This window comes from Natronorubrum tibetense GA33 (genome assembly GCF_000383975.1).
Lineage (GTDB): Archaea > Halobacteriota > Halobacteria > Halobacteriales > Natrialbaceae > Natronorubrum > Natronorubrum tibetense.
Map to the genome: position 1 here is coordinate 993,588 of NZ_KB913017.1, position 220,153 is coordinate 1,213,740.

The following is a 220,153-nucleotide window of genomic DNA, read 5'->3' on the forward strand; positions in this document are numbered from 1 at the left end:
TCTACAACGTGCCCTCGCGTACGGGCCAGAACATCGAACCCGACACCGCCGTCGAACTCGCGAGCCACGAGAATATCGCGGGCTACAAGGCCGCAAGCGGCGACCTGGGCCAGATCGGCGAGATCGCCGAGCGCACGATGGACGAGGACTTCGCGGTCCTCTCGGGCGACGACGCGCTCACCCTGCCGACGATCGCGGTCGGCGGCACCGGCACGATCAGCGTCGCCGGCAACATCGAACCCGAACTCACCTGCGCGATGGTCGGCGCGGCGCTCGACGGCGACTACGCGCGCGCCCAGCAACTGCACCACGAACTCGGCCCGCTGTTCCGCGAACTGTTCGTCGAGACCAACCCGATCCCGGTCAAGGAGGCCATGGAGATCCGAGGCTACGGACCCGCCCGGATGCGGCCGCCGCTGACCCGACTCTCCGAGGAGTACCGCGAGGGCCTCGAGGCCGTCCTCGCGGACCTCGAGCGCGAGTCGACCGAGGTCGCCGATGCGAATCCGGAGGGTGATCGATGACGGTACGGGTCGGCGTCACCGGGGCCACCGGCCGAATGGGACGAGAAGTGATCGCCGCCACAGCGGACCACGCCGACTGCGAGGTCGTCTTCGCGGTCACCCGGGAACCCGAGGGCGAGACGGTCGACGACGTCGACATCGAACCCGCAGACGACTTCGACGCGCTGGTCGTCGAGCACGAGCCCGCCGTTGTGATCGACTTCACCGGTCCCGATTCGGCCGTCGATTACGCCGAAGCCTGCGCCGACGCCGGCGTCGCCTTCGTCACGGGAACGACGGGCTTCGACGATGGACAGCGCGAGGCCCTCGAGTCCGCGAGCGAGGAGGTCGCCGTCCTCCACGCGCCGAACTTCGCCCGCGGGGTCCAGGCCCTGCTGAACGCTGTCGGCGAGGCCGTCCGAAACCTGCCAGGCTACGACGTCGAACTCGTCGAGACCCACCACAACGCGAAACGCGACGCGCCGAGTGGCACCGCAAACCGGCTGCTCTCCGAGATCGAGGCCAACGGCGACTTCAACGGCCGTACCCACGGCCGCGAAGGTGAGGACCCGCGCGAGGAGGGTGAGATCGGCGTCCACGCGCTCCGCGCGGGCAACGTCACGGGCGAACACGAAATCGTCCTCGCGGGCAATCACGAGGAGGTTCGACTCACCCACCGCGCCGAGGACCGCGGGGTCTTCGCCGCGGGCGCGGTCGACGCGGCAGTTTGGATCGCTGGACAGAAGGCGGGCGACTACGACTTCGCGGACGTGATTAGCGAATGAGCACGCTCGAGACCGAGATCGACGAACTGTGGGAGCGCAAGCAAAACGACGACGTCGGCGTCGAGACCGTCGGCGAGGACGAAAAAGCGACGCTCGACGCCTTCCTCGAGGCCCTCGAAGAGGGCGAGGCTCGCGCCGCGGAGAAACGGGGCGACACCTGGGAGGCCAACGAGTGGGTCAAGCAGGGCATCCTGCTCAACTTCGGCCTGCGCGAGACCGTCCCCCGCGAGTACGGCGGCGTCACGTACAACGACGTCCTTCCGCTCGCGGACTCGAGCGGGTACGGCGACCGCGGGAGCCGCAACACGCCCGACGGAACCGTCGTCCGCAAGGGCGCTCACATCGGCTCGGACTGCATCCTGATGAGCCCGGCCTTCGTCAACATCGGAGCCCACATCGGCGACGGCACGCTCGTCGACTCCTGTGACACCGTCGGCTCCTGCGCCCAGATCGGCGCGAACGTCAAACTCGGCGCGAACACCCTCATTGGGGGTGTGCTCGAGCCAGTCGAGGACGCACCGGTCATCGTCGAGGATGGCGTCTCGCTCGGCGCGGGCTGTCGCGTCACCTCGGGGTTCGTCGTCGGCGAGAACAGCGTCGTCGGCGAGAACACGCTGCTGACGCCGCGCATTCCCGTCTACGACCTCGTCGAAGACGAGGTCCTCTACGGCGAACTGCCGGCCGACCGCCGCGCGTTCACCCGCTTCGTCGAATCTTCGATCAGCGACCACGCGCTCTTCGACGGCGGCGCCTACAAACCGGCCGTCGTGGCGACGGATCTGGAGACGGAGACGCTCGAGGCGACCGAGCGCGAGGACGCGCTGCGGGAATAAGCGGAAACGGCCGACACTGTTTCTTCGTCCGTTGGTCGACTCCACTACCGTTGAATCGAGATTTGAGGAGCGCTAACACCGGATCGAGCGTGTAAATGTCCAGCAGACACCAGAGAGTGAGCGAAAATTCCCAGTCAGGAACGGGTTCTGTACTCGTTGAGTACCCAATCGTACGTCTCGCAAAACGGTTCGGGATCCATGTAGAACGCACCTCGCAGTTCCTCAAGTCCCGCTTTCTCTTCGATACCTGTGAGCAACGCTAAGCCGACACGATAGGGGAGGCGCAGTTCGCTGAAAAGCCGTTTGAACAGCGTATCGCGCGATACCGCCCCGTCTCGAAGCGTTTGGCGGAACGAATCGTACTTCACGACGAGGTCGCTCAACAGTGCCTCGTCAGCTAGCACGCGGTAGTCTTCGCAAAGTGCGTGGTCGTGACCGCCGACGTTTCCGTCCGCTTTTCGCAGTTTGAGCGGCGTATAGGTGGCGAACGCTTCGGTGTGAACAATCGTATTGAAGACCCGCCACTGCACCTCTCGAGAGCGCATCGGCTTCGAACCCAGTTCCGTGATCGAGCCGTGTTCCCGCTCGTAGAGGACGTGAGAACTCTCGTGGATGGCAGTGTAGAGTAACTGCCGTGGCGACTCGAGGAAAAACGGGTCGTTCAGGTTCACGTACGCGCCGGATCCCAAACCGATTCCGAGTTCGTAGCCGATGGCCAAATGAAGGATTACGTCCGAGACATCCTCGTCCGGTGTGACGCGTAGCAGCTGTCGATCGATTAGGTCGGTCCACTCGGCTTCCTGGGAGCGGACGTGATCGAGCAATCGATCGATCCGGTCCCGGTTTTCAGTGACGTCTTCCACCTCGGAGAACGTGGTCCGTTCGCCATTCATCGCCCGTTGAACGTCTGCCTGCGTGAGATCCCGGCCGAGTACCGATGCGTGTTTGCGTGCGATTTCGTAGGCTGGATGCCCCCAGATCCGTGACAACGGCACGTCGCCATCTGCGTAGGAGAGAAACAAGTCGGCGGCAGACCCGTCTATCTGCATGCCGTTCAGTGGTCACGACGACGAAAAAATTCCTCCGGTATCGGATCTCGTGACCAAGTGCGGGAATTCAGACCCTCGAATCCTCACGGTCAGTTCGGGTGAGCAAGGGCTACGTTCGCGGAATCGCCGGCCATCCGTCGGCTCGTCAACTGAGGCGTAGCGCGACTCGAGTCTCTCGCCGACTACGGCTCGTCGCTATACGTCCTCAAGACGGAGACGCTCGAGGCGACTGAACGCGAGGACGCGCTGCGCGAGTAGTCGAACCCTTCGGAATTCGACGGAAGCAAGGTCAATGCGGTCGACGGGCTGTTTGTTGCTGGAGGTCACCTTGTCGAACCGAAAGTGACACGATATCATGATCTGCGATTCGAACGCGGTCCGTGACTCGCTCCATCAGCTGTTTCGCTCGGATTCCAGATTCCGCTCGTCCACCCCCTCGCCAGCGTCCTCGAGGAACGTCTCCGCGTCGGCTACGGATTCGGTCTCGAGGAGACGCGTGACGCGCCGCTCGAACTCCTCTTCGTCGATTTCCCCGCTAGCGTACCGCTCGCGAAGTGTTTCGAGCGGTCGTTGCTGCTCGTTGTTAGTGTGGGGCTGTGAATCGTGTGTTGCGCTCGAGGACTGTGTCTCGTACCACTGGGCGAGTTGGACGGCCGCCGGCAGGACGAATGCGAATCCGATCACGAACACGATCCAGAAGTTCGACCAGCCGAGAAACAGCAGTCCGAGAGCCAGTCCGACGGTCAACATACTGACGGCGCTGCTGACGACTGCGGTTAGCGGCTGTGTCACTATCCAACATCTTATCGATGAGAAAGAAAAGTTTACCGGGCTGTCAGTACCGTGTAAAGAGCCACCGGTGACACCGATTTTCGGGAGCGACGGCTCCGGCGAATCTCACAGCCATCCCTTTCACTGACAGTTGAATCCGGAAATCCAAACTCTTGAATTGTTACGCTCATTACGAATGACCAATGACTGAGTTCGCCGAGTCACCTGCCGTCCGCCGTCTCGTAGACTGGGACGCGGAGGCGCTGCGTGATCTCGTCGCCGACTACGGCTCGCCGCTGTACGTCCTCGATCTCGAGCGCGTCCGCGAGAACGCTCACCGAATCCGGTCTGCGTTTCCGGACGCAGAAATCCTCTACGCCGTGAAGGCGAACGCTCTGGGAGACGTCCTCGAGACCCTCCACGCGGAAGGCGTGGGTCTCGAGTGCGCCTCCGCAGGCGAACTCAAGCGCGCGCTCGCAGCTGTCGACTCGAGCACCGAAGGCGACGCGACGGGTGCGGACGTCCACTACACGGCCGTCAACCCGCCCGCGCGTGACCTCGACTGGGTCGTCGACGCCTGGGAAGACAATCCCGACCTAACGATCACCGCTGGAGCCGAGGATACGATCGACCGCCTCGAGAACCGGGGCTACGACGGCCGGCTCTGTCTCCGGGTCAATCCGGGCATCGGCGCGGGCCACCACGAGAAAGTCCAGACCGGCGCCAACGCGAAGTTCGGCGTCCCCGCAGAGCGCGCGGTCGACGTGCTCACCGACGCCGCCGAGCGCGGCTTCGACGTCGTCGGCATCCACGCCCACGTGGGATCGGGCGTCTCGAGCGACCAACTCGACGATCACCGGGAGTTCGTCGAGCGGATGGGGAATCTGGCGCGAGACGTGAGCAACGCGATCGCGGCCGTCGACGGCGACGGCCTCGAGTTCGTCGACGTCGGCGGCGGCTTCGGCGTTCCATATCGCGACGAGGAGGAACCACTGGACCTCGAGGCGGTCGCCGATGCGACGCGCGAGGCGATCGGCGAGGTCGACGCGAGGCTGACGATCGAACCCGGCCGCTACTTCGTGGCCGACGCGGGCGTCCTCCTGACCGAAGTCAACACCGTCAAGGAGGCCCGCGACACGCTCGCGGTCGGCGTCGACGCCGGAATGACGACGCTGCTCCGGCCCGCGATGTACGACGCTTACCACCCGATCCGGAATCTGACGGCGGACTCGAGCACCACCGGCGGGCACGGCGGCGACACCGACACGAACAACAGCCACACCAGCCGCGAGATCCGCCCACAGACCATCACCGGCCCGATCTGCGAGAGCGGGGACGTGTTCTGTACCGACCGTCGACTGCCTGCGAGCGAGCGCGGCGATGTCCTCGCGATCGGAAACACGGGGGCCTACGGCTACGAGATGGCCAACCAGTACAACTCCCGTCCCCGGCCGGCCTCGGTCGTCCTCGACGGCGACGGCGTGCGACTCGCCCGTCGCCGCGAGACGCTCGACGACATCACTCGGCTCGAGACCGAGCGCTCCGACCCGACGGACAAAGCCGGCGGCGCCGGATCGAACGGGAACGCTGATACCGACGCAGACCGAGAAGCACATAACGGCCACGATACTCGATAGCACGATGACCGTACCATTTCAGAAGTACCACGGCACCGGCAACGACTTTCTAATTATCCACGCGGACGAGTACGTCTCCGATCGGGGGGCACTCGCGGTCCGCGAGTGCGATCGCGAGAACGGCGTCGGTGCCGACGGAATCCTCTATCTCGCACTCGAGGAGAAATTTAGGCCCCCACGCGTCGTGATGACGCTGGTCCAGCCCGATGGCTCGACGGCTCCGATGTGCGGCAACGGCGCACGCTGTGCCGCCGAGTGGGCCATGGACCGTACCGACACCGATAGCGTCATGATCGACACGCAGTCCGGCACCCTGCGCGCGGATCGGACCGACGGCGTGGTCACCATCGAGATGGGGACGCCGACGTTCGATCCCGACGACGTTCCAGTGCGGGCGGACGACCCGGTCTTCGAGGAGGAGATCGACGGCCTCGAGGTGACGATGGTCAACACCGGCGTCCCACACGCCGTCGCGTTCGTCGACGATGTCGACGATGTCGACCTCGAGGCGGTTGCGCCGCCGGTGCGCCACGGCGACGCGTTCCCGAAGGGGACGAACGTCACGATCGCCAGCCCCGACGGCGACGGCGGCTTCGACCAGCGGACCTACGAGCGCGGCGTCGAAGCCGAGACGGACTCCTGTGGGACGGGCGCTGTCGCCATCGCCGTCGTCGCTCGTCGCCTCGGACGCACCGACGCCGACCCGGTTGAAGTACGTCCACCAGGTGGCGACCTGCAGGTCAGCTTCAACGACCGCGGAAACGCGACGCTCACGGGTCCCGTCGAACACGAGTTCGACGGCGAAGTCACGCCCGAATCGCCGGCCGAACTGTGAGCGGGGAGAGGATGGGCGAGAGCAAGAGCGGGCGACGACCGGGAACGACTGGAAAGGGGGCCGAACGATGAGCGAGGATCGGGCACGGACGACGAACCGAGCGGTCGACGACGCCTTCGATCCCGTCGCCTTCCTGGAGACCGCAGTTCAGCACGCCTCCCACGAGGACGTCGAGTCGATGCGGATGTTTCTCTGTGAGACGCTCGAGGAGCACGGGGTCACCCCGCAAATCGACCAGCACGGAAACGTAATCGCGACTCGCGGGCCGGCCGACGCCGACACCCACCTCGTGTTGAACACGCACATCGACACCGTCTCGCCGCACGTGCCGTTCGAGCGGGACTCGACTGGGGGTGAAGGTAGCGGCGAAACCGAGAACGGCGATGTGATCCGAGGCCGTGGCTCCTGTGACGCGAAGGGGCCGCTCGCCGCGTTGCTGTCGGCGTTTTTCGCTGTCGATCCCACGCACGCGACTGGCCGCGTCACGCTCGCGATCACCCCCGACGAGGAGGTGCTCTCGATCGGCGCGTACGAACTGGTGTCGGGCGCGGAGTCGCCGACGCGGGACGCCGACGCGGTGATCGTCGGCGAACCGACGAACCTCGACGTCTGTACGGCTGCCAAAGGGCGATTTCAGGGGACGATCCACCTGTCGGGCGCAAACGCCCACGCCGCCGAACCGGAGACGGGAGTCAACGCCGTCGCCGCACTCGAGTCCGCCCTCGCGGCGATCCGAACGTTCGACGACCGAGACGACGCGCCGCCGGCACACCCACAACTCGGCGAGGCGACGCTCACGCCAACCGTTGTCGAGGGTGGCGCGGCCACGAATCAGGTGCCGGCCGACTGCGCGCTGACGGTCGATCGACGGAGCGTCCCGCCCGAAACGGCCGACGGGTTCCACGCGGCGCTGACCGAGCAGCTGCGGATCGCCGTCCCCGACGACGTGGGTCTCGAGTTTCGCTATACGGACCGGCCGACGCCGTTTCTCGAGGCCTGGGACACCGACCCCGACGCGCGAATCGTCGAGGTCCTCTCGTCCGCCTCCGGCGGGGACGTCCGACCCTTTGCCGCCGCGACCGAGGCGTCGTACTTCGCTGCGGATGCGCCGACGGTCGTCTTCGGTCCGGGCGTCCTCGCGGATGCGGACGGAGCCGTCGCGCACGCCCCGCGGGAGTACGTCCGGGTCGACGCAGTTCGCGAGGCGGCGCGGGCGCTCGAGGAAACGGTGCTGACGATCGTCGAGTGAGAACCCGTCGTATTTCTCGAGCGAAAACCGGCTGCCCGGCGACCAACGGGTGGTTCGCCGCGAGCGACCGCGTCGCTACCACTTGAGAGAGATATAGAGGAGGGCGATCATGCCCAGAATTGCCACGATGAAGAGGGCAGCGGTCGCGACTTCCGGGAAGAGATACTCGACTATCGCATCGCTCATACTGATCCTTTAGAACAGTCGGTCAAAGCGATGTTGATCTCGATCCGTCGAGAGAACCTCATCGACATCGGATCGGACCCGACGCGAACGGTCCCCGACCGATCAGATCGGACGATTTTTGTCGGCCCTATCTAATTAGACAGCAACACGTGTCCCCCGCTGTCGCTGCTGCGTTGTGCTCCGTCACCCTCGTCGGGGCGGAGTCGACCCTCGTTACGGCCCAGTCGGTCGGCGGCGTCGACCTCCGTCGACCGCTTGCCGTCGCCGTCGGCTGGACGATCCTCACGCTCGTCGTCGGCGGAACACTGCTGGCCGGATTCTCGTCGCCGATTCGATCGATTCGGGACGACGCCCTCGAGCGGCCGGATCTAGCGTTCGCGACTGGCTTTCTCGCCTTCTTTGCACCGCTAGTCGTCGCCTCGCTACCGCTGTTCGTTGCCGCCTACGTCGCCGACCATCCGGCGGTGCTCGGTCTCGGGGCGCTCGTCTCGCTTCCGGCGCTGATCATCGCCGGCGCGCTGTTGATCGTCGGCGGTACGCTCGGTGCCGTCGTCGTCGGCGATCGGATCGCCGGTAGTTTCGGGACCGACACGCCGTCGCTCGGACGGTCGCTCGCGATCGGATCGGTCGTTTTCGGCTCGAGTCAACTCGTTCCCGTCGTCGGAACGCTGGTCGCGATCGGATTCGCGACCGTCGGCACCGGCGCGCTCGTTCGACGGCGGTTCGAGCCCTGGAGTGTCGACGATGATCGCACTCGGATGCGTGACGGACTGGCGCGAGCGAACCAGACGGCCAGCGCCTCGACGAACAGCCGGGAAACAGCGGACACGGACGAAACCGCCGTCTGGTCCTCGAGCGAGACCGAGAACGGCGCCACTGAGGCCGGACGGGACGCACCGACAGCGCTGGGTGAATGGGAGGACAATGGGCCGAACGACCAGAATCAGCCGGAACGACGGTGGTCCGACGGCGATTTCGTTCCGGACGGGAGAACCCATCCGGACGACCGCTGGACCGTCGACGACTGGGAGTGGGATATCGACACCGACGGGGAGCGCGACGAGGACGATCGACCTTCGGAGACCGACCGGTAGCACCGTTCGCGACGCCGAGCGACTCGCCTCAGATGTACTCGAGGAAGTTCACGAGGTAGACGACCGCGTTGAACAGGCCGTGGACCAGCGCGGGAACGACCAGATTGTCCGAGAGTTCGTAGAGAACGCCGAGATAGAGCCCCAGCGTCGTCACCGTGCCGAGACTCACGAGGACCGCTCCGAGATCCTCGCCCAGATAGGCGGGAAAGTGAACCATACCGAAGACGAGCGACGCGAGGACCACGGCGATCACCGTGGGAAACGTCTCGCCGAGGCGTGACTGGACGACGCCCCGATAGAGCAGTTCTTCGCCGGGACCGGTGAGGAAGATCGCGATCGGAATCCCGAGCAACAACAGGAGTGGGTACTCCCGACCCCGTTCGATGCCGGAGTGGGTCGTCCCCTCGCCGCCCGTTCCGAACGGGTCGAACAGGTCGACAACCAGCTGGTAGCCCATGGCGACGATGAACGCACCGACCAGCCCCACCGCGATCCAGCTCAGGTCCCGGATCGTGGGCTTGCGAATCCGGAGGAACTCGAGGACGAACGCCGGGTCGAACCCCTTTCGACGAACGATCAGGTACGTCAGGGCGAGTCCGCCGGCGCCGACCACGTTGAACGCGACCGACGAGGCGAGCTGGTGGATCGTCGCCTCGTCGTAGCCGAGCACGAGCAGCTGTACCTCAACCCCGACCGTAGCGGCGAGTCCGGTGAACCAGCCGCCGATGGCGAGGGCAAGACAGAGCGCGACGGCACGAACGCTCGCCGGAACGGGGACTCGATACCGTCGTCTCGTGGACACAGGTGCCCGTAATCACCAGCGACAAAAATAGGTACTGACCATCATCGAGTCGCGAGTGGAAGGCGACGTATTCGACGAACCTGTTCGAAAAATACGCATGAAAGTGTCTGTCACAGTATAAAAAGAATAATACGCCGGTTACGTATCTCAACGAATGGACATGCCAGGAGGAACCGATCAGACCCTTCGACCGTTTTTGTGGCGTGCAGCCAACCTGTATTCCGACACGGAGATCGTCTCCCGGAACCACGACGGAATGCAGCGATACACCTACAGCGAGTACGAGGACCGAACGAGCCGACTCGCGAACGCGCTCGACGAGTACGGCATCGAGGAGGGCGACCGAGTCGGGACGTTCTGCTGGAACCACTCTCGTCACTTCGAGACGTACTTCGCCGTGCCGTCAATCGGGGCACAGCTCCATACGATCAATCCGCTGCTTCCCGATGCACACATCCAGTATATCGTCGACAACGCCGACGATCGGCTGATTTTTGTCGATCAGTCGCTCGCACCGAAACTCGCGAGCGCGGTCGCCGACGCCGATGGCGACGAGTTCGCAGACGTCGAGTTCGTCGTGATGGGAAGCGAAGAGTCCGAACACCTCGAGGCGACGCCGTACGAGTCGTTCATCGACGGCCAAGACACCGACTACGACTGGCCCGATATCGACGAGGAGCAGCCGGCGGGGATGTGTTACACCTCGGGAACCACCGGAAACCCGAAAGGCGTCGAGTACACCCAGCAGATGCTCTGGGGCCACACGATGGCGACCCTGACGCCACAGGGGATCCCGATGGCCGACGACGACGTCGTGATGCCCGTCGTCCCGATGTTCCACGTCAACGCCTGGGGGATGCCGTTTTCGGCGACCGCAGGTGGGTCAAAACAGGTCTTCCCCGGCCCCTCGCCGGAGCCCGAAGACATCGCGAGCCTCATCGAAAACGAGGGCGTCACCATCAGCGCCGGCGTCCCGACGGTTTGGCTCGGCCTGATGGAGTACTGCTCGGAGCACGAGGTCGACCTCTCGACGCTCGAGACCGTGATCGTCGGCGGCTCGGCAGCGCCAAAGTCGATGATCGAGTGGTTCGACGATCAGGGCGTCGAAGTGCTTCACGCCTGGGGAATGACCGAGATGTCCCCGATCGGCTCCGTCTCCCACCTCAAATCCGATCTACAGGACGCTGACTACGACACCCAACTCGAGAAACGCGGCAAACAGGGGCTGATGGTCCCCGGCCTCGAGTTCAAGGTGATCGACGAAAACGACGAGGAGATCGCCTGGGACGGCGAGGAGTTCGGCGAACTGTGGGTGCGCGGTCCGTGGGTCACGAAGGAGTACTTCAAGCGCCCGGAGGCCAACGAGACGGACTTCGAGGACGGCTGGCTCAAGACCGGCGACGTCGTCACTGTCGACGAGGACGGCTACATCCAGATCGTCGACCGCGAGAAGGACGTGATCAAATCCGGCGGTGAGTGGATCTCCTCGGTCGAACTCGAGAACGCCGTCATGGCTCACGACGACGTCGCCGAGGCAGCCGTCGTCGGCGTGCCCCACGAGCGCTGGCAGGAGCGACCGGTCGCGTTCGTCGTTCCCGGAGAGGGCGTCGATCGGGGGACGCTGGTCCCCGAAATCAACGAGATGCTCGCCGACGAGTATCCCAAATGGTGGCTCCCCGACGAGATCGAATTCATCGAGGAGGTGCCGAAGACGGCAACGGGTAAGTTCTCGAAGAAGGACATCCGCGAGGAGTACGCCGACCAGTCCCTCGTCGAGGGTCAGGTTCCGGAAGACGCCGCGCCGGACCGAGACTGAACGCCGCTCGAGAGTGTTTTTTCGGCGCCGACCGAACTGCACACTGGAGTTCCGACACAGGCTCGGTTCGGCTCGTCACTCGCGCTCGAGGACGATCACGCCGGCAAGAATCGAGACGCCGCCGATGAGGGTCGCCGCGGTAACCGGTTCCGCGAACAGCGCAGCACCGAGGACGACCGTGACGGGCGGTTCGGCGGTGCTGACGATACTCGCTCGGCTGGCACCGATGTACTGCAGCCCGGCGAAAAACGCCACGACCGGAACCGCGGTCGCGACGACGGCGATACTGAGCAGAATTGCCCACGCCGACGGTGCCGTGGGGATCGCGAGTTGGCCGGTGGCCGTCCCGATACCGACGAACGACGCTGCAGCGGCGGGCAACACGTACGCGGTCAGGACCAGCGGATCGACCGTCTCGAGCACCGCTCGCGAGCCCGTGATGTAGCAGGCGTAGGCCAGCGCGGCGCCGAGGACGACGACCACGCCGACGAGCGACGCCCCGTCTGGGTTCGCACCGGTGACGAGGACGATGCCGCCGAAAGCCAGACACAGAGCCAGTAGCATAGCCCGGCTGATTCGCTCGCCGATCGTGAGGACCGCGAGAACGACGACGAACGCGGGATAGGTGTAGAGGACGATCGCGACTAGCCCGGCCGTCATGTACTCCAGCCCGAGGAAGTAAAGTCCGCTCTGTGCCGTGTAGCCGACGCCGCCGAGCGCGAGGGCAATCGCCAGCGGTCGCCCGCGGAGGATCGTCGCCTCTCCTCGCCAGGCGAGGAAGGCCCAGATGGCCACGCCGGCGAGCAGAAACCGAAAGACGAGCACCGTCGGAATCGACAGCCCCGCGCGTTGAGCGTAGATTCCAAAGATGCCGAGCGTTCCGAACCCGATTGCGGAGACGAGGATCAACGCGATACCGAGGTGTTCTGTCTCGAGAGACCGGTGAGAGAGATACTCAGTCATAGCGGATCGGGCCATCTGCTCGCAGTACCGCCTATCGGCTTACAAAGACACCGATTCGCGCGCCTCGCGGGGTGTGGCGAGTCGGAACCACCGACTGCAGTCATTCGAGGACGTGTGCCAGCTACACGAGGTCGTGCGACGACTACTCGAGGTCGTCCACCAACTCGCTCGCGACGCCGGTGTAGCCCGCCGGCGTCAACGCCGTCAGTTCCTCGCGGACGTCCTCGTCGACCTCGAGGTCGTCGAACATCGCGCGGAAGTCCTCGAGTGTGACGTCCTTACCCCGCGTGACGGCCTTGACGCGTTCGTAGGCGTCCTCTTGGCCCTCGCGGCGGAGGATCGTCTGGACGGCCTCGCCGATGATCTCGGGGGTGGACTCGAGTTCCTCGCGCATGACCTGCTCCGTGGGGACGACTTTCGAGAGCCCCGACGCAGTCTTGCCGTAGCCGATCAGACAGTGGGCGAACGCCGCGCCGATGTTGCGTTTGACGGTCGAGTCCGAGAGATCGCGCTGCAGTCGCGACGTGGTGATGTAGTCGGCGAGGAAGGTGAGATCCGAGTTCGCCTTCGAGAGGTTCCCTTCGCTGTTCTCGAAGTCGATCGGGTTGACCTTGTGGGGCATCGTCGAGGAGCCAGTCTCGCCCTCGACGGCCTCCTGGCCGAGGTAGCGATCGGAGACGTAGAGCCACATGTCGAGATCGAGGTCGAGCAGAACCTCGTTCGTCCCGCGGAAGGCGTCGAAGACGCTCGCGAGGTCGTCACACGGGTTGACCTGCGTGGTGAGGGGTTCGAAGCTGAGACCCAGATCCGTGACGAACGCCTCCGCGAAGGACGGCCAGTCGACGTCGGGGTAAGCCGCGTGGTGGGCCGCGTACGTGCCCGACGCGCCGCCGAGTTTGCCCCGAAGTTCGTCCGTCGCCCGCCGAATGCGGCCCGTCGCGCGCCCGAGGCGGGCGGCGTAGACGGCCATCTCCTTGCCGAACGTGGTCGGCGTCGCAGGCTGGCCGTGGGTCCGGGCGAGCATCGGGAGGTCGCGATAGTCGCGGGCCATCTCCGCGAGCGTTTCCCGCACGTCGTACAGTTCCGGAAGGAGCACCTCGTCGACCGCGTCGCGGACGAGCAGCCGGTGAGCGAGGTTGTTCACGTCCTCGCTGGTCAGTCCGAAGTGGATCCAGGCCGAGGCGTCGCTGCCCTCGGGCAGCCGGTGGCGAACGAAGTACTCGACGGCCTTGACGTCGTGGTTGGTCGCCTCGAACTCGGCGTAGCCCTCCGTCTCGAGGGTCTTGATCAGTCGCGCGTCTTCCTCCGCGAAGTGTTGATAGAGGCCGCGAAGCGCCTCGCGCTCGTCGTCACCGATCTCGAGCGGCGTCGCTTCGAGATCGGCCAGCGCGATCAGGTACTCGACTTCGACGCGGACGCGAGCCCGCATGAGCGCTGCCTCGCTGGCGTAGGGCGACAGCGGCGCGGTCCGGCTGCCGTAGCGGCCGTCCAGCGGCGAGACGGCGTACAGGGCGTTCGTGTCGGTCATTGAACGAGCCTTCCCTTACGCGCTCCAAAAGCGTGTCGAAACGCAGGCCGCGCGATGCCACGAGTATGCATATCTCGGAGAGGCCATGCGGAAATACTGCCGTTATGATACACGAATGTGGATATCTCGGTGGCCGAGACCGCAACCACTTTGGCCCTCGCGGGCGCGAGTTCGACCATGACGCGAATCGCCGGGATGGCCGGCAACCGAGGGCGTAACCTGTTGAACATCGCCGACCGCGCGCCGGGTGCGGCCGAACTCGCGGTCGTACTGACGAACAACGCCGACGCGCCGGTGCTCGAGGCCGCCGCCGAGCGCGGGATTCCGACCGAGGTCGTCCCGCTCGAGGACGGAATGAGTCGAACGGAACACGAGGAGGCCGTGCTCGAGGCCCTCTCGGGCTACGATTTCGATCTCGTCTGTCTCGACGGCTACATGCGAATTCTCTCGGATACGTTCCTCGACGAAGCGCCGACGACGCTGAACGTCCACCCATCCTTGCTGCCCGCCTTCCCCGGAATGGACGCCTGGGGAGATGCTCTCGAGGCGAACGTCTCGGTCACGGGCTGTACGGTCCACGTCGTGACGGACGCGACGAACGAGGATGGAGAGGTCGTCGACGAGGAGGTCGACGGCGGTCCCATCGTCACCCAGGAGCCGATCCCGGTCTACGAGGGCGACGACGAGGAGCGTCTCAAGGAGCGCGTCCTCTACGAGGGCGAGTTCCGCGCGTACCCGCGAGCCGTGAAGTGGTTCGCCGAGGGGAGTGTCGACGTGAACCTCGAGGCGGGCGAGGTCACCGTCGATAGCGACGTCGCCAGCACGGACGCTGACGATCACGACGGACTGCCGGGCCGACGACTCGTCTCCGACGACCGCGCCGACACGCTCCGCTACGGGGAGAATCCCCACCAGGACGCTGCCGTCTACACCGACTATACGACAGACGAGGCTAGCGTCGTCCACGCCGACCAGTTGAACGAGGGCGCGAAGGCGCTGTCGTACAACAACTACAACGACGCCGACGGTGCGCTCAATCTGATCAAGGAGTTCGACGAACCCGCCGCGGCCGTCATCAAGCACACGAACCCGGCCGGCTGTGCGACTGCCGACGACCTGACCGAAGCCTACGAGAAGGCACTCTCGACGGACCCGATGAGCGCCTTCGGCGGCATCGTCGCGCTCAACCGAGAGTGTGACGCGGCGACGGCCGAACGGATCATCGACTCGTTCAAGGAAGTCGTCGTCGCCCCCGGCTACACCGACGACGCGCTCGAGGTGCTCTTCGAAAAGGACAATCTGCGCGTGCTGGACGTGGGCGAACTTGGCGAGCGGACCGAACGGTTCACCGAGAAACCGCTCGTCGGCGGTCGACTCGTCCAGGAGCGTGACCTGCAGTCGATTTCGGTCGACGACCTCGAGGTCGTCACCGACCGGGTTCCGAGCGAGGAGGAACTCGAGTCGATGGTGTTCGCCTGGCAGACGCTCAAACACGTCAAATCGAACGGGATCCTCTTCACGAAGGGAACCGAGACGGTCGGCGTCGGCATGGGGCAGGTCTCCCGCGTCGACGCAGTTCGCCTCGCGGCGATGAAAGCTGACGAGCACGCGGAGGGGAAAGACGCCGAGGGTGCGGTCATGGCCTCGGACGCCTTCTTCCCGTTCCCGGACGGCATCGAGGAGGCCGCGAAGGCGGGCATCGAGGCGGTCGTCCAGCCCGGCGGCTCGGTCAACGACGACGACGTGATCGAAGCCGCGGACGAACACGGTATCGCGATGGCGTTTACGGGCCAGCGCTCTTTCAGACATGACTGAGCGGTGGCGAGGTCGTAACTGAAACTCGAAAGACGAGTGGAGCGAGTCTTTCGGTGGTTTGATACGACTGAGTGAAAGATTCCTTTGAGCTAGACGAGGTGTTTTTTCACTGGCAGAAGTGCGAACGGACATGGATCGACGACAATTCCTCGCGGCGTCGAGTGTCGGCGTGGCGGCAGCGATGGCTGGCTGTACCGGCAGCGCCCTCAGCAGCGACGAGAACGACCAAGCGGCGTCCAGCGACACGACCGAAAACGAAATCAGCGTCAGCGCCGACGGCGAGGTCGAGGCGGAGCCCGACCGCGCGACGGTCAGCGTCGGGATCGAGGCCAGCGGCGACACGGCCGACGAGGTCCGAGACGAACTCGCCTCGAGATCAGATCCGCTTCGAGAGACGTTCGATGACCTCGGAATCGCCGACGAGAACGTCGAGGAAGGGCGGTATCGCGTCCACCCCGAACGGGACGGCGACGGATTCGAGGGATCGCGGTCGTTCCACCTCACGGTTGACGACGTGGAACAGGTCGGCGTCGTGATCGACGAGTCGATCGACGCCGGTGCGGACGACATCGGCCGGGTGAATTTCGGGCTACGGGAGGAGACGCGCGAGGGACTCCGCAACGACGCGCTCGACGAGGCGCTCGCGAACGCAGATAGCGAGGCCGAACACATCGCAACCAATCGGGGCGTCGAGATCACCGGTACGAACTCCGTGACGACGAACGATGTTAGCTACGGGACGACCCGGTACGCGGCGGACGAAGTCGCGGAGACCGACGACGTTGCCCCGCCGGAGACGGAGTTCGACGCGGGTCCCGTCAGCGTGAGCGCGTCGGTGACGGTGACGTACGGATTTGAGGACGCGGCGTGAAACCCGGACCGGCACGGTCGCCTGTACCGCGAGCAGCCACACCCGACCTCGGCCCGACTACTCGTACTCCTCGGCGACGAACGCATCGAAGAGATACTGCCGTTCCCACTCGCATCGTCGTTCTTCGGTGATGCTGGTCGACCAGCCGGTCGACACGGCGAGAAACGCGACCACTCCCGGGAACTCGAGAGACCGAGCGGACGCTCTATCGTCCGATCCGACAATCGTGTCCCTGTTGAAACCTGTGAGCCGTCCGGAAAACGAACTGCGAAAATCGAACGCGCCGATCAGTCGTCGGCGGGCGCGGCCGCCGTCGCTCGCACGTCGGCCATCGCGAGGACGTCGTCGAAGAAGCCGAGGGTGTCCTCCGGGCCGGGGTTGGCTTCGGGGTGGTACTGACGGGTGATGACGTCGTACTCGATGCCGTCGATCCCCTCCGGCGTGTCGTCGTTGACGTTGATCTGGGTGATCTCGAGGTGCTCACCGGGGTCGGCGACGGTGTAGCCGTGGTTCTGCGTGGTCATGACGACCTGTCCGGACTCGAGGTCGAGGACGGGCTGGTTGACGCCGCGGTGACCGAAGGTCATCTTCTCGGTGGTGCCGCCGAGCGCTTCGGCGACGATCTGCTGACCGAGGCAGATGCCGGCGACCGGCGTGTCCTCGACGAACGCCTCGACGAGCGAGATGGCGTTCTCGTAGTTCGCGGGGTCGCCGGGACCGTTCGAGATGAACAGGATGTCTGGGTCGACGGCGTCGACATCGGCAACGCTCGCGTCGTGTGGCAGGACGTGGACCGTCGCGTCGCGGGCGACCAGCGAGTCGACGATCGACCCCTTCGCGCCGCAGTCGACCAGCGCGACGGTGTCGCCGTCGTTGTCTGCGCCGTGGACTTCCGCTTCATCGACGCTGACCTGTGCGCCGATCTCGGTGTGCTCGCTCATGCCCTTGCACTGTTCGAGTTCGGCCAGCGCGTCTTCCTCGGTGACGTCCTCGCCGACGGCGATCCCGCACTTCATCGCGCCGCCGTCTCGGATGTCGGTGACGACCTCGCGGGTGTCGAGGTGGTCGACTGCGGGGACGCCCTCGCTTGCGAGCCACTCGGTGACATCTTCGGTGAGTTCCTTCGCGAGTACGGCGCGTGGGTGGATGCGGTCGGATTCGAACCGTTCTTCTCGGACGCCGTAGTTCCCGATCAGCGGGTACGAGAAGGTCAGGATCTGTTCCTCGTAGGACGGATCCGTGAGACTCTCCTCGTATCCGGTATATGCCGTCGTGAAAACGAGTTCGCCACGAGCCGTTCCTGGAGCACGACCACGTCCCTCGATCACGTGGCCACCCTCCAGTGCAACGTAGGCAGCTGTCATTACGATCTACGTATTGGAGCGACCGGCATAAGTGTTGTCTTCGAAGCTGAGTTACGAAATTCGTAATCGGTAAGTGCACCTCACACGTAGGTACGGATCTCCATGGACGACCTGGACCGACAGATCCTCGATATGCTCCGGCGAGACGCCCGAACGCCGTACACCGAGATCGCCGACGAGGTCGGAACGAGCGAGGGGACCGTCCGCAACCGCGTCGAGCGGATGATGGAAGAAGACGTCATCGAACGCTTTACGATCTCGACCCACACGGGCAACGTCAAGGCGATGCTCGAGGTCGGCGTCGCCGTCGACGTCGACACCAAGGCCGTCTCCGAGCGGATCGCCGAGTGGGAAGAGGTCGACTTCGTCTGGATGGTCTCGGGCGAGCAGGACATCGTCCTCGTGGTCGACGCCGCGGACACACGCGGCGTGAACGACCTCATCACGAAAGCCCGCGATCAGGAGGAGGTCGTGAGCACGAAGACGCGACTGATCCTCGACGAGGAACTCGGCTAATCCGCGCTCGAGTCGACGATCGCTCGACGCGAGCCCAGCGGCCCCCTACTCCGCGCCTGAATCCCGGTTGTATCGGTTGTACAGCGTCCGGCCGGTCTCGACCAGTTTCCAGGTCGGTCCGGTGCCGCGCTCCCAGTAGATGTTGGGGAGCAGTTGCCCGCCGAACTCCTCTTTGAACGAGAAGCCCCCGTCCTCGAAGTCCGCGCCCCCACCCCCGAAGTCGTAGGTCTCGTAGCCCTCGTCGATGGCCCACTGGAACAGGTAGTCGTAGAGCCGTTCCGAGGCGTGATATTCGAAGTAGTCGGACGGAACGGCGGCAAAGAAGCCGTGGACGGAATCCTGCTCGTCGTTGAGCAGTTCGATGAACCCCCCGGCGTACTCGCCCTCGATGTAGAGTTCCAGCAGGAGGATTCGGTCCTCCATGGTCGCTAATTGCTCGAAGAACTCGAACGGGTAAACCGTGCCGTCGACGCTCTTCATATGCTGTTCGTACGTCTCGTGAAAGCGCTTTAGCGTCGACCGCGTGAGGTCCGCTTCGACGATCTCGTGGTCGGTCTCGCGGCCGCGCCGGATGGCCCGCCGTTTGGAACTATCCATCTCCTCGAAAATATCGTCGTACCCTTTCTCGAGATTCATGACGAATCGACCGCCGACGCGACTTGAGTCGTACCCCTCGGCCTCCATGAAGTCGTTGTACCGGAGAAAGTTCGTGTTCGAGGCCCGAATCTCGTGGACGACCGTTCGGTTGCTACAGAGCGCTGGCACCACGTCAAGGATCTTCGACAGCGATTCAGAGACATCAGTCGTCAGGAGTGGCCCGCCGAATCCAGGGTAGATCGATGTCAGTTTGGAAAACGGCGTCTTTGGAATCTCAACGACGAAGTTCGGGAACACCCCGATCGGGTTCGTGTCCTTCTCCACGACGATGTGTCTGGCCGGATACTCGAGGCCCGTTTCGATCGCCTCGATCCACTCATAACGATGAAAGACAGTCCCGAGCTCGGCACGTTCGACGACATCGTTCCACCGGTCGCGGCCCATCACTCGTACCGTGTCGATGGCGTTTACTGTAAGGCCCGATTGGTCGTCCGACATCGTCCGAACGGTCCCCGTGGTAGTTTCGTCGCGGTTCGATTCTGTACGCTCTGTGACTTGCTGGGCCATCTGTCCTCTAGACGCCGTTCAGGAGCTGCTTAAGTTATCTTAGCCTACAGACATACGTTATCGAACGTGAGCGTCTGTATTTTGCCCGTAATTAGGCCGTGTAATCCGCGACTATTGACTCCGTTAGTGACATATTTCGTCTGCAGGCGAAAGAGTTTTATTAGTCTGAGAGGGGCTCGACGACGAACGAGACGATGCCAGCGCACACCGAACCTCCTCCGCCGCAGTACGGCTCTTCCGTACAGACCAGCGTAGAATAAAACGGTGGTACTAGCTCACTAGTCAGGCGGCTCACCAGTTCGCCGATCGATGAGTCGGTCGATAGCGGCCGCCGATTTCGCTAGCACCTCGTTCGGGTGTTTTCGCCCGTGAATCCGGCGATAGCCGCGTCGAAGCAGTTCGTCCATCGAGCCATCGGCGACGCGCGGTTCGACGCGTCCGCTACGGATGGCGTCGACGACCGATTCGGGAGTGAGCGCGTCCGCGTCGACCAACGTGTAAGCCCGCCCTACTTCGAACGGAAAGTGGGCGTCACTACCCGCGACAACCGGAATCTCTCGCGCTGCAGCGACCGCTTCGACGAGCGGGCGCGTACGCGGATGTTTTCCGTTGATCTCTATCGCATCGAACGGGATGTCCGCGAACCGGTCGCTCGCGACGTCGCTTCCCCGATAGGGATGGGCGATGATCGCCGCACAGCCGCGTTCGTGTGCCATCTCGACGACTTCGGCCGGCGTGTACTCGAGCGGAACCGTCTCGCTCGGCGGATCGGGACCGACGACGAGGACGTGCCCGTGGGTCGTCGACACTTCGATACCCGGAATCACCGTCACGTCGCCGGACGAAAACGGTGTGTAGTAGTCGTGGTTCGTCGTCGCGATCCCATCGAGGCCACGTCGCCGGCCAGCACGGGCAAGCAGTCGGACGCCGGCGGGATCGAACTGGTCGCCGACTCGACGCCGTCCGTGAAAGAATCGCGTGTGTGCGTGGAGGTCGACCGCAAACATGGAATACCGGTACGAACGCGGGCTACTTCGGTGTTGCCAACGGATCGACCAGTATGAGACGATACTGGTTTCAAGATCCTCTGCAATTGTAAAGATATGACCGCACCACGCGACGAACTCCCCCACGAAAACGCCGAACAAGACGTGATCGCCGTCGATGCGGACGACACCGAACTCGAGACCGTCAACCGGCTCGACGCCCACACCGGCGACGGGATTCGCCATCGGGCGTTTACCTCGCTCGTCTTCGACGGCGAGGGGAACGTGTTGCTCGCCCAGCGCGCTCCCGACAAGCGTCTCTGGGGAACCTACTGGGACGGCACCGTCGCTTCCCATCCCGTCGAGGGCCAGAGTCAGGAGGAAGCTACCCGCGAGCGACTCGAGGAGGAGTTGGGAATCGCTCCCGACCAGTACGACGACCTGCGACTCACCGACCGCTTCGAGTACAAGCGCTACTTCGAGAACGCGGGCGTCGAACACGAGGTCTGTGCCGTGCTGAAGCTGACGCTGTCGGATCGCAGCCTCGCACCGAGCGAAGAGGAGGTCGCGGGGCTCATGTGGGTTCCCTACGAGCGTCTTCACTCGAACCCCGAATGGTACCGCCAGCTTCGACTCTGCCCGTGGTTCGAGATCGCGATGCGGCGGGATATGCGGTCGGAATGACTTCGGGCGGGCGACGTCCCGCCGTCGGTCGCACACTCGGTATGTGATAACAAGCAACAAGGCTTATACGATCCCACTTCGTAGCGTCGTCTGAGGACCGACGAAATCGGTCCGTGTCACGCAATGACCTCCCCACAACCGGAAACAGAGACGTACGAAGTCACGCTCTCCAACGACGAGCAGTGGGTCGTCCACGCGCTCCTCGCGAACGAAATCGACGACGCCATCGACGAGAACCAGACACCACCCGCGTGGGCACTCGAGTTGTTCGACGCGCTCGAGGCCGACGACGGAACAACGGTACTCACGGGCTATCAGGCGCAGCGACTCGTCGAGACGATGACTGCATACGTCGACGCTGGGGCTACTCCCGAGGAGGACATCGTGCACGGATCGGCCGTCGCCGAGCGACTCGAGGACCGACTCGAGTCTCGAGAATCGGTCCAGTAGGACCAGCAATCGATTTTTAGCGGACTACGGACGCGTCGTCGCCCAGACGGCCGTTACTGCGAGGAAAAAGGCCGGGAACAGCGGAAGGGTCAAGAGCGCGAAGCGGTAGCCAACGCTCGGCGGCCACAGGAGAATCGCCCCCGGAGCGATAATGAAGGCGACGACGATCATGCCGACGACCGTCCAGCCCCGCCAGTCGAACTCGCGGTCGGCTGTCTCGGGATGGGCCGGATTGACGAGCCAGTCGTCGTCGGCCGACTCCGTCGGCTCTCCGTCCTCGTCGAACGCTGCGGGGTCGTGAACGTAGCCGCCGTCGTCGCTCGAACTCACACGTGAGACTTTCGAGTCCGTGGTGAAAGCCCTCACGGTTCCAGACCGAACTGTTGCTCTGTCGTTCGAGAGAGCCCCGCTCTCTCGTGACTGAGCGAATCGAAGATTCGCGAGGTCCGCGAGACCGAAGGTCTCGCTTGATGACGAAAGGCGCACAGCGCCTTTCGAACCACGGGCGCGCCTCTGGCGCGCCCTCGGCAAAACTTCGATGAAAAGCACTCCTCCCTCCCCTTCGGGTCGGACGTCGGCCCGCTCGCTCCCTTTGGTCGCTCGCGGTTGCTAACAATGATGGCCCCGCGGTTTCGGTTACAGTTCGCTGTCGGGCCGGACGACGACCTTTCCGAACCCTTCCCGGTTCTCGATGATCTCGTGAGCGCGCGCGGACTCGCTCATCGGTAGCTCCTCGCGGATCGCAGGCTCGAAGGTACCGTCCCAGACGAGTTCCATCACGTCGTCGACCTGGTCAGGCGTCGCCATCGTCGAACCGATGATCTCGAGTTGGTTCCAGAAGATCCGCGGAATGTCGGTCTCGGGGTTGCCTCCCCCGGTGCCGCCGCAGGTGACGAGTCGGCCGCCCTTGGTGAGGCTCTTCAGCGAGTCCTGCCAGGTCGGCGCGCCGACGTGCTCGACGACGACGTCGACGCCGCGACCCCCGGTCTCCTCGCGGACCCAGTCCGCAAAGTCCTCCTCCTCGTAGTTACAGACGTAGTCCGCGCCGTGTTCCTCGGCGTAGTCGAGTTTCTCCTCCGTGCTGCCGGTCGCGTAGACTTCCGCGCCCGCGTAGTCGGCGATCTGCAGGGCGGCGTGGCCGACGCCGCCGCTGGCACCCAGTACGAGGACTTTTTCGCCGGCCTCGAGTTCGGCCCGCTCGATCAGCATCCGCCAGGCGGTCTGGAAGACCAGACAGCTCGAGCCGGCGACCGTCCAGTCGACCCCCTCGGGGACGGGGATTAGGTTGTCCTCGTGAATCGCGGCGTACTCGGAGTGGATCCCCGGAACGTGCTCGCCGATAATGTGGTAGCGGGGATCGAGCGTCGGGTCGTCCATCCGCAGGTCGCCGACGCCCGCCGAGAGCGCGACGCGGTCGCCTTCCTCGAACCGGGTGACGTCCTCGCCGACCTCCTCGACGACGCCCGCGCCGTCGCTGCCCGGAATATGAGGCATCTCGAGGTCCAGCCCCGGCATCCCTCGCCGCGTCCAGATGTCGAGATGGTTGAGCGCCGCGGCCTTTACGTCGACTAACACCTCGTCGCGGTCGACCTCGGGGTCGGGATACTCCCCGTACTCGATGACGTCAGTGTCGCCGTGTTCCGTGATTTTGACTGCCTGCATACACGCAAATCAACGGAAACGTCGTCCATAACAGTTGGGCTCCCAGAACCTATCGCCACACCTCTACTTTGTACTGCAAAGTGGCTTTGCGTCGGAAACCATTATATGATGGGGACTCAACAGCTCGAGACGAGAAGGATGTCAGCCGAAACACACACGAATCACGACCGGGCAGCGGTCGGCGAGGAGCAGTCTCGAAGCGGCCATCGACTGTGGCTCGAGCAGGCGGGTGCGTTCGCCACGCGGAGCCTTCGGGAAGTCCGAAACAGTCGGCTCATGCTGGGTTGGGTGGTCTCGTTCCCGGCGATCATGTACCTGTTTCTCGTCGTACAGGGGGCCGAGGGAACGGCAGCGGGCGACGCGATCACGTCGATCGGTATCGGTATCATGGGGGCGATGTTCGTCTGTCTTTACCTGTTCGGCGACCAGCTCGCGAGCGACCTCGAGGACCGGCGGTACGCGGCCTACCGATCGATGCCTATCTCTCCCGTGGCCGACCTCGCGGGCCGGATGGCGGCGGGACTCCTCCTTTCGGTCGCCGCGTTCGGGCTGACGATCGTCGTCGGCGTCGCGACCGGTGCGGAGTACGGGTTTCGAGGGCCCGAATCGATCCCGATCGTCGTCGTCGCCGGCCTGTTGACCTGTATCTTCTGGATGGTCGTCGCGATCCCGCTCGTGCTGGCCACGGATAACGCTCGTGTCGCCGAGTGGGCCACCTCGTTGGTCGCCGTCGGCGCGTTCGTTCTCACCGGGTTCAACGGCGCGCTGGCCGAGCTGTCGCCGATCGAGGGCGAGATCCTGAACTATCTGCCGAACACCCTGCCGACGCGGCTGCTGGTCTACCACCTCGTTCCCGCCGAGAACTGGGCCGAACTCGGTGCTGCGCCGCCGGCAATGCCGACCGGACTCGAGTTCCTCGCCTTGCTGGCCGGCTACGCGGCGCTGGCGCTCGTCGTCGGCGCGGCGCTGCTGAACCGCTACTGCTACGACCGGGGGTGGTGGCCGTGAGTGATACCGTCGTTACCGCCCGCGAGGTTCGCAAGTCTTTCGACGACGAGGCCGTCCTGGAGTCGGTCGATCTCACGGTCGAGGACAACGAAATCCTGCTGTTGATGGGGCCCAACGGCGTCGGAAAGTCGGTCCTGCTGTCCTGTCTGGCGGGCAGCGGTCGGCCCACTGCCGGGAGCATCGACGTCTTCGGCGAGCCGGCGACGGCGCGGGCAGACACGACGAGCTTTCTGCTACAGGATGCACTCTGTCACGGGAAGCTCACGGGCCGGGAGAACGTCGACTTTTATCGGCGGCTCCATCCCGCGTTCACCGACGACTGGCAGCGCCTCGTCGACCGGTTCGGCATCGACGGTGACCTCGAGAAACGGCTCGAGGACTACTCCGGCGGGATGACCCGGAAACTCGAGCTTTCGATCGCGGCGAGCATCGACGTGCCGATCTACCTGTACGACGAGCCGACCGCAGCGCTGGATCTGACGACGATCCAGACGGTCCACGAACTGTTCCGGGAGCAGCAGGCAGCGGGGAAAACACTCGTCGTCGCTAGTCACCGACCGATGGACGCCGACGTCGCCGACCGAATCGCCTTCCTCGCTACGGACGGGATCGTCGCGACGGGACGACCCGACGACCTCCTCGCGTCGCTGCCGCCGATCCTCGAGACGGGAACGGCTAACACGAACGCGCTCGCGACGGCTATCGAGGGTGAGCCGTACGCGGTAGCTGGCAACGTTCGCGGATTTCTGGACGAGGACCGCGCCGGTGACAGCCGCGATACCGATGCCGGTGGGCGGGACGCGGCTGCCCTCGTCGCCGACGCCGCGGCCGCGACCGGGATCGAGACGGACGATCTCGCGCTCGTCGAACCGACGTACACCGACCTCTTTAACTATTATACCGAGAGTGGTCCGGACCAAGACGAGGAATTCAGATGAGCGACGACGCCGTCACCGACGTCGATCCGAACGCCCTTAAGTCCGACCTCGAGGAGATCAAGGGCGCGATTGGGCTCGCCGAGGACCACCCCTACTGGTGGCGCTTCTGGATCGTCGAAGGGGTCAGCGTTGGCCTGTTCTTCACGATCGCGCAGTTCTGGTTCCGGGGCTCCTCGGGACCGCTCATCGCCGGCACGCTCGTCGCGATCCTCGCGGTCGATTACGCGGTCAAGCGTCGGCTCAAGTCGAGCTACGAGCCGCCGATGACCGGCCTCCCCAGCCAGCGCTTCTGGATGGGAGCCGTCCTCGTCGGCATCGGTGCACTGGTCGTCGGCCTGATACCGGTGTTCGAGGCGCTCGAGGGGACGAACGCGATCCGACTCGCGCTGGTCTCGGCCGTCGCGGTGGTCGGCACCGCCTACCTTCTCATGGGCCAACTTCTCAGCGCGTACAACATCCGGGCCGCCGACCGCTATGCCTTTTACGCGGGCGGCGCGTGGATGCTCGTCCTCGCCGCCGCGATTCCGCACATCTCCGCCTTCGAGGGCTGGGAGTACGCCGTCCTCGGTATCGGTATCGCACTGCAACACGTCGCCGTCTACGTAGTCCTCGCCCGCCGCTAACATGGAACTCGACAAACTCGTCCACCAGCCGACCCGCCTGCGGATCTTCGCTCACCTCTACGCGAACGGTGAAACGAGTTTCACCGATCTGACTGCGGCACTCGAGATTACCGAGGGAAACCTCGCGAGCCACATTGATCGGATGGAAGACGCCGACTGCGTCGCCGTCGAGAAACGGTTCGTCGACGATACTCCCCAGACCGCCTATCGGCTCACCGAGCGCGGCGAGGAACTCTTCGAGGACCACATCCACACGCTCGAGGCGCTCATCGACGGTCTCGAGACCGACACCGAGTAGTCGACGGTCGGCGGCCAGCGTTATCGAGGTGTCCACGAGAGGTTGCCAGCACTTTACCCACCGGCGCTCGAACGAGGCGGTATGACCGCGGATCCGAGCCGGAACACGTCACCAGAGTCGAGAGAAACGGCACCCGAAGACGAGGAGATGAACGAGAACGGGGACGAAAACCGGACTGCCGAGGAGGCCGGGACCGAACGCGACCCGCTCGGCGTCAGCGTCGTCACGATCTCGGCCGACCGTGAACTCGAGTCGGACCCCGCCGGCAACGTCATGGTCACGGCGCTCGAGGAGGCCGGCCACGACATCGCGACGCGGGAACACATCGACGCAGACCACGACCGAGTCCAGTCGATCGTCTCGCGGATGATCGACCGCGACGACGTCGACGTCGTGGTGACCAGCGGCGCGACCAGCGTCGAACCGAGCGACGTCGCCATCGAAGCCGTCGAACCGTTACTCGAGAAGGAACTCACCGCGTTCAGCGAACTGTTCACCGCGCTCGGCTACGAGGTGGTCGGGAGTCAGATCGTCGCCGCCCGGACGATCGCGGGCGTCGCCGACGACGTTCCGATATTCTGTCTTCCCGGCAAAGCGCCAGCCGCGCGGCTCGGCATCGAGAAGATCATCCTGCCCGAGATGCGCCACCTCGTCGGGGTTGCTCGCGCACACCGAGATGAGAGCGAGCGAGACGAAGCCGAAAGCGAGCAGGATAGTGACGAGAGCGAGCAAGACGAAGGTGAGACAACGAACGACACCGACGCCGAGTCCACGGACGGAGACGCAAGATGAGTGACGGCGATCGGAACCGAGACGACCGACCCAGCGACATCGACAAGGAGTCCGTCCGCGAACGTGTCTGGGACGATCTCGAGGAGAGCGGCGAGGCCAGATTCCCCTTCCCACCGCACGGCCGAATTCCGAACTTCGCCGGGGCCGACGAGGCCGCCGACCGACTCACAGCCACACCCGAGTGGCAGTCGGCGTCGACGATCAAGGCCAACCCCGACGCGCCGCAGTTGCCCGTCCGGCGACGCGCCTTGCGTGAGGGAAAGACGGTCTACATGGCCGTGCCGCGACTCGCGGACGAGGACTGCTTTCTCAAACTGGATCCCGACGCACTCGAGGACTACGACGCGGCGACGACGGTATCCGGATCGTCGAAACACGGCGAGCAGATCGGGCCTGATGCGGTCGAACCGATCGACTTGATCGTCTCGGGAAGTGTCGCAGTGACGGATGCGGGCGATCGGATCGGCAAGGGCGAGGGTTACAGCGACCTCGAGTACGCGATCCTCTACGATCTCGGACTCGTCGACGAGTCGACGACGGTCGCGACGACCGTCCACGAACGACAGGTGATCGACGAGGCGGTCGCGATCGGCGACCATGACGTCTCGATGGATCTGCTCATTACGCCCGAGCGAACGCTCCGTCCGGACGGACGACCGCAGCCGACCGGAATCGACTGGTCGGCACTCGACGACGAGCGACTCGAGGAGATTCCCGTACTGAAACGACTTCGCGAGGACTGAGCACGGAACGGGGGTTGTTACTTGTCGATCTATGACGACGAGTAGAACCCAACTCGAGGCGCGAAGAAGACGCGCCTCGACTGCCAACCGCAAGTGACCCGGGCTGGTGCAAGAGCCCGCGTCGAAACCGGGGAAACGGTACGGTGTGGCAATGGTGGGGGGAAGGGTGCTGTGGTGGGGTTGCTGGAAGTCACGGGTACAGGCGGTGGATGCCTTGGTGGGGTCTGCCCGTCGACCTCCAGCTATCAGTATCGGTGGGAGCCACTTGAACGGGGGCGATGGTATTAGAATCTTACACCGGATTCCGTCGGATTCAATCCGAGTTTACCCGGCCGAAAACAGGCTTACGAACGTTTATACTCTCGATATCACCCACAATAACGATTTTCTCAGGACAGTCTCTCCGTCTGCCTCTTTCGACCGACCCGCCGGCTCAAAGAAATCGACTTTCGATCCGATTCAACCGGTCAGCTCTTCGGCGACCATCGCGGCGTCCATCAGCTTCGGATCGACGGCGAGGTCGAGCTGTCCCTTGACGAACTCCGGGACGGTATCCCGGGCGTAGACGACGGTTCGAATGTCGTCGGTGAGATCGCAGACGACCGGAATCGTCGTCGCCTGCCCGACGTCGGTCAGCACGTACAGGTCGGCGTCGACGATTCCGGCCTCCTCGAGTGCGGGCCGGGAAATGACGCCGTTGAGACGGATGACGCTCGCGCCCTCGGCCTCGAGGGCGTCGCCGATCTCGTCCTCGTCCGGACCGGCAACGACCACGTTCATCTCCGTCATTCGTACTCGATGGTCGCTGGCGGTTTGTGGGTCACGTCGTAGACGACGCGGGCGACGTTCTCGTGGCCGCCGGTAATTCGGGACTGGATGCGCTGGAGCGTCTCCCAGTCGATCTCTTGGGCGCGGGCGGTCATTCCGTCGCGGGATTCGACGGACCGAACGGAGACGACCCAGCCGTGGACGCGATTGTCGCCTTTGACGCCCGTCGCCTTCCCGATGACGGCGGCGAGGGCCTGCCAGGGCTCGTACTCCTCGAGTTCCTCCTCGACGACGTGACAGGCGAGGCGGGCGACCTCGAGTTTCTCCTCGGTCACTTCGCCGATGACGCGAACGGCGAGTCCGGGGCCGGGGAACGGCATCCGTTCGGCGACGATCTCGTCGAGACCGAGGTGGCGAGCGACCTCGCGCACTTCGTCTTTGTACAGGTCGCGAACGGGTTCGACGATACCGTCGAAGTCGACGACCTCGGGCAGTCCGCCGACGTTGTGGTGGGACTTGATCCCGCCCTCGCTCTCGATGCGGTCGGGGTAGATCGTCCCCTGGACGAGGTAGTCCGCATCGGTGTCCGTCGCCTCGCGTTCGAACTCGCGGATGAACTGCTCGCCGATAACCTCGCGTTTCTCCTCGGGGTCGGTAACGCCGGCAAGCGCCTCGAGGAACCGATCTTTCGCGTCGACGATCCGCAGCGACTCCATGTAGTCGAACGTCTCGCGGATCTGGTCGGTCTCGCCTTTGCGCATCAGGCCGGTGTCGACGTAAACCGGGGTGAGCTGGTCGCCGATGGCCTCGTAGGCCAGGGCAGCGGCGACCGATGAGTCGACCCCGCCTGACAGGGCGATGACGGCGTTGGCGTCGCCGATTTCGTCTTCGATCTCTGCAACTGCGTCCGGAACAAACGTCTCTGTCTCTACCATCAGTGGGTTACCTCAGTTTCGGTGTCGCTCGTCGATTCGCTCTCCGCGCCCTCGTCAGCTCCGGACTCCTCGAGAATTCCCTCGACGAGGCCCAAAAACGGCGGACTGGGCTGTCCGGGCCGAGAGGTGTACTCGGGGTGGAACTGGGTCCCGAAGAAAAAGGGATGATCCTCGATTTCGAGGATTTCCATCCGGTTTCCGGCCGTTCCCGAAAACGTCAGCGGTTCGTCTTCGAAATCGTCGAAGTACTCGGGGTTGACCTCGTAGCGATGCCGGTGGCGCTCCGTACAGGACGTGTCGTCGTAGAGATCGTAGGCCAGCGTCTCCGGTTCGATGACGGTCGTGTGCTCGCCGAGTCGCATCGTTCCCCCCATATTCTCGACTTCGTACTGCTCGGGCAGGATGTCGATGACTGGATGGGGCGTGTCCTCGAGCATCTCCGCAGAGTGGGCGTCCTCGAGTCCCAGCACGTTCCGGGCGTACTCGACGACGGCCATCTGGAAGCCCAGACACAGTCCCAAGAAGGGGACGTCGTTCTCGCGGGCATAGCGGACGGCCTCGATCTTGCCCTCCGAACCGCGCATGCCGAAGCCGCCGGGGACAATGACGCCGTCGATGTCCTCGAGTTGGCCGGCGTGACCGTCTGCCAACTCGTCGGCCGGCACCCAGTGGACGTTGACATCGACGCCGACCTCGAAGCCGGCGTGTTTCAGCGACTCGTGGATCGACATGTAGGCGTCCTCGAGGTCGTACTTCCCGACCAGCGCGATGTCGATCTCGCCTTCCTTCTCGGTGGTGACGATCTTTCGCCAGTCGTTCGTACGCTCCGCGGGCGGCAAGGCGTCCTCGGCGAGTCCAAAGTGCTCTAAGACGTACTGGTCGAGCCCCCCCTCCTCGACCATCAACGGGACGTGGTAGACGTCATCGACGTCCGGGTTCGAGAACACCGCGTCGGTCGGAATGTCACAGAACAGGGCGATCTTCTCTTTCGTTTCGGGATCGAGTCGATCCTCGCAGCGGCCGACGATGACGTCGGGCTGGAGACCGATCGAGCGCACTTCCTTGACCGAGTGTTGGGTCGGCTTCGTCTTCTGCTCGCCGTTTTTCGAGTACGGGACGAGCGTGACGTGCGTAAAGAGGACGTTCTCCTCGGGTTCCTCGTGGGCGAACTGGCGCAGCGCCTCGAGGTAGGGCATCCCCTCGATGTCACCCACGGTGCCGCCGACTTCGATGATACAGACATCGGTTCCTTCGGCGGCCTCCCGAATCCGACGCTTGATATCGTCGGTGATGTGCGGGATGATCTGGACCGTCTTCCCGAGGTAGTCGCCTGCGCGCTCCTTCTCGATGACGTGCTGGTAGGTCTTCCCGGTGGTGATGTTGTGATCCGAGGTCATGTCGATATCGAGGAACCGTTCGTAGTTCCCCAGATCGAGGTCGACCTCGCCGCCATCCTCCAGCACGTAGACTTCCCCGTGCTGGTATGGGTTCATCGTCCCCGCATCGACGTTGAGATACGGGTCGATCTTGACCGCCGTGACGTCGAACCCGGCGTTCTTGAGGAGCCGGCCGGTGCTCGCGGCCGTGATCCCTTTACCGAGTCCCGACATCACGCCGCCGGTGACGAAGATGAACTTGTTCCCCAGGGAAGGGTCATAATGAGTGTCCGATTCCGTCGGCATACCGACTGTCCGCGTGAGCGGTTGAAAACGATTTCGGGACCGACCCGCGACCGAGAGCCACTGTCATACTCGAGCGTGACAGGACCGGCGGTGGGCGGATCGGCCGCGGCTCCGCAATCTGGGCGTCGTCACCGGATTTCTTTCCCGCTACTGGGGGTTTTCGTCCTGCACTTCGACGATCGCTGCCTGCTCTATGGACTCCATCCCGCCACCCGTACGCAACTGGATCGTGTACCCGGGAAGGCCCGGATCCGTCTCGTCGGTCGGCTCCTGGGGAACGGATATCGCCGTGATCCCGTCGAGCGTGACGGATCGGCGCTGGATGGGATCGCCCTCGTACTCGACGGTCTCCCAGATCTCGGCGTCGAAATCCTCGATATCCGCGCCGAAGTACTCCTCGGAATCCGGATTGACCGAATCTTCGGTCTGGGACTCGCCGGTCGTCCGGTTGTCGTCGAACTGGACCTCCTCGTGTTTGTACTGGTAGAGCTGTGCGAGCATACGACGGTCCACCACGAACAGCGTGTTAATGCTTACAGGGAGTCACGGCCCGTCGAACTGCGAACGTCGATCCGTGTCCAAATTATTTTATAGCGAAACGACAATTGCTGAGACATTGTGGCGTCTCACGGACGACGTTCGATCCCGGAACCCGCCGGCGACGAGCTCGATCTTGGCTTCAAAGCCGCGATCGGCTTCTATCTCGGGATTATCGTCGCCGGGCTGGCGACGGTCGCCGGAATCGTAGCCGACGCGTCGATGGCAGCGATCCTCGCGACCGCACCAAGTACAGTGACCGCCGTTTTGGTGCTCACCCTAATTTTCGGGGATCAACTCCGAGGCCTGCCGGAACGGATCGGCCGGAGTCGCAGTCGACGACTCGGCTGTTATCTCCCCGCAGTCGCCTTCGCCTCGATGCTCGTCGTCCCCGCGTTCGTCCCGCTCGAGTACTCCGCCCGGCTCACGACCGTCACGATCGCCTTCACCGCACTTACCGCCGCCGTCGCCGTCGGCGTGGCCCGAATGGGGCGCAACAGGTACGTGGCTGCCGTGACCGCGGACGAACCGACGGCTACCTGGTCGTGGCAAAATGCCCGGTTCCACGACGGCGTCTGGGACATCCTCACCACCGTCGGCGCGCTCCTGTTGGTCGCCGGCGGCCTCGTCGGCATCTATACGGGCGGCACTACCGGAATCTGGTTCCTGCTCTACGGGGGCTTCTGGCTGTTCATGCAGTGGAGCGAGACGAACGGCTGGTTCGAGGCAGACGGCTGGGACGGCTCCAAACGGTGGGGTGCGAGCGACCTCCGAGCCCACGAGGCCGGGATCGTTCTCGATCGGGCCTACCAGCGGAAACTCGTGCCGTGGGACGCGATCGACGATGTCCGGCTGACCGACGACGAACTCGTCGTAGAGCGCAGCCGCTGGCTCGATATCCGCTGCGATCGATCGGTCATCGACGACCCCGAGGGCGTTCTCGAGGGAATCCAACGCGCACGCGAGCGAGCCGAACACTCCCGAACGGCGGTATTTGCAGACTGAAGTGGGTGGGGCGTCTGGACTCGTGTATGCCAGATCTGACCGTCACCGTCGACGACCGCACGCTCGAGGCGACCTGGACCGACGACGCACCCGAAACGACGGCGGCGCTCGAGTCGGCGCTCCCCGTCGCCGGCGACGGAATTCGCTGGGGTGACGAACTGTACTTTGATCTCGCGCTCGACGCGCCGCCGGAGAACGCTCGAGAGGCGGTGCCCAAAGGCGCGATCGCCTACTGGCCGGCGGGGAGCAAACTGTGTCTGTTCTGGGGAGAAACGCCCGCCAGTCACGATGGTGAACCGCGAGCCGCCGCGCCCGTCACCGTCGTCGCGCTGCTCGAGGACGCGTCGGCGTTGGGTGCTCTCGAGGGAGGGGCTCGAGTGCGACTCGAGCGATCGGAGTGAAGCCGGATTCAGGTTCGCTCACGTGGGACCGGACCCGGGTTTCGCGTTCGGCCATCGGCTCTGGAGAGGACGATCCACTGGGGAACGGCGAGTGCCGCGAGCAGTCCACCGGCGGCGAGAGCGAGCGTCCCCGAACCGATCGCCAGCCCGTAGAAGAGCCCGGCTCCGAGGACGACGTACAACACGGCAAGAACCCAAACTAACTGATTCATGTGAGTTATAAGTCAGTCGATACGATAAGGATAGCGACCGGGTCTGCCCGACCAATCGGCGGCGATTGCTACTTGCCCCAGAGCGGATCCCGACTGCGCTGCTTGTCGAGGTACATGCTCAGCGCCTCGAGTTCGTCGATAAAATCCGACCACTGATTACCGGGAGAGCGAGCGGAAAATCCTTGTGTTTGTGTACACAAACACAAACACATGGGGACGAAGACGATCGGACTCAGGGACGACGTGTACGAGCGCTTGAAAGCGAGGAAACGGGACGAGGAGAGCTTTACCGAACTCGTCGATCGCTTGCTCGAGGATTCCGATCCGGACTGGCGCGACGGGTTCGGGACGCTGCCGGAAGCGGAGGGAACGGAACTCGAGGCGATCGTCTCCGACTCCCGAACTCGATTGAGCGACGGACTCTCGGAGCGACAGAACGAAGCGCTGGAACTCTTGTCGGACGGGGATCACGAGGACGATGGCTCGAAAACTGCTTGATACGACGTTTCTGATCCACTACTGGGCTGGAACGCCGGCCGTCGAGGACTACCTCGACGAGCACGAGCAAACGACCGAGTTCGTCACGACACCGATCAACCTCAAAGAGATCGTCGTCGGACGAACGTTCCAGGGTAAATTCGATCAAACGGAGATACGCTCGACGTTCGAATGGGTAGAAATCATCCCGTTCGAAGCCGAGCACGCCTTCCACGCGGGAGCCCTCGAGGCGGACCTACGGAACAACGATGAACACAATCAGGACAAACTCAATTCACTTACTGCGGATCTCCTGATAGCCGCCGTTGCAAAAGCGCTCGATATTCCCGTCGTGACGCGAAATACGGACGATTTCGAGCTATTCGACGGTCTCAACGTGGAGACGTACTAATTCACTTGCCCCAGAACGGATCCCGACTGCGCTGCTTGTCGAGGTACATGTTCAGCGCCTCGAGTTCGTCGCCGGGAATCTCGCTCGCGAGTTCCTGCTCTAAGATCTTCGCGTGTTTCTCCGGGATCTGGATCCAGAGTTCGTCGTCCTCCTCGATCTGGCGGCCGACGGTCGGGCCGTCGATGGCGACGGAGACGCGGTTGCCCGCGCGGGCTTCGTCAACGTCCTCGCCCTGTTCCTGAATCCCCTTGACCTGCCCGACGCGGTTGGGTTCGTTGTTCTCGAATTTGACGACGTTCGCGTTGTTCTGGACCGTCCCCGAGTTCACCTCGACGCCGACGACCGCGGGGTCGTTCTGACGGAAGGTGTGATCCGGCAGGATCCGGAATCGGGCCGGACGGATCACGTTCTCGAGGATCGTGTCCTGCTGGGCGCGCTCGAGTTCGTCGACGAACTCCTCGTACTCCTCGATGAGCTGGTAGATGACCTCGTCCGTAAAGATCCGTACGTCGTCGTTCTTGGCGCGCTGTTCGGCATCGCCGAGCACATCCACGTTGAAGCCGAGAATGACGCGCTGTTTCGGCTCTTCTGCCGTCGAGGCGACCGAGACGTCCCGGGGTGCGATGTCACCAACTTCCGCCCGGACGATGGGGAGGTCCACCTCGTCGAGTGCGTCGGCCATCGCCTCGAGGCTGCCGAGCGTGTCGGCTTTGACGACGACGCCCTGCTCTTCGGTGTCGACGGCGATGTCCGCGAGTTCCGCCCGCACTTCGCCGACGACATCCTCGAGCGGGCGGTTGCGGACGACGCGAACGGGCGCGCCGGCCATCGCGTCCGCGAGGTCGGGCGCGGCGACCTTGATCCCCGAGGCAGCCGACACTTCGTCGACTTTTTCGAACCGGCTCTCGGTTCGGATTTCGGCGAGCGGGCGGGGCTGGAGCAGGGCACGAACGTCGGTGACGATCGGTTCGTTCTTTCCGCCGATGACAATTTGATCGTCGGCCCTGATCGTTCCGTCGTAGAGGACGGTGTCGATGGTCGTCCCGAACCCTTTCTCGTCTTTGACCTCGAGGACGGTACCGACGCCGGGACCGGTGACGTCGATCTCCATCTCTTCTTTCATGTAGCGCTGGGAGAGTCCCATCATGACCGTCAGGAGGTCGGGGACGCCCTCGCCGGTCATCGCCGAGACGGGGACGACGCCGACGTTGCGCTGGAAGTTCTGGACCCGCCAGTAGAGGTCGGCCGAGAACCCTTCGTCGCTCAGGTTCCCAATGATCTCGTAGAGCTTTTCGTCGAGTCGCGAGCGGACCCGATCCGACTGGGCCTCGTACGTATCGTTGATCGGCGAATCCTCGTTGACGTTCCAGCCGGGGACGGTGTCGATCTTGTTCGCCGCGACGATAAACGGCGTCTGGGAGCGACTGAGGATTTCTAAGGCCTCGAGCGTCTGGGGCTGGAAGCCGTCGTTGACGTCGACGACGAGGATAGCGATATCCGCGAGGGCACCACCGCGAGAGCGAAGCGTGGTAAAGGAGTGATGACCTGGTGTATCGATAAAGAGGAGGCCGGGGAGATCGAAATCGTCCGGATCGACGAGATCGCCCGCGATCGTGGAGATGATGTCCAGCGGGACGGCTGTTGCGCCGATGTGCTGGGTAATCGCCCCTGCTTCGCCCTCGATGACCGCAGAGCCGCGTATCTTATCGAGGAGACTGGTCTTGCCGTGATCGACGTGTCCGAGGACGGCGACGATCGGTGTTCTGAGAGATGTTGGGTCGCGCGTATCCGTATTCGACATGGTGAACCACCCGAGAAGGTCTTATCTAAGGCGTCGGTAGAGCAGTAGTTAAACCCATCGTCATCCTCGGCCGCGTTGACGGCGATAGCGAGGGAGTCGTCATATTGTCGGACAGAACTATAGTAGCCACTGGAAGTCAGTGCACATCCGGTCGCACGACGGCTATGCGATCGGTGTGTAAACAGTTCCAGTTGTTACTATATTGTGAAAATTCGCCGCTCCCGTCCGGTGAATTCTCTTCATTGACTTCTGTCCGACAGTATTACCGTGAGACGTGGGTCGAGAAGACTGCACACCGCGAGACGATTTCGTCCGATACGGACGACATCCGTCTGACGACCCCGTGGTTTTTAATACCGATTAGTAAATACGGGTATACATGAGCGATATACTCGCTGAAAATCTCTCGGGGAAGTCCGTCATGGGTTCCGACGGCACTGAACTGGGACTGCTCTACAACATCACGATGGATCTCAAGTCCGGCAAACTGCACAACCTCGTCATCGAACCCGACGAAGAGCTGCCGTCCCGATCGGTCGACTTCGACCGCGACGACGGCGGCCGGTTCCTCGTTCCCGTCAACCGCGTCCAAGCGGTGAAAGACTACATCGTCGTCCAGCGCTAACGGAATGTACATTCTCGACTCCTCGGCGTTTATCCACGACTTTCACACGACAGAACAGACTGCAACGATCCCGCTCGTCCGCGAGGAACTCGAGGACGAGTCCGCCTATCGCTACGACGCGATGGAGGGCTCGGGGATGCACATCCACATCCCCAACGAGGACACGACCGAGAAGGTTCGGCGTGCGGCCAAAGAGTCCGGCGATCTGGACGTCCTCTCCGACACCGACATCCGACTCGTCGCCGCGAGTTTCGAACTCGACGGAACGCTCGTGACCGACGACTACGCGATGCAGAACGTCGCCGAAAAGCTCAATGTCGAGGTCGACGCGATCGCCCGGGAGGGGATCGACGAACAGCGCCACTGGCACTACCAGTGTCAGGGCTGTGGCCGCGAGTTCGACGAGCAGAAGGATCGCTGTCCGATCTGTGGCTCGGAACTGGCGCGCAAGAACCCGTCGTAACCGACGGTCGTTGCGATTCTACGCGGCCGCAGGACTATGCGACTACAGCAACAGCGTCGCGAAGATGGCCGCGTTGTAACAGCCATGAACGAGCGCCGGCACGACCAAGTTCTCGGTTCGCTCGTAGAGCACGCCGAGTATCAGCGAGAGCACGAACAACAGCGAGAGGCTTGCGAGAATCTCGCCCGCCCCCGCGGTTGCGTACGCCAGAATGTGCACCAACGTAAAGACGACGCTCGCGACGACGACGGCACCGTACCGCGAGAACGTCCCATAGAGCGATTTCTGCACGACGTTCCGGTAGAGGAGTTCCTCGAACGGCCCGACGACTAACACCATCGCGGGGATGATGACGTACAACAGATCGGGGTTCTCGACCACCCGCTGTGTCGTCGTATGCTCGGAGGACTCGATGCCGAGTGCCCCCATAAGCGCCGAGATGCCGAGGTTCGCTCCGAGTATCAGAACCAGGCCGACGACGATCCAGCCGACCGTCCGGAGCGTCGGTCGGTCGAGGTCGATAAACGACAGATCGCGTTCGCGAAGGGCGAGGTAGCCGACCGTGACGCCGCCGAGTCCGACCGCGAAGGCCAGGTACTCGATCACCGTCCACGCCAGTTCCGGGGCCTCACCCCCTGCTAGCTGCACCGGAATCGAGAGGAAGATCGACGCGATCGTGATACCGACCAGCCCGGCGACGCCCAGAACCGTCATCTCGACCGTCTGTCCGAGTCGGTAGAACAGTCCCTGCCCCGAGACGCCGGCGCGATCGGCGACGCCGACGCCAACGGCACCCACCGCGAGGAAAAACGCCACGAACAGCAGCGAGACCGACCACTCGAGACCCGGAACGACGACCGACCCGAGCGTCCCCTGGGTGATCGCGTATCCCGAGCAGACGACCGCAAGGAGACTCGAGGCGGCGGCGACCGTGCCGGCGAGACGGCGCTCGAGAAGGCCGTGCCGCCGTGCGAGAAAGGCACCGGTGGCTACGAACGCGGCGGCCGCCGCGGCCCAGAGGGCGGGGTCGACGACCCCGCGGCGAACGGGGACCAGGAGCGCGACGAGGGCGATGGCCGAGAGGACGGTCCCAGCAGTCGGCACGACAACCGTCGATGAACGCTGGACACCGTCGCCGTCGGCCGCCCGTGCGGTATCGCTCATACGTGGGTGTTCGTGTGCGCGCTCTTAGGCGAACCGGAACTCGAGCGAGCGACACCGTTCGACCGGAGCACGTACTCACTGCTGATTGGATCAAACCACGTGCGGTGGCGCGTGCTGCGTCGCGGCGAGTGACTAGCGAGAGGCGACTCGATTACGTGTGAGAGACGAGCGAGCGCTGTAGCGCGCGAGTCGGCTGGGGAGGGTGTGGAAATTACCGTCGCCAGCGTGAGAAGATCGCCCGACTTCACCGCACTCTCCAACGATTATGAGACGTTCAACCGGAAAACGGGAGATCCGCTATCGCTCGATCCGAAGCTCCGTCTTCTCGGCGACGGCTTCGGCCTCTTCGAACTCCCCGCCGCCGAGCAGCCCTCGAGTCGCCTTCTTCGCCCACTCGACGGCCGGCTGTTCGAACGTGTTGACGGCGTAGAGTTCGCCCGCAAGCACGCAGGCCGCCTCCAGCCCGTACAGCAGGCCGCCGAGTTCGTACTCGTCGACGCGCTGGAGTTCGAGCCGGACGTTTGGCCGCCCCGCAGCCGCCAGGCTAGCCTCGGTGGCCTCGAACTCGGCCTCGAGCAGTTCACCGAGCGTCGCGTCGCCGAGATACGCCAGATCCTCGACCTCGGTTTCCGGAATCGACCGATCGGCGGTTTCCCCCGGCGAGACGAACGTTACGAGTTTGTCCCGCGGTCCGGCCCGATAGAGCTGCAGTTGGGAGTGCTGGTCGGTCACGCCGAGTGCGCGCACCGGCGTCTGCCCGAGGTCGTCTTTCCCCAGACTCTCGGCCCAGAGCTGTGCGAACCACTCGGCCGAGGTCTCGAGGGACTCCGCGTAGGGAACCATCGCGTTGATCCCGGCCCCGCGCTGGTCCAGCGCGTAGCTCGTTGCCCCGTAGGCGTAGGCGGGGCAGTCGAACAGCGACCCCGAGAGGGTCTCGCGCTCGGCGGCTGCACCCTCGAGCAAGGCGTCGAGATCGTGGCCGCAGATTTCTGCGGCGACCATCCCCACGGCGGAGAGCGCCGAGAACCGGCCGGGGACACCGTCGGGAACCTTCAACGACGGCAGATCGTGTCGATCCGAGAGGTCCCGAAGGGGGCCGGACTCGCCGGTCGTGACGATGGTCCGCTCTGTCCAGTCGACGCCGGCGTCCTCGAAGGCCTCGCGCACGACCAGAAAGTTGGCCAGCGTCTCCGCCGTCGTTCCCGATCGTGAGACCACGTTGACCGCCGTGTTCTCGAGGGGAAGTCGCTCGAGGTGGCTCGACACCCACTCAGGATCGACGTTGTCGAGGTAGACGGCCTCCGTGTCGCTTTCGTCGGCGAGTGCGTCGGTGATCGTCGCCGCGCCCAGCGCGCTGCCGCCGATACCGACCGTAATCAACGCGTCGGCGTCGGCCACCGGTTCGACGGCCGTTCTGATCTCGTCCGGATCGGTCCGTGCGGGGAGGTTCAGCGCTTCGTAGCCGTGTTCGTGGGATTCCATTCCCCGTTCGATTCGCTCGTGGGCGTCCGCGACCTGTTCGTCCAGTCGTTCGAGAGACTCCCTCGAGACGCCCGGCGAGGAGACGGCTGCGAGCGCGTTCCCGATATCGACGTTCATAGGAAAGCAGGCGACTGCCGGGGTAAAAGTCGTTCCGTGATACGCACGGTCGACTCGCGTTCGAGCGTCCCCGCGGACGATACCGGGAACACCACGTGTGTAGGGGCCAGCTTTAGGCGGCCGACGCCGCTAGTCGTTTTCGAGTACAATGCCCAGTCATACCCCTACCGAGCCGGTGGACATCCTGCTGGTCGAAGACAATCCTGGTGACGTCCGGCTGACACAGGAAGCGTTCAAATCGATCGACAGCGAAATCGAGTTTCACACCGTCGCCGACGGCGAAGCGGCCACGCGGTACTTCGACGTCTGCGGGACGGATACCGAGCGTGTCGATCCCGATCTGGTGCTGCTCGATCTGAATCTCCCGCGGATAGACGGCTTCAGAATCCTCGAGATCCTCAAGGAGGAACTGGACTACCCGCCGCCACCGATTCTCGTCCTCTCGAGTTCGGAGACGGAAGCGGACATCGTCGAGAGCTACGAGCGAGCGGCGAACGCGTACCTCACGAAACCGGACACGCCGGACGAGTTCGACATGCTCGCACAGGCGATCGAGGACTTCTGGATCGACTCGGCACGGCATCCGCCCGCACCGTCGTAGCTCCGCCTCCAGCGACGACGGTCGCCGTCTCGGGCGTTGACGAACGCGTAGAATCCTCGTAGCCAGCCGTTGTCTCTGCCCGGACATGCAGTTTCCGTAAATCGCTTTTCGTGCCGCAAATCTATGAATTTCTACGAGAATCCCTATTAGTCGGCCGGATCCTTTATTTGGGGCAACCCCGCTGTCACTAACCGGCGCAACAACACCACGACCCCGTTCTGGAGCCCTTTGGCGAAGATTGCCTGTTCGCCGGATTCGTCGCCGTCCGGGTAGTACGACCCGATCAGAAGCGTCTCGCGGTCGACGAGCAGGATACGACTGATTGCCACCTCGCTGTCGTCCTCGATGCCGGTGAGCCAGTGGAGACCGGTTTCGAACACCCGAGTGGACGGAAGCTCCGCCTCGAGCGTCTCAGCCGTCGATTCCGTCTGTCCACCGAGGAGAAGCGAGAGGTCGCGATCGATCGCCCCCTCGAGGCCCTCGAACAGCGCGTCGGACATGATCTCGTCGTCGACGACGAGGAGCGCGATTTCGGACTCCGCGTTCTCGATGAGCTCGAGGGTCCGCGACTCGATCGCGTCGTGACCGGTCAACGACCAGATCTCCTGGACGTGATCGTCCTCGTCCGGGTTCTGAACGTCCGTATTCTCGAGATACGTCTCGAGCGTATCGATCCGACTGGCGTACTTCTGCCGAAGATTCTGCGTCGCTTCGGAAATGCTGACGGCGCGATACAGCTGTGGACTCGAGTGTTGTACTTCCACTAATCCCTGGGACTCGAGCACCCGTATCGCGTCGTACACCCTCGTGCGCGGGACATCGGAGATCTCGTGTATCTCCTTGGCCGTCCCCATGGGCAGTTTGTTCAATGCGACGAAGCAGCGCGCCTCGTACTCCTGTAGTCCGAGGTCCTGCAGTAGACTGATCGCTTCCGTTGTAGTTTCGTCCTGTGTCATGGCCCAACCACGAATTCGGAAATCCGAGTATCTAGAATACAGAGCGCGCATGCAAAAGAATTCGTGTTTAAGTGTCCGTCAAAAGTAGTATGTTCACAAACAATCTTGAACGGGAAAGTTCACTCAGATAATCACACAAGCTACTTCAGGGTGCGTTGGTTACGAAGGAGTGACAGGCCCCGTTTGGCCCAACCACGACAGGGCCTGTCAGTTTTAACCGATCTACAGGCGGTTAAGGCAGAGTGCCTCGGATTCGTACGGAAATCGAAGATTTCCGTGACTGAGCGAATCAGAGATTCGCGATGTCCGCGAAGCCTACAGCTTCGCTTGATGACGAGACGCTTTGCGTCTCGAACCACTTGACCCCGAGGCAGTTCACTCGAGCGTCTCGCTGCTCGGATGTCCACCGATCACCGCCCACGATAGGCTCGACTGTCGGTCTCAGCTCAAACTGTTACCACCGACTCTCCGTTCGAACGGCTGCTCCGCTGTCCGAGGGGCGTATCCGACGTACTAACGACCGCGCCATGATTCGGTTATAACGACGTTGCTGGGAACGTTTTGCGATGGTCGACTAGTACCTCCAAAACTGGCATGATCTCGTCGAACTGAGGACCCGATTCGATCGCGTTGGCGTTCGGATACCAGTTGATAAAGCCATAATCGTCCAGCATGGGGAGATGGACGTGGTAGCGTTTGAACCGTTCGTTGCCGCCATTCGCGATCGTGTCGGGTGGAGAGTCGATATTGACCGAGTCAGGTTCGTCCGCGAGGTCGAATAGAATTTGCCGTCGCTCTGGATCCGCTAACGCGGTGAACAGGTTATCGTGTATGGATGCCATCCGTAGATGCACACTAGTCAGCGGAGATAAGTTATCTTAGTACATTTTCACGTCAGATTGTATTTTGAGTAACTGAGTGAATGGGTGTCCACTCCGTTTTCGAGCGCGGAGCGCGCGGCCGAAAGCCGAAACCCGGAAACCGAACCCCGCCGTACGACCGACCATGACCGAAACCACCGGCACGTTCGTCGTCACCCACGCCGAGAGCGAGTCGGCCGTCGTCCGCGACGTCGAGACTGCACAGGTCCACACCCTCGCGTCGAATCCTGGCCTCGAGGTCCACGATGTCCTCGAGGCGACCGTCGCCCCCGACCCGCCGCTCGAGGTGACGTGGCAGGTCGTCGAGGTCGACGACCGGCGCTCGATCGACCTGGTCGACAGCGACCTCGAGCCCACCCAACTGGAGAAGGAACTGGCCGCCGACGCTGACATCGGTGACCTGATTCAAGAGGAGCGCGCGGGTACCGGCGAAATTCACGTCTTCCGCGTCCCCGAAGACGAGGTCGAAGCGGCAGCTCAGGACGTCCTCGACGACGAAGAGACGGTGGCCCGTGCGGCACGACTCGAAGCGGTTCGCGTCGAGGTTCGCCGCTCCCCCGAGGACGGCGTGCTGAGCGTTCGCTATCTGCCGGATTGACGGTCGAACCGGCTCGGGTCCGCTCCGCGCAGGCGTCGCGGAACCGGCTCGGACAGCGGCCGCTGAGCGTCGTCTTCAGGCGCGACTCGGTCCGTCCTCGCTCTGGACGCGCCAGCTACCCTCGAGCCCGCAGGCCTCCCGCACCTCGTAGCTGATCTCGGTTTCGGCGTCGACTCGAGCGCCGCCGTCGACGCGTTCGACGCGCAGCGGGACGTCCAAGGTGTTGCCACAGCAGCCGACGCCGACGAACTCCTCCCAGACGTCGCCCGCTCGAGCCTCGTCTCGAGTCTTGCGCAGGAACGCGCGAAACGACGGCTTCTCGACCTGAAACCGTCCCCAGTCGGAGAGGTCCGCGGGATAGGAAATCACGACGCGCTCGGCGGTCCTCGTGCTCGACTGATCGGTCGGTTCGATCGATCGTCCCGAATTCTGACCTGATTCAGGCGTCATAACTACCGAGACGGTCTCGAACGGCTTCAGCTCACCGCCCCGAGAGTAACGTTCTTCGAAAAACATGCTGTAGAAATTGAGAAGGCTTACTTTAGCTGACCCCCAGTGGTCGCGTACATGGGGTATTTCGACGTACCGGAGTTCGACTACACCCGGTACAGCAACCGCCAACTCGCGGCGGTGCCGCTAGCCGTTCTCGCGGTTGCATTGCTCGTCCTCACTGGCTCGTTTCTCGCGACCGGCGCGCCGGTACAGCTGGGGATGGACTTCGCCGGCGGCTCCGAGCTGACGGTCCAGACCACCTCCTCGGAGGAGGAGATCGCACAGGCGTTCAACGAGGAGCCCGAGTCGGTGCAGGCAGTTACCGCCCCCGACACGGAGAATCAGTACATCATCCAGTTCACCTCGACCGACCTCTCGTCGCTGACCGAGCAAGCCGAGGCGAACCTAGCGCAGGATGGTGATACAGCCGTCGTCCAAGAGGAGCGGACGGTCTCGGAGACCTTCGGCGAACAGACCCAGCAGACTGCCCTCCTGGGAATCGCCGTCGCGTTCCTCGGGATGAGCGTGCTCGCGTTCTTGCTCTTTCGGACGTTCGTCCCGTCGATCGCGATCGTCCTCTCAGCGTTTTCGGACATCGTGATCCCGCTCGCGTTCATGACGGTCACCGGCATCTCGCTCTCGCTGGGGACCGTCGCCGCGCTGTTAATGTTGATCGGTTACTCGGTCGACTCGGACATCCTGTTGAACAACCAGATCCTGCGCCGGCAGGGTGACTTCTACGAGAGCACCCTTCAGGCGACACGGACGGGGGTCACGATGACGGTCACGTCGATGGCCGCGATGCTCGTGATGGGCATCTCCGCGTGGCTGTTCGGCGTCGAACTGCTGGCGTCGATCGGGATCATCCTCTTCGTTGGCCTCGCGGCCGACCTGATGAATACGTACATGTTAAATCTGAGCCTGCTTCGGTGGTACAAGTTCCACGGGGTGAGATCATAATGGGGCCAATCAGCTTCGTCAAGGAGTACTGGCGGCTGATGCTGTTGCTCGTCTTCGTCAGCTTCGCCCTCGTCGCCCTCTTTATTCCCGGTGGCATCATGGCCGACGACAGCTACGTCGACGGCGAGAGCGTCAACGACAACCCGACGAACCTCGAGTACGGGCTCGGGCTCGACGGCGGGACCCGAATTAGCGCACCCGTCATCGGCATGACCGCCGAGAATATCGACGCCGGGGCCGTCGACGAAGACGACGGCCAGGTCGACCGGGAACGGCTCAACGAGATCGAGTCGATCCTCTACGACAACGACGAGTTCGAACTCGAGACCGGCGACGCACGCGTCAGCGTCGACGACGACGGCAACGTTCACGCCGAGGTGTTCACTGACGAAGTGACCGAAGAACAGTTCGCCGCAGCGCTCGCTGAAGCCGGCGTCGAGGTCGATCCCGACGAGGACATCCGCGACGGCGTGACCGCCGAGACGCGCACTCAGATGATCGAGACCATCCAGTCGAAGATCAACGAGGCGGGTCTCGACGGCGGTGACGCCTACGAGTCCGAACAGCTCGGCGGCCAGCACTACATCGTCACCGAAGTGCCGGACATGGATCCCGACGAGCTCCGCGACCTGCTCTCCGAGCGCGGTATCGTCGAGGTCGTCGCCTACTACCCCGAAGACGATACGGGCAACCACACGAACGAGACGGTGCTCGAGGGCGGCGATATCGCGACGGTCGATCCGCCCCAGACCTCGGAGCGCGGCGGCGGATACGAAGTCCCGGTCGAAGTCTACAGCAACGCCGCACCCGAGTTTCAGAGCCGAATGAACGATCTCGGCTTCACCGGCGAAGGGCAGGGGATGTGTCAACTTAGCGGGGGCGAGGACGGAGTCAACTTCAACCACGACGGACCGCAGTACTGCCTGCTCACGGTCGTCGACGGCGAGCCGATCGACGCCCACTCGATGGGGCAGAACCTCGCCGAACCGATGGCGGCCGAGACCTGGGCGAGCGATCCGTCGTTCGTCATGGGTGCGCCGGACCAACAACAGGCACAGGGCCTCTCGGTGAGCCTCCAGGCCGGTGCGATGCCCGCGCCGCTTGACTTCAGTCAGGAGCAGACGTACTCGCTGTCGCCCGCGCTCGCCGATCAGTTCAAGCTCTACTCGCTGATCATCGGCGGCCTGTCGGTGCTGACCGTCAGCGGGATGGTCTTCCTGCGCTACCGCGACGTCCGCGTCGCCTCGCCGATGATCCTCACCGCGATGGCGGAGGTGGTCATCCTCCTCGGCTTCGCGGCGCTGATACGTATGCCGCTGGATCTCTCTCACGTCGCTGGCTTCATCGCCGTCGTCGGAACGGGGGTGGACGACCTCATCATCATCGCCGACGAGGTGATGGACGACGGCGACGTCAGCTCACAGCGGGTGTTCGAGTCGCGGTTCCGCAAGGCGTTCTGGATCATCGGGGCCGCCGCCGCGACGACGATCATCGCGATGTCGCCGCTGGCCGTGTTGAGCCTCGGCGACCTGCGCGGGTTCGCGATCATCACCATCCTCGGCGTGCTGATCGGGGTCCTGATTACCCGTCCAGCCTACGGGGACATCCTCCAGCGGCTGCTGACGGACAAGTAGACGGCGGGCGGTCGTTCGATCTTTTCGTTCGGTTATTCGTCTCGACAGCGCGGACACCAGTCGACGGTTCCGTCGTGACCGTACGCACGTGCGAAGTCGAGAGAGACGGGGTCGTTACAGGTAGTGCAGATCGGCATCTCGAGCACGGAAACTGGACGCCGTAACGGCAATGAGCTGGCAGCCTGCCATCGAAACCCGCTCGAGTCGGTCGCGAGACGAGCTAATAGTTCGCGTCAATCGAGGTGAGAGTTGGGACGTCCGCGATCAGAACTGCTCGAGGCCCGTCTGTTCAGCCTCGGCCAGCAGGTCCTCACAGGTCGACCACGACTCGCGGGCGAACGGCGGGAGTGTGGCGTGCTCGTCGACGTAGGTCTCGAGAAATTCGCGCGTGTTCGGATCGCTCGGATAGCCGCTGCCGACGGGGCCGTACTCCTCGGCGATGGCGGCGACGTGGGCGTCGCGTTCGACCTTGGCGACGATACTGGCCGCGCCGACGATCTTCGAGTCGTCGTCGGCCCCGTGGCGGGCGTCGATCTCGAGTGCATCCGTGGGCGCCTCGAGCGACGACACAGCAGAGCAGGCCTGGCTCACCCGTCGAGCGAACCGATCGGCGTCGGTGTCACAGGCGTCACACAGGCCCGCAATCGAGTCGGACTCGAGTGCATTGTCGTCGAGTCCCTCGAGGGCGCTGCCGATCGCCTCGGCGTGGGCCGCGACGGCCAGCGAGTTCATGTCCGTTTCTGGATCGTCGATTCGCGCCGTCGTAATCTCGGCGACGCCGACGCGGATCCGATCGTCCTCGCGGATGGTGGCCGCCAGTTCCTCGCGGCGCTCGGGTGCGAGTCGCTTCGAGTCCGCGATGCCGTTCGGCAGGATCGTCGGGTCCTCGAGTGCGACGCTCGCGGCGAACATCGAGCCGAACACCGGTCCCTTGCCGGCTTCGTCGACGCCGAATTGCATGTCACGTGGATCAGCGGCCGGCCGCTAAACCGTTGCGTTGTCCGATCGTCGGTCAGTCAATCACGTACTACTATTAAGCTGGACGGAAGATTGACACGTTATGAGTTCGAACCCGAGTCGGGTTCAGTTTCGCGCACCCGACGAACTAGTCGAGCGAGCGAATATTCTGGCGACAGCCCTCGAGACGGAGCGTGAGGACATCCTTGCTACTGCACTCCGAGAGTATCTCGACGACGCGGTATGCGACGACGAGATCGAGCAGGAGATCGCCGCTGCGTACTACGATGCGGCGATCACGGACGAGCAACTGGCTTCACTCGTGGGACGTGCGCAAGCGACGAATTTTCGCGCCCTCAAACGACAGCTCAAGCCGTCGTACGTCGATGAAATCGCCGATTTGTAGCAACAATACCAGTTGGTGAGATCGAGATGCCTCGTCCTCGGTAAGAAAAAAGAGTTACGCGTCTACCGACGCCCTCTCCCCGTCATCACGCGGCTCGTCCCGGAAGTACGCCTCGAGTTCGAACGGTTCGTCCTCACCTTCGACGCTGAGCACGTCTAGCGCCGTCACCTCGGCGTCGGTCTCGAGCACTCCTGCCAGACTCGGCACCGTGCGGCCGTCGTCGCTGCTGACGAGTTCCTTGACGTAGAGGCCACCTTCGCCGTGGATTCGAACCTCAGCCTGCGTCGGCTCGAGGAGCTCTCCGTCCATCTCGTAGACGGTTCGCTCGCGCGTCAGCGCCGCTCGCCGGTGGTCGACCCGCTGGGGCGTGTCCTGCTCGACGGTGGCGCCGGTGAGTTCCTCGAGCGCGGCCTCGAAATCGCCCTCTTCGACGGGGTCAGCGAACTCGACATCAGCGCGATACTGCTTGCTCGCGTCGTGTTCCTTGACGCGCTCGACCATGTCGTAGGTCGCGAGTCGGAGGCCGTCGACCTCGACCGATCCCGCGGCGGCCTCGTTGATCTCTCGCTCGAGAGATTCGACGTCGACCTCCCGCGTGCTCGGCCGCTTGACCTCGAGGACGAACGGCCGGCCGTCCTCGAGCATTCGGGCGTCGACGTCCTCGCGGCCCGCGCCGTGGAAGGTTCCCTCGTCGCCGTCCATCGCCTCGACGACGTGGGGGCGAACGACCTGTTCGACGCTCGTGTCGTACAGGTAGCCAGAGCCGCCGCAGTAGTCACAGGGCTCCTCGCCCGTGTCGGCTAACTGGATCCCGCTACCGCCACACTCTCTACAGGGCCACTCCGTCTGGGGAATATCGCGCTCGAGTTTGCGGTAGCGGCCGTAGACGAACGCGGGGTTAACCTGCACGTCGACCGCGTGGCTCGTGACCGAGTCGGCGTCGAGGGCCTCGAAGGGATCGAACCCCTCGAGATCGACGATCGCGAGGACATCCGGGCGGTCGAAGTCCACGTCAGTCCCGGTTATATTTCCGATTCGAATGCCCACCTCGCGGTTTACTTCTCGTTTGAGCGACTCGCCGACGTCGGGTTCGAGCCCGGCGTCCTCCCGAAGGAGCCGTTCGTTCTCTTCGACCAGCGGCGGCACGCGGGAGCCGACCTGGTAGGTGTCGAAGTCGACGGTCTCGAGGGCGTCCGCGATCGTATTCGCGATCGCGTCGAACGTGCCGCAGTACCCCTCACAGACCCAGCAGTCGGCGGGGGCGACGGGATCGTAGTCCTCGTCGTCGTCCATCGCGATCGTCGTGCGCAGCGCCCGGCCGCGCTCGTCGTTCGTCAGTCCGAAACTCCGTGCGGCGAAGGGGCGACCGAGACAGGAGTCGCAGATGGCTCCCGTCTCAAGCAGCGCGCGGGCGTCGTCCGTGATCATATCCCGGAAATCGGGCGGCCGCGGGTAACACGTTTTCCCTTCGGCCGGCGCGTCACTCCAACTCTCGTCAGTAGGTGGCTCACTCCCAGCAACCGTCTCGTGTGCTGACTAGTTTACCACCACGACATACCAACACACGTGAGCCCGGAGGTTCAAATGGGTAGGGTCCTATCCCCCGGACATGAACGATTCTGGACTGGATCGGCGCGGCTTTCTTTCGCTCTCCGCCGCCGGAGTCGCCGGCGTGTTCGCCGGGTGTGCGGAACCGCGGACCGAGAGCTCGATCGAGGGGAACTCCTCGAGCCAGATCGACCGGGACAATCTCGCCGAGGGCTCGACCTACACCGACATCTACGAGGCGGTCATCGACTCGGTCACGCAGGTTCAGGTTTCCGGCATCGAAGACCCGCTCACGGGTGAGGAAGGGCAGGGACAGGGCTCCGGGTTTCTCTTCGACGGCTCCTACGTGGTCACGAACGACCACGTCGTCGCCGACGGGAACGAGATCGATCTGCAGTACGTCAACGGCGACTGGACGAGTACGCGGTTGGTCGGCACCGACTTCTACACCGATCTGGCCGTGCTCGAGGCCGATCACGTCCCCGAGGCTGCGACACCGCTTTCGCTCTCCGAGGAGTACCCGGTGGTCGGTCAGGAGGTGCTCGCGATCGGCAACCCCTTCGGCCTCGAAGGGACGATGACGAAGGGGATCGTCAGCGGCGTCGATCGAACGCTCGACACGCGGGACCGGGACTTCTCCTACTCGAACGTGGTTCAGACCGACGCCGCGGTCAACCCCGGGAACAGCGGCGGTCCGCTCGTCGATCTCGACGGAAACGTCGTCGGCGTCATCAACGCCGGCGGCGGCGACAACATCGGCTTTGCGATCTCGGCGGCGATGACGAGCCGCGTCGTACCGTCGCTCATCGAGACCGGCGAGTACGAACATCCCTACATGGGAATCGGGCTCGTGAGCGTCGATCGTCACATCGCAGAGGCGAACGATCTCCCCGAAGCGACCGGGGTCATCGTCACTCACGTCGAACCCGGCGAGGCCGCTGACGGCGTGCTCGAGGAAGCCACGATCCGCGAGGGGAGTGACCCGGTTCCCGTCGGCGGCGACGTCATCTTCGAGATCGACGGCGAACCGATTCCCGACCGTCACGCGCTCTCGACGTATCTCGAACTCGAGACCAGTCCGGGCGAGACGATCGAGATCGACTGCTGGCGGGACGGCGCAGAGATCACGGAATCGCTGACGCTCGGCAGCCGTCCGCCGGCCCAGTGAAATCCGCCTCGTTGTGATATAGTAACAACTGCAACGATTTACACACTGATCGCCGAACGGTCTGGCGATCAGGTGTGCAATGACTTGCAGTGGCTACTATAGTTCGGCAACGCTTCGCCTCGAGTTCACCACGGTTGCAGCGCTCGAGCGTCGTGAGACGGTTCGAAAGCACCCCCTACACCGACGGCAGTGCCGGCAACAGCTGACGGGGCGGTCGTAATTCCGCCGTACACGTTAGCGACGGTTTCGTTCTCGGTTTCGTGAATGAACGATCTGAACTGCGGCGGAACTGAACGCTATCGTCACTGTTCAACCGATTAGCAGGTCGATAACAATAGGATACTCTCGGGTAGCCGTATCCAGAGCGATTCCCCCATCGCCTGCCACGCATGAACACGGACATCAACACTGACGACGACGCGCAGTCACCGCCCGACGAACCGACGACGGAACTGGATCACGTGACCGTCGAGAATGACGACGCGCCGAACGAGTGTGCGATCTTCCCCCGAGAGGCGAGCGAAGAGGCCCTGATGACCAACTGGATCTCCGCCCACGAAGACTCGTTCGTCGCAGTGGAGTCGATGCGCTGATGCCATGAGCGTTCACCTTGGCCACGCGATCACCGCTGCTGGATTCTGGCTCGGCACCCTCCTGCCGGTCGCCTATCTTCCGGTCTTTCTCGCCGGCATCGACTCGGTCGCCACGCTGTCGATCCTCGTCGGACTCCTCACGATCCACGCGCTCGCCCTGATCGTCGGCCACGAGTATCCCAGTTCGCGGACCCGCTGACGGCCTCCCGTGCCAACGGCGAGGTCTCCTTTCAGCCCTCCCCACCCGTTCGTGGTCGCTCGAGTCCGAACTCGGCTGCGTCGCGCCGACGGACTGTTCGACGCAGACGCACGCGGCATCCCGTCTCGCGGACTGGTCAGCGAATCCGATGAAAGAAATACCCTACTCGGTGTGGGAGTGACGCGTATGCGTACCCGCTGTCCGCTCTGTACCCGAGACGTCCCGCGCGAAAAGCAAGTCTGGTGTACGTGTGGATCCGCGATGGATTCGGGCTGTTACGACGCCCACGAGGATTGGTGTGCCAAACGGGGGACCGACGCCTGGGTTGGCGCGCTCGAACTGTAGTTAGCCGTCTACCACAGCTGAGCTCGCGGGGTGTCGCAGCTGTCACAGATCGCCGCTCGGTTCTCCTTGTAGACGCCGAGCTCGAGTTCGCCGTCGTCGCAGTCGGGACAGGGACGCCCCTCGAGAATCGCGAGTAACGTCGGGTCGTCGTCGCTCGTCCGTGACGACTGTGATTTCGCCATATACGCAGTACAGAGCCGAGACACTGGAAACAGTTGGCCATGCCTATGCAATGTCAACTACCCCCAAATCGAGACGCGAGATGGATCGAAACCGACCGAACTACCTCGTCTTCCACTCGATTTCGTGGTACGAGTTCCCTAAACAGCACTGGCGGCCGCCAGAAAACCGTGGCGGCTATCCCGTCGGTCGTCGTTCCTCCGATATGCGCCAATTCGTACTCCTCGGTCACGAGGTGCCGACCGAGCCCGATTTCTCGCTTGACGACCTCGCGGGCGGCGCCGGTCGACTCGACGCCCTCTGTCGCTCGATCACCGCGTCGTTCGTCACCTCCCACGGGATTCGCGAAGACGTTCGCACGCATCTCGTGGTGCAGGACGAACTCACGATCACCTTCGATGGGAGCGAACTTCGCCGGCTGAACCCCGACGAGCGGAGCACTGCGGCACTGGTTCGAAAGGCCATCGAACACCGCGACGAGGCCATCGGCGCGCTGCCTGCCGAACCCAGCCCGGGGATCGAGGTGTATCGGCGCGGGTTCGAGGAGACGCTCGAGACGGTTGCGACGGAGGGAACCGTCGTACAGTTACACGAGGATGGTGAGGCGATGGTCGACGTGGGCGGACTCGAGAATCCGGTGTTCGTGCTCTCCGATCATCAGGACTTTACCGACGACGAAGAGCGGGTGCTCGAGGATGTCGTCGACCAGCGGCTTCGACTCGGGCCGGAGCTGTTGCACGCGGATCAGGCGATCACGGTGGCCCATCACTATCTGGACACGGCCGGCTACGAACAGTTCTGAGCGTGAGCGGAAATCGCCACCCGCAGGCCCGATCGGCGGTTTCGGAACCGTTAAACGATCCGGCGTCCACAATTGTAGATGCGGGCCGGTGGGGTAGCTTGGTATCCTTCGGCCTTCGGGTGGCCGTAACCGCAGTTCGAATCTGCGCCGGCCCACTATCCATCCCGCAACGCAAAACCGTGAGCGACAGCGAACGGTCTGCGTTGCGGGGAAATGGATCCAAGCAGATTCGAAGTAGACCAGACGCGCGTAGCGAAGCGAGCACGTCTGGGCGTAGTTCGTAATCTGCGCCGTCCCACTTGATATAAACCCCCCCCCCTTTCCCGCATCTCCTGACAGTTAGCGGCCGGTTTGGGGGGTGGTCTGCATGACGGTCGCTCCATGGCCGTCGACCGATACCTCGACGACGTGCGAACACTGCGGAGCGTACGTTTCGGAGCGCTTCTGCCGCGTCTACGGTGACAACAATGACCGAGCCCACCGCTGTGGAGACTGTGATTCGTATCGACGACTGACCCGCGGGTCCGCAGCTGGTGTCGACGTTGGGATTCCCGATCCGGAGACGGCCGTCGGTCACCACGGAGGTGAGCCCGATGTCTGAGTTCGTCCCGTCGAGCAGTCTGTACGATGTCGAGAGTCGGACACCCATAGCCCATCCAGCCCATCAGGCGACCGATGCCGACGTTCACCGGGCGCTCGGAGAGCGAGAAATTCGGGCCGATAGTGGACACTCCTCGAGCGGTAGTGCACAGAAAGCGGAAGGGGTGGGATTTGAACGCCACGTGGCACGAGCGCCGCCGCAGATCCCGATGGGATCACGGTGCTCTTCCGCTGAGCGACCCTTCCGTACGCAGACTATCTCCGGGGCCCCGATTAGTAACGGGCTGCCTAGAAGACTGGAAGGGGGTCTTTTTTCTCAAGGCGGATTCGCCGAATACGACCGATCACTACCCACGAATACTGAACAAAAGGAGGGTGATTCGCGGTGAGCGCCACCGCCGACCGCGACCTCGAGGCGGAGTTGGCGAGCGCGGCCGCCGGTCGCTTCGGTATTGCCGTCGATGCGATCTGTTCGGGCTGCGGGCGAACACACGCCAAACGCGCACGTCCCGAGGAGATGGACCAGCACCCGCAGGTTGATCCAGCCTCGCTCGAGTCGACGGACTGCACGTCGTTCAAGCACGTCTGTCACCCGTGCGGGAGCGCGACGTGGTGGAACCCGGTTGCGGTGCTGACCGGCCTACTTGAGTCCGAGCGGGGTGAGCCAGGATGTTCAAGATCACCGCCAGGAGCACGACGACAGTCTCGACATCCGTCCAGTCCTCCGGCGTGCTTTCGTTCGTCAACCACCCGATCAACAGGATTCCGATCGAGAGGATGAACGCGTACGTGATCTCCGTCCCGTGGGCCGCGTACAGCGCGTCCGTCAGTGAGACATTCAGCGGCTCGCTGAACTCGAGGGTGCCGACCGCGCCGATCGAGAACGACGCGAGCACGAACAGCGGTGCGAGGATGCTGTCTGTCAGGTCGAGACCGTCCGCCTGACGAATCGAGTCAGGAACGTACTTCTGCGGTAGGCTGAGTGCCATACGCTCCCGCGTCTCCACCTCGTGCCGAAAAACTCCGAAATACCATGGTGATTTATCCGCGGTCTATAGGTTCACCAAATTTTATACCAGGGCGGGTTGCGAGCCGTGGTATGTTCTTGAACAAACTGCGACAGCTCGATGGGAATTCTGCCGGGGTTACGATGCCGAAAGACGACCTTCGGCTCGAGGGACTGATCGACGAGAACGGCGAATTGGTTGAGAGCCACCACGTCCACATCCAGCGGGTCGACGATGGGCAGTGGACGCTGGAACTTGTTGAAGGAATTGATACGCAGCTAAAATAAATGAGACGGCTATCTGTTAGCTGTCACTGAAGTCCCAATCTACGCTCCCAATCACACTCTCTGAGTTCCCATCGATAGCGACGATATTGACGCTTCCTTCCTCAGCGAGGACATCATCGTCGTCTGGGCTAGGTGCACTAGCTTCTGTTTCTTCTAGTGTATGAGTTGTTCCGACTCCACCGAAGTAGAGTTCTACTTCGCCGCTATCTGTAGCATTATTAGCACTATCGTGATCGATGATATCCTCTCCATCACCCTCGTCACCACGGACGACAAACCGTTCAGCATCACCTACCTCTGTGACAGTAAAGGTGATTTCACCCTCTGAATTGCTGATATCGGTACTGACAGCTGCGTTCACAGATCCATCGCCCATATCGTCACCGATGTCCAGCACGAATGCTGCGATCACTGCCGCGAGAATCACAGTTATCGCGACCATGAGAATGACGCCTATAACTGGACTTACTGCTCGCTCTTCTTCTGACCCGACAAGTTTACCACGAATTATTTTCGCATCCATGCTTTTCCTCCTCAGAACTCCCACTCGACGCTTCCAACAACACTTTCCGAGTTTCCATCAATTGCAACAATGTTGGCTTCTCCACCACTGCTGCTGAGTGCGTCCGCATCACCTGTCCCATCAGAACCACTATGATAAAGTGAATGACTTGATCCAACAGTGAGATCATCAAATTCAAGATCTGCTTCCCCACTGTCGATGTCGTCCCCACGAACAACGAATTCTTCTGCGCCACCATCATCTTCAAGCGTAAAGGTGATTGCGGCATCACTTTGACTCGTATCAGTGCTGATGGCCGCATTTACTGGACCATCGCCCATATCATCACCAATGTCCAGCACGAACGCCGCGATCACAGCTGCGAGAATAACCGTAATTGCGACCATGAGAATTACACCGATAACCGGACTCACTGCCCGTTCGTCTTCGCTTCCGATCAGCTTCTGTCTGTATTTGGTCAAATCCATTGTTTGTCACGCACCGCGAGAACGGTTGGAAAGCTTATTCTCGGCGGTCCGATACCACCGTGTGACGCTCAGGGGGATTGGGTTTGCACAACCATCTCGTGCGTCATCCTTCCTGCCGTTCGGTTTTGGTGCTGATAGCAACCAGCCCACTGTGCCCATATATATCTAGAGGTTAGTGAATCTCCCAGAGACTGATAGCGGTTTCATCAATGATAATCAGCGGCTGATAGAATCGCTCCAACGTACCCTTGAAACATCTGAAGCAGCCGATATCGGGCGTTTCAGATATAGGTGATAATGCTTTTGGCAGGGTAGCGACACCACAGCAGTATGACCGAATCGGATCTCGTAACCGCGCGCGACCTCGCGCGCACCTATAGTAGCCACTGAAAGTCAATGCACACCTGATCGCACGACAGCTGTGCGATCAGTGTGTAAATAGTTTCAGTTGTTACTATACAACGGCGGTACGTACAGCGACCCCTGGGCCGCCGTTCTGGACTACCAAGCTGTCATGCGATACGCGAGCCACCACCCGAACTAGGGCTCCGGCGCGATCTCGAGCGCACTGGAAATGCCTCGAGGACGGATTCGCAGCTGGGTCGACGGAAACGAAAAGCCGGATGCCGTTCGCGGGATCGAAGCCGCCTGCGAGTACGGGTGGCTCGATGCGACCTACAGAGATCGGGAGTTCATGGCCCTGAACACGCTCGTTGCGAACGTCTTTTCGGGCGGCTCGATTGTGACGGAGAATTTCGTTCCATTGTTCGCGCTGAACCACGCCGACCACCGCTCACACGTGAACGACGCGCTCGAGGAGAGCCGTTCGAACCGACAGCAGTGCCAGTAGCGGTACTGAGGTCAGGAGTGTCAGGGGTTTCCGCCCTGACACGGAGCAGCGATGCGAGCTGCTCTTTGGAATTCGGACTCAGTTGGTTATTCTGGTGGTTTCGGGTGCCTCTGAGTCCGTTTCGAGTGACGAAGTAAACGATAATAAATGCGCTAGGGGTTGGCAATAACAGCCGGAAACTGAGCGCGAGAGCGGTGAGTTTCGATGCGCTAACTGGTCGACCGGTCCGAGAGGCCCGTAGAGGCGACTATTCGGAGTCTCGAGGGTACCTCGACATCGGCCCACGCACCTCGAGCAGCACTGACCAGTCAGCCCACGGTACTACTGCAACTGACGACTACTAGTCAATAGCCGAGTCGAACGATACGTTATCAGAGGCACGCTCCGGCCCGGCTACCGATTCGGATCCGTTGGACCCGGCCATCCACGGATTCGATGCTAACGGCGGGCGATCACTCCGAATCGACCGCGAGGCCACTGCGTCTCGATGCGCTCGCGGACGGCAGCACCGAGCATCGCTCAATTCTGTCAACGTCGACTCACCATACACTTGACACCGCTTACGGCTACCAGAAGAGTCTTTGCGGACTCATGGAATTATCTCGAGTATGTCTGCCGACGGACTCGACGAGATCGACTACGGAATCCTTCATCTTCTCCAACAGAACGCCCGAGCCACGACGCCGGTCGATATGGCCGATCAGCTGCCGGTAACTGACACGACGATTCGAAATCGGATCGAGCGGTTGGAAGAGAAGGGGGTCATCGAGGGCTATGTACCGATCATCGACTACGAAGCGGCGGGCTTTCCGATGCGGCTCCAGTTTTCCTGTACCGCGGCGACGAACAAGCGCGAGGAGATCGCTGAACGGGTGCTCGAACTTCCCAACGTCGTGAAGGTGGACGAGATGTTGAGCGCGAGAGAGAACATTCGCGCGCTCGCCGTCGCGAGTACCACCGAGGAGGTCAACGATATCGCCGCTCGACTGGACGAACTGCCGCTGACGATCGAACGAGAGAGTTTGCTCCGGAAGGAGCGCATTCGACCGTTCAACCACTTCGGTGAGCACGTCGTCCCGAACGAGTGATGGTCACGAGATAAGATACAGGCATCTTTCTTCGAAAACTCAAACACTTATAAGTTGTAGGTTTGGCTCCAAATAGATTTGGGAGAAGTGTTTTTGTATCGGCGAATAAGTTGCTGACGATGACTGTCGTAGCGGAGCGAAGTGTCGACACCGATTCCGGAGACTCGGCTCGAACCCGTGCCTCACCGAACCGACGAACCGACGGCCGCAAAGATCCTCGTTGGCCGTCGAATACCGCATCGGCAGCATGCGGCAGTCAATATAACGCGCGGCAATCGCCACGCCGAGTGGCACCTGCGCCGGGAGCACAGTCGAGTGTCCGATCGACGATCACCGACCGATGAGTGAGGAACGCTATCGATGCATCTGTCATACGTGCGAATCGGAGCGACTGATCGACGGTCTCGAGAACGCACAGGAAGTGTTCAACGAACACGCCGATATGGCCCACGAGGTCGAACTGCTGAAACGCCAGTCGCGCTGTCGCGATTCGAACTGGCCAGTCGAACCCGAATCCGGGAACGACAGGTCGACTACTGACAGATAGTATCGCCTCACAGACAATCAAACGCTACTCGGGAGCGGGGCCGGTCACGACGAACGCGTGTTAACTGGTGTCCCGTGCATCGACGATTTCGTCGACGCGGATCCGCAAGAGGACGCGCTCTGTTTCGATTTCCATCGGATACTCGTCTTCGTCCATATACCGCCGCGTGAGTTCGTCGATGTGGGCTCGTGCACCCTCAGTCGTCACCTCGTCGACCTCACCGATTATCGACAATCGCCGGTAGGGGTTGTCCGGGTCGATCATACTGACCCCGACGGACGGATCGGCCTCGAGATTGCGCACTTTTCGCCGGCCGCGTTCGCTATTGATCAGGAGCCGCCCGTCGTCGCCGTCGTAATCGATCCAGACCGGTGTGACGTGTGGGTCCTGCTCGTCGCTCAGCGTCGCGATGTGCGCGTACGTTTGCTTCTCGAACAGGTCCTGAAACGAGTCGGGAATGGATTCCATAGGTACGATTCAGCCGTCGGTGACTTCCCTCTGGTGCCTACAGCAGAAGGTGACTGCCGGACTCGAGGAGCGCGGGTCGACGAGCGGAAGCCACCCATCGGCGCTGAAACTGCGGGGCGCGAGCGAGGCTCGTAGCGGTTGACCACGCGAGTGTCGGCTATCGACTTATTCCCGTCGGGAAAGAGACTGTTGCTGTGACACCATCGAAACGGACACGACGGCGGATGCTACAGCTGACAGGTGCCACGGCGTCGGCAGCGCTGCTGGCCGGCTGTGGTGGACCTGGCGAAGAGGAAGAGGGAGACGAAACCGGCACCGAAGAGGGAACCGGAAACGGGCAGGACCTAGAAGATGAAGAGGAAGCTGACGACGAGGACGAAGACGATGTCGCCGGCGAGAACGGGGAAGACGATATCGCTACTGAGGACGACGCGGACGACGAAGGCGACGACGAGGACGATACGTGATGGCGGTCGGCTAGCGCGGCGAAACGGGCTTCCGAAGCAACTTCTGAGTAGTTGTGCGTCGATGACGGATCGCACCTCGGTAGCAGTCAGTACGGATCGTCGAGCAGTTGGGGGAGCATATTAGCTACGACACCGCCGTCTGCTTTGCGGTATCTGCTCCGTTTCGTGGAGATACGCTCGTTCGAAGCGGTTATCGAGTTAGTAACCCGTGACGGAATTGAATGAAACTATTTTAAATTAGATACCAGTGTTCAAAAACGAGTAACAGGTTTACTTTAGATTGTTTTACAATAACTTGCGGAAGTAATAAGTTGCATGATAATGCCAATCACAGATATGTCTGGGATAGACGATAATGAAGGTATCCGAACGCGAGCGCTACCGGTTCCGGCAGTCATCGTCGTAGTAGTCACTGTGGTTCTCTTCACGGCGGCGGTCGGGTTCGCCGCTGGGTCCGTCGGCGCCGGCGACGGCTCAGCCGACCGAACGGATCGAACGCAGTTCGTAAATCCATCGCTCGAGACCGTCGACGACCAGTCGGCATCGCTATCGACCGCCGAAACGGTATCCAGTGATTACGTCGTCACGGCCGACGATACCGAGGCGGAACCGGGCGAACGCGTCACGGTCGATGTCGAGGCCAAAGCGCTGATCGACGACGACGCAGAGATCACCGGCTACGAACTGCTCGTCGAGTACGACGACGAAAGCCTCGCGTTTACCGACGCCGAGACGTTCCTCGCTGACGACGACGATCTCGACGTGGAGTCGAACGACAGCTCGGCCACCGTGGAGTTAGATCCCAGTGCCTTCGAGATCGTCGGTGACGAACTGATCGCCGCGGCTACCGGTGGCGATTCGAGCGTCGAGATGGACGTCACGATCGTCACACTGGAGTTCGTCGTCGTGGGCGAGCACGGCGAGAGCGCCGACATCGACTTCGAGCAGGAGTCGACGATGCAGTCGGGTGCAACGGCGCTCTCCGAATACGACGACGACGAACTGCACTGGGACGGAACCACCGTTGACATCCCCGAAGCGGACGACGAGGACAGTGACGGCGACGGTGACGACGGAATTTCCGACGACGTCCAGGTGGGCGAGCTGTCGGCCGTAAGTCAGGGTGGTTTCGTCGCGTTCGACGAGGAGACCGAGAGCGAGGCGGAATCCGAGGGCGTGCCGTTTCCGGTCGACGACGACGGCGACACGCCGGTCGAGCTAACGGGAGCTATCTTCGACGACGGGACGTGGGAGTCGACCGACGTGTCGTTCCCGACGCTCGATGCCGGCGCGGCCGACGCCGAGGTCGAAGCGCGCGATGGGCTGTCCGGCGAGATCGATCAAGAATCCGACGAACTGACGGTCGAAGGAGAGCTAACCGTCCTGGTCGACGGCGACGAGGACAGACAGTTCAGTTTCGATATCGAGGCGGTCACGGCGGACAGCGGTGAACTGAGCGGGAGTGCCGACTTCGGTAGCTCACCGGCGACCGTTTCAGCCGTCGACAACGAGTATGTCGTCGAGGACCGAACCGGAGACAGCGTCGTCGACGGCTCGCTCGGACTGCCTTCGACACAGGAAGGTCACAACTGGCTGCAACTCGACCTCGAGATCGAGACCGAAGAGGTCGACGTGGCGACCGGGCAAGCCGCAGGCGTCGTCGAAGACGAGAGCGGAGAGTCGATCGAGGGTGCGACCGTCGAAGTCGTCGACGGCGTCGGCGCGACCGAGACCGACGGCGACGGTGCGTACGAACTCCCCGTCGAAGTCGGGACCCACGAGCTTCGCTTCGATTCCGACTCGCACGCCGAAAAGACTGTGACGGTCGACGTCACCGAAGCGGAGACGACGGAGCGGGACGTGACCCTCGAGGCGGGCGACGCCGAGTTCGATGTCGAGATCGATGCCGAAGACGTCACGGCGGCTGAAACGCTCGTCGTGACCGGAACCGTCCACAACGTCGGCACGGGCGTCGGCTCGCAGGCCGTCACCGTCTCGGTCGGCGAGGAATCGACGACGGAGACGGTCGACCTCGCGGGCGACGAGTCGGAAACTGTGAGCCTCGAGTGGGACGTCGACGAGAACGACGTCGGCGAGTACACGGCGACGATCGAGAGCGTGGACGACAGCGCGAGCACCGATGCCCGCGTCAACGAGCCAACCGACTCGGTGGACGGGTCGAACGGGACGGAAGACGAGCAACCGGACGGCGAGAACACGTTCGCCGCTCACAGCCAGGGCGGCTTCATTTCGTTCGCCGAAGATACCGATCGCGAGGGTGCGTTAGAAGCGGGTCTCGGGTTCCCCGCGGAGGGAGACGACGATGAACACATCCGGATCGTCGGCACGATCAACGACGACGGCTCGTGGGAATCCACCAGCACCTCGTTCCCGAACCTCGAAACGGACTCCGGCATCGAAGCCGAGGTCGACGCGCCCGACGGACTCGAGGGAACGATCGACGACGAAACTGGCGAAATGACGGTCGAAGGGGCGCTCGACGTCGCCATCGAGGGCGACGACGACCGGCAGTTCACGTTCGAGATCGCGACGACGACCGGCGAGAGCGGGTCCCTCAGTGGGACGAGTGACCTCGACGAGGACGGCGGCACGGTGACCGTCGTCGACAACGAGTTCCTCGTCGACGATACGACCGGCGACAGCATCATCGATTCCGAGCTCGACCTGCCAGCGACCGAGGAGGGGACGAACTGGTTCGAACTCGAACTCGAGACCGAACTCGATGTCGACGAAGAGACCGCCGCGGAGGCGAGCGAAACCGACGAGGAGGACAGCGGAGACGAGGAAGATGAGGCCGACGACGGGACGACCGGTGCCGGAGCCGGAATCGTGACCGGACTCGGGCTGATCGTCGGACTCCTGAGCGTCGTCTCGGCCAGTGGGCTCCTCTTGGCGGGTGGGATCGGACGATTCAGTTCGTGAAACTGCGGTCGTCTCGCGGGAGCCGGGACGCAGACGGCGTGTCTCCCACGAGACTTTGTAACACGTTCTCGCAACCGGAGGGTCTCGTGGACGAGCCTCGAGCACGGACCAAACGTGTGAAACGTGGTAACGGCTCCGCCGGACTCGCTCGTTCGACGACGGCGGACGGCAGTCGGCCAGCCGTCGCACACTCAAGGGTCGCGGCGAAGCCACGCGTGTGTCTTTCGTGCATCGATCGTCCTCGAACGTCGGTCGCACTCTCGAGGCGGGACTAGGTCGAAGTTGTGGCCGGCGGCGCTACGACGATTGTGTTCGAGATTGGACGTGAGAACGGCGTATCAGCCCGATACTGTGTTCGGTGAGACGATCGTATAGCGGTTCGTCACACGGTTTCGAACCATTACGTGCCGCCGACGGCCGACGTGACAGCGCCGACGATCGCACTGACGAGACCGCTCAGGCCTGCGAGCGCGACGAGGTCGGCCGGGCCGGGCCCACCGCCGCTGCCGGCCCCCGACACACCGATGAAGAGGCCCGAAACGAGGACCAGTAGCGTCGCACCGATCAAACAGCCTACCCCGACCACGATAGCTTCGGTCCGCGTCGAGAGCGTTCGCCCCTCGAAGAGCCCCACGATACTGGAGACCACCGGCGTCGCGAGGGCAGTGACGATCAGGAACACCAGCGGCGTGTACCCCTCGACGATGAGCGCTTCCGTTCCCTCCTGTTCCGGCAGGATTGCCGATTCGATCCAGAGCCACGTCAGCAGACAGAGGAGACCGATCCCGACGCCGACGACGACCATCGAGGCCGTGATTCGTCCGAGTATGTGGAACGGACGGCCCGGGATCGTGAGCCGTATCGTCGACTCCGAGGGGGACTCCTTGAGCGGTTCCCCGGACGCTGGTTCGGGAGTAGCAGGGAGCACCTTTCCTGTCGAATCGTCCCGGCCGGATCGCCGTGACGAGGTGCCGCTCGTTGATTGTTGTGAGGTACTTTCTGTCATACGGGTAGTTCACATTCATTATTGACCATTATTAAAGCAAGGATTACAGAAACGGTTCGATAGTCCCGATTCCCTGCGAGAGGACGAGCGATGTTCCGGTTCTCGAACGGCCTGTATTCCGCCCCTAAACGTCACGATACCGGGGCTGTTCGGCGGATAACAATCCCCCGTCCGCGCTAACTGTATCCGCATGAGACGCCGGACCTATCTCGCGACGGCAACGGGGGCGACTGCAGCGACCGTAGCAGGCTGCCTCGGACTCGGTGGTTCCGACACCGACGAGGAGGCGAACGACGACGAGACCGACGACGACGGCCCACCCGCACTCGATGGACCCGACGAGGACGGGACACTCGACGACTTCGACGATCTCGGCGCGTGGACGGTGATCAGCGGCTCCATGTCGGCCGAGGAGGAGCAGGCCGTCGCGGGAGACCAGTCCGTGCTGCTCGAGACCGACGCCGACGACCAACAGGCCAGAATCGTCCGCGAACTTCCCGAACCCGTCGACTGTTCGACCGTGAATCTCGGACTGGCCGTCGCGAGCGAGGAGACGATCACGCCGATACTCCAGTTGTTCGACGACGACGGCAACGTGATCGACTACCGTGCGACGATTCATTCCGGCGGGCTGCAACGCTGTAACTTCGGCGTCTCGGGGATGGACAGCAGCATCGAACTGACCGAGATCACCGACATCCACATCGCATTTCTCTCTGCCGAAGACTCCGAAGATAGGCTGTTGCTCGACGATCTCTACGCGGTCCCCAGACCCGACGACGGGCAGGTGATGATCCAGTTCGACGGCGGTCACGAATCGATCGAGTCCGAGGGCCTGCCGATTCTTCAGGAGTACGACTACCCCGCCACCGTGTTCGTTCCAACGGATCTGGTCCGCGAGGACGATGACGCCGAAGGCGACTATCTCACCGAGGACCAGGTCGAGGAACTCGACGACGCCGGCTGCACGATCGCGAGTTACGCGGCGAACGGACAGATACTCGACAACTACGACGAGGACGATCAGGCCGATCAGCTCACCGACGCACAGGAGTGGCTCGAGGACGAGGGCTACGATAACGGGGCCCGCTACTTCTCGTATCCGGCCGGTCAGTACGACGAGGATACCCTCGAGCTCGTCGCGGACACCTACGACGTCGGGTTCGCCGGACACCATCCCGTACAGGCCCACGTCGTCAACGCGGCTCGCTATCCCCGCCTTCTGAATCCCGAAACCGAAGATGCCGAGGAGGACCTCGAGCGAACGGCGACACTCGGCGGGATCACCACGCTCTGTTACTACTCGCTCGAGGATGATGACGCGGTCGAGCGGCTCGAGGAGACGTTGGACCATCTCGAGGACTACGTCGACGAGGGTGAACTCGAGGTCATCATGCCAGACGATCTCGAGACCCAGTACGTGTACGACGGCGAGTAGGCAGCCGTCATCGACGAGCCATCGGTCCCGTACGGCCCGAGGATCAGTCCACGATCGAGGACGCCGAGGCGCTGTTTTTCGGTCACGGAACCCGCAAGTCGCAACGGGTATCGGCGTCCAGTACCATCCTCGAGTGATGACTGAGGGACTCGACGCGGACGTCGACGGCATGGACGAGGTCGCCGAACGGCGCGACGAACTGGCTGCTCGCGTTCGGACGCACGCCGGCCAGATCGCGCGCGAACTCGCCGTCTTGCAGGGCGGCGACTACGGGCAGGAGTCGTTCGACACCGACGGCGGTAGCTGGACGGTCAAATACGAGGCCGGCGACGTCCAGTACCTCCGATTCGACCCCAAATCGGGATCCGAGACCTACGTCGTCTCGAGCAAGCAGCCTCCCGAACCCGGTCCGCTCGAGACGGCAATGGCCGACTACGGGAATTTCGTCGCGGCCTACAACGAGTACGTTCGGTCGTTCGACGGTCTGCTTGCGGACGTGCCCGACGAGTTCCCCGAGGTCGAGTCGACGGCGGAACTGGTCGCCGAACGCGACCGAATCGTCCAGCGAATTCGCGAGGTCGGGACCGCGATGGCGGGCGAGCTGTACCGGTACGATGGCGAGTACGGCACCTACTCCACGACGGTGTCGGGAACGCGCTGGGAGCTCAAGTGGGACGGCGACGCGGTCTCCTATCTGCGAGTCGGCGGTTCGGACGGGACGTATCTCCTCTCACAGTACGGTCCACCGTCCGCACCCGAAGTTCGTCGACTCGCCGACGATGTCGGTGCGTTCGTCGAGGCGTTCAACGAGCACGTCGACGATCTCGAGGCGGATCTGTCGCAGGTGTCGCTCGGCGAAGAGTAATAAGGGACTCGGTGTTCGGAGCCGATACCCGGACTGTAGGAGGACGTTTCGATCCGTTACGAGCGTTCTACACGGACCCCGGCAGAGTAAACGGGTCGACAATCAGGGTAACTGACTGACTGGTTTTTCCCTATTTCGACCGCCGTTTTGGATGTAGTATGACTCTATCACGACGTTCGACAATCAAGGCGATCGGTATAGTTGGTGGCGGTTCGGCACTGAGCGGAACTGCACTTGCCGTCAACGAGCACGAAGATGACGAGCGAGACGTTGACGAGGAACCGGACGACGGAGAGATGGGAGCGATTCGCGTCGGTCACTTCTCACCGGACGCTCCGAACGTCGACGTCTACGTCGACGATCAGCAGATCCTCACGGACGTCGCGTACGACGAACTCTCGCCGTATCTGGAGATCGCGCCCGGGACGTACACACTGACGATCACGGCCGCCGGCGACGACGAACCGGTTTACGAGGAGAACATCCCGGTCGACACGGACTACTATACGGCCGCGGCGATCGGCGAAATCGAAGGCGACGACGGCGACGACGAAGTTGAAGGGGCGGAAACCGCCGCGTCAGTCCAGGACGACGATTACGAGGACGACGATTACGAGGACGTCGATGACGAGGACGACGATTACGAGGACGTCGATGACGAGGACGACGATTACGAGGACGTCGATGACGACTACGACGATGCCGATGACGACCTCGAAGAGGAAGCGGTTGACGACGAAGACGACGAAGACGGACCCGGAACGTTCGACGTCCTCCTGCTGTTCGACCGAGAAGCGGTCGAACAGGAGGGCACGTCACAGCTTCGACTGGTCCACGCCTCCCCCGACGCGCCCACGCTCGACATCACGGACGACCAGGGACTGCCGCTCTACGAGGATGTCGGCTTCGGCGAGCCGTCGGGATACGTGTCGTTCGAGCCCGGAGAGCAGACGCTCGAGTTGTTCGAGGCCGGCGAGAACGAGTTCGACGCGGAGTTCGACGAAGACGACCTCGAGGACCAAGAAGACGAGGAAACCGAAGAGCCGGAAACCGCCGCGTCCATCCAGGACGACGAGGACGATGACCTCGATCTGGATGACGAGGACGACGATCTCGACGAAGACGAGGTCATCGATCAGGCTGAACCCCTTTCCTCCGTCGATGTCGACCTCGAAGAGGACACGGTGTATACGGCGTTCGCGATCGGCTACTTCGAGGAGAGAGACGACCTCGACGACGACCGACCATTCGAGATTCGCGTCGCCATTGACGGAGAAGAAGAGGAGGAGGACGACCACGACGAGGCTCCCGACGAAGCCGAGCCGGACGAAGACGAAGTCGACAACGGTGAGGACGACTACGAGGACGACCCAGATGTCGATGACGACGACGATTACGAGGATGACGACGACGACGGATACGACGATTACGATGATGACGACGGGTACGACGACGAAGAGGAAGAAGAGCCGATGACAGCCGACGACTGACCGGGATATCGGCCGGTTCCGGTTCGACCGATCATTTTTCGAGCGCGATCCGACGACCGATGGCAAACGGTACAGACGAACAGCCGCCGATCGAGTTCCCGATATCGATCCCCCACAATCGTCCCCTCCGTACCAGTTCTGAGGGGAACGCGCCTCTGTGAGGTGCTCTATTCGGTGTGAGCGACGGTTACGAAAGTTCGACGAGCGGGTACAGCAGTGTCGACGCGGTGCTCAGCGATCGACCAGTGCTACTGCAGAGTGGCTGGTGGATGAACGTTCGAGACTCAGTGCCGGGACGCCGCGTCCGATTCGAACACCGGATCCGAGGTCGTTCGTCGTTGTCGAGCGACCACTCCCTCGACTGTGACCGGCGGACCACGGACGACCCGCTGATAGAAATCGCTAGCGCATACCTGCGTCTTTAGGCGCAGGTCGAGCGATAGACAGTGTTCGGCCAGTGTCCGAGAGTGGCGACCACTGGATTTCCCACGTTTACTTTCACTCCGCATGGCTGACGTATTTGCCGTCACGGAGCGTAGTGAGTACATAGAACGGATGTCTGCAGTCACAAAAACGCTGAAGTTGCGCCTCGCCAAGCCCAACTCACACAAAGAACGCAAGTTGTGTGAGACCCGCAAGGCGTACCAGCAGGCACTGCAGGCAGCCTTCGACGCCGAATGCACCACCCAGTCAGCCACCAACGACGTCGTCGTCGAGTACGACCTCTCCGGCTATGCGAAAAACGCGCTCAAACAGTATGTCCCGCAACTCTGTGGTGACAGCTACGACGCCAACGAACTTCACGACGACCACCCGGTAAAATTCACTAACGACGGTGTCCAACTCGACCACAAACCAGAGAACGGCATCGAGTGGTACGTCAAAATCCCGCACCACGAGGATTACCACCTCTGGATACCGGCACACGCCAATCCCGACCAACGAGAGTGGCTGGAAGCGGTATACGCTGACGACGCCGAGATGGGTGAAAGTCGGCTCTTCGAGCGAGATGGAACATGGTATCTCCACGTCACCGCCACTCGCGACGTGGAGGTCCAATCCGAGACGTCCGCCGACGAGCGGACGCCCATTGGCGTGGACATCGGAGAAGCGAGTCTCGTCACGGTGTGTCACCGTGATGAGAGCAAGTCTCCGGTTCGCCCTAACCTGTGGGCCGACGATGGTAAGACCGTTCGTCGGCTCCGTAAAACCTACTTCACCGCCACGAGACGACTTCAACGTCGTAGCAGTGAGCGAATCGCTGAGTCCTACGGTGACGCGCTGTGGGGTCAGATTGACGACGTGTTCCACTGTGTGACCCGCGAGGTCGTGGAGTACGCTGAGTCTGTCGAGAATCCATTACTGGTACTGGAAGACTTGACCTACATCCGTGAAAACATGGATTACGGCGAGTACATGAATCGGCGGTTGCACGGATGGGGTTTCGCCAAGCTCCACGCACAGATTCGGTACAAAGCCGCCGAGAAGGGGATTCCCGTCGAGACGGTGAATCCGCGGAACACGTCGAAAGCATGCCACGCCTGCGGTGAACACGGCTACCGGCCACGACAAGCGACGTTCCGTTGCTCGAACGACGATTGTTGGGTCAGTGAGTACCAAGCCGACGTGAATGGGGCGATAAACATCGCAGACCGCTACCGTAGTGGAGAGAGTCACTGCCGAAGCGTCCGAACTTCCCGGCAGAAGGCAAGTGACAATGACTCGACTACGGATGGGGCCTCTTTGACCGGGCCACAAGACAGCCACGCAGATGCTGAAACTCAGCAGGAGACGCGTGGAACGTATGCGTCTTGAAACTAACAGGCCGCTTCGCTCGGCCTGAAATCCTATGGTGGGATTCCTCCGCGTTCACGCGGAGGAGGAGGTCAATCCCTGTCTTCGACCGCAAGCCGTTGGTCGACGCGAGAGTTCGATCGGTGAGGAGTACCTCCAGTAGCTGTGGCCCGTCAGATGCAGCACACGGCTCGAGAAGAGCCAGGAGTGTCAGACGTCGACGTACTGGTCGACCCACTCCTGACGGCGCTGCAGGACACGTCGCCCCTTCGGGGTCAGGGCGTAGTAGTTCGTCCGACGATCGAGTTGGCCTTTCTCGACGAGTTCCTTCTCGACCAGCGTGTCGAGATTGGGATACAGCCGGCCGTGGGTGACCGGCTGATCGATGTACCGATTGATGTCGTCGAGTATCTCCTGTCCGGACGGACGGTCTTTACCTGCGATTACGTACAACAAGTCACGTTGGAAGCCAGTTAACTGATCCATGGATCACCCTCTGAATGACGACGTTCACCGATCTGTGGCTTTGTTATAGAGCAGGTACGATCGGCCGAGCGTCCGGAACGCACCGCGTAGGACCGGCTCCCGCACGGCCCAGCGCGCAGAGCGTCGACGACGACTGCGTGACGCGGCGTTTTTGACGGGCACGGCCGTACAGCCCGGTATGCCTCCGGATCCGCTCGCGTGGGAGACCCAAGATCGTCGGGTAGCCTATTCCTGCCCGGGCTTCGACATCGTTAACGAGTCCGTTCAGCTGCCCGACGGGACCGAAACCGAGTTCGACCACCTCTCCGAGCCGGCGAGCGTCTGCGTGCTCCCGTTCGCCGCCGACGGCGACGTGGTCTGCATCGAAGAGTGGCGTCAGGCCGTCTCACGGATCAACCGCGGTCTCCCCGTGGGCGGGACCGAACCGGACGACGACGATCTCGAGGCGGCCGCCCGCCGCGAACTCGCCGAAGAGACCGGCCACGAGGCCGAACGTCTCGAGCCGCTGGTGACTGTCGAGCCGGCAAACGGTATCGCGGATTCGGTGCTTCACTTCTTCGTTGCCCACGGCTGTCGGCCGACTGCCGAACAGCAACTCGACCACAACGAGAGCATCCGCGTGACCCGGCAGCCGTACGAGGAGTTGCTCGAGGCCGTCCGCGACGGCGAGATCCGCGACGGGCGGACGGTGCTCGCCGTCTCGTACTATCAGCTGCTCGAGACAGATCCCTAAAAATCGCGACGCGGTGCGATCGGTCAGCTGACCGATCGGTGGTCACGGTCGGTCCTCAATTTAGAACGCCGATCGAGCCCAGCTCATCGTCGTTCTCGTTTTCGTCGATGTCGTCATCGTCATCGGTGTCCGCCTCGTCGTCTGCCATTTCGTCGTCATCGTCGTCAGCGACGTCCTCGAGGTCGGCCGTATCGCCGAGGGTAACGGTATCGGCGTTCAAGGTATCGACCGACATTGCCGACGCGGATGCCTCGGAGACAACGACCTCGTCTTCTTCGTCAGTCGCTTCGTCGTCGGCCTCATCGTCCATCTCGTCCTCGTCGTTAGCATCGTCGTCCTCGTCGTCCTGGATGGCAGCGTCGGTCGCTGCCTCGTCGTTCTCGTCGTCAGCCGCGTCGTCTTCGTCGTCAGCTTCCTCGAGCGAGTCGATAGTCATCGAATCGATCGAGACGCTTTCGACGTCGAACTGCTCGATGGTGAGCGAGTCGACTTCGTCACCGTTCGCGTCGTTAGCCTCTTCGTCTTCGTCGTTGGCATCGGTCTCGTCATCGTCGTTGGCATCGGTCTCGTCTTCGTCAGCCTCCTCCTCGTCCTCGTCGTCGTCATCGAAGAGACCGCCGAGGAAGTCGCTAACCTGATCGATGATGCCGTCGTCCTCCTCGATCTCGAGATCGTCGACCGTCATCTGTTCGACGTCCATGGACTCGATAGTGAGCTCATGGACGGTGAGTGCGTCAGTGTCCTCGTCGAGGAAGTCGACCTCGCCGTTCTCGTCAGCCTCGTCGTCTTCCTCGTCGACGCCGACATCGTCCTCATCGTTCTCCTCCTCGTCTTGGACGGCAGCAGCGGTTTCTGCCTCGTCGTCCTCGTCAGCGTTCGCATCGTCGTCCTCAGCCTCGTCTTCGTCAACCGCTTCGTCCTCGTCGGCGTCCTCAGCCTCGTCGTCCGCAACCGGCTCGCCGTCGAGTTCGAGATCCGTGAACGAGACGTTCTCGAGTTCGAGGTGCTCGATCTCGATGTCGGAGATCGTCACCTGTTCTTCGGCGTCGGCGTCGTCGTCCAGCTCGTCGTCAGCCTCCTCGTCGTCCTGCTGGATGGCGGCGCCGGTCTCCGTTTCTTCGTCGTCAGCACCGTCCTCTTCGCCCTCGTCCGCCTCGGCTTCGTCGTCAGCCTCGTCAATCTCGTCCTCGAGTGCCTCGTCGTCGACGTCAAACTGATCGACGTTCAGTTCCTCGATCGTCGCGTTCTCGACGGTGACGTTCTCGAGTTCGAGCGTCTCGACCTGTACGTTTTCGAGTGATGCGCTCGTGTCTCCGGCGTCGTTCGCCCCTGCGGATGCGCCAGCGAGGGCGGGACCCCCCGAAACGGCAACCAGCAGCGCCACGAACACCACACCAACTGTCTGCAATCGTGAATCCATGCACTCGCTGGTACCAGCCGATCACGGCTAAAACGAGCCGACTGTTACGGCGTTATCTCGGAGAAACGCACAGTTAGCCGCCACGACGAGAGCGCTAATCTCGTGTTCATCGTGTTTCGCCCGGTAACGGCCTTCAGTGGGCGTTAACCGACCGAATCCGCCTTGTGCCTGCGATCGCTACCGACTTATCACAACCGGCGAAGAACGGACCGTTACCTGGTCCGGTCGACGGACCGAATCGCTGAGACGGGTATAGAACGGTCTCTCGAGCGAACGTGGTCCACAAAAAGAACGGCAACCGGGTAACGCGGTCAGCACCGTGCTGACCGGTGTGATACAGCGTGTCGATCAGTTCAGGACGCCGAGGATTCCGTCGTCATCCTCTTCGTCGTCGTCCTCGTCATCCTCGTCTTCATCGTCGTCGAGGAGGTCATCGTCTTCCTCGTCGTCGTCCATCTCGTCGTCATCGGCTTCCTCATCGTCGACGTCCTCGAGGTCGGCGGCGTCGCCGAGCGTCAGGGTCTCGGCGGTTGCGTCACCGACGTCGATCGTGGACGCGGAGACGTGTGCGATGGTCTCCTCGTCAGCGTCTTCGTCCTCGTCCATCTCGTCGTCAGCCTCGTCGTTTTCGTCGTCAGCTTCAGCGTCGTCGGCCTCGTCGTCATCAGCCTCGTCGTCAGCTTCCTCGACCGTCTCGACCGTCATCGAGTCGACGGTGATCTCGTCAACGTCGAACTGCTCGATGGTGAGTTCGTCGATCTGCTCTTCTTCGACGTCGTCATCCTCGTCCATTTCGTCTTCGTCGTCGACACCGACATCATCGTCCTCGTCGTCGACGCCAACGTCGTCGTCATCCTCGTCCTGGATGGCGGCGTCAGTTTCCGCCTCGTCGTCATCGTCGGCCTCCTCGTCGTCAGCGTCGTCCATCTCGTCGTCTTCGTCCATGGCGTCGTCAGCGTCCTCACCGACGGTCAGCTCGTCGATGGTCAGCGTCTCAACGTCCATGGTTTCGATGGTGAGCTCTTCGACGGTGACCTCGTCAGCGTCCTCGTCGATGAGGTCGAGTTCGTCGTCGGCCTCATCGTCCATCTCGTCTTCGTCGTCGACGCCGACGTCATCGTCCTCGTCCATCTCGTCCTCATCGTCGTCCTGAACGAGGGCATCAGTTTCCGCCTCGTCGGCGTCGTCGTCGAGGGCGTCATCCTCGTCGTCCGCATCAGCGTCCTCGAGTTCCTCGTCCTCGCTGATTTCGAGGTCCTCGATGGAGACGTCCTCGAGTTCGAGGTGCTCGATCTCGATGTCCGAGATCGTCACTTCTTCCTCGTCAGCGTCGTCGTCGACGCCGACGTCATCTTCTTCTTCGTCGTCGGCCATGTCGTCGTCATCGTCCTGAATTGCAGCGTCGGTCGCTGCCTCGTCAGTATCGTCGTCTTCGTCGTCAGCCGCGTCGTCATCAGCTTCGTCGAGTTCATCCTGAAGCGCTTGCGTGTCAGCGTCGAGTTCCTCGACGTTCAGCTCCTCTATCGTCGCGTTCTCGATCGTAACGTTATCGAGTTCGAGTGTTTCGACTTCCGTATCTTGAAGCGTTACGCTCATCTCGCCAGCATCGTCGCTCGCTCCTGATGATGCGCCTGCGAGGGCGGGACCTCCCGAAAGGGCGACCATCAGCGCGACGAACACTACACCGAGTTTCTGCGATCGTGAATCCATGCACTCTGTGCTACTGGCGGATAACGGCTAAAACGAGGCGACTGTTACGAGATTGTCTCGGGGAAAGTCACAGTTTGAAACCGTGCAACAGTCCCTAATCCGTGGTTCATCCTGTCGTCTGAAAGGACAGTATTCATCTGGGTCTGGCTACCGATTGCTGAGAAATTGCCCTTGTGCCTGCGCTCGCCACCATCTTATCGTAACCGCCCGTGATCGGGCGTCTACCGCGATGTTCGTATGTCAGGGAACGATCGAATTACGGCTCCTCGACAGTCGTCCGTCGAAAACCGTCATGACTTACGTCGGACGGTCCAACAGCCGACCAATGCGCGAGTGCTTCGAAGTCCGGGATACCGACGCCGGCGGGCGAATCGGCGAACTCACCGTCCCGAGAGCAGACGTTACCGTCGAGACACCGGCGCTCCTGCCGGTGATTAATCCGAATCTGGATACGATCGCTCCCCGTCGACTCGCCACGGAGTTCGGCGCCGAGATCCTCATCACGAACTCGTATATCATCCACGAGACCGAAGACGTCCGCGAGCGCGCCCTCGAGGACGGGCTTCACGAGTTACTCGAGTTCCCCGGCGCGATCATGACCGACTCGGGCTCCTTTCAGCTCTCCGAGTACGGCGACATCGACGTCACGACCGAGGAGATCCTCGAGTTCCAGCGCGAGATCGGCTCCGATATCGCCACGCCGGTCGACATCCCGACGCCGCCGGACGTCGACCGCGAGCGCGCCGAGGCCGAACTCGAGACGACCCAGGAACGCCTCGAACTCGCCGAGACCGTCGAGACGGGCGACATGCTCGTGTCGGCACCGGTCCAGGGGTCGACGTATCCGGACCTCCGTGAGGCGGCCGGTCGTCACGCCGATTCCACCTCGCTCGACGTCTTCCCCGTCGGCGCGGTCGTCCCGCTGATGAACGACTACCGCTACGACGACATGATCGACGTCGTCGCCGCCGCCAAGCGCGGCCTTGGTGCCGACGCGCCGGTCCACCTCTTCGGTGCCGGCCACCCGATGATGTTCGCACTCGCCGCCGCGATGGGCTGTGACCTGTTCGACTCTGCCGCCTACGCGCTCTACGCCCGCGACGATCGCTATCTCACGGTTCGAGGGACCCGTCACCTCGACGACCTCGACTACCTGCCCTGTTCGTGTCCCGTCTGTACCGAACACTCGCCCGACGACCTCCGCGCGCTCCCCGACGACGAGCGCGAGTCCGAACTCGGCGCGCACAACCTCCACGTCACCTTCGAGGAGATCCGCCGAATAAAACAGGCCATCCGCGCGGGCAACTTGCTCGAACTCGTCGAGCAGCGCGCTCGCGCCCACCCGACGATGCTCGACGGCTACCGCACCCTGCTCGATCACGCCGCCCAACTCGAGCGGAGCGACCCCGTCTCCAAGGGCTCTTTCTTCTATACCTCCGCCGAGAGCGCACGGCGGCCGGAAGTCCTGCGCCACCACCGGCGCCTCGAGCGACTCGCCGTCCCCGACTCGCTGCTCGTCACCGAGGGGAGTTCCCCGCGCGGCGACGAGTACGACGACTCCTGGCGCGTCGAGCCGCCGTTCGGTCCGTTCCCCCGCTCACTCTCGAAGAGTTACCCGCTCACCGCCGAGGTGCCCGACCGGACGGACCGCGAAGCGCTCGAGGCCGCAGCAGACGGCGTCGCTCGGCTCGCGGCGGCGAATCCGGACGCCGACATCACCCTCGGACACCGTGGCTGGCCGACCGGCGTCCTCGGTCGCCTCCCAGCAAACGTGGCGGTAATCGATCTCTCCGACACCCAGACGTAATTGTACGAAAAACTCACGGCGGGTGAGGATACAATCGGACAGTGTCAACCGTTGTCTATGAGATGATCCCGTTCTAGAAGTGTACCAGACAGTATATTCTGAACAGGTACGAAGGTTCAGTTGTGCCCGATCTGTCCACAACTAATCTCGTTATTGGATTGTTCGTCGTCATCGTTCTCGGGAGTGTCGGGCTGTTCGTCATCGACGCCGACTCGACGACACCCGATCCCGCCGCGTTCGACGATACGGTTCAGGACGGGCTCACGTTCGAGGCAGAGCTCGCACTCGGTGACGACGTCGAACTGCCTCGCATGCAGGTATTTTACTCGCAGTATCAGTACGTCGTCGGCTACTACGGCGTCGAGACGTTTGTCGAGGCCCAGCGACAGCCGGAACACGAACAGCGGTTCGGCTATCCGCAGACGACGTACGTCACCGACTACAGCGACACCAGTGTCGAGTTGACGGACGAGGGGTATCCAACCACGGAGGCACAGCCGGGGTGGACCGACGCCGAAGCGGCGTGGTTCGTCGTCGGCAGTGACGCGGAGACGCCGGCTGGAGAAACCGTCGTGCCGTTTGCCGATCAGAACGAGGCGACGTCGTTCGCCAACGAATACGGAGGCAGCGTCCACGACTGGGAGTCGGTCCTCGAGGTCGAGTTCGAGCACGACGACGCAACGGTCGCACGCGACCGAATCGACGACCGCCAGCAACTGGCCGACGAACGGATCGAGACTGCCGATCCGCTCACGGACCGGCCGACGTCGCTGACCGTCGGTGAGGATACGGAAACCGTCCAGGAGGCGCTCGAAGAGGCACCCGATAACACGACCATCGTGATCCCCGAGGGGACCTACGAGGAGACGCTCGAGATCGAGCGACCGGTTACGCTCGCCGGCAACGGTAACGTGACGCTTCGCGGTGATGGAAACGGGTCGGTTGTCACGGTCACCGCCGATCGAGTGGCGATCGAAGGCGTCGATATCGACGGCGTCGGGAACGTCACGAGAGGGGGCGACGAGCTTCCGGTCGATATCGACGACGAGGAGTGGGACGCGGCGTTCGTTCAAAATTACGCCGGCACCGACGCCGGAGTCGCGGCCTACACCGCCGACGAACTTCTGGTTCAGGACGTCGACATCGACACACCTGCAAGCGGGATAATCGCCTACGATAGTACCGATGCCGTCGTTCGAAACGTCACGGTTTTCGGACCCGACGACCCGACGAACGGACTCGCCGGCGTGCTGGCGTTTCAGTCCTCAGCGGTAGTCGAGAACTCGACGATCCACGGGACACCCAACGGTGTGTACCTCTACCGTTCTCCGACGACGGTCGTCCGTTCGAACACGCTAGCGGGCAACCAGTTGGGGATCCATCTGATGCACACGGACGATACGCTCCTCGCGGACAACGAGTTGCGAGACCAGCACAACACCGGACTCTACATCATGACCGGTCCGGAACGAAACGCGGTCGTCGGAAACTCGTTCCACGACGCGCCAGTCGGTCTCAACGTCGTCGGGACCAACACGTACGTCGCGGACAACTTCGTCGAAGGTGCCGAAATCGGGATGCGTATCGGCACGACGTCCTCGATCTACGAGGGTAACGTCATCGCCGGCAACGACATGGGAGTACGCGTCACGGCCACGCTCCCGACGAATCAGGTTACCGGGAACGACTTCGTCGGAAACGACGAGCACGCCATCGCCGGTACCGGGTCGCTACGGATCTGGAGCGACGGTAACACCGGAAATTACTGGCAAGGGGGTGCTGGAGTCGCCGACGGCAATCGGTCTGATCGGTCGTACACGCCGACCAACCCCATCGACAGCCAGTTACACGTGACCGACGGAACGCCGACGCTCGTCCGAGCACCGGCACTCAAGGCGCTTGCCGGCCTCGAAGGGTCGGTGCCCGGAATGCGAACCGGGAGTATCGTCGACCAGGCACCGGCCTGCGAGCCAACCAATCCGGAGCGACTCGAGGGGACCGAGTGGGACGCCCACGCCTGGCCCTGCTACGAGACGACGCGAACGACCAATGACTGACGCACACCCAACACTCGAGGCAGACGGCATCGATCACGACTACGGGACAGTCTCCGTCCTAGAAGACGTTTCAGCGACCGTACCTCGTGGAGCGGTAACGGCTCTGATCGGGCCGAACGGCTCGGGCAAGACGACGCTAATTCGTGCACTTGCCGGACTCCACGAGCCTACGGGAGGGACAATCACATATCACGGGCCTGAGACTGCCCGCCGAATCGGGTATCTTCCACAGCATCCTGCATTCCGACCCGGATTCACGTGTCGGGAGACGCTTCGGTTTTACGCGTCACTCGTCGGTGCCGGTGACTCGGCCGCGATGAAACACCTGGACCGTGTTGGGCTCGTGGATGCAGCCGATCGACCCGTCGAGGCGCTCTCCGGTGGGATGACACGACTGCTCGGGATCGCACAGGCGACGATCGGCGATCCGCCCGTCGTCGTGCTCGACGAACCCGGGAGCGGACTGGACCCGGGGATGAGCGCCCACGTCTTCGACGTCGCAGCCGACCTCGCCGACGACGGCATCGCGGTCCTGTTGAGCTCCCACGACCTGGAACTCGTCGAACGCGTCGCCGACCAGGTACTGGTGCTCTCCGACGGACAGATCGTCCAGCGAGGATCCACGACGGCCCTCGAGGCTCGATACGGCGTCGACTCGCTGTGGTCGGTTTACGAGAACGCCATCGGGGGCGACCTCGACACCGTTCGCGTCCAGGGTGGGCACGCATGACCGAGGACGGAGCGGCGGCCAGCCGGGACGAACGGGCCCCGACCGACCACCAACCACCGACGGCTCCGGGATCGATGCGACTCCTCGAGACGATCGTCCGGCGAGAACTGCAAACGCTCGCCCGCACCCGGACGTTCTACGTGCTCGCGATTGCGTTCGCCGCCGTCGTACTGGGCATCGCCTGGGTCGGCGAGAGTGTGCGAGCGGGCTACGTTCCGACGCTGGTCGACCTGCTCACTCCACTGGAATTGCTCGTCCCAGTTGTCGCCGTCGCGTTCGGATACCGTGCCATCCTCGGCGACGAGCAGCGGGGTGAACTGGACGTCCTGGAGACGTATCCCGTCTCGAGTCGCGAGATCGTCCTCGGCGTCTACATCGGGCGGGCGATCGGCCTCCTCACCGTCGTCGTCGTCCCGCTCGTCCTCGCCGGGCTCGCCGTCGCGGTCACCGAGAGCGACGTCCTAACGATCTACGCCTCGCACGCGGGCGCTGACTCCCCGATCCTGTTTGCCCGGTTCGTCGTCCTGACTGCGCTGTTCGCGCTGGCGGTGCTCGGCGTTGCCATCGCGATTTCGGCGATCGTAAGCGGGACGCGAAGCGCACTCGCTCTCGCGGTTGTCGCGCTCGTCGTCCTTCTGGTCGGCCTGGACCTCGCGCTCGCATACGGGTTCTCCGCCGGGATAATCGGCGACGGCGGACTCGTCCACTCGCTCGCGCTCAGTCCGCTCAGCGCCTACCGGGGGCTCGTCTTCGAGAGCGCCGTCGTCGTCGCCGCGGGTACCGGCCCGGCGGTCGCCGCGCCCGTCTCGAGTCTCGTGAGTCTCGTCGTCTGGACGGCCGGCTCGCTCGCGCTCGCGACGTGGGCCGTAAATCGGTGACATCGCCTCGGAAACCGTCTTCTCGAAAACAGTGACTGCGCCGCGTCGCCGCGCTTACATCAGGGACATGATGAGGTCCTGCGTCACCTCATCGTGGTCGTAGAGTTCGCCGCCGTACTCCGCCTGAAAGTCGTCGGCTTCGTCGGCGTCGCTGAACGGAATCAGCGAGCCTCCCATCGCCCCCTCCACCTCGCTGTCGCCGACCAGGGTGAGCTCCGTTGCGTTGCCAAAAGCGTCGGCCTCGAGGTGTCGAGTTGGCACGGGTGCGTCATCGCCGTCTTCGATCTCGTAGTCGACCGCCGAGTAGTCGGTCAGGTAGGTGACGGTCGGTTCGGCCTCGCCCTCGTTGTCGAAGGTAAACGCGTACGTACACAGCGAACTGCAGAACTGTGCCGGACGGTCCTCGTCGAGGTCCTCGTCGAAGACTTCCGTCGGTTCCTCGTAGTGTGTCTGGCCGGCCGGACCGGGGTGGCTTCCGATCCGCATCGTACAGTTATCACAGTCCTGATCATCGTCGATCTCGATCGCGTCTGGAACGCTGGCCTCCTCGCCGTCGAGGCAGCCGGCGACCGCGCCGAGACAGACTGTCCCAACGCTGCCCAGGACGGTTCGTCGAGTCACGATCCGACCGGTCGTGTCGGTTGAATCCATACTCGAGATTGGAAGTCCCGAGGTAAACCTAATCTGGTCTAATTCACGAAACTGACCGTCAGAACCGCTCACAGTGGGTTCGTCTTCGATAGTCCTACCAGACGCTACTTGATCGGGTCGTCCTTAGAGACGACCGATGCACCGACGATCGATTCTCGCTACAGGCGCAAGCGTCGGCACCGGGCTCGTTGCAGGCTGTCTGACCGAGCGAATCGCCGGCGACGAGACGGCCGACGAGGCAGTACTCGAGCCGCCGGAGGAGGAACACGCACACGGCGACGACTACGCGTACCCGACGTACGGCGATCCGTTTCCGACCATCGAACTCCAGGATCCGCTGGCGGAGACGACCGTCGATACCGGGACGATCGACGACGAGTGTCTGGTCTGTACCGCGTTCTACGCGACGTGTCCGGCCGAGTGTATCCCCCTGATGAACGCCATCGCTACAGTTCAAGAACAGAGCGTCGAGCGGGAGATCGACGACGCGGTCCGATTCCTGGCGATCACCTTCGATCCGGACCGAGACACCCCCGAGGAACTCCGCGACCACGCCGCGATGGTCGAGGCCGACCTCGAACGGGGCAACTGGCACTACCTCCGACCGGCCGACGCCGCGGAGGCCGAGTCGGTCGTCAACGACGACCTCGGGATCCTCTACGAACGCGAGGGCGACGGACCGATGGCGGAGTTCGCCCACATTACGGTCACGTTCCTCGTCAACCCCGATGGCTACGTCGAACGGAGCTATCGGGGCGAGAGCCCGGACGTCGACCGGATCAGTGACGACCTCGAGGCGGTCGTCGACGCGATGGAATGACACAGACGTGTCACGACCCCGGGCTCGACCCGACCGCCGTCGAGCCCGTCGGACTCGTGGTCTTCGTCCTGATCGGGCTGTTCGGCGGGGCCCACTGTCTGGGGATGTGTGGCCCGCTCGTAACCACCTACGCGGATCGCCTCCGCGATGCAGGCGACGGGGCCCGGACTCGACGAGACGATACCGTCACGCTCCGGGCGGTTCGCCAGCACGCGCTGTTCAATCTCGGCCGAACGATTAGCTACGCGCTTCTCGGCGGGCTCTTCGGCCTCGTGGGCTCGCTCGTATTCGTCACGCCGCGGGCGGTTACCGGCGTCGTAACGGACATCCACGCAGTTGCCGGGATCGTCGTCGGCGGACTGATCGTCGCGATGGGGATCCACTACCTGTTCGGACGGGGCGTGTTCGGCGGCTCCGTCGGCACGTCGCTTTTCGACCCCGTTCTCGGTCGCGCACAGCGGTGGCTGCTCAAGCGCATCGACGCGTGGGTGAACGACGGCCGCATCCTCGGTCTGGGCGCGGCTCACGGGCTGTTCCCCTGTCCCATCCTCTATCCCGCCTTCCTCTACGCGTTCGTCCAGGGGTCGCCGATGGGCGGGGCCGCCGCACTGGCCGCCCTGGGCGCCGGGACGATTCCCGCGCTGTTCCTCTACGGGACGCTCTTTCAGTCGCTCAGCGTCGAACGGAGGATCGCGCTGCACCGCGTCCTCGGCCTGGTGTTCGTCGTGCTCGGCTACGTGCCGCTCCAGCACGGTCTCGCGGTCCTGGGCGTTCCCGCACCGTCGCTACCGATTCCCTACTATCAGCCGTTATAAAACAGGTAACACTGGACTCGATCCGATCTCGAATCGCCGCGTCGTCGGAACCGCTGAGAGGGCCATCCTACCGGGTTTCCAGTGGGACCACAGCAGGGTCGCGGTTGCATCGGTACCGACGGACAACGGGCCGTCTCAGGCTTCGGGCTGGGACGTGTCCGCGGCGACCCTGGCCGGTTCGGCTGCGAGCGTCCCGTCGATCGCGATCTCGAGGCAGTCACCGTGCGTAACGGTGATGTCGTGGCCGTCGTAGGTAAACTCGAGTTCGCCACATCGCGGGCCGCCGCGTCGCGTCGGCTCGAACAGCGCGTCCAGTGCATCGGGATCGATCCACTCGTAGAGCGGCGGGAGTTCGGTCGGAGCGACGCCGCGTCGCGTCGAAACTGCGGTGATGACCGCAATGCTCACGGACTCGTCGAACCCGTTGTCAGTGGAACCGATGGATGTGTTGTTCACGCCGTATCCAAACGGACGGGCAGATAAAAGGATGGCGTCGATACGACCACACTGACTGAATTATTCGAGCGATAGTTTTGTGCTTCAAACATTCGTGGCGTCTCAAGAGTCTTATCTATTCATTCGTCCGCCCCAAATTGTCATTGCGACGGTCTCGGCCAGGCAGACGGGCATCGCGACGGTGTCGCGAACGACGCCTGTCGGGGCGGCCGTGTCGATCCTGAACGACCACCGGCCGTCGACACCCAGCGATCGAACATCAGAACAGCAAAGGTGTCGGCGGCGTCTGGTTCGCGTATGCTCGGGGTCACGTCGCTCGTGCTCGGTTTGATCGTCTTCGTGCTGTTCGGGTCGTGGCTGGTCAGGCGATTCCGGGGCGGGAGCCAGTCGACAGCGCAACGGGAGTCGTACGAACGCCACAAGGACGCCCAGCAGCGCGAGCCCCCGGTCGATATCGGCGACGTCCGGGAGGTCGGCGTCCAGGAGTTCTCCGAACACCACTCCGGCGAGCAACAGGCCGTCTGCAAGATTGAGGGGTTCGTCGTCTTCGTCGAGGACATCCCGAGCGACGTCGCGGTCGGTGACGTCCTCGAGGTCAAGGTCCTCTCGTTCAACCGCGGTCACACCTCCGCGACGGCGACGTTCGTCGCTCGAGCCTGAGTGGCGAGGCGGTTCAACTCTCTTTTCGCGAAGCGCTTCCCCCTCATCCCGACAGCGAGACGAGCGTTGCGCCGACCACGACGACCAGCGCCGCGACGCCGACGGGCCAGGTGACGCGCTCGAGTCGCCGCGGCAGGAACAGCACCGAGAGAACCACCACGAGCAGCGGCGTCAGCTGTAGTAAGGGCATGACTACGACCACGGGGGCGATCTCGAGGGCCGCGAAGTAGGCGACGAAGCCGACGGTCGTCGAGATCCCGCCCGCGACGAACCAACCGGTAGAGGCGGCGCGGATCGGTATCGGCCGTAACGAGTCGGTCCAGCGGAGGTAGCCGACGAAACCGACCGTCGCGACAACCGCCATGACGACGATTCCGGGCAGCGTCGGCGTTCCCGCGGCGAGCCCCATCGAGATGAAGATCGGCTCGATTCCGATGCAGGCGGCGGCGACCAGCGGCACGACGAGCGTCGCGCCGGTCTCCCGAATCGACTGCTCGGGACCCGTCGCGGCCGCGGTTTCCCACGAGACGACGGCGATGCCCGCGACGATCAGGACGATTCCGGCGAAGTGGACGGCCGTCAGTCGCTCCTCGAGAAAGACCACGGCGAACACCGTCGCGAAGAAGACGTTCGAGGCGATCACGGGCGACGTGAGGTTCGCGCCGATCTCCTGGATACTCTTGAACGTCAGCAGACGAGCGACGAACATCCCGGCGAGGCCGGCCGCGCCGAACGAGGCGACCGAGTAGGGCGTGAACAGATCCACGTAGGGCGGCGAGTACAGCACCAGCACGGGCGGCGTAAGCAGCGCGATGTTACAGCCCAGGACGACGAGCACTCCATCTGTGACCTCGCCGGTCTCCGTTCCGAGCCGTGCGAAAAGAAACTGTCCCGCAAACCCTACCGCGGCGACGCTCGCCAACAGTACGCCGAGCAGCGAGTCCGACACCTCGAGGACCATGCGCCCCGGTTTCGAGTGCGGGTGGATAACGGCACCGAACACCGATTCCGCTCGCACTCTCGATCCATCGATCGCTCGGACCACCGGCACCGTCGTTCGGAACGCACAGTCGAGCCCACGGGGCGAACCGCGACCGACAGCCTCTTTCACCCTCCCGCTCGCAGGTTCAGGTATGACCGATTATTTCGAAGTCCACGAGCGCGACGGGGCCGCTCGCGTGGGCGAACTCCGCCTCGAGTCGCCCGTGACGACCCCCGCGCTCGTCGACGACGTCCTCGAGGACGCGGGATCGCTCTGGAGCGCCGACCGGACCGTCCCCGATGGCGACGAGTCGACGCTCACCGTCCTCCCCCACCGGGCGTTCCCCGGCGGCACCGCCGCGGAAGTCCAGGATTCCTTCGCCGTCGACTCGCCCGACGTCGACTATCCGAGCGTCGCCGTCGTTTCGAGCGAGAGTGCGACGAATGAGGGGACGGACGCCTACGCCGTCTCCGACGTCCAGTCGGTCACGGGCCACGGCGCGGCGCTCGTCGAGGCCGTCGTGAACGTTCGCGAAGCGATTCCCGCCGACACCGCGCTGTACTTCTCCGGCGTCGCAACGCCGCGCAACGTCGCCGTGCTCGCTTACGCCGGCGTCGATCTCTTCGACGAGACCGCAGCCGTCGTGAAAGGGACCGAGGGCCGATACCTGACGACCGACGAGGCGTACTTCCTCGAGGACTTAGAGGAACTCCCCTGCTCGTGTCCGGCCTGCCAGCAGCCTCGCGAGGAGTTCACCCGCGAGGACTGCGCCGAGCACAACGCCAACGCGCTGCGAGCCGAACTCGGCATTGTGCGCCGTCGCATTCGAGACGGGCGGCTGCGAGATTACGTCGAAGGTCAGGCCCGCCAGGACCAGTGGCTCACCGCCTCGATGCGCGAACTCGACTCGCAGTGGGGCTACCTCGAGGAGCGCACGCCCATCCTGCGCGACGCTCAGATCAACGCCGCGACCTCGGATACGATTCGGCGCGTCGAGATCCAGCGCTACGCGGACCGGGTGACGAGCCGCTACCGAAATCGGTTCCAGAACCCGCTCGTGCTGGTCCCCTGCTCGGCGGCGAAACCCTACAGTGAGTCCCAGAGCCACCGCCAGTTCCACGACGCCATCCAGTGGCGCGGCCACCTCGTTTCGATGACGAGTCCGATCGGGGTCGTCCCCCAGGAACTCGAGACGACCTACCCGGCCCAACACTACGACACCGTGGTCACGGGCCGCTGGTCCGAAGAGGAGAAGCGATTCGTGAGCGACGTCTTACAGCGGTATCTCGAGCGCAACGACTACCCCGAAATCATCGCCCACGTTCCCGACGAGGGCTACCGCGATATCGTCGGCCGCGTCGAGGAGGAACTGGACCTCGAGGTCACCTACACCGTCCCCGAGGGCGGCCACCCGACCGACGAGGCGTCGCTCGCGAATCTCTCGAGTGCGCTGTCCGGCCAACTGAAGTACTCGAAACGGGAGCGCGAGCACAACACCGTCCGCGCGATCGCGGACTACCTGCTCGGCGACGGCGCGGGCGACGACCTCTTCGCGGAGATGCAGACGACGAGTCGCTACCCGAAGATTCAGGTTCGCGACAGCGAGGAGACGCAACTCGCAACGATGGTGCCCCAGTACGGAACGCTTTCGTTCACCCTCGAGGGGGCGAAACGTTGGGTTAACAGCGACGTGCCGACGAAACGGGTGGAGATCGACGGCTTCGTTCCGCACGGAAGCGTCCTCGCGCCGGGGATCGTCGACGCCGACGCAGAGATCCGCGTCGGCGACGAGGTCGTCGTCGAGGGGCCGAAAGCGTTCGGTATCGGTCGCGCGGAGATGTTCGGCCGCGAGATGTGCGAGAGCACGCGCGGCATCGCCGCCGAAATTCGCCACGTCGAAGAGAAGTAACGACGACGTAGCGACCACTGTCCCACTCGAGGATCACCAGCCTGGACACGATTTGAGCAGGTGCTCGCGATAGACGGCCGCGGGAACGATCTCGCCGCAGCGTTCGCACTCGCGGTCGCCGACTGTTTCGTCGGTCGCGCGGCCCGCAGACCGGCGTTGTCAGTCACGGCGATGCGTTCGGTGGACACGTCCCTGATCGTTTCGAGTCCGGGACACGGTCGGTGTCGTATTCTTTGAAGAGTACGTGAACAAGTACGGCACCAATAACCGATTGTCCGGAGATAAATCCGTTCTATTGATCGATGTTACGCGTATAACTGCCGATCATGGTGTTGGTAACTAAAGCCCCAACTGAGAACTCAATGTCATATGTCCGCCTCAGTGACGGTCGGTATTCTAGCCGAACCGTTCTGTTATCGGTGGCAGGTCCGCGCGATCGAACGGCTCAAGCGAGAGTTCGACGTGACGGTGTCGCTGGTCGTCTCCAACGCGAGCAACACGGACGCAGAAGCTGAGTCGTGGAACGAGAAGGCGCGAATCGAACTGGATGACTTCGTCCAGTTCGCCGACGTCATCCAGCGGGAACGGGCGTGGACGTTCGTCCTCGCCGAACGGACGCTCGGTCGAACGCTCGGCGACGAGCACCGTCTCTGGCACCGCCACTCCCTCGAGAACGTCGACTGTCTCGCCGACGCCGAGTTCGTCCCCTGTGAACCGCGAACCGAGAACGGCTGGAACGAACTTCCAGACGATGTCGTCTCGCGGCTCGCTGCCGACTGCGATGTCGTGATCCGCTTCGGGTTCGGTCTTATCCGTGGCGACGTGCTGACCGCACCTGAACACGGTGTCCTGAGCTTCCACCCCGCGGATATCCGGCGGTATCGAGGCATGGGTCCCCCAGTAATCTATCGCGACGGACGGGATCGTGCCGGCGCGACGCTCCAGCGTCTCGACGAGTCGATCGACGGCGGGGAAATCGTGGCCTACGACGACGTCTCGCTCCGTGGTTGTCACACGCTTTGGGACGTCTTCGATCGACTGGCTGAACTCCAGATCCGTCTCCTGCCCGTCGGCGTTTCGAACGTGTGTGATCCCGAGTTCGAACCCGAGACCGTCCCCGACGATCAACTCGGCGAGTTCTACGCCCGCGACCAGCGGCGAACGCTCGGCTTTTCGGGCCGGGTGCTAGTGAAGAATGTCATCGGGCGCGTTCGACGGCGACTCGAGCACGCGCGACCCCCGACGGAGACGCCAGATCGGCCGACCCAATCGTCTAACTGACCTGCCGCGCGTTACTCCCCGAGCACCGAATCGAAGAACTTCCGTTCGGCCGTCCGGAGGTGCTGGTTGAACGTTGCCGGCGCGATGCCGAGTCGCTCCGAGATCTCCTCGCCGGTACTCTCGCGGGGCCAGTCGAAGTAGCCCGCGAAGTAAGCCGTCTCGAGGGCCGCGCGTTGCTTCTCGGTGAGGTCGTCCTCGAGTACCGAGTTCGAGCCCGAATCACTCCGGTCGCTTCGCTCGCTGGTGCGCTGGGCGAGGTAGGTGACGTCGTCGCGCTGTTCTTTGATGAGTTCGATCATCTGGCGGGTGTCCCGGCCCCGGGAGAGTTCGACGACGAAGCGGAACTCGCCGTCGTCGATCGTCGCGGACTGCACCCGGCCCCCGTGGGTCGCGATCGTCTCGAACAGCGAGACGGCGGCCGGCGCCACGAGTTCGAACTGGAACTCGTCGCGTCTGGCCGAAAGGAACCGGACCTCGCTGAAGCCATCGGTCTCCGCGATCGTCTCTTCGAACGTCCCCTGATCGATACCGTAGGCCGAGCCGTAAGCGAGCAGCGTCTCGTCGCCCCGGATCAACTGCTCGAGTTCGATCCGACAGGAATCCTCGGTCGAGAGCTGGATCAGCGGTTTGGCAAGTTCGTCGACCCGGAACTCGAGTTCGATGACGGCGTCGCTGACGAGAGCATCCTTGCGCTCGATGGCCGTGATCGCGTGGGCGACGACGTCGCCGATCCGGGCGAGGATCGTCGTCTCCGGCCCCTCGAACGCGCGCGGTGACGACGAGTAGACGTTCAACACGCCATAGACGAGGTCCTCGTGGGTGATCGGAATCGCCACCGAGGACTGGTAGCCGCGCTCGAGTGCCGCATCGCGCCACGGCGCGAACGAGGGATCGTCCGGCACATTGTTCGCGACCTGGACCGAGTTCGTTCGAATGGCCATTCCGGACGGTCCCTGCCCGGTTTCGTCGTCTTCGTCGACGCTGATCTCGACCGAATCGAGGTAGCCGTCTTCGACGCCTGCTGCCGCCTTCGGCACCACTTCGTCGCTACCCGGGTTGACGCCGCCGATCCACGCAAATCGGTAGGCGTCGGACTCGGCGAGGCGGTCGCAAACGCGCTGTTCTAAGTCCGCTCGCGTCTCAGTCGTGATCACCGCGTGGGTGATGTCGTGGCCGATTCGGTTGAGTCGGTTGAGCGCCTCGAGTTGCTCGCGCTGGCGCTGGCGTTCGTGTTCCTGTCGGGCGCGCTCGATCGCGTGGTGGATCGTTCGGACGAGTAGCTCGCTCGTCACCTCGTCTTTGACGAGGAAGTCCTGTGCGCCGCGTTGGATCGCCTGCACGCCGACCTGCTGGTCACGGACGCCCGTCAAGACGACGATCGGCGTCTCCGCGGTCGCCGCGTGGACCGACTCGAGGGTCTGGAGTCCCTCGCTGTCGGGGAGGTTCAGATCGAGCAAGACGACATCGGTAGCCAGCTCTTCGAGGGTCTCGAGACCGTTCTCGAGTCGCGTTTCGCGAGTGATCTCCGGCGTTCGTCCCGCCGACTCGTCCGGACTAACACGTTGGGCGAGCTCTTCGGTCCCCCGCAGCATCTCCTGGATGAGGCGCGCGTCGCCGGGATTGTCCTCGATCAGGAGGACCTCCAGCGTCTCGCTCTCGGCGTCGGCGTCGGTTTCGGTCTGCGCGTCTGTCTCGCTCATGCCTGATCACCCTCCGGCGGCAGTCGAACGACCGAGAACCAGAACTTCTCGAAGGCGCGGACGGTCTCGATGAAGTCGTCCGGATCGACCGGCTTCGTGAGGTAGGCGTTGGCGTGGAGTTCGTAGGATCTGACGACGTCCTCTTCGGCCCGAGAGCTCGTCAGGACGATCACCGGAATCGATCGTAGCTCCGAATCCCCTTTCAGCTCCTCGAGGACCTCCTCGCCGTCCTTTCGAGGCAAGTTGAGATCTAGCAAGATGAGGTCCGGTCGCGGCGCGTCGTCGTACTCACCGCGCCGGTAGAGGAACTCGAGGGCCTCGTTCCCGTCGGTGACGACGTGGAGATCGTTCTCGATACGGCCCTGCTTGAACGCCTCTTTGGTCAGTCGAACATCCCCCGGATTGTCCTCTACCAGGAGGATCTGTGCCGGTTCCGGTTTGAACGGTCTCGTATTACTCATTGGTGGTAAATGTGCCCGTCGGTTCAGTCGTCGCCTCGGAGTCCGGGGGTTCCGGAAGCGTCACGGTAAACGTCGCCCCCTCGCCCGGCGTCGAAGTGACGCGAATGTCGCCGTCGTGTCGCTCGACGATGCGCTGACAGAGTGCGAGTCCGATCCCGGTGCCAGCGTACTCCCCGACGCTGTGCAGGCGATCGAACACCTGAAAGATGCGCTCGGTATTGACCGGGTCGATCCCGATCCCCCGATCGCGAACTGAGAGACGCCACTCTTGTCCGTCCTTCTCGGCGAACACGGATATACGTGGGGCCTCCTCGCCGGAATACGTAATCGCGTTGTCCAGGAGGTTCTGAAACACCTGGCGGAGCTGGCCGGGATCGCCGTACACCTCGGGGAGCGACTCCACCGTGATGTCGGCGTCGGTCTCCTCGATCCGCACCTCGAGGTCCGTCAACACGTCGTCGACGACGGCCTCGCAGTCGACGACCTCGAAGGGATCGCCCTGCGTGTCGACCCGCGAGTAGGCGAGCAGGCCGTCGATCATCTCCTGCATCCGTCTCGCACCGTCGACCGCGTACGCGACGAACTCCTGGCCATCGTCGTCGAGTTCGTCTGCGTACCGCTGATCGACGAGCGTCAGGTAGCTCGCGACCATCCGCAACGGCTCCTGGAGGTCGTGGCTGGCTGCGTAGGCGAACTGTTCGAGTCGCTCGTTCGACTCCTCGAGTTCGTCTACGAGCTCTTCGAGCCTGCGCTGGTCCGCCCGTCGATCGGAGATATCGCGACCGATTCCGGTCAGGACGGGGCTGCCGTCGGGGTTCTCGAGCGCGCTCGCGATGAACTCGTAGGGGATCGTCTGGCCGTCTTTGGTCACGACGTCGGCTTCGACGCGAGTCTGCCCCGTTTCGAAGACCTCCTGAATCGCGTTTCCGATCCGTTGCTGGTCCTCGCCGTCGAAGAAGTCGAGCGGCGTCATCGAGTCGACTTCGGCGTCGGAGTAGCCCGTCACGGCACACAGCGTCTCGTTCCAGCGCTGGAACGAGCCGTCCTCGCCGACGACGTAGAAAACGTCGTCGACCGCGTCCAGGATGTCGTCGGTGTACGCCTTGAACCGCTCGAGGCGAGCCTCGCGCTCGCGGAGTTGCCGTTCCTGCTCGTTGCGCTCGGTGACATCCTGGACCATGATCATCCCGGCGAACACCTCGCCACGGTCGTCTTCGACCGGCACCGTGTGGGCGAGCCACTCCCGGCCGTGGATGCCGTACTCGAAGCTGGTCCGCTCGCCCGACAGCGCGGCCTGAAAGTTCGACTCGAACGTCTCTAGCGTCTCGCCGTCGTACCGATCGTAGATCGTCTGTCCGACGACGTCGTCGATCGAGATGTCGATCTCCTCGAGGATCCGTCCGCCACCGAGCGTGTATCGAAGCTCCTCGTCGAACAGCGCCACGATCCCGTTGGGGAACTGTTCGACGAGCGTTCGGTAGCGCCGTTCGCTCTCCTCGAGTTCGCGCTGGTGGTGCTGGCGCTCGAGTTCGTAGCTGAGCCACTGAGTGAGCAGTTCGACGAAGCTCCGCTCGGCGGGCGTAAACGAGGTCGAACGGGGGGCATCGTCGGCGAAACACAGCGTGCCGTAGGGCTCGCCGTCGACGCGAAGCTGCCCACCCAGATAGCTGTCGAACTCCCACTTCTCGTAGGCGTGATCCTCGCCCCACCCCTCGACGGGCGCGTTGGTGAGCACGAGTAACTCGTCTTCCTCGATCGTACGTCGACAATAGGTGTCCGATAGCTGTGTCACCGATCCGGGCTGTAACCGCTCGTCGTCGCCGCTGGAGTGAACGACCTCGAACCGGTCGTTACGCTCGTCGATATCGGCCATGAACCCGACCTCGAGCCCCAGCCGTTCGCGGCCGAGGTCGAGCAGTTCCCGCGTCTTCTCGTCGAAACTCAGCTCGCGATCGGCCGTGATCGCGTACAGTCGCTGGAGCGTTCGATTGTTCGCCTGCAGCTCGCGCTGTGTAGCGTCGCGGTCGCTGACGTCCCGAAAGGAGATCGACAGCCCCGTCTCGGAGGGGGAGGCGTTGACTTCGAGCCAGGTCTCGAGCGGCGGGTAGTACTCTTCGAACGTCGTCGGTTCCTGTGTCACCATCGCCCGCCGACACTCCCGTTCGAACGTCGAGTCGACGGTCGCCGGGAACGCTTCCCAGAGGGTCACACCGATCAGTTCGTCGCCCTCGCGCTCGGTTAGCTCCCGCGCTCGATCGTTGACGTAGGTGACTCGCCAGTCGGCATCGAGACCGATGAACGCGTCCGTGAACCGACCGATAGTCGTCTCGAGTTCGGTCTCGAGGCCCCGACGCACCCGCAGGTTCTCGATCGCGGATGCGAGGACAGCCGCGACGTTCCGAACGAACGAAAGCTCGTGATCGGCAAACTCCCGGCGTTCGGTCGTATATACGGCGAGGATGCCCCACGGCTCGTCCCCGTCGGCGTCGGCGTCGATACCGACGCTAACGGCGCTCGTGACGTCGTGGCTGGCGAGCAACGTCGACGTCGAAAGCCGGTCGCTCGCCTCGACGTCGGCGGCAACGACCACGTCATCCGTCTCGAGCGTGCGTCCTGCCGGAACGTTCGCGCCGGTCGAAACCGTCTCCGAACCGACGGCACCGTCTCGCCAGCCGACACCCTGTCGGAGGACGACCGCATCGCGATCGCGGACCACCTCGAACATCCCGCAGTAATCCACCTCGAGCGCATCCCGGACGGCGGCGCCAGCGTCTACGAGTAACTCGTCGAAATCGGACGACTCGAGGGCCCGTTTCCCGAGTTCGGCGATGACCTCCTGTTGCCGGATGCGAGATCGAAGCTGTCCTGTCGGCGGGTCGGAGGTTGCCATAATCGATTGCTATTCACAAGTCGGCTGACGTGCATAAATGTAGTGCTCGAACTCACCGTCTGTGGCCAGAGTCACCGGCTCTGGACAGTCTCGAGCGGCGACGCGACCGATGGCTGGTCCTGCAGAACCGTCCCGATCAGTCGACGAAGGCGGACAGCTCCAGAAGCCGGCCGTCGCGTAGGGCGCGTCGAATCCGGGTGCGGTCCCAGCCGAGCGGCGAGAGGACGCTTTCGCAGGCCCGCACGAGTTGGCTCGCGTAGAAGTCGGTATCGTATTCGCCGCCCGCTTCGAAGGGGAGCCGAACCCGCTCGGGACCGCGTGCGTCGTCGTCCGCGACGACGTACCGGACTGACTGGCCGGGCTGGCGGTTGATTCCGCGGCGCTCGTATCGCTCGAGCGCCGCCACGGTCCGCGTTCGCTTTCGGTACGCCGACAGCGGCTTCGATACCCGGGTCGTGATCTCGAGGGTGCTCAAATCGACGTCACCGCGCCGAAGCGAGCCGAGTCGACGCTCGAGAACGTCGCAGACGGCTTCGGGCTCGCGCTCGCGGTCGAGCGCCTCGACGAACGCACGCTGGCTCTCGGCGACGAACGCCGGGGTACTCCGCTGGCGGAGCTCGATGCCGCGGAATTTGTACGTGCCCAACTCTCGCTTGCCGAAGTACTTCGTGAGCGCACCCGCCGATCCGGATTCGAACGCCCCTGTCCCCTCATCGTCTCCGTCCGGAATTGACTCGCGCAACGGGACGAAACAGACCCACTCGTAGCTGCCGTCGTGCTCGAGCGGGATGCCGACCTGCGCGGAGACGCGGTCGATCACGTCCTCGAGCGACTCCGGATCGACGCCCTCGCGCGGCGTCACCCAGAGGCTGTCGACGATCCCGTGGACGATTCGCCAGCCCGCGTCCTCGAGTCGGCGTTTGGCCGTCAGCGCGATGTCACGGGCGTAGGCGTTGATGGCCTCGTGACACTCGATTCGGCCGTACTTGGCGTTGCGATAGCCCTGATAGCCGAACGAGGAGACGAGGACCCACTTGATCGCGCCCGATTCGGCCCGGAGCCGGCTGGCCTCCGGTTCGGCCGGATCGTCGGCGAGTCGGTCCTTGATCGCCGCACGGTCCGCGAGCAGGGGCCCGAGGACGGCGGGGAGAAAGGCCGTATCACCGTCAACAGCGTCGGAGACGGGCTCGCAGACCTCGTACCCGAGCTCCGGCACGCGGTGGCTATCGTCGACGAAATCCCCCGCATCGTGGGCGCAGTCGACCGTCTCCGGGCTGATCCCGTGCTCGCAGATGATCCGCGGGTAGAGCGACGCGAAGTCGATTTCGTGGACGTCCTCGTGGAAGCCGACTTCGGGTTCGAAGGTGAACCCCCCTCGATCCGCCGCGTGCAGCGTCCGCACGTCCGAAAACCGCTCGGGCTCCCACTTGTTCTGCGGCGCGAGGACCGCCCACTCGCGGCGAGCGAGCCTGATTTGACGCGAGGTCAGCAGCGTGCCGATGCTCCCCCAGGCGGTCTCCTGTAAGGGACGAGCCGTCTGCTCGACCATGTACTCGAGCCCCGCCAGCCCCGACTGGTTCCAGAGGAAGCTGTTCGAGGTGTCGACGATTGCCCGACCCGGAACCTGATACCGCGCCGGCGAGTGACCGACCCGACCGTAGCTCTCGTAGGTGGTCTCGCCCGCTAACTGCGTCCAACCCGGCGTTCGTCCGAGGTGGAACTCGTCGGCTTTGAATCCCAGTTCCGACGCGCGTTCGGCGAGCAGCGGAACCAGGTCGCCGTGGCTCACGACGAGGACGTCCGGATCGTCGTGCTCGAGGCGGTCCCGGAGCGTCTCGAGCACCGATTGCGGATCACCGCCGCCGTCCGTATCAGCGACCGACTCACCCTCGATTCGGAGCGCGGAAACGTCGCCGGCGGCCAGCGAGTGATCCCCGAGGTCGAGCCGCAACGTCCGCAACTCCCGCGTCGGCGTGGGATCGATCCCGCGGTCGAGACAGTACCGAAAACCGGGCTCGAGATCGACATCGAACAGTCGGAACGTTCCCGGCGCGTGGGTACCCGACTCGTGGACGCCGCGGATCTCGCGGGCGAGTTGACGAACGTCGTCGACGCGCTCGCAGTCGACTCGCAATACCTCGCTTCGCTCGCCGACGTGGGCTTCGTGGAGGTCCGTCGCCCACCGCTCGAGTCGTGTCTCGGCAACCTTGGGGTCGACCTCAAGGCGCGCACGCAGGTCCGCGAGCGAATCGTCGGGTCCCGAGACGAACAGCGAAGGCGTGTAGTCCTCGACGAGCGTCGAGTCGGCACCCATATCGGTCAGTTGCCACTCCCGGACGGTGCCGTCCTCGAACTCGAACGCGTACGGTTCCGGTCGGCTCATTCGCGGTCGGCACCTCCGTCCGTCGTCCGTTCGTCTCGCGCCTCGAGTGCCGTCCGGTCGTCGCACTGCTCGCACACCTCGAGTTCGGCCCGCAGACGACGCAACTCGACCTCATGGGCGAGCGCCAGCGACAGCAACAGCGCGCGTTCGGGATCCGTCGGGTTCGCGTAGCCCGCCGCGTCGGCGAACGTGCGGCCCCGATCGAACAGTCGATCGAAGTCTGCCTGGTACTCCCGGCGCAGCGCGCGGCGCATCGGTTTCCACTCGGACTCGAGTCCCCGAAGCGCGTCGCGGTACGTCGGGTTCGTTCGCCCCATCAGAGCGTCACCTCGAGGAGTCCCCGGTCGTGGGCCTCGACGACGGACTGAACCGCTGACGCGGAGCCGTAGAGGTCGACCCAGTAGGGGATCGTCGTCTGCCAGTGGGTTCCGTGCCAGTAGCCCGCCGTCTCGTCGATGGCGGCTCCCGTTTCACCGTCGTCCGTCGGTTCTTCGTCCGAGCGTTCGAGTCGAATTCCCTCACGCGTGCGGACGCATTCGATGGTCGCGGCTGCGTACTCCGCGACTGTGGCAGCGCGACCATCGTCGGCGCTCGTCACCACGACGGGACAGGAAAGCACGCGGCCCAGTTCGGCGAGCGTCTCGAGCGACGCGGCGAGCAGGTCCTCGCGCTCCCAGTCGGGCAGGTCGGCGTCGTGATACAGACTGGCGACGTTCGGCGCGACGATCAGCTCCGTTTCCGGCCCCACCCGGCGCGTGACTCGCCGGATTAGCGAGTGGTGCTGGTAGGCCGTAAACGCCCGCGCGATCCGCAGCGGCTCCAACGCTCGGTCGTTCGGGACGCAGTCGTAGAGCACCTGCGTCGCGGCCGTGTTTCGGGCGTCGATCCAGTAGGCCATCGGGTTCGTTTCGGAGTCGCTCTCGGCCGCGGGTTCGGTCAGTCGAGCTCCGACGAGTCGATGCGGGATCGTCGATCGCGGTGACGGCACCTCGAGCAGCGTCAGTCCCGGCTCGAACTCGAGTCCGAACACCGGTGAGTGAGTGTGCATGGACGGAGACTCGAGCGAGAGACCGATAAGCGACGGAGCACCGTTTCCGAAATTCCGAAAACAAGCAGGAATCGGCTAACAGGTCCGGACGTACTCGTTTCGAGAGGAGTAACGCCGCCCAAGGACGATTCCGAAATCCGAAACGGTGGTCGGTTCGGCGACGCTGTGACGGTTTTGTCACTATACTCTTTACCGGTGACGTAGCCGGTGGGAGCGCCCGCGCAGTGTCTCTCCGGAACCACCACCTTCCGTCCGCTCCGCGGGTTCTCGGTCGCGTACGAGACGTCCTTTCGCAACCGTTCCCGGTCATTTCAGCGATCGGTGCACTGATACCCTTCGTATCGTGATGATGGGTATCCCACTCACACTGGCAACGAGTACGTACTGACGCGATAGCCGAGACCCGTCTATTCGCGGTCGACCGCGTCGTCGTCGATAATTCGGTAGGTCCGCCCGCGGCGTTCGCCGACGGCCTCGATCAGGTCGTAATGGACCATCTTCGTCAGGTAGTTGCGCAGCGTGCGGTTCGTCTTCGGGTCGGTGACCCGCCGCTCGTACTCGTCGTAGAGGTCGCCGGGTTCGATCTCGCCGACGTCCGCGACGATATCGTACAGCACCCGCTGGTGTTCGATCAGCCCCTCGACGGTTTTGCGTCGGATCGCCGTTCGCGCGTCCGGAATCGCCGCCTCGAGCACGTCGTCGGTCACGCACTCCTGGCCCTGCTGGCTCGCTCGCCGGGCCGCCGATCGCAGGATCCCGATCCCGACCCTGGCATCCCCAGACGCGGCGTCGGCGATCGTTCGCAACTGCTCGTCGCTGACACAGCCTGGCTCGAGGGCCTTGTCCGCCCGTTCCGCGAGGATGGCCGTGAGTTCCTCGGTGCCGTAGCGATCGAACCGAACGCGGGTTCCAGCACGGAGCCGCGACCGCACCCGATCGTCGAAGCTCGCGAACAACTCTTCCTCGCGGTTGGCGATCAAGACGAGCGAGACGTGACTCAGTCGGTGGAGATCGTACAGCGCTGCGGTCTCCTCCAACTGGTCGACCTCGTCCAGAATGACGACGATTGGGCGGTCGTCCGTCTCGCGCAGTCGGCCGAACAGTTCGTCCTTCGGCGTCGATCGATGGATGTCGAACGTCCGCCCGACCGCCTCGAGAACGCTGTAGAGCACTCGGAATCGGGTGTACTCCTGCCAGCAGTTGACGTAGGCGACCTCGACCGCGGGCTCCTGTTCGCGGAGCTGAGCGAGCGTGTAGCGGGCGATGCAGGTCTTTCCGACGCCCGTGGGTCCAAAGCAGAAGGCCGGATCCGCCCGTCGGCCGTACAGCAGCGGCTCGAGGGACTCGGAGAGGAGGTTCACCTCGTCGTGGCGGTGGACCACCTCGCTGGGCACGAAATCCTCGCGCAGGACCCGGTCGTCGACGATCACAGCCGCTCTGTTCTCCGTGGACCGTTGTAAACGGTGGCGTCCGGCTTCCGAAACTTCCGAAAGTGATTCTGTATCGCACTATGAGATTTATTGCAGACCTTCGGTCCGATTCGGATCGAATTTCGGCCTCACCTGGAGCGTCACAAGGCGATAAATCGGCCTTCGGCGACTGCAGCCTCGAGTACACTGCTCGTATCGGGGTTGGCACAGCCGGGATGTGAGGATAGGCCTCCGTCGACGCCAAAAGCAAGAATCGCGAGCGACGACTCCGCGCGACTGCTACGCGACCGAACCCAGACGAGAGATTCGCTTCTCGAGTCGGAACCGACGGCAGCCGTCGTTCGTGAATCCCAACACGGCGATCAGTAGCAGTACCTTGGGTGAGTCGGTCCACGCGCCGAAGGTGATGTCGTGTCGTCCCGACTCGAGTGGTATCCTTCGGTGGGCAGTGGAGTGTCCAACGCACCCCTCGAACCCCGGAGTCGAGGCGTTCGAACGGGTGTTGAAAAGTGCCGATCCGAGAACGGGTATCGAGTTCGACCACGAGTCCACGTCTCGCGCGCGTATGGGACATTGATGGACACCCCTTGGGTACCACAAGTTCTACCGGCCGACGAACCACCGGTTAGCTCGGTTCTCGAGTCGACCCCGAACGGACGAATCGAGCTGTGACCCTCGCAACCATCGAGGCTGTTCCGACCGCGGAGTCGTTCGAGTACCTCGAGCAGTTTTCGAGTTGAGCGGCTCGGCCGAGCGGAACTCGCGCGGCGAACGGATCGACCGGCAACCGACTTCGAGACGGTCGTTCCAGCTGCGGCCGTATGCGCTCGGACTCGAGAAGGGGCGCGAGCGACACCAGTGATTCGAGGATTGAAACGGCGGTTCAATCGGTCTGAAGGGGTGATTTCCGTAAACGAGAGTACTACCTCAAGAAATAAATTGAATACTGCTATATCAAATGCAGCGTTCTGTAGTTCAGAATGCTCGGTATCTGCTGTACGGGATCTCCATTTTCCGACCAAATCACTCGACTTTCACCCGAATATTCTGCTGAAAAACTATCGTATGACTGTCAAGAATAGGTCTACGATCAAAATCGCGTGAAAATCGAGTAGCAGCGTACTGATGGCTCTACGCGGTCAGGCGAATGCGAGAATCAATGAACGGCTATATCAGCCGTGTCAACTGCCGATTGACGAATCCGATAAATCGTTGCGCAGTTATTCGTGGTTTCGGCCGAAACTCTACATCGAGCCCGGTCTGTACAAGGAAGTCAACCATCAGCCAAGCGTTGTACAGGAGGACTGCGAATCCGAAATGGAACAGCCGCACGCTGAAATCCTTCGACGTCGTCCACACATTGCACGGAAATATATAGTGCTTGCACCATCAAACACTTTACTTAAATAGCTATTATTTGAACACATGACTCGTTTCATCACCGATCTTCGACTCCAAGTAGTTGAAACCGCCTCAACGATTCCGACATATTATATACTCTTCTTTTTTGCCCCGATAATGAAGAGCTGGCAAGAGATGGATTCAATAATTAACGAGGCAACGGGTTGGATGTTATTTCTAACATTTCTCTGTGGGGTAGTCCCGATGGTTGTTATCACCATTATAAACGGTGTTAGATACCAATTTGATGTTGGGTCTGTCAACCAAATTGATATTATATTAGTAGTGGCCTATGTTTTCGGGGTTTTATTAATGCTCGTTTCTGGGGTTACGGACTCGACTGGGGCAGAGATTCTACAAGAGCATATTGTATTATTCACTGGCCTCACTATCACCTCTGCAGCAACCGTACTACTTACGTTCGTTCTCCTCGGACGACTTTCACACACCACGATACAGATATTCACTTCAGATACCTGGGAGCGATAACAAGTTATCACTGTGCTTTATTAACCCAAATCGGGTCAGATTACCCAACCGTCGTGTATGCACAAAATAAATCGTGTTCCGATGTCTCATAGTTGTCGTACTCAACATCAAACGTGGAATCCCGTTCAGCAATCTTGGCATCCGCAACTACACCAGCGTTTGACTCTAACGAAGTAGCGATAGTAACAACTGAAACGATGTACACACCGATCGCATAGCTGTCGTGCGATCGGGTGTGCGCTGACTTCCAGTGGCCACTGTAGCTGGCGAAATGATGTGTGAGTTGTTTGTTGAAACGGCTATTCGGCAGCCGGTAGCTGACGTTTCCGTTTTGCGTGCTCTCGTCGCACGATCACGTCATGACGCCTTAGTGAATGACCGTCACAGCTCGATGATTTCTAAACATAGTTGAATTAAAAACCTATATCTGCCACGTGCGTAGATTCATTTACAATGCAATTCTGCGACGAGTGTGGTTCGATGATGCACACGGAGGGCGACACGTGGGTGTGTCGCTCTTGTGAGCACGAGGAGCCGCGGGAATCGCAATCGGAAGCGGCGATGGCGACCCGGGAGGGGCAGCGGGACGACGGGGCACCCGCCGTGGCTGACGCAACCCAAGGCCCCACTGAGACGATGCAAGAGCCCTGTCCAGCGGACGACTGCGACAGCGACCGAGCCTACTACGAAATGATGCCGAAGCCGGGCGGTTCCTACGAGGTTCGGCTGTTAACCTGCGTCGAGTGTGACCACAAGTGGCGCGAGTCCTGACGGCGCATCTCGCGACCCTCTCTCCTTAAATACGCACAGGCTCTCATCCTCATTCCTTCCGTAATGTCAGCTGGTTCTTGTGGTTGCTTTCTCAGGAGAAGAAATTTCCCGTCTGCTTCATCGTTAACGTCAAAACTCGGTGCATCAGCAGAGCTCTCGATATGTTCTCCATTATCTGATTTACCGCCTAAATCGTCAGAGTCAACAGATCCTGCAGTAACTACCAGACAGCTTGTTACACCGCGGAGAAGAATGCGCTCCTCCATGCAGATGTATAATCCAAGTGGGTGAGAACCGCGAATAGTGCGATCAGTGTATAAACCGTTTCAGTTGGTACAATAGATCGGTTCAGCCGACTCCCGGCGTCATCGATCACACAACAGCAAATCGAGACGTTGTAGCCACCATATCGCGAGAAAGGTAACTGAGAAGTGAGGTTGGCCGTCTTCCAGAACGAATCAGACTACAAATACGCAGCGAACGCGTCGGCGAGTTTCGCTTCGGCGCGTCGCAGGTGGTGTTCCGCCGTCCGGCGGCCGATGCCGACCGCGTCTGCGAGTTCGCTGGTCGTCGTTCCCCGCGGGATTTCGTAGTAGCCACGCTCGTGTGCGAGCAAGAACACCTCTCGTTGCCGGTCGGAAAGGGGCGGTAAGACGGCGTTGACCGAAAGCACCGGCGTCTCGGATTTGATCGTGGACAGTTCCTGTTTCGACTCGACGACGACGCTGTGGGCGGCCGAAACGTCGCTGTAGAACCCAGTCAGATTCGCTGCGTCGAGTGCGAGAACGCGAACGATCTTGGAGCCCTCCGCGTATCGAAGCGGGGGGAAGAGCAGACAGTCGTTGGCCGCGAGGTGCGGCTCGATCGCGTCGTCCGCGTAGTGTTTGAGACAGGCCTCCGTGATGACGGTTCGATCACTCTCGTTTTCGATCTGCTCGCGGACGCCGACTTCGGAACGAACGTGCTCTACCACGTCTTCCTGGCACTCACCGGTGATATGGAGCAGATCGCAGTGGTCGTTACACCAGAGTTCGATGCCGGTATCGGTTCCGGCAGTCGAACTCGCATACGGACTGTCGCTCTCGATGCGGAACACGGCCTTATACATAGGAGGGGGCATTCTCACCCGAGAACTTAAAGGGATTTCCAAAGGGAGCATCCAGATTATCACTCTTAGGAATGGTATGCAGACACATGGATGAGCAGCAATCGACGGACGACGCCGAACACGGAGTCGGGTCCCCGTCCACGCAGTGGCTCGAGTATCAGGGTGCTCCCACCGGGACGGATATCGAGTGCAACGGTTGGCGGCAAGAGGCCGCCCTCCGGATGCTGAACAACAACCTCGATCCGGAGGTCGCCGAACGACCAACGGATCTCGTCGTGTACGGCGGGACCGGTCGTGCAGCCCGAAACTGGGATGCGTACGACGCCATTGTCGACGAACTCCGATCGCTCGAGGACGACGAGACGTTACTCGTCCAGTCCGGGAAGCCGGTCGGACGGTTCAAGACGCACGAACGCGCGCCGCGGGTCCTCATCGCGAACTCCAACCTCGTCGGGAAGTGGGACGATTGGGATCACTTCCACGAACTCGAGGCGAAGGGGCTCATCATGTACGGCCAGATGACCGCCGGATCGTGGGCGTACATCGGAACGCAGGGAATCATTCAGGGGACGTTCGAGACGCTCGCCGAGGCGGCCAGACAGCACTTTCCCGACCGAGACGGGCTTCGAGGAACGATTACCGTGACGGCCGGGCTCGGCGGGATGGGCGGTGCACAACCCCTCGCCGTGACGATGAACAACGGCGTTTGCATCGCGGCCGAAGTCGACGAAGACCGAATCGACCGACGGATCGAGACCGACTACTGTATGACGAAGACCGACGACCTCGACGAGGCCATCGAACTGGCACGAGAGGCCGCGCGAGCGGACGAGTCACTCTCTATCGCCCTTCACATGAACGCAGCGGACATGTTCGACGGGCTACGAGAACGAGAGTTCGTCCCCGACGTGGTGACCGATCAGACGAGCGCTCACGACGAACTCGAGGGCTACTACCCGTCGGGGTACACCGTCTCGGAGGCCGACGCGTTACGCGAATCGGATCCGGACCAGTACGTCGCGGAGAGTCTCGAAACCATGGAGCGCCACGTGGAAGGGATCCTCGAGATGCAAGATGCTGGCGCGGTCGCCTTCGAGTACGGGAACAACATCCGGGGACAGGTCCAGGAACACCGAGACGTAGCGAACGCGTTCGACTTCCCGGGGTTCGTTCCGGCGTACATTCGGCCGCTGTTCTGTCGCGGAAAGGGCCCGTTCCGCTGGGTCGCCCTCTCCGGCGAGAAAGCGGATATCCACCGAACCGACGAGGCCGTCAAGAACCTGTTCCCGGCGAAAGAACACCTCCACCGCTGGATCGACCTCGCACAGGAGCGGGTTTCGTTTCAGGGACTTCCCAGTCGCGTCTGCTGGCTCGGCTACCAGTCCGGCGACGACCCCGACGGGCTGACCGAACGGGCGAGATTCGCGCTGCGAATCAACGAACTCGTGGCGAGTGGCGAACTGGCAGCGCCGATCGTGGTCACGCGCGACCATCTCGACGCCGGCAGCGTCGCCAGCCCGAATCGGGAAACCGAAGCGATGAAAGACGGCTCCGACGCCGTCGCCGACTGGCCCATCCTCAACGCGCTGCTCAACGCGTCCGCGGGAGCCGACATCGTGAGCGTTCACGACGGCGGCGGCGTCGGGATCGGGAACTCCCTGCACGCAAACAATCACGTCGTCCTCGACGGTTCGGAACTCGCGGCCGAGAAGGCGCGACGCGTGTTCACGACGGATCCCGGAATAGGCGTCGCTCGCCACGCCGACGCCGGCTACGAGGAGGCACTCGAGGAAGCGGCCGAGTCGAACGTCCACGTCCCGATGGAAGAGCAGTGACGCAGCCACGCCACTCCGTCTGGGAGTCGCCATCGAGCGATCCCAACGACGAGACGATCGGTGATATCGTCGAACCGGCGGATATGAGCGAACTGGACGCGTTCGATGCCGTCCTCGTCGGCGAGCCGTTCGATGCGGCTGTCATCGGACGCGAGGGTGCCGGCGACGGGCCGGCGGCCATCCGCGAGGCGCTCGCCGGCGTGAAAACGCACCACTTCGAGGGCGGCCCGATCGCCGCTCTCGGCGACTACGGTGACGTACAAGCGTCGGCTACCGACCTCGAGTCCGTACGCGAAGCGGTCTCAGCAGTCTCCCGGACCGTCCACGACTCGGCTGCGACTCCGGTCTTCCTGGGCGGCGACAACTCGCTGACGGTCCCGAACGTGCGGCCGCTTCTGGACCGTCGCGACGTGGGCGTGATCAACCTCGACGCCCACCTCGACGTCCGGGAGGGACAGGGGACGCCGACCAGCGGGACGCCGTACCGCGAACTGCTCGAGTCCGGCTTAGCTACCTACACGTGTGTCGGCGCGCGCCACTTCGAGACCTCGACCGTCTACGCGGAGTACCTCGACGAACAGGGTGGAACGGTCATCACGGCGGAAACGGTCGGTTCGGATCTCGAGGAAGCGATTCACCGCACACAACAGTCCGTTAGGGCAGTGGATTCAGTCTACCTTAGCATCGACTGTGACGTCCTCGACGTCGCGTACGCCCCCGGCGTGAGCGCACCGACGCCGGGCGGACTCGCGTCGCGTGAATTGTTCCGGTTCGTCCGCGACCTCGCGAGCCACGATCGCCTCGCCGGCGTGGAAATCGTCGAGTGTGCACCGCCCCTGGACGAGGGAGGAAAAACGGTCGACGCGGCGGCTAGAGTCGTCGCCCACGCCCTGTCTGGGATGACAGCCGAAACTGAGCCCGCCGCGGCCGCGGGAGGTGGGTCACGATGACCGATGTCGATACCGTCGTCTACGGCGCAACCGAACTCGTCACCGGGCCGGCCGCAGCGACGACGGGCGGCGACCATCCCGGGGGCGACGGCGCTCCTGCAATCCCGGACGCCGTACTCGAGCGCATCGAAGACGGGGCGGTCGCGATCGCGGACGGCGAGGTCGTCGCGGTCGGACCGACGGAGGACGTCGTCCGCAAATATCCACCGGAGAACGCGGCCGACGCGGTCGATGCGAGCGGCAAGACCGTGTTACCGGGGTTCGTCGACAGCCACACACATGCCGTCTTCGCCGGCGATCGGTCCGACGAGTTCGCCGCCAAACTCCGCGGCAAGCCCTATCAGGAGATTCTCGCGGACGGCGGCGGGATTCTTCGAACGGTTCGGGCGACCCGGGACGCGAGCGAAGCGACCCTCCTCGAGAACCTGCTCGAGCGCCTCGATACGATGCTGGCGAGCGGCGCGACGACGGTCGAGGTGAAATCCGGGTACGGACTGGAGACGGAGACCGAGCGAAAACTTCTCGAGGTTGTCGAGCGGGCCGACGACGAACATCCCATCCGGCTCGTCCCCACGTTCATGGGTGCCCACGCGGTTCCGGAAGCGGCGGAGACGACCGCCGATTACGTCGACCGCGTGATCGAAGAGCAGTTACCGGCAGTCGCCGACCACGCAGTCTTCTGTGACGTGTTCTGCGAGGAAGACGTGTTTTCGGTGGCGGACTCGCGACGCGTGCTCGAGGCGGGACGTGAACACGGACTCGAGCCGAAGATCCACGCCGAGGAGTTCGCCCATCTCGGCGGGAGCCAACTCGCCGCCGACCTGAACGCCGTCAGTGCGGACCACCTGCTGCAAGCGACCGACGAAGACGCGGCGGCACTGGCGGACGCGGGCGTCACGCCGACGCTCTTACCGGGTACGGCGTTCGCGCTCGAGACGGCGTACGCGGACCCGCGACGGTTCCTCGCGGCGGGCAGCGAAATCGCTATCGCGACCGACTTCAATCCGAACTGTTACGCGCCGGGGATGGAGTTCGCGGCGACGCTCGCCTGCGTCGGCATGGGGCTGTCGCCGGCGGAGTCGATCCGAGCCGGCACCTACGGCGGCGGCATTGCCCTCGGTGCGAACCACCCGCAGATCGATGCGGTACCGGGCGACTGCGGAACGCTCCGCGAAGGCGGGCCTGGCGACCTCCTCGTACTCGACGCGCCGTCACACGCCCACGTCCCCTACCGATTCGGGGACTCGGTCGTCGAACACGCGTTCGTCGCCGGCGACCGCGCGTACGCCTTCCAGTCGGGGGTGATCCGATGACGATCACGCTCGACGGCGACTCGCTGACGATCGAAGACGTCGTCGCCGTCGCGCGGGACGAGCGACCGGTCGAAATCAGCGACGAAGCCCGCACCCGCGTTCGCGAGTCCAGAGCGCGCGTCGAAGATATTCTCGAGGCCGGCGATCCGGTCTATGGCGTTAACACCGGGTTCGGCGAACTCGTCGATACGCAGGTCCCGGAGTCGAGGGTCGCCGACCTTCAGACGAATCTCGTCCGGAGCCACGCCGCGGGGGCGGGTCGAGAGCTTTCCCACGAAGAGGTTCGAGCGATGATCGTCACCCGGATCAACGCCCTCCTGAAGGGGTATTCGGGGATCAGACTCGCCGTCGTCGAGTTGCTGGCCAACCTGCTCAACGAGGGCGTGTATCCGGTGGTTCCCTCGCGTGGCAGTCTCGGCGCGTCCGGGGATCTCGCGCCGCTTGCCCACCTCGCACTCGTTCTCATCGGAGAGGGCGAAGCGGATGTCGTCGGAGACGGGAACAAAGACGACGGCGAAAAACGGAATGGGGACGAAAGCGACGACGCCGCAACCGAAACCAGCGAACGGCTCTCCGGCGACGAGGCGCTGGCGGCGGCCGAACTGGAGCCGGTCGACCTCCAGGCGAAAGAGGGGCTCGCCCTTATCAACGGGACCCAGCTAACCCTGGGGATCGGCGCGTTACTCGTCGTCGACGCCGAACGGCTCTGCCGTGGGGCGGACATCGCTGGGGCGCTCACGACGGAGGTGACGATGGGAACGACCGCCGCCTGCGCCGAACCGGTTCACGACCTCCGACCGCATCGCGGCCAGTCGGAGAGTGCACGCGCGGTCCGCCGATTGACCGCGGAGTCCGACGTTGTCGAATCACACCGCAACTGTGACCGCGTTCAGGACGCGTACTCGATCCGGTGTCTCCCGCAGATTCACGGTGCCGTTCGCGACGCCGTTTCCCACCTCCGGGAGGCAGTGTCGATCGAACTCAACAGCGTCACCGACAATCCGCTGGTGTTTCCTCGCGCCGACCTCGACGACCGGGCCTCGGGAACGGAGCGCGCCGCAGTCGTTTCCGGCGGGAACTTTCACGGCGCCCCGCTCGCACACCGACTCGATTATCTCGTCGCAGTACTGACCGACCTCGCCGCCGTCTCCGAGCGGCGCATCGACCGAATCGTCAACCCCAACCTCCAGGAGCCACACCTTCCGCCGTTTCTCGCCACCGATCCGGGCGTCGAATCCGGGCTCATGATCGCACAGTACACCGCCGCCTCACTGGTGGCCGAGTGTCGAAGTATTGGCCGCGCGGCGACGGACAACATCCCCGTCTCCGGCGGTCAGGAAGACCACGTGAGCATGAGCGCGACGGCCGCGATGAACGCACAACGGGTGCTCGAGCGCACTCGACAGGTCGTCGCGGCGGAACTACTTTGCGGAGCGGAGGCCGCCGAATACGTGGACGAAGCGCTCGGAAATGGGACGAGTGACGCCCACGAAACGGTTCGGGAGGTCGTCCGACCGCTGTCGGGGGATCGACGGCCCGACAGAGATCTGGCGGCGGTCGAAACGCTGATCGAGACCGGATTGCTCGCGACGGCGATCGACCAACAGGGAGGAGAACGGAACCGGGAACGGTAGTGTCGTTCCGCGGTGCGGACACAACGTCGAATTAGCGAGCGGGCGTGGGTTCGAACTCGAGACGAAACGGTCGGCGAAGTCGAGGAAGCCCGTATTTGGATGCGGGCGACGGACGATACGGGAAGCATAATTATGTCGTCCGTCGGCGGCGATGGTCGTATGAGCGTTCATCCGACGTTTTCGTTCGACGACGAGATTCAACGAACCGTCTACGAGTACGTCGAGCGAAACGGTGCCGTCACTCCCGGCGAGTTGGCGCGATCGATCCGAATCGATTCGGGACCGACGCAGTCGAAACCCGCGCGGTCGGGGTCGTACACCGGATCCGAGTGCCTCTCGATGGATGACCTCGAATCCTGTCTGAACGCGCTGAAAACCGAAGGGTATCTAACCGAGACGAACGGAAAGCTTCGAGTCTCTCTCTCGGCAACGGCGACCGAGTTCGACCTCGAGGACGGCACGGTAAGCATCGGGCCGGCGCGGGAAGAAGACCGAGTCGGCATCATCGAGACCATGCGCGAGGTCGCCGGCGAGGAAACCTACATTGTCGCCGAGAACGTCGCGACCCAACTCGACCGAGAGTCGGCCCTCATTCGGGCCAACGAGGAACACTCGCGGGCGATTTTCGTGGCAACGTTCGACCCCGAACCCGCGACCGACGCCGACGCCCGCACTGACGCCGAGACGGATGACGACGAGCGCACTGTGACGAACGAGGACTCACCGTCGAACCGAACGGTCGCCGGCTGGCTTCACGTCGACGCGCCCGAACTCCCATCGCTTCGCCACACCGCCGAACTGACCGTCGGCGTCGATCCGAAGTTCCGGCGGCGAGGGATCGGCTCGTCGCTGCTCGAGTACGGCCTCGAGTGGGCCGACGGTGCCGGCTACCAGAAGCTCTATCAGAACCTCCCGACGACGAACGAGGCTGCGATCGAGTTTCTCGAGGCCAACGGTTGGCAGCGCGAGGGTGTCCACGAGGGCCAGTACTGCATCGACGAGGAGTTTGTCGACGAACTGATGCTGGCGACGTGGCTGGAGGGAAACGATCGGGCACTGTTCGCTGAAAAGTCGCAACTGAACCGGTAGACACACACCGGAATCGCCACCTCTGCCGATAGTCACGTTCGCCATGTCACGCGTCTTCGAGTTGGAGTCCGCAGCGACGAACCCCGACGCTTGCGGCGGGACGGAATCGCGTGAGCACAGTTTCACAACCGGCGACGACAGCCGGCCGAACCCCGGAAAGACATTGTCGCAGCCGTAGTTTCTTGCCGGTCCCCGGTCTATTACGACTCATGGACGAGATATCACTCGGCGTACCGAAACCGGTGCTCGATCGACTACCAGCCGATGAGGAGAACGTCGCAGCGGACATGCAGGAAGCGGTTGTGGGCTGGGAGCAACGCTTGAACCGAGCGATCGAGGACGCGGCGGACGACCGCGAGGCGGCGGCTCGCGTCCTCGAGGCGATCGATCGCTTCGAACAGCGCCACGAGACCTACGACGACCTCGTGCCGGAACTGCGAGCGTGGGGCCAGTCGCCGATCTACGCGATCGCGTGGCGGACGCTCTACGCGGACGTAATCGCGCAACTGCACGCACACGAGGAACTCGGCGAGCACCTCGACCGAGAGCGAAACGCCCGACTGGTCGAAGACGGGATTCGGTTGCAGGATCTGTAGCGATCGGCCGGGAGGCGGGTGCCAAGCGCGAGCGACTCGCGGATCGCTGTCGCAGGCGGCGGCGCATGCGCTCGGTCGACCACTCGCTCGAACAGCTGGGGCGGATCGACGACGATATCGAGGGACAGCCGTGCCGTTCGTCGCGGACGAACTGCCGAACCCGAACGAAAGCACGTGCGGACAGACCAAGCGTTCAAACCCTCGCGGTCGGTAATGAGTGTATGGAGTTTGCAGTCTCGCGGGACGGAACGACGTTCGTGACCCTCCACGGGGGAAGCGACACGACCGCCCGCGACGGAGCGACCGAGGAACTCGCAACGACGCTCGAGGCGCTCGAGGCCGACGGAACGATCGCGGACTGGTCGGTCGACGACGCCAACGTCTACGAACACCCCACCGGCCCGTTCGACCCGTACACGGTCAGCGTCGCGTTCTCCGTCACCGTCGCGATCGAGGCCGACAATAGCGAGGCGGCGGCGGAAGCGGGGTCCAGTGCGATCGACGAGGCCCTCGAGGCTGCGGAGGTCGACTCCGTCACGTACACGTCCTCGCCGGCGGCCTCGGCGGTCTGATCGCCCCTGCCGTGCTACCCGACTGAGTCCGCGATCGATCGGTCTCGGTGGCCATCTCGCGCGTTCGAGCCCGGACAGTCGGCCCGGACGTACGACGCACGTCGGCCACCCGGACTTATGACGAGCGCAGACGATCGTACAGTATGGAGATCGAACTTCGGTTTTTCGCCACCTTTCGGGAGGCCGTCGGACAGAAAGAGCGAGTGGAGACGTTCGACGACGGCGATTCGGTGGGTGACGTACTGGCCAGCCTCGAGTCGGCGTACGAAGGGCTCGAGGGGCAATTACTCGAGGACGGTGACGACGGCGTCGCGATCAGACCACAGCTGAGCGTGCTCAAAAACGGCCGTGACGTGACCCACATGGCGGGCGTCGAGACGACACTCGAGGACGGCGACCGACTGTCGGTGTTTCCGCCGGTCGCCGGCGGCTAACGGCGGACCAATCGGGAGCCAGCAACCCGGTGAAGGAACTCGTACGGCGGTGTGAACGACAGCGCGTCCGGGTCTGGCTGAACGAGGATGTAACGACGCTCGAGTCAGTTGATGTCCCGAGCCGAATCAACGCGCGAGACAGTCATCATGGCGGGAGACTGTACTTGCAGTTTCAGGCCGGTCCGCTATTATGCGGGCTAATAAAGAACAACATCAGTTCCTGAAATACATGTCTATAATAGAGAAATTCTACTCTGGAGATAGTGGCAACCGAAGCGGATCGATCGTCGTCCCGGCCGTCACAGTCCCGAGTACCGACGCCTGTCTCCGCTCGCTGTCCCCGCGCGGCGTCCACACCATCGTCGTCTCCGACGATCCGACGGCGAAATCGTTCTGCTCGAGGTACTGCGACGAAGCCGTTCTGGTTCCCGACCCGACGACGAACCTCGAGACGTACGCCGACGCGCTGCTCGCCCTCGCCCGGCGCGACGACGTCCGGACGATCGTCCCGGTCCGCGAACCGGATATCTTCGTCCTCTCGAAGTACCGGGAGTCGTTCGCGGAACACATCGCGACGCCGTGGCCGACGCTCGAGACGCTCCGTCGAGTTCACGATCGAGTTCGCCTGGCGGAAGCCGCGGACGCCGCCGGCGTTCCCGTTCCGGATACGCGCCCGCTCGAGGACGTCGAGACGATCGAGACGCCGTCGATCGTCAAATCCCGGTACAACCTTCTCGTCGACGAATACGTCGACTCGGTTCCGCCGGATCAAGTGCAACAGAGCAAGACCGTCGAACACCTGCAGAGGGGGACGACGCCGAACGTCGCACACCTCCGGGAGACGTTCGGACACGACCCCATCGTCCAGGAGTTCGTCCCGATCGAGGAGGAGTACATGGTCGGCGCGCTCTACGATCACGGCGAGTTGCTGGCGTCAGTCCAGCACAGACAGCTTCGCGGCGCGTCGTACACCGGTGGCGGTGGCGTCTACCGCGAGTCCGTCTTCGACGACGACCTACAGGAGGCCGCACAGGCGTTGCTCGAGGAACTCGAGTGGCACGGACTCGCCTGCATCGAGTACATGCGCCACCCCGAGACGGGCGAATTCTACCTGACCGAGATCAACCCGCGGATGTGGACCTCGCTTTCGGCGAACGTCCAGATGGGGGCGGACTTTCCCCACTACTACTGGCAGCTGGCGACCGGTCGCGCCGACGAGATCGAAGCCGGCTACGACCTCGACGTCGGCTGTCACTACCTGAAAGGCGAACTAACCTACCTCCTTAGTCTCCTGCGCGAGGAGTCGGACCTCGTCGACCGACCGTCGTTCCCGGCCACGGTTCGAGAGATCGCTCGCTCCTGTTACGAACAGCCCACCTTCGACGTGCTGAGCCGCGACGATCCGTGGCCCTTCCTGCAGGACGCGCTCACCACGCTCGACAGGGGCGTCCTCGAGGGACGCGGGCTGTCCGAGTTCGGCCGGCGAGTCAGCGGTGCGGAGCCACCCGTCGACTGGCGCGAGGCCGCGGACGTCGCTAAGGTCCAACGCGGGCGGTCGCAGCCGGTCGAGCAGTAGTCGATAGGCCGGACCGGTCGAAGCGAGACGGGGCCGGATACGCGATACCACGGACCGTTCCGATTCCGAGAACGCTTTACGCGCCGCCGGTCGCAGAGTGAGATACGCAATGGCGACGGATTCGGAGTCGAGCACAGACGTCCCTCGAGAGTCGAATCCATCGGTCGACGGCGCGAGGACGGAACGAACACCGGATAGCGACGAGGTCACGTTCGGTTGGGAGGGGGTCCGCGCCGGCTTTCTCACCGGGATGCCGATCGCGATCGGCGTCGGCGGGTACGGAATCGCCTTCGGCGTCCTCGCCAATCAGGCCGGGCTGAGCGTCGCGGAAGCGGCCCTGATGAGCGCGACGGTGCTGGCCGGTGCCTCCCAGATCATCGCCGTCGAACTCTGGGCGGACCCGATTCCGATCGCCGCGATCGTCGCCACGACGTTCGCGGTCAACCTCCGGTACTCGCTGATGGGCGCGGCGCTCCAGCCCTGGTTTCGTCACCTCTCGCCGACCCAGATCTACGGGAGCCTCGTGATGATGGCCGACGAGAACTGGGCGCTAACGATGCGCGACCTAAAATCGGGCCGCGGCCGCGGCGCGTTCCTGCTCGGGAGCGGCATCGTGCTCTGGCTGTTCTGGGTCGGATCGACGGTTCTGGGAGTCCTCGCCGGCGAATCGGTCGGCGACCCGGACCAGTACGGCTTCGACTTCATCCTCGCGGCCGTGTTCGTCGCCCTCGCGGCCGAACTCTGGGAAGGACGATCGACACTGGTACCGTGGCTCGTCGCGCTGGGGACGAGCGTCGTCGCCGCGAACGTGCTTCCGGGCCGGTGGTACATCCTGATCGGCGGACTGGCCGCAGCCGCGGTCGAGGTGATGCGACACGATGGTTGAGCTACTGTCGCTCGACCCGCTCGTCGTCGGCGTCATCCTCGCGATGACTGTCGTCACGGTGATCGCGAAAGTCGGTGGCATCTGGCTCGTCCGTCGATTCGACGTGGGCGAGCGAGTCGAGGCCGGACTCGATATCCTTCCGGGCGCGATCGTGATCGCCGTCCTCGGCCCGGAGTTGGCCGCCGGCGGGCCGGCCGAGTGGGGTGCGGCTGCAGTCGTCCTCGGTGTAATGTGGCGCACCGAAAACATCCTGCTGGCGCTGTGTGCGGGCGTCCTCGCCGTGGTGGCGTTCAGAGCGGTCGTCTGAGGACGAGCGATCTCGCTCGCCGTCCCGCAATCGCGGCTGGGTCGAGTTTATCTGAGTGGCGCTCGAATTTCGAGTATGGGAACGCAGGTCGAACGATCTTTTCGCGGCATCTCCGAGCGACTCGCCGTTCGGTATCTGACGAATTTAGGCGGCGAGCAGGTCGCTGACGATACCGTGGCGGGCGACGACTGGACGGCGACGCTCTCCTCGGAGACGGTCGGCATCGGCCCGTCGTTGACGCTCACCGAAGTGACGGTCGTCTTCGAGGGGGACGAGAAGCGGAGCGACGACGACAGCGAGACCGATGCCGGGACCGAAGAGAATCCCCTCGAGCCGCTGGTCGAGGAATTCGCCCAGAAAGCGATGCGAGCGGGGGGCTGATGGCCGGCGACCCGATCGAGGGACAGGTGCTCGTGCTGACGGCCGCGAAGGCGAGCGTGCCGCCGAAGCGGCTGCCGACGCTCGTCGATCAGGTACAGACGCTGCTGGGGCCGGCCCTCGAGCGGTATCGTCGCGAGTACGAACGCGTCCACGCCGAGGATGAGCTTGAGGCATTTCTCGTCGAGTGGGGTCACTGGGACGAACTGGCCGCCGACCTCGACCTGAGCGAGCGCGAGCGGTCGGCGGTCCGCCGCGCACACGAGGAGCAACTGCTGCGGATCGGTCGCCGAACCGGCCGTGAGAGCGCGTTCGAGACGGCCCTCGAGATCAGAGAACCGGTCTGTATCGGAACGGACGGCGATCGCGACGACCGAACGGAAAACTGACCGCAGCCGAGGGGTCGACCGCGGTTCGACGGCGATGGCAACTATAAAGAGCGTGTTTCCCCTTGCTCGAGACACTGAGACGATGGCTATCGATCAGGAGACCGAAATGAGCGACGCGGAGATCGACGACTTCCTCGGTCAGCACGAGACGGGGGTGCTCTCGCTTGCGCGCACCGACGATCCCTACGCGATCCCGATTTCGTACGGGTACGACGGCGATAATCGGGAGTTCTACATGCGGCTGGTGTCGACGCCGGAGAGCGAGAAACGGCAGTTTCTCGAGTCCTCGCCGGGGGCACGACTCGTCGTCTACGACGAGGTGGGCTCGACCTACCGGAGCGTCATCGCCACGGGGAGCTTAGAGAACATCTCGCCGGCGGAGCTGACACCCGGACAGATCGCCCAGTACGGTGACGCAAAGCGCCCGCTGTTCGAGATCTGGGCACAGGGGAAGAAGGATCTCGATATCGAACTCTACCGACTCGAGCCGGAGTCGCTCAGCGGACGCCGAACCGATGTCGACCGCAAGGAGTAGCGAGGAGAATCCGTAGCCATCAAGAATCGACCGGTCAGTTCGTCTGCTGTTCGGCGGCAAAATCCGCTGCCGTGACATCGCTCCCACAAACCGGACAGCCGTGTTCTAACGTGGCCTCGCGCATCTCCTCGTTGACCTCGATCGCTTGGCCGCAGTCGGGACAGGTAAATTCGTATCTGCTCATGTAGGGGTCCGTAGTCGTCTGAAATGTCGGTTGTCTACGTTCATAGCTGTGCGTCCATTATATATAGGGTTGCGGTCCACCACCGAACATCAGTAGGTCCCGAAGAATTCTTCACCGATGAGAACCCCAGTGGGTGGGTCAGTGTTCAGTCATCGTACTCGAGGATCGCGTCGAGGAGTTTCGTCTGTGCGGCCGCGAGGTGTTCGGTAAACGTCGTGCTCGTGATCTCGAGTTCCTCGGCGACCTCGCCGGCGTTGGCCCGCTTGGGATGTTCGAAGTACCCCATCCGGTGGGCCGTCTCGAGGACCTCCAACTGTCGCGCGGTCAGCGTGCTCCGGTCGACGAAGACGAGGTTCGTCTCGGCGTGGTCCTGCTGGGACTGGAGCAGTCGCTGGACATCGAGGTTCGAGAACTGCGCCTTGAGGTCGCCGATGATCGCCTGTAATCCCTCCATATCCGGCGCGTGGAAGGTGAGAAACAGCGCCGACCCCCGCGTTCGGACGTCGACCACGGGCGAGTCGTGGCGTTCGATCCACTCGCAGGGACAGCCGCGACCGAGATCGCGAGTGAATCGGTACACCTCGCTCGTGCCGTAGGAGAAGATCGATGTCAGTTCGACGTCGGTGTCGAACGAGTCGGGGTACTCCTCGGCCTCGAGCATGAACTCCTCGGAGACGCGTTCCGGCGCGTCCGGGCTCGTACTCTTCGAGACGGATTGGACATTCCCGCTTGCCGCCCCAGCGGTCTGTGTGACGACACAGCCGGCCGGATCGTCGATCTTGACCTCCGCGCGAATCCCCGAAGACATCGAGTACAGATGCGGCCGGCGGCCTCCTAAACCCTGCGTCCGCAGCCGTACGACAGGAACCGTCCATTCGATCCGTGACAGAACAGCCTCGAGACGGACTCGAGCGCCAAATTTCGCCGACCCCATATAAAGCACCCTGTATTTAGTGGGGCTCAATTGGAGGTGGACCGACCGTTACGACGAAGTGAAGACCATGTCCGCTACGAACCCCACCACGAAGCGAGGATGGCCAACAACCGACGACGTAGCCGACGCCGGTGCGGTGCTCGGCGCACTGGACGACGACGCCTGCCGAGCCATCCTCGAGGCGACGAGCGAGGAGTCGTTGACCGCAACTGAACTCTCCGATCAGTGTGAGATTCCGATGTCGACGGCCTACCGAAAGGTGGAGAAGCTGACCGAAGCCGACCTCGTCGAGGAGCGGGTCCGCATCAACACCTCCGGCAAGCACGCGACGGAGTACCGCAAGTCCTTCGACGACGTTCTCGTCTCGGTCGACGGCGGCGACATCGCGGTCGAGATGACGAAATCCGACGCCGACACCGACGCCAGCGCGCCCTACGCCGTCGCCGACGACTGATCGCTCCGACGCATCCGCGACCCACTGCTCGAGACGGTCGTAGCGGACGGCCGATCCGGTTCAGGCAGTCCGATCCGCTCGAGCACTACACTCCTGCTTCGTTTTCGTTCGTTTCGACGACATCGTTCAGCCTCGATCCCGACGGCCGACAGCCGTAGCGACGGCATCGCGTCAGTCGATACGCCCGTCGTGTTCCTCGTCGATCATCGCGAGAAAACGATCCGGGACGGCCGAGACGACGTGATCGGGAGCGCGCTCGAGGAGCCATTCGCCCGCGCTCGCGAGCGGTTTTCTGATCAGCGCATAGCCGATCGAGACGGCGAGCAGTGCGACCACGGTCGTCCGAATCGTGCCTTCGAAGACGACCAGCGCGGGGAGGGCCAGCACGGCCGCGAGCGCGAGGTCCTCCGGTGCGCCGTCGTAGCGAACCCACCGTCGCGGCTCGAGCCATCGGTCGTGATAGTGGCTGTAGACCGCGCGCTCGGAGGTGGCCTGCCAGGATTTCGGCTCGAGACCGCCGCCCAAATAATCCGAGAGCGAGTGGAGCGCGGCGGCGAGGAGGAAGACGGCGAGGCCGACGGTGGCCGCCGTCGGGACGGCGACGGCGACGACGCTCGCGGGCGTGGCGACGAGCCAGTAGTAGACGGGAAAGTGAAGCGTCCGCCGGTGGGCCCCGACGAGGTCGAGATCCGGGAAAATTCCGCCGAGAATCGCCGCGACCGCGACGACGACCGCGAACTGCGGCGCGAGGGGGGCGAGGAGGGCGGCGAGAACGAGCCCCGCGAAGGCGTGAGTCGTGGCCATCATGGAAACTCGAGTAGGGGCGACGATCGGATACGTTCGGCGGCAGCATACGACTGGTCAGGCGGGGGCTACGCGCCCGTCCACTCGAACGCGTGGGGGCGCAAGCGCTGCGCGACGGGCACTGCAAGCCCCGTGTTTTAGCGAGCGTCCGCCGTACGTGACGAACGATCTCTCGTGCCGACACGCGCATTTCACGGGCAGCGAACGAACGCCCTCCTCTCGTGGGTCGCCGTCGCCATCGTGCTCGCCGTCGGCGGCTGGGCGCTCCTCGAGGGACTCGTCCACGAAACGCTGTTCGCCGCGACCGTCGTCGCGATCGCTCTCGTCCCGGCCGCTGTGCTCGGCTCGAAACGCGCTGCACTCCCCTGGGAGGTGACGGTCGCGGCGGTCGTACCGCTGCTCGCAGCGACTATCGCACCGGATCTCTGGACCCGACAGATCGTCCTGTACGCCGGCGCAGCCGCGCTCGCGCTGGCGCTCACGCTCGAGGTTCACGGCCTCACCGAGGTGCAGTTCGAGCGGTGGCTCGCCGTCGCGTTCGTCACGATGCTTGCGGCCGCCATCGCGGCGACGTGGGCGACGCTCACCTGGGCGCAGGATCTCGTCGCAGGAACCAGCATCATCGCGAGCAACGCGGAGGTGATGTGGTTGCTGATCGCCGCCACTGCGGCAGGACTGTTCGCTGGCGTCTGCTTCGATCTCTACTACCGAGGGTTCCCCGGCGAGGAACTCGTCTCGGCGCCGGTCGACGGGATCGACGAGGAGCGGTTCGCGATCCGGTCGGGTATCGACGACTATCCCTCGCTCGAGGAGCGACTGCCGGTTTCGGCGACGGTCCAGTGGTGGCTCGTCCAGACCCTCCGGGCGGGACTAGCAGCGATGGTCGCGTACGCGTTGCTCACCTTCGACACCGGGACCGTCACGAACGTCGCACCGATGCTCGCGATCACGTTCATCCCGACGCTGCTGCGTCGGCGGTACGGGTTGCCGTTCGATTCGGGGCTCGTGCTCTGGATCACGCTCGTGGTCACCCTCCACGCCGCGGGCTCGTTCTACATCTACGAGCGCTCGTTCTGGTGGCACAACGTCACCCACCCGCTCTCGGCCACGCTCGTCGGCGCGGTGGGCTACGTCGTGATCCGATCGCTCGACGAACTGCGCGAGGAGATCCACCTCCCGCCGGTGCTCGTTCCGGGTTTCGTCGTGCTCTTCGTGCTTTCCTTCGGCGTCTTCTGGGAGATTGGCGAGTTCGCACAGGATATTGTCGCCGACTACGCCGGCATCCAGATGCCCCTGGCCCAGCACGGCCTCGACGACACGATGACCGACATCGTCTTCAACACGCTCGGTGCGATCATCGTCGCGGTGTGGGGGCTGCCGTACCTCACGGACCTCACCGACGCCGTGACGGATCGACTCGAGGAGTGGGGCGGGCTGAATCGATGAGTGAATATTAGATCGCTAATTGAGAGGAAGCGACAGAGGTCGAACGTCGGACTCGCGTTCCGCGACCACTGACGCTCGAGACGTTCGACCGATCCCCGCGAATTGCCGACTGCGGAGAAGCAACGTTCATCACGCTCCTGTCACAACTCTCGTCCGGTGACTACTGGTACGTTTGCAGCCACTCTTATCTATTAAACGACAGGTAAACGCGCTTCGAGGCGACGGCCGCGGAACGGTGCTGGTCGCGGTCGCTTGCGGCTGGGGGCTCTCCATGGGGGTCAGGATGATCTATCCCGTGTTGCTTCCCCACTTGCAGGCGGCCTACGACCTCGACTACACGACCGCGGGACTGCTGTTGACCGTCCTCTTCCTCGCGTACGCGTTCGGACAGCTTCCCGGCGGCGTGCTCGCCGACCGGTTCGCGGAGCGCCACATTCTCGCGGGGAGCGTCGCCCTCTGTGCGGCGACGATACTGCTGGTCGTCACGGCCGGGACGCCGGCCCTGCTGTTCCTCGCGACGATCCTGTTCGGCTTCGGCGCGGCGCTGTACGCCGTCGCGCGATACACGACCCTTGCGAGGCTCTACCCCGACACCATCGGCTCCGCAAACGGCGTGACGGCGGCCGCACAGGACGCCGGCCAGTCGGTGCTCCCACCGCTTGCGGGATTGCTCGCGGGCGTCCTCGCCTGGCAGTACGGCTTCGGCTTCGCGATCCCGCTTTTCGTGGGCGTCGCCATCCTGCTCTGGTGGGTCGTCCCCGAAAGCGACGGCGAGGGCTCGAGCGTCGATAGCGGCGCGGCCGACGATTCCGGGACCGGAACCGATGCCGACGGTGCGCTCTCGCTCGAGACGGCACGGCTGGTCGCCTCGGAGCTCCGAAATCCGTCGATCATGTACGGGACGGCGATCTTCACGCTCGGGCTCTGTATCTGGCAGGCGTTTACGGGCTTTTATCCGACGTACGTGATCGAAGTGAAGGGGCTGTCCTCGACGGTCGCGTCGATCCTGTTCGGGACGTTCTTCGCGCTCGGCGTCGTGATCAAGCCGATCGCGGGCGGAGCCTACGATCGGATCGGACTGCGACGGTCGCTGCTCGTTCTGCTTGGCGTTTCCGGAAGCGCGCTCGCCGTCCTCCCGTTCGTCGAGGGGCTGGTGCCGATCGCCGCGATCACCGTGCTCGTAAGCTTTCTGCTCGGGTTTGGCGTGGTCACGGAGGCGTATCTGATCCTCGAACTCCCCGAGGAGATCCGCGGCACCGGGTTCGGGCTCCTGCGAACGATCGCGTTCGGTGTCGGAGCGTTGAGCCCGGTCGTCTTCGGTGCCGCCGCCGACCGCGGGCTCTTCGATTACGCCTTCTTCGCGCTGGCTGCAATCGCGGCTGTGATGATTCTCCTCGCGCTGCGAGTTCCGGCCGCAAAAGAAACCGAATCGGACGACCGCAGACCGTCCGAGGATCCGTCCGCGTAGCCGACGAGGCCGGTCGAGTCGTAAGCGTCAGTCGTCCGCCGGTGCCGCCGAGTCGCCCGCGGAGACGCCCGTTCCGGGGCCGAGATCGATCTCGAGTTCCTCGAGTTTCTCGTCCGGCACGACGCCGTCGACCCAGCCGCGGTGGTCGTAGTACTCTTCTTTCATCTCCTCGAGTTCGCAGTACTCGCCCTCGCTGGCGCCCTGTCCGCGGATGCCGTCCTCGAGGAATCGCGCGGGCAGCGAGTCGTCGTCGCCGTCAAAGCCGACGAGGTTGTTGTAGTACCGTTCGAGGTTGTAGATCCGCTCGCCGGCCTCGAGCAGGTCCTCCTCGCCGACGTCCAGTCCGGTCATCCCGTTGTACTGGAGGACGTACTCCTCGATGCCCTCCGCGAAGGCGTTGAACTTGCAGATGTCGAACGAGTCGCTGATGGCGTGGAGGTCCTGGAAGGCGGCGGTGAGTTCGCCCTTCCCCTCGTACTCGTAGGGGTCGACCTTCTCCGGGATGCCCAGGATTTCGGCGGCGGGGGTATAGCCCCGCAAGTGGCAGGCCCCACGGTTCGAGGTGGCGTAGCCGATGCCCATCCCCTTCATACAGCGCGGGTCGTAGGCCGCGATGGTCTGACCCTTGACGGCCAGCGAGTTCTCGTGGGCGTCTTTCGCCTCGGCGACGCGACGCGGCCCTTCGGCCAGCAGATCCGCGAAATCGTTCTCGCGGTGGGCGATCGCCTCGATCATGTCGATCATCGTTTCGGTGTCGCCCCACTCGAGTTCGCCCACGCCCTCGAGTTTGCCCTCGTCGGTCATCTCCATGGCCATCGCCATCATGTTCCCGGTGTCGATGGTGTCGACGCCCATGTCGTTACAGCGTTCGAGCATGAGCGCGACGGCGTCGCGGTCGGTGTGGCCCGAGTTCGGGCCGAGCGCGTAGGCCGACTCGTACTCGTAGGACTCCGTGCGGACGTTCATCTCCTCGCCCTTGTGCATCGCGGTCACTTCGACTTCCTTCTTGCAGGCGACCGGACAGGAATGACAGGTCGGTTCGTCGACCAGAATGTTCTCGCGGACGTTCTCGCCGGAGACGCGCTCGGCGTCGATGTCGACACCTTCCGCGTCGCGCATGGCTTCGGTCGAGGTGTACTGTCCGTTTTTCGTCGGCAATCCGTCCATCTCCTCGCCGATGTTCATCAGGACGTTCGTCCCGTACATCGAGAGCCCGCCCTCGTTGGGCGCGGTGACATCGGACTCCGTGATGGCCTGCATGGCCTGCTGGTGACCCTCCTTGAACGTCTCCGGATCCGCGGGCTGGGGCATCCGGGTGGTGGACTTGACGACGATGGCCTTGAGGTTCTTCGACCCCATCACACAGCCCGTACCGCCGCGACCGGAGGCCCGGTCGTCCTCGTTCATGATGCAGGCGTACTTGACGCCGTTCTCGCCGCCGGGACCGATCCCCATAACGCTGAGGTTCTTCCCGTAGGATCCATCTACTTCCTCCTCGAGCGTATCGCGAGTCTCGTGGAACCCCTCACCCCAGAGGTGGGAGGCGTCTCGCAGTTCGATCTCGCCGTCCTCGACGACGGCGTACACCGGTTCGTCGGCTTCGCCTTCGAAGAGGAGGCCGTCGAAACCGGCCCACTTGAGCCGTGCGCCGGACCAGCCGCCGTGGTGGCTGTCGGTGACGGTACCAGTCAGCGGCGACTTCGTACAGACCGCGATCCGGCCGCTCATCGTCACCTGGGTGCCCGACAGCGGCCCGTTCATAAAGGCAAGCAGGTTGTCGGGACCGAGCGGATCGACGTCCACTCCCTGTTCGAAGACGTACTTTACGCCGAGCCCCCGTGCGCCGATATATTTCTTTGCGTCCTCCTCATCGATCGATTCGTACGCGACCTCCCCGTCCGAAAGATCCACACGGGCGACCCTATCTTGAAATCCGCCGAGTTCAGTCATGATAACTCCTCACCGTTCACTTCGTCGCCTATGATGTTAGTCGTTCTCACCCAACCGTAACCAGAATACATTACGTTCGGTATTCAGTTCGAGTACGGTTAGGTACGAGAGTCAGTCAACACGTGTTGAATGAGTGTCTGACTGCTGGCTAGCAAATACTGCCAGATCGTAACTGATGATGGTCTCGAGTCGATGTCGAAACGAGACGAAACTGGAACTCGAGACGGCGGCCGCTACAGGAGGAGCGCGACGATCGCGAGAATGATGAAGATCAGCACGAAAATCCGCGCAATCTCCATCGAGATCCCGGCGACGCCGCGAGCGCCGACCGCCGCGGCGACGATCGCTAGCACGAAGAAGATTAGCGCCCAGTACAGGAAGCCGCCGCCGCCCATCTGCAGTGGTACCGACGTTGCGATATCGAGCATAGTCGGAGCTATCACGACCTGATAGATAAACCTCGGCGACCGTCCAGAACCCTAAGTCCCAACTATAGCCGGGTAAGCATGGCATTCAGCCTGCGGTGTCAACCCGAGAGTTTACCCTCGTCGAAGAGCGCCCGGCAGAGTTTCGCTTCGGCCGTCCGCAGGTGTTCGTGGAACGTCGGACGCGAGACGCCCATCGTCTGGGCGAGTTCCTCGCCGGTCGTCGGCCGAGGCCACTCGAAGTAGCCGCTGAGATACGCGCGCTGTAACGCGGCGAACTGCCGATCGGTGAGATCACGCTCGAGTCGCGCCGCGAACTCCTGGCGCGTCTCGGGGTCACGGTCGCGCTGCTGGAACGAGACGATGTCCGTCCCTTCGTACCGATCCTCGAGGGCTTCGACGATCGAACGGACGTTCGCCGAGCGGGGGATCTCGAGCGTGAGACGCGCCCGACCGTCCTCGCTCTCGATCGCCTCGGTACGGACGCCGCGCTCGGAGAGCCAGCCGACGAGGTCATCCCCGCCCGCGAGTTCGATCAGACACTCTGACTCGCGCTCGACGACGATTCGACAATCGAGGCCGGCGTCCGCCGCGGCCGTCTCGAGGGCCTCCGCGGTCGCGTCGGGGCCGGTGACAGTGAACAGCGACATCGTCTCGTTGTCGGTGCGGTGCACCGAGCGACGGTACTCGAGTCGACAGTCCGCCGCCGCGGAGACGGCGACGGGGGCGAGCGACCGATCGGTGAGCGTGAGTTCGACGGCGACGACCGCGTCGGTCTCGAGGACGCGGCTGGTCTCACGGGCGTTGACACCGCTTGCGACCGCGCGGGCCAGTGCGGAGAGGATCACCGTTTCGCGATCATCGATCGCTCGGCCGCGATCGGTTCGAACGGTGAGGACGCCGTACTCGATGCCGTTGTACGACAGCGGGAACGACGCGTGGGTCGTCCCCCCGAGCGTTCCGGTAGCCGCCTCGGTCTCGGCGAGCGCGGTGGCTGCGGGGTGGTCGCTGGCGGTCGTGACGTCCGACGTGTCGCCACACTCGCCGGCGCTCGTCCGGACGTCAATCGTCCCCGTCGCAGGGTTTCGCTCGCCGATCCACGCGCCGTCGTAGCCCGTCTCCGCGGCGATCCGCTCGCAGACGTCGGTCTCGAGCCCGGAGCGATCGGTTGCACCGGCGACGACGTCCGTCACGTCCTGAATCAACCCCTCAATGCGCTCGAGGAGGTACTCGAGCTCCTCGGTCCGGGTCTCGAGCGCGAGTTCGGCCTCCTTTCGAGCCGTGATGTCGTTCTGGAAGCCGATGTAGTGGGTGACCGTTCCCGCCTCGTCGCGGACGGGAGCGATCGTGACCTCGTTCCAGAACTCGGTGCCGTCCTTGCGATAGTTCTTGATCTCGACCGTCACCGGGTAGTCCTCGTCGATCGCAGCCGCCATCTCGGCGACAGCCGCCTCGCTCGAGTCCTCGCCCTGCAGGAATCGACAGTTGCGACCGATGACATCGTCGTAGTCGTAGCCGGTCATCTCCTCGTAGGCGTCGTTGACGTAGACGAGCGGGTTGTCCTCGAGGTCCGGATCCGAGATGGTAATCCCGACCGGCGCTTCGTTGATCGCCCGATCTTTGACCGCGTAGTCGCTCTCGGCTGGCGACGCGGGCTCGTCGACGTCCCCGGTTGCCGACTCGAACGTGATCGTCGCGCGCTCGGTCGACCGGTGGATCCTGGCATCGTACCGATCGGCGGCGGTCTCGTCACCGCTGTCGCCGCCGATTTCGAGTGTCACGCGACGAACCGTACCGGCCGTCGTCTCGTGGATCTCGTCCTCGAGTCGAGCCCACGACGCGAATACGGCCGTCGCCTCCCACTCGCCCGCGCCGGTTTCGTGTGCGTCGGCGTCCAGTCCGAACGCGTCTCGCGCCGCGCCGTTGGCGTACGTGATCGTCCCATTCGTCACGGCAACGACGGGATCGACGAGCGTCTCGAGCGCTACGGCCGCCGGTGTGGCCCGTCCCCCGCCACCGTACTCCGCGTCGGCATTCTCCATACACGTCCTTCGAGCGGGAAGGCCTAAGAACCTCGGTGATGGGACGAACGGTTTACTCGACGGACAGGTACCCCCGAATGTTATATCATGTCATGACATAGAGTGACACATGTCTGCGTACAGATCACCGTTCGAACAACTCCGAGCGAAATTCGACGAATCGAGCCCAGAGTGTCCGGCGTGTGGGTACCACGACAGCGACGGAAGCTGGCGTGTCACGACCACTGGAAGCCGCGTCACCTACCAGTTCGTCTGTCCCACCTGCGATGCAATCAAGACGCGGGAGATGCGTCTGTAACGAGTCCGATCAGGAAGACGACCGCCACCAGACCCCGATGGGACAGCGTTTCATTGCCGAGTTGGTCGTTTCACACGACGATCTCCCGCTGACCCCGACCGTTCGGGATGTCTCCGAGGCAACGATCGCGGTCGAGTCGCAGCCGCTATCGTACCCGGAGCGACCCGGCCCGATTATCTTCTACTCGGTATCCGATACCGACTTCTCGGCGTTCGAGTCCCTGCTCGAGACCGATCACACGGTGGCAGAGTGGGAGGTGGCGATGGAGTTTACGGACTATCGTATCTACCAGATCTACGTGAGTTCGAACGCCAAGTTCACGACTCCCGAGATAGCCGACCTCGGACTGCAGGTGCTCTCGATTCGGAACACCGATCGCGGGTGGGAGTTCCGGCTACTGGCCCCGAACAGGGAGCGCCTCGGCGACTACTGGCAGTACTGTTGCGAGGAAGGCATCCAGTTCCACCTCGAGAAACTGTACAGCACCGGCTCTCAAACGGGCCCCGCGACCGGCGACGGTCTCGAGGCGGCCCTCACCGATCGCCAACGAGAGGTTGCTCGCACCGCGGCTCGAATGGGCTACTTCGAACCCGACGGTGCCGACGCGGCGACAGTCGCCGACGAACTCGAAATCTCGCCGTCGACGCTGTCGACGCACCTGCGGCGGATCATGGCCAAAGTGCTCCGCCACACGTTCGACGACTGACCCACGTCTCGGTGGGTTCCAGGCGAATCTTATCTACCCCCATATAATAAGAAGAAGAGTACGACAGTAGATACGAGGGCGGCAACGACCTACGAAGTAGCATGACAGAAAAGATGTTTTCACTCGCCCCGGAGTCGACGGACAGCACGGCCAGCCTATCCATCATCGAGCGGGTCGCCACGCTCGAGGAGACGGATCCGATAACACTTCCACCCCTGTACGACGCCATCGACCCCGAAGCGCTGGATTCGGTCGTGGACTCCTCGACCGCCAGTGACTCGCGGTCGCCAGCGACGGTTCGGTTCTCCTACTGCGGCTACGACGTTCTCGTTCGACGTGATGGAGAGATTACGATATCGCCTGCCTAACGGTCGTGCGATTTTGCGGCTCCGAGTTCGGTTCGAAGCCGGGAGCAACGGTCTCGAGTCACTCCCTCGGAACCTCGGGAACCACGCCCCCAGACGAAGGCGCTTTAGGCGCTGGGCTGTTTGCCCCTGATAATGAGTAAACCCACGCCCGACGTCTACGAGCAGGGCAAGGGCATGGACGCCCACAACCAGGTGATGCGGGAGATTCGCTCGCGCAAGGAGGCGAGCTACGACCCCCACGAACCCACCCGCGTCTGGCTCGACGAGGACAACACCCCCGGCGGCGTCAAGACGAGTCTGACGATCATTCTCAACACCGGCGGCTGTCGCTGGGCTCGCGCCGGCGGCTGTACGATGTGTGGCTACGTCGCCGAGAGCGTCGACGGCGGCAGCGTCTCCCACGAGGCGCTGATGGACCAGATCGACGTCTGTCTCGCACACGAGTCCGAAAACGCCGACGAGCCGGCAGAGCTCATCAAAATCTACACCTCCGGCTCGTTCTTAGACGAGCGCGAAGTCGGCGCCGAGACCCGGAAAGCGATCGGCGAGACCTTCGCGGATCGGGAGCGCATCGTCTTAGAGTCCCTCCCCGACTTCGTCGACCGCGAGAAGATCGCCGACTTCGCGGGCCACGGCATCGATACCGACATCGCGATCGGTCTCGAGACGGCGACCGACCGGGTCCGCCACGACTGCGTGAACAAGTACTTCGACTTCGCTGACTTCGAGGGCGCCTGCGCGGAAGCCGCAATTGCAGACGAAGAGGCAGGAAGCGAAGCGGACGCGGGGATCAAGGCCTACCTCCTGATGAAGCCGCCGTTCCTCACGGAATCGGAGGCCGTCGCGGACATGATCTCCTCCATCGAGCGCTGTGCCGATGTCGCCGGTTGCCACACCGTCTCGATGAACCCGTGTAACGTCCAGCGATACACGATGGTGGACGAACTCTACTTCAACGACGGCTATCGCCCGCCGTGGCTCTGGTCGGTCGCCCACGTCCTCGAGGAGACGGCCGAAGTCGACGCCATCGTCGTCTCTGACCCCGTCGGCCACGGCTCCGACCGCGGGCCGCACAACTGCACGGAGTGTGACGATCTGGTTCAGAAGGCGATCAAAGATTTCGACCTCCGACAGGACCCCAGCGTCTTCGAGCAGGTTTCCTGCGAGTGTGAACTGACCTGGGAGACCGTTATGGAACGCGAACGGAGTTTCAATCAGCCGCTGACTCGCTAGTACTGACGCGCCACGAACGATCCGACCGACCCAGAACACGATCCGACACGTCTCGCTTCGTTCTCGACTCGTCAGTCGCCGGTCGCCGTACTATCACCCGGCGACTGGACGAGTTCGGGGTCGGCCTGTGGTATCTCGATCGTAACGACCGTTCCCCGCGGCTCGTTCGACTCGAAGGTGAGTTGGCCGCCCGACTGGGTGACGACGAGGGTGACCAGCCAGAGTCCGAGACCGCTCGTGTGGCGGAGCTGCGTGATCTCCCGATCGCCCTGGAGCAGTTCGCGCTCTTCGTCGGGCATCCCGGGCCCGTCGTCGGCGATGGAAATCGCCAGCATTCCGTTGTCCGTCCGGTCGCAGACCGAGATGTCGATCGTCGGGTCCGACGTCTCGTTGTGTTCGACGGCGTTCTCGAGGATCTGGAACAACGCTGTCCGGAGCGACTCGTTGGTCCGCGCGAACGTTCGGTCGGGGATCGAACTGGTGAGTTCGACGTCCGGATAGGCGCTCTCGAGTCGCGCGGTCGCCTCGGCGACGGCGTCGGCGACGTTTATCGGTCCCGCGGTCGTCGATTCGCGTTCGAGGACGCGTTCGACGGCCCGGGTCTTTTCGGCGAGTCCGATGAGTTCGCCCGCTCGCTCCTGGATCGCCGCCGCGTACTCGATGTCGTCGCCGTCGACGGCCTCGGCGAGCATCTCGGCACAGCCGTCGATGATGTTCATCCCGTTGCGCATGTCGTGTCGCAGCACGCGATTCAGGATTTCGACGCGTTTCTGGCGCTGTTTCCGATCGGTGATGTCGGTGTAAACGCCGAACGTGCGGCTCGAGGACTCGTTCATCTCGACGGGAACGGCTCGGAGCATGAAATCGCGCAGGCCGTCGACGGTTCGACGTTTGACCTCCGCCTCGACGATTTCGCCCCGACTGCTGCGTTGCGTGATCGCTTCGGCCTCCGGTTTTCCGTCCGAGGGGACGATGAATTGGTGGAGCGGTTCGTCGACGAGCGCCGACTCCTCGTAGCCGAAGACGTGCTCGAACGCCGGATTGACCGCTTCGGCGATCGCATCGCCGTCGGATTGTCGCGCGCTGATGACGGCGTCGGGAACGTTCTCGAACAGTGCCGCGAATCGGTCGCGCTCGGTCCGAAGCTGTTCTTCGAATTCGAGTCGATCGAGCGCGTCGGTCACGTGAGAGAGCAACAGTTCCGCCAAATCCTCGTCCTCGCGCGTGAACGCGCCGGCCTCGGTCGAGACCGTCTGGAAGACGCCCCAGCCGTCGATCGGCACGGAGAGGACCGATCGAAACTCCGCGGAACCGGGTTCGGCGGCGGGCACCGTCCGAACGTCGTCGAATCGGTAGGTTTCGCCGGTTCGGTACGTCATACCGGCGACCCCCTTGTCCACTCCGATGCGGCGGTGAAAGTCGCCGTCGAGCGACGAGGAGACGGCTTCCTTAATGAGGTACTCGCCCTCGGCGCGGTCGACGACGCAGACGTCGAACTCGAGGACGTCCGCGGCCGCCTCGACGGTGAGTTCGGCGATCTCCACCGTGCTCTCGCAGTCGTCGAGCTGTGAGGCGACTTCGTGCAGCCGCTCGATCTTCGCCTTGTGGTCGACGAGTTCCCGCTCCATGCGTTTACGATCGCTGACGTCGCGGACGACCCCGGCCGAGCCCTCGAGCGCGCCGTCGCCCCGCAACAGCGTCATGTTGACCTCACACGGAACGCGTTCGCCGTCGCGCGTCACGAGCGTGATCTCGTAGGTCGCGACTCGGTCCTCATCGGCCGAGACGAGCGCACGAACCCGTTTGCGACCGCGTTCGACGCTCTCGTCGGTGAGAACCCTCGAGGCGTGTTCGCCGACGAGTTCGTCCTGGTCGTATCCCGTTATCTCCGTCAGCCGTTCGTTGACCGTAATGAACGTGCCGTCCCGGTCGAGCGCGTAGACGCTGTCGCCGATCGTTTCGACGATCGTCTTCGTCTGCTCGAGTTCCCGGTCGCGCGCCGCTCGATCGAGCGCCGCTTCGGCCGTCGCGGCGAGTACGTGAACGAGATGGATCTCTGCGAGTTCGAGTTCGTCGTCACCTGGCGATGCGACGGACAGAAGCCCGTGTTCGCCGAGCGGGTGAACGACGGAGTTACCGAACTCGATATCGATATCGTAGGGGACCCGCTCCCGCGAGGCGTCGTCGACGATGATCGGTTCGCCGTCGCTGTAGGTCTGCCAGAGGATGTCGTTCCCGGGGCCGATTCTGGCGATATTGCCGGTGTTTTCCTCGAGCTCTGACGTTCCCGCGACGAGTTCGAGCGTCCCGCTATCGTCGTCGTAGAAGCGGAGCGCGGCGAGCGATCGGTCGAGGATGTGTTCAGTTGCGTCCATCACGACCGACGCGATTTCGTCGGCCGACTCGGCGCGCATCAGCTCGTTTGTCGTCTCCTGAAGCGCCTCGAGGGCGTTCGCGCGTTTGCGCTCGGCGGTGACGTCCTGGGTGAACGAGCGGACCCCGACGACGTCTCCATCGTCGAAAATCGGCGTGTTGTACCACTCACAGGTGAGTTTCGAGCCGTCCTTGCGGACGTTCCGTGAGGTCTGCCAGCCGCCCTTGGTGGGGCGGTCTCCGGCGAGCAACCGGTTCCAGTGGCCGGTCACCGACTCTCGTTCCGACTCGGGGACAAGCAAGTCAATCCCGTGTTCGCGGTGCGCTTCCGTCGCCGTGTAGCCGAACAGCTCCGTTGCAGCGGGGTTCCAGGATGCAACCTCGAACTCGAGGGACCACTCGATGATCGCGAACGGCGATTGGTCGACGAGCACCGCGAGTCGATCCTCGGGGTCCGTTTCCGGGACGTTCGTCGCCGGCGCATCGGGGGTGATCGCCGGTGTCGCAGCGTCGGTGTCCGTCTCGAGTGTGACGCAACCGTCGGAACGAGCGCGGTTGTCGGATTCGGGACGGATAGGGGATGCAGTGTCCGTTCCAGTCGTGGTACTCGATCGCTCGAGTAGATCGTCGATTCGCGCGGTGAGGAGATCGATCCCAGCCGATTGCGGGACGTAGCCGTCCGCACCGGCGGCGATCAGTTCGCCGGCGAGCGCTTCGCTCCCGTCCGCGGGAAAGACGACGATGGGGATGTCGGGATCGCGCTCTCTAACTCGCACGCAGCAGTCGACGAGGTCGGTATCGGGTACGTTCGACGTCAGAACGACGCAATCGGCACTCGAAAGGTGTACAAAGCAGCCGGCCGCGGTTTCGACGACGACGCTCTCTGCGGCCTTACGAAGCCCCCGAACGATCTCGTCGGTCGCGTCGGAGTCGGCGTAGATGAGACGCGGTTCAGATTCCATACACACATCCCCTCCGGCAGGGTTCGTGTCCGTCAAGGAGCCGCCACCTTATTACTGTTTGAGTCGACTCGGAGAGTGAGTCGTCGACGATCTGCCCGAAGCGACTCGCCGATTTCGGCGGAGTGATCGCCGCAACAGACTATTCTGCACCGGTGACGGCCGTTTCGAAACCGCGGAGGACGCCCTGGCCGTCGGTGCCGCCGACATCGGGCAGCGTCGCCCGTTCGGGATGGGGCATCAACACCGCGACGTGCTCGCGCTCGCCGAGGACGCCCGCGACGTTGTGTTTCGAGCCGTTCGGATTCGCGTCCGGGCCGGTCTCGCCGTCCGCATCGCAGTACCGGAAGAGAACGCGACCCTCGTCCTCGAGTTCAGCCAGTCGATCGTCGTCGATTTCGTAGCGGCCCTCGCCGTGGGCGATGGGAACCTCGATGACGTCGCCCTCCTCGTACGCCGCCGTCCAGGGCGTATCGTCGCGCTCGACGCGGAGGTAGACGTGTTCACACTGGAAGCGGGCGCTCTCGTTCGTCGTGAACGCCCCCTCGGTGAGTCCCGACTCGCAGCCGACCTGCGCGCCGTTGCAGACGCCGAGGACGGGCGTGCCGTCGGCCGCCGCCTCGCGGACCTCGGCCATGATCGGCGACCGCGCTGCCATCGCGCCGGCGCGCAGGTAGTCGCCGTAGGAGAATCCGCCCGGGAGGACGATCCCCGTCGTATTCTCGGGGAGTCCATCCTCGTGCCAGACGATTTCGGCGTCGATGTCGAGGTGTGCGAGGGCGCGCTCGGCATCCCGGTCGCAGTTCGAGCCGCCGAATCTGATGATCGAAACTGTCACGCGAACCACCCCGTGTGGTTCGTGTGATCAGGGAGCGGGAGGCGACCAACGGGAGCGTGAGCGACCGTGGTCACAGTCGCCACCCCCGGGTGTTGCGACCGACGGTTTCGATCAGCGAAAGTGAGACGGTCATCTACCGCTCGTCGACCTCCACGTCGTAGTCGTGGATGGTCGGGTTCGCCAGCAGGCGTTCGGCCATCTCGCTCGCGCGCTCGCTCGCGGCGTCGGCCGACTCGGCCTCGAGGTCGACCTCAAAGCGGTCAGCCGAGCGCAGCCCCTCGAGATCGAAGCCCAGGCGCTCGAGGGCCTGTTTCGTGGTTTCGGCCTCGGGGTCGAGCACGCCGTGTTTGAGTCGAACGGTCACCGTCGCGGTGTAGGCGGTCATCACCTGAAACCCCGTAACCGTGCTCAAAAACGCTTTCGGGTTTGCGCTGTGATACACGTTCGTGAATATTTCGACGGAACAGGCCGACGGCGTCGCGATTCGACGGCCGAACAACCGTCAGACGTCCGGTCGAGCGACTCTAACCGCGAGAAAGAGCGCGGCGGAGAGCAGTCCGATAACGGCGGTACCGACGAACGGAACCGCGTAGCCGCCGAACTGGTCGATTCCCAGACCGACGCCGTATGGCACGAGGGTACCGGCGACGGCGAACCCGATGGCCGTCACGCCGAAGAGCGTGCTGAGGTCCCCCGTCCCGAAGAGGTTCGCGAGGAGCGGCGACATGAGCGCGGCGGTTCCGCCGTAGCCGAAGCCGAAGATTGCAGAGAGCACGAGTACGGACGCCGGCGTCGGAACGGCGACGAGCAACAGCAATGGAACGCACATCAGGACGACGCAGACGGCCATCATTCGATCCGTTCCGATGGCGTCGGCGGCCCAGCCGGCGGTGAACTTGGCGACGACGTTCATGCCGCCGACGATGCTGAGCGCGATGACGCCGATCCGGCGGGTCACGCCGGCGGCGTCGGCGAAGTCGACGAGGTAGACCAGGACGGCGTTCGCCGGAACGAACATCAACAGCATGGCGGCGAATACGACGCCGAACAGCGGCGTTTTCACCGTCGACAACGCCGTATCGATCTGTGCACGCATCGAGCGCAGTTCGCCGCCGTCGGCCGCGGGTGGAGTCGCGAACTCGCCGGTCGTATCTGCACCGACCGCTCGCGGTCGGTCCGCGAGCAGGACGACGGCGATGACGAGCGCGACGAAGAACATGGCCGCGAGGGCGAGGTAGGTACCCTGCCAGCCGAGTGCCCCGATGAGGACCTCTACGAACGGCGGCATGGCGAGGATACCGACGCCCCACCCCGACACGGCGACGCCGGTCGCCAGGCTTCGACGCCGCTCGAACCACCGCGGCGGCGTCGTGTACGCGACGACGAACGTGATCCCCATCCCCGCTGCGGCGACGACGCTGTAAGAGGCGAGCACCCAGTAGAACGACGGCGACCGACTCGCGCCGAGCAATCCGACACAGATCAGCGCCGCGGCGAGGACCAGCAACCGCTGCAGTCCGTAGCGATCGACCGCAAAGCCGAGCACTGCGGCTCCGCTGAACGTCACGAGCGATTGGATGCTGAACACCAGCGAGGTGTTCGCGTAGCTCTGGTCGAACTCCTCGAGAACCGGCCCGAGGAAGACGCTAAAGGAGAACATCGTCCCGGCCGTCATCAGCGACAGGGCGAAACAGCCGACGACGACGAACCACCCGTAGTAGATGTCGGACTCGAGGAGTCGAGCCTGTAGTGGGTTGGTGGCAGTTGACATACGATACGGTTCCGGGTTCGGACAATAGTCGTCCACGAACCGTACGCTCTTGCCGCTTTTTCGACAGAGACGGCTCAGACGGCGCTCGACAGTGAACGGACGGGCCGCTAGCGAACAGTACTCGAACGAGCAGCGGCCGCCTGAACACTCATCGGAGCAGTCGAGCGAGTGTCGACGACAGGCGGTAGCCGATCGAACCGTTCCGGTAGCCGTTCCAGCCCCGCATGCCGCCGGCAAGGGTAGCGGCGTCGTACCCCTCCTCCTCGAGTATCGCAGTCGCTTTTTTCGCGACGATTCCCGCTTTGCAGACCGTGACGACCGTCTTTCCGTCGGGAATATCGGCGAGCGACTGTCGGAGTACGGTCTCGTCGCCGCGTCGAAGATCGTCGTAGACCGGGACGTTCTGACTGCCGTCGATGTTGCCGCGCTGGTAGCTCTCACGCGGACGGATATCGAGGACGTACGGTTCCACCCCGTTCGACAGTCTGTCGTCCAGTTCCGGCGGCCTTATCTTGCTCATGAGCCCCAATACTCCACAGCCATACAAAACGATACGGATACCGTCTTCAGTTGAGGGCGTGATCTCGCATTCGGACTCGAGTCACCGCCGACAGCTCAAGAGCGTCCCGATCGAACGGGTCGGGGCTCATACGGTTTACTGCAAGTCATTTCCGGCGCAACCGCCACTCGGGTCGCGGTTGCGCCGGTAAATCGGTACAATAATCCGTATCAATCGGCCGAAAGTGGCGGGCGCTCACGCGCTGCGATCCCCGTCGTCAGACGATCCGCCCCTCGCCGCGCTCCAGCGATATTCCCCGCGAGAGGGCCGACGGAACCTGTCGCTAATGCGCCAGTGACAAACACCGACGATCCGCGTCCGTCCGTCCTGGACCACGCCAGCGTCTCGTCGTCGAGGACCGGCATTCCCCGATAGCCGCGCTCGAGGCCGAGTTCCGTCGCGACGCGGTCGACGAACGGATGACCGAAAACGGGGGCAAAACCGGTCGCCAGCACGACTCGCGCCGCTGAGAGGCAGCCGCCGTCCTCGAGCAGGAGTCGAACCCGATCGTCGACCTCGCGGGCGGAGCGAACGTCGCCGTAGCGGATCGACAGCGAGCCGTCGTCGACGGTCGTCTCGAGGCGCTCGAGCAGCGTCGGCGGGACCGTCGCGTCGTTGCGCGCCTCGCGGACGGTTTCGTACCGCTCGCGCGAGCCGGGCGGGTGTCGGTGGAGATGGCGATCGATGTGATTCCAGTTGATCCAGCGCGGGTCGGCCTCGGTGGTCGCCGCCTCGAGGTCGCGTCTCGCACAGAGCGTGACGGGTTCGCGGTCGCGTTCGGCGAGACAGGTCGCGAGCTGGGCAGCCGTGACCCCGCCACCGACGACGACGGTATCGTCGGCAGGCGTCTCGGGGTCGAAGCCGTCCCAGACGTGGGTGATCGAGTCGATGCCGGCGGCCCACGGCGGCGTCCGGTACCGTCCCCCGTGACCGATCGCCAGCACACAGGTTTGGGTCTGAATGCGAGACTCAGACGTCTCGAGGACGAGCGAGTCCGTCCCGTCCGCCGACCGTCGAATCGATTCGACGGTGGCCCGTCTGTGCAGGTTCTCGAGATTAGCACGGTCGATCACGTACTCCGCATAGTCGAGAAACAGCGACAGCGTCGGCCGACGCGGATAGCCCGGCGTCGGCCGGAGCTCATCCGTCCGGTCCCGTCCCTCGGCGAAGCTCTCGAGGCCGAACGGCTCGGTGCCGACGTGGTGGACGAACGTCGAGCGCAGTTCGTCCATCTCGCACGCGCGGGCCTTCTGCCGGAATGACTCGAGCAGTCGGTCGTGTGGATCGACGATCAGGAGGTTGTCGTGTTCGAGGTCGGTCTCCTCGAGCAGTCGCTGACAGCAGTACGTGCCGTGGATCCCGCCGCCGACGATGACGCACTCGAGCATCGAGACACGGTATGCCGAGTTATTACTTTACTTCTTCGGATTAATAATAGCTGCTACCAGGGGGACGTCTGTTGTTACTCGTGCGAACTACTGCAACATCGACACCGGAGGCTGGATTCGGCATCTCTCATCCGGACGGGGGCTTTTTATGTTCGTTCACGAACACGATCGTATGACCGGAAGCCGACCACTCGTTCGGGGAGTGACGCCGTCGGTAGCTGTCGTCACCGTCGCCGTACTGGCGACGTTCGTCGCGCTCACGGTGATCAACTCCTCGGTCGCGATTATTCTCGCCATCTTCGGCCTGCTGTTCGGCGGCGACCTGCTCAGGGAACTCGCCGAGGCGCTCGACGGCGAGACTGAGCCGGCAGCCGAGGACGAACCGATACCCGATCACGACGCCGAAGACGCCCTCGAGCGACTGCGCGTTCGCTACGCCGACGGGGAGCTATCCGACGCGGAGTTCGAGCGTCGACTCGCGGTGCTCCTCGAGACGGAGACCGTCGCGGACGTCGAACGCTATCTCGACGAGGGTACCGCGCCGCCGCCCGCGCAGGAAACCGAAACCGAGGTCGACCGCGAACTCGAGCGCTCGTCGGGGTCGTGACCAGGATCAGAACAGCAGCCGCCCGCCCCACGCGATGACGAGTGCGAACCCGATCGCGGCGACGGCCTGTCGAGCGAGCATCGTCGCGACGAACCGGGTCGAGACCTCCCGTGCGACCGTGATCACGGGCACGTTGCAGCCGAATCCCATGACGACGCGGACGAGGTCCCGACCGGTGAGACCGACCCGTCGCATGACCGGGTGGAGCGCGGTCGTCACCCGCATCGTGAGCCCGCTGGCTGAGTACGCTCGGATAAAGAGCGCGAAGATGAGCATCGTCGGCAGGGCCCAGACGAACAGGAACGGCCCCATCGAGAGCAGGCCGTAGCCCCCGCCCAGCACGGCCGCGAGCGGCCCTGGTAGCGTTTCCGTCCAGTCGATCGCGGGCTCGAGTGCGCTCCCCACGATCGGGTCGAGTTCGCCCGCGACGGTGTTTGCGAACCAGACGGCGACGGCGGCGGGAGCCAGGAGCACGAGCGCGCTCACGACCGGGCCGAGAACCGGCCGCTCGAAGATCCGTGCAGGTGGCTCGATCTGCCAGCCCGTTTGAACGCCGGTTTCGCCGGGCAGTTTGCCGCCGGCAGAAGAGGTACTCGAGTGCCGAATCGCGGCCAGCACGTCGCGGCCGTCGGCCGCCAGCGCCGAGTAGTCGACCGCCGCGCCGTCGGTCTCGGTTCGGACGCCGCCGTCCGCCGCGACGCGATCGAGGGCTCGCGCGTCGACGGGCATCACGGGGACCGCGAGGTCGGACTCGAGGTCCGCGATCACCCCTCTGGCCTCGTCGACCGCCTCGACTCGATCCCAGTGGGTGACGACCACCGCACCCCCCGTCCCTCCACGAGCGGCAGAAGATCGTCGAGGTCCCGGTCGAGATCGGTCGCCGGAACGACGAGCACGACCGTTTCAGCCCGATCGAGGCTGTCCAACGCCTTCCGCGTCGTCTCGGTATCCGCCTCGAGCGTGATCCCGGGAGTGTCGACGATCTCGAGGTCGTCCGTTCGGTAGACCTCGCTCGAGACCGTCGACCCGCCGACGTTCTCGTCGGCCGGGGCAGCGCCCGTAAGCCCCGCCGCGAGCGCCGACTTCCCGACACTCTCCTTGCCGATCAGCACGACCCGTTCGCGGTCCGTATCAGTCATTCAGCGCTGTTCCCCCGTTTCCGACGGCGGCGCGTGACTCTCGGTGCATTCTCGACCGGGTATCGCCACGCCAATTTAATAATACTACCGTCTAAGATAATAACTAATAATAGATTGGGAGTACCACTGTTAACCGAATGCCCGACAACTCGATTCCTGTTACGGTACTGTCCGGGATCCTCAGCGCCGGCAAGACGACGCGGCCGAGAGGGCAGACACGGACGACGCAGCCGAGGGGCGGAAACCGACGACGAGCACGAACACGATCACGACACGACGGAGGAACTGGGCATTGTGGACTGAGACGAACCCACCATGACTGACGGGAACACGGACTCCGACACCGACTCGAGTACAGATACCGACACGACGCCGCTCGGTCCGCAGTCGGACGACGGCGACGTCTCGCCGTGCTATCGGGCCTACGTCGAACGCAACGACCACCGGCCGGACGTCTGTACCATCTATTCGGCGGTAACCGCCGGTTCGATCGAGGAGACGTGGATCAGGGCGAACGGCTCGGCGTTCGTCTCTCGAGACGAGGTCCGATAGCGGCCGTTCGAAGGTCGTCCGGGTGCCAGGAGCCGACGGACTGTCGATCGATGTCGTCGCACGTTCGACCGTTGCCGGCACTGTAGCGCTTGTGCTTTTTGTACCTGTGCGTCGTAAGTCGATACTGGCCATGTCCTACACCTGTTCGACCTGTGACGACTCGTTCCAGTCCGCTGCCGGCGTCACCCAGCACGTCGCGCTTCACCACAACACCTGCGCCGTCTGTGACGACTCGTTCGACGAGACCGACGAACTCCGCGAGCACGTTCACGAAACGCACTGACGATCGAGTGAAACACCAACGAGCGACCCGCTGACGACCGACTGCGGTACCACTCCGTCACCGATTTCCGCGGACGCCGAAGCCCCTATCGTGGATCGTGTCGACCGTTTCGGTTCTCTCCCCCCTTCTCAACAGTCGCAGTACTCCGGCTCGCAGCATTCGAGGTCCTCAAGGACCATCTGTTTCTCGCGATAGGCCTCGAGCGGTTCGGTGTCGACGCCGAGTCGATCACCGACGGTTTCGGCGACGACGGCGAACCGCTGGCGGAACTTGTAGATGAAGCAGAACTGCTGGCCGTTGTGAGCAACCTGCGGGCCGACGAGGAACAGTCCCGGTGTCTCGGTCGACTCGCCGCGGTCGGTGAGGTCGGGACATCCGCTGTCGTCGAACGCAAACCGGTCGTCGACGAGCGAGAGACCCCCCACGAATCCCGTCGCGAGGATCGGTGGCGTGCTCGAGCGAACCCGATCGCCGTCCTCGGTAACGACGGCGTACCCGTCGCTATCGAGATCGATATCGGACTCCGCCGGCGAGGCTTGTTTGATTCGCTCGACGCGCGCGTCGGTGACGAGGTCGATCGGTCGGCCGGCCTCGAGCGCCGACTCGAGTCGTTCCGTCGTTCGGGGCGATAGCACCTCGCTGGGATCGGGGCTGCGGTACTGCTACGGGCCGTCGTCGTCCAGTACGGTGACCGAGAGCCCGGCATCGGCCAGGCCGAGTGCGGCATCGATGCCGCTCTCCGCGCCGCCGATGATCACGACGTCGTCCGCGGCGGGGGTCGCGACACCGGCGCCGTCGGCCGCGACCGGTGACGACGATGACGGTTCCTCCGACTCCACCTCGGTGTCGGAACCGGGGGTTGCAGCGTCGGAATCGATCGAGTGTCGCTCAGCGTGGGCCGACCACGAATCGATCGTCGACACGTGAACCGCGTGGGACGCGCCCGGAATCGATCCGCTCGAGGGGTACTGGTACTGCCCCGCTGCCCAGACGACGTACCGAGCGGTAACGGATCCCTGGCTGGTCTCGAGTGTAAACCCGCCCCGGTTCGAGCCGCCAGTTCCGTCGGGTTCGTCTCCGCGTTGCTCGTCCGCGGACCCGTCGTCGGGAACGACGGCCTTGACGTCGACGCCGGTCTCGATCGGGAGCTCGTGAAACTCCGCGACCGCCTCGAGGTAGTCGGCGTACTGATCGCCGGTCGGGTGCTCGCGGTCCAGCGCGAGCGCGGGCGACGTATCGAGCGTGATCGCGTTCAGATCGCGCACGCCGAAGGCGTTGGCCGGAAACGACGGCGTCAGGAGTCGCATCTCGTCGGGCCACTGTCGGAACGAGGAACCGATACGGTCGTGCTCGAAGACGGCGTACTCGAGGTCGAGGCGTTCGAACCCCACTGCAGCCCCGATTCCGGCGGGGCCAGCACCGACGATCGCGACATCGATGGTTCGTGGGAGCGTCATTCGGTGCTAGCAACAGCCCCACCCTCATTAATAACTTTGGTGGAGATGTTGCTAATTATGGCCAAATATTCAATTCGGAATAGTACCGTCCCGTTCTCAGGAAGATCTACGGAAAGCAGGACTTTTGACTACAGGTAGACTCAAACTCGTACTGATGACTCCCTATTCGCCCGAGCGGAGGTGGCTGCGATGACGACCGATATCACCGAAATCACCGTGATCGGGGACGACGACACCGGGCTCATCGCCCGGGTGACGAGCCTCCTGTTCGAGCGCGGAATCAATATCGAGGATCTTGATCAGGCCGTCCGCGACGGCGTCTTCCGCATGTATCTCGCCGTCGACACCTCCGAGATGGTCTGTACAGAGGAGACGCTCCGCGAGGACCTCTCCGAACTCGGCGACGACCTCGGTCTCGACGTTCAGGTCCGGTTCCCAGCCGACCGCGATAGCCAGCAGATCGCCGTCCTGGTCACGAAGGAGAGCCACTGCCTCGAGGCGATGTTCGAGGCGTGGGCCAACGACGAACTCGGCGCGGACATCGGGGTCGTCATCGGGAACCACGACGACCTCCAGCCGCTGGCCGAACACTACGACGTCCCCTTCCACGACATCGGCGACGAGGGCGGACAGCAGAACGAGGACGAACTCCTCGAACTCCTCGCCGAGTACGACGTCGATCTGATCGTCCTCGCGCGGTACATGCGCATCCTCAGCCCCAACGTGGTCTTTCGCTACGAGGACCGTATTATCAACGTCCACCCGTCGCTACTGCCCGCGTTCCCCGGCGCGGAGGCGTACCGGCAGGCAATCGAGGAGGGCGTCCGCGTGGCCGGTGTCACTGCTCACTACGTGACCACCGATCTCGATCAGGGACCGGTCATCACCCAGCGCGCGTTCGACGTCCCCGACGACGCCGAGCTAGACGACATGAAACACCGGGGCCAGCCCCTCGAGGCGGACGCCCTGCTCGAGGCCGTGAAACTCCACCTGAACGGCGACGTCTCGGTCCACCGCGGCCGGACGTCGGTCCGGGAGAACGGCGAGGAGTACCAGCTCGGCCTGCCCGACGAAATCGACGAATTCACGCCGGACCGCCCGGTCGACGGGATCGGGAGCGTCGTCGCGAACAACCAGTAACCGGTCTCTTCGACTAGTACCGTTCCAAACGTCGACTGATGGGGCGAATCGGACCACACCACAGGATTCGCCCCATCAGTTCAGATTTGGACCGCCACTAGATTCGACGGGGAAGTTCCCCCACCCTCTCTACATCCGTTCGTTGCGGTTGACCGACGACTCCCAACTCTCGAGGCAGTCGTCGCTACAGAAGTGCTGGTAGACCGTCTCGCCGTTCTCGAGCGTCGTGACGACGCGTTGCTCGGAAGACGATGCTACGGGGTCGCCACACGTTCGGCACTCGGGTGAGTCCTCGTCCGTCGAATCGGCCATTATGTGTTCGAAGGGACAAGAGCCACTTGAACGAACCTGTTGCGGCGGAATCGGCCACGGTCGAGCGGGTGTTCGCGTTCGGGACGGATCCGTCGCGCGTCGGTGAGCAGCGACGTGAGGGTGGAGTCGGCGCGTCACAATCGGTCCAGAGTGATATAGTAACAACTGCAACTATTTACACACTGATCGCACAGCTGTCGTGCGATCAGGTGTGCATTGACTTGCAGTGGCTACTATAGTTATCACGCTACGGGACGAACCACGAACAGACCTCGTATGGAATCCAATGCTCCACCGACCAGCCAGCCGACGGCCGTCGAGATCAGCCACGACGGACGTATCGGTCGTATCACGCTCTCTCGTCCGGACGCGATGAACACGTTCAGTACGGAACTCGCACAGGGACTCGACGAGGCGCTCCGCTCGCTCGATGACGCGTCCGACGTGCGAGCGATCGTCGTCGACGGTGCAGGCGAGACCTTTTCGGCCGGTATCGATCTCTCCGAGTACCGCGATCACGACACCGAAGCGGAATATGAGGAATGGGTGACGCTGATGGAAGAACCGTTCCACACCGTGACCGAGATGCAGACTCCCGTGATCGCCGCCGCGCACGGCCACGCAGCGGCCAACGGGATCGGTCTGGTCGCCGCCTGCGATCTGGCCGTCGCCGCCGAGGGGACCAAGTTCGGAGCGACGGCTCCAAAAGTCGGCCTGTTCTGTATGGGACCGGCCGTACCGCTGATGGAGTCGCTCACCAGAAAGCGGTGTCTCGAGTTGCTTTTGACCGGCGACCTGATCGACGCCGAGACCGCACTCGAGTGGGGGCTGCTCAACCGCGTCGCGCCCGACGGGGAACACGTGACGGCGGCGATGGAACTCGCCGAGACCGTGGCATCGAAGAGTCCGACGGCGATCGGGATGGGGAAGACGGCGTTCTACGAGATGGTCGACCGGGACTACGGGGAAGCGCTCGACTACTCGAACGCGCGGTTCGCGGAGCTCTGTGCGACGGACGACGCGCGAGACGGTATCGAAGCCTTCCTGCAGGGTGAGCCGCTCTCCGCCGACGAGTGGCCCGAGGGATAACGGCGGCAGTCTGCGGGCAATCCCCATTCAGACGGGGAAAAAGGGACGCCCCGACGCCCGCGCGGTGGCGAGTTGCGCTCGATCAGACGTTTCCGGCTCGACCGCCACGTCTTCGAACAGCGGCTGGAGCTCCGCGTGGAGTTGCCCCTTCAGGTTCTCGACCTCGCCCCCGTCAGTACGCTAGACGAATTCGTCGCGATCGTAGCCGGCGACGTTGTGGTCGGCGCGCTCGAGGATTCGCCTGTCAAAATCAACGGGAGATGGGACCGAAACGCGGGTTCCAGCGACAGTAGTCTTATTCAGGGCGGCGCCGTAGTTTGGTATGGCATGACACAACAAGAGGGACGAGAGGCCCAACAGAAACTGTTCGTGGATCAGTACACACTTGGACTGATCGGTCCGGACCAGGAGTGGGCGGGAACCGTCGCGGACGGCGGGACGATCGAGACGTACACGCCGCCGGGCTGCTGGGGCCCGATGGTAACGCCCGAGTTCCGCGGCGGCCACGAGGTCACCCGACCGATTCGCGTCGAGGGGGCGTCAGTCGGAGACGCGGTCGCGCTCCACATTCGGGATGTCGAGGTGACGAGCATGGCGACGAGCACGGGGTCGATGGCCGAACGGGAGGACGCCTTCGGAGATGACCCGTTCGTCGACCACCGCTGTCCGGAGTGTGGCACCGAGTGGCCCGAGACCATCGTCGAGGGAACCGGCGAGGAGTCGATCAAATGTGTGGAGTGCGGTGCGAACGCCTCCTCCTTTGGCTTCGAGTACGGCTACACCGTCGCGTTCGACGACGATCGAACGGTGGGGATCACGCTCGACGAGGACGGCGCACACGAACTCGCAAAAGACGCCGCCGAGGTGATGGACATTCCCGAGAACTCCCGCCAGCATCCCATCCTCTTGTACGAACCCGACGAGATGCCCGGGACCCTTGGACGGCTTCGACCGTTCATCGGCAACGTCGGCACTACGCCGCCGGTTACGATGCCCGACTCGCACAACGCGGGCGACTTCGGCCAGTTCCTCATCGGAGCCGAACACGACTACGGCGTCGAGACCGAAGCCGACCTCGAGGATCGAACCGACGGCCACATGGACATCCCGCAGGTCCGACCCGGCGCAACGCTGATCTGTCCCGTCAAGATCGACGGGGCCGGCGTCTACGTCGGCGACCTCCACGCGAATCAGGGCGACGGCGAACTCTCCCTGCACACGACCGACGTCAGCGGGACGGTTACGATGGACGTCGAGGTCATTGAGGGCCTCGAACTCGACGGCCCCCTCCTCTTGCCGCCCGAAGAGGACCTCCCGTTCATCAGCAAACCCTACAGCGACGAAGAGCGCGAGGCAGGCCGCGAACTCGGCGCACAGCACGGCGTCGACGTTGAGGACGATATGGGGCCGATCCAGGTGATCGGCTCCGGCGCGACGGTCAACGACGCCACGCAGAACGCCTTCGACCGGGCCACCGACCTCCTCGAGATGAGCGAGGGCGAGGTCCGTTCGCGGTGTACGTTCACCGGCGGCGTCCAGATCGGGCGGCTCCCCGGCGTCGTGCAACTCGACCTGCTCGCGCCGATGGATGTGCTCGAGGATCGGGGTATCGACCATCTGGTACGTGAGCAGTACGGGCTGTAGAGCCAGATCGATAGACCGGCTCGTCTCACTGCGGTGGCGCGGGCTGTACCACGGCGAGCGATCAGCGAGACGTGGGTCGAAGTCGTGCGAGGTCCTCGCGAGTAGTGCGGGACCAAAGGTCCCGCAGACTCTTCGAACGGGCGCTACGAGGCGGTTGCACCGCCTCGAGTTCGCGGCGCGTAGCGCCGCGCACGGCCCGTGAGCAAATATTACGAGCGACTGCGTGGAAGACGCGAAGCGTCTTCCTGTGGATGTGCGAGCGACCAACGGGAACGAGCGTTAGCGCGGAACCAGCGGTTCCGCGAACCATCCACACGGCGCCTCGCGCCGTGCGGAGAAATCGGTTGGGGAGGGCGTGGCCCGCCTAGCTGCCAGTACGAGCAGAACGCTCGTTTCGTTCGACTCTGCTGTTCGAGAGACGTAACGGTCGAGATCGAACAGCCGTTCATTATTTTTGAGAGCCACCCTGAACGGCCGGCACCAGCGCCAGCGACGCGTCGTCCGAAACCGGCTCCTCGAGCCGCGCGCGCTCGCCGTCGACCGAGACCCTGACGCTCGGTCGCAGTTCGGTACCGTCGTCGTAGAGGTACTGCACCGCTCGCGGATACGCGTTTGCGAACTCGTCGATCGCATCTACAACGGTGTCACCATCAAACTCGAGCGACACCGTCTTCTCTCCGGTCGCGCTTCGCAACGGCCCATACACCGTGATCTCCATGCTCGTACGCGAGACTGGTTCCGAAGGATCATAACGTCGATCCCCGATTCGGTCCGGCCCGACGCCGTTCGATTCGGATGAACGGAAACACGCCTCGAGAGAGGATCTCCTCGAAGAGGAACCCACCCGCAAAAAAACGAGAGCTAACTTCAGTCGTCGCTCGGCTCGGCACTCGGCGTTGCCGACGACGTGCTCGTGGCGCTCAACTGGTCGGCCCACGAGTCGGAGACGAGTGGTGCAACGGCGAAGAAGACCATCGAACAGACGATCACGGCGAGCATGACGCTCGCGACGATCGCGATACCGTACGTTGGGTCAAACGGGACGATGCTCGTGACGATTCCACTGGCAGCGAGGGACATCGGTACTCGAGCGTATGGTATTGGGCCAGTCGATATGAGGATTACCTTTCAGACATGGGATGAGAATGGGTAGCGAACGACACAGTTAGGGGATAAAACCGACCGACTCCGCACCAACACAGCGTCGAGTCAACGAGACCCCCGTCGTGACAGCGCGTGGAGTGAACGTTGGCAGGGACGGCGAAAGTCACAGGTCGAAACCGCCGAATCGAGTCGAGACGAGCCGGGTGACCAAATCGGGACGAAGGGAAAAGCTCCGCCGCTACAGCCGCTGGACGGCACCGATCGCACTCGAAAGCGGCGGCGCGTCGAACAGCTCCTGGCCGGTGTAGGCGTTCGCGCCGGCACAGTAGAGATCCCGCGCCGTCTCGAGGACGCCCTCCTCGAGGGATTCGGGTGACTCGTCACAGAGGGACTTCCAATCCGCGACGTCCTCCTGCTTCGCTTCGGCTTTCGCGGCCTCGACGGCCTGAACCCACTCGGGCTGGGTGCGCTTGTGATGCTGGCGGAGGACCTCCTTCGAAAGCTGGGTGCCCTCGTAGCTGAAGCGGTTCTCGTCGAACGTGCCGACGACGTCCGCGACGCGGATCTCGCCCTGGTAGTACAGACACTCGATCTTGCCGTCTTCGTGGACCAGCCCGGCCGACTCGGCCTGCTCGGTGACGATCCGGTTGACCTCGCGAGCGACGGACTCGAGGGCCTCGATATCGGCCCGTCCGGCGATGGTATCAGCCTCCTCGCGACCGAGTTGCCGGTCGCCCTCCTCGTACTTCGTCGTGAATTCGACGATCGGCTCTGCGAGGTCGACGGCCTCCTCGGGCCAGCTCTCGAACTCGAGACTGTGGTCCGCGGGATTGGTCCGCCGACGGAGGCTCGAGCCGACCGGCACGCGATTGCGGAAGACGACCTCGAGCGGGATTAGGTAATTCTCGCCGGCCGCGTCGTGGTAGTGGTCGTAGTCGTACTCCCGACCCTCGTTGGGCAGGTCGGGTACCTGCGTGAGATCGATGGCCATCTCCCACGGCGGGCGCGACGACTCGGCGAGGGGGATGACCTCACCGTCTTCGACAACACCGCGGTAATGGGTCGGGACGCCCTCGGACTCGAGCAGTTCGAAGTTGAACGCGCCCATCGCACAGAGGCTCGCGCCCTTCTCGGGGATCTGGTCGGGCATCTGTCCCCAGTCGAACACTGAGTAAGCGTCGGTGAAGACGAACGAGCCTTCGCCGAGTTCCTCGTTGGTTGCCGCCTCTTCGATGCGGAACTCTTTGACACTCGTCATACGAGACACCTCAGGACGTAGCCGCCGCCGCGGTTCATACCCCAGTTGCCGTGGCCGGACCCTAAGAAGGTTTCAGTATCCGGTGGCACCTCGAGTCCACCGAAATTCGCCTCACGATCCGCTGAATTGGCGTCGCTCGGCGAGCGAGACGCCGACGATCACCGACGCGGCGACGAGTAGGATGCCGACGATGACGAGGATCGCGGCGTCGACCGACACCTCGTCGATACCGACGCCCAACAACGCCGGGCTGATCGCTCGATTGGTCGAATCGCTCCACAATCCACACGCTTTTCTCGCTGTACTGGTATTGATACGCCGATGGAGCGACCGGTGACGGAGGCAGACCTCGTGTTCGAGCACGTTCCCGAGACCGACCAGTCGTTCGAGAACGCACTCGAGAAATCACGCGCCGGCGACCGACTGACGGTCGACGACGCCATCGAGTTACTCACGACGGGAACGGACATCGAAGGCATCGATCGGACGCGCAAGGAGCGGGTGCTCGAGGCGGCCGACCGACGGCGCGCCGAGGTCGTCGGCGACGAGGTTACCTTCGTCGCGAATATTAACAACAACGTCACGACGGCCTGCAACGTGGGCTGTCTGTTCTGTAACTTCAAGGACGCGGCACACACCTTCGAACGGGACAGCGAGGTCGAAACGGCGGGCTTTACGAAGACGCCCGGCGAATCGCGCGAAATCGTCGCGGATGCCGTCGAACGTGGCGTCTACGAGGTCACCTCCGTCTCCGGTCTCCACCCCGCGTTCACACTCGACGAGGAACACCGCGAAATCCTCGAGGCCCACCCCGAGCCGAAAGAAGTCAACTACAAGCCGCCCGAACGATACGCGACCGATCCCGGCACCTACGCCGAGCAGATGGAGGCGATGAGCGTCGACGACGTCCACGTCCACTCGATGACGCCCGAAGAGGGCTACCACGCCCGACGGGGTACCGACTGGTCCTACGAGGAGGTCTACGGCCGTCTCAAAGATGCCGGACTCGACACGGTTCCCGGCACAGCCGCCGAAATTCTCGTCGACGAGGTCCGGGACGTCATCTGTCCCGGCAAGATCGGGACTGACGACTGGCTCGAGGCGATGGAGGCCGCCGCGAACGTCGGCCTCGGACTCACTGCGACGATCATGTACGGCCACGTCGACAACGAGGCCCACCGCGCGATGCACCTGAAACGGGTTCGCGACCTCCAAGAGCGCGTCGACGGCGCAATCACGGAGTTCGTGCCGCTTTCGTTCGTCCACCAGAACACGCCCCTGTTCGAACACGACGTCGTCTCCGGCGGGGCGAGCATCGACGAGGACGAACTCATGATCGCCGTCGCCCGCCTCTTCCTCGACAATATCGACCACGTCCAGTCGTCGTGGGTCAAGTACGGCGACGAACAGGGGCTGAAGATGCTCTCCTGTGGCGCCGACGACTACATGGGGACGATCCTCTCGGAAGAGATCACGACCCGCGCCGGCGGCGAACACGGCGAGTTCCGTTCGTTCGAGGATTACGTCGAAATGATCACCTCGATCGGCCGCGTTCCGGTCGAGCGCTCGACCGACTACGAGACGCGCCGCGTCATCGATCCCGACGATCCGCCGTTCGGTCCGCAACTCGGCCCGAAAGCCGACGGGACGCCGCTGCTCGACGCGGACGAGCGCGCGGAGCGAACGGTGCCGGCCGACGACTGACGGGCGAAGTCGAACGACAAATCGGGGGACGGGTTTTTGCGGATTCCGGTCGTAGATGAGGGTGTGAACCACCTCGTACCGCTCGACGACGGGAACTGGCGGCTGCCGAACCACGCCCACGTCGTCGTCTACGACCGCGAGCCGAGAGACGGCGGCCTGCTGACGATTTACGACTGCGGAGCCGCCCAGAAACCGCCGAAAGCCCAGTTGCTCGGTACCCTCGAGTCGATCGACGCCAGCGCCGAGGTCGAGTCGACGCCGACGGGCCAGGTCGTGACGCTGCACGAGTCGGCGACGCTCACTGAGACCGGTTCGAAGCGGTTCCACATTCGATAGCAGTAGATAGTAGTGTGGTTTCTTTATTCAGTACCTCACCTGAAACTGGAACCAGGAGTTCGATCACTACACGTGCTTACTGTTCGATTGAGAGTGACTCTTCAATATGCAAAATAGCTGTGAGAATTTTATATAGTACTCTAATAACTATTAACAGAAGTGTCACTATAAGGGCAAGTAGTAATTCTCCGAGAATGTATCCATAAAAGAGAACAGCAGCGAAAACCACCACTCCAACGATTATCAACAAATCATGTTTTAAATCAGGTTCCCAATTGTTTGTCTCTGTCATAATTCACATTTTAATTGTAAACTCAAATACTTTTCTCAATCTCAATGTTGAGGACTGTATTCCCTGTCAGAGTTATTCGGGATGTTCATCACCTATACTGAACGCGATTTCACGAACCATTCTGAATAAAGAAATCGTACTACGACTGATAGTCCGAACGAATCGGAAGATCGGCTCAGGCCCGGTCGGTGACCCGTTCCACTCGAGGCGGCAGCCCGGTACCGCGGAGCGATGCTTTATCATGGTTCTCGGAAACGTGTGCGTATGCGACTCGAAGGCAAGACAGCATTTATCACGGGATCCGGATCCGGACTGGGCCGCGAAGCCGCGCACCTGTTCGCCGAGGAGGGTGCGACGGTCGTCGGTGCCGATATCAACCTCGAGGGCGCTGAGGAGACGATCGGACGCGTCGAAGCGGCGGGCCAGGCGGGAACCGCACTCGAACTCGACGTTACCGACGCGGACGCGGTCCACGCGGCTATCGACGAGACGGTCGCGGAGTACGGCCTCGATATCGTGCTCAACAACGCGGGGGTCAGCCACCAGCGCGCGAACGTCGAGGATATCGACGAGGACGAGCGCGACCGAATCATCGACGTCAACGTCAAGGGCGTCTGGAACGGCTGTCACGCCGCCATCCCCCACTTCAAGGAGCAGGGGTCGGGAGCGATCGTCAACACGGCGTCGCTCGCGGGCGTCATCGGCGCGCCACAGCTCGGGGCCTACTCGCTGACCAAAGGGGCCGTCGTCAACTTCACGCGCACGGTCGCCGCGGAGGTCGGTCCCCACGGCGTGCGCGCGAACGCGGTCTGTCCGGGCGTGACGGATACGGCGATGCCTCGAGAGAATCGCACCGAGGAGGAGTGGGAAGCGACCAAGGCGGAGATGTCGAAGTACTACCCGCTGAAGCGACTCGGTCGGCCGGAGGACGTCGCCAACGCGATGTTGTTCCTGGCGAGCGACGAGGCCGACTGGATCACCGGGCAGGCGCTCGTCGTCGACGGCGGCTTCTCCTGTACCTGATCGCCGGGGTAGAGACAGGCGTTTTACCGCCGGCGACGAAGGGCGATCCATGCCACCCGACGAGTCCTTCATCCGAGACGCGATCGACCTCGCACAGTCCGCGGTCGACAACGGAAACACGCCGTTCGGATCACTGCTCGTCGTCGACGACGCGGTCGTCCGGACGGCCGAAAACACGACTCGCACCGACGACGATATCGCCGCCCATCCGGAATTCAAACTGGCGCGGTGGGCCGCCCGCGAACTCGAGCCGGGCGAGCGCGAGGCGTGTACGATGTACACCAGCACGGAGCCGTGTCCAATGTGTGCGAGCGCGATCGTCTACGCGGGACTCGGGCGGGTCGTCTACAGCGTCTCCGTCGACTCGCTCGCGGCGATTCGGGACGATGGGGTGATCGAAATCCCCTGCGAAGAAGTGATCGAGCGAGGCAATGGATTGACGACGGTCGAGGGGCCAGTTCTCGAGAGCGAAGGGCTTGCGGTTCACGAAGCGTTCTTTTGACGACTGTTTCGGCGTCGTTCACGAAACTCGAGGGACGGGTCGATGAGAGGACTACAACAGATGCTCAGCGTGACCGATACTGCAGCGATCCGCTCGACAACGATTTGTCGGTTGATACCAACGAACCAGTATGATAAGAGGACTGTTCAGAGAGCCCGACGGATGGCAGTCGGGAGGACTGTTGATCGCCATCGGTCTCTTTTTCCTCGGACTGTACGCGTTCTACGGCCTTGTCGGCGCGGTAGGAACATCGTCAGCACTCCACTTCGGCGTACTGTGGCTGTTGCTGGGGATTCCGGAACTCCTGCCGAAAGAGCGGACGTGCATCGCCGGCGGGCTGCGAATTATCGGACTGGTGTTCGCCGTCGCGTTGCTGATCTTCTACCTCTCGCGGCTGTCGATCTTCCAGTAGCGTCGGTGAGATGAGCGCCGTCGCTCGAGACGCGGCCGTACCGCCGAATCGGATTCGCTACCGCGACACCGCAGTCGTCTCGCTTCGAAGCACCGACCGATACCGTTCGCCAGCGTCGCCGTCAGCCTCGAGCGCCTCGCGAATCGTCGGGGAGATCCACTCGCGATCCGCGTTCGGGTCACGACCGTCGCCCGCCTCGGCCGTTCCGTCGGCGGCCACGCCGTCGAAGCCGTCGGTTCGCAGGTCGGCCGGCAGGAACCGTTCGTAGACCGGCAGCCGTTCGCCGAGCGGCAAGTCGGCGGCGGCCGCGATCTCCTCGAGTTCGCGCAGCGCGGGCCATTTGTAGTCGGGGTTGACATGATCGTCCGTGATCGGAGACACCCCGCCGAGATCGTCGACGCCGCAGTCGATCAGGTCGCGGGCGGGCGCGAGGTTCGGCGGCACCTGCACTGAAATCTCCTCGGGCAAGGCGACGCGGGCCATCGCCGTCACCCGGCGCATCGTCTCGAGGTCGGGCGAGCCGTCCGACCAGCGCTCGTTGTTCATCACGGGCTGGACGATCACCTCCTGGATATGGTCGTAGCGTGCGTGTAACTCACGAATCGCGAGCAGGCTCTCCGCACGATCGCGCCACGTCTCGCCGATGCCGACCAGAATGCCCGTCGTGAAGGCGACGTCGAGTTCGCCCGCGTTTTTGATCGTCCGCAGGCGCTGTCCCGGCTCTTTCCGCCGGGGGCCGGCGTGAGCGCCGACCTCGGCCGTCGTCTCGAGCATCACGCCCATACTGGCGTTGACGTCCGCGACCTCGGCCAGCTGATCGCGCGTCTGGTCGCCCGGATTGGCGTGGGGCAGGAGGCCTTCCTCGAGGGCGACCTCGCAGGCCTCGCGCAGGTAGGTGTGAATGGAGTCGTGGCCCCACTCCTCGAGTTGCTCGTGGATCTCGGTGTAGCGGTCGTCGGGATCGTCTCCGAACGTAAAGAGGGCCTCCGTACAGCCAGCGTCGGCCCCGCGAGCACAGATGTCACGGACTTCCTCGAGCGTGAGGAGGGAGGCCTGTCCGGGCGCGTCGAAGTACGTACAGTAGGTACAGGTGTAGCGACACGCCGTCGTCAGCGGGACGAAGACGTTTCGCGCGAAGGTCAACGCCGGCGGTGCCTCGGCGTCGTCGGGCGTGACTGAAAGGAGATGGTCGACCGCCGCGTCGTCGACTGCGATGTCGACGCCGTACTCGCTCGCCCCGGGGAACATTACTGCAGAGTGGCGTCGCTCGACACATAAGGCTTCACTTCTTTCGAATGTCGCTCGTCGCTCGGTCCCGGCTACCGTTCCCGCGTCGAGTCATCAGCCCCGCGTCTGGCGACGCCAACGCGGCCGTCCCGTCGCTCGAGTTCGAATCCAAAATCGCGAAGCGTCGCGAGTGCGCGAGTGCGCTCGTCGCCGTGGACGAGCACCTCGACGAGATCGTCGGGTTCGTCGATATCGGTCGCCAGCCGGAAGGAATCGATCGTCTCGAGGCTTGCACCCACTTCCTCTGCGATCTTGCGGTGGTCCAGATAGGACGCCCCGTGGTAGTCCACCCGAAACCCGGGGTGGCGAACGACGAGTGCGTTCGTGCCGCCGCCCCGACCGGGAGTGATGGCGACCTCGCCACCGGCCGCGAAGAGGTCCGCGAGCGCGTCGGTCGTCGCGAGCGCAAGGTCGGCCATGACAACGGCGACGGCGTCGTCCGTGTCACCGTCGTTGTCCCCACTGTCGGTCTTGCTCGGCAGACGCGCGTTGACCGCGTCGGTGAGCGGGCGGTCGTCCACTGCGACCGACACCGACTCGAGAACGTGCGTCGGAAGGTCGAGTTCGGCGGGATCGATCGCTGCCGTCGCCACCACCGTCGGCTCCCGGCCCGCTTCAACGATCGAACACAGGACATCCGCGAGCATGGCCCGTGCGAACGCCGCCCGCTCCGTGGGGGAGAGCACCGACTCGAGGCGCGTCTTCGGGTCGGTCGCGGCGAACGGGACGACGACGTGCATCTATCGAAGGTTGTCCGGACGCGGGCAAAAACACGTCGAAGCCGAGACCGAACGCACAGCAAGACACCGAATTCGTCGACACCAGACATCACTATCGTGCCCCCCGACACGAGCGCGGCCGCTGGGGTCGTCGAGCCACAAAAGAACGGTGAGCCTAAAACAGCGGCTCGAGTTCGTCCTCGTCGTCTTCGACGAGTTCTTCGAGGTTCTCCTCGCTCTCTTGCTGGATGTCGTCCATGTTCTCCTGGGCCTCGATGGCGACCTGCTGGAGACGCTTGATTCGCGGAACGTTCGTCACGCCCGAGAGCAGAAGTGCTGCGGCCACTTCCGGCTCTTCTCGCGGGAAGTCGCCACCGCGAACTTCCATGCTTCCCGTTTCCTCCTCGAGCCACTTCCGCCCGCGCTCGATGCCTTTCCGGTTGAGATACTCCGACGGACCGGAGACGACGAGCAGCGCGCGCTCGGTGCCTTCGATCTCACACGGGAGCGTCAGCCGCCCGAGTGCGGCCTTGCGGACGAGGCTCGTGATGCGGTTGGTCGTGTTCGCGGCGTCCAAATCGTCGGTGCTGCCGCCACCGTCGCCGGTAAAGCGCGAGAGTAGACCACCGCTCGTGTTCAGGTCGACTTCCTCGCTGGCGAAGCCGACGGTCGAGACGCCGCCGCCCGAGAGCGTGTTGATGATTTCCGAGGAGTCGACGACGCTCTCGGCGACTTCCTGTCCATCACCGACCTCACCTGCACCGAAGAGAATGCCGAATCGTCGGACGATCTCCTCGTTAATTTGATCGTAGCCGCCTTCGACGGACTCGCCGGTCTGTCGCCAGGAGTCGTTGTCGAAGACCATCAGATTGTCCACTTCGCGGACGAAGGTCTGGAACGATCTGGCCGCGTTGAGGGTGTAGATCCCACCCTCGTCCGTGCCCGGGAGCACGCCGAGACCGTAGACAGGAATCGTGTAGATACGCTTTAAGTGTTTGGCGAGGACGGGTGCACCGCCGGATCCGGTTCCGCCGCCCATACCGGCGACGACCAGGAACGCGTCAACCTCGTGGGTCGGAATCGCGTCGATAGCGTTTTGCACCTCGTCGATGTCCTCCTCGGCGACTTCCGCGCCGAGTTCGTTGTCTGCACCCACGCCGTGGCCCTTTACGCGGGCCTGGCCGATGAGTACGCGGTTCTCCTCCGGAATATTATCGAGACCGATGAGGTCCGCTTTCGCGGAGTTGACGGCTATCGCCGCGCGGACGATTCCGCTACCCGTCCGATCGTCGTAATCGAGGAATCGATCGACGATCTTGCCACCAGCCTGTCCGAATCCGATCATCGCCAGCTTCATAATTTGTCAGGGGGCTCCGTTGAATTGGTACAGAGTGATCAAGGGCATAAGTCTTTTGTTGAGTTGAATGTCTCTTCTTCTTTTGTGTTCCGGGAAATCGGATGCAGGCGGTGGATTTCGGCTCGAAAAAACTCGCGAGAAACGAGTCGGTTTCGATGTCAGTTCTGTTCTTTATACTAAATTTTTGGGCCAATCTGTCCACCCTTGAGTTCGCCGTACAGAACCGCAAGCCGCCGATACGTCGACCGACCGATTTCAGACCGGCGTCGAACGTGTCAGTCGCCTCGAGATCATATCAGCCAGCAATTGAATACGTCAAGCAGACACTGAACGTCTCAGGCGGATTCGGGCTGTGGCTCTCGAGGCTCGTGGATACCGACCTCGAGATACGCGCCGAGCGTCGTCAGTTCGTCCTCCGAGACGCCGAATGCGCTCACGTCGTTGGTGACGACGGTGTTGTTTATTTCGAGCGAGCGGGCCTGATCCGGGCCGAACGGAACGAACGGAACCGCGCCGGCCGCGGTCAGCCCGAGTTTCGCCATTGAGAGGGGGACCGAGAGGATTTTGACGGATTTCCCCTCGGCCGCGTAGGCCAGCCGCGTCGCGTCCGCGAGCGTGACGATCTGCGGACCGGCGATTTCGTAGATCTCGCCGACGTGTCTGGAGTCCGCGAGCGCGTCAGCGAGCATGGGAACTACGTCGCCGATCCAGATGGGCTGGAATCGCGTTTCGCCGCCGTTCGGAAGTCCCGTCACGTACGGCGTCGTGACCTGTTTGGTGAACTCGAGGAACTCCGCGCCGTCGCCGAAGACGACGGAAGGGCGGAAGATCGTCCACGCGAGGTGTGAGTCGCGGACGACGTTCTCAGCGTTCCCCTTCGCCCGAAGGAAGTCGGTGGGCGCGTCCGGATCCGCGCCGAGTCCGCTCATCTGGACGAATCGATCGACGCCACCCTCTTCGGCGGCTCGAACGAGATTGGCCGTACCGCCGAGGTGGACGGTCTCGTGGTCGAGGTCGCCCGGCGGCTTGTACAGCGGCGAGAGCGAGACGAGATTGACGACGGCGTCGTGGCCCGCGACGGTGTCGACGATGGAGTCGTAGGCGCTGGCGTCGCCCATCGCACGGTCGACCCCCTCCGGAAGGTCGGCGTCGCTGGGATCGCGAGCGAGCGCCGTCACGTCGTGGCCGCGGTCGTCGAGTTCCGTACAGAGATTCATCCCGATGAAACCAGTGCCGCCGGCGACGAGCACCTTCATACACTGAATATCCTCGCGCAGCGATAAATAGCTGATCGCCTCCGTGGTTTGGTACGCGACGGTTCTCGACAGATAGTTGTAGCTCTCTCTACGAGGTGCGAGCATGCTGGTCACGCTCGAGGGATTGGACGGCAGCGGCAAGACGACGGTCTGGGAGGCCCTACAGGACTCTTACCCCGACGCGACGTTCACTCGCGAACCGACGAACGACTCCTGGTACGGCGACGCCGTCTACCGATCGATCGACGACGACGAGGCCGACTCGCTCGCGGAACTGTTTCTCTACACCGCCGATCACGCCGACCACCTCTCGCGCGTAATCGAACCGGCGCTCGAGCGCGGCGACCTCGTGGTCTCCGATCGCTACTCGGACTCCCGCTACGCATACCAGGGCGCGACTCTCGAGTCGTATGACCGCCTCGAGGTCGATCCCCTCGAGTACGTCGTCGACATCCACGAGCCGTTCACTATCGATCCCGACCTGACGATCTACCTCGATCTCGACCCCGAGACGGCCGCGGAGCGCGCCGGCGCGACGAACAAGTTCGAACACGCAGACTACCTCGAGTCGGTGCGCGCGAACTACGAACGGGTGCTCGAGCGCGACCCGGACCGGTTCGTTCGCGTGGATGCGATGCAGGAGCCGGCACGAGTGCTTGAGGACGTACAGGACGTGCTGGCCGATGTCGTTGGTGAGGAGTAACGGAACTGTTCTCCATTGAGAACGGGTTTGCTATCGACCGAGAAGTACAGATGCTGTACTTACTGTTTGTCAGGTAGTCATAGAGAGGCTACGAACCAGTTCCATGACGCTCTCTCGTATGCCTGAATGTTAGCTTTTCAGCCATTTGTAAAGTCGTATAATCCCGAAAAGACCGAAGACGATCCACATCACCGAGGTTAGCACTGTGATTATAACAGCAAAATAAACCCGTCTTTCTGCACTAGACACAGTATTCCAATCAAAAATACCAAATATATCCCATAAACCAATCCAATTGCTACCGAGAATGATTGTGGTAAAAACAAATACCAGCAATATCCGGTTTCGGATGCGTCGTTTAATGTTCTGCGTAAGTGAGCCCTCTTCCATTAGCGATACATGATCCCATATATTTTAGCTGTCTTTGTAGGTTTCGCTCATAGAATGCGGTAAGTACGCAGTTGTAGTGAACGATCGTTCGATCTCTGAATGGATTCTACGGCCGGGAGCACGACCCGAGCACTGCGAGAGGCGCGCGACCCGGAGAAGGGCAGGCTATTGCCCAGAAAATCACCGCGAGCGATCGTAGGGAGCGAGCGGGCCGACGACTGATGTGAGCGAACGACTGGAAGGAGTGAGAGAACGGAAAGAGGAGTGCTTTTGGTCCAGGTTTTACCGAGGGACACCGCGCTGTGCGGCAGCTCTGCTGCCGTCAGCGCGGCAGACTGCAGGGTAAAAGCTGGGTTCCTCTAGTCCATCGCGATGTACGTCTGTGTGTCCTCGATGCCGTCGATGCCCTGAATCTGGGTCGCAGCGATTTCCTTGACCGCTGCGGGCGTCTCGACGCTGGCTTTCGCAATGATGTCGACGTCGCCGGCGACGATGTGTGCCGACTGGACGCCGTCGATCGATTCGATACTGTCTCGGAGCCGATCCGCCTCGCCCGTGTTCGCTTTGACCATGATGAATGCGGTTACCATCAGTTGACACCTCCAGTGCCCGACGTCGCGTCCGAACCCGCGTTTGCGGCCGCCTGTGCGTCCGATTCGCCAACGAGCAGCTGGCGGACCTGGCTCAGCACGTCGTAATCCGCGAGCACGACGAGTCGGTCGCCGTCCTCGAGCGAGAGGTCTTCGTCCGGCAGCCCGAGGTCCTGGTCGCGTTTGCCGAAGGCGAGCACGGTCGCGCGGGCGGGCAGTTGCAGTTCGCTGATCGTGTAGCCGTTGACCGGGGCTCCGTTTGCAATCGTGAGTTCGACGACCTGCAGGTGCGGCGCGATATCCGCGATGGCGCGGATGGTGCCGCCGAGCAGGGCGTTTTTCGCGCCGATGGCACCGAGGCGTTCGGGGTAGATCACTTCGTCAACTTCGTCGGCGTACTTGCGGTAAATCCCCTCGCGGTAGGCCTCGTCGATGCGCATAATCGTCCGACAGCCGTAGTGGTTGGCGATCATACACGCCGTGAAGTTGACGTTCAGATCGCCGGTCAGCGCGCCCAGCGCATCAGCGTCGGCGATGCCGGCTTCCTCGAGGACATCCTCGTGTGAGCCGTCACCTTCGACGACGGCGAACTCCTGATTGCGGGCCCGACGTATCATCGCCTCGTCTCGTTCGATTACCGACACCTCGTGGCCCTCTTCTCGAAGAACGCGCGCCGTGCGCAGGCCAACTCGTCCTGCCCCGATGATCACGAACCGCATGCACCGGAGTACGCTTCCCCCCGGCAATAAGCTTGCGCCGAATTACCATGCCAACTAGTCGAACAGTGTTGTAAGACGGGCAAAGGTTTTAGTCATGCGAAAGTGTACCACACCGTCGAGAATGGTTCATGCGTTTATTATGATCAAGACGGCCGCCGGGAAGTCCGAGGGACTTCTCGAGTCGATTCGGGACGTCGAGTCGGTCTCCGACGCCCACATCGTCGCGGGCACGTACGATATTATCGCGGAGATCGATGCTCCCGAGGTGTACAACGTCCTCGAGGCCGTCTCCTCGGGTGTGCAGGGACTCGAGGGCGTGACGGATACGAAGACGTACATCGCGATGGACTAGAACGAACTTTTCCGCTGTCGTTCTACATCGGCATGCCGCCGCTCTCGCCCTCGCTGGCCTGCTGACCGCGGCTCTGGGCGTTCTCGAGCAGCGTCGCCGCCGCCCCCTGATACTCGTAGCCGGGGATGATCCCCTGCGCGTAGGTGCCCTCGACGTACTCGATCAGGGCTTTGGCGTCGTCGGCGCCTTCGCCGGCGTCCCAGGCAACGTACTCGAGAGTCACAGTAACGTCGGTCGCATCGCGCTCGATCGCCGGCTCGTCGTTCGTGGTCGTGTGCGCGACGGTGAAGACGTCCTCGAGGCGACGCTCGAGCGTCTCGAACCAGCCGTCCTCGACGACGGGAGCAACGGCTTCGCCCGCGACGGCGGTATCGAGCGTCGGGAGCGTCACGGTTACGCGAAATGCACCGTCTCGCTTTCCTTCCGCCTCGGTCGCGGTGACGGTCGCGTCGAAGACGGTCGTCGTGAGTTCGTAGCTGTCGTCGTCGGTAGTCGGTTCGAACGCGTCGTGTGACTCGAGTTCGCGAGCGACGGGGTCCGGGAGGTCGGTCATTATTTGCATAACGGGCGTCACGAAAAAGGGTGTTACGTTCCGACCTGAATCGGACGACTGTTTCGGTCTATAAAACCATTAAAACCAGAAAACCGCCCGACTGCGGCGGGATCGTTTCACGACCGTAGCCAGTAGTTTCTGGACCAAATGGGCTACATAACTACAACGGATATTGCCGTTTTTTGTCGGCATGAGTCTCGATAGACATGCTGCCGAACGACGCCGGTTCGCCCGACTCCTCGGTATCGATGGCGAACTCGGGAGTGGGTTGCCGATCGGCACCCACTCGAGTGGTCCCCTCGAGGGGGGACGCGACCGCGATCATCGCGATGATACGGACCGCGCCCAACCAACTAACCAACCGGAGCGTTAATCGAGTGCTCGCTCGCCGAGAAACGAGTTGAGCGCCGTCGCAACTTCTTCGAAGTCCTTGAGCGTGAGTCCGTCCGTCGTAACGAGGACACCTTCGCTCTCGTTGGTCACGCGGATCAAAAAGCCGTTGTCAAAGACGCGAATCGTGTAGTTGTAGTCGCCGAGTTCGGAATTTTCGTAGGCCGTCTGGGCGGTCGTAAACCCACGCCACTCGTGGCCGATGAACGTCGAGAGGTCGGCATCGCGCTCTAAGTCCTCGCGAAGATACAGCTGTTCGTAATCGTCGCGAGTGAAGTAGGTCGCCGAGCGGAAGCTATCGCCGACGGCCGTCCGGCAGGTCGTCACGATCTGCTCCGCCGCCTCGTCGGTAAGTAACCCTGTCGCCATACCGAGTGGATCGAACCCGCGACACCTTAATAGCGAGGGAAGAGGGGCCGTGAGAACGGAGTTACCCGTAGGGCCAGTTAAACAACGCCCCGTCCCGGACGCTGTTCTCGACAAGGGTTCGAACGCCCAGTCGGTCGAGGGTCGTCCAGATCCGACGTCGCAAGTCGGCGGGAGCGTACAGGTCCCAGTGCGGCGATATCCAGAGCGCCGCGGTCGCATCTCTCGTTCAATCGTCGTCACGGTCGTCTTGCGTATCCGCCTCGAGCCACGTCGCAATGATCTCGAGGACGGTTTCGGCCTGTTCGGGATCGACCCCGAGATCGAACGAACCGGTGGTCGGCCCGTCCTGGGCGGCGATGGCCCGCTCGACCGTCTCGTCGGACCGCTCCGATCCGTCGGCGGTAAGATACGGGTTCAGGACGTGGCCGGCCAGCGCCTTGAGCGCCCGCCCACGCAACACGGTCAGTTCGGTCGAGTCCTCGATTGCCTCGAGAAGGAGCGCTCGCTCTGTCGCATCGAACGGCTCGCGAACGATATTTTTCGTCTCACCCGTGGTCGGGTTTCTGTGGATGTTGGAGGTGTGTTCCTCCCAGCAGTCCTGGGCCGCGTGCAGTCGGACACCCTTGTCCCCCGTCCGGACGAGCAGGGCAACGTCGGACCGGCGAATGGTCGTGTCGATGTGCGATCGAGTGCCGCCCCTGAATTCGTGATCGCGGTAGACATCGGCGACAACGTCGGTCGCGTGGTGTCTCGGTCGGCCGTGATACGTCTCGAGGAGCGACGCTGTCGGGCCATCCCGTTCGTACAATCGCCCGACTGTTCCATCGTCGGGATCGAACTCGAGAGTGAGAAAACGGTCGACACCGTCGGGGACCGAATCGATCACCGGCGTCGGATCGAACACCATTTCGACAGGGTCGGTCGGCGACTGCTGTCCGACTCGGACGACGAGATTTCCGTGCTCCGACGAGATTGCCACCGCACCGAGACGATCTCGGAGTTCGTTTCGGAGCGTGAGCGTGTCCAGGGGCTCATCACTCGGTTCGTCCGACGCTCCGTACTCCATGGGGAGGATATCCGACATCCACCGTCGGCCCGCTTCGACCACGGTTCGACGCTCGTTCGATTTCGAGACCGGGCGATCGATTGCTGGCTGGCCGTACGAGATCGCGTCCACAAGCACCGAGTCGGAGCCGCGCTCGCGTGGCAACTCGACAGTGACCGTCGTCCATCGTCGCATACGGTTCGTTGAGTTCATACACCCGCTGCTTCGTTGTACGGTAACGGTATCAGAATATAAACCCACCTCCCTTCGGACGGCTCTGAACGACATTGGACCGACCGCGGTTTCGAACGGAACGGAGTGGCGACCGTCGGCCACAACCGGCGAGAAAACTGCGTCCTCCGCTCGAGTCGGTAGTTACGCTGACTCGAGTGCCTGCTCGAGATCCGCGATGATGTCGTCGACATCCTCGATGCCGACGGAGAGGCGCAGGAGATCGTCCGTCGTGCCGCTTGCGAGTTTCTCCTCCTCGGTGAGTTGCTGGTGGGTCGTGCTCGCGGGGTGGATAATCAGCGACTTCGCGTCGCCGACGTTGGCCAGGAGGCTGAACAACTCGACCTCGTTACAGACCGTTTCCGCGGCGTCGTAGCCGCCCTCGGGGCCGAACGTGATCATGCCACCGTAGCCACCTTCGAGGTACTTGCTCGCTTCCTCGTGCGTCTCGTGGCTCTCGAGGCCGGGGTAGTTCACCCAGTCGACCGCGTCGTGGTCCTCGAGGAACTCCGCGACGGCCATCGCGTTCTCGCAGTGTTTTTCCATCCGCAGGGGGAGCGACTCGAGTTTCTGCAGCGTCGTCCAGGCGTCAAAGGGTGACTGCTGGTTGCCCAGGTCGCGTAGGCCGCGGGTTCGCGCGACGATGGAGAACGCCTGCTCGCCAAAGGTTTCGTAGAAGTTGACGCCGTGGTAGGCCGGGTTCGGCTCCGAGATTTCGGGATAGTCACCCTCGTCCCACGGGAACGAGCCGCCGTCAACCAGTATCCCGCCGACCGTCGTCCCCGCGCCGTGGATCCACTTCGTTGTCGAGTTCCAGACCAGATCCGCGCCGTGCTCCAGCGGCCGGCACAGATGCGGCGTCGCGAACGTGTTGTCGACGAACAGTGGCACGTTGTGGTCGTGTGCGATGTCCGCAATTCGTTCGATGTCGGGCGTGACAAGCGCCGGATTGCCGATCGTTTCGAGATGGACGAACGCGGTGTCGTCATCGATGGCTTCCGCGTAGGCGTCGTAGTCGAGCGTGTCGACGAACTTCGTGTCGATGCCGCGCTTCGCGACGGTGTGCGTGAGGTAGGTGTACGTGCCGCCGTAGAGCGAAGACGCCGAGACGATGTTGTCCCCGACGTCCGCGAGGATGAACGTCGCCAGATCGAACGCGGCCATGCCCGACGCTGTCGCGAGCGCGCCAACGCCACCCTCGAGCGTCGCGATGCGCTCCTCGAGCATCGCGTTCGTCGGGTTCATAATCCGCGAGTAGATGTTTCCGAACTCCTCTAATCCGAACAGCGAGGCCGCGTGATCAGTATCGTCGAACTCGTAGGACGTTGTCTGGTAGATCGGCGGGGCGCGCGCACCGGTGGTCGGGTCGGGTTCCTGGCCGGCGTGGACGCTGTTCGTGGCAAATTTGCGGTCGGTGTCGTCGGAATCCTCACTCATGTGACTACACCCCACACAGCGAGTAGCAAAAGCCTTGGCGAAAATCGCTACGAGGGAGGAGGAGAGCCGGGTTGCCCGATTCCGATCGGTGAGTGAGCGAACGAGGAGTCTCGAACTGTTACTCGAGCAACGACTCGCCAGTCATCTCCGGCGGCTGATCGAGGCCGATCAACTCGAGCATCGTCGGCGCGATGTCGGCGAGCGTGCCGCCCCCACGGACCGTTCGACCACCGTCGGAGCCAGACTCCGACAAGGATCCCGAACTGTCATCGGTTCGCTCACCACCGTCGGAGCCGTTAGCATCCGCGTAGACGAACGGAACGAGATTGTACGTGTGTGCCGTGTGTGGATCCTCCTCCGTACCCATATCGTCGGCGTTGCCGTGATCTGCGGTAATGAGGACGTTCGAGCCGGCAGTCTGAAGCGCGTCCGTCAGCCGACCGAGTTCCGTATCCACGGCCTCGACGGCCTCGATAGCGGCCTCGTAGTCGCCGGTGTGGCCGACCATGTCGGGATTGGCGTAGTTGAGCACGAGCACATCCGGATCGTCGGATTCGATGGCGGAAATCGCGGTGTCGGTCACCTCGGGCGCGCTCATCTCGGGCTGGAGATCGTAGGTCGGCACGTCCGGACTCTCGACGATCTTCCGGATCTCGCCGTCGAACTCGACCTCGCGGCCACCGTTCAAGAAGTAGGTGACGTGGGCGTACTTCTCGGATTCGGCGATCCGAAGTTGGGTCTTGCCTGCGTCGGCGAGCACCTCGCCGAGGACCTGTTCAGGCTGGTTCGGCGGGTAGGCGATCGGGAGGTCGAACGTCTTGTCGTACTGAGTCAGCATTACCACCTCCGTCTCCGGAGGGTCGGTCTCGAACTCGCCGGCCCAGTCCTCGGGACGAATGTCTGCGAGCATCCGCGTGAGTTGGCGAGCGCGGTCGGATCTGAAGTTGAACCAGACGACCGAGTCGCCATCCTCGAGCGCCGGCTGGCCGGTTATCGTGGTCGGCTCGACGAACTCGTCCATCACGTCCCGGTTGTAGGACGCCTCGACGGCCGCGACGGCCGACTCGGCGGTCCAATCACCCTCGCGCTCGACGATGGCGTCGTAGGCGCGCTTCGTCCGGCCCCAGTTCTGGTCGCGATCCATCGCGTAGTACCGGCCCGAGACCGTCGCCACGTCGCCTGTGCCGTGTTCGTCGACGACATTCTCGAGCGTGGCGAGATACTCCCGCCCACCCGTGGGCGACGTGTCTCGCCCGTCGGTGAAGGCGTGAGTGACGGCCTCGACGTCGCGGTCAGCCGCCAGTTCGATCAGCGCGTGGAGATGTTCTTGATCGGCGTGAACCCCGCCGTCGCTGACGAGACCGAGGAAGTGGACTCGACCGCCATTTTCGCGGGCATGGTCGAAGGCCGCGTTGATCGCGTCGTTCTCCCGGAAGGAGCCGTCGGCAATCGAGTCCGAGATCCGCGTGTACTCCTGGTGGACGACCCGTCCGGCCCCGATGTTCAGGTGGCCGACCTCGCTGTTTCCCATCTGGCCGTCGGGGAGCCCGACCCGTCGGCCCGCGACCTCGAGCGAGCCGTAGGCACCTGTCTCCGCGAGTCGGTCAAAATTCGGTGTTGCGGCCGCTTCGACCGCGTCCCTGCTCGTCCCATCGCCGAGTCCCCAGCCGTCGAGGATGATCAGCGCTGCGTCCATGTGCGAGGGGTCACCTGCGCTCCGTAATTAGCTGTCGTTGTCGGGTGACGGCTCCGTCGCCGACGAGCTGGACCGGGGTGCGAAGTCGTCGGCCGCCCCCGGAATCGGCATCGATCAGCCGTCGGTCGACACTCGAGTCGAGCAGGTACGGGCAATGGTGACCGAAGCCCGCTGAAATCGCGGTCACTCGCTCGAGGACGCGTAATGCGTTGTCGTCGACGGGCCGTTCCCCCGCGGTACTCGTCGTCCGCTATGAGGACGCCTCGAGTAGCAATTTCAACCCTCTAGAGGTGTTCATATTGGTATGTTAGGATAGACGAATGTTCATTCAGAACGCGAAGCAACTCATTCAATATCGCCTTACTTTCCTTGTCGGCAGGGGGTTCGTCCAAGGACACGCTGGAGTGTGGGCGTTCGCTAATCCTGTTCGCGAATAATGTCAGAACGATTCAGTAATAATTAATTATTGTCACACTTCTATTTCCAGTCAACAAATACTAAAGATTTGATCGAATGTGGGTCCGTTTGCAATGTCATCAGGACGAAACGGGAAGGAAGGTGGAACAGGTCGACGACAATTCCTTCGAACCACAGGTGCAGCGGCGCTTGGCGCGAGCGTCGTCGCAGCCGGATCCACAGGAGCGTCGCCGAACAATACCAACAGCAACCCGCGGCTCGAGCTCGTCGGGCATACCACACTCGGTCCGCGCGACGGTGCGAATACCCACGCCGCGGTAAACGAGGATCTCGACCTCGCGGCGGTGGGGTCGTTCGTCTCGGTCGACCCCGAAGTACGGATCGTGGATATTTCGGATCCGACCGATCCGGAGATGACTGGGGTTGTTGAGACCGGTGCAGGCGGCGACATCCGAAACTCGGACATTCATCCCTCGGAGCCGTACGTGTTCACCGCCAACGAAGGATCGGTCGACGAAGACGGCGAAGGTGCGGGCTGGGCCATCGTCGACGCGAGCAATAAGGAGGATCCCGAACTCCTCGGCAACTACACCGTCGACGGCGCAACCAGCGGTACCCACAACGTCCAGGCTTTCGGCGATGATTACCTCATCACATGCGGCCACGGGCGCGGGTTCGTTGTCTTCGACATCAGCGATCCCACAGCGCCAGAGGAGGTGTCGGACTTCCAAGTCGGCGATCACACCGTTCACGCCGCACACGTTCGCGGTGACTACGCGTTTCTCGCCCACTGGGGCGCGGGGCTGTGGATCCTCGACATGACCGACCCCGGGGACCCCGACGTGGTCGGATCGTTCGACTACCGGGAGCGACAGGATGACGCTGACGTACCGCTTCGGGCGTGCCACCACACGGTTCCGCATCCCTCGAAAGACATCGTTCTGATCGGGGAAGAGGTAGGCGGCGGCGAACCGGGCTACAAACACATTGTCGAGTTCGATCTCGACACCGGCGAGACCGAACTCCGGTCTTCGTTCCAGTTCCCCCAGCACGCCAACCAGCCGACCGGACGCCAGGGCTTCTGGTGGACGGGCCACTTCTCCGACTGGGGTGTCGGCGACCAGGAGGACGTCGTCTTCAGCGGCGACTACAAGGCTGGCGTCCAGACGTTCGACGTTTCGGATCCCGCAGACCCCCGACGTATCGATCAGTACATGCCGACCGAAGGGGTCGGTGAAGTTCGTCGAGAAGATCCAGTGCGGTCCGACCTGCTGGACAACGTTCCGTTCACGTGGGGCGCGGAAAGCCAGCTCGCGGGAGACAGCGGGCGCGTTTACGCCGCCGACGCCACCACCGGGTTCTACGTTCTGGAACTCGAGGGATACTGACGGCGTCATCGCTGGTCAACCGCTTTTTCTTCGCCGCCCGCGCGTCGATACTGGCGCTCGTTCGGATCAGTGAGCGCGAGTAGTCTTTGTAGCGTCCCACTCGCAAGCGGGTCGAGCGAGGATTCGCAGTACGACGTGGCTGGTCGCGAGCGTCGTTCTCGCCCGATCGGAACGCTGAACTATCGGACGGCCCAACTCGAGGTAACTAATGTCCTCCGACGTGCCAGACGATGCCCCGATCGTGCTCTTCGACGGCGTCTGCAACCTCTGTCACGGCTTCGTGCAGTTCATCGTTCCTCGAGATACGGAGGGTCAGTTCCACTTCGCGTCCCTGCAGTCCGACGTCGGACAGCAGTTGCTCGCCGATCACGGACTCGAGGGCCACGACCTCGACTCCGTCGTCCTGATCGAGGGCGACGACGCCTACGTAAAATCCGCCGCGGTGATCCGCATCGCCCGGCGACTGGGCGGAATCTACCGCTTGCTCGGCCCCACCCGATACCTCCCGCGGCGACTGCGCGACTGGGCGTACGACCTCGTCGCCGAACATCGCTACCGAATCTTCGGCCAAAAAGAGCAGTGTATGATGCCGACGGGGAACGTCCAGGAACGGTTTCTCGAGTAAGCTGCCGGCGAGAGTCGGCCGTCACTCCGTCTATCTCGACCCCGTAGTCACGGTGATATCCTCACGCCAGGTGCCCGTGGCCGTCACGCGGTCACCGTCGACATCGAGCGAGCGCTCGTCAGCAGAGGTGCCGATGAGTTCCTCGAGCGTCGCCTCGTCCGGATCGTCGACGAGCGCCGCGAACTCGCCGGTAGCCGTCTCCGCGTCCGCGGCGGTGAGCGACGAGACGACCCCCTCGGCGTCCTCGAGTCCGTCGAACGCGAACTCGGGGTCGGACGGATCGCCGTACTGGCCGACGGCGACATCGCCGCCCCCGGCGCTCTCGAGGAGCCACTCGAACGTCTCGGACTCCTCTGTCGCCCGTTCGACGTCGCCCGCCGCGGCACCGACGGTCGTCTCGAGCGCCGTCGTCGGCTCGGTCTCACTGCCGAGTTCCGCTGCGGTGGCAACCACGAGTGAATCGTCGTCGACGGCAATGGCCGCGTCATCGGTCCCGTCGACTGGAGTGAAGACGTCCGCGCCTGCGATTTCATCGGTCGACTCGAACTGTCTGATGAACTCCGCTTCAGGCTCAGCAGTGAGTTGCTCGTCGATCTCTTCCGGTATCAGGTCGCCAGTAACGACGAACGCGGCGGGCGTCTGTAACAGCCCCTCCACGGTCGACTCGAACGCGGTCTCCTCGAGGAGTCGGCCGAGTCGGAACTGGCCGAGCGAAAGCCCGACGAACAGGTACGTCGAGAGCGCTCCTTCCGAAACGGGCCCGATCATCGGGTCTGTCTCGTACTCCGCCGGAACCTCCTCAGCGGGATCCGCCTCCTCGAGATCAGTCTGAATGACCTCGCCGAGAGTCCCCCAGTCGAGGTACGCGAACTCGAGTGCGCCGTCCTCGAGCGTGAGCCACTGGCCGTACGCCGGAAGGTCGTCGTTGGGGTCTTCCTGGGCGACAACCGCGGGTCCGGTAACAGTCACTGCTGTAGTGGCCCCTGCGAGTTTCAGCACGTCTCTTCGACACAGCATCATGAAACGGTTCCACACCGCCGGTCCCAATATAGCCCGTCCCCTCGTTCATCGCGCGAAGAGTGTCGACGCGTGAGTGTCAGGGGCCACAGCACGTAGACAGGAGAAGGGGGTGCGGCCTCAGATGTCTCGGCGCGTAAAGACAACAGTGGCGACGACGATCAAAACGAGAAAGACCGCCAGGAGGAGCCCGGCGTCGAGGAACGCATACTCTTCGTGGACAAGAATGTTCGTCTCTTCGTAGTATCGGCTCGGGGTGAACGTACCGATCCACTCATAGTCCGGGTCTATACGGGAGACGCTATCGACCAGCCAGAGGGCGAATACAAGGGTCAAGGCCGTCGATCTGGCGCGTCTCACGCGGTCGACGACGACGGACAACACGACTCCGATCCCGGCACAGACCAGCAGGTAGGGAATCGAGAGCAGGTGAACCATCGCGAGCGCGACGGGGTTGAACGATTCGCCGATGACGAGTGCGCCGACGTAGACGATAATCGGGACCCCGACGTTCAACGCGACCAGGGGAACCCACAGAGCGGCGACTTTCTGGAGCACGACCGATTCGCGAGAAACCGGGTTCGAAAGCGTGAGGTCCATCCTTCGTTCCTGAACATCACTTGCGATCAGCCCGGCCCCGACGTACGCAAAGTAGATGGCGAGAAGGAGGCTCCAGAAGAACGAGTACAGTTCGGCAGCGATGAAGCCCTCGATCGTGTGGAGTTCCTCGATTCCAAACATGTCGAACATGTACTCCGGGAACGCGGCCTCGAAGACATCCATCTCCTCCTGTATCCCGGGAAACATCGAGAAGTAAAGCGCCGACAGTACGGCGAAGACGGCGATCAGGACGACCGACCCGCGGACGCGTTTTCTGGACTCGAGTCGGAGGATAGCCGTCATGCTAGATATCCCTCCGGACGAAGACGAGGACGGCAACGCCGACCAGAAGGAGAAACGTCACGAGGAGGATCGTCGCGTCTGTCAGGGCGTACTCCTCGTGGACGAGGATCGCCGACGGATCGTAGTATCGACTTGGAGTGATCTCACCGACCCACTCGAAGTCAGCGTTCATTTGAGAGAGGCCGTCGACCAGCCAAAGCGCGAACACCAGGACCAGCGCCGTGGTCTGGGCGGTTTCGACGCGATCGACGACGACCGACAGGAGGATACCGATCCCAGCACAGACCAGCAGGTAGGGAACTCCAAGCAGGTGGACCATCCCGAGAGAGACGGGATCGATCGGCTCACCGAGGGCGGTCGCGCCGGCGAATAAGACGGCCATCATCCCGACGTTCAACGCCACCACGGGGACCCACAGGGCGGCGACTTTCTGGAGGACGACCGACTCGCGCGAGACCGGATTGGAGAGCGTGAGATCCATCCGTCGCGTGCGGATATCTCGCGAGATCATGCCCGCGCTGACATATGCGAAGTAGATCCCAGCCAGCAGGATCCAGACGAACGGGAAGATGTAGCCGCCGATGAACCCCTCGATCGTGTGGAGTTCTTCGATCCCCAGAAGGGCGAGCAAGTAGTCCGGATACACCGCCTCGAACAGCTCCGCCTCCTCCTGGATACTCGGGAAGACGACGAAGAAAAACGCAGAGAGTACGACGAGGAGCCCGGTCAGGATCACCGTTCCCCGGACCAGCTTCCGCGACTCGACGCGCAGGATGGCCGTCATCCTGTCTCTCCGAGGGGACTGTCCCCGTAATAGTGTTTGAAAATGTCGTCGAGCTGTGGATCCCCGATCTCGACATCCTCGACGTCGAACCGAGCGAGGTGACCCAACAGCGCGTTGGCCTCGCCGGTGTAGGTGAACCGAACCGTCCGATCGACGGCCTCGACGTCGATCATCTCGTCCGTGGTGAACTGCTCCTCGTCGACCGGTTTCGTCAGGTGTACCCGGACCTGTTTTCCGCCCCGTTTGAGCAAGTCATCGATGTCCTCGAGGGCGGCCAGTTCGCCGTCGCGGATGATCCCCACTCGGTCGCAGACGCGCTGGACCTCGCTGAGGACGTGCGAGGAAAAAAAGATCGTCTTCCCGGCGTCGCGTTCGTTCTCGAGGAAGGCGTGCAGTCGGTCCTGTTTGAGCGGGTCCAGACCGGATGTTGGCTCGTCTAGGATCGCGAGCGTCGGATCGTGCATGAACGCCTGGACGATGCCGAGCATTCGCTTGTTCCCGTGTGAGTACGTCTCGACCGGCTTCTCGAGCGGCGGATGAAACAACTCCAGTAGTTCCGCTCGCCGTTCGTCGCCACGCATTCGGGCGAAGTAGTCGAGTACTTGCTGCCCGGTTAGTCGCTCCTCGAATCCGAGGGAATCCGGTAGATAGCCGATGTCGGCTTTCACTTCGGTGAGCGCCCGTCGGTCGCGGATGTCGGCACCGAGTACGTTTGCAGTACCGGAGGTCGGGTTGATGAGTCCGAGCAATAGCCGAATGGTCGTCGTCTTCCCCGCGCCGTTCGGACCGAGGTAACCGAATATCTCGCCGGCGTGGACGTCGAAACTGACCGCATCGTTGGCGGTGACCTCACCGTAGTGTTTCGTGAGTTCGTCTAGTCTGATCGTCGCCGCGTCACGGTCCGAATCGGTCTTGCCAACGTCGGTCTGAGCGCACATAGCTGATCACTGATTCAAAGGTACCGGAGACCGCTCCGTTCGTCTCGCTCGAGTGAACGTCAACCAGCTATAAAGTAGTCTTCACCCCGACGGTGACTATCACCACGGGAAGAAGACAATCGCTCCAACTCGAGACGCGGTCGCGAAAATCACGCCGGACGATCAGTGTTCGAACGTCGCACCGCAGTCGCCACAGATCGTGCTGTGGCCCGGCGCGGTCCGCTGGGCGAAGACGGCCCCACAGTCGTCACAGATCATGAAGAGCCGGTGTTCGGGCCGGACGCCGGCTTCGAACGTCATGTGGACCCAGGCGTCGGGGTTAGTTTCGTCGTAGAGCGTGACGCCGCCGCCCTTTTGCCGCCAATTGATCGGCCGTCCGTCAGTTTCGACCGTCTGCCTTCCTCGCTTGGACATCGGGATAAACGGCATCACATCGCCAGTACATATAATTTTTCTGATGGTAATTTACACGTCCTCGAGTTAACGATGAGCGCGGCTCGAGCCACCCCCGACCGCTGACTTTTTGCGGGTGGACTGTGCGCGACAGAATATGACGCTCGATCCGGTCCACTACGACGGCATCGCGCGACTCGCGAGGCGGATCGATCACGGCGCCGACGAGCGCGACCGTCGCGCGTTCGCCGAGACGGTCTGGGCGGAGTTTCTGGATCCGCTCCTCGACGACGGACGGACCGTCGTCGACCCGGTCGGCGAGCAGCGCCGGCGGTACGTCGACTGCGAGGATGTCGCCCTCCACGACCGGCCGTTTCCGACCGAACACGGCCTCGACGCCGGAACGATCAACCCGACGACGTTCAAGAACGGCCTGGTCATCGACATCGCGCAGGCGGCGATGAGCGCGACGCCGAGCGACCTCGACCTCCACCGCTCGCGGACCACCGTGATGACGGTCCACTCGAACGACGAGACGATGACCGTCGACGAAAACTGGGGAAAATTCGACGAGGGCTACAGCCGGAGTCGCGCCGTGAAGATCCCGCCGCTTCCGCGATTCGCCGAGGGCGTCGTTCACGCGCTCGCGCTCTACCTCGCCGAGAGCAAACACGCCTGCGACCACGCCGAAGACGTCGAAGACCTGCTCGTGCTCGACGGCCCCCTCTACCCGCGCGGGCTGCTCCGCTGGGCCGACCAGCACCCCGACCTCGCGGACTTCCTGCTCGAGGATCCGCGACCCACGACGGTGCTCGAAAACTACGTGCGGCTGGTCGAACGCTTCGTCGAGCGGGAGGTACCCCTCGTGGGATTCGTCAAGAACCCGGCGACGCGGGTCATCACGCGGACGCTGAAGTCCCGTCGGGATGTCGACATCAGCGCCCCATGGAACGACGATTCGGCGCTGTTCACCCGACTTCTCGAGCGCGGAGAGTACGTCGACGACGTCGAGGGCGAGCGCTGGGACCGAGACACGTCGGCGCTGACCTACACCAACTGGTTCCGGTCGCGTGGCGGTGTCGACCGGCCGCTCTCGGTCGACGGCGACGCGCTCGGGGTCGAGCGCGAACTGCCACACGAGACCTACGAGGTGACATTCTTTATCGTCTACGACCCCCGCGACGACCTCGTCTACCGGATCGAGGCCCCCTACGCGTTCACGCGGGATCCCGAACTGCGCGAACGGTTGACGATCCAACTGTTACAGAACGTCGCGGTCGCCCACGGGCCGCCGACGATCGTCCAGAAGGCCGACGAACTCGCCCGGATCAGCCGCTCGGAGAAACGGTCGCTGCGCGAGACGCTCGAGGCGCAGTTCGACACGTCTCAGGCACGGACCTACGACGATCACCGGTGGGACGAGGAGTACTAGTCCGGTACGTGTGACTACGTCGTCCATTCAACATTGGATGTGTAAAAAGTATCCACAGAGGTTGTCGGATGTAAATCTATTAGTGGCTGCTATCGATGAGTGTCACCATGACACGAACATCTGGCGAGGTCGAGAGTCACGAAGACGAATCCGCCGTCGACTCGAGTCGACGCCGATTTCTCGGGACGACCGCCGGCGTGTCGGCCGCGGCGCTCCTGCCGACCACGGCGAGCGTGGCGGCGCAATCAGCCGACGAGACGGTGACGCTCGTCCACGACACCCACTTCCACGGACGATTTGAAGACGCCCAGGAGTCGGATCTGAATATCGCGCGATACTATACGGTCGTCCAAGAGGCACTCGACGAAGCGGAGCAGTCGATGTTCGTCGGGAACGGCGACGAAATCGCGCCCTCGGTGCTCGGACTCGAGTTCGAGGGCGAGCACATGATCGAGGCGCTGAACTACATGGATATCGACGTCGTCGGCGCCGGCAACCACGAGTACGACTTCGGTGCCGACGTCGCGACTGCTCGATTCGAGGAGAGCGAGTTCCCCTGGGTCGTCGCGAACCTGCTCGACGACGAGGGCGCGCCGGTCCCGGGGACGGAACGCTGGCGGACGTTCGAGCAGGGGGACCTGACCGTCGGCGTCTTCGGTCTCGTCTCCGAGGGCTTTCACTCGCTGACCGACTATCCCGAGGAGTGGGAGGTGCTCGGCTACGTCGAGGGCTCCCAGGAGGCGGTCGACGCGCTTCGGGACGAGGGTGCGGACGTCGTCGTCTGCGCTTCCCACGTCTCGACGGGCGTCCACTACACGCTCGCCGAGGAGGTCGAGGGGCTCGACGCGATCGTTGGCTCACACTCCGGCGTCGTCTTCGACGAACCGGAGGTCGTCGACGGGACGATCATCAGCGAGTTCGGCGACGAGTTCGACCACGTCGGCTCGATCACGCTCGACGCGAACGGCGACCTCGCCGACTGGCAGCGGACCGACCTGCTGCTCCCCGAGTGGGACCCCTCGCCGGCGGCCGAGGAGTACGACGAGATCACCGTCCGCTACACTGACGAAATCGAGGAGGACGAGTATCTCGCCGACCTGACCGACGAGTGGACCGGCGAACTCGAGGACGAACTCGGCCAGCCGGTGGTCGAGAGCGAGGTCGAACTGAACGCCACGTTCGACAACTACGCCGTCGAGACCAACTGGGGGAACTTCATGACCGACGTGATGCGCACCGTCGGCGACACGGCCGATATCGAGGTCGATATCGCCGCACAGAACGGCGGCGGCATTCGCGGCGACTCGACGCATGGACCGGGCGAGATCACGGGCATGGCCATCATGGACATTCTGCCCTTCCCGAACGAGATCGAGGTGCTCGAGGTGACCGGCGAGGACGTCGTCGACTACCTCGAAGAAGAGCTGCGCGCCCACCCGGACGACGCCTTCGGCGCACAGCCGGCGATTCAGGTCTCGGGCGTCTCCTACGAGTGGAAAGGCCACGAGGACGATCTCTGGGTCGACAACGTCTTCATCGGCGGCGAACCCGTCGACGAGGACGAGACGTACTACTTCGCGCACAACGACTACTCGATCGAAAACTCACCCACCCTCTCCGAGGCCGAGCGGATCCTCGCGTCCGGCCAGTTCCAGGGGCCGCTGCTCCTCGAGTACCTCGAGGACGTGGACACCATCGCGCCCGAGCGCGAGAACCGGATCCTCCGCGTCGACGAGACGGTCGACGAGGCGACGGTGGCCGGCGACGGCGACGAACGCACCCTCACTATCGACGTGCCCGACGGCGCGTCGGAGATCCAGCCCGACTCGTTCCGCGCGGTGGTCCGCACCGGCGACGACCTCGAGGCCGAGTCGGCGACCGTCGACGGCGACAGCGTCGCAGTCGCGTTCGACGCGGAGGACCTGCTCGCGCTCATCGAGGACATTGACGACCCCGAACTTCGACTGTTCGGGGAGTACGAACCGGATCAAGACCACTGGCCCTACGAGTTCGACGTGCCGACGTCCGACGGCTACGACCACTTCAAACTGCGCGCAGACGTCGACGCCGCGGCCGTCGAGGACCCGAGCGACGACGATTCGGGCGTCGACGGCGATCCCGACAACCACGCCGACGATGACGACTCCGACGACGGCGACGGCATGCCCGGCTTCGGACCGCTCGGCGCGGTCGCCGGCGGGGGTGCCGGCGCGTACCTCTACGCGCGAACTCGCTCGAGCGACGACAACGACGGCGAACGGACGGCGAACGCCGACCGACCGTCCGACGGCGACGACAGTTAATCGAACGCTCATGAGCCCGAACGCTACGAGATGATCTCGAGTCCCACTCGCCGATCGATCGCCGTCGGTGCCGGCACCGTACTCGTCGCGACGGCGCTCGCGTTCCTCGTCGTCGCGACGCTGGGGCTCGCCGCCGGGACGGCCGTCGCCGGCGATCAGTCGGCGGTGCTCCGCCCGTCGCCGTACGCGATCGACGCGGATCCCGGCGAGGAGTTCACCGTCGAGATCACCATGCAGAGCCAGGGCGGTCACGGCGGCGAAGGCGTCGAATCGGTCGCGCTCGCCGCGCAGTACCACCCCGACTACCTCGAGATCACCGATATCGAGCGAGGACCGTGGCTCGAGCAGGGGCCGGAGACCGACGTCGAGGCCGAAGGAGTGCTCGCTCACGATGACGGCACCGCCGTCCTCGAACAGTGGCGAGATCCCGTCGAAGACGGCGCGACGGGCAACGCCAAACTCGCGACGATCACCGTCGAAGTGGCCGACGACGCGCCGCCGTCGGAGACGACGATCGACTTCGGCGAGAGCCGCGTCGAACTCCCGCGGCAGATGCCGTTACCGATCTTCGATCAGGACGCCACCGTCACCATCGACGGCGGAGAGGACGCGGCACCGGCGTTCGACCACCCGAACCCGCACGACCTCGAGACGGACGCAGTCGTCGACGACGGAGAGAGCGACGATGCACCCGGAACGAACTCGACGACGACAGGCGACGGGGACGAAACTGACGATGGCGATGCGGTCCCCGGTCTCTCGGCACCGGCAACGGCGGTGATCGTCGTCGGGACGGTACTGGCGTTCGTCGGCGGACGATCGGTCGGGAAACAGTAGTACAGGCGAAAACGCACGCAAAGCTGAATTTCAGGGGCTTAGCGTCGGGAAACCACGATTACGCATCGGTGGCGTCGCCGTCACGTTTCTCGACCTCGAGTTCGACGTCGACCGGATCGATACCGATCCGGGCGAACTGCGTTCGAACGTGTTCTTTGGCCCCCTCGAGAGCCTGATCTCGAGTATCGAAGCCGCGGGGCATGGGCGACTCGAACGCGAGGTTCACCTCGCGCCCGTCGACCAGTTGCGTCGACCCGCCGCTGTCGACCTCGTAAAACTCGTCACAGACCCAGACGTACGCGGCGTTTTCGTCGGGCGCGCCGCGAAACGAGGGCGCTCGTTCACCTCGTTCGTACAGCGTGCCAGTCAGTTCGGTGCCGCCGGCACGACCGCGTACCAGGATCATAACCCGAGTACGTCTCGTGACTGCAAAAAGACAGTGGCACGGGAGTCCGGTCGGTCGACCGGTCGACAGTCTCGAACCGCCGGCGACGCGGCCCGGCGAACGGCAAGACTGGTTCGTGTGTCTTTGATACCGAAACCGGTTGGAACTCCCCACTGTCCATCTTATATTACGGTTTCTGACGCCCGAACCATTGCCGCTACGCCGGAATTTCGCCCCTCTTGGCGAGTTATCCCAGTCTTACGAGAGTAATCACAGATTCCGGAGCCAAATCGTTTTGGAAGCGGGCTTATGGGCACTGCAGCAGTGGGTGTTAGTAATGAGTTCGGAAGCATCCTCCGGCGGCGGAAGCAAACAGGACCCGTTAGCAGACGTTCCGACGGAGTGTTACGACGTTCTCCGTCATCCACGACGCCTTCGCCTCCTCGAGGTACTCGGCACCTACCGGACGCGACTCACTCTCGAGGAGCTCACGACGGAACTCGTCGAGCGCGAGTCTCTCGAGGTCTCGACGGGACAGGCGCGACACGACGTTCGCGTCAGCCTCGTTCACAACCACCTCCCGCGACTGGCCGAGTACGACATCGTCGAGTGGGACGCGGAAACCGGGGCCGAACTGGTCGACGATCCGCCGGTCCACCCCGCCGATCTCGCGAGACTGCTCGCGCTCTGTGAGGGCGACCGCGGACAGGAGCTACTCGACGCGATCGTCCACCCCGTCCGGATGCCGATCGTCTCGGTCCTGTCCGACCACAAACGACCGCTCTCCGTCGAACAGCTCGCATCGGAGCTCGTCGCACACGATACCGACGTCGACGCGGAGCGCGCAACTCTCTCGCTCTACCACTCGCATCTCCCGATGCTCGCCGACGCCGGCGTGCTCGAGTTCGACCACGAGTCCGGGCTGATCGTTCGAGACGAACAGGAACTGTCGACGATCCAGTAACCGCACTCCCCGGAGCCGCCCCTCGCGGTCGAGCGGCGGCGTACCGAACCCTGCCGCTGTTTTGCTTCCGCTCGGTTTCGGTTCGCGTTTTCGATCCCCCCGTTTTCCACCCATTCTCGGCGTTAGCCGAGCGATTATCCCGATATTACCGCCGCGAGGGAACCCGTAGTTCCGGTTTATTGGCCCTTGCTCTCGAGTAGGTCCGTGTTACCGGGTCGCTGTTACGGCCGGGGCGGAGGGAAACGGGTTTGAGGACCCGGGCAGATGGAGTTGATATGACCGATCTGGGTGACTTCGGTGAGTTCAGCGCCGACGCTGACGCCGATTCGTCCGCGTTAGACGACGTCGAAGCCGATTCGAGCAGATCCGAGTCGGCGACCTCGAGTGCCGACGGGTCGACAGGAACGAACACGGAACCGACCGACGACTTCGAAGCGACGAGCGTCGAACCTCGCGGCGAGGATGTCGGCATCGGTGCGCTCTGTGTCTCCCAGGGGCTGCGCGTCGCGGAGGACGAAGAGGAGACCTCGCTGCGCGCCTACGTCACCCACGGCAACCGCTCGTCGATCCGCATCGGCAGCTACCTGCTCGCACCCTACCCCGACGGTGAGACGCTGTTCTGTCGGATCACCGGCCTCGAGTACGCCCAGCAGTACCACGCCGACGACGCGACGGAGATCCACGCCCGGCGTGCGATGCGAACCGAGGAGGTCGACGAGTCGGATTACAAGTTCGTCGCCGAACTCGAGCCGGTCGCGGTTCTGTACGACGACGACGGAGAGCTGAAGCGACGAATGACCGACCGTGTCCCGAAACCCCAGACGGTGATCGCGATGGCTGACGACACCGAGCAGATCAAGACGGGGCTCAAGATGCCCGAAGAGGGGGTCTTCCTGGGCCACCTCTCGGTCGGCGGCGAGAAGGTCAGGACCGCGGCGTCGCCGCCGACGATCGACTACCGGATCAAGGACGACTACGAGGCGGGCGATCCGCTGATCTTCCGGCACACCCTGATCGCCGGCGGCACGGGGTCGGGGAAGACCCACGGCGCGAAGAACATCCTTCGGCAGTTCCTCGCCGAGGAGCGGACGTACCCGATGGACGACAGCCGCGAGGTCAGCCCCGCCGTCGTCCAGTTCGACCCGCAGGACGAGTACGCCCAGATGCACGACGACAACCCCGACTTAGACGACGAGTTCGCGCGCCGTCTCGAGCGCGAGGGCGTCGCCTACGGCGGCCACGACGAGACGACGGCGTTCGTCCCGAAGGTCGGCGACGCGTCGTACGCCGCGGGCCACCACAGCGCACAGCAAGTCGAGTTCACGATTCCGTTCACGATGTGTCGAACGCGGCCGTGGCTCGTCTCGGGCGGCTCGCTCAACGACAACCAGTACGGCGCGCTCACGTTCCTGATCGACCGATTCTTCACCGATTACGGGGACGACGGCACCTACGCGGAGTTCAAATCCTTCCTCGACGACCCCGCGCTGCGCGAGGAACTCGACGAGTCCGGGCGCGTCCACGAGGCCACCTACGACGCCGTCCGCCGGCGCGTCTTCGGCTTCGAGGACGTCTTCGACCAGGACGCCCGGCCGATCACCGAACTGATCCACCAGTTCGTTCGCCCCGGCGGGCTCTCGGTCGTCCCGACCTACCACGTCAACGATACGCGGGCGACGGAGGCTGTCGTCCTCGCGCTCTCCTCGCTGCTGATCGACGAGAAGCTCTCGAACGATCCGTTCTTCGACCGGATCAAGGAGACGCCGCTCGTGTTGGGGATGGACGAGGCTCACAACTTCCTCACCGACGCCGACAGCGTCCAGGCCCGGAAGGTCATCTCCAAGTTCACGGAAGCCGCCAAGCAGGGCCGCAAGGAACGACTCGGCCTCTTTCTCATCACCCAAGACCCCCAGGACATCGACGACGCCGTTTTCAAACAGATCAACACCACCGTCGTCCTGAACCTGGGCGACGAGGACGCGATCAAGAGCGTCAACATCCCGAGCACACTCGAGTCGAAAGTGCCCTACATGGAGAAAGGGCAGATGGTCGTCTACTCGCCGGACAACTCCGAGCCGGTGGAGTTAGTCGGCCTGCCGAAGTGTTTGACTAGACACGGTCGGGATTGATACGAGTCTCGAGAAGTCGGTATAGCGGTAGCGACGCGAAATCTACCCGCTCACTGCAAACGCCTGGGGCAGATACTGGCGTCACGTAGTCGGAATCCGGTGCGAGTCGTCGTGTCGAATACCTTAGTTACCGTTTCCGGCGGCGTCGTCGCTTTCGTCTTCTGAATCAGTACCGTCGCTATCTCCCCCCTCGCCGTTTTCGTCCTCGTCAGCGGTGTACTCTTCGTCACCGTAGAGAACCCGCGTCCCGCTGGCTACCGGGCGGATGATGTACTTCCCTTGCCCCGTTCGGAACGGAGCGAAATCAGCGATGAATCTCGTGGTTTCCTCGGCGCGGATCTCGAACGCCTCCTGGAATTGGAGCGGCGCGTTGCCCGGCGTCTCGACTACCGGCTCCTCGTCACTGTCTTTGAGGGTGCCGTCCGCCTCGCTTACGTCCAGTTGGAGGAACTGATAGTCACCGACCTCGACCTCGGCCTCGTCGATGAGTTGTGTGTTATCTCCTTGCAGTTCGACCAGATCTGCGGTTTGTGGGTCCTCGAACTCGATGTAGTAGCGGCCCGAACTCTGGTCCGCGTTGGTATCTTCTTCGTCGTCCTGCGTTTCCTCGTCTTCTTCGTCGTCTTCGGTATCGCCGTTTTCGGTTTCCTCGTCTTCGGTCTCCACTGTGTCGTCGTCTTCGGCCTCGTCGTCTTCCGCGTCGGCCGGCTTGATCCAGACGCCTTGAATCGTCACGTCGAGCGATTCGAAGTGGTCGATGTCGTTTGGCTGGTCGGTTATACTCGTCGAGAGAACCCCGTACTCCGTTTCATCGTCGTCTCCACCGTCGTCGGTATCCGACTCACCACCTGTACAGCCTGCAACCGTAGTGGCCGCAACGACTGCACCGACGCTTCCGAGATATGTTCGTCTATCCATACATCTATTAGTCGAGACAGTCATATACTCCTTCCGTTTTATATTAGGCCAATAATATGCATTGAATCACATACATATTTGAGTGAGGATACTGCTTGCTAGAGTGGACGTGCGAAGGTCGCTTTTGTAACAATAGACCCACGACCATTCGAAGTAACGACGTTTTCGTTGGCTGTGACTACGGCGACTGGAGCACGGCCCCTTCGAAAAACGTACTGACTTCGTCGGCGATTTTCGCGTTCTGCCCGACAAAAAAGTGATCGCCTGGAAGCGGGGTGACCTCGTCGTCGTGCTCGCGGGCACGGTCGACAACCGGCTCCCAGTCGACGGTCGAATCGCGTTCGCCGTAACAGATCTGGACGGGCGATTCGATTCTATCCAGTGCTGCGACGACGTCGAGGTCGTTGGCGAGTCGGGCAGTCGGCGCGAGTGCGGAGACGGCCGCAGTGCCATCGATGTCAGCCGCGGCGAGCAGGGCCAGACTTCCGCCGAAACTGTAGCCGAAGACGCCGACGGGCAAGCCGTCTGCGCCCGCACCGCCAAATCGGTCCTCGCTACGTGCCCACCGAATCACGTTGCGAACGTCTTCGCGCTCTCCGTAGCCCTCGTCCCACGGGCCGTAATCGAATCGGAGACACGCGATACCGGCCTCGACTAGCGCGTCACTGACGGCAATGAGTCGGCCGTCGCTTCGCGATCCTCCGTGCTGAGGGTGCGGTGGACAGGCGACGACGATCGCGTTCGTCTCGCCATCAGGTTCCTCGAGCGTTCCGCGGACGTCCCGACCACCGGGAACGAGCACGTCGGTCATGGGTGGACCGACGACCCGGTACCTAATCAACGCGGCGAGAATCGTCCCGTTTATCCCCGCTATCGTCATCGTCTGTCGCTGATGTGATGTTTTTAAGGGCAACGAGCGATACGTAGGAGTATGGGCATCCTCTCTCGGACCTCCTACGTCATCCGGTCGAAAATCAACTCGGTGCTCAACCGGGCTGAGGATCCGACGCAGACGCTCGACTACTCCTACGAGCAGATGCGCGACCAGCTCCAGCAGGTCAAACGGGGCATCGCCGACCTCACGACACAGAAAAAGCGCCTCGAGATGCAGAAACGCCGTCTCGAGGAGAACGTCGACAAACACAACGATCAGGCCCGGACGGCCGTCCAGCAGGGGCGAGAAGATCTGGCGCGACGCGCCCTGGAGAAAAAGAAGACGAAGATGAACCAGATCGAGGATCTGGAGCGCCAGATTTCCCAGCTGCAGAGCCAGCAGGACAGCCTGATCGATCAGAAAGACGAGCTCCAGAACCGCATCGAGGAGTTCCGCACAAAAAAGGAGACGATGAAGGCTCGCCACGAGGCCGCGAAGGCGAGTTCGACCGTTTCGGAGGCGATGACGGCCACGGGCGAGGAGTTCGAGGACGTCGGCCGCGCCATCGAACGCGCCGAGGAGCAGACCGAGGATATGGAGGCGCGCGCCGCCGCGCTCGACGAACTCCACGAGTCCGGCGCGTTTGACGACGTGCTCTCGGACAAGGACAACATCGACCGCGAACTCGAGCAGCTCTCAACCGGCAGCGGGGTCGACGCCGAACTCGAGACGCTCAAATCCGAACTGGGCGAGGGCGAGACGGAGACGTCCGAACCGGCCGCCGACGAGGAGGAACTCGACGACGTCGAGACCGAGGTCGACAGCGAGGTCGAGGCCGAACTCGCGGAGTTACAGGACGAAGAGAACGCCTGATCGCGATCAGTGAGACTTGCCCTCCGCCCACGCTTAGAAACGTGGCGGACGGTGTGAGCGGTTCGGCGCTCGTTTTCGTACCGATTTGCGCAGCGTGTATACAAGAGCAACGACTACCACGGTCGATGCGAAAGAGACTGTATGGGCACGGAACAGGCGTTCGAGACGCTGTCACTCACCAATCAGGTCGTCCTCCTCGGGGTTGTTGAACTGGATCGAGACGACGAGACACCCGTCCAGACACACGAACTTCGACACGTGTGTAAAACGCAACTCGAGCACGTCGACACGGAAGTCGTCGGCACGATTACCGAGGCGGACGTCATGCGCTCGCTGTACCGTCTCGAGGACGAGGGGTTCGTCGAGGAGGTCGATATCGACGGGACGTCGCCGACGGGGAAGGGGCGGCCGGCGTACACGCTCGCGCTCGGGCCGGACGAGGTTCGCGAGGGGGTCGACGACGCCCTCCTCGAGGACGAATAACGACCTGAGGCGCTACGCTCGGTTTTCTCTCGGCACGATCTCGAACCGTTACGCTCGCGCATCTCGCGGTTTGAATCCGAACCACTCGGCGAGCGTCGAAATGACGCGGTCGTGGAGATACCACAAGATAGCGACGGCTATGACGATGATGACGCCATCCTCGAGACCGCCCATCAGCCCGAGCGCGACGATCAGCGTCGTCGCACACGCCGCCGCGTGATTCGTCTTCGTCAGCAGCATCGTCGTCGTCGTCAGCATCATCGCGAGCGTCGCGCTCGCCGTCAGGTAGACGAGTTCCCACGAGAACGCGATGTTAGGGCGGTCGAAGACCACGTACGCGCTGACTTCGTTGCCGACCAGCGCGTAGGCGATCAGTCCGCAGACGACGGCGACCGCGTGGCCGCCGATGACGTGGTAGCCGCCCTCCGCCCGCGGCTGCTCGCCCGTCGCCATCAGATACGCCGACGGTCCGAGGCTCGGAAACAGGAACGGTCGGCCGGTGACCAACGTGATCGCGCCGAGCACCGTAAAGTGGAGGAAGACGTTGACCGTGGCGCTGTATTCGTCTTTCAGGTCGAAATCGGTCTCCGGCTCGTCGACCTCGAGATCGGCGTCGGGCACGGGAGTCGAGAGACACCACGGACGGACAAAAGCGCTCGCGCTGCAGCTATTTACCCTGATCGGACCGTGGAAACAGCGAACTGCGGAGCGAAAGGCGACGCGACGTCCCGTAGTGACCGCGTTCTTATTCCGATCGCCCGCCAACTCCGGCCCGTGAGCGGACGACGAACCCGACGGCGACTGCTGTCGGCGAGCGCCGCGTCCGTCGTGGCCGGATTCGCCGGCTGCCTCAAGGAGGAAGTTGGTGGGGACGACCCGTTGCTGGGCGATCCCGAAGCGTACGCCGAGGTCGAACTCTCGAGCGCCAACGCCGGGGGCCAGATCGAGCCGCCGGTCGTCCATCTCGTCGCCGGCGGAACGGTCGAGTGGGTCGTCGACAGCGGCGATCACGAGATAGTCGCGTACCACCCCGATACGCACGGCGACCAGCGACGGATTCCCGACGGCGCGGAGCCATGGTCGAGCGGCGAACTGGGGCCCGGGGACGCCTTTGACCGCGTCCTCGACGACGAGGGCGTGTACGATTACGTCTCCGTTCCGTACGAATCGGCCGGCGCGGCCGGGAGCGTCGTCGTCGGCTGGCCGGACCCGGACGAAGAGCCGGGGCTCGATCCGCCGTCCGAGGCGTACCCGGACGCCGCGAAAGACGCCCTCGAGCGGCGCAGTGATCGGGTTCGGGCCCTGCTCGAGGAGGTCCACGAGTAAGAACGCTCTCGGGTGCTGATCCGCCCTCTGACCCGCCACGGTACGGTCCGTTCGAATTACGTTGGCGTTCCGAGCGCGGTGATATCGTAGTCTGCGAGGTCTTCGGGAGACTCGAGGACAATGACCTGAAACTCCCAGGTGACGCCGCCGTCCAGGTCGCCGGTCGACGAGAGGTAGCGCCCGATCTGCTCGCCGTCGTCGTTGTAGACGCGGACGCGGACCTCGGTGAGTTCGATCCGATCGTCGCCCGTGTTCTCGACGGTTCCCTGCACGGTCGAGCCGCGGTAGTCGTCCTCGAAGACGAACTCGTGGTCGGTGAGTGCGACCTCCTCGAGCGGTGTGACGCCCTCGTCGATCTCCTGTTCGGCGAGCGCCTCGGCGGCGACCTGTTCGTCCTCCGTTCGCGGTTCGCCGTCGATATCGCCGATCTCGCCCGTTTCGTACTCCGGATCGCCGCCGATTCCGGGACCGCCGTCGCCGGTGCAGCCGGCGAGTGCGGCTGCGGAGCCGACGCCGAGTGCGGCGAGCACGCGCCGACGGCTCGGTGTCGATTTCGTCATCGATACCGACCTCGCGCCAAGAGCGCCGAACGTACTCGCCGGCGGTTTGCGTAACTGAGCATGGTGATATCGTCCGCCTGAACGCATTTGAGTGTAGGCCCTGAAGGGGCAGCGTCGCGGCAGCCAAAAGCAGTCCGAACGCATCAGAGTGCGCGGAGACGCGCGGAATCAGTATGTGCAACGCAGCCGCTTATTGTCGCCTCGGCTGTCGATGCGGATATGGGGTCTTCCGAGACGGACGAGACGCTCGAGTCCTACGGTACCGAGATCGGAAAGCGAACGAACTCGGTAACTCGCGTTCGAGAATGGGTACTGGTCGAAGGGGACCGGTTGTTCATCGCTTCGCTCGTCTCAGTCGCCGTTTTCTTGCTGTTTCTCTCCATGAACGAGATCGGAATCATCTCGTTTGCCAACGACGACTCGATCACCCGGCTCGCGGGCGGGATGATCGCCGGCACCTTCTCGCTGGTCACGCTGGTCGTCTCGATCAACCAGCTGATCCTCTCTCAGGAGTTCGCCTCCGCCGGCGACGCGCGCGAGCAACTCGAGAGCGTGATGAGCTTCCGCGAAGACGTCTCCGAGACGACGGACGTCGCGGCGAGTCCGGCCTCGCCGTCCCGGCTGCTCGAGTTGCTTGTCGAGACGATCAACGAGCAGGCCGTTGCCCTCGACGACGCCGTCTCGGAGTACGACGACGCGGAGGTCAGAGAGCTGATCGGGCGCTACACGAACAGCATCGAGGAGAGCACCGACCGGGTCGACGACACCTTAGAGCACACGCAGTTCGGCACGTTCAAGGCAGTTTCCGCGGCGGTAGGCTACGACGCCGCCTGGCAGCTTTACGTCGCGAGGAACCTCCGCGGGCGCTACGGTGAGTCACTCCCCGACGACGCGGTCGACGCGCTGGACGACCTGATCGGGACGCTGGAGCTGTTTAACACGACTCGCGAACACTTCAAGACGACTTACCTGCAGAAGGAGCTCACCCGGTTCTCGCAACTGACGATCTACTGCGGCGTGCCGGCGATTCTGGGGGCGATGACGCTCGGCTTCGTCTACGCGGATCTCACCGGGCCGACGATCAGCGCGGTCTACCTTCCCTTCGTCGCCAGCGCACTCATCGCGGTCGTCATCTCTCCGCTCGCCCTGCTGGTCGCGTTCATCCTCCGAACGGCGACCGTCACCCGGCGGACGGCATCCGTCGGGCCGATGTTACCGCAGAAAGATCCCGACGCCGGGCCGTTCGACGTGACCGACGACTGATCGGCGCGGCGAGTAGTTACTCTCACTGGACGAACCCCGTCGTGTTATCGTGGGAACACGCCCCAGTGCCGTCGCCTCCCGGGCCGGGTATTTTGACCACCACGGCCGTCCGTTCGAACAGTCGATGAGCGACGCTGACTCGAGCGACGACTCCGGCGGGCAGGAGAGACTGGGCGGGACCCGGCTGTGGATCCTGCTGCAGTTGAACCGGTGGGCGTTCACCGTCGCGATCCTCCTGGTCGTGTACGTCGTGCTCGTCGCCGCCAGCCTGCTCGATCTCACGCCGTTGCGAACCATCGTCGAGAATCAAGACGGGATCGAGTTCCTCTTTTCGGCCTTCATCGGAGCGATTATTACGGGTACCTCGATCGTCGTCACGATCAATCAACTCGTGCTCTCACAGGAACTCGGTGCGATCGGCGATCAGCGCGAGCGCATGAGCGAAGCGATGGACTTCCGACAGACCGTCGAGGACACGATTTCCGAGGACGCGAGTCCCCCCGAACCCGGTGCGTTCCTGTTCGAACTCGTCGACGGCGTCTCCGAGCGGGCGAGGGAACTCGAGGAAGTCATGGAAGACGAACGCGACGACGAGCTCCGGAAGAAGATCGCCGACTACGTCGACGACGCGACGGAAAACGCCGAGAACGTCAAAGGTGACCTCGAGAACGCCCAGTTCGGGACGTTTCAGGTTATCTGGAACGCGCTCAGCTTCAACTACTCGCGGAAGATCTACGACGCGCGCAAGATCCGCGACGATCACGCGGACTCGCTCTCGGACGAGGCGAACGAGAAGATCGACCACATGATTGACACGCTGAAACTGTTCGGGCCGGCCCGCGAGCACTTCAAAACGCTGTACTTCCAGTGGGAGTTGATCAACCTCTCGCGGGCACTGCTCTACATCGCGGTGCCCGCGCTGACGATCATGGGGATCATGATCATGTACGTCGACGGGAACACGCTGCTGGGGTCGACGCTCGGCGTCGACAACCTCGTCTGGATAACCAGCGCCGGCTTCGTCGTCGGCATCTCGCCGTTCGTCGTCTTCATCACGTACATTCTCCGGATCGCTACCGTCGCGAAGCGAACCCTCGCGATGGGTCCGTTCATCCTCCGGGAGTCTGAACGGGACGAGGATCTCGGCTGATTCCCGTCTCCGGAGAATCGTTCCGGACAGGCTCCCGTCGCTGACTGCAGTTTCTCCGTAGCTATTTCCGCCACATCGTGGTATCCCGCGAGCGATGAGCGGCGACGGCTCACAGCCGAGCGACACGATGGCCGAGCGAAGTGCGGATCCAACCTGGAAGCACCAGCTTCTGCTGAACGCGAACCGGTGGCTCGTCACGGCCGGATTGATGGCCTTCGTCTTCGTCGGCCTGCTCGTCGTCGGGGAACTGAGTCCAATCTCGCTGCGGGCGCTAATGGGCGAGAAAGAGCCCGTTCTCACGCTCTTTCAGGCCCTCGTCACCGCCCTGATCACCGGCGTCACGCTGGTCGTCACCATCAACTCGCTGGTGCTCTCCCAGGAGTTGGGGGCCGTCGAAGACCAGCGCGGCCGTCTCGATGGAGCCCTCGAGTTCCGCGAGGACGTCGAGAGCTCGATCGACGCGCCGATCAGTCCGCCGGAGCCCGCGTCGTTCGTCCAGGCGATCATCGCCGCCTCCGACGAGCGCGCACGAGAGTTTCGGGAGGCCGTCTCCGACAGCCGGGACGACGAACTCATCGAGCGCGTCGACGACTTCGTCGACAACCTGACGACTCACGCCGACTCGATCCGGGACGACCTCGAGGGCGCCCAGTTCGGCACCTACGACGTCGTCAAGGCCGCACTGGACTACAACTACTCCTGGAAAATTTTCAGAGCGCGGCGGATCAAAAACGCCCACGCCGATTCCTTCGACGACGAAGCCGAAGCAGCCTACGACGAACTGCTCGAGTCGCTGAAGCTGTTCGGCCTCGCCCGGGAGCACTTCAAGACGCTGTACTTTCAGTGGGAGCTGATCAACCTCTCGCGGGCGATGATGTACGTCGCCGTCCCCGCGCTGGTCGTAGCCATGTCGATGCTACTCTTTTTCCACGCGGACGCCGTGAGCGGGACCGTCCTCGGCATCGACGCCATCGTCTGGGTCGTCGTCGCCACTTCGACCATCGCCGTCACACCGTTCCTCCTGTTGATCGCCTTCATCCTGCGAATCGCGACGATGGCCAAACGGACGCTCGCGATCGGTCCCTTTATTGTGCGGGACTCGAGCCGCGGCGAGGAAATCGACTGGGAGTCGGAGTAACGGAGCCGAGAAGCGCCGAAGTCGACGCCGCCCCGACCTACTTCTCGCTCGACGACGATTAGTGACGCATGGCCAGCACTGCTTCCGACACCGTCCGCGTCTGGTTGGTCGAACGAACGTATTCCGACGACGAACAGAACCTGATCATCCTCACCTACGCGACCACCGACGGGGACCGATACTTCCGCAAGGAGCGGGCGCTGACGTCGTTTACCGACGCTCGAGACACGACTGCGGCCATCGACGCCGATCCCGGTAACCTCGGTGCCGTCGGCGATGACCACCTGCAGGAGCAGTACGCCGCCGAAGCCCAGCGGATGGCCGACGCTCACGACCCCGACGACGTGATCTGACCACCGCGACTACCAGAATCGACCCGACCACGTGCGGTGGCGCACGCTGTGCTGTGGTGAGCTATCAGCGAGCCACAGCACGATGCCGTGCGAGGTCGTCGCGAGTGAACCGAGCGACTGCGTGGAAGACGCGGAGCGTCTTCCTATGGATGAGTGAGCGACTGAAAGGAGCGAACGAATCGGCTGGGGAGGACGTGGTAACCCTAGCCGCCAGCGTCAGCAGAGGACTCGTTTTCGTTCCCACTGACTCCACGTCAACCCACTTCACTCCACTAAAAAACCTCAGCGAATCAAAGCGGCGCGCCGACGAGCACGAGTTTGACGCGTTCGTCACCACGATTGAAGATCTGGCGGGACTCCTCGGCGTCGAGTCGAATGAGATCGTCCGCCTCGAGCGTCACCGTCTCCTCCCGGTCGGTCAACTCGATCTCGGCGGTTCCCTCCACCGTGTAGTAGATTTCCTCCTGATCGGTGTGGGTCTCGTCGTGTTCTTTCCCCTTGCCGCCGGGTTCGAGTTCGAGGATCGAGAAGCCGAGGTGGTCGGACTCGAGGTCTTCCTTGAGAAACCACATGCCGCCGAACTCCTCGGGGACGACTGACTCCGGATCGGTCTTGGACGCGGTGTCGTAGCCCATACCCGGCTACTCGGGTGGAACGGCTAAATCGGTGGGGAAAGCGGAAATCGCGTTTCTCGGTGCCGAGGGAGCGACCGATCGGAGTTCGATTGCTGCATTCGAACACGCCGTCACGACCGTCGCTCGCTCGCGTCCAGAAGCCTGTCTGTTGAATGACTCACACGGCCCCGGTTACGCTGGCTCGTGGTATCACGATTCTCGCAAATCGTTTACTTGAGCCGCTAATAGTCACTCCATCAACTTCGAATCAGCCACACACCATGAGAATATGACATGAGTGATACGAAAGACGTGCTGTTGTTCGGTGCGCTCGCACTTATTTGGGGGACGGCCTACACGGCGATCGAAATCGGGCTCGAAACGCTGCCGCCACTCCTGTTCGCGGCGGCCCGGTTAGACATCGCTGCCGCCGTCTTCGTCGGCATCGTTCTCCTCCGCCGTCTCGAGTGGCGACCCCGGACGAAAGCGGATCTGGCGCTCGTGCTCTCGAACGGACTCCTCGTCATCGGCGCGCACTTCGCGTTCTCCTTCGTCGGCCAGAGTTACGTCTCGAGCAGCGTCGCCGCGATCGTGCTCAGTTTCACGCCGATCATTACCCCGCTCATCGCGATTCACCTCCTCCCAACGGAACGCATCGTCATCACCGACGTCGTCGGTCTGGGCGCCGGGCTCGCCGGCGTCATCGCGATCGCCGTCGCCGGAGGCACCTTCGACGGACAGCTCCTCGGTATTGGACTGCTCCTGGCGTCTGCAGTCGTCTTCGCGCTCGGCTCCGTGCTGACGGAACGCTGGACGCCGGTTCTCCCGACGATGTCGCTCCACGCGTGGTCGATGGGTATCGGCGCGGTGTTCCTCCACGCCACGGCCTACGCGTATTCGGGGGCGTCGATCCGAAGCGTGACGTGGACGCCGTCGGCAGTCGCGGCGCTCGCGTACCTCGGTATCGTCGCTACTGCGGGCGGGTTCCTCCTCTATTTCGCCCTCCTGAGTCGGACCGGGGCGACGAACGTCAGCCTCATCAACTACGCGTCACCCGTCGTCGCGACGATTTTCGGGGCGACCCTCCTCGGCGAGCAGATCACCGCGGCGACCGTCGCCGGGTTCGCACTCATCGTCGTCGGCTTCGCGCTCTGCAATATCCGTCCGCTCTGGCGGCTCACCCAGTCCACTCGGAACGCGAGCGGTGGCAGCCGGCCGCTCGAGCACGGCGAAATTCGCGTCCGGGGGAACGTGTACACGGCGACAAACGATTCCCAGACCCACCTGCAACCGAGCGATTAACGCCGCTCGCTCGTTATCCGAGGCTCGCGGATAGCAGTACCGCTTCTTTCGCTGATTGACAATTCGTTTTCTTATCTAACGTCGGGCGTGAAACTCGCGGTAAGTGCAGGGCAAGGACTTACCGCTGCGGTCTGGTCACAAGCGCTGCACCCGCGAGCGACCAACGGGAGCGAGCGGCCTTTTTAGCGTAGATTTTTGCGCCGAGCGGTTCCGAACGAAGTGAGGAATCCCGAGGCGGAAAAAGGTACTTCTGCATCTGTAGTTACCGAGCGATTCTAAATCGAGTACCCGCAGTACTGACTGCTGAATGTATGACTTCGAGTACCGACTACAGCCCCGGCACCAGCGTTGCCAGATCGTCCGGCAGGTGTTCCGGGACGAGATCCTCCGGAAGCGTCTCCCAACTCAGTTCGTCGGTGCCGGGTTCGGCGTCGGTCTCGAGGTCGGCGTTCTCCGCGGGCTCTTGCTCGCGGTACTCCGGCGGCGGCGCGCCGTGGGCGTAGACGCCCTCGGGGTGGTCGACGCTCCAGACGTGCATCATACACGGCGTTCGGCAGGGAAACTCGAGACCTCCGAGCCCCTGACGGGCGAAGTCCTGCTCGTAGGCCTGCCGGTAGTACCACCAGCCGAACCGACCGGGAAGACCGGCGTGGTAATGCCACGGTGAGCAGCGACCGGGCGTCCCGCCGTGGTCGTCGTGTCCATCGTGCTCGCCCTGCTCGTGGTGATCCTCGTCGTGCCCATCGTTATCGTCGTCATCCGCCGCCTCACCGTCGATCACATCGCGCTCCGCGTCCCCGTCAGCGTCGCCGTCGTCGTACACCGCCGGCGGCGGATCGACCGGCTCGCCGCCTCGAGTCGCGATGAACATCACGCCGATCGAGCGCCAGGAGTCGTTGTCCACCAGCACGGACTCCGGTCGGTCGGGATCCAAAATCTCGTCGTCGCCGACGTATTCGGGGTTGATCCAGTGGGACCAGCCGTCGTCGTCCCGGTTGAGCGTATCGAAGTAGGGTTTGAACCCCGCGTCGACTAACGCGGCGACGTCGGGATACTGCTCCTCGAGCGACTCCCGAACGGCCGTCTGCAGCGCGACCGTCTCCGGGTGATCGTCGTCACAGCCGTCCATGCTCGCGCCGTCGCAGTGACCCATGCTCGGCTCGATGGTCGCGTCGGGACAGGAGTCGTCGAACCAGGACTGCGCCCCACCGGGATCGCTCGCACTCGCTTGCCCCACACCGACCACCGAAACCGCGCCGACACCCGCCGACGCGCGCAAAAGTGTCCGACGGGATAGGTTTCGACTGCCGTCATCGTCGTACATACCCGCATTTCCACACCGAGGAACGGCATAAAGGTCCGTTGACGATCCGACTGACATTCGTTCCGTGAAACTACTCGCGGAGCGAACGTTGATTCCCCACGGGCTAGTCCGGTTCCGATTACCGCTGTACGGCACCCGTCCCCGCACGCTCGAGACCGTCGAGATCGATCCGACCGTCGGGCATCGGGACGCCGTCGTACGGATCCTCGGCGAGCAACAGCGAGCCGTCGAGGTCGACGTAGTCGAGCAGCGGCGCGAGGTGACAGGCCGCCGCGATCGAAGCGTTGGACTCGGTCATACAGCCGCACATGACCTCGAGACCGTGTGCGCGGGCGGCGTGGATCATTCGTTTCGCCTCCCGGAGCCCGCCACATTTCATGAGTTTGAGGTTCGCGATGTCACAGCGGTCGGCGATCCGTGGGATGTCCTCGAGCGTGATACAGGATTCGTCGGCCGCGATCGGCAGCGGCGAGCGCTCGTAGACGAATTGCAGCCCCTCGGGGTCTTCGGCGGCGACGGGCTGTTCGACGAACGCGAGGTCGTACTCGGTCAGTCGCTCGATCTTCGAGACGGCCTCGCGGGGCGTCCAGGCCTCGTTGGCGTCGACGAACAGCGAGACGTCGGGGGCGACCGAGCGAATCGTCTCGATAATCTCGAGGTCGCGGTCCGTCCCCAGCTTCACTTTCAGCGTGCCGTGGCCGCGCTCGAGGGCCGTCTCGGTCTTCTCGCGCATCGTCTCCGTGTCGTCGAGCCCGATGGTGTAGGAGGTCTCGAGGGTTTGCGCCGGATCGAGCCCCCAGTACCGGTAGAGGGGGACCTCGAGCCGTTTCGCCGCCAGATCGTGCAGCGCAATGCTGACGGCACAGCGGGCTGCCGGGTTCCGGTTGACGGTCTCGCGCATCCGGCGTTCGATCCGCTCGAGCTGGTGGACGTCGCCGCAGTCCTCGACGACGGCGAGCAGATCGGGGAGGACCGTCGTCACCGTGTCGACGGTCTCGCCGTAGTGGGGGGACGGGCCGGCACCGCCGACGCCGACCGTGCCGTCTTCGTCCTCGATCCGGACCGTCACCACCTCGGCCTCGGTCGCCGTCCCGCGGGCGATGGTGAACGGGTACTCGAGCGGCAGCGCGTGTCGTTCGAATGCGGTCTCGAGCGTCATTTACAGCAACACCTCGAGTAGGTCCTCGCTTCCAAAGCGGATGACATCCGACGCGGGCATGCCGAGGTCGCTCGCGTACTCGTCGACGGCCTCGCGTGCGGCCGCGTCGTCGTCGAGGTTCGACGTGTTCAGCGCGCCGGCAACGATCTCGCTATCCGCGACCGGCGCAGCGAGATTTTCATAGAGGTCGACGTACGTCGAGAGATCGGGAAGCGCGAACGATTCGTAGCCGTGGATTACCTCCCGTCCGGCGTCGTGACAGAGCACGAGTTTGTCGGCCATCGCGCCGTGGAGGATGCCGCAGGTAACCGCGGAGTACGCCGGGTGAACGATGCTTCCCTGGCCCTCGACGAAGAGGTAGTCGTGTTCGTCGCCTTTCTCGAGGATCATCTCCTCGACGGCCCCGGCGGTGAAGTCGGACACCACCCGATCGATCGGGTTCCCCCAGCCCTCGATCATGATCCCCGTCTGGCCGGTCGGAATCACGGCGGCGTCGTGGCCGGCCTCCCGAGCGTCGCGGGCGAGTTCCATCGAGACCGTCATTTTGCCAACCGAGCAGTCGGTACCGACCGTGAGAATGATTTCGGCGTCGACCTGATCCGCGATGCCCTGACTGACCGTCAGATCCTCTGGGGGCTTTCGCACGTCCCGAATCTCGCAGTCGTTCTCGGCAGCGAGCGCCGCGAACTCCTCGTCTTCCTCGAGGAAGTAGTGCAGCCCCGAGACGACGTCACAGCCGTAGTCGAGTGCGGTTCGGACGTCCTCGCGCCAGCTTGCCTCGAAGCCGCCGCCGATGGGCGCGATCCCGATCAGCAGCGCGTCGACGTCCTCGGCCGCGAGGTCGGCCATCCCCTCACGGATCGGGGCGTCCTGGACATCGGGAACGAAATCGGAGACGCGCTGGCCGGCGTTATCGCGGTCGAGAACGGCGACAACCTCGTCGTCGGAGTATCGCAATACGCCGAGAGCGGTCTTGGCACGCCCGGGAAACTCTTCGTGGGCAAGGATTGCAATTTGCATACCCGATCATGAACGAGGGCCTACTTAACGGTAGATATTCACGACATCCGTGTCGTTTCGGTTACTTGTCGACGGAAACGGAGAACCGATGGGTCGGCGATCGATCACAGCCTGGCTTCGCCGTCCTCGAGTCGGAGTGACCGCGACCTCGAGATCGAAATCGTCGGTTGCTCAAGTGCACACGCGGGGGAACAGAACCACACGATCCGCTGCGTTGGAGCCGGGATAGGTCGTGAATTGTTCGCCGCAGCGCTCACAGAAGACGGAGACAAAGTCGGATATGGCGTTCGGTCGACAGTGCGGCCGCATCGCTCAAAACGACTGGGGTTCAGTTCATCGGCGGTCACGGCTGAAGCGGCAGGCATCGACACGCGAGACGCTTACAGTACCCGCAGATCGGTCGTCCAGAACGACCGGTGAGCGTCCTCGAGCGCCGGTTTCGGATCGCCGGTCGCGTCGACGGCAGCGGTTCCCGCTACCTCGAGTCCCGATTCCTCGACCAGCGTGTCGACGACGCCACGCTGACCGACCACGAACAGGCGCTCGACGTCGTAGTCGGCGAGGGCCTCCGTACAGCGCTCGAGGTGGTCGTCGATCTGGTCGTCCCGAATGCGCTCGAATCGAGCCTGCGAGAAGCCGCCCTTCGAGTGGTTCCCCTTGACGTCGCTCTCGAAGCCCCGGTAGTCGACGCGCTCGTCGCTCTCGTAGACGCCGAGCGCGAACAGATCGGTTCGGACGAGCGCGAGCGCGTACCGACCGGTCGGCAGGAGCCACTCCTCCTCGAGGGCGAATCGATCGGTCCACGTCACACGCGAATCGTGGTCGCCACCGAGCGCCTCGTCCGCGAGGTCCACCGGCGGCTCGAGCGTGACACCGACGAGACCGGCGTCGTCGACGCAGAGCACGCACGGGGTGGCCTCGTCGATGAGCGCAGAGCGTTCGCCGAGCACGTCATCAAGGTCGATATCCGTCTCATCCCGGAGGTCGTCGACGGCGTCGTCGCTGTCGAGGACAGCCGTCAGCGCCCCCTCGGGACCGGTCCGGAACGAGGTCAGTCGGCCCACGACCTCCGCGAGACGGCTCCCGCGCAAGCGTTCGCGGCGACGGACCGCGAGGCTGTCACCGTCACCGTCGACGTGCTCGAGTTCACCCTCGAGTTGGGCGATACGGTCCTCGAGCCGGTTGACTTTCTCTTCGGCGTCCTGTCTGGCCGTGGCCGCGTCGGCCCGGCGCTCGGATTCGGCCTCGTAGCGGCTCTGCAGTCGCTCGTTTTCCTCCTCGAGTTCGTCGATACGGTCTTTGAGCGAGGCGCGGCCGAGCAGCTCGTCGAGCATTCGTTCGAAGGGGCGAAGCGAGAATACTTCTAGGTTCCGGCGTTTCGCAGGTCGTCGCCGGAGTCGGGCCAGCCGCCTGACCACGTGAGCAGTTGCTCGGCGTGCTCGCGCCGGGCGAGCAACACCTCCCGAAGCGACGGCGGGTTCCGGATCTCACAGCCTTCGAGCATCGGCTCCGGAAGGGCGAGCGTGTTCGTCGGCACCTTCTCGTTCCCGTGGACCGGAAAGTGCTGGCTCTCGAGTTTCATCACGAGCGGGGCGTCGAGGCGTTCGACGCCGTCGCCGGTCGCGTAGACCGCTTCGTTGATTCGCTCGTGCTGGTCGCTGTGCATGAGGGCGTGATCCCCGTCGGTCGGCGTCACGTAGAGTCGTCCGAGATAGTAGCTCCGCGAAAAGCGCTCGAACATGCTATATGATACCACGCACCAGGAGGATATAACTATTTTCGGACAGGCTTAAGTCGAAGGACTATCAGCGAAGACGGTCACCGGTAGCGAATTCCGGGGCAAACAGTCCCGGTCAAGAGACGGTTCGGCCGTCCGGTCAGTTCACGAACGATCACACCAGCGTGTGAACGATAGTCATGGAGCGAGAGCGACCCGAAAGTCTGACCGCCAGCCGTTACTCGTACGCAGGCAGCGCTCGGAGATGAACGGTCTCCCGAACGCGGCGACCGGGTTGGAACTCGGATTCAAGGGTCGGTTGGACGCCCGCAAAAACGACGCTAGCGGTCGTGAACGGTCGAAACTGAACCGACGACTCGCGAATTCGATTGAACGGTACGAACGAAGGTCAGTCTTTTTAGTATGTTCGGGACAAGTGCCAGAGTAATGAGAGCCAGTCGGTCGGTCGCGTTCCTCGTGCTGGTCGCCATCCTCGGACTCACGGTCGCCCCGGTCGCGAGTGGTGCCGTCGTAGGGACGCTTACCGGCGATTCCGACGGCGAGGACGAGTCGAGCAACGAGGCCGAACCGGAGATCGACGTGTCGACGTTCATGCAATCGACGGCGACCGACGCCGAGCGGTCGGTCGAGTCCGGAATGCACGATTCGAGGTACGAGGCCGCCGACAACGAGACCCGGGCCGAGATGGTCCGCGAGCAAACGGACACCCTCGAGGAGCGACACGCCGACCTCGAGGCCGAGCACGAGGTACTTCAAGAGCAGAAAGACGAACTCCACCGGGGCGAGTACCAGGCGCGGATGGCACAGCTCACCGTGGAGATCCAGTCGTTCGACCGTGCGATCGATCGAACCGAACAGCAGGCCACCGAAACCGGCGTCACCGACGAGCGACTCGACGAACTCAGAGAGAACGCCGCGACGCTGTCCGGTCCGGAAGTGGCCGAGATCGAACGCGGGCTCGGCGGTCCCGACGGCACTCCCGGCGGCGGACCACCGACACACGCGAACGCCGGTAATCAAACGGACGGTGCTCTCGGCCAGGGAAACGCTAGCCAACCCGGTCAGGCCGACCCCGGCAACCAGTCGGACAACGAGAACCCGGGTCAGGGAAACGCTAGCCCGCCAGGACAGAGCGATTTCGACGAGCAGACCGACGACGATGAAGGACAGGCGGACGACGGAACTCCTGGGCAGGGAAACGCTACCCCATCCGATCACGCTGACGCTGGCAACTAACGGGCGATTCGAACACCGACTCGAGCGATACTCCACGCGTTCCCACGGATCGGTACCGACCCAGACCCGGACTCCGCGTTCATACCGAGCAGACACCCTTTTCAGCGGCGACCGCTAACCCTCTCACGATGGACTCCGCCGCGTTGCTGGATTTGTTAGGGAACGAAAACCGGAGACGAATCCTCCGGTTGCTCGCCCGCAAACCCTGTTATGTAACCGAAATTTCGGAGTACCTCGGCGTGAGTCCCAAGGCGGTCATCGAACACCTCCGGAAACTCGAGGAGGCAGGCCTGATCGAGAGCCGGGTCGACGACCAGCGCCGGAAGTACTTTCATATCGCTCGCCACGTTCGCCTCGAGGTAAACGTCTCGCCCTACGGCTTCGCGAGCAAGAGCGCCTATCCCGCCAACAGCAGCTTCGACATCACGACCTGTCGGCACCTCACGCTCGACGTCGCCTGGGACGAGGGCGAGGATCTCGACGACCTCCTTCACGCGCTGGAAGACCTCGAGCAGCTCGAGAACGAACTCTCGCTGGCCCAGCGGTGGGTCCAGGGGCGACTCTGTGACGTCCTCGACGGTATCTCCGAGACGGTCGGCACCGGCCCCGAGAGTCGGATCTACGCCGACGTACTGGCGAGCATTCGCTCCGAGCCGAAATCAGTCGGCGAACTCGGCGAGGATGTCGACGCGCCGCGGGAACTCGTCGCCGAACTGCTCGAGTCGATGGCCGATGAAGGGATCGTTCGCCGGACCGAGCGGGGTTGGGAGCTGACGACGGCGTAAAAGGGCCTGACACCGCACGCCGGCCACTCAGTCGATATCTCGGACGAGCCCATTACGGAGGTCCCGACCGAAGTAGTAGCCGATGAGACAGCCCACCAGCCCGGCGGCTACGCCGACGGCGACGACGGCCTGATAGGAGCCGGCGACCGCGAGCACGGTGTAGCTGGCCAGCGCGGAGAGTCCGCCGACCGTCGTCCCCGCGGCGGCCATCTCGAGGTAGCGCCGTTTCGATGTGAGTAATCCGACCGCGAAGGCGACGCCGAACATCCCGAGGACGCGGCCGGCGAACGGAATCGTCATTCCCCCAGCGACCAGTCCGGTTCCGGCCAGCAGGACGAACGCGAAGAACGCTCGCGGCGAGAAGTACTGCTCGAGCGAGGGTCCAGACGTGGGGATCGAGAGTCTCGATTTGAGCCTCGAGAATCGCGACGAACTCGAGTTTGCGTCGGGTTCGGCGGAGGGATCGATCGACGTGGATGCCGGCTTCTGGTCCGCGTCGACCGACCGCCGTGGCTCGCGCTCCGCTGGGGGCCGTGACTCGTCGGTATCGACGCCGCCCCCCGTTCCCGAGAGCAGTTCCTCGGTCTCCGCGAGGAGATCCTCGGTGTCGCGGCTCTCGGTCACTTCTTCCGAGCGGTCGCTCATACTCGTTCGTTGCATTCGAGAGCGCATGGGTTTTTCGCCGTCCGGCCACAGGGTATACGACCCCGGCACCCCCACCGAAGTCATGGCGTGGCTCGCGCCGGCGACGTTCGGGCTATTCGCGGCCGGCGCCGGCACGCTGTGTTACGTCCTCGTCGCGAACCTCGAGCCCCAACCGGAGTATCCGGCGCTGATGACGGACCTGATGCGACTGCTCAGGGCCGGCATCGCGATCTGCGGGCTCGCGATCGGCGGCGTGTTTCTGTACGCGGCGGCGGGGCTGTATCTCGGCTAGTCGTGGGCTCGAGGCCGGTGCCACGTCGACCATATCTCGTCAATTCTACCGGCAGTCTCGATGTCGCTCCCGTAGTCCGATACCCGGCGGAGCGACGATTCTCGAGAGCCGATAGGAGGAGGCCGTTTTTTCACCACGGAGCCAGTATCCGTGAGCGATGAACGCCGAACTGCTCGCGTTCGGTGTCAGTGCAATCGCCCTGGGGATCGGTGCGTTGGTGGGTGCTCGACACCTCTATCCGCGACTCGAACTGGACGAGGATGCCGAGTCCTCGCTGCAGTTGCTGACCGCGATGATCGCGGGCGTTCTCCTCTTGACCGGGCTGGGGCTGGTACTGGTCGGATTGTTCGGCTAACGTAGCGTCACTCGCCGACGAGTTCCTCGTAGCGCGCGCCGGTCTGCTTCAGGGTCTCCGTCGAGTAGAGCCGCTCGTGATCGACCGGAAGGTAGTCAGTCGCCAACTCGTCGATTTTCGCGTCGACGGCGTCGGGATCGCGGCCGTGGATCATCGTGAACAGGTTGTACGACCAGTCCTGCTCGGGCCGGCGCGGTCGGTGATAACAGAGCGTGACGTAAGGCAGGCCGCCTGCGCGCTCGCCCCACGCATCGAGGTGGTCGTCCGGGACGTCCCAGACGACCATGCAGTTCGAGTCGAAGCCGGTGACGACGTGATTGACCACGCAGCCGATGCGCTTGATGCAGCCGTTGTCGACGAGCCGGTCGATCGACTCGAGTACGTCATCGACGTCCGCCTCCAGTTGGGCCGCGATGTCCCGGTAGGGCGTCCTCGAGAGCGGGAACCCGTCCTGGATCGCGAGCAGGAGGTCGGCGTCGAACGCGGAAAGGTCGCCGGTGGCCTCCTCGCTCATGCGGGTCGCGGAGGAGTCGGTGCCCTCGTCTATCGATTCACGTGCGAACCGATCCGCGTTGACGACCGGAAACTCGAGGTTGATGTAGTAGTCCGTCAGCATCGGCAGGTTGAGCACCGCACAGCCGGTTCGCTCCTCGATTTCCGCGAGGAGTTCGTCCCGCGTCGCCCGCGAGCCCGCGGTGACGACGAACCACATGTTCCACTCGTGGTCGCGGGCGTAGTTGTGGTTGACCTGCTGGTACTCGTTGATTGTCGCGGCGATCTCGTCGAATCGATCGTCGGGTGCCTGCACGGCCGCCAGCGTCGACGACCCAATCACCGGCGGGTTGAGAACGGCTCCAAAGCGCCGGACGATGCCGGCATCGTGGAGTCGACGAACCCGCTCGAGCGCGTCGTCCTCGTCGATACCGAGATCCGATCCGATGTGGCGAAAGGGGCGTTCCGCGACGGGAACGCCGCTCTGGTAGCCGTCGATGATGGCCGCGTCGACGTCGTCGATCGACTCGCGCCAGTCCCCCGAGAGGCTGCTCATTGGGTGGGCTAGGGAGAACACGACCGTATTGTTTTCGGGTCGGTTCGAGTGCTGCGGGTGTCGCGTCCGGTCCGAATCGGACGGAACCCTGATCCAGCCGCGTCGCTCGGCCAACAGCGACGCGGACCCGGTAGCGACCGATCCGATTTCTGGGACTGTTCGCGTTGTTGGCCGAAAAACCCGTCATTCGTCGGCGAGACGAGACCGGAAACGGGAGGTTTTTGCGCCGGCCGTCCCAACGATCGCGTATGGCGAAGGCAACCCAGGAGTTCGGCGAGTGGCCGCTCAAACGGCTGATGACGGAGATCGTTGGCTCCGGTCCGAAGTCCGCCGACGACATGACTCGCGAGCAGGCTCGAGAGGCCTTCCAGCGCATTCTGGCCGGCGAGCCCGACGAGACGACCCTCGGCGCGTTCTGGCTGGCCAACCGCTGGAAGCGCAACAACCCCGAGGAACTCGCGGGCTACACGGACGTCATGCTCGAGGAGTCGGTCGAGACGGCCGAACCCGACGCGAACCCCGTCGACTGCGGCGCGAACTACGACGGCAAGCACACCTCCGCCGTTCTCGGCGTCGGTGCCGGCCTCGTCGCCGCCGCCGCGGGAACCCCCGTTGTCGTCCACTCCGGCGATCGGGTTCCGACCCAGAAGGCGACGGCGTACAAACACGTCCTCGACGAACTCGGCGTCCGGACGGAACTCGATCCATCGGAGAGCGCCGACATGGTCGACGAGACCGGCTTCGGCTTCTACTACCAGCCCGCCTTCAATCCCGGCATTCAGGACCTCTACGAGCGACGCGACATGATGGGCGTCCGGACGTTCGTCAACACCATCGAGACCGTCGCCAACCCCGCCAACGCCGACGTTCACCTCGGCTCGTTCTACCACCTCGCGTTCGCGAAGAAGATGACCGACCTGATCGAGGAGAGCGACCACCTCTCCTTTTCCCGCGCCATCTTCTTCCAGGGGATGGAGGGCTACGACGACATCCGACCCGGTTACACGAAGGTGGCCGAGTGGGACGAGGGTGAAGACGAACTCGAGGATTACGAGATCGAAACCGCGAACTACGGCATGGAGATGGAAGCCGAAGACCTCGCGGTCGACGACGTCACCGCGGATTCGGCGTCGATCACCGAGGAAGTTCTCGCCGGCGAACGCGACGACCACTTCGCCGACGCCATCGCGCTCAACGGCGCGTTCCGGATGTACGCCCGACAGGACGTCGAGAGTTTGGAGGAAGGGCTGGAGAAAGCGCGTGACGTGATCGCGGACGGCAGTGCAGAAGCGGTGCTCGAGGACCTTCGCGCCTTCTGAGCCACATCGGTTTCCGTTCATCGACGCCGGTTATCCGATATCGATCCAACGGCGACGACGCTTCATTTCTGAGCGCACTCGAGTTCACAGCCGATTAGGATCGAACCTTACCACTGTTTGTGAATCGTAGCTATTCGCCGAACAAAGACACTATCTAAATCGCAAATAATGAACGAATTTATGTAGCCGCCCTCCGATATCGCGAGTATGCGACTGGAAGACAAGACGGTAGTCATCACGGGTGCGGCATCGGGGATCGGCGAGGAGACAGCAAAGCGGTGTGCCGAGGAGGGCGCACGCGTCGTCGTGACGGACGTCAACACGCCGGGTGGCGAGGAGACCGTCGCCGACATCGAGGACGCCGGCGGCGAAGCCGAGTTCCGCGAACTCGATGTCACCGACAGCGAGCGGTTCGACGAGGTCGTCGACGCCGTCGCCGAGGAGTACGGCATCGACGTGATGGTCAACAACGCCGGCACCGGTCACCCCGGCGGGAGCCTCGAGGACGTCGACGACTCCGTTCGAGATTTCGTTATCGACGTCAACATCAAGGGCGTCTGGAACGGCTGTGCCGCCGCGCTTCCCCACATGAAAGAACAGGGCCACGGCTCCATCGTCAACGTCGGCTCGCTGGCCTCGATTCTCGGGCTCCCGAAGCAGGCCGCCTACTCGACGACGAAGGCCGCCGTCCTGAACATGACCCGAACGATCGCCGCCGAGGCCGGTCCCTACGGCGTCCGCGCCAACGCCGTCTGTCCCGGCTTTACGGAAACCCAGATGCTCGATCAGTACGTAGCAACGCAAGACGATCCCGAGGCGGCCCGGCAAGCGATGGCCGAGGACTACCCGCTGAAGCGACTCGGTAAACCGGAAGAGATCGCCGACTCGATTCTGTTCCTCGCCAGCGACGAAGCGTCGTTCGTCAGCGGCCACGGGCTGGTCGTCGACGGTGGCTTCTCGACCTGCTGACGGATTTGGCCGCGAACGCTGCCGGACGCGCAAATCGAAACCGGTTTTTCGCCGACGGTCGTTTAGGGCTACTAACACGTCCATCAGGCGGACGGCTTCCATGACGCTCGTTCCAGCACTCGTCGACGTCGGCGCGACCCTCGAGGAGGCTACCGGCCTCGGCCGCTACCTGCTCGTCTTCCTGCTCGCGATGATTCCGGCGATCGAACCGTTCGTCGTCATCCCGGTCGCCATCGGACTCGGACTCGATCCGGTCGCGACGGGGCTCGCCGCCTTCGCTGGCAGCGCCACCGCCGTCGGCGCGATCGTCGTCGCCCACGAGCGACTCGTCGCCTGGTGGGCCCGCCGGACCGGCACCGACCTGACCGACTCGAGCGACCGATACGGACGCGCGCGACGGCTCTGGAAGCGCTACGGACTCGCCGGTCTCGCGCTCGCCGGCCCGATACTCGCGGGCATTCACCTCGCGGCGCTGCTCGCGGTGATCGCCGGTGACGACACGCGGGCGATCTTCGGGTGGCTCACGGTCGGACTCGGCGTCTGGACGGTCGCGCTCGTCGTCGTCTCGACGGTCGGCTTCTCGCTGTTGGGGCTTCCCTGAGCCGTCACTCCTCGCGGACCAGCGCGACGCTCGCGAGCTGGTCGCCGCCGACGACGGTCGCCTCCTGCGTGAGCGCGTAGAGGATGCCATCGCGATCCGCCGCCGCCTCGTGGAGTGGTTCGTACGTCGTCGGATCGTACACCGTGCCGATCGAGGTTCCGGCGGTGATCTCCTGGCCCACGTCGAGCGAGGGCTCCGGATGAAACAGGCCGCCGTCGTCGGCGGTGACCTGCCCGAGGTGGTTGCGAGCGACGGTCTGCTCTCGATCGGGTACCTCGCCGGGGAGCATCCCGAGATACCGACAGACGTCGAGCAGGCCGTCGACGCCGATCTCGACGGCGTCCTCGAGGATGTGTTTGTTGTGAGATAACTCGGGTGTGATCGACGGAATCCCCTCCTGGGCGGCAGCGACGCGGAGCTTCCCCCCGAACCCGCGTCGGTGCCACTCGTCGGAGGCGTCGTCATCGGCCTCTTCGGAGAGCAACAGGTCGGTCCCGAAGGCTTCGGCGAGGTTTCGGGCCGCCTCGTCACCCTCTCGATAGACGACGTGCGGGAGCATGTCGGGGCTGCCCGTGTGGAGGTCCACGATCGCGTCGGCCGCCTCGATCTCCGCCCAGAGCGTGGCGGCCATCCGCTGGTGGAGGCTGCCGTCCGCGTTGCCCGGCCAGATTCGGTTCATGTTGGGGTTGACGCTGTCGAACTCCTCGGGCGTGATGTAGGAGACGAGATCGAAGGTGAGCGGGTTCGCGACGGGAACCGCGACAATGGTTCCCGATACGGACTCGAGTGGCAGTCGCTCGTGAAATCGCCTGAGGGCCTCCGTCCCGTTGATCTCGCGGCCGTGCTGGGCCGCCTGGACGTAGAGCGTCGGTCCGTCTCCACCGCCCTGGTATGTATGAACTGTCGTTGTGAGTTCCACACCGGAGGGGAGCCGGGCAAGCATTACGTCCTCGGCCGTGTGCGTTCCTGCGGTCATAGGTCGCCGTTCTACGTCCCGCGGTATGTAGCTGCGGCCGTCTGTCGTCACCCGAACATGACATCCGATCGGGTTCGCGACCGCTCGAGATTCCGCTCGGTCGCCGCGGCTCGAGACCACTAGCGTTTTCTGTCGGCCCGCCGTCCCCGAAGGTATGGGAGATGTTACTGCGACCCTCCACACTAACAAGGGAGACATCGATGTCGAACTGTACGACGAACGCGCACCGCGGACCGTCGACAACTTCGTCGGTCTCGCGACCGGCGGAAAGAGCTGGGAGGACCCCGAGACGGGCGAGGAGGTCGACGGCGAACCGCTGTACGACGACGTCGCGTTCCATCGCGTCATCGAGGACTTCATGATTCAGGGCGGCGACCCAACCGAAACCGGTCGCGGTGGTCCCGGCTACCAGTTCGACGATGAGTTCCACGACGACCTCCGCCACGACGACGCTGGCATCCTGAGCATGGCGAACTCCGGACCGGACACCAACGGCTCGCAGTTCTTCATCACGCTCGACGCCCAACCGCACCTCGACGACCGCCACTCCGTCTTCGGGAAGGTCACCGACGGGATGGACGTCGTCGAAGAGATCGGGAGCGTCAACACCGGCCGAAACGACGAACCCAAAGAGGACGTCGTCCTCGAGTCGGTCTCCGTCGACTACGAGTAATCGATTCCAAGCTCGAGCGGCGCTCGAGTGTATAGCCCCCGACGTCACCGAACGGAGTTTTTCGACGTCGCGACACCGTACGACGTTCCTGCGGGCGGGAGTGTTACCGTTCGAGCAGATGCATTCGTCAGTACGGTTGTGAATCGAACGACATTTTTATACTAATCTTCCGTAACACTGACTACGGTGACTCTCGATACCCTTGTGGAACGCTCGCTGTCGGTGCTAGGCTATCCGTCCGTGACACACGGGTTCGTTGACCGGTATCTCGATTCGACGGCTCTCGAAATCGCCCCCTCCGCTCGCATTGCGATGGGGTGTCTGCTTCGAGGCGCGATCGATCTCCGCCCGCATACGAGGCTGAGTCGGGGCTGCATCCTCGCCGGTGACGTGACGGTCGGAACCCGGACGAACCTCGAGCCGAACTGCGATCTCGTCGGAGCGGTCGAACTCGGTAAATACTGCGCTATCGCCCGTGAGACGACGTTCCAGCAGACGAACCACGAGACGACGAGACCGTCACAACAGATCCGCTTTTACGACGAGGTGCTCGACAGCGACCTTCCGCCGACGGGGAAGGGGCCGATCACGGTCGGTAACGACGTCTGGATCGGGACGAAGGTGACGGTCCTCTCCGGCGTGACGATCGGTGATGGTGCCATCGTCGGGGCCGGGTCGGTCGTCAGTTCCGACGTCGAGCCGTACGCTGTCGTCGCCGGAGTCCCGGCCGAACGGATCAAGTGGCGATTCCCCCGGGCGGTTCGTAAGAAGCTTCTGGAACTCGAGTGGTGGAACTGGGACGAGGAGACGATGCGCGCTCGTCGAGCGTTCTTCGAGCGCGATCTCCAGACCGTCGACGACGTCGCGGAGATAGCAGACCTCCTCGAGTGAACCTGTCGACGAAAAGCCGTGCTCGCGTGGTCACGCCCGAGGGAGCACAGTGCGACAGTCCCGAGTCGTACTGCGCGCCCGCGGACCGCCTCGAGTCGGGTTTGAAACCCGATATTGTTATTTTCCTACGAGACTCACGAGCGGTATCGCTCCATACCGACCGCTCCGTCGACGAACGCTGCTCGCTGGAACCGCCTCGAGTCTCGGCCTCGCACTCGCCGGTTGCGTGAATCCCGCTGATGACGACGTGGGACGCAACTCGGACGCGACCGACGGCGGATCGACTGCGGACTCGAGCCCCGACGACGTGCTGACGGCGACACTACACACGAGCATGGGCGAGATCGATGTCGAACTATACGCCGACCGCGTCCCGCGAACCGTCGAGAACTTCGTCGGTCTCGCGACCGGCGAACGGCCCTGGATCGATCCCGTAACGGGTGCGGAAGTCGACGGCGAACCGCTGTACGACGACATCGTGTTCCACCGCGTCATCGAGGACTTCATGATCCAGACCGGCGATCCGCTCGGCACCGGCCGCGGCGGTCCGGGCTACCAGTTCGACGACGAGTTCCACGAGGATCTGCGCCACGACGGCGCTGGCATCCTGAGTATGGCCAACTCCGGGTCGGACACCAACGGTTCGCAGTTCTTCATCACCCTCGACGCCCAGCCCCACCTCGACGGCAGACACGCCGTCTTCGGCAAGGTGACTGCGGGGATGGCTGTCGCCGAGGAGATCGGCGGCGTCGACACCGACGCGAACGACCGGCCGCGGGAGGATGTCGTGCTCGAGTCGGTCTCCGTCGGCAACGAATAACAACAGCCGGGAGCCGGATCCGTTGTTCAGAACACTCTCGCGAAACTCGGAGTGCGTACAGGCCAAGAACGCACCGTTCAGTACAGGGCAAGGCATTACCGCTGCGGTTGAGCCAAAGCTGCAGCACCCGCGAGCGACCATCGGGAGCGAGCGGCCTTTTTAGCGTAGACTTTTGGAGTTGAGCGGGACCGGCGGTCCCGCTAACCGTGCGAACGGACGCAAAGCGTCCGTGAGCAGAGAGCGGTGAGCGAGCCACACGAGCGAACCCGACGAGAAAAAGGTACTTCTGCAGACGTACTCACCGAATCGGAGGGCTCGGTTTCACACTCCTGTCCAAACGATACCAATCGCACCACCAACCGCTGATGCCGTGAATCCGCGGTGTCTCGAGTTCGAGAGCCCGTTGCACGTTCCGAACGCTGTCGCCCCAGCGGTAGATATAGTATTAACTGAAACGATTCACACACTGATCGCCGACACAGCTGGTGGTCAGGCGTGCAATGGCGTGCAGTGGCTACTATAACTACAGCTCGAACTCGAGGACGTCACCTTCCTCGACGTCGCGCTTGGCAGTCCACTCGTAGACGACTTCCAGTACGTACTGTCCGCGGCCGGCATAGGTCTGGTCCCTGCCGTCCTCGTCCGGTCCGGGCTCCGGCGCGTGGTGAATATCCGTGATCACGCCTTCGTCGTCGGCGAAGACGATGTCGATCCCGAACGACATCTCCCGCATGAAGAACTCTCGGTCCTCGACCGTCTCGTAGACGAACAGCATGCCGCGGTCCGCTGGTAACGCCTCGGTGTCGCTCAGTCCGAGCTGTTGCAGTTCCGGTGCGTCGGCGATCGCCGCCGTCACTTCGCCCAGTTCCTCGCCGTCGGCGTCCGTCACCGCTACCTCGGTGGTCTCGTACTCCGCGTGGACCTCGGACGAGGAGTCGTCCGTATCGTCGTCGCTCGAGTCTGAATTCTCCGCCGTCTCTTCGAGTTCGTCTCCGTCATCATCGGCCCCCTCGTCGTCGCCGGTATCGTCGGCACAGCCCGCGATTACGAGCGTACCGAGGCTCGTGGCGGCTCCTGTCAAAACGGTCCGTCGGTCCACGGTCGACGGTTGTCGCGAAGTCATTTCGATACGCAACCGACCACAAAGGCGCTGATAAGTGTTTGTCGACCGGTTCGTGAATATATGTCCGCAGACCAGGTTCGGATCAGCCATCGTGCGGGCCGATCGGCTGCATGTCCCGAAGTTGGAGCCGTTTGCGACAGACCGCCGTCACCTGAAGGTTCCGAGCGGCGTATTCGAACGGAGACCGACAGCCGTCGGTGGGAAACGCAGTGCGTACGTTTAGGGGTCGGGCACGCGTTAGCGTCGGTGTGAACTGGACAGTTGACGACGTTCCCGATCAGGACGGCCGAACGATCGTCATCACGGGAGCCAACAGCGGGATCGGTCTCGAGGCAACCCGCGAACTCGCCCGACACGGGGCGAACGTGATCATGGCCTGTCGAAACACCGAGCGTGGCGAGGACGCCGCAGCGGACGTCCGTGCGGGCGTTCCCGACGCCGACCTCCGCGTCGAGGTCTGTGATCTAGCGAGCCTCGAGTCGATCCGCGCGTTCGCCGATCGGCTCGAGGACGAACCGATCGACGTCCTGATCAACAATGCCGGGACGATGGCGATTCCGTGGTCGGAGACCGAGGATGGCTTCGAGACCCAGTTCGGCGTCAACCACCTCGGTCACTTCGCGCTCACGGGACTGGTGCTCGAGGGACTGCATACGGCCCCCGAATCGGAACCCGCGCGGGTCGTGACGGTCTCGAGCGGCCTCCACGAGCGCGGCGAGATCGACTTCGACGATCTCCAGGGCGAACAGGCGTACGACAAGTGGGACGCCTACGGCCAGTCGAAGCTCGCCAACCTGCTGTTCGCGTACGAACTCGAGCGTCGGTTCCTCACGGCCGGGCTGTCCGCCAAGAGTCTCGCGGTCCATCCCGGCTACGCGGACACGCAGTTACAGTTCCGCGGAATCGAGGGCCGTGGCTCCCGAATCCGGTTGCTGGGCAGACAGCTTATGAACGCCGTGTTAGCCCAGCCGGCCGAGAAGGGCGCGCTCCCGACGCTGTACGCGGCGACCGCGCCGGATGCGGAGGGCGGCGCGTACTACGGCCCCGGCGGACTGCTGGACATGCGCGGCACTCCCGAACGACAGGCCTCCTCGGACCGGTCGTACGACCGCGGGACGGCCCGTCGGCTGTGGGAGGTTTCGAGCGAACTGACCGGTGTGACGTACGATCTCCCCGAGCCAAAAGCTCCGTCGTCGTGAGCCGCTGACTCGAGACCGCTCGATGTAGTGTTCGCTCGGGCCCCGTCTCGCGTCGACCGTAACGCGAAAGGCGACGCAGCCGAACTGTCGAGTAATGAGCGACGACGACGGTATCCAGCGCGCGAGCGACATCGGCTCGTCGGACGCGCCACCGATCGAGGAGAAGCCCTACAAGATCATCTTCGAGGCCAACAAGTGCTTCGGCGCGGGCAAGTGCGCCGAGGTCAGCAGCAACTGGGAGATGTCCATCAAGTCCGGCATCGCCCAGCCGAACACGTACTTCTTCGACGAAGAGGATCTCGAGCACAACGTCCGCGCGGCGGAGGTCTGCCCGGCGAAGAAAGACGACGGCTGCATTCACGTCGTCGACCGCCGCACCGACGAGGAGATTGCGCCGGACCCCCACGGCGACGGGACGTTGAGCGTCGACTGGTAGGGCTCGCCTTCGGGTACCAACAGAGATGGGATCTCAACCGCGATCCGGTCGCTCGAGGGAATCGTGAAACTCGTTCGCGAAAGATAACTCGAAGCAACACCGAAACGCACATCCCACCACACGGTCAACGGTCGAGTGCCTTCTGTGCGAGGGTAGCCAAGCAGGCCAACGGCGGTGGGCTTAAGACCCGCTCCTGTAGAGGTCCGAGGGTTCAAATCCCTTCCCTCGCATGTCACCGCGAACACTCGTGAGCGGTGACTGCGAGCAGAGGGATTCGAATCAGGGAGTGGAGCGAGGCGAAACGACCGTGGTTCGAATCCCTTCCCTCGTTCACTTACACTCGTCGTGTCGAGTCGCTCATCCAACGCTGCGTTTCCGTCACCTACGACTCCGACCTCGAGTCCACGCCAATCCCCCTCGCAGCCGTCGCCTTGAACGATGCCGTGATCGATCGGCCGGTCTCGAGCCCCAGTCGCTCCGCGCTGGCTCGAGTGACGAGCGCCTGAAGTGTCGTCTCGTCCGCGAGTCGAACCGTCACCCGATCGATCGCGTCTCCCGGTTCGACCTCGACGACGGTCCCCGAAAACCGATTTCGAAGGCTGGTATCGTCGCCTCGAGGGGTCTCGGTGGGATCGGTCAGCACGACGGCGTCCGAGCGGACGCTGACCTGCACTTCGCCCGCGTCCTCGGGAACCAGCGCCAGTATCGAGCCGACGGCCGTCTCGACGGTCGCGAGTTCGCCCGTTCGGTCCCGGACGGTGCCCGAGATAACGGACTCCGTCACCCGGGCGACGCCGTCGAGTTCGGCGGCGTGTCGGTCAAACCGCTGGCAGAGGTCGCAAGCGGTGTCCGTCAGTTCGGTGCCGCCGCCGCCGCGGCCGCCGCGTTGCCGTTCGGTGAGTGGCCCGACGGCGTCTTCGATCTCGACGATCCGATTCTGCAGACGCGCGTACGACCGGCCCAGTTCGTCGGCCGCGCTGTGCATCGAGCCGTGGTCGTCGATCGCCTCGAGCATCTCGATATCGCGGCGGTCGATCGTCACGCCGTCGACCGCCAGCGTCGTGGTGTAGCCCTTTTCGATCGTCATCAGTAGATCAGCTCCCCGTCGATGAACTGTTGTGTTCGTTCGTCGGTCGGCTCCTCGAACACCGTTTCGGTTGGCCCGACCTCGATAATCTCGTCTTCGAGAAGCACCGCGACCCGATCCGCGATCCGTTCGGCCTGGTGCATGTCGTGGGTGGCGATCGCGACGCCGATGCCGCGGTCCCGCGCGTTGCGGATCGCCTCCTCGAGGACGGCCGTGTTTCGCGGGTCGAGATCCGACGTCGGCTCGTCGAGGAGGAGCGCGTCGGGTTCGTACGCGAGCGCCCGAGCGAACGCGACGCGTTGAGCTTCGCCGCCCGAGAGCGACGACGCGTCCTGATCGGCCTTGTCGGCCAATCCGACGGCGTCGAGCGCGTCGATCACTTCGATGGTGCCGTTTTCGGCCCCGACGAGACTCGCGAGTTCGTGTCGAATGCGGTCCGTCCACGACTGTCTGACCCGGAGCCCGTACTCGGCGTTACGAACGACGCTCGCGTCGAACAGGCTGGCCTCCTGGAAGACCATCCCGATCCGACGACGGTACTCGAGGCGCTCGCGGTCGCCGACCGCCCAGACGTCGGTTCCGTCGTACTCGATCGAGCCGTCGTCGGGCGCGTCGAACAGCGCGAGCAGCCGCAGCAGCGTCGACTTCCCGACGCCGGAGGGCCCGATGATGGCGACGACCTCACCGGGCGAGATCGACAGCGAGACAGCCTCGAAGACGGTTTCGTCGCCGTAGGCGTGATAAACGTCCGTCGCGCGTAGCGTCATCGGTACCGCCCTCCCCCGTCGTTTCCGAGCCGAACGACAATCGCGTTGACGGCCAGGACGAGGACGAGCAGGATCGCGCCGAGGAGCATCGCGGTCTCGAACCGGCCCTGTCGGGCCTCGAGCTGGATGGCCGTCGTGAGCGTCCGAGTGACCGACGTCCCGTCCGAACGGGCGATGTTACCGCCGACGATGAGAACGGAACCGACTTCGCTGATCGCGCGGCCAAAGCCCGCCAGCACGGCCGTCGCAATCCCGTAGCGCGCTTCTTTGATCGTGACGAACGCGACGTCCGTCCGCGTCCCGCCCATCGCGTACGCCGCGTCTCGAACGTTCTGCTCGACGCTGCTGACGGCGGCGAGACTGACGCCAGCGATGACGGGCGCTGCAAGCACGAACTGCGACATGATCATCGCTTCGGGGGTGAAAACGAGGTCGAACGAGCCGAGTGGCCCCTGATTCGAGACGGCAAAGAGGACGACGAGACCGACGACGACGCTGGGAAAGCCCATCCCGGTGTTGATAAGCGACGTGAGCAGCGTCTTCCCGCGAAACTCTGTGAAGCCGATGAGGAGGGCGACCGGGAGGCTGAACAGCGTGCTCAGCGCAACGGCAACGAGGCTGACGTACAGCGAGACCGCGATGATGCTTCGGATGTAGTGCCACTCGAAGGGAAAGTCGACGACCAGCGGCGCGACCGGGGTGAGTTCGAGTACCATCCAGAATCAGTCTCAGTCGTCGCCCGCGCCGTCCCAGCCCTCGGGGACGTACTGCTGGAAGTTCGGTTCCTCGGAGACGGCCTCCGGAAAGAACAGCTGTTCGCCCTCGACCGCGTACTCCTCGATCCGTTCGCGGCTCTCGAGTCCCGTGAGATACCCAATGTACGCCATCGCGAGGTCGTAGTTCACGGTGTCGTGGACGGCCGGATTGACGGCGACGATGCCGTACGGATTCGCGAGCAGGTCCGGCCCGTCTTCGATCGGGCCCTCGACGTGGATCTCGAGGCCGATATCCGACCGCATCGAGAGATACGTGCCGCGGTCGGCGAGCGTGTAGCCGCCACCCTGATTCGTCTGGGTGAGTATCTCGCCCATGCCGCCGCCCCCGTCCAGATACCACTCGCCGAATTCGCCGTCGCCGACGCCGGCGGCGTCCCAGATCTCGAGTTCTTTCGCGTGCGTTCCCGAGTTGTCCCCCCGTGAGACGAACGTCGACTCCGCGTCGGCGATCTCGGCGAACGCCGTTTCGACATCCGCGCTCCCCGAAATCCCCGCCGGATCGTCGGCGTCGCCGGCGACCACGAAGTCGTTGAACATGAGGTCTCGGCGATTGATGCCATAACCCGATTCCAGAAACTCGTCCTCGAGCGAGCGGGCGTGGACCATCACGACGTCCGAGTCGCCGCTGCGGGCAGTCTCGAGTGCGGCTCCAGTCCCCTGCCCGATCGCCTCGACGGTGACGCCGTATCGGTCCTCGAACGGCGCGTTGAGTTCGTCGAGCAGCCCCGTATCGTAGGTGCTCGTCGTTGTCGTGAGCCGGAGCGTTTCGCCGGTGATCCCCCCGTCTTCCCGACTCCTAAACGCCGTACAACCGGCGATCCCGGCAACCGCCGCGGAGCCGACCGCTGCGACGAACTGCCGGCGTTGTATCGACATGGATACTACGACAGATGCTGACGACTAATAGCTTTGGATGATGAAGTAACTGAATCTGGTTATGAGTCTCACTGAGGATTACTAACTCGTATGAGATGGAAGTATGCGTAACCGAAATTGGGCACATTCACAGTCACCAACGATGTTGGTCCTGAGAGATCGACCGGCCGACCGGCATCGCCCCGGAGCCTGCAGGTACAACTGATTCCCTACCCCCGCCGGTAGAACAGTCGGTACTCCGATGTCCAATCCGGATCGATCGCAGTCACAGATTGCCGACAATCGGCTAGCGATCGCCGTCGTCGTCGGCTCGCTGCTCGTCGCAGCGTTCGCTATCCTGATCGTCCGGGCGGGACTGATCGACGCGCTCCTCCCGGCTCACGGCCCGCCAGCCGACGCGGCGCCGCTGTACTTGCTGGCGCTCGTCGCGGCGGTCGCGCTCGCGGCCTGGAGTTGGAACCGGTTTCTCTCCTGGTTCCAGTAATGAAATCCGCGACCGCCGTCAGAACGGGTACTCTCGAGACTCGCGCTGGACCGAGATCCACTTCGTCGTCGTCAACTCCTCTATGATCGACTCGCCGTTGTACCGGCCCAGTCCGGACTGTTTCATCCCGCCGAAGGGAACGTGGGGCTCGTCGTTGACCGGCTGATCGTTGATGTGGATCATGCCCGTCTCGATGCCGTCGGCGATCGATCGGGCCTGGGCGAGGTCCTCGCTGTGGACCGACCCCGAGAGGCCGTGGATCGTGTCGTTGGCCAGTTCGATCGCCTCCTCGTCGCTCGAGTACGGGATCACCGGCGCGACCGGGCCGAAGTGTTCGTTACACGCCGCGGCCATGTCGTTGTCCGCGTCGGAGAGGACCGTCGGCTGGACGACCAGCCCGTCGTGATCGCCGCCAGTCTCGAGGGTCGCGCCTTCATCGACTGAGGTCTCGACGTACTCGAGGATCTGATCGCGCTGGCTCTCGTCGATGATCGGTCCGACGACCGTCTCATCGTCGGTCGGATCGCCGGTCGGGAGGTTCGCCGCGCGGTCTGTGAGCATCCCCACGTAGTCGTCGTAGACATCCTCGTGGACGAGGTGGCGGTTGATCGAGATACAGATCTGGCCCTGGTGGAGGAACGAACCGAATGTTCCGCCGTCGACCGCGCGCTCGAGGTCAGCGTTCTCGGTGACGACGTGGACGTTGTTCCCGCCGAGTTCGAGCGCGGGAAGCGCGCAGTTGCCGGCCGCGTTCGCGGCGACTCGCTGGCCGATCTCGGTCGACCCCGTGAAGGCGAGCACCCGCGGGATCTCGTGGTCTGAGATCGCGTCCCCGATCTCGGAGCCGCTGCCGGTGACGACGTTGAGGACGCCCTCCGGCACCCCGGCTTCCTCGAAGATCCGCGCGAGGAGCAAGCCGCCGGTGATCGGGGTGTTCGAGGCCGGTTTGAGCACGACCGCGTTCCCGGTCGCGATGGCCGGCGCGACCGCCCGCATCGAGAGATGCAGCGGGAAGTTCCACGGCGAGATGACGCCGACGACGCCGGCCGGTTGGCGCTCGACGACGTTCTCCTTCCCGGGAATGGTCGACTCCATCTGTTGGCCGTCCATCCGGAACGGGTAGCTCGCCGCCTGCTGCATCATCCCCGTCGCCGTCTGCAGTTCCGCCCCGGACTTGACCCGCGTACTGCCGGACTCGAGGGCCAGCAGTTCGACGATGGCCTCGCGATTGTCGCGGACGAACTCGGTCGCCGCGGTGATCACCTCCGCTCGTGCCTGCGGCGGTTGCTGGGCCCACTCTTTCTGGGCCTCGTTCGCCGCCTCGTAGGCCCGGTCGACATCGTCTTCTGTCCCGGCCGGAACGGTCGCGATCTCCTCGCGCGTGTAGGGGTTCTCGACCGCGAGCGTATCCCGATCGTCGGGTTCGATCCAGTCGCCGGCGAGATACTGGGCGTTCCAGCCCGATTCGGGCGGTAGTGGGAGCTCCATCATACGGAAATCTATCAGTCGAACGTCTAAAAGTGAGACACACGCAGATGCAACGGGCTGTTATCCCCACGTCCGGCCTCGAGCACGATGGCCGGTTACTCGCCGGTCCGAAACGACAGATCCAGCGACGGCGCGGAGTGGGTCAACGACCCCATCGAAATCACGTCGACACCCGTCGCGGCGTAGTCGTCGACGGTCTCGAGCGTGATCCCACCACTAGCCTCGGCCAGCACGCCGTCGTACTCCGCAAGCAGGTCGACGGCATCCCCGGTCTCGGCGGGCGTCATGTTGTCGAGCAGGATGATATCCGCACCGGCTGCGGCCGCCCGCGGCGCGTCCGCGACGGACTCGACCTCGACGTCGAGTTGGGTCGCGAACGAGGTCCGTTCTTGAAAGTGGGATATCGCGCCCTCGAGGCCCATCTCGGCGATGTGGTTGTCCTTTACCATCACCATGTGAGAGAGATCGAGTCGGTGGGTATCCCCGCCGCCCGCGACGACGGCGCGTTTCTCGAGCCCCCGAAGTCCGGGCGTCGTCTTGCGGGTCGCGGCGATCCGAACGTCGTCGGATTCGGTCCGAGCACGATCGACGACCCGCCGGGTTCGCGTCGCGATTCCCGACGCGTGGCCCGCAAGGTTTACTGCGACGCGTTCGCCCCGCAACACCTCGCGTGCGGGCCCCTCGACGCGGAGGAGTTCGGCCCCTGATTCGGCGTGGGTGCCGTCCTCGAGCGTCTCGAGCACGTCGACGCCGAGGTAGTCGAAGACGGCCGTCGCGGCCTCGAAACCGGCGACGACGCCGGACTCCTTCGCGACGAGGCGCCCCGTGGTTTCGCCCGGAACCTGGTTCGTCACGTCGTGGTGGCCGACGTCTTCGCGGAGCCAGCGTTCGACCTGTGCGTTGGTGATCATTGTGGTTCAGTCGTCCGCCGGCTGTTCGGGTTCGCCGGGCGTCTCGTTCGCGTCGTTCACGACGTAGTGACAGCCCGTCGATTCCGTATTCTCGCTCGCCGCTCGAGCGATCAGTAGGGCTGTCACGCTCGCGTTCCGGAGTTCGTACAGGTCCCGCGCCGTCCGGGTTCGGATGTAGGCGTCGACCTCGCCCTTGAGTCGCCGGAGGACGGCGCTCGCACGGGCGATCTCCTCGGGATCGCGCTCGAGGCCCAGATACTCGTCCATCGTCCGCTTCAGGCGGATCGACTTCTCGGCGGCGAAGCGCTCTGGAAGGTCGGGATCGCTGTCGCGGAGGTCGGGTGCCTCGACGGTTTCGGGGTCCGCGTCCAGACCCGCAGCGTCTTCCCCTGCGCGGAGCCCCCAGACCAGCCCCTCGAGCAAACTGGTGCTCGCCAGCCGGTTCGCACCGTGGACGCCGGTTCGGGCACACTCGCCGACGGCATACAGTCGGTCGAGGTTCGTCCGTCCGCGGCCGTCGACGTCGATACCGCCACACAGGAAGTGCTCGCAAGGTTCGACAGGAATCTCAGCGCCCTCGATGCCGCGGTCGCGACACTTCTGTGCGATGGCAGGGTACTCCTCGGCGAACTCGCCTTCGAGCGTGCTCACGTCTAAGACGACTTCACCCGTCTCCGCCCGCTCGGTCTCGACGGCGCGGGCGACGACGTCTCGCGGCGCGAGTTCGGCATCGCGGTGGTAGTCGTCCATGAACCGCTCGCCGTCCCCGTTCCGCAGTACTGCACCCTCGCCACGCAACGCTTCGGAAAGCAGAAACGGGTCGTCACCGTCGTAGGCCGTCGGATGGAACTGCACGTACTCGAGGTCCGCGACATCCGCCCCAGCGAGGGCGGCCATCGCGATCCCGTCGCCCGTCGCGTCGTCGGGGTTCGTCGAGCGCGTGTAGAGCGCGCCGATGCCGCCGGTTGCGAGGATCGTCGTCCCGGCGAAGATCGGATACCCCGTCGGATCTTCGTCACTCAAAACACCGTGGACTCGTCCTTCGTGCGTAATCAACTCGAGCGCGGCGGTATCCTGCCGAACCTCGATACGGTCGTGGTCGGCGACGTGGTTCAGGAACGGCCGCAAGATGTGGGTCCCCGTCGCAGCGTCGACGTGAAGAATGCGATAGTTCGAGTGTGCGGCCTCCCGCGTGTAGTCGAACTCGCCGTCGCTCGTCTCGTCGAACTCGATCTCGAGCGTCTCGAGCAGCACGTCCTCGACGGCGTCGTCAGCGTTCTCGACGAGCACGTCGACCGCGTCGGGATCGGCGGTACCATCGCTGGCTGCGATAATATCTGCTTTGAGGCTCTCCGGATCGCCTCGAGTCGTCGAGATGCCGCCCTGGGCCCAGTCGGTGCTGGCGTCGTCTGGTTTCGTGGCTTTCGTCAGGAGGAGGACGTCGCTCCCCTCGCGGGCAGCCTGCAGCGCGGCCGCACAGCCGGCGATGCCGCTGCCGACGACGAGCACGTCCGCAATTTCGTGGTCGTGGTTGTGAGTTTCGGTCATCGTAGATCAGATCTCGAGCATCCGATCGAGTGCGACGCCCGCGAGTTCTTTCTCCTCGGGGGCGACCTCGATGACGTTGCGTTCGCGACCTTCGACGAGTTCCTCTAACACCCACGTCAGATAGTTCGGGTCGATCTGACGCATCGCATTGCAGTCCATGCAGGCGTCACCACAGAGCGGGAGGACGTTCACCTCGGGGTGCCACCGTTGCAAGTGATTCGTCAGGTGGATTTCGGTGCCGATGGCCCACGTGTCGCCGGGGTCGGCGTTTTCGACGGTCTCGCAGATCGTCGCCGTCGAACCCGCTTTATCGGCAACCTCGACGACCTCTCGACGGCACTCGGGGTGGACGATGACCTTCGCATCGTCGTGTTCGGCACGCACCTGCTCGATGTGATCGACGCGGAACCGCTCGTGGACCTGGCAGTAGCCGTCCCAGAGGATGATGTCGCTCTCGGCGACTTCTTCGGCGTCTTTCCCCTCGGGATCCCACGGATCCCACTCCGCAATTCGGTCTTCCATCCCCATCCGGTGAGCCGTGTTCTCCCCGAGGTGTTTGTCGGGGAGGAAGAGGACTTTGTCACCCTTCTCGAAGGCGTACTCGAACGCTTTGTGCGCGTTCGAGGAGGTACAGACGAGTCCGCCCTGGCTCGCACAGAACGCCTTCAGGTCCGCGTAGGAGTTCATATACGTGATCGGGATGATGTTCGCGTCGGGCGCGGCCGCCGTGATTTCGGCCCACGCGCTGTCGACCTGGAGCGCCTCAGCCATCCCGGCCATCGGGCAGGAGGCCTCCATGCTCGGCAGGATGACGGTCTGCTCGTCGTCGGTGATGATGTCCGCGCTCTCGGCCATGAACGTGACGCCGCCGAAGATCACGTACTCGGCGTCCGCCTCGGCGGCCTCCTTCGAGAGCTGATAGGAGTCACCGATAAAATCGGCGTGCTCGACGATTTCGCGTCGCTGGTAGTTGTGCCCGAGGATGACGACGTCGTCGCCGAGTTCGGAGAGCGCCGCCTCGATGCGTTCGGTCCGTTCGTCCTCCTCGAGGTCCCGGTAGCGGGGCGGCAACTGCTCGAGGTTGTCGTATTTGAACAGACTCAGATCGGTCTCCAGCTCTGCCGTTTCCATTTTGACCATATTACGTCACCTGTGGTTGACTACACATCACAGCCCGCTATTGAATAACTTTTTCCTTCGATACGCATTCATGGCGGAATACTACCGGCTGATACAGCTATTGAAAACTCGAGGTCAGTTTTTCAACGTTGCGAACAGGATCGCGGAGACAGCTCCAGTCGAGCCGCCGCCGATGACTTTTCTCTCGGGCCCATAGAGTACGTATGGCACTCGAGGACGCCTTCGCGAACTTCACACGGAGAGACTGGGATCAGGAGTCACCCGACGGAACGGTTCGCCTCGCCGTGATCGGCGTCGGCGATTTCGCGCGGAATCGCGCACTCCCTGGCATCGCTGACGGGAGCTACTGCGAGACGACGATGCTCGTCACCGGCTCGCCCGACCGAACGCGGACCGTCGCAGAGTCGTTCGACGTCCCGCACGTCGTCGACTACGACGCGTTTCTGGCCGGCGACCACGCGGAGACGTACGACGCTGTCTACGTCGCGACGCCGAACGCAACCCACGGCAGGTACGCTACCGTGGCCGCGGACCACGGGAAACACGTCATCTGTGAGAAACCCCTCGAGACGAGCCTCGAGCGCGCTCGAGAGGTCGTCGACGCCTGTGCCGACGCCGGCGTAACGCTGATGACTGCGTATCGCCTCCAGACCGAGCCGACGGTCCGTCGCATGCGGGAACTCGTCGACGACGGCGTCGTCGGCGACGTTGTGCAGGTCCACGGCGGCTTCTCGCACCCGCTTGTAGCGCACGCGGGTCCCGACACCTGGCGGCTCGATCCCGACCTCGCGGGCGGCGGCGCGCTGGTCGACCTCGGTATTTACCCCCTCAACACCACTCGGTTCGTCCTCGAGTGCGATCCCGAGGGCGTGTACGCGACGACGCACTCGAGCGGCGAGCCGTTCGATGCCGTCGACGAACACGTCGCCTTCCAACTCGAGTTCGATACCGGCACGACGGCTTCCTGTACGGCGAGTTTCGACGCCCACGCCAGCAGCCGGCTCGAGCTGGTCGGCACCGAGGGAAAAATCCACATCGAATCGCCGTTCGGCGGCGTCGTCCCACAGGAGATGGTCGTCGAGAGCGGCGACGTGCGCATGGAGTATACGGGACCGCCAGTGGACGAGGTCTGCGAGGAGTTCGACTACTTTGGCTACTGCGTACTGACAGATACCGCACCCGAACCCGACGGTGCGGACGGACTTGCCGATCTGCGAACGGTCGAGGCCGCCTACGAATCGGCAGAGACGGGATGTCGGGTGGAACTCGAGTGAGAATGTGAGTCTCGAAAAAACAGTGATTCGTCTCCGGTCACTCTGACTGCTCCGGCTGCTCCCACGGCTTTCCCTCGGTGTCGACGAATTCGAACAGTTCATCGAATTCGTCGGGGAACTGCTGTTCGACGTTCGCGATTCCGTCGCCGGGAACGGTCTCGTTCAACAGCGCGACGACCGCCTTGATGCGGAACACCGCGTCGGACTCGTCGACGTCCGACGGGCGGCCGTAGTTCGTCTCGAGGTCGAGGTCTGCGTGCCGGCCTCGATACGGTGCTGTACCTCGCCGACGAAGTCCGTGTAGCTCGTCTTGTCAGTCTCGCTCATCTGGAATCCGAGGCTGGTCCCTCACTCCCCCTCTCGAGCGGTCGGTCGAAAAACGTCGTACCGGGATTTGCAGGGGCGTGGGAGACTGCTCGAGTCGAAACGGCTCACCGCTACTCGTGCCCGTCAAAAACGATCTCGCCGTCGACCACCGTCGTCGCCACGTCGATCTCGTCGATCCGTTCGGAGTGATCCCACGGGGACGCCTCGAGCACCACCAGATCCGCCCGCTTGCCGACCTCGAGCGTCCCGAGTCGGTCCTCGTCGAACCCGGCGTAGGCCGCGCCTCGGGTGTACGCACGAAGCGCCTCGGTGACCGACAGCCGCTGGGCCTCGGTGCCCGCGTTCACCGCGTACTGGATCCCGAGTAGTGGATCGAGGGGCATGCAGTCGGAGCCGAAGGCGAGGGGGACGTCCGCCTCGAGCACCCGCCGAAGCCGATTCGTTCGGTTTCGACGCTCCCGGCCGAGTCGCTGATCGTAGAGGCCGCCCTCGTCGGCCCAGCGGTGGAAGTTCGGCTGCATCGAGGCCACGATTCCGGCCTCGGCCATCCGCTCGAGGTGGTCGTCCGTCACCAGTTCCGCGTGTTCGATCCGGTGGCGTGCGGTGGCCGCGTTGGGTGTCTCCTCGAGGAGCGACAGCGTCTCCTCGATCGCTTCGTCGCCGATCGCGTGAACGCAGATCTGAAACGCTTCGTCGCTGGCTCGCTCGGTTACAGATGCGAGTTCGTCGGGGTCGACGACCCACTGCCCGCGCGCGTCTTCGGACGCCTCTTCGGCCGTCTCGGCGTCCGCGTACGGCTCCCGGACCCGCGCCGTTCGGCTCCCGAAGCTTCCATCAGAGAAGGACTTGATCGCGCCCGTCCGCACCCGGTCGCTGCCGGCGTTCGTCGGGAGTCCGACGTCGACGAGCGACTCGAGATGGTCGCTCCAGTAGTCGATCCGGACTCGTAGCGGAAGTGCGTCGTCGGCCGCCAGTTCGCGGTAGACCTGCGGGGCCCTCGAGCCGCGAACTTTGTCGTGGACGCCGGTAACGCCGAGTTCGACCGCGCGTTCCATCGCCGCGGTGAGCACCTCGCGCATCTCCTCGCGGCCCGCCGTCAACGCCGACCTGACGGCTTCGGCCGCGTCTTCGACGGCGACGCCCGTCGGCTCTCCGTCTGCATACCGGAGATCGTCGTCGGGCAGGTCGTCCGCGAACGCCTCGAGCGCGGCCGTATTCAGCGATACCGTGTGGAGATCGACGCGCAGCGCGACGACGGGGCGCTCCTCGCTGACTCGATCGAGTTCCTCGCGCGTGAGCGGCTTCGTCCGCGAGCCGTCCCACGAACTTTCGTCGTAGCCGAAGCCGAGGACGTGCTCGCGGCCGGGGTCCGCCTCGGCCTGTCGTCTCAGGAGATCGACGCACGATTCGGCGCTGTCGGCGCTCGAGAGATCCGCGTGGACCAGATGCTGGCCCAATTGCTCCATGTGCGTGTGGGCGTCGATAAAGCCGGGGAGAACGACCCGGCCCTCGCAGTCGAGCACGTCGGTCTCGACGCCCTCGAGAAACGCCAGTTCGTCGGCGTCGCCGAGACGGACGATATCACCGTCGCGGACGGCGACGGCCTCGTGGACGGTGTCGGGGTCGGTAAGAGTGTGAACCTCCGCGTTGGTGACGATGAGGTCGGCAGCCGCTGTCATCTTGCGGTAGCGAGGAAACCGCGTGCTTTAGCACGGGGAGGAATCGCGTTCGTTCGTGTCTCGACTCGCCCTAGAGCGGCCCCTCGGTGTCCAACGACTTCGCGCCTTGGAGTAAGACCCCTTTCCAGGTGAGGCCATGTGCGTCTTTGATTTCGCTCAGCCGGTCGTACTCGTCTTGATCCACTTCGATGTTTAGGTTGGGCATCTATATGCATGGTTAGCTTTTCATTAATTTTAACTATTACTCTCCCGTACTCGTAGTTGTGACGACGACCGCCACGAAAACGCTCGAAGCCACGCTTGCTCCGCCCACGAAAGGTAAGGAGCAACGCCTTGAGCGAACCGTGGCGACCTACCGTCGTGCCCTCTCGGAGGCCTTCGAGAGTGACGCGGATACGCAGACGGCAGTCAACGATATCGTCACGCCGTACACGCTCACGTCTTACGCCAAGGACGCGCTCAAGAACTACGTCCCGAAGCTTCGAGATACCTACAACGCGTCGGAGATCAAGGACGACCACCCGGTTCGATTCACGAACCGTGGCTTCCGAATCGATCACTCTGACGATCGAACGTACGAGTTCTGCTGGCGCGTTCCACAGGCCGGGCGTGGTAATGCGTTCTGGATTCCGCTTCGGATCAATCCCGAACAGGAATCGCTCTGGTTCGACCTGTTCGACGAGAGTGCAACAGTCGGTGAGTTCCGACTGCAACAGCACCGCACGAACTGGGTGTTGAACGTCACTGTCGAGTACAATGTAGCCGAACCAGAGATCCCAGACGACCCGACTCGAATTGGTTTCGATATCGGCGAGTCCAAGCTTCTGACCGGCTGTGCCCGTCAGAATGACACTCCGACACAACCGTACATCTATGACGGCGGTCGTGCTCGAGCACTCCGAAAGGAGATGTACACGACGCTGAAGCGTCTGCAAGAGCGTGACGCCGCCGAGTGGCGCGTCGATGAGCGATTCGACCACTACCAGAACGCCCTGACGGATATCGTCGAAAAGGCGTCTCACGAGGCCGTCGAGTACGCCGAGTCGTTTGATAACCCAGTGATCGTGCTCGAAGACTTGTCGTACATCCGTGGGAACTTGGACTACGGGAAGTACATGAACCGACGCTTGCACGCGTGGACGTTCGCCCGATTCACCGACCGCATCGAGGACAAGGCCCTCGACGCCGGCATCCCGGTCGAATTCGTGAACCCGCGCTACACGAGTCAAACGTGCCACGCTTGCGGGCACATTGGTTCTCGTGGGTCTCAGGCGGAGTTCAAGTGTACGAACAGCAAGTGTTGGATTACGGAGTACCAAGCAGATATCAACGCGGCGGCGAACATCGCTGGTCGCGTTGATCCGTGGGGAGAGAGCGTTCCTTGGAAACCGGAGCGCGATGACTCGCCACGGAATGGGAGTCGTTGTGACACGGCCGCAGGACACCGCACGCCGAGTCGGCAATCCCGACAGACGACGCTTGCGGCCTTCGAGTCCTGAAACCTCCCTCGACGCGAGGCTTCCCTTGTAGGAAGCCCCGCCCTTTAGGGCGGGCGAGGATGTCACAGCAGCAAGCATGCAGGCGAAGGGCAAAACAGTTGGGTCCGACGGGCCGCGTCCGGTAGCGAGTCGCGACGAAACGGCTTCCGCGGCGGGACGATCCGTCGACCGGTTTCCGGAGATGCTACCACTGCATCTCGGCGCAAGGTTGACCTGTGAGCCCGTGGGATTGGCCGTATGATCGATCGCGATAGCCGGATCGTCTTCGGCTCGCTCCTTGTGTTCGTTGTCGCCCTCACGGGCTCGAACATCGCGGAACACCAGTTCGGGGCGTCGCTGCACGATCACCCGGTACTATCGTTTCTCGTGTTCGGCGGCGTCGCCGTCGTCGGCCCGCAACTCTACCTCGCCGCGACGGCTGAGGAGCCGTGGTCTCGAGAACGGGTCCAGTTCGTGACGGTTTCGACGGCCGTCTTCGCGACCTTATTTGCCGCTGACGCGGCCGGGATGTGGTATCTGATACTCGCGTCGGTCGGTGCCTGCTCGCTGTTCGCGCTCGTCTGCTACGAAGTGTTCCGATGGCACCGGATGACGGTCGACGAAGTTCGACCGCCGCCGACTGAGCCGTAGCCGGCGGTCCAACCCAGACGGCCGGATCAGCCGGGAATGACAGAACGCCTAACTGTCTTCGATCGAATACGCCGATATGGTCTCTCGTGAAAACCGCGTCATTCTGGGGTCGTTTCTCCTCCTCGTCGTCGCAGCCGCCGCCATTACTGCCACAGAGCAGTGGCTAGACCTTCGGTACGGCGACAATCCGTTTCTCGCGTTCCTCCTGTTTGCTGGGCTGGCCGTAGCCGTTCCGCAGCTCTATCTCGCAAGGACCGACACCGACGTCGACCCACGGAGCAGGGTTCGATTCGCTGTAATCGCCACGATGGTGTTCGCGGCGATGTTCGCGGAGTCGACGGACGAACTCCAGAGTCAGTTGATTTTAGCGATCGCCGGCGGTGCGTTCCTCGTGCTCGTCGCCGCCGAGTTCGTCCTGGGGTATCGCGGGTCAGCGACCGACGGCGCTCGAGACAGTTCCGATCGATGACGGGGAGGGACTGCGGTTGGTTCTCGGGAGCCAGACATCGCGTGCGGCTCCGATCCGATGGCCCGCAGTCGAGTCGGAACGATCAGCAACCCTTAGGACCGACCGCTGTCTTGGCCAACGCATGACAGACCCCGAGGATCTCGCTACCCAGGTACGCGACGGCGAGCTTCGCATTCACGAACTCGAGGAGTACGCAGACCACGACACCGCGGCCGAGGCCCGCCGGCTGTACGTCGAGCAGGAAACGGACACCGATCTCGAGTCGATCGGCGACTACACGTTCCCCGCCGAGCGGGCGGAGCCGAACATCGAGAATATGATCGGCGCGGCCCAGATTCCGATGGGGATCGTAGGTCCGGTCGACGTCAACGGCGAGGAGACCAGTTCGAACGGCGGCGGTGCCGCCACCGGCGAACACTACCTGCCGCTGGCGACGACTGAGGGCGCACTGCTCGCGTCGGTCAACCGCGGCCTCGGCGTAATCCGAACCGCCGGCGGCGCCGACGCTCGCGTGACGAAAAACGGGATGACTCGAGCACCCGTCTTCCGGGTGAAAGGGGTCGCGGAGGCCGCGGAGACTGTCGAGTGGGTCAACGACAATGTCGACGCGCTGGCCGAGGCCGCCGAGTCGACCACGAGCCATGGCGAACTGCTCGACGTCGAGCCGTACGTCGTCGGCGACTCCGTCTACCTGCGATTCGCGTACGATACGAAGGACGCGATGGGGATGAACATGGCCACCATCGCGACCGGCGAGGCCTGCGAGATCGTCGAAGCGGAAACGCCGGCCTCCCTGGTCGCGCTCTCGGGCAACCTCTGTTCGGACAAGAAACCCGCCGCGATCAACGCCGTCGAGGGCCGGGGCCGGTCGGTGACGGCCGACGTCCTGATCCCCGGCGAACTCGTCGAAGAACGACTGCACACCACTGCCGACGCCATCGCCGAGGCTAACACCCGCAAGAACCTCACCGGCAGCGCCAAGGCCGGCAGTCTGGGCTTCAACGCCCACGCGGCCAACGTCGTCGCCGCGGCCTTCCTCGCGACCGGCCAGGACGAGGCGCAGGTCGTCGAGGCCGCGAATACGATCACGACGATGGACGCACGACAGCGCGAGGACGGTGCCTCCGACCTCTACGCCAGCGTCTCGCTCGCGTCCCTCGAGGTCGGCACCGTCGGCGGCGGGACGAAACTGCCGACGCAGTCCGAAGCGCTCGAGATTCTCGGTCTCCGCGGCGGCGGCGAGCCGGCGGGTTCGAACGCCGACGCGCTCGCGGAGATCATCGCCGTCGGCGCGTT

231 protein-coding genes, 3 tRNA genes and 3 pseudogenes (2 of these 237 only partly in view) are annotated in these 220,153 nt (G+C 63.5%); 129 read left to right on the plus strand and 108 right to left on the minus strand.

What is annotated here, in order from left to right:
- The 3 genes in view from dapA to NATTI_RS0105220 are tightly spaced (each overlapping or abutting the next) and all read left to right on the plus strand, a layout consistent with a single transcriptional unit that may run on beyond the window.
- On the plus strand, window positions 1-524 hold the 3' portion of the coding sequence (gene dapA / locus NATTI_RS0105210) for a 4-hydroxy-tetrahydrodipicolinate synthase (protein ID WP_006089104.1). Its footprint begins 406 nt before the window's first position; 524 of the gene's 930 nt are visible here — the last part of the coding sequence; the start codon falls outside the window, past its left edge; its stop codon occupies window positions 522-524.
- Window positions 521-1,288 (plus strand): 4-hydroxy-tetrahydrodipicolinate reductase, encoded by a 768-nt coding sequence (gene dapB, locus NATTI_RS0105215; protein ID WP_006089103.1) that lies wholly within the window; start codon window positions 521-523, stop codon window positions 1,286-1,288. The genes dapA and dapB overlap by 4 nt, the downstream gene beginning before the upstream one ends.
- Window positions 1,285-2,121 (plus strand): 2,3,4,5-tetrahydropyridine-2,6-dicarboxylate N-succinyltransferase, encoded by an 837-nt coding sequence (locus tag NATTI_RS0105220; protein WP_006089102.1) that lies wholly within the window; start codon window positions 1,285-1,287, stop codon window positions 2,119-2,121. The genes dapB and NATTI_RS0105220 overlap by 4 nt, the downstream gene beginning before the upstream one ends.
- Before the next feature lie 134 nt (window positions 2,122-2,255).
- Here NATTI_RS0105220 and NATTI_RS0105225 read toward each other — a convergent pair whose 3' ends face one another.
- Both NATTI_RS0105225 and NATTI_RS0105235 read right to left on the minus strand, forming a co-directional pair.
- The gene (locus tag NATTI_RS0105225; protein ID WP_006089101.1) at window positions 2,256-3,170 is read right to left on the minus strand and encodes a hypothetical protein; all 915 of its coding nucleotides are present in this window, start codon (window positions 3,168-3,170) and stop codon (window positions 2,256-2,258) included.
- Window positions 3,171-3,563: 393 nt separating this feature from the next.
- A complete protein-coding gene (locus tag NATTI_RS0105235) occupies window positions 3,564-3,962 on the minus strand; it encodes an SHOCT domain-containing protein (protein WP_006089100.1) in 399 nt (132 codons plus the stop codon).
- Window positions 3,963-4,144: 182 nt separating this feature from the next.
- Between NATTI_RS0105235 and lysA the strand changes: the two genes are divergently transcribed.
- From lysA to NATTI_RS0105265, 4 genes are all read left to right on the plus strand, one after another.
- Window positions 4,145-5,578: a diaminopimelate decarboxylase gene (gene lysA, locus NATTI_RS0105240; RefSeq protein WP_006089099.1), complete on the plus strand. Its 1,434-nt coding sequence runs from the start codon at window positions 4,145-4,147 to the stop codon at window positions 5,576-5,578.
- 4 nt (window positions 5,579-5,582) lie between these two features.
- The gene (gene dapF / locus NATTI_RS0105245; RefSeq protein WP_006089098.1) at window positions 5,583-6,413 is read left to right on the plus strand and encodes a diaminopimelate epimerase; all 831 of its coding nucleotides are present in this window, start codon (window positions 5,583-5,585) and stop codon (window positions 6,411-6,413) included.
- A 67-nt stretch (window positions 6,414-6,480) separates the two neighbouring features.
- The gene (locus tag NATTI_RS0105250) at window positions 6,481-7,662 is read left to right on the plus strand and encodes a M20 family metallopeptidase (protein ID WP_006089097.1); all 1,182 of its coding nucleotides are present in this window, start codon (window positions 6,481-6,483) and stop codon (window positions 7,660-7,662) included.
- Between the two features lie 335 nt (window positions 7,663-7,997).
- Entirely contained in the window at window positions 7,998-8,942 is a 945-nt protein-coding gene (locus tag NATTI_RS0105265; RefSeq protein ID WP_019991653.1) for an ABC transporter permease, read from the plus strand.
- Window positions 8,943-8,970: 28 nt separating this feature from the next.
- Here the strand turns inward: NATTI_RS0105265 and NATTI_RS0105270 are convergent, their stop codons facing one another.
- Window positions 8,971-9,744, minus strand: coding sequence for a CPBP family intramembrane glutamic endopeptidase (locus NATTI_RS0105270; protein ID WP_006089094.1), 774 nt, complete (start codon window positions 9,742-9,744; stop codon window positions 8,971-8,973).
- Window positions 9,745-9,904: 160 nt separating this feature from the next.
- Here NATTI_RS0105270 and NATTI_RS0105275 point away from each other — a divergent pair, with 160 nt between their 5' ends.
- Window positions 9,905-11,560: a long-chain fatty acid--CoA ligase gene (locus NATTI_RS0105275; protein WP_006089093.1), complete on the plus strand. Its 1,656-nt coding sequence runs from the start codon at window positions 9,905-9,907 to the stop codon at window positions 11,558-11,560.
- A gap of 75 nt (window positions 11,561-11,635) precedes the next feature.
- Here the strand turns inward: NATTI_RS0105275 and NATTI_RS0105280 are convergent, their stop codons facing one another.
- Together NATTI_RS0105280 and purB are read right to left on the minus strand one after the other, a co-directional pair.
- Window positions 11,636-12,523 carry a DMT family transporter gene (locus tag NATTI_RS0105280; RefSeq protein WP_006089092.1) on the minus strand — a complete coding sequence of 296 codons (888 nt, stop codon included), beginning with the start codon at window positions 12,521-12,523 and terminating at the stop codon, window positions 11,636-11,638.
- Between the two features lie 142 nt (window positions 12,524-12,665).
- Entirely contained in the window at window positions 12,666-14,051 is a 1,386-nt protein-coding gene (gene purB, locus NATTI_RS0105285; RefSeq protein WP_006089091.1) for an adenylosuccinate lyase, read from the minus strand.
- Window positions 14,052-14,228: 177 nt separating this feature from the next.
- On the opposite strand from purB, the gene purH reads away from it, so the two are divergent.
- The gene (purH, locus tag NATTI_RS0105290; protein WP_006089090.1) at window positions 14,229-15,866 is read left to right on the plus strand and encodes a bifunctional phosphoribosylaminoimidazolecarboxamide formyltransferase/IMP cyclohydrolase; all 1,638 of its coding nucleotides are present in this window, start codon (window positions 14,229-14,231) and stop codon (window positions 15,864-15,866) included.
- A 130-nt stretch (window positions 15,867-15,996) separates the two neighbouring features.
- A complete protein-coding gene (locus NATTI_RS0105295) occupies window positions 15,997-16,737 on the plus strand; it encodes an SIMPL domain-containing protein (protein ID WP_019991656.1) in 741 nt (246 codons plus the stop codon).
- A 287-nt stretch (window positions 16,738-17,024) separates the two neighbouring features.
- Here the strand turns inward: NATTI_RS0105295 and carA are convergent, their stop codons facing one another.
- A complete protein-coding gene (gene carA, locus NATTI_RS0105305; RefSeq protein WP_006089088.1) occupies window positions 17,025-18,101 on the minus strand; it encodes a glutamine-hydrolyzing carbamoyl-phosphate synthase small subunit in 1,077 nt (358 codons plus the stop codon).
- 102 nt (window positions 18,102-18,203) lie between these two features.
- Here carA and NATTI_RS0105310 point away from each other — a divergent pair, with 102 nt between their 5' ends.
- Complete coding sequence (locus NATTI_RS0105310; protein ID WP_006089087.1) at window positions 18,204-18,617, plus strand: Lrp/AsnC family transcriptional regulator; 414 nt, start codon at window positions 18,204-18,206, stop codon at window positions 18,615-18,617.
- Window positions 18,618-18,662: 45 nt separating this feature from the next.
- On the opposite strand, the gene NATTI_RS0105315 is transcribed toward NATTI_RS0105310, so the two are convergent.
- Window positions 18,663-19,781 carry a GNAT family N-acetyltransferase gene (locus NATTI_RS0105315; RefSeq protein WP_027119063.1) on the minus strand — a complete coding sequence of 373 codons (1,119 nt, stop codon included), beginning with the start codon at window positions 19,779-19,781 and terminating at the stop codon, window positions 18,663-18,665.
- A 278-nt stretch (window positions 19,782-20,059) separates the two neighbouring features.
- A complete protein-coding gene (locus NATTI_RS0105320) occupies window positions 20,060-20,788 on the minus strand; it encodes a CehA/McbA family metallohydrolase (protein WP_006089085.1) in 729 nt (242 codons plus the stop codon).
- A 96-nt stretch (window positions 20,789-20,884) separates the two neighbouring features.
- Here NATTI_RS0105320 and NATTI_RS0105325 point away from each other — a divergent pair, with 96 nt between their 5' ends.
- Both NATTI_RS0105325 and NATTI_RS0105330 read left to right on the plus strand, forming a co-directional pair.
- The gene (locus NATTI_RS0105325) at window positions 20,885-21,451 is read left to right on the plus strand and encodes an NUDIX hydrolase (protein WP_006089084.1); all 567 of its coding nucleotides are present in this window, start codon (window positions 20,885-20,887) and stop codon (window positions 21,449-21,451) included.
- Window positions 21,452-21,574: 123 nt separating this feature from the next.
- The gene (locus NATTI_RS0105330) at window positions 21,575-21,901 is read left to right on the plus strand and encodes a DUF7853 family protein (RefSeq protein WP_006089083.1); all 327 of its coding nucleotides are present in this window, start codon (window positions 21,575-21,577) and stop codon (window positions 21,899-21,901) included.
- Window positions 21,902-21,925: 24 nt separating this feature from the next.
- On the opposite strand, the gene NATTI_RS0105335 is transcribed toward NATTI_RS0105330, so the two are convergent.
- Window positions 21,926-22,231: a hypothetical protein gene (locus tag NATTI_RS0105335; protein ID WP_006089082.1), complete on the minus strand. Its 306-nt coding sequence runs from the start codon at window positions 22,229-22,231 to the stop codon at window positions 21,926-21,928.
- A 306-nt stretch (window positions 22,232-22,537) separates the two neighbouring features.
- Complete coding sequence (locus NATTI_RS0105340; RefSeq protein ID WP_006089081.1) at window positions 22,538-23,563, minus strand: zinc-binding dehydrogenase; 1,026 nt, start codon at window positions 23,561-23,563, stop codon at window positions 22,538-22,540.
- A 138-nt stretch (window positions 23,564-23,701) separates the two neighbouring features.
- Here NATTI_RS0105340 and NATTI_RS0105345 point away from each other — a divergent pair, with 138 nt between their 5' ends.
- The 6 genes from NATTI_RS0105345 to NATTI_RS0105370 all read left to right on the plus strand — a co-directional run bounded on the left by NATTI_RS0105345 (window position 23,702) and on the right by NATTI_RS0105370 (window position 27,965).
- A complete protein-coding gene (locus NATTI_RS0105345) occupies window positions 23,702-24,571 on the plus strand; it encodes an ABC transporter permease (RefSeq protein WP_006089080.1) in 870 nt (289 codons plus the stop codon).
- Window positions 24,562-25,509 carry an ATP-binding cassette domain-containing protein gene (locus tag NATTI_RS0105350; RefSeq protein WP_019991659.1) on the plus strand — a complete coding sequence of 316 codons (948 nt, stop codon included), beginning with the start codon at window positions 24,562-24,564 and terminating at the stop codon, window positions 25,507-25,509. Before NATTI_RS0105345 ends, NATTI_RS0105350 begins: the two co-directional genes overlap by 10 nt.
- Entirely contained in the window at window positions 25,506-26,132 is a 627-nt protein-coding gene (locus NATTI_RS0105355; RefSeq protein ID WP_006089078.1) for a hypothetical protein, read from the plus strand. The genes NATTI_RS0105350 and NATTI_RS0105355 overlap by 4 nt, the downstream gene beginning before the upstream one ends.
- 1 nt (window position 26,133) lies before the next feature.
- On the plus strand, window positions 26,134-26,430 hold the full coding sequence (locus NATTI_RS0105360; protein WP_006089077.1) for a transcriptional regulator: 297 nt from the start codon (window positions 26,134-26,136) through the stop codon (window positions 26,428-26,430).
- An 81-nt stretch (window positions 26,431-26,511) separates the two neighbouring features.
- Complete coding sequence (locus tag NATTI_RS0105365; RefSeq protein ID WP_006089076.1) at window positions 26,512-27,222, plus strand: MogA/MoaB family molybdenum cofactor biosynthesis protein; 711 nt, start codon at window positions 26,512-26,514, stop codon at window positions 27,220-27,222.
- A complete protein-coding gene (locus tag NATTI_RS0105370; protein ID WP_006089075.1) occupies window positions 27,219-27,965 on the plus strand; it encodes a 5-formyltetrahydrofolate cyclo-ligase in 747 nt (248 codons plus the stop codon). The genes NATTI_RS0105365 and NATTI_RS0105370 overlap by 4 nt, the downstream gene beginning before the upstream one ends.
- A gap of 459 nt (window positions 27,966-28,424) precedes the next feature.
- Here NATTI_RS0105370 and NATTI_RS0105375 read toward each other — a convergent pair whose 3' ends face one another.
- The 4 genes from NATTI_RS0105375 to NATTI_RS0105390 form a co-directional block, all read right to left on the minus strand.
- Window positions 28,425-28,754 (minus strand): DUF7126 family protein, encoded by a 330-nt coding sequence (locus NATTI_RS0105375; protein WP_006089074.1) that lies wholly within the window; start codon window positions 28,752-28,754, stop codon window positions 28,425-28,427.
- Window positions 28,751-29,668: a glutamine-hydrolyzing GMP synthase gene (gene guaA, locus NATTI_RS0105380; RefSeq protein WP_006089073.1), complete on the minus strand. Its 918-nt coding sequence runs from the start codon at window positions 29,666-29,668 to the stop codon at window positions 28,751-28,753. The genes NATTI_RS0105375 and guaA overlap by 4 nt, the downstream gene beginning before the upstream one ends.
- The gene (gene pyrG, locus NATTI_RS0105385) at window positions 29,668-31,350 is read right to left on the minus strand and encodes a glutamine hydrolyzing CTP synthase (RefSeq protein ID WP_006089072.1); all 1,683 of its coding nucleotides are present in this window, start codon (window positions 31,348-31,350) and stop codon (window positions 29,668-29,670) included. The genes guaA and pyrG overlap by 1 nt, the downstream gene beginning before the upstream one ends.
- Before the next feature lie 147 nt (window positions 31,351-31,497).
- Window positions 31,498-31,851 (minus strand): hypothetical protein, encoded by a 354-nt coding sequence (locus NATTI_RS0105390; RefSeq protein WP_006089071.1) that lies wholly within the window; start codon window positions 31,849-31,851, stop codon window positions 31,498-31,500.
- A 117-nt stretch (window positions 31,852-31,968) separates the two neighbouring features.
- Here NATTI_RS0105390 and NATTI_RS0105395 point away from each other — a divergent pair, with 117 nt between their 5' ends.
- Window positions 31,969-32,892 (plus strand): hypothetical protein, encoded by a 924-nt coding sequence (locus NATTI_RS0105395; protein WP_019991660.1) that lies wholly within the window; start codon window positions 31,969-31,971, stop codon window positions 32,890-32,892.
- A 26-nt stretch (window positions 32,893-32,918) separates the two neighbouring features.
- Complete coding sequence (locus tag NATTI_RS0105400) at window positions 32,919-33,293, plus strand: cyclophilin-like family protein (protein WP_006089069.1); 375 nt, start codon at window positions 32,919-32,921, stop codon at window positions 33,291-33,293.
- Between the two features lie 8 nt (window positions 33,294-33,301).
- Here the strand turns inward: NATTI_RS0105400 and NATTI_RS0105405 are convergent, their stop codons facing one another.
- On the minus strand, window positions 33,302-33,505 hold the full coding sequence (locus NATTI_RS0105405; RefSeq protein WP_006089068.1) for a hypothetical protein: 204 nt from the start codon (window positions 33,503-33,505) through the stop codon (window positions 33,302-33,304).
- Between the two features lie 210 nt (window positions 33,506-33,715).
- Here NATTI_RS0105405 and NATTI_RS0105410 point away from each other — a divergent pair, with 210 nt between their 5' ends.
- Window positions 33,716-34,003, plus strand: a complete 288-nt coding sequence (locus NATTI_RS0105410) for an antitoxin VapB family protein (RefSeq protein WP_006089067.1) — start codon at window positions 33,716-33,718, stop codon at window positions 34,001-34,003.
- Complete coding sequence (locus tag NATTI_RS0105415) at window positions 33,984-34,394, plus strand: type II toxin-antitoxin system VapC family toxin (RefSeq protein WP_006089066.1); 411 nt, start codon at window positions 33,984-33,986, stop codon at window positions 34,392-34,394. The genes NATTI_RS0105410 and NATTI_RS0105415 overlap by 20 nt, the downstream gene beginning before the upstream one ends.
- A 1-nt stretch (window position 34,395) precedes the next feature.
- Here NATTI_RS0105415 and infB read toward each other — a convergent pair whose 3' ends face one another.
- Entirely contained in the window at window positions 34,396-36,195 is a 1,800-nt protein-coding gene (gene infB / locus NATTI_RS0105420; protein ID WP_006089065.1) for a translation initiation factor IF-2, read from the minus strand.
- Window positions 36,196-36,574: 379 nt separating this feature from the next.
- Here infB and NATTI_RS0105425 point away from each other — a divergent pair, with 379 nt between their 5' ends.
- Both NATTI_RS0105425 and NATTI_RS0105430 read left to right on the plus strand, forming a co-directional pair.
- Window positions 36,575-36,820 carry a PRC-barrel domain-containing protein gene (locus NATTI_RS0105425; RefSeq protein ID WP_006089064.1) on the plus strand — a complete coding sequence of 82 codons (246 nt, stop codon included), beginning with the start codon at window positions 36,575-36,577 and terminating at the stop codon, window positions 36,818-36,820.
- 4 nt (window positions 36,821-36,824) lie between these two features.
- Window positions 36,825-37,283, plus strand: coding sequence for an NOB1 family endonuclease (locus tag NATTI_RS0105430; protein WP_006089063.1), 459 nt, complete (start codon window positions 36,825-36,827; stop codon window positions 37,281-37,283).
- Window positions 37,284-37,325: 42 nt separating this feature from the next.
- Here the strand turns inward: NATTI_RS0105430 and NATTI_RS0105435 are convergent, their stop codons facing one another.
- Together NATTI_RS0105435 and NATTI_RS0105440 are read right to left on the minus strand one after the other, a co-directional pair.
- Entirely contained in the window at window positions 37,326-38,447 is a 1,122-nt protein-coding gene (locus NATTI_RS0105435; RefSeq protein WP_006089062.1) for a CPBP family intramembrane glutamic endopeptidase, read from the minus strand.
- A 297-nt stretch (window positions 38,448-38,744) separates the two neighbouring features.
- Complete coding sequence (locus tag NATTI_RS0105440) at window positions 38,745-40,046, minus strand: hypothetical protein (protein WP_006089061.1); 1,302 nt, start codon at window positions 40,044-40,046, stop codon at window positions 38,745-38,747.
- A 148-nt stretch (window positions 40,047-40,194) separates the two neighbouring features.
- On the opposite strand from NATTI_RS0105440, the gene NATTI_RS0105445 reads away from it, so the two are divergent.
- The gene (locus NATTI_RS0105445; protein ID WP_027119064.1) at window positions 40,195-40,647 is read left to right on the plus strand and encodes a response regulator; all 453 of its coding nucleotides are present in this window, start codon (window positions 40,195-40,197) and stop codon (window positions 40,645-40,647) included.
- A 146-nt stretch (window positions 40,648-40,793) separates the two neighbouring features.
- Here NATTI_RS0105445 and NATTI_RS0105450 read toward each other — a convergent pair whose 3' ends face one another.
- A complete protein-coding gene (locus NATTI_RS0105450; protein WP_006089059.1) occupies window positions 40,794-41,603 on the minus strand; it encodes a TrmB family transcriptional regulator in 810 nt (269 codons plus the stop codon).
- A gap of 536 nt (window positions 41,604-42,139) precedes the next feature.
- Window positions 42,140-42,445: a hypothetical protein gene (locus tag NATTI_RS0105455; protein WP_006089058.1), complete on the minus strand. Its 306-nt coding sequence runs from the start codon at window positions 42,443-42,445 to the stop codon at window positions 42,140-42,142.
- 163 nt (window positions 42,446-42,608) lie between these two features.
- Here NATTI_RS0105455 and NATTI_RS0105460 point away from each other — a divergent pair, with 163 nt between their 5' ends.
- Window positions 42,609-43,082, plus strand: coding sequence for a DUF5812 family protein (locus NATTI_RS0105460; RefSeq protein WP_006089057.1), 474 nt, complete (start codon window positions 42,609-42,611; stop codon window positions 43,080-43,082).
- A 75-nt stretch (window positions 43,083-43,157) separates the two neighbouring features.
- Here the strand turns inward: NATTI_RS0105460 and NATTI_RS0105465 are convergent, their stop codons facing one another.
- Window positions 43,158-43,532, minus strand: coding sequence for a hypothetical protein (locus NATTI_RS0105465; RefSeq protein WP_027119065.1), 375 nt, complete (start codon window positions 43,530-43,532; stop codon window positions 43,158-43,160).
- Between the two features lie 117 nt (window positions 43,533-43,649).
- On the opposite strand from NATTI_RS0105465, the gene secF reads away from it, so the two are divergent.
- Window positions 43,650-44,534 carry a protein translocase subunit SecF gene (secF, locus tag NATTI_RS0105470; RefSeq protein ID WP_006089055.1) on the plus strand — a complete coding sequence of 295 codons (885 nt, stop codon included), beginning with the start codon at window positions 43,650-43,652 and terminating at the stop codon, window positions 44,532-44,534.
- On the plus strand, window positions 44,534-46,168 hold the full coding sequence (locus tag NATTI_RS0105475) for a preprotein translocase subunit SecD (protein ID WP_006089054.1): 1,635 nt from the start codon (window positions 44,534-44,536) through the stop codon (window positions 46,166-46,168). Before secF ends, NATTI_RS0105475 begins: the two co-directional genes overlap by 1 nt.
- 32 nt (window positions 46,169-46,200) lie before the next feature.
- On the opposite strand, the gene NATTI_RS27605 is transcribed toward NATTI_RS0105475, so the two are convergent.
- Window positions 46,201-46,305 carry a DUF7563 family protein gene (locus NATTI_RS27605; RefSeq protein WP_449289283.1) on the minus strand — a complete coding sequence of 35 codons (105 nt, stop codon included), beginning with the start codon at window positions 46,303-46,305 and terminating at the stop codon, window positions 46,201-46,203.
- A 127-nt stretch (window positions 46,306-46,432) separates the two neighbouring features.
- Window positions 46,433-47,128, minus strand: a complete 696-nt coding sequence (rnhB, locus tag NATTI_RS0105485; protein WP_006089053.1) for a ribonuclease HII — start codon at window positions 47,126-47,128, stop codon at window positions 46,433-46,435.
- Between the two features lie 100 nt (window positions 47,129-47,228).
- Between rnhB and NATTI_RS0105490 the strand changes: the two genes are divergently transcribed.
- Window positions 47,229-47,531 (plus strand): hypothetical protein, encoded by a 303-nt coding sequence (locus NATTI_RS0105490; RefSeq protein WP_006089052.1) that lies wholly within the window; start codon window positions 47,229-47,231, stop codon window positions 47,529-47,531.
- A 54-nt stretch (window positions 47,532-47,585) separates the two neighbouring features.
- Here NATTI_RS0105490 and NATTI_RS0105495 read toward each other — a convergent pair whose 3' ends face one another.
- Window positions 47,586-48,959 (minus strand): tRNA pseudouridine(54/55) synthase Pus10, encoded by a 1,374-nt coding sequence (locus NATTI_RS0105495; RefSeq protein ID WP_006089051.1) that lies wholly within the window; start codon window positions 48,957-48,959, stop codon window positions 47,586-47,588.
- Window positions 48,960-49,140: 181 nt separating this feature from the next.
- On the opposite strand from NATTI_RS0105495, the gene NATTI_RS0105500 reads away from it, so the two are divergent.
- The 4 genes from NATTI_RS0105500 to NATTI_RS26005 all read left to right on the plus strand — a co-directional run bounded on the left by NATTI_RS0105500 (window position 49,141) and on the right by NATTI_RS26005 (window position 51,384).
- Window positions 49,141-50,247: a S1C family serine protease gene (locus NATTI_RS0105500; protein ID WP_006089050.1), complete on the plus strand. Its 1,107-nt coding sequence runs from the start codon at window positions 49,141-49,143 to the stop codon at window positions 50,245-50,247.
- 389 nt (window positions 50,248-50,636) lie between these two features.
- On the plus strand, window positions 50,637-50,840 hold the full coding sequence (locus NATTI_RS0105505; RefSeq protein ID WP_006089049.1) for a DUF7511 domain-containing protein: 204 nt from the start codon (window positions 50,637-50,639) through the stop codon (window positions 50,838-50,840).
- A 4-nt stretch (window positions 50,841-50,844) separates the two neighbouring features.
- The gene (locus NATTI_RS0105510; protein ID WP_006089048.1) at window positions 50,845-51,039 is read left to right on the plus strand and encodes a hypothetical protein; all 195 of its coding nucleotides are present in this window, start codon (window positions 50,845-50,847) and stop codon (window positions 51,037-51,039) included.
- A 186-nt stretch (window positions 51,040-51,225) separates the two neighbouring features.
- A complete protein-coding gene (locus NATTI_RS26005; protein ID WP_154658236.1) occupies window positions 51,226-51,384 on the plus strand; it encodes a hypothetical protein in 159 nt (52 codons plus the stop codon).
- A gap of 8 nt (window positions 51,385-51,392) precedes the next feature.
- On the opposite strand, the gene NATTI_RS26415 is transcribed toward NATTI_RS26005, so the two are convergent.
- Window positions 51,393-51,566: an HVO_A0556 family zinc finger protein gene (locus NATTI_RS26415; RefSeq protein ID WP_006089047.1), complete on the minus strand. Its 174-nt coding sequence runs from the start codon at window positions 51,564-51,566 to the stop codon at window positions 51,393-51,395.
- Between the two features lie 203 nt (window positions 51,567-51,769).
- Here NATTI_RS26415 and trmY point away from each other — a divergent pair, with 203 nt between their 5' ends.
- The 3 genes from trmY (at window position 51,770) to NATTI_RS26890 (ending at window position 52,967) form a co-directional block, all read left to right on the plus strand.
- Window positions 51,770-52,366, plus strand: a complete 597-nt coding sequence (gene trmY / locus NATTI_RS0105525) for a tRNA (pseudouridine(54)-N(1))-methyltransferase TrmY (RefSeq protein WP_006089046.1) — start codon at window positions 51,770-51,772, stop codon at window positions 52,364-52,366.
- A gap of 82 nt (window positions 52,367-52,448) precedes the next feature.
- A tRNA-Pro gene (locus NATTI_RS0105530) sits at window positions 52,449-52,521 on the plus strand.
- Window positions 52,522-52,724: 203 nt separating this feature from the next.
- The gene (locus NATTI_RS26890) at window positions 52,725-52,967 is read left to right on the plus strand and encodes a DUF7563 family protein (RefSeq protein ID WP_027119067.1); all 243 of its coding nucleotides are present in this window, start codon (window positions 52,725-52,727) and stop codon (window positions 52,965-52,967) included.
- Window positions 52,968-53,122: 155 nt separating this feature from the next.
- Here NATTI_RS26890 and NATTI_RS0105540 read toward each other — a convergent pair.
- Window positions 53,123-53,212, minus strand: a tRNA-OTHER gene (locus NATTI_RS0105540).
- 139 nt (window positions 53,213-53,351) lie between these two features.
- On the opposite strand from NATTI_RS0105540, the pseudogene NATTI_RS26895 reads away from it, so the two are divergent.
- A pseudogene (locus tag NATTI_RS26895) lies at window positions 53,352-53,630 on the plus strand (hypothetical protein); the annotation flags it as partial.
- Here NATTI_RS26895 and NATTI_RS0105545 read toward each other — a convergent pair.
- Window positions 53,542-53,955, minus strand: coding sequence for a hypothetical protein (locus NATTI_RS0105545; RefSeq protein WP_006089044.1), 414 nt, complete (start codon window positions 53,953-53,955; stop codon window positions 53,542-53,544). The pseudogene NATTI_RS26895 and the gene NATTI_RS0105545 sit on opposite strands and share 89 nt — an antisense overlap.
- A gap of 110 nt (window positions 53,956-54,065) precedes the next feature.
- Here NATTI_RS0105545 and NATTI_RS0105550 point away from each other — a divergent pair, with 110 nt between their 5' ends.
- Window positions 54,066-54,260 carry a hypothetical protein gene (locus tag NATTI_RS0105550; RefSeq protein WP_006089043.1) on the plus strand — a complete coding sequence of 65 codons (195 nt, stop codon included), beginning with the start codon at window positions 54,066-54,068 and terminating at the stop codon, window positions 54,258-54,260.
- A gap of 16 nt (window positions 54,261-54,276) precedes the next feature.
- On the opposite strand, the gene NATTI_RS0105555 is transcribed toward NATTI_RS0105550, so the two are convergent.
- Both NATTI_RS0105555 and NATTI_RS0105560 read right to left on the minus strand, forming a co-directional pair.
- On the minus strand, window positions 54,277-54,783 hold the full coding sequence (locus tag NATTI_RS0105555; RefSeq protein ID WP_019991664.1) for a type IV pilin: 507 nt from the start codon (window positions 54,781-54,783) through the stop codon (window positions 54,277-54,279).
- Between the two features lie 11 nt (window positions 54,784-54,794).
- On the minus strand, window positions 54,795-55,250 hold the full coding sequence (locus NATTI_RS0105560; protein WP_006089041.1) for a type IV pilin: 456 nt from the start codon (window positions 55,248-55,250) through the stop codon (window positions 54,795-54,797).
- A gap of 448 nt (window positions 55,251-55,698) precedes the next feature.
- Here NATTI_RS0105560 and NATTI_RS0105565 point away from each other — a divergent pair.
- The 3 genes and pseudogenes from NATTI_RS0105565 to NATTI_RS0105575 all read left to right on the plus strand — a co-directional run.
- A pseudogene (locus NATTI_RS0105565) lies at window positions 55,699-56,067 on the plus strand (hypothetical protein); the annotation flags it as partial.
- 641 nt (window positions 56,068-56,708) lie between these two features.
- Window positions 56,709-57,188: an Lrp/AsnC family transcriptional regulator gene (locus NATTI_RS0105570; RefSeq protein ID WP_006089039.1), complete on the plus strand. Its 480-nt coding sequence runs from the start codon at window positions 56,709-56,711 to the stop codon at window positions 57,186-57,188.
- Between the two features lie 340 nt (window positions 57,189-57,528).
- Window positions 57,529-57,735 (plus strand): hypothetical protein, encoded by a 207-nt coding sequence (locus NATTI_RS0105575; protein WP_006089038.1) that lies wholly within the window; start codon window positions 57,529-57,531, stop codon window positions 57,733-57,735.
- Between the two features lie 60 nt (window positions 57,736-57,795).
- Here the strand turns inward: NATTI_RS0105575 and NATTI_RS0105580 are convergent, their stop codons facing one another.
- The gene (locus NATTI_RS0105580) at window positions 57,796-58,203 is read right to left on the minus strand and encodes a TIGR03618 family F420-dependent PPOX class oxidoreductase (RefSeq protein ID WP_006089037.1); all 408 of its coding nucleotides are present in this window, start codon (window positions 58,201-58,203) and stop codon (window positions 57,796-57,798) included.
- Window positions 58,204-58,427: 224 nt separating this feature from the next.
- On the opposite strand from NATTI_RS0105580, the gene NATTI_RS0105585 reads away from it, so the two are divergent.
- Together NATTI_RS0105585 and NATTI_RS0105590 are read left to right on the plus strand one after the other, a co-directional pair.
- Complete coding sequence (locus NATTI_RS0105585) at window positions 58,428-58,670, plus strand: hypothetical protein (RefSeq protein WP_006089036.1); 243 nt, start codon at window positions 58,428-58,430, stop codon at window positions 58,668-58,670.
- 336 nt (window positions 58,671-59,006) lie between these two features.
- Window positions 59,007-61,613: a carboxypeptidase regulatory-like domain-containing protein gene (locus NATTI_RS0105590; protein ID WP_241434282.1), complete on the plus strand. Its 2,607-nt coding sequence runs from the start codon at window positions 59,007-59,009 to the stop codon at window positions 61,611-61,613.
- Window positions 61,614-62,013: 400 nt separating this feature from the next.
- On the opposite strand, the gene NATTI_RS0105595 is transcribed toward NATTI_RS0105590, so the two are convergent.
- On the minus strand, window positions 62,014-62,619 hold the full coding sequence (locus NATTI_RS0105595; protein WP_241434281.1) for a hypothetical protein: 606 nt from the start codon (window positions 62,617-62,619) through the stop codon (window positions 62,014-62,016).
- A gap of 190 nt (window positions 62,620-62,809) precedes the next feature.
- Between NATTI_RS0105595 and NATTI_RS0105600 the strand changes: the two genes are divergently transcribed.
- The 4 genes from NATTI_RS0105600 to NATTI_RS0105620 all read left to right on the plus strand — a co-directional run bounded on the left by NATTI_RS0105600 (window position 62,810) and on the right by NATTI_RS0105620 (window position 68,227).
- On the plus strand, window positions 62,810-64,057 hold the full coding sequence (locus NATTI_RS0105600; protein WP_006089033.1) for a polysaccharide deacetylase family protein: 1,248 nt from the start codon (window positions 62,810-62,812) through the stop codon (window positions 64,055-64,057).
- A gap of 136 nt (window positions 64,058-64,193) precedes the next feature.
- Entirely contained in the window at window positions 64,194-64,922 is a 729-nt protein-coding gene (locus NATTI_RS0105605) for a hypothetical protein (RefSeq protein WP_006089032.1), read from the plus strand.
- Between the two features lie 158 nt (window positions 64,923-65,080).
- Window positions 65,081-66,412 (plus strand): DUF4397 domain-containing protein, encoded by a 1,332-nt coding sequence (locus NATTI_RS0105610; protein WP_006089031.1) that lies wholly within the window; start codon window positions 65,081-65,083, stop codon window positions 66,410-66,412.
- A gap of 555 nt (window positions 66,413-66,967) precedes the next feature.
- Complete coding sequence (locus NATTI_RS0105620; RefSeq protein ID WP_006089029.1) at window positions 66,968-68,227, plus strand: RNA-guided endonuclease InsQ/TnpB family protein; 1,260 nt, start codon at window positions 66,968-66,970, stop codon at window positions 68,225-68,227.
- A 189-nt stretch (window positions 68,228-68,416) separates the two neighbouring features.
- Here NATTI_RS0105620 and NATTI_RS0105630 read toward each other — a convergent pair whose 3' ends face one another.
- Window positions 68,417-68,692, minus strand: coding sequence for a PadR family transcriptional regulator (locus tag NATTI_RS0105630; protein ID WP_006089028.1), 276 nt, complete (start codon window positions 68,690-68,692; stop codon window positions 68,417-68,419).
- A 178-nt stretch (window positions 68,693-68,870) separates the two neighbouring features.
- Between NATTI_RS0105630 and NATTI_RS0105635 the strand changes: the two genes are divergently transcribed.
- On the plus strand, window positions 68,871-69,425 hold the full coding sequence (locus NATTI_RS0105635; protein WP_006089027.1) for an NUDIX hydrolase: 555 nt from the start codon (window positions 68,871-68,873) through the stop codon (window positions 69,423-69,425).
- Window positions 69,426-69,480: 55 nt separating this feature from the next.
- Here NATTI_RS0105635 and NATTI_RS0105640 read toward each other — a convergent pair whose 3' ends face one another.
- The gene (locus tag NATTI_RS0105640) at window positions 69,481-70,845 is read right to left on the minus strand and encodes a hypothetical protein (RefSeq protein ID WP_027119068.1); all 1,365 of its coding nucleotides are present in this window, start codon (window positions 70,843-70,845) and stop codon (window positions 69,481-69,483) included.
- A 348-nt stretch (window positions 70,846-71,193) separates the two neighbouring features.
- Complete coding sequence (locus NATTI_RS0105645) at window positions 71,194-72,555, minus strand: hypothetical protein (protein WP_020657230.1); 1,362 nt, start codon at window positions 72,553-72,555, stop codon at window positions 71,194-71,196.
- Window positions 72,556-72,880: 325 nt separating this feature from the next.
- Between NATTI_RS0105645 and tgtA the strand changes: the two genes are divergently transcribed.
- From tgtA to NATTI_RS0105665, 4 genes are all read left to right on the plus strand, one after another.
- Entirely contained in the window at window positions 72,881-74,362 is a 1,482-nt protein-coding gene (gene tgtA / locus NATTI_RS0105650; protein ID WP_006089024.1) for a tRNA guanosine(15) transglycosylase TgtA, read from the plus strand.
- 158 nt (window positions 74,363-74,520) lie between these two features.
- Window positions 74,521-76,419: a NosD domain-containing protein gene (locus NATTI_RS0105655; RefSeq protein WP_019991668.1), complete on the plus strand. Its 1,899-nt coding sequence runs from the start codon at window positions 74,521-74,523 to the stop codon at window positions 76,417-76,419.
- Window positions 76,412-77,149, plus strand: coding sequence for an ABC transporter ATP-binding protein (locus NATTI_RS0105660; RefSeq protein WP_006089022.1), 738 nt, complete (start codon window positions 76,412-76,414; stop codon window positions 77,147-77,149). The genes NATTI_RS0105655 and NATTI_RS0105660 overlap by 8 nt, the downstream gene beginning before the upstream one ends.
- Window positions 77,146-78,027, plus strand: coding sequence for an ABC transporter permease (locus NATTI_RS0105665; RefSeq protein ID WP_006089021.1), 882 nt, complete (start codon window positions 77,146-77,148; stop codon window positions 78,025-78,027). The genes NATTI_RS0105660 and NATTI_RS0105665 overlap by 4 nt, the downstream gene beginning before the upstream one ends.
- Window positions 78,028-78,081: 54 nt before the next feature.
- On the opposite strand, the gene NATTI_RS0105670 is transcribed toward NATTI_RS0105665, so the two are convergent.
- Window positions 78,082-78,678 carry a nitrous oxide reductase accessory protein NosL gene (locus NATTI_RS0105670; RefSeq protein WP_006089020.1) on the minus strand — a complete coding sequence of 199 codons (597 nt, stop codon included), beginning with the start codon at window positions 78,676-78,678 and terminating at the stop codon, window positions 78,082-78,084.
- A 136-nt stretch (window positions 78,679-78,814) separates the two neighbouring features.
- Between NATTI_RS0105670 and NATTI_RS0105675 the strand changes: the two genes are divergently transcribed.
- Both NATTI_RS0105675 and NATTI_RS0105680 read left to right on the plus strand, forming a co-directional pair.
- Entirely contained in the window at window positions 78,815-79,498 is a 684-nt protein-coding gene (locus NATTI_RS0105675; protein WP_006089019.1) for an SCO family protein, read from the plus strand.
- On the plus strand, window positions 79,495-80,313 hold the full coding sequence (locus NATTI_RS0105680; RefSeq protein WP_006089018.1) for a sulfite exporter TauE/SafE family protein: 819 nt from the start codon (window positions 79,495-79,497) through the stop codon (window positions 80,311-80,313). The genes NATTI_RS0105675 and NATTI_RS0105680 overlap by 4 nt, the downstream gene beginning before the upstream one ends.
- Before the next feature lie 135 nt (window positions 80,314-80,448).
- Here the strand turns inward: NATTI_RS0105680 and NATTI_RS0105685 are convergent, their stop codons facing one another.
- On the minus strand, window positions 80,449-80,769 hold the full coding sequence (locus tag NATTI_RS0105685) for a HalOD1 output domain-containing protein (RefSeq protein ID WP_006089017.1): 321 nt from the start codon (window positions 80,767-80,769) through the stop codon (window positions 80,449-80,451).
- Between the two features lie 297 nt (window positions 80,770-81,066).
- On the opposite strand from NATTI_RS0105685, the gene NATTI_RS0105690 reads away from it, so the two are divergent.
- Window positions 81,067-81,429: a TRAM domain-containing protein gene (locus NATTI_RS0105690; RefSeq protein WP_006089016.1), complete on the plus strand. Its 363-nt coding sequence runs from the start codon at window positions 81,067-81,069 to the stop codon at window positions 81,427-81,429.
- A gap of 43 nt (window positions 81,430-81,472) precedes the next feature.
- Here NATTI_RS0105690 and NATTI_RS0105695 read toward each other — a convergent pair whose 3' ends face one another.
- On the minus strand, window positions 81,473-82,390 hold the full coding sequence (locus tag NATTI_RS0105695) for a DMT family transporter (RefSeq protein ID WP_006089015.1): 918 nt from the start codon (window positions 82,388-82,390) through the stop codon (window positions 81,473-81,475).
- A 172-nt stretch (window positions 82,391-82,562) separates the two neighbouring features.
- Here NATTI_RS0105695 and arcS point away from each other — a divergent pair, with 172 nt between their 5' ends.
- The gene (gene arcS, locus NATTI_RS0105700) at window positions 82,563-84,320 is read left to right on the plus strand and encodes an archaeosine synthase subunit alpha (protein ID WP_006089014.1); all 1,758 of its coding nucleotides are present in this window, start codon (window positions 82,563-82,565) and stop codon (window positions 84,318-84,320) included.
- Window positions 84,321-84,689: 369 nt separating this feature from the next.
- Complete coding sequence (locus tag NATTI_RS0105710; protein WP_006089013.1) at window positions 84,690-85,601, plus strand: formyltransferase family protein; 912 nt, start codon at window positions 84,690-84,692, stop codon at window positions 85,599-85,601.
- A gap of 11 nt (window positions 85,602-85,612) precedes the next feature.
- Here NATTI_RS0105710 and NATTI_RS0105715 read toward each other — a convergent pair whose 3' ends face one another.
- The 7 genes from NATTI_RS0105715 to NATTI_RS0105745 form a co-directional block, all read right to left on the minus strand.
- Window positions 85,613-87,301 carry a bacterio-opsin activator domain-containing protein gene (locus NATTI_RS0105715; protein ID WP_006089012.1) on the minus strand — a complete coding sequence of 563 codons (1,689 nt, stop codon included), beginning with the start codon at window positions 87,299-87,301 and terminating at the stop codon, window positions 85,613-85,615.
- Window positions 87,298-87,762 carry a response regulator gene (locus tag NATTI_RS0105720; RefSeq protein ID WP_006089011.1) on the minus strand — a complete coding sequence of 155 codons (465 nt, stop codon included), beginning with the start codon at window positions 87,760-87,762 and terminating at the stop codon, window positions 87,298-87,300. Before NATTI_RS0105720 ends, NATTI_RS0105715 begins: the two co-directional genes overlap by 4 nt.
- A complete protein-coding gene (locus NATTI_RS0105725) occupies window positions 87,755-90,652 on the minus strand; it encodes a PAS domain-containing protein (RefSeq protein ID WP_006089010.1) in 2,898 nt (965 codons plus the stop codon). The genes NATTI_RS0105720 and NATTI_RS0105725 overlap by 8 nt, the downstream gene beginning before the upstream one ends.
- 136 nt (window positions 90,653-90,788) lie before the next feature.
- The gene (locus tag NATTI_RS0105730; protein ID WP_006089009.1) at window positions 90,789-93,035 is read right to left on the minus strand and encodes a type B DNA-directed DNA polymerase; all 2,247 of its coding nucleotides are present in this window, start codon (window positions 93,033-93,035) and stop codon (window positions 90,789-90,791) included.
- A complete protein-coding gene (locus tag NATTI_RS0105735) occupies window positions 93,032-93,352 on the minus strand; it encodes a hypothetical protein (protein ID WP_006089008.1) in 321 nt (106 codons plus the stop codon). The genes NATTI_RS0105730 and NATTI_RS0105735 overlap by 4 nt, the downstream gene beginning before the upstream one ends.
- Complete coding sequence (locus NATTI_RS24920) at window positions 93,352-94,083, minus strand: hypothetical protein (RefSeq protein WP_006089007.1); 732 nt, start codon at window positions 94,081-94,083, stop codon at window positions 93,352-93,354. Before NATTI_RS24920 ends, NATTI_RS0105735 begins: the two co-directional genes overlap by 1 nt.
- A 407-nt stretch (window positions 94,084-94,490) precedes the next feature.
- Window positions 94,491-95,513 (minus strand): Cdc6/Cdc18 family protein, encoded by a 1,023-nt coding sequence (locus tag NATTI_RS0105745; protein WP_006089006.1) that lies wholly within the window; start codon window positions 95,511-95,513, stop codon window positions 94,491-94,493.
- Between the two features lie 1,425 nt (window positions 95,514-96,938).
- On the opposite strand from NATTI_RS0105745, the gene NATTI_RS0105760 reads away from it, so the two are divergent.
- Window positions 96,939-97,403 (plus strand): hypothetical protein, encoded by a 465-nt coding sequence (locus NATTI_RS0105760; RefSeq protein ID WP_006089003.1) that lies wholly within the window; start codon window positions 96,939-96,941, stop codon window positions 97,401-97,403.
- A 453-nt stretch (window positions 97,404-97,856) separates the two neighbouring features.
- Window positions 97,857-98,174, plus strand: a complete 318-nt coding sequence (locus tag NATTI_RS0105765; RefSeq protein WP_027119070.1) for an RPA12/RPB9/RPC11 RNA polymerase family protein — start codon at window positions 97,857-97,859, stop codon at window positions 98,172-98,174.
- A gap of 463 nt (window positions 98,175-98,637) precedes the next feature.
- Here NATTI_RS0105765 and NATTI_RS0105770 read toward each other — a convergent pair whose 3' ends face one another.
- Window positions 98,638-99,282, minus strand: a complete 645-nt coding sequence (locus NATTI_RS0105770; protein ID WP_006089001.1) for a helix-turn-helix domain-containing protein — start codon at window positions 99,280-99,282, stop codon at window positions 98,638-98,640.
- An 86-nt stretch (window positions 99,283-99,368) separates the two neighbouring features.
- On the opposite strand from NATTI_RS0105770, the gene hutU reads away from it, so the two are divergent.
- The 14 genes from hutU (at window position 99,369) to NATTI_RS0105840 (ending at window position 111,776) form a co-directional block, all read left to right on the plus strand.
- A complete protein-coding gene (gene hutU / locus NATTI_RS0105775) occupies window positions 99,369-101,117 on the plus strand; it encodes a urocanate hydratase (protein ID WP_006089000.1) in 1,749 nt (582 codons plus the stop codon).
- Window positions 101,114-102,067 carry a formimidoylglutamase gene (hutG, locus tag NATTI_RS0105780; RefSeq protein WP_006088999.1) on the plus strand — a complete coding sequence of 318 codons (954 nt, stop codon included), beginning with the start codon at window positions 101,114-101,116 and terminating at the stop codon, window positions 102,065-102,067. The genes hutU and hutG overlap by 4 nt, the downstream gene beginning before the upstream one ends.
- Window positions 102,064-103,380, plus strand: a complete 1,317-nt coding sequence (hutI, locus tag NATTI_RS0105785; RefSeq protein ID WP_006088998.1) for an imidazolonepropionase — start codon at window positions 102,064-102,066, stop codon at window positions 103,378-103,380. Before hutG ends, hutI begins: the two co-directional genes overlap by 4 nt.
- Entirely contained in the window at window positions 103,377-105,014 is a 1,638-nt protein-coding gene (locus NATTI_RS0105790) for an HAL/PAL/TAL family ammonia-lyase (protein WP_006088997.1), read from the plus strand. The genes hutI and NATTI_RS0105790 overlap by 4 nt, the downstream gene beginning before the upstream one ends.
- 159 nt (window positions 105,015-105,173) lie before the next feature.
- Window positions 105,174-106,103, plus strand: coding sequence for a GNAT family N-acetyltransferase (locus NATTI_RS0105795; RefSeq protein WP_193787781.1), 930 nt, complete (start codon window positions 105,174-105,176; stop codon window positions 106,101-106,103).
- Window positions 106,104-106,312: 209 nt separating this feature from the next.
- On the plus strand, window positions 106,313-106,699 hold the full coding sequence (locus tag NATTI_RS0105800; RefSeq protein ID WP_006088995.1) for a hypothetical protein: 387 nt from the start codon (window positions 106,313-106,315) through the stop codon (window positions 106,697-106,699).
- Between the two features lie 221 nt (window positions 106,700-106,920).
- On the plus strand, window positions 106,921-107,271 hold the full coding sequence (locus NATTI_RS0105805; RefSeq protein WP_027119071.1) for a hypothetical protein: 351 nt from the start codon (window positions 106,921-106,923) through the stop codon (window positions 107,269-107,271).
- Window positions 107,272-107,414: 143 nt separating this feature from the next.
- Complete coding sequence (locus NATTI_RS0105810) at window positions 107,415-107,705, plus strand: ubiquitin-like small modifier protein 1 (RefSeq protein ID WP_006088993.1); 291 nt, start codon at window positions 107,415-107,417, stop codon at window positions 107,703-107,705.
- Between the two features lie 229 nt (window positions 107,706-107,934).
- The gene (locus NATTI_RS0105815; protein WP_006088992.1) at window positions 107,935-109,281 is read left to right on the plus strand and encodes a carboxylate--amine ligase; all 1,347 of its coding nucleotides are present in this window, start codon (window positions 107,935-107,937) and stop codon (window positions 109,279-109,281) included.
- Between the two features lie 109 nt (window positions 109,282-109,390).
- Window positions 109,391-110,167, plus strand: coding sequence for an AzlC family ABC transporter permease (locus NATTI_RS0105820; protein ID WP_006088991.1), 777 nt, complete (start codon window positions 109,391-109,393; stop codon window positions 110,165-110,167).
- Window positions 110,160-110,474 (plus strand): AzlD family protein, encoded by a 315-nt coding sequence (locus NATTI_RS0105825; protein ID WP_006088990.1) that lies wholly within the window; start codon window positions 110,160-110,162, stop codon window positions 110,472-110,474. The genes NATTI_RS0105820 and NATTI_RS0105825 overlap by 8 nt, the downstream gene beginning before the upstream one ends.
- A gap of 75 nt (window positions 110,475-110,549) precedes the next feature.
- Complete coding sequence (locus tag NATTI_RS0105830) at window positions 110,550-110,855, plus strand: hypothetical protein (RefSeq protein WP_006088989.1); 306 nt, start codon at window positions 110,550-110,552, stop codon at window positions 110,853-110,855.
- Window positions 110,855-111,241: a hypothetical protein gene (locus NATTI_RS0105835; RefSeq protein ID WP_006088988.1), complete on the plus strand. Its 387-nt coding sequence runs from the start codon at window positions 110,855-110,857 to the stop codon at window positions 111,239-111,241. The genes NATTI_RS0105830 and NATTI_RS0105835 overlap by 1 nt, the downstream gene beginning before the upstream one ends.
- Before the next feature lie 82 nt (window positions 111,242-111,323).
- On the plus strand, window positions 111,324-111,776 hold the full coding sequence (locus NATTI_RS0105840; RefSeq protein ID WP_006088987.1) for a pyridoxamine 5'-phosphate oxidase family protein: 453 nt from the start codon (window positions 111,324-111,326) through the stop codon (window positions 111,774-111,776).
- 34 nt (window positions 111,777-111,810) lie between these two features.
- Here NATTI_RS0105840 and NATTI_RS24930 read toward each other — a convergent pair whose 3' ends face one another.
- Together NATTI_RS24930 and NATTI_RS0105850 are read right to left on the minus strand one after the other, a co-directional pair.
- Window positions 111,811-111,960 (minus strand): DUF7560 family zinc ribbon protein, encoded by a 150-nt coding sequence (locus tag NATTI_RS24930; protein ID WP_006088986.1) that lies wholly within the window; start codon window positions 111,958-111,960, stop codon window positions 111,811-111,813.
- Between the two features lie 145 nt (window positions 111,961-112,105).
- A complete protein-coding gene (locus NATTI_RS0105850) occupies window positions 112,106-112,768 on the minus strand; it encodes a helix-turn-helix domain-containing protein (protein ID WP_006088985.1) in 663 nt (220 codons plus the stop codon).
- A 193-nt stretch (window positions 112,769-112,961) separates the two neighbouring features.
- Between NATTI_RS0105850 and NATTI_RS0105855 the strand changes: the two genes are divergently transcribed.
- On the plus strand, window positions 112,962-113,348 hold the full coding sequence (locus tag NATTI_RS0105855; protein WP_006088984.1) for an ArsR/SmtB family transcription factor: 387 nt from the start codon (window positions 112,962-112,964) through the stop codon (window positions 113,346-113,348).
- Window positions 113,349-113,519: 171 nt separating this feature from the next.
- On the opposite strand, the gene NATTI_RS0105865 is transcribed toward NATTI_RS0105855, so the two are convergent.
- Entirely contained in the window at window positions 113,520-114,155 is a 636-nt protein-coding gene (locus NATTI_RS0105865) for a hypothetical protein (RefSeq protein ID WP_006088983.1), read from the minus strand.
- Between the two features lie 171 nt (window positions 114,156-114,326).
- On the opposite strand from NATTI_RS0105865, the gene NATTI_RS0105870 reads away from it, so the two are divergent.
- Both NATTI_RS0105870 and NATTI_RS24935 read left to right on the plus strand, forming a co-directional pair.
- A complete protein-coding gene (locus NATTI_RS0105870) occupies window positions 114,327-115,598 on the plus strand; it encodes a hypothetical protein (RefSeq protein ID WP_006088982.1) in 1,272 nt (423 codons plus the stop codon).
- A 271-nt stretch (window positions 115,599-115,869) separates the two neighbouring features.
- Window positions 115,870-117,066, plus strand: a complete 1,197-nt coding sequence (locus tag NATTI_RS24935; protein ID WP_019991673.1) for an MFS transporter — start codon at window positions 115,870-115,872, stop codon at window positions 117,064-117,066.
- Between the two features lie 27 nt (window positions 117,067-117,093).
- On the opposite strand, the gene NATTI_RS0105880 is transcribed toward NATTI_RS24935, so the two are convergent.
- The 3 genes from NATTI_RS0105880 to NATTI_RS0105890 form a co-directional block, all read right to left on the minus strand.
- Window positions 117,094-119,016, minus strand: a complete 1,923-nt coding sequence (locus NATTI_RS0105880) for an aldehyde ferredoxin oxidoreductase family protein (RefSeq protein WP_006088980.1) — start codon at window positions 119,014-119,016, stop codon at window positions 117,094-117,096.
- A gap of 233 nt (window positions 119,017-119,249) precedes the next feature.
- Window positions 119,250-119,444 carry a DUF1328 family protein gene (locus NATTI_RS0105885; RefSeq protein WP_006088979.1) on the minus strand — a complete coding sequence of 65 codons (195 nt, stop codon included), beginning with the start codon at window positions 119,442-119,444 and terminating at the stop codon, window positions 119,250-119,252.
- A gap of 98 nt (window positions 119,445-119,542) precedes the next feature.
- A complete protein-coding gene (locus NATTI_RS0105890; RefSeq protein ID WP_006088978.1) occupies window positions 119,543-121,483 on the minus strand; it encodes a bacterio-opsin activator domain-containing protein in 1,941 nt (646 codons plus the stop codon).
- Window positions 121,484-121,592: 109 nt separating this feature from the next.
- Between NATTI_RS0105890 and NATTI_RS26900 the strand changes: the two genes are divergently transcribed.
- The 4 genes from NATTI_RS26900 (at window position 121,593) to NATTI_RS0105910 (ending at window position 124,088) form a co-directional block, all read left to right on the plus strand.
- On the plus strand, window positions 121,593-121,781 hold the full coding sequence (locus tag NATTI_RS26900; protein ID WP_006088977.1) for an HVO_0649 family zinc finger protein: 189 nt from the start codon (window positions 121,593-121,595) through the stop codon (window positions 121,779-121,781).
- Window positions 121,750-122,487 carry a helix-turn-helix domain-containing protein gene (locus tag NATTI_RS0105900; RefSeq protein ID WP_241434278.1) on the plus strand — a complete coding sequence of 246 codons (738 nt, stop codon included), beginning with the start codon at window positions 121,750-121,752 and terminating at the stop codon, window positions 122,485-122,487. Before NATTI_RS26900 ends, NATTI_RS0105900 begins: the two co-directional genes overlap by 32 nt.
- A 101-nt stretch (window positions 122,488-122,588) precedes the next feature.
- Window positions 122,589-122,855 (plus strand): HalOD1 output domain-containing protein, encoded by a 267-nt coding sequence (locus NATTI_RS0105905; protein WP_006088975.1) that lies wholly within the window; start codon window positions 122,589-122,591, stop codon window positions 122,853-122,855.
- 132 nt (window positions 122,856-122,987) lie between these two features.
- Window positions 122,988-124,088 (plus strand): archaeosine biosynthesis radical SAM protein RaSEA, encoded by a 1,101-nt coding sequence (locus tag NATTI_RS0105910; RefSeq protein WP_006088974.1) that lies wholly within the window; start codon window positions 122,988-122,990, stop codon window positions 124,086-124,088.
- A 71-nt stretch (window positions 124,089-124,159) separates the two neighbouring features.
- Here NATTI_RS0105910 and NATTI_RS0105915 read toward each other — a convergent pair whose 3' ends face one another.
- From NATTI_RS0105915 to NATTI_RS0105940, 6 genes are all read right to left on the minus strand, one after another.
- Window positions 124,160-127,423, minus strand: a complete 3,264-nt coding sequence (locus NATTI_RS0105915) for a PAS domain S-box protein (RefSeq protein WP_006088973.1) — start codon at window positions 127,421-127,423, stop codon at window positions 124,160-124,162.
- Window positions 127,424-127,562: 139 nt separating this feature from the next.
- Complete coding sequence (gene purQ / locus NATTI_RS0105920) at window positions 127,563-128,258, minus strand: phosphoribosylformylglycinamidine synthase I (RefSeq protein WP_027119072.1); 696 nt, start codon at window positions 128,256-128,258, stop codon at window positions 127,563-127,565.
- A gap of 133 nt (window positions 128,259-128,391) precedes the next feature.
- Window positions 128,392-128,643 carry a phosphoribosylformylglycinamidine synthase subunit PurS gene (gene purS, locus NATTI_RS24940; protein ID WP_006088971.1) on the minus strand — a complete coding sequence of 84 codons (252 nt, stop codon included), beginning with the start codon at window positions 128,641-128,643 and terminating at the stop codon, window positions 128,392-128,394.
- A 117-nt stretch (window positions 128,644-128,760) separates the two neighbouring features.
- Window positions 128,761-130,029 carry an MFS transporter gene (locus NATTI_RS0105930; protein WP_006088970.1) on the minus strand — a complete coding sequence of 423 codons (1,269 nt, stop codon included), beginning with the start codon at window positions 130,027-130,029 and terminating at the stop codon, window positions 128,761-128,763.
- A 148-nt stretch (window positions 130,030-130,177) separates the two neighbouring features.
- Complete coding sequence (locus NATTI_RS0105935) at window positions 130,178-130,549, minus strand: rhodanese-like domain-containing protein (protein WP_027119073.1); 372 nt, start codon at window positions 130,547-130,549, stop codon at window positions 130,178-130,180.
- A gap of 209 nt (window positions 130,550-130,758) precedes the next feature.
- Window positions 130,759-131,976 carry an FAD/NAD(P)-binding protein gene (locus NATTI_RS0105940; protein WP_006088968.1) on the minus strand — a complete coding sequence of 406 codons (1,218 nt, stop codon included), beginning with the start codon at window positions 131,974-131,976 and terminating at the stop codon, window positions 130,759-130,761.
- A gap of 172 nt (window positions 131,977-132,148) precedes the next feature.
- Here NATTI_RS0105940 and NATTI_RS0105945 point away from each other — a divergent pair, with 172 nt between their 5' ends.
- Entirely contained in the window at window positions 132,149-132,583 is a 435-nt protein-coding gene (locus NATTI_RS0105945) for an SHOCT domain-containing protein (RefSeq protein WP_027119074.1), read from the plus strand.
- Window positions 132,584-132,589: 6 nt separating this feature from the next.
- On the opposite strand, the gene NATTI_RS26905 is transcribed toward NATTI_RS0105945, so the two are convergent.
- Window positions 132,590-133,402, minus strand: a complete 813-nt coding sequence (locus NATTI_RS26905; protein WP_241434277.1) for a nucleoside recognition domain-containing protein — start codon at window positions 133,400-133,402, stop codon at window positions 132,590-132,592.
- Complete coding sequence (locus NATTI_RS26910; RefSeq protein ID WP_241434276.1) at window positions 133,348-133,722, minus strand: GTPase domain-containing protein; 375 nt, start codon at window positions 133,720-133,722, stop codon at window positions 133,348-133,350. Before NATTI_RS26910 ends, NATTI_RS26905 begins: the two co-directional genes overlap by 55 nt.
- Before the next feature lie 315 nt (window positions 133,723-134,037).
- On the opposite strand from NATTI_RS26910, the gene NATTI_RS0105955 reads away from it, so the two are divergent.
- Both NATTI_RS0105955 and NATTI_RS26425 read left to right on the plus strand, forming a co-directional pair.
- Window positions 134,038-134,274, plus strand: a complete 237-nt coding sequence (locus NATTI_RS0105955) for a DUF7511 domain-containing protein (protein ID WP_006088966.1) — start codon at window positions 134,038-134,040, stop codon at window positions 134,272-134,274.
- A gap of 130 nt (window positions 134,275-134,404) precedes the next feature.
- Window positions 134,405-134,557 (plus strand): C2H2-type zinc finger protein, encoded by a 153-nt coding sequence (locus NATTI_RS26425; RefSeq protein WP_006088965.1) that lies wholly within the window; start codon window positions 134,405-134,407, stop codon window positions 134,555-134,557.
- Window positions 134,558-134,685: 128 nt separating this feature from the next.
- Here the strand turns inward: NATTI_RS26425 and NATTI_RS27470 are convergent.
- Window positions 134,686-136,014, minus strand: a pseudogene (locus NATTI_RS27470) (NAD(P)/FAD-dependent oxidoreductase).
- 189 nt (window positions 136,015-136,203) lie between these two features.
- Between NATTI_RS27470 and NATTI_RS0105975 the strand changes: the two are divergent.
- The gene (locus NATTI_RS0105975; RefSeq protein ID WP_006088962.1) at window positions 136,204-137,154 is read left to right on the plus strand and encodes a formyltetrahydrofolate deformylase; all 951 of its coding nucleotides are present in this window, start codon (window positions 136,204-136,206) and stop codon (window positions 137,152-137,154) included.
- Window positions 137,155-137,283: 129 nt separating this feature from the next.
- On the opposite strand, the gene NATTI_RS0105980 is transcribed toward NATTI_RS0105975, so the two are convergent.
- Window positions 137,284-137,466 (minus strand): DUF7576 family protein, encoded by a 183-nt coding sequence (locus NATTI_RS0105980; protein WP_006088961.1) that lies wholly within the window; start codon window positions 137,464-137,466, stop codon window positions 137,284-137,286.
- 276 nt (window positions 137,467-137,742) lie between these two features.
- Here NATTI_RS0105980 and NATTI_RS0105985 point away from each other — a divergent pair, with 276 nt between their 5' ends.
- Together NATTI_RS0105985 and NATTI_RS0105990 are read left to right on the plus strand one after the other, a co-directional pair.
- A complete protein-coding gene (locus NATTI_RS0105985; protein ID WP_006088960.1) occupies window positions 137,743-138,555 on the plus strand; it encodes an enoyl-CoA hydratase/isomerase family protein in 813 nt (270 codons plus the stop codon).
- 327 nt (window positions 138,556-138,882) lie between these two features.
- A complete protein-coding gene (locus tag NATTI_RS0105990; RefSeq protein ID WP_027119075.1) occupies window positions 138,883-140,199 on the plus strand; it encodes an acetamidase/formamidase family protein in 1,317 nt (438 codons plus the stop codon).
- Window positions 140,200-140,647: 448 nt separating this feature from the next.
- Here NATTI_RS0105990 and NATTI_RS0105995 read toward each other — a convergent pair whose 3' ends face one another.
- The 4 genes from NATTI_RS0105995 to NATTI_RS26015 form a co-directional block, all read right to left on the minus strand.
- On the minus strand, window positions 140,648-140,917 hold the full coding sequence (locus tag NATTI_RS0105995) for a ubiquitin-like small modifier protein 1 (protein WP_006088958.1): 270 nt from the start codon (window positions 140,915-140,917) through the stop codon (window positions 140,648-140,650).
- A 149-nt stretch (window positions 140,918-141,066) separates the two neighbouring features.
- The gene (locus tag NATTI_RS0106000; protein WP_006088957.1) at window positions 141,067-141,279 is read right to left on the minus strand and encodes a hypothetical protein; all 213 of its coding nucleotides are present in this window, start codon (window positions 141,277-141,279) and stop codon (window positions 141,067-141,069) included.
- Window positions 141,280-141,541: 262 nt separating this feature from the next.
- Complete coding sequence (locus tag NATTI_RS0106005; RefSeq protein ID WP_006088956.1) at window positions 141,542-142,561, minus strand: phosphoribosylaminoimidazolesuccinocarboxamide synthase; 1,020 nt, start codon at window positions 142,559-142,561, stop codon at window positions 141,542-141,544.
- Between the two features lie 111 nt (window positions 142,562-142,672).
- A complete protein-coding gene (locus NATTI_RS26015; protein WP_154658238.1) occupies window positions 142,673-142,843 on the minus strand; it encodes a hypothetical protein in 171 nt (56 codons plus the stop codon).
- Between the two features lie 39 nt (window positions 142,844-142,882).
- Between NATTI_RS26015 and cofH the strand changes: the two genes are divergently transcribed.
- Together cofH and NATTI_RS0106020 are read left to right on the plus strand one after the other, a co-directional pair.
- Window positions 142,883-144,265, plus strand: a complete 1,383-nt coding sequence (gene cofH, locus NATTI_RS0106015; protein ID WP_006088955.1) for a 7,8-didemethyl-8-hydroxy-5-deazariboflavin synthase subunit CofH — start codon at window positions 142,883-142,885, stop codon at window positions 144,263-144,265.
- Between the two features lie 63 nt (window positions 144,266-144,328).
- Window positions 144,329-144,601 (plus strand): hypothetical protein, encoded by a 273-nt coding sequence (locus tag NATTI_RS0106020; protein ID WP_019991676.1) that lies wholly within the window; start codon window positions 144,329-144,331, stop codon window positions 144,599-144,601.
- Between the two features lie 76 nt (window positions 144,602-144,677).
- On the opposite strand, the gene NATTI_RS26020 is transcribed toward NATTI_RS0106020, so the two are convergent.
- Window positions 144,678-144,893: a hypothetical protein gene (locus NATTI_RS26020; protein ID WP_152423931.1), complete on the minus strand. Its 216-nt coding sequence runs from the start codon at window positions 144,891-144,893 to the stop codon at window positions 144,678-144,680.
- Window positions 144,894-145,157: 264 nt separating this feature from the next.
- Between NATTI_RS26020 and NATTI_RS0106025 the strand changes: the two genes are divergently transcribed.
- The 3 genes from NATTI_RS0106025 to NATTI_RS0106035 all read left to right on the plus strand — a co-directional run bounded on the left by NATTI_RS0106025 (window position 145,158) and on the right by NATTI_RS0106035 (window position 146,830).
- Window positions 145,158-145,916 carry an SDR family NAD(P)-dependent oxidoreductase gene (locus NATTI_RS0106025; RefSeq protein ID WP_006088953.1) on the plus strand — a complete coding sequence of 253 codons (759 nt, stop codon included), beginning with the start codon at window positions 145,158-145,160 and terminating at the stop codon, window positions 145,914-145,916.
- 49 nt (window positions 145,917-145,965) lie between these two features.
- A complete protein-coding gene (locus tag NATTI_RS0106030; protein WP_006088952.1) occupies window positions 145,966-146,418 on the plus strand; it encodes a nucleoside deaminase in 453 nt (150 codons plus the stop codon).
- 130 nt (window positions 146,419-146,548) lie between these two features.
- Window positions 146,549-146,830 carry a hypothetical protein gene (locus tag NATTI_RS0106035; RefSeq protein ID WP_241434275.1) on the plus strand — a complete coding sequence of 94 codons (282 nt, stop codon included), beginning with the start codon at window positions 146,549-146,551 and terminating at the stop codon, window positions 146,828-146,830.
- Between the two features lie 57 nt (window positions 146,831-146,887).
- Here NATTI_RS0106035 and cofG read toward each other — a convergent pair whose 3' ends face one another.
- The 4 genes from cofG to NATTI_RS0106055 form a co-directional block, all read right to left on the minus strand.
- Window positions 146,888-148,078, minus strand: a complete 1,191-nt coding sequence (gene cofG, locus NATTI_RS0106040) for a 7,8-didemethyl-8-hydroxy-5-deazariboflavin synthase subunit CofG (protein ID WP_006088950.1) — start codon at window positions 148,076-148,078, stop codon at window positions 146,888-146,890.
- Window positions 148,079-148,149: 71 nt separating this feature from the next.
- A complete protein-coding gene (cofC, locus tag NATTI_RS0106045; RefSeq protein WP_006088948.1) occupies window positions 148,150-148,857 on the minus strand; it encodes a 2-phospho-L-lactate guanylyltransferase in 708 nt (235 codons plus the stop codon).
- A gap of 154 nt (window positions 148,858-149,011) precedes the next feature.
- Window positions 149,012-150,193, minus strand: a complete 1,182-nt coding sequence (locus NATTI_RS0106050; RefSeq protein ID WP_006088947.1) for a tubulin/FtsZ family protein — start codon at window positions 150,191-150,193, stop codon at window positions 149,012-149,014.
- A 335-nt stretch (window positions 150,194-150,528) separates the two neighbouring features.
- Window positions 150,529-151,449, minus strand: a complete 921-nt coding sequence (locus NATTI_RS0106055) for a complex I NDUFA9 subunit family protein (protein WP_027119076.1) — start codon at window positions 151,447-151,449, stop codon at window positions 150,529-150,531.
- 103 nt (window positions 151,450-151,552) lie between these two features.
- On the opposite strand from NATTI_RS0106055, the gene tmk reads away from it, so the two are divergent.
- Entirely contained in the window at window positions 151,553-152,152 is a 600-nt protein-coding gene (gene tmk, locus NATTI_RS0106060) for a dTMP kinase (protein ID WP_006088943.1), read from the plus strand.
- Window positions 152,153-152,901: 749 nt separating this feature from the next.
- Here tmk and NATTI_RS0106065 read toward each other — a convergent pair.
- Both NATTI_RS0106065 and NATTI_RS0106070 read right to left on the minus strand, forming a co-directional pair.
- The gene (locus NATTI_RS0106065; protein ID WP_006088941.1) at window positions 152,902-153,132 is read right to left on the minus strand and encodes an Lrp/AsnC family transcriptional regulator; all 231 of its coding nucleotides are present in this window, start codon (window positions 153,130-153,132) and stop codon (window positions 152,902-152,904) included.
- Window positions 153,132-153,851: a potassium channel family protein gene (locus NATTI_RS0106070; RefSeq protein WP_006088940.1), complete on the minus strand. Its 720-nt coding sequence runs from the start codon at window positions 153,849-153,851 to the stop codon at window positions 153,132-153,134. Before NATTI_RS0106070 ends, NATTI_RS0106065 begins: the two co-directional genes overlap by 1 nt.
- Window positions 153,852-153,972: 121 nt before the next feature.
- Between NATTI_RS0106070 and NATTI_RS0106075 the strand changes: the two genes are divergently transcribed.
- Window positions 153,973-154,203 carry an Lrp/AsnC ligand binding domain-containing protein gene (locus tag NATTI_RS0106075; protein WP_027119077.1) on the plus strand — a complete coding sequence of 77 codons (231 nt, stop codon included), beginning with the start codon at window positions 153,973-153,975 and terminating at the stop codon, window positions 154,201-154,203.
- A 22-nt stretch (window positions 154,204-154,225) separates the two neighbouring features.
- Here NATTI_RS0106075 and NATTI_RS0106080 read toward each other — a convergent pair whose 3' ends face one another.
- On the minus strand, window positions 154,226-154,756 hold the full coding sequence (locus NATTI_RS0106080) for a DUF5813 family protein (RefSeq protein ID WP_006088937.1): 531 nt from the start codon (window positions 154,754-154,756) through the stop codon (window positions 154,226-154,228).
- Window positions 154,757-154,946: 190 nt separating this feature from the next.
- Here NATTI_RS0106080 and NATTI_RS25235 point away from each other — a divergent pair, with 190 nt between their 5' ends.
- Complete coding sequence (locus NATTI_RS25235) at window positions 154,947-155,129, plus strand: hypothetical protein (RefSeq protein WP_081603645.1); 183 nt, start codon at window positions 154,947-154,949, stop codon at window positions 155,127-155,129.
- Here the strand turns inward: NATTI_RS25235 and NATTI_RS0106090 are convergent.
- The 4 genes from NATTI_RS0106090 to gpmI form a co-directional block, all read right to left on the minus strand.
- Entirely contained in the window at window positions 155,126-155,515 is a 390-nt protein-coding gene (locus tag NATTI_RS0106090) for a DUF7522 family protein (protein ID WP_006088934.1), read from the minus strand. The two genes, NATTI_RS25235 and NATTI_RS0106090, sit on opposite strands and share 4 nt — an antisense overlap.
- Before the next feature lie 226 nt (window positions 155,516-155,741).
- Complete coding sequence (locus NATTI_RS0106095) at window positions 155,742-156,773, minus strand: hypothetical protein (RefSeq protein ID WP_241434274.1); 1,032 nt, start codon at window positions 156,771-156,773, stop codon at window positions 155,742-155,744.
- A 162-nt stretch (window positions 156,774-156,935) separates the two neighbouring features.
- A complete protein-coding gene (locus NATTI_RS0106100; protein ID WP_006088929.1) occupies window positions 156,936-158,228 on the minus strand; it encodes an O-acetylhomoserine aminocarboxypropyltransferase/cysteine synthase family protein in 1,293 nt (430 codons plus the stop codon).
- 118 nt (window positions 158,229-158,346) lie between these two features.
- Complete coding sequence (gene gpmI / locus NATTI_RS0106105; RefSeq protein ID WP_006088927.1) at window positions 158,347-159,924, minus strand: 2,3-bisphosphoglycerate-independent phosphoglycerate mutase; 1,578 nt, start codon at window positions 159,922-159,924, stop codon at window positions 158,347-158,349.
- Window positions 159,925-160,454: 530 nt separating this feature from the next.
- Between gpmI and NATTI_RS0106115 the strand changes: the two genes are divergently transcribed.
- Complete coding sequence (locus NATTI_RS0106115; RefSeq protein ID WP_006088925.1) at window positions 160,455-161,729, plus strand: LVIVD repeat-containing protein; 1,275 nt, start codon at window positions 160,455-160,457, stop codon at window positions 161,727-161,729.
- 208 nt (window positions 161,730-161,937) lie between these two features.
- The gene (locus NATTI_RS0106120; RefSeq protein ID WP_006088923.1) at window positions 161,938-162,354 is read left to right on the plus strand and encodes a thiol-disulfide oxidoreductase DCC family protein; all 417 of its coding nucleotides are present in this window, start codon (window positions 161,938-161,940) and stop codon (window positions 162,352-162,354) included.
- 30 nt (window positions 162,355-162,384) lie between these two features.
- Here NATTI_RS0106120 and NATTI_RS0106125 read toward each other — a convergent pair whose 3' ends face one another.
- The 5 genes from NATTI_RS0106125 to NATTI_RS0106145 form a co-directional block, all read right to left on the minus strand.
- Window positions 162,385-163,374 carry a hypothetical protein gene (locus tag NATTI_RS0106125; RefSeq protein WP_019991679.1) on the minus strand — a complete coding sequence of 330 codons (990 nt, stop codon included), beginning with the start codon at window positions 163,372-163,374 and terminating at the stop codon, window positions 162,385-162,387.
- Between the two features lie 117 nt (window positions 163,375-163,491).
- A complete protein-coding gene (locus NATTI_RS0106130; RefSeq protein ID WP_006088919.1) occupies window positions 163,492-164,274 on the minus strand; it encodes an ABC transporter permease subunit in 783 nt (260 codons plus the stop codon).
- 1 nt (window position 164,275) lies between these two features.
- Entirely contained in the window at window positions 164,276-165,058 is a 783-nt protein-coding gene (locus tag NATTI_RS0106135; protein WP_006088918.1) for an ABC transporter permease, read from the minus strand.
- Complete coding sequence (locus NATTI_RS0106140; protein ID WP_006088917.1) at window positions 165,055-165,996, minus strand: ABC transporter ATP-binding protein; 942 nt, start codon at window positions 165,994-165,996, stop codon at window positions 165,055-165,057. The genes NATTI_RS0106135 and NATTI_RS0106140 overlap by 4 nt, the downstream gene beginning before the upstream one ends.
- A 162-nt stretch (window positions 165,997-166,158) precedes the next feature.
- On the minus strand, window positions 166,159-166,410 hold the full coding sequence (locus NATTI_RS0106145) for a hypothetical protein (RefSeq protein ID WP_027119078.1): 252 nt from the start codon (window positions 166,408-166,410) through the stop codon (window positions 166,159-166,161).
- Between the two features lie 136 nt (window positions 166,411-166,546).
- On the opposite strand from NATTI_RS0106145, the gene NATTI_RS0106150 reads away from it, so the two are divergent.
- The 3 genes from NATTI_RS0106150 (at window position 166,547) to NATTI_RS0106160 (ending at window position 170,961) form a co-directional block, all read left to right on the plus strand.
- Window positions 166,547-167,821, plus strand: a complete 1,275-nt coding sequence (locus NATTI_RS0106150) for a DNA double-strand break repair nuclease NurA (RefSeq protein ID WP_027119079.1) — start codon at window positions 166,547-166,549, stop codon at window positions 167,819-167,821.
- A 107-nt stretch (window positions 167,822-167,928) separates the two neighbouring features.
- Complete coding sequence (locus NATTI_RS0106155; protein WP_006088912.1) at window positions 167,929-170,124, plus strand: bifunctional metallophosphatase/5'-nucleotidase; 2,196 nt, start codon at window positions 167,929-167,931, stop codon at window positions 170,122-170,124.
- Between the two features lie 30 nt (window positions 170,125-170,154).
- Window positions 170,155-170,961: a hypothetical protein gene (locus NATTI_RS0106160; protein WP_006088910.1), complete on the plus strand. Its 807-nt coding sequence runs from the start codon at window positions 170,155-170,157 to the stop codon at window positions 170,959-170,961.
- A gap of 58 nt (window positions 170,962-171,019) precedes the next feature.
- Here the strand turns inward: NATTI_RS0106160 and NATTI_RS0106165 are convergent, their stop codons facing one another.
- Window positions 171,020-171,367: a DUF7113 family protein gene (locus NATTI_RS0106165; RefSeq protein WP_006088908.1), complete on the minus strand. Its 348-nt coding sequence runs from the start codon at window positions 171,365-171,367 to the stop codon at window positions 171,020-171,022.
- Window positions 171,368-171,683: 316 nt separating this feature from the next.
- On the opposite strand from NATTI_RS0106165, the gene NATTI_RS0106170 reads away from it, so the two are divergent.
- Window positions 171,684-172,310 (plus strand): DUF7344 domain-containing protein, encoded by a 627-nt coding sequence (locus tag NATTI_RS0106170; protein ID WP_006088907.1) that lies wholly within the window; start codon window positions 171,684-171,686, stop codon window positions 172,308-172,310.
- Between the two features lie 275 nt (window positions 172,311-172,585).
- Window positions 172,586-174,439, plus strand: a complete 1,854-nt coding sequence (locus NATTI_RS0106175; protein ID WP_006088905.1) for an ATP-binding protein — start codon at window positions 172,586-172,588, stop codon at window positions 174,437-174,439.
- A 123-nt stretch (window positions 174,440-174,562) separates the two neighbouring features.
- On the opposite strand, the gene NATTI_RS0106180 is transcribed toward NATTI_RS0106175, so the two are convergent.
- Together NATTI_RS0106180 and NATTI_RS0106185 are read right to left on the minus strand one after the other, a co-directional pair.
- The gene (locus tag NATTI_RS0106180; RefSeq protein WP_006088904.1) at window positions 174,563-175,357 is read right to left on the minus strand and encodes a DUF4382 domain-containing protein; all 795 of its coding nucleotides are present in this window, start codon (window positions 175,355-175,357) and stop codon (window positions 174,563-174,565) included.
- 178 nt (window positions 175,358-175,535) lie between these two features.
- Entirely contained in the window at window positions 175,536-176,168 is a 633-nt protein-coding gene (locus NATTI_RS0106185) for an alpha/beta hydrolase (RefSeq protein ID WP_006088902.1), read from the minus strand.
- 120 nt (window positions 176,169-176,288) lie between these two features.
- Here NATTI_RS0106185 and NATTI_RS0106195 point away from each other — a divergent pair, with 120 nt between their 5' ends.
- Together NATTI_RS0106195 and NATTI_RS0106200 are read left to right on the plus strand one after the other, a co-directional pair.
- Complete coding sequence (locus NATTI_RS0106195) at window positions 176,289-177,104, plus strand: PspA/IM30 family protein (protein WP_006088900.1); 816 nt, start codon at window positions 176,289-176,291, stop codon at window positions 177,102-177,104.
- A 141-nt stretch (window positions 177,105-177,245) separates the two neighbouring features.
- Window positions 177,246-177,587: a hypothetical protein gene (locus NATTI_RS0106200; protein WP_006088898.1), complete on the plus strand. Its 342-nt coding sequence runs from the start codon at window positions 177,246-177,248 to the stop codon at window positions 177,585-177,587.
- A 48-nt stretch (window positions 177,588-177,635) separates the two neighbouring features.
- Here the strand turns inward: NATTI_RS0106200 and NATTI_RS0106205 are convergent, their stop codons facing one another.
- Window positions 177,636-178,208, minus strand: a complete 573-nt coding sequence (locus NATTI_RS0106205) for an HPP family protein (protein ID WP_006088897.1) — start codon at window positions 178,206-178,208, stop codon at window positions 177,636-177,638.
- A 153-nt stretch (window positions 178,209-178,361) separates the two neighbouring features.
- Here NATTI_RS0106205 and NATTI_RS0106210 point away from each other — a divergent pair, with 153 nt between their 5' ends.
- On the plus strand, window positions 178,362-178,913 hold the full coding sequence (locus tag NATTI_RS0106210) for a cupredoxin domain-containing protein (protein ID WP_338045751.1): 552 nt from the start codon (window positions 178,362-178,364) through the stop codon (window positions 178,911-178,913).
- Between the two features lie 56 nt (window positions 178,914-178,969).
- On the opposite strand, the gene NATTI_RS0106215 is transcribed toward NATTI_RS0106210, so the two are convergent.
- Window positions 178,970-179,473, minus strand: a complete 504-nt coding sequence (locus tag NATTI_RS0106215) for an FxLYD domain-containing protein (protein ID WP_019991680.1) — start codon at window positions 179,471-179,473, stop codon at window positions 178,970-178,972.
- Between the two features lie 219 nt (window positions 179,474-179,692).
- On the opposite strand from NATTI_RS0106215, the gene NATTI_RS0106220 reads away from it, so the two are divergent.
- From NATTI_RS0106220 to NATTI_RS0106235, 4 genes are all read left to right on the plus strand, one after another.
- Window positions 179,693-180,736 carry a hypothetical protein gene (locus NATTI_RS0106220; RefSeq protein WP_006088891.1) on the plus strand — a complete coding sequence of 348 codons (1,044 nt, stop codon included), beginning with the start codon at window positions 179,693-179,695 and terminating at the stop codon, window positions 180,734-180,736.
- 124 nt (window positions 180,737-180,860) lie between these two features.
- On the plus strand, window positions 180,861-181,886 hold the full coding sequence (locus tag NATTI_RS0106225) for a hypothetical protein (RefSeq protein WP_006088889.1): 1,026 nt from the start codon (window positions 180,861-180,863) through the stop codon (window positions 181,884-181,886).
- 94 nt (window positions 181,887-181,980) lie between these two features.
- Window positions 181,981-183,024: a hypothetical protein gene (locus tag NATTI_RS0106230; protein WP_006088887.1), complete on the plus strand. Its 1,044-nt coding sequence runs from the start codon at window positions 181,981-181,983 to the stop codon at window positions 183,022-183,024.
- Between the two features lie 68 nt (window positions 183,025-183,092).
- Window positions 183,093-183,377 (plus strand): hypothetical protein, encoded by a 285-nt coding sequence (locus NATTI_RS0106235; protein WP_006088885.1) that lies wholly within the window; start codon window positions 183,093-183,095, stop codon window positions 183,375-183,377.
- Between the two features lie 290 nt (window positions 183,378-183,667).
- Here the strand turns inward: NATTI_RS0106235 and NATTI_RS0106240 are convergent, their stop codons facing one another.
- Window positions 183,668-184,012 (minus strand): cupin domain-containing protein, encoded by a 345-nt coding sequence (locus NATTI_RS0106240; protein WP_006088883.1) that lies wholly within the window; start codon window positions 184,010-184,012, stop codon window positions 183,668-183,670.
- Between the two features lie 273 nt (window positions 184,013-184,285).
- On the opposite strand from NATTI_RS0106240, the gene NATTI_RS0106245 reads away from it, so the two are divergent.
- Entirely contained in the window at window positions 184,286-185,293 is a 1,008-nt protein-coding gene (locus NATTI_RS0106245; protein WP_006088879.1) for a DMT family transporter, read from the plus strand.
- 328 nt (window positions 185,294-185,621) lie between these two features.
- Here the strand turns inward: NATTI_RS0106245 and NATTI_RS0106250 are convergent, their stop codons facing one another.
- The 5 genes from NATTI_RS0106250 to NATTI_RS0106270 form a co-directional block, all read right to left on the minus strand.
- Window positions 185,622-186,617 carry a hypothetical protein gene (locus NATTI_RS0106250; RefSeq protein WP_006088877.1) on the minus strand — a complete coding sequence of 332 codons (996 nt, stop codon included), beginning with the start codon at window positions 186,615-186,617 and terminating at the stop codon, window positions 185,622-185,624.
- A gap of 118 nt (window positions 186,618-186,735) precedes the next feature.
- Complete coding sequence (locus tag NATTI_RS0106255) at window positions 186,736-187,776, minus strand: dipeptide epimerase (protein ID WP_006088876.1); 1,041 nt, start codon at window positions 187,774-187,776, stop codon at window positions 186,736-186,738.
- Window positions 187,777-188,796: a DUF1611 domain-containing protein gene (locus NATTI_RS0106260; RefSeq protein WP_006088874.1), complete on the minus strand. Its 1,020-nt coding sequence runs from the start codon at window positions 188,794-188,796 to the stop codon at window positions 187,777-187,779. It lies immediately after the preceding gene.
- Between the two features lie 380 nt (window positions 188,797-189,176).
- The gene (locus NATTI_RS0106265) at window positions 189,177-190,130 is read right to left on the minus strand and encodes a Vms1/Ankzf1 family peptidyl-tRNA hydrolase (RefSeq protein WP_006088872.1); all 954 of its coding nucleotides are present in this window, start codon (window positions 190,128-190,130) and stop codon (window positions 189,177-189,179) included.
- Between the two features lie 29 nt (window positions 190,131-190,159).
- On the minus strand, window positions 190,160-190,537 hold the full coding sequence (locus NATTI_RS0106270) for a DUF5802 family protein (protein WP_006088870.1): 378 nt from the start codon (window positions 190,535-190,537) through the stop codon (window positions 190,160-190,162).
- Window positions 190,538-190,960: 423 nt separating this feature from the next.
- Here NATTI_RS0106270 and NATTI_RS0106275 point away from each other — a divergent pair, with 423 nt between their 5' ends.
- Window positions 190,961-191,770, plus strand: a complete 810-nt coding sequence (locus NATTI_RS0106275; RefSeq protein ID WP_006088869.1) for a putative sodium/potassium/calcium exchanger — start codon at window positions 190,961-190,963, stop codon at window positions 191,768-191,770.
- 128 nt (window positions 191,771-191,898) lie between these two features.
- Window positions 191,899-192,555, plus strand: a complete 657-nt coding sequence (locus tag NATTI_RS0106280; protein WP_006088867.1) for an ArsR/SmtB family transcription factor — start codon at window positions 191,899-191,901, stop codon at window positions 192,553-192,555.
- Window positions 192,556-192,582: 27 nt separating this feature from the next.
- Here NATTI_RS0106280 and NATTI_RS0106285 read toward each other — a convergent pair whose 3' ends face one another.
- Complete coding sequence (locus NATTI_RS0106285; protein ID WP_006088866.1) at window positions 192,583-193,200, minus strand: DUF456 domain-containing protein; 618 nt, start codon at window positions 193,198-193,200, stop codon at window positions 192,583-192,585.
- A gap of 25 nt (window positions 193,201-193,225) precedes the next feature.
- On the opposite strand from NATTI_RS0106285, the gene NATTI_RS0106290 reads away from it, so the two are divergent.
- Window positions 193,226-193,492, plus strand: coding sequence for a hypothetical protein (locus tag NATTI_RS0106290; protein ID WP_244879975.1), 267 nt, complete (start codon window positions 193,226-193,228; stop codon window positions 193,490-193,492).
- A gap of 157 nt (window positions 193,493-193,649) precedes the next feature.
- On the plus strand, window positions 193,650-193,847 hold the full coding sequence (locus tag NATTI_RS0106295) for a hypothetical protein (RefSeq protein ID WP_006088863.1): 198 nt from the start codon (window positions 193,650-193,652) through the stop codon (window positions 193,845-193,847).
- A gap of 7 nt (window positions 193,848-193,854) precedes the next feature.
- Here NATTI_RS0106295 and ahbB read toward each other — a convergent pair whose 3' ends face one another.
- Window positions 193,855-194,895, minus strand: coding sequence for a siroheme decarboxylase subunit beta (gene ahbB / locus NATTI_RS0106300; protein ID WP_006088861.1), 1,041 nt, complete (start codon window positions 194,893-194,895; stop codon window positions 193,855-193,857).
- A gap of 248 nt (window positions 194,896-195,143) precedes the next feature.
- Here ahbB and NATTI_RS0106305 point away from each other — a divergent pair, with 248 nt between their 5' ends.
- From NATTI_RS0106305 to NATTI_RS0106315, 3 genes are all read left to right on the plus strand, one after another.
- Window positions 195,144-196,214: an anthranilate phosphoribosyltransferase gene (locus NATTI_RS0106305; RefSeq protein WP_006088860.1), complete on the plus strand. Its 1,071-nt coding sequence runs from the start codon at window positions 195,144-195,146 to the stop codon at window positions 196,212-196,214.
- Between the two features lie 207 nt (window positions 196,215-196,421).
- Entirely contained in the window at window positions 196,422-197,183 is a 762-nt protein-coding gene (locus NATTI_RS0106310; protein WP_006088858.1) for an SDR family NAD(P)-dependent oxidoreductase, read from the plus strand.
- Window positions 197,184-197,283: 100 nt separating this feature from the next.
- Window positions 197,284-197,784 carry a small multi-drug export protein gene (locus NATTI_RS0106315; RefSeq protein ID WP_006088857.1) on the plus strand — a complete coding sequence of 167 codons (501 nt, stop codon included), beginning with the start codon at window positions 197,284-197,286 and terminating at the stop codon, window positions 197,782-197,784.
- A 4-nt stretch (window positions 197,785-197,788) separates the two neighbouring features.
- Here NATTI_RS0106315 and NATTI_RS0106320 read toward each other — a convergent pair whose 3' ends face one another.
- A complete protein-coding gene (locus NATTI_RS0106320) occupies window positions 197,789-198,760 on the minus strand; it encodes a succinylglutamate desuccinylase/aspartoacylase family protein (protein WP_006088855.1) in 972 nt (323 codons plus the stop codon).
- Window positions 198,761-198,914: 154 nt separating this feature from the next.
- Between NATTI_RS0106320 and NATTI_RS0106325 the strand changes: the two genes are divergently transcribed.
- The 3 genes from NATTI_RS0106325 (at window position 198,915) to NATTI_RS0106335 (ending at window position 201,144) form a co-directional block, all read left to right on the plus strand.
- Window positions 198,915-199,433 carry a peptidylprolyl isomerase gene (locus NATTI_RS0106325; protein WP_006088853.1) on the plus strand — a complete coding sequence of 173 codons (519 nt, stop codon included), beginning with the start codon at window positions 198,915-198,917 and terminating at the stop codon, window positions 199,431-199,433.
- Window positions 199,434-199,619: 186 nt separating this feature from the next.
- Window positions 199,620-200,324, plus strand: a complete 705-nt coding sequence (locus tag NATTI_RS0106330; protein ID WP_027119081.1) for a CatB-related O-acetyltransferase — start codon at window positions 199,620-199,622, stop codon at window positions 200,322-200,324.
- Window positions 200,325-200,631: 307 nt separating this feature from the next.
- The gene (locus NATTI_RS0106335) at window positions 200,632-201,144 is read left to right on the plus strand and encodes a peptidylprolyl isomerase (RefSeq protein ID WP_027119082.1); all 513 of its coding nucleotides are present in this window, start codon (window positions 200,632-200,634) and stop codon (window positions 201,142-201,144) included.
- A 523-nt stretch (window positions 201,145-201,667) separates the two neighbouring features.
- Here the strand turns inward: NATTI_RS0106335 and NATTI_RS0106340 are convergent.
- Complete coding sequence (locus NATTI_RS0106340) at window positions 201,668-202,267, minus strand: DUF192 domain-containing protein (RefSeq protein WP_006088848.1); 600 nt, start codon at window positions 202,265-202,267, stop codon at window positions 201,668-201,670.
- Between the two features lie 248 nt (window positions 202,268-202,515).
- Here NATTI_RS0106340 and NATTI_RS0106345 point away from each other — a divergent pair, with 248 nt between their 5' ends.
- From NATTI_RS0106345 to NATTI_RS0106355, 3 genes are all read left to right on the plus strand, one after another.
- Window positions 202,516-203,466 (plus strand): oxidoreductase, encoded by a 951-nt coding sequence (locus tag NATTI_RS0106345; protein ID WP_006088847.1) that lies wholly within the window; start codon window positions 202,516-202,518, stop codon window positions 203,464-203,466.
- 94 nt (window positions 203,467-203,560) lie between these two features.
- On the plus strand, window positions 203,561-203,902 hold the full coding sequence (locus NATTI_RS0106350; RefSeq protein WP_006088846.1) for a ferredoxin: 342 nt from the start codon (window positions 203,561-203,563) through the stop codon (window positions 203,900-203,902).
- 146 nt (window positions 203,903-204,048) lie between these two features.
- Window positions 204,049-204,132, plus strand: a tRNA-Leu gene (locus NATTI_RS0106355).
- A gap of 152 nt (window positions 204,133-204,284) precedes the next feature.
- Here NATTI_RS0106355 and NATTI_RS0106360 read toward each other — a convergent pair.
- Genes NATTI_RS0106360 through NATTI_RS0106375 form a run of 4 tightly spaced genes read right to left on the minus strand, consistent with a single transcriptional unit; the run spans window position 204,285 to window position 207,408 of the window.
- Window positions 204,285-204,989 carry a TOBE domain-containing protein gene (locus NATTI_RS0106360; protein WP_006088844.1) on the minus strand — a complete coding sequence of 235 codons (705 nt, stop codon included), beginning with the start codon at window positions 204,987-204,989 and terminating at the stop codon, window positions 204,285-204,287.
- Window positions 204,989-205,756 carry an amino acid ABC transporter ATP-binding protein gene (locus tag NATTI_RS0106365; RefSeq protein WP_006088841.1) on the minus strand — a complete coding sequence of 256 codons (768 nt, stop codon included), beginning with the start codon at window positions 205,754-205,756 and terminating at the stop codon, window positions 204,989-204,991. The genes NATTI_RS0106360 and NATTI_RS0106365 overlap by 1 nt, the downstream gene beginning before the upstream one ends.
- On the minus strand, window positions 205,753-206,472 hold the full coding sequence (locus tag NATTI_RS0106370) for an ABC transporter permease (protein WP_006088839.1): 720 nt from the start codon (window positions 206,470-206,472) through the stop codon (window positions 205,753-205,755). The genes NATTI_RS0106365 and NATTI_RS0106370 overlap by 4 nt, the downstream gene beginning before the upstream one ends.
- Before the next feature lie 12 nt (window positions 206,473-206,484).
- On the minus strand, window positions 206,485-207,408 hold the full coding sequence (locus NATTI_RS0106375) for a substrate-binding domain-containing protein (protein WP_006088838.1): 924 nt from the start codon (window positions 207,406-207,408) through the stop codon (window positions 206,485-206,487).
- A 241-nt stretch (window positions 207,409-207,649) separates the two neighbouring features.
- Between NATTI_RS0106375 and NATTI_RS0106380 the strand changes: the two genes are divergently transcribed.
- Entirely contained in the window at window positions 207,650-207,892 is a 243-nt protein-coding gene (locus NATTI_RS0106380) for a hypothetical protein (protein ID WP_006088837.1), read from the plus strand.
- A gap of 18 nt (window positions 207,893-207,910) precedes the next feature.
- On the opposite strand, the gene NATTI_RS0106385 is transcribed toward NATTI_RS0106380, so the two are convergent.
- The 4 genes from NATTI_RS0106385 to nadA form a co-directional block, all read right to left on the minus strand.
- Window positions 207,911-209,383, minus strand: a complete 1,473-nt coding sequence (locus NATTI_RS0106385) for an aldehyde dehydrogenase family protein (RefSeq protein ID WP_006088834.1) — start codon at window positions 209,381-209,383, stop codon at window positions 207,911-207,913.
- 92 nt (window positions 209,384-209,475) lie between these two features.
- The gene (gene nadC / locus NATTI_RS0106390) at window positions 209,476-210,291 is read right to left on the minus strand and encodes a carboxylating nicotinate-nucleotide diphosphorylase (protein WP_019991683.1); all 816 of its coding nucleotides are present in this window, start codon (window positions 210,289-210,291) and stop codon (window positions 209,476-209,478) included.
- Window positions 210,292-210,297: 6 nt separating this feature from the next.
- Window positions 210,298-211,839 (minus strand): L-aspartate oxidase, encoded by a 1,542-nt coding sequence (locus NATTI_RS0106395; RefSeq protein WP_006088833.1) that lies wholly within the window; start codon window positions 211,837-211,839, stop codon window positions 210,298-210,300.
- 6 nt (window positions 211,840-211,845) lie between these two features.
- On the minus strand, window positions 211,846-212,979 hold the full coding sequence (gene nadA / locus NATTI_RS0106400; RefSeq protein ID WP_006088831.1) for a quinolinate synthase NadA: 1,134 nt from the start codon (window positions 212,977-212,979) through the stop codon (window positions 211,846-211,848).
- A gap of 203 nt (window positions 212,980-213,182) precedes the next feature.
- Here nadA and gfo6 point away from each other — a divergent pair, with 203 nt between their 5' ends.
- The gene (gene gfo6 / locus NATTI_RS0106405) at window positions 213,183-214,253 is read left to right on the plus strand and encodes a D-xylose 1-dehydrogenase Gfo6 (protein ID WP_006088825.1); all 1,071 of its coding nucleotides are present in this window, start codon (window positions 213,183-213,185) and stop codon (window positions 214,251-214,253) included.
- Window positions 214,254-214,290: 37 nt separating this feature from the next.
- On the opposite strand, the gene NATTI_RS26430 is transcribed toward gfo6, so the two are convergent.
- The 3 genes from NATTI_RS26430 to NATTI_RS27300 form a co-directional block, all read right to left on the minus strand.
- Window positions 214,291-214,449 (minus strand): DUF2267 domain-containing protein, encoded by a 159-nt coding sequence (locus tag NATTI_RS26430; RefSeq protein WP_006088824.1) that lies wholly within the window; start codon window positions 214,447-214,449, stop codon window positions 214,291-214,293.
- A 241-nt stretch (window positions 214,450-214,690) separates the two neighbouring features.
- Window positions 214,691-216,259, minus strand: a complete 1,569-nt coding sequence (locus NATTI_RS0106415) for an amidohydrolase (protein WP_006088822.1) — start codon at window positions 216,257-216,259, stop codon at window positions 214,691-214,693.
- 70 nt (window positions 216,260-216,329) lie between these two features.
- Window positions 216,330-216,464, minus strand: a complete 135-nt coding sequence (locus tag NATTI_RS27300; RefSeq protein ID WP_006088820.1) for a hypothetical protein — start codon at window positions 216,462-216,464, stop codon at window positions 216,330-216,332.
- Between the two features lie 58 nt (window positions 216,465-216,522).
- Between NATTI_RS27300 and NATTI_RS0106425 the strand changes: the two genes are divergently transcribed.
- The 4 genes from NATTI_RS0106425 to hmgA form a co-directional block, all read left to right on the plus strand.
- Window positions 216,523-217,758, plus strand: a complete 1,236-nt coding sequence (locus tag NATTI_RS0106425) for an RNA-guided endonuclease TnpB family protein (protein ID WP_006088812.1) — start codon at window positions 216,523-216,525, stop codon at window positions 217,756-217,758.
- Window positions 217,759-217,995: 237 nt separating this feature from the next.
- A complete protein-coding gene (locus NATTI_RS0106430) occupies window positions 217,996-218,388 on the plus strand; it encodes a hypothetical protein (RefSeq protein WP_006088810.1) in 393 nt (130 codons plus the stop codon).
- 76 nt (window positions 218,389-218,464) lie between these two features.
- Entirely contained in the window at window positions 218,465-218,857 is a 393-nt protein-coding gene (locus tag NATTI_RS0106435) for a hypothetical protein (RefSeq protein ID WP_006088808.1), read from the plus strand.
- 121 nt (window positions 218,858-218,978) lie between these two features.
- On the plus strand, window positions 218,979-220,153 hold the 5' portion of the coding sequence (gene hmgA, locus NATTI_RS0106440) for a hydroxymethylglutaryl-CoA reductase (NADPH) (RefSeq protein ID WP_019991685.1). 76 nt of this gene lie beyond the right edge of the window; only the first 1,175 of its 1,251 coding nucleotides appear in the window; it begins with the start codon at window positions 218,979-218,981; the stop codon falls past the right edge of the window.

Bases quoted from the DNA above. Each gene is read 5' to 3' on its own strand.
- dapB (WP_006089103.1), top strand. From the start codon at position 521: ATGACGGTACGGGTCGGCGTCACCGGGGCCACCGGCCGAATGGGACGA.
- NATTI_RS0105220 (WP_006089102.1), top strand. From the start codon at position 1,285: ATGAGCACGCTCGAGACCGAGATCGACGAACTGTGGGAGCGCAAGCAA.
- NATTI_RS0105225 (WP_006089101.1), bottom strand. From the start codon at position 3,170: ATGCAGATAGACGGGTCTGCCGCCGACTTGTTTCTCTCCTACGCAGAT.
- lysA (WP_006089099.1), top strand. From the start codon at position 4,145: ATGACTGAGTTCGCCGAGTCACCTGCCGTCCGCCGTCTCGTAGACTGG.
- dapF (WP_006089098.1), top strand. From the start codon at position 5,583: ATGACCGTACCATTTCAGAAGTACCACGGCACCGGCAACGACTTTCTA.
- NATTI_RS0105250 (WP_006089097.1), top strand. From the start codon at position 6,481: ATGAGCGAGGATCGGGCACGGACGACGAACCGAGCGGTCGACGACGCC.
- NATTI_RS0105275 (WP_006089093.1), top strand. From the start codon at position 9,905: ATGCCAGGAGGAACCGATCAGACCCTTCGACCGTTTTTGTGGCGTGCA.
- NATTI_RS0105280 (WP_006089092.1), bottom strand. From the start codon at position 12,523: ATGACTGAGTATCTCTCTCACCGGTCTCTCGAGACAGAACACCTCGGT.
- purB (WP_006089091.1), bottom strand. From the start codon at position 14,051: ATGACCGACACGAACGCCCTGTACGCCGTCTCGCCGCTGGACGGCCGC.
- purH (WP_006089090.1), top strand. From the start codon at position 14,229: ATGACGCGAATCGCCGGGATGGCCGGCAACCGAGGGCGTAACCTGTTG.
- NATTI_RS0105295 (WP_019991656.1), top strand. From the start codon at position 15,997: ATGGATCGACGACAATTCCTCGCGGCGTCGAGTGTCGGCGTGGCGGCA.
- carA (WP_006089088.1), bottom strand. From the start codon at position 18,101: ATGACAGCTGCCTACGTTGCACTGGAGGGTGGCCACGTGATCGAGGGA.
- NATTI_RS0105310 (WP_006089087.1), top strand. From the start codon at position 18,204: ATGGACGACCTGGACCGACAGATCCTCGATATGCTCCGGCGAGACGCC.
- NATTI_RS0105315 (WP_027119063.1), bottom strand. From the start codon at position 19,781: ATGGCCCAGCAAGTCACAGAGCGTACAGAATCGAACCGCGACGAAACT.
- NATTI_RS0105320 (WP_006089085.1), bottom strand. From the start codon at position 20,788: ATGTTTGCGGTCGACCTCCACGCACACACGCGATTCTTTCACGGACGG.
- NATTI_RS0105325 (WP_006089084.1), top strand. From the start codon at position 20,885: ATGACCGCACCACGCGACGAACTCCCCCACGAAAACGCCGAACAAGAC.
- NATTI_RS0105330 (WP_006089083.1), top strand. From the start codon at position 21,575: ATGACCTCCCCACAACCGGAAACAGAGACGTACGAAGTCACGCTCTCC.
- NATTI_RS0105340 (WP_006089081.1), bottom strand. From the start codon at position 23,563: ATGCAGGCAGTCAAAATCACGGAACACGGCGACACTGACGTCATCGAG.
- NATTI_RS0105345 (WP_006089080.1), top strand. From the start codon at position 23,702: ATGTCAGCCGAAACACACACGAATCACGACCGGGCAGCGGTCGGCGAG.
- NATTI_RS0105355 (WP_006089078.1), top strand. From the start codon at position 25,506: ATGAGCGACGACGCCGTCACCGACGTCGATCCGAACGCCCTTAAGTCC.
- NATTI_RS0105360 (WP_006089077.1), top strand. From the start codon at position 26,134: ATGGAACTCGACAAACTCGTCCACCAGCCGACCCGCCTGCGGATCTTC.
- NATTI_RS0105365 (WP_006089076.1), top strand. From the start codon at position 26,512: ATGACCGCGGATCCGAGCCGGAACACGTCACCAGAGTCGAGAGAAACG.
- NATTI_RS0105370 (WP_006089075.1), top strand. From the start codon at position 27,219: ATGAGTGACGGCGATCGGAACCGAGACGACCGACCCAGCGACATCGAC.
- NATTI_RS0105375 (WP_006089074.1), bottom strand. From the start codon at position 28,754: ATGACGGAGATGAACGTGGTCGTTGCCGGTCCGGACGAGGACGAGATC.
- guaA (WP_006089073.1), bottom strand. From the start codon at position 29,668: ATGGTAGAGACAGAGACGTTTGTTCCGGACGCAGTTGCAGAGATCGAA.
- pyrG (WP_006089072.1), bottom strand. From the start codon at position 31,350: ATGCCGACGGAATCGGACACTCATTATGACCCTTCCCTGGGGAACAAG.
- NATTI_RS0105390 (WP_006089071.1), bottom strand. From the start codon at position 31,851: ATGCTCGCACAGCTCTACCAGTACAAACACGAGGAGGTCCAGTTCGAC.
- NATTI_RS0105400 (WP_006089069.1), top strand. From the start codon at position 32,919: ATGCCAGATCTGACCGTCACCGTCGACGACCGCACGCTCGAGGCGACC.
- NATTI_RS0105405 (WP_006089068.1), bottom strand. From the start codon at position 33,505: ATGAATCAGTTAGTTTGGGTTCTTGCCGTGTTGTACGTCGTCCTCGGA.
- NATTI_RS0105410 (WP_006089067.1), top strand. From the start codon at position 33,716: ATGGGGACGAAGACGATCGGACTCAGGGACGACGTGTACGAGCGCTTG.
- NATTI_RS0105415 (WP_006089066.1), top strand. From the start codon at position 33,984: ATGGCTCGAAAACTGCTTGATACGACGTTTCTGATCCACTACTGGGCT.
- infB (WP_006089065.1), bottom strand. From the start codon at position 36,195: ATGTCGAATACGGATACGCGCGACCCAACATCTCTCAGAACACCGATC.
- NATTI_RS0105425 (WP_006089064.1), top strand. From the start codon at position 36,575: ATGAGCGATATACTCGCTGAAAATCTCTCGGGGAAGTCCGTCATGGGT.
- NATTI_RS0105430 (WP_006089063.1), top strand. From the start codon at position 36,825: ATGTACATTCTCGACTCCTCGGCGTTTATCCACGACTTTCACACGACA.
- NATTI_RS0105435 (WP_006089062.1), bottom strand. From the start codon at position 38,447: ATGAGCGATACCGCACGGGCGGCCGACGGCGACGGTGTCCAGCGTTCA.
- NATTI_RS0105440 (WP_006089061.1), bottom strand. From the start codon at position 40,046: ATGAACGTCGATATCGGGAACGCGCTCGCAGCCGTCTCCTCGCCGGGC.
- NATTI_RS0105445 (WP_027119064.1), top strand. From the start codon at position 40,195: ATGCCCAGTCATACCCCTACCGAGCCGGTGGACATCCTGCTGGTCGAA.
- NATTI_RS0105450 (WP_006089059.1), bottom strand. From the start codon at position 41,603: ATGACACAGGACGAAACTACAACGGAAGCGATCAGTCTACTGCAGGAC.
- NATTI_RS0105455 (WP_006089058.1), bottom strand. From the start codon at position 42,445: ATGGCATCCATACACGATAACCTGTTCACCGCGTTAGCGGATCCAGAG.
- NATTI_RS0105460 (WP_006089057.1), top strand. From the start codon at position 42,609: ATGACCGAAACCACCGGCACGTTCGTCGTCACCCACGCCGAGAGCGAG.
- NATTI_RS0105465 (WP_027119065.1), bottom strand. From the start codon at position 43,532: ATGACGCCTGAATCAGGTCAGAATTCGGGACGATCGATCGAACCGACC.
- secF (WP_006089055.1), top strand. From the start codon at position 43,650: ATGGGGTATTTCGACGTACCGGAGTTCGACTACACCCGGTACAGCAAC.
- NATTI_RS0105475 (WP_006089054.1), top strand. From the start codon at position 44,534: ATGGGGCCAATCAGCTTCGTCAAGGAGTACTGGCGGCTGATGCTGTTG.
- NATTI_RS27605 (WP_449289283.1), bottom strand. From the start codon at position 46,305: ATGCCGATCTGCACTACCTGTAACGACCCCGTCTCTCTCGACTTCGCA.
- rnhB (WP_006089053.1), bottom strand. From the start codon at position 47,128: ATGCAATTCGGCGTCGACGAAGCCGGCAAGGGACCGGTGTTCGGCTCG.
- NATTI_RS0105490 (WP_006089052.1), top strand. From the start codon at position 47,229: ATGAGTTCGAACCCGAGTCGGGTTCAGTTTCGCGCACCCGACGAACTA.
- NATTI_RS0105495 (WP_006089051.1), bottom strand. From the start codon at position 48,959: ATGATCACGGACGACGCCCGCGCGCTGCTTGAGACGGGAGCCATCTGC.
- NATTI_RS0105500 (WP_006089050.1), top strand. From the start codon at position 49,141: ATGAACGATTCTGGACTGGATCGGCGCGGCTTTCTTTCGCTCTCCGCC.
- NATTI_RS0105505 (WP_006089049.1), top strand. From the start codon at position 50,637: ATGAACACGGACATCAACACTGACGACGACGCGCAGTCACCGCCCGAC.
- NATTI_RS0105510 (WP_006089048.1), top strand. From the start codon at position 50,845: ATGAGCGTTCACCTTGGCCACGCGATCACCGCTGCTGGATTCTGGCTC.
- NATTI_RS26005 (WP_154658236.1), top strand. From the start codon at position 51,226: ATGCGTACCCGCTGTCCGCTCTGTACCCGAGACGTCCCGCGCGAAAAG.
- NATTI_RS26415 (WP_006089047.1), bottom strand. From the start codon at position 51,566: ATGGCGAAATCACAGTCGTCACGGACGAGCGACGACGACCCGACGTTA.
- trmY (WP_006089046.1), top strand. From the start codon at position 51,770: ATGCGCCAATTCGTACTCCTCGGTCACGAGGTGCCGACCGAGCCCGAT.
- NATTI_RS0105545 (WP_006089044.1), bottom strand. From the start codon at position 53,955: ATGGCACTCAGCCTACCGCAGAAGTACGTTCCTGACTCGATTCGTCAG.
- NATTI_RS0105550 (WP_006089043.1), top strand. From the start codon at position 54,066: ATGTTCTTGAACAAACTGCGACAGCTCGATGGGAATTCTGCCGGGGTT.
- NATTI_RS0105555 (WP_019991664.1), bottom strand. From the start codon at position 54,783: ATGGATGCGAAAATAATTCGTGGTAAACTTGTCGGGTCAGAAGAAGAG.
- NATTI_RS0105560 (WP_006089041.1), bottom strand. From the start codon at position 55,250: ATGGATTTGACCAAATACAGACAGAAGCTGATCGGAAGCGAAGACGAA.
- NATTI_RS0105570 (WP_006089039.1), top strand. From the start codon at position 56,709: ATGTCTGCCGACGGACTCGACGAGATCGACTACGGAATCCTTCATCTT.
- NATTI_RS0105575 (WP_006089038.1), top strand. From the start codon at position 57,529: ATGAGTGAGGAACGCTATCGATGCATCTGTCATACGTGCGAATCGGAG.
- NATTI_RS0105580 (WP_006089037.1), bottom strand. From the start codon at position 58,203: ATGGAATCCATTCCCGACTCGTTTCAGGACCTGTTCGAGAAGCAAACG.
- NATTI_RS0105585 (WP_006089036.1), top strand. From the start codon at position 58,428: ATGCTACAGCTGACAGGTGCCACGGCGTCGGCAGCGCTGCTGGCCGGC.
- NATTI_RS0105590 (WP_241434282.1), top strand. From the start codon at position 59,007: ATGTCTGGGATAGACGATAATGAAGGTATCCGAACGCGAGCGCTACCG.
- NATTI_RS0105595 (WP_241434281.1), bottom strand. From the start codon at position 62,619: ATGACAGAAAGTACCTCACAACAATCAACGAGCGGCACCTCGTCACGG.
- NATTI_RS0105600 (WP_006089033.1), top strand. From the start codon at position 62,810: ATGAGACGCCGGACCTATCTCGCGACGGCAACGGGGGCGACTGCAGCG.
- NATTI_RS0105605 (WP_006089032.1), top strand. From the start codon at position 64,194: ATGACTGAGGGACTCGACGCGGACGTCGACGGCATGGACGAGGTCGCC.
- NATTI_RS0105610 (WP_006089031.1), top strand. From the start codon at position 65,081: ATGACTCTATCACGACGTTCGACAATCAAGGCGATCGGTATAGTTGGT.
- NATTI_RS0105620 (WP_006089029.1), top strand. From the start codon at position 66,968: ATGTCTGCAGTCACAAAAACGCTGAAGTTGCGCCTCGCCAAGCCCAAC.
- NATTI_RS0105630 (WP_006089028.1), bottom strand. From the start codon at position 68,692: ATGGATCAGTTAACTGGCTTCCAACGTGACTTGTTGTACGTAATCGCA.
- NATTI_RS0105635 (WP_006089027.1), top strand. From the start codon at position 68,871: ATGCCTCCGGATCCGCTCGCGTGGGAGACCCAAGATCGTCGGGTAGCC.
- NATTI_RS0105640 (WP_027119068.1), bottom strand. From the start codon at position 70,845: ATGGATTCACGATTGCAGACAGTTGGTGTGGTGTTCGTGGCGCTGCTG.
- NATTI_RS0105645 (WP_020657230.1), bottom strand. From the start codon at position 72,555: ATGGATTCACGATCGCAGAAACTCGGTGTAGTGTTCGTCGCGCTGATG.
- tgtA (WP_006089024.1), top strand. From the start codon at position 72,881: ATGCGCGAGTGCTTCGAAGTCCGGGATACCGACGCCGGCGGGCGAATC.
- NATTI_RS0105660 (WP_006089022.1), top strand. From the start codon at position 76,412: ATGACTGACGCACACCCAACACTCGAGGCAGACGGCATCGATCACGAC.
- NATTI_RS0105665 (WP_006089021.1), top strand. From the start codon at position 77,146: ATGACCGAGGACGGAGCGGCGGCCAGCCGGGACGAACGGGCCCCGACC.
- NATTI_RS0105670 (WP_006089020.1), bottom strand. From the start codon at position 78,678: ATGGATTCAACCGACACGACCGGTCGGATCGTGACTCGACGAACCGTC.
- NATTI_RS0105675 (WP_006089019.1), top strand. From the start codon at position 78,815: ATGCACCGACGATCGATTCTCGCTACAGGCGCAAGCGTCGGCACCGGG.
- NATTI_RS0105680 (WP_006089018.1), top strand. From the start codon at position 79,495: ATGACACAGACGTGTCACGACCCCGGGCTCGACCCGACCGCCGTCGAG.
- NATTI_RS0105690 (WP_006089016.1), top strand. From the start codon at position 81,067: ATGCTCGGGGTCACGTCGCTCGTGCTCGGTTTGATCGTCTTCGTGCTG.
- NATTI_RS0105695 (WP_006089015.1), bottom strand. From the start codon at position 82,390: ATGGTCCTCGAGGTGTCGGACTCGCTGCTCGGCGTACTGTTGGCGAGC.
- arcS (WP_006089014.1), top strand. From the start codon at position 82,563: ATGACCGATTATTTCGAAGTCCACGAGCGCGACGGGGCCGCTCGCGTG.
- NATTI_RS0105710 (WP_006089013.1), top strand. From the start codon at position 84,690: ATGTCCGCCTCAGTGACGGTCGGTATTCTAGCCGAACCGTTCTGTTAT.
- NATTI_RS0105715 (WP_006089012.1), bottom strand. From the start codon at position 87,301: ATGAGCGAGACAGACGCGCAGACCGAAACCGACGCCGACGCCGAGAGC.
- NATTI_RS0105720 (WP_006089011.1), bottom strand. From the start codon at position 87,762: ATGAGTAATACGAGACCGTTCAAACCGGAACCGGCACAGATCCTCCTG.
- NATTI_RS0105725 (WP_006089010.1), bottom strand. From the start codon at position 90,652: ATGGCAACCTCCGACCCGCCGACAGGACAGCTTCGATCTCGCATCCGG.
- NATTI_RS0105730 (WP_006089009.1), bottom strand. From the start codon at position 93,035: ATGAGCCGACCGGAACCGTACGCGTTCGAGTTCGAGGACGGCACCGTC.
- NATTI_RS0105735 (WP_006089008.1), bottom strand. From the start codon at position 93,352: ATGGGGCGAACGAACCCGACGTACCGCGACGCGCTTCGGGGACTCGAG.
- NATTI_RS24920 (WP_006089007.1), bottom strand. From the start codon at position 94,083: ATGCACACTCACTCACCGGTGTTCGGACTCGAGTTCGAGCCGGGACTG.
- NATTI_RS0105760 (WP_006089003.1), top strand. From the start codon at position 96,939: ATGACTCGTTTCATCACCGATCTTCGACTCCAAGTAGTTGAAACCGCC.
- NATTI_RS0105765 (WP_027119070.1), top strand. From the start codon at position 97,857: ATGCAATTCTGCGACGAGTGTGGTTCGATGATGCACACGGAGGGCGAC.
- NATTI_RS0105770 (WP_006089001.1), bottom strand. From the start codon at position 99,282: ATGTATAAGGCCGTGTTCCGCATCGAGAGCGACAGTCCGTATGCGAGT.
- hutU (WP_006089000.1), top strand. From the start codon at position 99,369: ATGGATGAGCAGCAATCGACGGACGACGCCGAACACGGAGTCGGGTCC.
- hutI (WP_006088998.1), top strand. From the start codon at position 102,064: ATGACCGATGTCGATACCGTCGTCTACGGCGCAACCGAACTCGTCACC.
- NATTI_RS0105790 (WP_006088997.1), top strand. From the start codon at position 103,377: ATGACGATCACGCTCGACGGCGACTCGCTGACGATCGAAGACGTCGTC.
- NATTI_RS0105795 (WP_193787781.1), top strand. From the start codon at position 105,174: ATGAGCGTTCATCCGACGTTTTCGTTCGACGACGAGATTCAACGAACC.
- NATTI_RS0105800 (WP_006088995.1), top strand. From the start codon at position 106,313: ATGGACGAGATATCACTCGGCGTACCGAAACCGGTGCTCGATCGACTA.
- NATTI_RS0105805 (WP_027119071.1), top strand. From the start codon at position 106,921: ATGGAGTTTGCAGTCTCGCGGGACGGAACGACGTTCGTGACCCTCCAC.
- NATTI_RS0105810 (WP_006088993.1), top strand. From the start codon at position 107,415: ATGGAGATCGAACTTCGGTTTTTCGCCACCTTTCGGGAGGCCGTCGGA.
- NATTI_RS0105815 (WP_006088992.1), top strand. From the start codon at position 107,935: ATGTCTATAATAGAGAAATTCTACTCTGGAGATAGTGGCAACCGAAGC.
- NATTI_RS0105820 (WP_006088991.1), top strand. From the start codon at position 109,391: ATGGCGACGGATTCGGAGTCGAGCACAGACGTCCCTCGAGAGTCGAAT.
- NATTI_RS0105825 (WP_006088990.1), top strand. From the start codon at position 110,160: ATGGTTGAGCTACTGTCGCTCGACCCGCTCGTCGTCGGCGTCATCCTC.
- NATTI_RS0105830 (WP_006088989.1), top strand. From the start codon at position 110,550: ATGGGAACGCAGGTCGAACGATCTTTTCGCGGCATCTCCGAGCGACTC.
- NATTI_RS0105835 (WP_006088988.1), top strand. From the start codon at position 110,855: ATGGCCGGCGACCCGATCGAGGGACAGGTGCTCGTGCTGACGGCCGCG.
- NATTI_RS0105840 (WP_006088987.1), top strand. From the start codon at position 111,324: ATGGCTATCGATCAGGAGACCGAAATGAGCGACGCGGAGATCGACGAC.
- NATTI_RS24930 (WP_006088986.1), bottom strand. From the start codon at position 111,960: ATGAGCAGATACGAATTTACCTGTCCCGACTGCGGCCAAGCGATCGAG.
- NATTI_RS0105850 (WP_006088985.1), bottom strand. From the start codon at position 112,768: ATGTCTTCGGGGATTCGCGCGGAGGTCAAGATCGACGATCCGGCCGGC.
- NATTI_RS0105855 (WP_006088984.1), top strand. From the start codon at position 112,962: ATGTCCGCTACGAACCCCACCACGAAGCGAGGATGGCCAACAACCGAC.
- NATTI_RS0105865 (WP_006088983.1), bottom strand. From the start codon at position 114,155: ATGATGGCCACGACTCACGCCTTCGCGGGGCTCGTTCTCGCCGCCCTC.
- NATTI_RS24935 (WP_019991673.1), top strand. From the start codon at position 115,870: ATGGGGGTCAGGATGATCTATCCCGTGTTGCTTCCCCACTTGCAGGCG.
- NATTI_RS0105880 (WP_006088980.1), bottom strand. From the start codon at position 119,016: ATGACTGAACTCGGCGGATTTCAAGATAGGGTCGCCCGTGTGGATCTT.
- NATTI_RS0105885 (WP_006088979.1), bottom strand. From the start codon at position 119,444: ATGCTCGATATCGCAACGTCGGTACCACTGCAGATGGGCGGCGGCGGC.
- NATTI_RS0105890 (WP_006088978.1), bottom strand. From the start codon at position 121,483: ATGGAGAATGCCGACGCGGAGTACGGTGGCGGGGGACGGGCCACACCG.
- NATTI_RS26900 (WP_006088977.1), top strand. From the start codon at position 121,593: ATGTCTGCGTACAGATCACCGTTCGAACAACTCCGAGCGAAATTCGAC.
- NATTI_RS0105900 (WP_241434278.1), top strand. From the start codon at position 121,750: ATGCAATCAAGACGCGGGAGATGCGTCTGTAACGAGTCCGATCAGGAA.
- NATTI_RS0105905 (WP_006088975.1), top strand. From the start codon at position 122,589: ATGACAGAAAAGATGTTTTCACTCGCCCCGGAGTCGACGGACAGCACG.
- NATTI_RS0105910 (WP_006088974.1), top strand. From the start codon at position 122,988: ATGAGTAAACCCACGCCCGACGTCTACGAGCAGGGCAAGGGCATGGAC.
- NATTI_RS0105915 (WP_006088973.1), bottom strand. From the start codon at position 127,423: ATGGAATCTGAACCGCGTCTCATCTACGCCGACTCCGACGCGACCGAC.
- purS (WP_006088971.1), bottom strand. From the start codon at position 128,643: ATGACCGCCTACACCGCGACGGTGACCGTTCGACTCAAACACGGCGTG.
- NATTI_RS0105930 (WP_006088970.1), bottom strand. From the start codon at position 130,029: ATGTCAACTGCCACCAACCCACTACAGGCTCGACTCCTCGAGTCCGAC.
- NATTI_RS0105935 (WP_027119073.1), bottom strand. From the start codon at position 130,549: ATGAGCAAGATAAGGCCGCCGGAACTGGACGACAGACTGTCGAACGGG.
- NATTI_RS0105940 (WP_006088968.1), bottom strand. From the start codon at position 131,976: ATGCTCGAGTGCGTCATCGTCGGCGGCGGGATCCACGGCACGTACTGC.
- NATTI_RS0105945 (WP_027119074.1), top strand. From the start codon at position 132,149: ATGACCGGAAGCCGACCACTCGTTCGGGGAGTGACGCCGTCGGTAGCT.
- NATTI_RS26910 (WP_241434276.1), bottom strand. From the start codon at position 133,722: ATGACTGATACGGACCGCGAACGGGTCGTGCTGATCGGCAAGGAGAGT.
- NATTI_RS0105955 (WP_006088966.1), top strand. From the start codon at position 134,038: ATGACTGACGGGAACACGGACTCCGACACCGACTCGAGTACAGATACC.
- NATTI_RS26425 (WP_006088965.1), top strand. From the start codon at position 134,405: ATGTCCTACACCTGTTCGACCTGTGACGACTCGTTCCAGTCCGCTGCC.
- NATTI_RS0105975 (WP_006088962.1), top strand. From the start codon at position 136,204: ATGACGACCGATATCACCGAAATCACCGTGATCGGGGACGACGACACC.
- NATTI_RS0105980 (WP_006088961.1), bottom strand. From the start codon at position 137,466: ATGGCCGATTCGACGGACGAGGACTCACCCGAGTGCCGAACGTGTGGC.
- NATTI_RS0105985 (WP_006088960.1), top strand. From the start codon at position 137,743: ATGGAATCCAATGCTCCACCGACCAGCCAGCCGACGGCCGTCGAGATC.
- NATTI_RS0105990 (WP_027119075.1), top strand. From the start codon at position 138,883: ATGACACAACAAGAGGGACGAGAGGCCCAACAGAAACTGTTCGTGGAT.
- NATTI_RS0105995 (WP_006088958.1), bottom strand. From the start codon at position 140,917: ATGGAGATCACGGTGTATGGGCCGTTGCGAAGCGCGACCGGAGAGAAG.
- NATTI_RS0106000 (WP_006088957.1), bottom strand. From the start codon at position 141,279: ATGTCCCTCGCTGCCAGTGGAATCGTCACGAGCATCGTCCCGTTTGAC.
- NATTI_RS0106005 (WP_006088956.1), bottom strand. From the start codon at position 142,561: ATGACGAGTGTCAAAGAGTTCCGCATCGAAGAGGCGGCAACCAACGAG.
- cofH (WP_006088955.1), top strand. From the start codon at position 142,883: ATGGAGCGACCGGTGACGGAGGCAGACCTCGTGTTCGAGCACGTTCCC.
- NATTI_RS26020 (WP_152423931.1), bottom strand. From the start codon at position 144,893: ATGACAGAGACAAACAATTGGGAACCTGATTTAAAACATGATTTGTTG.
- NATTI_RS0106025 (WP_006088953.1), top strand. From the start codon at position 145,158: ATGCGACTCGAAGGCAAGACAGCATTTATCACGGGATCCGGATCCGGA.
- NATTI_RS0106030 (WP_006088952.1), top strand. From the start codon at position 145,966: ATGCCACCCGACGAGTCCTTCATCCGAGACGCGATCGACCTCGCACAG.
- NATTI_RS0106035 (WP_241434275.1), top strand. From the start codon at position 146,549: ATGATAAGAGGACTGTTCAGAGAGCCCGACGGATGGCAGTCGGGAGGA.
- cofG (WP_006088950.1), bottom strand. From the start codon at position 148,078: ATGTTCCCCGGGGCGAGCGAGTACGGCGTCGACATCGCAGTCGACGAC.
- cofC (WP_006088948.1), bottom strand. From the start codon at position 148,857: ATGCACGTCGTCGTCCCGTTCGCCGCGACCGACCCGAAGACGCGCCTC.
- NATTI_RS0106050 (WP_006088947.1), bottom strand. From the start codon at position 150,193: ATGAAGCTGGCGATGATCGGATTCGGACAGGCTGGTGGCAAGATCGTC.
- NATTI_RS0106055 (WP_027119076.1), bottom strand. From the start codon at position 151,449: ATGAAGGTGCTCGTCGCCGGCGGCACTGGTTTCATCGGGATGAATCTC.
- tmk (WP_006088943.1), top strand. From the start codon at position 151,553: ATGCTGGTCACGCTCGAGGGATTGGACGGCAGCGGCAAGACGACGGTC.
- NATTI_RS0106065 (WP_006088941.1), bottom strand. From the start codon at position 153,132: ATGGTAACCGCATTCATCATGGTCAAAGCGAACACGGGCGAGGCGGAT.
- NATTI_RS0106070 (WP_006088940.1), bottom strand. From the start codon at position 153,851: ATGCGGTTCGTGATCATCGGGGCAGGACGAGTTGGCCTGCGCACGGCG.
- NATTI_RS0106075 (WP_027119077.1), top strand. From the start codon at position 153,973: ATGGTTCATGCGTTTATTATGATCAAGACGGCCGCCGGGAAGTCCGAG.
- NATTI_RS0106080 (WP_006088937.1), bottom strand. From the start codon at position 154,756: ATGACCGACCTCCCGGACCCCGTCGCTCGCGAACTCGAGTCACACGAC.
- NATTI_RS25235 (WP_081603645.1), top strand. From the start codon at position 154,947: ATGAGTCTCGATAGACATGCTGCCGAACGACGCCGGTTCGCCCGACTC.
- NATTI_RS0106090 (WP_006088934.1), bottom strand. From the start codon at position 155,515: ATGGCGACAGGGTTACTTACCGACGAGGCGGCGGAGCAGATCGTGACG.
- NATTI_RS0106095 (WP_241434274.1), bottom strand. From the start codon at position 156,773: ATGAACTCAACGAACCGTATGCGACGATGGACGACGGTCACTGTCGAG.
- NATTI_RS0106100 (WP_006088929.1), bottom strand. From the start codon at position 158,228: ATGAGTGAGGATTCCGACGACACCGACCGCAAATTTGCCACGAACAGC.
- gpmI (WP_006088927.1), bottom strand. From the start codon at position 159,924: ATGGACGCAGCGCTGATCATCCTCGACGGCTGGGGACTCGGCGATGGG.
- NATTI_RS0106115 (WP_006088925.1), top strand. From the start codon at position 160,455: ATGTCATCAGGACGAAACGGGAAGGAAGGTGGAACAGGTCGACGACAA.
- NATTI_RS0106120 (WP_006088923.1), top strand. From the start codon at position 161,938: ATGTCCTCCGACGTGCCAGACGATGCCCCGATCGTGCTCTTCGACGGC.
- NATTI_RS0106125 (WP_019991679.1), bottom strand. From the start codon at position 163,374: ATGATGCTGTGTCGAAGAGACGTGCTGAAACTCGCAGGGGCCACTACA.
- NATTI_RS0106130 (WP_006088919.1), bottom strand. From the start codon at position 164,274: ATGACGGCTATCCTCCGACTCGAGTCCAGAAAACGCGTCCGCGGGTCG.
- NATTI_RS0106135 (WP_006088918.1), bottom strand. From the start codon at position 165,058: ATGACGGCCATCCTGCGCGTCGAGTCGCGGAAGCTGGTCCGGGGAACG.
- NATTI_RS0106140 (WP_006088917.1), bottom strand. From the start codon at position 165,996: ATGTGCGCTCAGACCGACGTTGGCAAGACCGATTCGGACCGTGACGCG.
- NATTI_RS0106145 (WP_027119078.1), bottom strand. From the start codon at position 166,410: ATGTCCAAGCGAGGAAGGCAGACGGTCGAAACTGACGGACGGCCGATC.
- NATTI_RS0106150 (WP_027119079.1), top strand. From the start codon at position 166,547: ATGACGCTCGATCCGGTCCACTACGACGGCATCGCGCGACTCGCGAGG.
- NATTI_RS0106155 (WP_006088912.1), top strand. From the start codon at position 167,929: ATGACACGAACATCTGGCGAGGTCGAGAGTCACGAAGACGAATCCGCC.
- NATTI_RS0106160 (WP_006088910.1), top strand. From the start codon at position 170,155: ATGATCTCGAGTCCCACTCGCCGATCGATCGCCGTCGGTGCCGGCACC.
- NATTI_RS0106165 (WP_006088908.1), bottom strand. From the start codon at position 171,367: ATGATCCTGGTACGCGGTCGTGCCGGCGGCACCGAACTGACTGGCACG.
- NATTI_RS0106170 (WP_006088907.1), top strand. From the start codon at position 171,684: ATGAGTTCGGAAGCATCCTCCGGCGGCGGAAGCAAACAGGACCCGTTA.
- NATTI_RS0106175 (WP_006088905.1), top strand. From the start codon at position 172,586: ATGACCGATCTGGGTGACTTCGGTGAGTTCAGCGCCGACGCTGACGCC.
- NATTI_RS0106180 (WP_006088904.1), bottom strand. From the start codon at position 175,357: ATGGATAGACGAACATATCTCGGAAGCGTCGGTGCAGTCGTTGCGGCC.
- NATTI_RS0106185 (WP_006088902.1), bottom strand. From the start codon at position 176,168: ATGACCGACGTGCTCGTTCCCGGTGGTCGGGACGTCCGCGGAACGCTC.
- NATTI_RS0106195 (WP_006088900.1), top strand. From the start codon at position 176,289: ATGGGCATCCTCTCTCGGACCTCCTACGTCATCCGGTCGAAAATCAAC.
- NATTI_RS0106200 (WP_006088898.1), top strand. From the start codon at position 177,246: ATGGGCACGGAACAGGCGTTCGAGACGCTGTCACTCACCAATCAGGTC.
- NATTI_RS0106215 (WP_019991680.1), bottom strand. From the start codon at position 179,473: ATGACGAAATCGACACCGAGCCGTCGGCGCGTGCTCGCCGCACTCGGC.
- NATTI_RS0106220 (WP_006088891.1), top strand. From the start codon at position 179,693: ATGGGGTCTTCCGAGACGGACGAGACGCTCGAGTCCTACGGTACCGAG.
- NATTI_RS0106225 (WP_006088889.1), top strand. From the start codon at position 180,861: ATGAGCGACGCTGACTCGAGCGACGACTCCGGCGGGCAGGAGAGACTG.
- NATTI_RS0106230 (WP_006088887.1), top strand. From the start codon at position 181,981: ATGAGCGGCGACGGCTCACAGCCGAGCGACACGATGGCCGAGCGAAGT.
- NATTI_RS0106235 (WP_006088885.1), top strand. From the start codon at position 183,093: ATGGCCAGCACTGCTTCCGACACCGTCCGCGTCTGGTTGGTCGAACGA.
- NATTI_RS0106240 (WP_006088883.1), bottom strand. From the start codon at position 184,012: ATGGGCTACGACACCGCGTCCAAGACCGATCCGGAGTCAGTCGTCCCC.
- NATTI_RS0106245 (WP_006088879.1), top strand. From the start codon at position 184,286: ATGAGTGATACGAAAGACGTGCTGTTGTTCGGTGCGCTCGCACTTATT.
- NATTI_RS0106250 (WP_006088877.1), bottom strand. From the start codon at position 186,617: ATGTACGACGATGACGGCAGTCGAAACCTATCCCGTCGGACACTTTTG.
- NATTI_RS0106255 (WP_006088876.1), bottom strand. From the start codon at position 187,776: ATGACGCTCGAGACCGCATTCGAACGACACGCGCTGCCGCTCGAGTAC.
- NATTI_RS0106260 (WP_006088874.1), bottom strand. From the start codon at position 188,796: ATGCAAATTGCAATCCTTGCCCACGAAGAGTTTCCCGGGCGTGCCAAG.
- NATTI_RS0106265 (WP_006088872.1), bottom strand. From the start codon at position 190,130: ATGCTCGACGAGCTGCTCGGCCGCGCCTCGCTCAAAGACCGTATCGAC.
- NATTI_RS0106270 (WP_006088870.1), bottom strand. From the start codon at position 190,537: ATGTTCGAGCGCTTTTCGCGGAGCTACTATCTCGGACGACTCTACGTG.
- NATTI_RS0106275 (WP_006088869.1), top strand. From the start codon at position 190,961: ATGAGAGCCAGTCGGTCGGTCGCGTTCCTCGTGCTGGTCGCCATCCTC.
- NATTI_RS0106280 (WP_006088867.1), top strand. From the start codon at position 191,899: ATGGACTCCGCCGCGTTGCTGGATTTGTTAGGGAACGAAAACCGGAGA.
- NATTI_RS0106285 (WP_006088866.1), bottom strand. From the start codon at position 193,200: ATGAGCGACCGCTCGGAAGAAGTGACCGAGAGCCGCGACACCGAGGAT.
- NATTI_RS0106290 (WP_244879975.1), top strand. From the start codon at position 193,226: ATGGGTTTTTCGCCGTCCGGCCACAGGGTATACGACCCCGGCACCCCC.
- NATTI_RS0106295 (WP_006088863.1), top strand. From the start codon at position 193,650: ATGAACGCCGAACTGCTCGCGTTCGGTGTCAGTGCAATCGCCCTGGGG.
- ahbB (WP_006088861.1), bottom strand. From the start codon at position 194,895: ATGAGCAGCCTCTCGGGGGACTGGCGCGAGTCGATCGACGACGTCGAC.
- NATTI_RS0106305 (WP_006088860.1), top strand. From the start codon at position 195,144: ATGGCGAAGGCAACCCAGGAGTTCGGCGAGTGGCCGCTCAAACGGCTG.
- NATTI_RS0106310 (WP_006088858.1), top strand. From the start codon at position 196,422: ATGCGACTGGAAGACAAGACGGTAGTCATCACGGGTGCGGCATCGGGG.
- NATTI_RS0106315 (WP_006088857.1), top strand. From the start codon at position 197,284: ATGACGCTCGTTCCAGCACTCGTCGACGTCGGCGCGACCCTCGAGGAG.
- NATTI_RS0106320 (WP_006088855.1), bottom strand. From the start codon at position 198,760: ATGACCGCAGGAACGCACACGGCCGAGGACGTAATGCTTGCCCGGCTC.
- NATTI_RS0106325 (WP_006088853.1), top strand. From the start codon at position 198,915: ATGGGAGATGTTACTGCGACCCTCCACACTAACAAGGGAGACATCGAT.
- NATTI_RS0106340 (WP_006088848.1), bottom strand. From the start codon at position 202,267: ATGACTTCGCGACAACCGTCGACCGTGGACCGACGGACCGTTTTGACA.
- NATTI_RS0106350 (WP_006088846.1), top strand. From the start codon at position 203,561: ATGAGCGACGACGACGGTATCCAGCGCGCGAGCGACATCGGCTCGTCG.
- NATTI_RS0106360 (WP_006088844.1), bottom strand. From the start codon at position 204,989: ATGACGATCGAAAAGGGCTACACCACGACGCTGGCGGTCGACGGCGTG.
- NATTI_RS0106365 (WP_006088841.1), bottom strand. From the start codon at position 205,756: ATGACGCTACGCGCGACGGACGTTTATCACGCCTACGGCGACGAAACC.
- NATTI_RS0106370 (WP_006088839.1), bottom strand. From the start codon at position 206,472: ATGGTACTCGAACTCACCCCGGTCGCGCCGCTGGTCGTCGACTTTCCC.
- NATTI_RS0106375 (WP_006088838.1), bottom strand. From the start codon at position 207,408: ATGTCGATACAACGCCGGCAGTTCGTCGCAGCGGTCGGCTCCGCGGCG.
- NATTI_RS0106380 (WP_006088837.1), top strand. From the start codon at position 207,650: ATGTCCAATCCGGATCGATCGCAGTCACAGATTGCCGACAATCGGCTA.
- NATTI_RS0106385 (WP_006088834.1), bottom strand. From the start codon at position 209,383: ATGATGGAGCTCCCACTACCGCCCGAATCGGGCTGGAACGCCCAGTAT.
- nadC (WP_019991683.1), bottom strand. From the start codon at position 210,291: ATGATCACCAACGCACAGGTCGAACGCTGGCTCCGCGAAGACGTCGGC.
- NATTI_RS0106395 (WP_006088833.1), bottom strand. From the start codon at position 211,839: ATGACCGAAACTCACAACCACGACCACGAAATTGCGGACGTGCTCGTC.
- nadA (WP_006088831.1), bottom strand. From the start codon at position 212,979: ATGGTCAAAATGGAAACGGCAGAGCTGGAGACCGATCTGAGTCTGTTC.
- gfo6 (WP_006088825.1), top strand. From the start codon at position 213,183: ATGGCACTCGAGGACGCCTTCGCGAACTTCACACGGAGAGACTGGGAT.
- NATTI_RS0106415 (WP_006088822.1), bottom strand. From the start codon at position 216,259: ATGACAGCGGCTGCCGACCTCATCGTCACCAACGCGGAGGTTCACACT.
- NATTI_RS27300 (WP_006088820.1), bottom strand. From the start codon at position 216,464: ATGCCCAACCTAAACATCGAAGTGGATCAAGACGAGTACGACCGGCTG.
- NATTI_RS0106430 (WP_006088810.1), top strand. From the start codon at position 217,996: ATGATCGATCGCGATAGCCGGATCGTCTTCGGCTCGCTCCTTGTGTTC.
- NATTI_RS0106435 (WP_006088808.1), top strand. From the start codon at position 218,465: ATGGTCTCTCGTGAAAACCGCGTCATTCTGGGGTCGTTTCTCCTCCTC.